Annotated in this window: 199 protein-coding genes, 4 tRNA genes, 1 pseudogene and 2 riboswitches (1 of these 206 cut by a window edge); of the genes and pseudogenes, 61 read left to right on the top strand and 143 right to left on the bottom strand. The window is 38.8% G+C overall.

What is annotated here, in order from left to right; genetic code table 11:
- Both ABD769_RS04685 and pyrF read right to left on the bottom strand, forming a co-directional pair.
- Window positions 1–892: the 5' portion of a DUF2851 family protein gene (locus tag ABD769_RS04685; RefSeq protein WP_344849822.1), read on the bottom strand. 392 nt of this gene lie to the left of the window's left edge; 892 of the gene's 1,284 nt are visible here — the first part of the coding sequence; the start codon lies at window positions 890–892; the stop codon falls past the left edge of the window.
- Window positions 893–1,054: 162 nt separating this feature from the next.
- Window positions 1,055–1,885 carry an orotidine-5'-phosphate decarboxylase gene (gene pyrF / locus ABD769_RS04680; RefSeq protein WP_344849821.1) on the bottom strand — a complete coding sequence of 277 codons (831 nt, stop codon included), beginning with the start codon at window positions 1,883–1,885 and terminating at the stop codon, window positions 1,055–1,057.
- Between the two features lie 425 nt (window positions 1,886–2,310).
- On the opposite strand from pyrF, the gene rho reads away from it, so the two are divergent.
- Together rho and pssA are read left to right on the top strand one after the other, a co-directional pair.
- Window positions 2,311–4,065, top strand: a complete 1,755-nt coding sequence (gene rho, locus ABD769_RS04675) for a transcription termination factor Rho (RefSeq protein WP_344849820.1) — start codon at window positions 2,311–2,313, stop codon at window positions 4,063–4,065.
- 134 nt (window positions 4,066–4,199) lie between these two features.
- Window positions 4,200–4,892, top strand: a complete 693-nt coding sequence (gene pssA / locus ABD769_RS04670) for a CDP-diacylglycerol--serine O-phosphatidyltransferase (RefSeq protein ID WP_344849819.1) — start codon at window positions 4,200–4,202, stop codon at window positions 4,890–4,892.
- 45 nt (window positions 4,893–4,937) lie between these two features.
- Here the strand turns inward: pssA and ABD769_RS04665 are convergent, their stop codons facing one another.
- Entirely contained in the window at window positions 4,938–5,303 is a 366-nt protein-coding gene (locus ABD769_RS04665; protein WP_344849818.1) for an Hpt domain-containing protein, read from the bottom strand.
- Window positions 5,300–5,812: a 2-amino-4-hydroxy-6-hydroxymethyldihydropteridine diphosphokinase gene (gene folK / locus ABD769_RS04660; protein WP_344849817.1), complete on the bottom strand. Its 513-nt coding sequence runs from the start codon at window positions 5,810–5,812 to the stop codon at window positions 5,300–5,302. The genes ABD769_RS04665 and folK overlap by 4 nt, the downstream gene beginning before the upstream one ends.
- Before the next feature lie 40 nt (window positions 5,813–5,852).
- Here folK and sppA point away from each other — a divergent pair, with 40 nt between their 5' ends.
- The gene (gene sppA, locus ABD769_RS04655; protein WP_344849816.1) at window positions 5,853–7,619 is read left to right on the top strand and encodes a signal peptide peptidase SppA; all 1,767 of its coding nucleotides are present in this window, start codon (window positions 5,853–5,855) and stop codon (window positions 7,617–7,619) included.
- A gap of 194 nt (window positions 7,620–7,813) precedes the next feature.
- Here sppA and ABD769_RS04650 read toward each other — a convergent pair whose 3' ends face one another.
- Window positions 7,814–8,443, bottom strand: coding sequence for a hypothetical protein (locus tag ABD769_RS04650; RefSeq protein ID WP_344849815.1), 630 nt, complete (start codon window positions 8,441–8,443; stop codon window positions 7,814–7,816).
- An 89-nt stretch (window positions 8,444–8,532) separates the two neighbouring features.
- Here ABD769_RS04650 and ABD769_RS04645 point away from each other — a divergent pair, with 89 nt between their 5' ends.
- The 6 genes from ABD769_RS04645 (at window position 8,533) to murA (ending at window position 14,962) form a co-directional block, all read left to right on the top strand.
- Window positions 8,533–10,212 carry a helix-hairpin-helix domain-containing protein gene (locus tag ABD769_RS04645; RefSeq protein WP_344849814.1) on the top strand — a complete coding sequence of 560 codons (1,680 nt, stop codon included), beginning with the start codon at window positions 8,533–8,535 and terminating at the stop codon, window positions 10,210–10,212.
- A gap of 85 nt (window positions 10,213–10,297) precedes the next feature.
- On the top strand, window positions 10,298–10,900 hold the full coding sequence (locus ABD769_RS04640) for a DUF4254 domain-containing protein (RefSeq protein WP_344849813.1): 603 nt from the start codon (window positions 10,298–10,300) through the stop codon (window positions 10,898–10,900).
- Window positions 10,901–11,016: 116 nt separating this feature from the next.
- Window positions 11,017–12,048, top strand: a complete 1,032-nt coding sequence (locus ABD769_RS04635) for a glycosyltransferase family 9 protein (protein ID WP_344849812.1) — start codon at window positions 11,017–11,019, stop codon at window positions 12,046–12,048.
- Complete coding sequence (locus ABD769_RS04630) at window positions 12,041–12,538, top strand: SixA phosphatase family protein (RefSeq protein WP_344849811.1); 498 nt, start codon at window positions 12,041–12,043, stop codon at window positions 12,536–12,538. Before ABD769_RS04635 ends, ABD769_RS04630 begins: the two co-directional genes overlap by 8 nt.
- A 307-nt stretch (window positions 12,539–12,845) precedes the next feature.
- Entirely contained in the window at window positions 12,846–13,535 is a 690-nt protein-coding gene (locus tag ABD769_RS04625; protein WP_025142933.1) for a DUF4290 domain-containing protein, read from the top strand.
- Window positions 13,536–13,636: 101 nt separating this feature from the next.
- Window positions 13,637–14,962 carry a UDP-N-acetylglucosamine 1-carboxyvinyltransferase gene (gene murA, locus ABD769_RS04620; protein WP_344849809.1) on the top strand — a complete coding sequence of 442 codons (1,326 nt, stop codon included), beginning with the start codon at window positions 13,637–13,639 and terminating at the stop codon, window positions 14,960–14,962.
- Window positions 14,963–15,449: 487 nt separating this feature from the next.
- On the opposite strand, the gene ABD769_RS04615 is transcribed toward murA, so the two are convergent.
- The 7 genes from ABD769_RS04615 to ABD769_RS04585 form a co-directional block, all read right to left on the bottom strand.
- Window positions 15,450–16,811, bottom strand: coding sequence for a pyridoxal-phosphate dependent enzyme (locus tag ABD769_RS04615; protein WP_344849808.1), 1,362 nt, complete (start codon window positions 16,809–16,811; stop codon window positions 15,450–15,452).
- Between the two features lie 214 nt (window positions 16,812–17,025).
- The gene (gene dprA / locus ABD769_RS04610; RefSeq protein WP_344849807.1) at window positions 17,026–18,120 is read right to left on the bottom strand and encodes a DNA-processing protein DprA; all 1,095 of its coding nucleotides are present in this window, start codon (window positions 18,118–18,120) and stop codon (window positions 17,026–17,028) included.
- A 50-nt stretch (window positions 18,121–18,170) separates the two neighbouring features.
- Window positions 18,171–18,437, bottom strand: a complete 267-nt coding sequence (locus ABD769_RS04605) for a hypothetical protein (RefSeq protein WP_344849806.1) — start codon at window positions 18,435–18,437, stop codon at window positions 18,171–18,173.
- 149 nt (window positions 18,438–18,586) lie between these two features.
- Window positions 18,587–20,077 carry a S41 family peptidase gene (locus tag ABD769_RS04600; protein ID WP_344849805.1) on the bottom strand — a complete coding sequence of 497 codons (1,491 nt, stop codon included), beginning with the start codon at window positions 20,075–20,077 and terminating at the stop codon, window positions 18,587–18,589.
- 3 nt (window positions 20,078–20,080) lie between these two features.
- Window positions 20,081–20,689 carry an HAD family hydrolase gene (locus tag ABD769_RS04595; protein ID WP_344849803.1) on the bottom strand — a complete coding sequence of 203 codons (609 nt, stop codon included), beginning with the start codon at window positions 20,687–20,689 and terminating at the stop codon, window positions 20,081–20,083.
- A 1-nt stretch (window position 20,690) separates the two neighbouring features.
- Window positions 20,691–21,170, bottom strand: coding sequence for an ATP-grasp domain-containing protein (locus tag ABD769_RS04590; RefSeq protein ID WP_344849802.1), 480 nt, complete (start codon window positions 21,168–21,170; stop codon window positions 20,691–20,693).
- 126 nt (window positions 21,171–21,296) lie between these two features.
- Entirely contained in the window at window positions 21,297–21,947 is a 651-nt protein-coding gene (locus ABD769_RS04585) for an ABC transporter ATP-binding protein (RefSeq protein WP_344849801.1), read from the bottom strand.
- A 191-nt stretch (window positions 21,948–22,138) separates the two neighbouring features.
- On the opposite strand from ABD769_RS04585, the gene ABD769_RS04580 reads away from it, so the two are divergent.
- The 7 genes from ABD769_RS04580 to sucC all read left to right on the top strand — a co-directional run bounded on the left by ABD769_RS04580 (window position 22,139) and on the right by sucC (window position 27,951).
- Window positions 22,139–22,774: a hypothetical protein gene (locus ABD769_RS04580; protein WP_344849800.1), complete on the top strand. Its 636-nt coding sequence runs from the start codon at window positions 22,139–22,141 to the stop codon at window positions 22,772–22,774.
- Window positions 22,775–22,776: 2 nt separating this feature from the next.
- Window positions 22,777–23,073: a winged helix-turn-helix domain-containing protein gene (locus ABD769_RS04575; protein WP_344849799.1), complete on the top strand. Its 297-nt coding sequence runs from the start codon at window positions 22,777–22,779 to the stop codon at window positions 23,071–23,073.
- A gap of 54 nt (window positions 23,074–23,127) precedes the next feature.
- The gene (locus tag ABD769_RS04570; RefSeq protein WP_344849798.1) at window positions 23,128–23,433 is read left to right on the top strand and encodes a hypothetical protein; all 306 of its coding nucleotides are present in this window, start codon (window positions 23,128–23,130) and stop codon (window positions 23,431–23,433) included.
- Window positions 23,434–23,446: 13 nt separating this feature from the next.
- Entirely contained in the window at window positions 23,447–25,006 is a 1,560-nt protein-coding gene (locus tag ABD769_RS04565) for a DUF4153 domain-containing protein (RefSeq protein ID WP_344849797.1), read from the top strand.
- Between the two features lie 138 nt (window positions 25,007–25,144).
- The gene (locus ABD769_RS04560; RefSeq protein WP_344849796.1) at window positions 25,145–25,912 is read left to right on the top strand and encodes a ferritin-like domain-containing protein; all 768 of its coding nucleotides are present in this window, start codon (window positions 25,145–25,147) and stop codon (window positions 25,910–25,912) included.
- 104 nt (window positions 25,913–26,016) lie between these two features.
- On the top strand, window positions 26,017–26,325 hold the full coding sequence (locus ABD769_RS04555) for a hypothetical protein (RefSeq protein ID WP_344849793.1): 309 nt from the start codon (window positions 26,017–26,019) through the stop codon (window positions 26,323–26,325).
- A gap of 426 nt (window positions 26,326–26,751) precedes the next feature.
- On the top strand, window positions 26,752–27,951 hold the full coding sequence (sucC, locus tag ABD769_RS04550; RefSeq protein ID WP_113951366.1) for an ADP-forming succinate--CoA ligase subunit beta: 1,200 nt from the start codon (window positions 26,752–26,754) through the stop codon (window positions 27,949–27,951).
- A 425-nt stretch (window positions 27,952–28,376) separates the two neighbouring features.
- Here sucC and ABD769_RS04545 read toward each other — a convergent pair whose 3' ends face one another.
- From ABD769_RS04545 to ABD769_RS04535, 3 genes are read right to left on the bottom strand one after another with little or no spacing between them, the layout of a single operon-like run.
- Window positions 28,377–28,583 carry a helix-turn-helix domain-containing protein gene (locus ABD769_RS04545; protein ID WP_344849792.1) on the bottom strand — a complete coding sequence of 69 codons (207 nt, stop codon included), beginning with the start codon at window positions 28,581–28,583 and terminating at the stop codon, window positions 28,377–28,379.
- Window positions 28,584–28,618: 35 nt separating this feature from the next.
- The gene (locus tag ABD769_RS04540) at window positions 28,619–29,110 is read right to left on the bottom strand and encodes a DUF2975 domain-containing protein (RefSeq protein WP_344849791.1); all 492 of its coding nucleotides are present in this window, start codon (window positions 29,108–29,110) and stop codon (window positions 28,619–28,621) included.
- A 1-nt stretch (window position 29,111) separates the two neighbouring features.
- Window positions 29,112–29,432: a hypothetical protein gene (locus ABD769_RS04535; protein ID WP_344849790.1), complete on the bottom strand. Its 321-nt coding sequence runs from the start codon at window positions 29,430–29,432 to the stop codon at window positions 29,112–29,114.
- A gap of 737 nt (window positions 29,433–30,169) precedes the next feature.
- Here ABD769_RS04535 and ABD769_RS04530 point away from each other — a divergent pair.
- Window positions 30,170–31,030 (top strand): sigma-70 family RNA polymerase sigma factor, encoded by an 861-nt coding sequence (locus ABD769_RS04530; protein ID WP_010601359.1) that lies wholly within the window; start codon window positions 30,170–30,172, stop codon window positions 31,028–31,030.
- Window positions 31,031–31,534: 504 nt separating this feature from the next.
- Here the strand turns inward: ABD769_RS04530 and ABD769_RS04525 are convergent.
- The 18 genes from ABD769_RS04525 to ABD769_RS04440 form a co-directional block, all read right to left on the bottom strand.
- Window positions 31,535–32,398 (bottom strand): AMP nucleosidase, encoded by an 864-nt coding sequence (locus tag ABD769_RS04525; protein WP_344849789.1) that lies wholly within the window; start codon window positions 32,396–32,398, stop codon window positions 31,535–31,537.
- 93 nt (window positions 32,399–32,491) lie between these two features.
- Window positions 32,492–33,730: an ATP-dependent Clp protease ATP-binding subunit ClpX gene (clpX, locus tag ABD769_RS04520; protein ID WP_344849788.1), complete on the bottom strand. Its 1,239-nt coding sequence runs from the start codon at window positions 33,728–33,730 to the stop codon at window positions 32,492–32,494.
- Window positions 33,714–34,421: an ATP-dependent Clp endopeptidase proteolytic subunit ClpP gene (gene clpP, locus ABD769_RS04515; RefSeq protein ID WP_138822840.1), complete on the bottom strand. Its 708-nt coding sequence runs from the start codon at window positions 34,419–34,421 to the stop codon at window positions 33,714–33,716. Before clpP ends, clpX begins: the two co-directional genes overlap by 17 nt.
- A gap of 157 nt (window positions 34,422–34,578) precedes the next feature.
- Window positions 34,579–34,935, bottom strand: coding sequence for a four helix bundle protein (locus tag ABD769_RS04510; RefSeq protein ID WP_344849787.1), 357 nt, complete (start codon window positions 34,933–34,935; stop codon window positions 34,579–34,581).
- 52 nt (window positions 34,936–34,987) lie between these two features.
- Window positions 34,988–36,343 carry a trigger factor gene (tig, locus tag ABD769_RS04505; RefSeq protein ID WP_344849785.1) on the bottom strand — a complete coding sequence of 452 codons (1,356 nt, stop codon included), beginning with the start codon at window positions 36,341–36,343 and terminating at the stop codon, window positions 34,988–34,990.
- Between the two features lie 136 nt (window positions 36,344–36,479).
- Window positions 36,480–36,561: transfer RNA gene (locus ABD769_RS04500), tRNA-Leu, on the bottom strand.
- Window positions 36,562–37,086: 525 nt separating this feature from the next.
- Window positions 37,087–37,168: transfer RNA gene (locus ABD769_RS04495), tRNA-Leu, on the bottom strand.
- Between the two features lie 159 nt (window positions 37,169–37,327).
- Window positions 37,328–37,630, bottom strand: coding sequence for a hypothetical protein (locus tag ABD769_RS04490; protein WP_344849784.1), 303 nt, complete (start codon window positions 37,628–37,630; stop codon window positions 37,328–37,330).
- Window positions 37,631–37,691: 61 nt separating this feature from the next.
- Window positions 37,692–38,489 carry an ABC transporter substrate-binding protein gene (locus ABD769_RS04485; RefSeq protein ID WP_344849782.1) on the bottom strand — a complete coding sequence of 266 codons (798 nt, stop codon included), beginning with the start codon at window positions 38,487–38,489 and terminating at the stop codon, window positions 37,692–37,694.
- Between the two features lie 149 nt (window positions 38,490–38,638).
- On the bottom strand, window positions 38,639–39,802 hold the full coding sequence (locus ABD769_RS04480; RefSeq protein WP_344849780.1) for a pepsin/retropepsin-like aspartic protease family protein: 1,164 nt from the start codon (window positions 39,800–39,802) through the stop codon (window positions 38,639–38,641).
- Between the two features lie 201 nt (window positions 39,803–40,003).
- Complete coding sequence (locus ABD769_RS04475; RefSeq protein WP_344849778.1) at window positions 40,004–40,684, bottom strand: ABC transporter ATP-binding protein; 681 nt, start codon at window positions 40,682–40,684, stop codon at window positions 40,004–40,006.
- 76 nt (window positions 40,685–40,760) lie between these two features.
- Window positions 40,761–43,160 (bottom strand): ABC transporter permease, encoded by a 2,400-nt coding sequence (locus ABD769_RS04470; RefSeq protein ID WP_344849777.1) that lies wholly within the window; start codon window positions 43,158–43,160, stop codon window positions 40,761–40,763.
- Window positions 43,161–43,238: 78 nt separating this feature from the next.
- On the bottom strand, window positions 43,239–45,620 hold the full coding sequence (locus tag ABD769_RS04465) for an ABC transporter permease (protein WP_344849776.1): 2,382 nt from the start codon (window positions 45,618–45,620) through the stop codon (window positions 43,239–43,241).
- A gap of 69 nt (window positions 45,621–45,689) precedes the next feature.
- Window positions 45,690–48,077 carry an ABC transporter permease gene (locus ABD769_RS04460; protein WP_344849775.1) on the bottom strand — a complete coding sequence of 796 codons (2,388 nt, stop codon included), beginning with the start codon at window positions 48,075–48,077 and terminating at the stop codon, window positions 45,690–45,692.
- Window positions 48,078–48,146: 69 nt separating this feature from the next.
- Window positions 48,147–50,507, bottom strand: a complete 2,361-nt coding sequence (locus ABD769_RS04455) for an ABC transporter permease (protein WP_344849774.1) — start codon at window positions 50,505–50,507, stop codon at window positions 48,147–48,149.
- A 56-nt stretch (window positions 50,508–50,563) separates the two neighbouring features.
- Entirely contained in the window at window positions 50,564–52,933 is a 2,370-nt protein-coding gene (locus ABD769_RS04450; RefSeq protein WP_344849773.1) for an ABC transporter permease, read from the bottom strand.
- Between the two features lie 232 nt (window positions 52,934–53,165).
- A complete protein-coding gene (locus ABD769_RS04445) occupies window positions 53,166–53,864 on the bottom strand; it encodes an ABC transporter ATP-binding protein (protein ID WP_025142969.1) in 699 nt (232 codons plus the stop codon).
- Window positions 53,865–53,993: 129 nt separating this feature from the next.
- Window positions 53,994–55,238 (bottom strand): efflux RND transporter periplasmic adaptor subunit, encoded by a 1,245-nt coding sequence (locus ABD769_RS04440; RefSeq protein WP_344849772.1) that lies wholly within the window; start codon window positions 55,236–55,238, stop codon window positions 53,994–53,996.
- A 355-nt stretch (window positions 55,239–55,593) separates the two neighbouring features.
- On the opposite strand from ABD769_RS04440, the gene ABD769_RS24990 reads away from it, so the two are divergent.
- The 4 genes from ABD769_RS24990 to ABD769_RS04425 all read left to right on the top strand — a co-directional run bounded on the left by ABD769_RS24990 (window position 55,594) and on the right by ABD769_RS04425 (window position 61,117).
- The gene (locus ABD769_RS24990) at window positions 55,594–55,917 is read left to right on the top strand and encodes an endonuclease domain-containing protein (RefSeq protein ID WP_425568849.1); all 324 of its coding nucleotides are present in this window, start codon (window positions 55,594–55,596) and stop codon (window positions 55,915–55,917) included.
- 132 nt (window positions 55,918–56,049) lie between these two features.
- On the top strand, window positions 56,050–57,420 hold the full coding sequence (locus ABD769_RS04435; RefSeq protein WP_344849771.1) for a sigma-54-dependent transcriptional regulator: 1,371 nt from the start codon (window positions 56,050–56,052) through the stop codon (window positions 57,418–57,420).
- 67 nt (window positions 57,421–57,487) lie between these two features.
- The gene (locus ABD769_RS04430; protein ID WP_344849770.1) at window positions 57,488–58,843 is read left to right on the top strand and encodes a sensor histidine kinase; all 1,356 of its coding nucleotides are present in this window, start codon (window positions 57,488–57,490) and stop codon (window positions 58,841–58,843) included.
- 84 nt (window positions 58,844–58,927) lie between these two features.
- Window positions 58,928–61,117 carry a bifunctional alpha,alpha-trehalose-phosphate synthase (UDP-forming)/trehalose-phosphatase gene (locus ABD769_RS04425; protein ID WP_344849769.1) on the top strand — a complete coding sequence of 730 codons (2,190 nt, stop codon included), beginning with the start codon at window positions 58,928–58,930 and terminating at the stop codon, window positions 61,115–61,117.
- A gap of 606 nt (window positions 61,118–61,723) precedes the next feature.
- Here ABD769_RS04425 and ABD769_RS04420 read toward each other — a convergent pair.
- The 12 genes from ABD769_RS04420 to ABD769_RS04365 form a co-directional block, all read right to left on the bottom strand.
- Window positions 61,724–63,508, bottom strand: a complete 1,785-nt coding sequence (locus tag ABD769_RS04420) for a glycoside hydrolase family 15 protein (protein WP_344849768.1) — start codon at window positions 63,506–63,508, stop codon at window positions 61,724–61,726.
- A gap of 727 nt (window positions 63,509–64,235) precedes the next feature.
- Window positions 64,236–65,504, bottom strand: a complete 1,269-nt coding sequence (locus ABD769_RS04415; RefSeq protein ID WP_344849767.1) for a glucose-1-phosphate adenylyltransferase — start codon at window positions 65,502–65,504, stop codon at window positions 64,236–64,238.
- Window positions 65,505–65,512: 8 nt separating this feature from the next.
- On the bottom strand, window positions 65,513–66,925 hold the full coding sequence (locus ABD769_RS04410; RefSeq protein WP_344849765.1) for a glycogen synthase: 1,413 nt from the start codon (window positions 66,923–66,925) through the stop codon (window positions 65,513–65,515).
- Between the two features lie 403 nt (window positions 66,926–67,328).
- Entirely contained in the window at window positions 67,329–68,123 is a 795-nt protein-coding gene (gene cobA, locus ABD769_RS04405) for a uroporphyrinogen-III C-methyltransferase (RefSeq protein WP_344849764.1), read from the bottom strand.
- A gap of 439 nt (window positions 68,124–68,562) precedes the next feature.
- Window positions 68,563–69,027, bottom strand: coding sequence for a hypothetical protein (locus tag ABD769_RS04400; RefSeq protein ID WP_344849763.1), 465 nt, complete (start codon window positions 69,025–69,027; stop codon window positions 68,563–68,565).
- A 438-nt stretch (window positions 69,028–69,465) separates the two neighbouring features.
- Complete coding sequence (locus ABD769_RS04395) at window positions 69,466–70,716, bottom strand: sulfate adenylyltransferase subunit 1 (protein ID WP_344849761.1); 1,251 nt, start codon at window positions 70,714–70,716, stop codon at window positions 69,466–69,468.
- A gap of 86 nt (window positions 70,717–70,802) precedes the next feature.
- A complete protein-coding gene (gene cysD, locus ABD769_RS04390) occupies window positions 70,803–71,708 on the bottom strand; it encodes a sulfate adenylyltransferase subunit CysD (RefSeq protein WP_344849759.1) in 906 nt (301 codons plus the stop codon).
- Between the two features lie 197 nt (window positions 71,709–71,905).
- Complete coding sequence (locus tag ABD769_RS04385) at window positions 71,906–72,607, bottom strand: phosphoadenylyl-sulfate reductase (protein WP_344849757.1); 702 nt, start codon at window positions 72,605–72,607, stop codon at window positions 71,906–71,908.
- A gap of 2 nt (window positions 72,608–72,609) precedes the next feature.
- Entirely contained in the window at window positions 72,610–74,121 is a 1,512-nt protein-coding gene (locus ABD769_RS04380; protein WP_344849755.1) for a TSUP family transporter, read from the bottom strand.
- A complete protein-coding gene (cobA, locus tag ABD769_RS04375; protein ID WP_344849753.1) occupies window positions 74,105–74,881 on the bottom strand; it encodes a uroporphyrinogen-III C-methyltransferase in 777 nt (258 codons plus the stop codon). Before cobA (ABD769_RS04375) ends, ABD769_RS04380 begins: the two co-directional genes overlap by 17 nt.
- A 97-nt stretch (window positions 74,882–74,978) precedes the next feature.
- Window positions 74,979–77,069 (bottom strand): nitrite reductase, encoded by a 2,091-nt coding sequence (locus ABD769_RS04370; protein ID WP_344849751.1) that lies wholly within the window; start codon window positions 77,067–77,069, stop codon window positions 74,979–74,981.
- 745 nt (window positions 77,070–77,814) lie between these two features.
- On the bottom strand, window positions 77,815–78,261 hold the full coding sequence (locus ABD769_RS04365; RefSeq protein WP_086545362.1) for an RrF2 family transcriptional regulator: 447 nt from the start codon (window positions 78,259–78,261) through the stop codon (window positions 77,815–77,817).
- Window positions 78,262–78,476: 215 nt separating this feature from the next.
- Here ABD769_RS04365 and ABD769_RS04360 point away from each other — a divergent pair, with 215 nt between their 5' ends.
- Complete coding sequence (locus ABD769_RS04360) at window positions 78,477–79,697, top strand: metallophosphoesterase (RefSeq protein ID WP_344849749.1); 1,221 nt, start codon at window positions 78,477–78,479, stop codon at window positions 79,695–79,697.
- 236 nt (window positions 79,698–79,933) lie between these two features.
- Here ABD769_RS04360 and ABD769_RS04355 read toward each other — a convergent pair whose 3' ends face one another.
- The gene (locus ABD769_RS04355; protein WP_344849748.1) at window positions 79,934–82,369 is read right to left on the bottom strand and encodes a TonB-dependent receptor; all 2,436 of its coding nucleotides are present in this window, start codon (window positions 82,367–82,369) and stop codon (window positions 79,934–79,936) included.
- A gap of 312 nt (window positions 82,370–82,681) precedes the next feature.
- Between ABD769_RS04355 and ABD769_RS04350 the strand changes: the two genes are divergently transcribed.
- The 6 genes from ABD769_RS04350 (at window position 82,682) to ABD769_RS04325 (ending at window position 92,004) form a co-directional block, all read left to right on the top strand.
- The gene (locus ABD769_RS04350) at window positions 82,682–84,223 is read left to right on the top strand and encodes a pyridoxal phosphate-dependent decarboxylase family protein (RefSeq protein WP_344849747.1); all 1,542 of its coding nucleotides are present in this window, start codon (window positions 82,682–82,684) and stop codon (window positions 84,221–84,223) included.
- Entirely contained in the window at window positions 84,168–86,627 is a 2,460-nt protein-coding gene (locus tag ABD769_RS04345) for a GNAT family N-acetyltransferase (RefSeq protein ID WP_344849746.1), read from the top strand. The genes ABD769_RS04350 and ABD769_RS04345 overlap by 56 nt, the downstream gene beginning before the upstream one ends.
- Complete coding sequence (locus tag ABD769_RS04340) at window positions 86,627–87,973, top strand: lysine N(6)-hydroxylase/L-ornithine N(5)-oxygenase family protein (protein ID WP_344849745.1); 1,347 nt, start codon at window positions 86,627–86,629, stop codon at window positions 87,971–87,973. The genes ABD769_RS04345 and ABD769_RS04340 overlap by 1 nt, the downstream gene beginning before the upstream one ends.
- Window positions 87,974–88,150: 177 nt before the next feature.
- Window positions 88,151–89,962, top strand: coding sequence for an IucA/IucC family protein (locus tag ABD769_RS04335; protein WP_344849743.1), 1,812 nt, complete (start codon window positions 88,151–88,153; stop codon window positions 89,960–89,962).
- Window positions 89,963–90,137: 175 nt separating this feature from the next.
- Window positions 90,138–90,764, top strand: coding sequence for a M23 family metallopeptidase (locus ABD769_RS04330; RefSeq protein ID WP_344849742.1), 627 nt, complete (start codon window positions 90,138–90,140; stop codon window positions 90,762–90,764).
- A gap of 382 nt (window positions 90,765–91,146) precedes the next feature.
- Window positions 91,147–92,004: an NmrA family NAD(P)-binding protein gene (locus ABD769_RS04325; protein ID WP_344849740.1), complete on the top strand. Its 858-nt coding sequence runs from the start codon at window positions 91,147–91,149 to the stop codon at window positions 92,002–92,004.
- A gap of 250 nt (window positions 92,005–92,254) precedes the next feature.
- Here ABD769_RS04325 and ABD769_RS04320 read toward each other — a convergent pair whose 3' ends face one another.
- The 15 genes from ABD769_RS04320 to ABD769_RS04250 all read right to left on the bottom strand — a co-directional run bounded on the left by ABD769_RS04320 (window position 92,255) and on the right by ABD769_RS04250 (window position 119,270).
- On the bottom strand, window positions 92,255–92,572 hold the full coding sequence (locus tag ABD769_RS04320) for a hypothetical protein (protein WP_344849738.1): 318 nt from the start codon (window positions 92,570–92,572) through the stop codon (window positions 92,255–92,257).
- A 25-nt stretch (window positions 92,573–92,597) separates the two neighbouring features.
- The gene (locus tag ABD769_RS04315) at window positions 92,598–93,797 is read right to left on the bottom strand and encodes a glycoside hydrolase family 27 protein (protein ID WP_344849736.1); all 1,200 of its coding nucleotides are present in this window, start codon (window positions 93,795–93,797) and stop codon (window positions 92,598–92,600) included.
- 62 nt (window positions 93,798–93,859) lie between these two features.
- Complete coding sequence (lacZ, locus tag ABD769_RS04310) at window positions 93,860–97,024, bottom strand: beta-galactosidase, LacZ type (protein ID WP_344849735.1); 3,165 nt, start codon at window positions 97,022–97,024, stop codon at window positions 93,860–93,862.
- 651 nt (window positions 97,025–97,675) lie between these two features.
- On the bottom strand, window positions 97,676–99,376 hold the full coding sequence (locus ABD769_RS04305; RefSeq protein ID WP_344849734.1) for an alkaline phosphatase family protein: 1,701 nt from the start codon (window positions 99,374–99,376) through the stop codon (window positions 97,676–97,678).
- Between the two features lie 9 nt (window positions 99,377–99,385).
- Window positions 99,386–101,335: a M60 family metallopeptidase gene (locus ABD769_RS04300; protein ID WP_344849732.1), complete on the bottom strand. Its 1,950-nt coding sequence runs from the start codon at window positions 101,333–101,335 to the stop codon at window positions 99,386–99,388.
- 17 nt (window positions 101,336–101,352) lie between these two features.
- Window positions 101,353–103,086 (bottom strand): LamG-like jellyroll fold domain-containing protein, encoded by a 1,734-nt coding sequence (locus tag ABD769_RS04295; protein ID WP_344849731.1) that lies wholly within the window; start codon window positions 103,084–103,086, stop codon window positions 101,353–101,355.
- A 27-nt stretch (window positions 103,087–103,113) separates the two neighbouring features.
- Window positions 103,114–104,796: a DUF5008 domain-containing protein gene (locus ABD769_RS04290; RefSeq protein ID WP_344849730.1), complete on the bottom strand. Its 1,683-nt coding sequence runs from the start codon at window positions 104,794–104,796 to the stop codon at window positions 103,114–103,116.
- Window positions 104,797–104,827: 31 nt separating this feature from the next.
- The gene (locus ABD769_RS04285) at window positions 104,828–105,589 is read right to left on the bottom strand and encodes a hypothetical protein (RefSeq protein ID WP_344849729.1); all 762 of its coding nucleotides are present in this window, start codon (window positions 105,587–105,589) and stop codon (window positions 104,828–104,830) included.
- Window positions 105,580–107,121 carry a RagB/SusD family nutrient uptake outer membrane protein gene (locus tag ABD769_RS04280; RefSeq protein WP_344849727.1) on the bottom strand — a complete coding sequence of 514 codons (1,542 nt, stop codon included), beginning with the start codon at window positions 107,119–107,121 and terminating at the stop codon, window positions 105,580–105,582. Before ABD769_RS04280 ends, ABD769_RS04285 begins: the two co-directional genes overlap by 10 nt.
- Before the next feature lie 12 nt (window positions 107,122–107,133).
- Window positions 107,134–110,292, bottom strand: a complete 3,159-nt coding sequence (locus tag ABD769_RS04275) for a SusC/RagA family TonB-linked outer membrane protein (RefSeq protein ID WP_344849724.1) — start codon at window positions 110,290–110,292, stop codon at window positions 107,134–107,136.
- 35 nt (window positions 110,293–110,327) lie between these two features.
- Entirely contained in the window at window positions 110,328–111,368 is a 1,041-nt protein-coding gene (locus tag ABD769_RS04270; RefSeq protein ID WP_344849722.1) for a DUF5007 domain-containing protein, read from the bottom strand.
- 10 nt (window positions 111,369–111,378) lie between these two features.
- On the bottom strand, window positions 111,379–112,053 hold the full coding sequence (locus tag ABD769_RS04265) for a hypothetical protein (RefSeq protein ID WP_344849720.1): 675 nt from the start codon (window positions 112,051–112,053) through the stop codon (window positions 111,379–111,381).
- A gap of 14 nt (window positions 112,054–112,067) precedes the next feature.
- The gene (locus ABD769_RS04260) at window positions 112,068–113,666 is read right to left on the bottom strand and encodes a RagB/SusD family nutrient uptake outer membrane protein (RefSeq protein WP_344849719.1); all 1,599 of its coding nucleotides are present in this window, start codon (window positions 113,664–113,666) and stop codon (window positions 112,068–112,070) included.
- A gap of 17 nt (window positions 113,667–113,683) precedes the next feature.
- Window positions 113,684–116,677 (bottom strand): SusC/RagA family TonB-linked outer membrane protein, encoded by a 2,994-nt coding sequence (locus ABD769_RS04255; RefSeq protein ID WP_344849717.1) that lies wholly within the window; start codon window positions 116,675–116,677, stop codon window positions 113,684–113,686.
- 886 nt (window positions 116,678–117,563) lie between these two features.
- Complete coding sequence (locus ABD769_RS04250) at window positions 117,564–119,270, bottom strand: FAD/NAD(P)-binding protein (protein ID WP_344849716.1); 1,707 nt, start codon at window positions 119,268–119,270, stop codon at window positions 117,564–117,566.
- A gap of 271 nt (window positions 119,271–119,541) precedes the next feature.
- On the opposite strand from ABD769_RS04250, the gene ABD769_RS04245 reads away from it, so the two are divergent.
- Window positions 119,542–120,093, top strand: coding sequence for a DUF1543 domain-containing protein (locus tag ABD769_RS04245; protein ID WP_344849715.1), 552 nt, complete (start codon window positions 119,542–119,544; stop codon window positions 120,091–120,093).
- Window positions 120,094–120,097: 4 nt separating this feature from the next.
- Here the strand turns inward: ABD769_RS04245 and ABD769_RS04240 are convergent, their stop codons facing one another.
- Window positions 120,098–120,889, bottom strand: coding sequence for a DUF4350 domain-containing protein (locus ABD769_RS04240; protein ID WP_344849714.1), 792 nt, complete (start codon window positions 120,887–120,889; stop codon window positions 120,098–120,100).
- A 648-nt stretch (window positions 120,890–121,537) separates the two neighbouring features.
- Window positions 121,538–122,167 carry a DUF4159 domain-containing protein gene (locus ABD769_RS04235; protein WP_344849713.1) on the bottom strand — a complete coding sequence of 210 codons (630 nt, stop codon included), beginning with the start codon at window positions 122,165–122,167 and terminating at the stop codon, window positions 121,538–121,540.
- 151 nt (window positions 122,168–122,318) lie between these two features.
- Between ABD769_RS04235 and ABD769_RS04230 the strand changes: the two genes are divergently transcribed.
- From ABD769_RS04230 to ABD769_RS04195, 8 genes are all read left to right on the top strand, one after another.
- Complete coding sequence (locus tag ABD769_RS04230; protein WP_344849711.1) at window positions 122,319–123,317, top strand: AAA family ATPase; 999 nt, start codon at window positions 122,319–122,321, stop codon at window positions 123,315–123,317.
- On the top strand, window positions 123,317–124,204 hold the full coding sequence (locus ABD769_RS04225; protein WP_344849710.1) for a DUF58 domain-containing protein: 888 nt from the start codon (window positions 123,317–123,319) through the stop codon (window positions 124,202–124,204). The genes ABD769_RS04230 and ABD769_RS04225 overlap by 1 nt, the downstream gene beginning before the upstream one ends.
- Before the next feature lie 2 nt (window positions 124,205–124,206).
- A complete protein-coding gene (locus tag ABD769_RS04220; RefSeq protein WP_344849708.1) occupies window positions 124,207–125,577 on the top strand; it encodes a BatA domain-containing protein in 1,371 nt (456 codons plus the stop codon).
- Window positions 125,564–127,696 (top strand): DUF4175 family protein, encoded by a 2,133-nt coding sequence (locus ABD769_RS04215; protein WP_344849707.1) that lies wholly within the window; start codon window positions 125,564–125,566, stop codon window positions 127,694–127,696. The genes ABD769_RS04220 and ABD769_RS04215 overlap by 14 nt, the downstream gene beginning before the upstream one ends.
- Window positions 127,697–127,698: 2 nt before the next feature.
- Window positions 127,699–129,483, top strand: coding sequence for a hypothetical protein (locus tag ABD769_RS04210; protein ID WP_344849706.1), 1,785 nt, complete (start codon window positions 127,699–127,701; stop codon window positions 129,481–129,483).
- 1,609 nt (window positions 129,484–131,092) lie between these two features.
- Entirely contained in the window at window positions 131,093–132,727 is a 1,635-nt protein-coding gene (locus ABD769_RS04205) for a TldD/PmbA family protein (RefSeq protein ID WP_344849704.1), read from the top strand.
- 2 nt (window positions 132,728–132,729) lie between these two features.
- Entirely contained in the window at window positions 132,730–134,046 is a 1,317-nt protein-coding gene (locus ABD769_RS04200; protein WP_113951320.1) for a TldD/PmbA family protein, read from the top strand.
- A gap of 170 nt (window positions 134,047–134,216) precedes the next feature.
- Window positions 134,217–135,857: a TldD/PmbA family protein gene (locus tag ABD769_RS04195; RefSeq protein ID WP_344849703.1), complete on the top strand. Its 1,641-nt coding sequence runs from the start codon at window positions 134,217–134,219 to the stop codon at window positions 135,855–135,857.
- Between the two features lie 330 nt (window positions 135,858–136,187).
- On the opposite strand, the gene ABD769_RS04190 is transcribed toward ABD769_RS04195, so the two are convergent.
- The 6 genes from ABD769_RS04190 to ABD769_RS04165 all read right to left on the bottom strand — a co-directional run bounded on the left by ABD769_RS04190 (window position 136,188) and on the right by ABD769_RS04165 (window position 144,698).
- Window positions 136,188–137,051: a DUF4397 domain-containing protein gene (locus tag ABD769_RS04190; RefSeq protein WP_344849702.1), complete on the bottom strand. Its 864-nt coding sequence runs from the start codon at window positions 137,049–137,051 to the stop codon at window positions 136,188–136,190.
- A gap of 8 nt (window positions 137,052–137,059) precedes the next feature.
- Window positions 137,060–139,828 carry a TonB-dependent receptor gene (locus ABD769_RS04185; RefSeq protein WP_344849701.1) on the bottom strand — a complete coding sequence of 923 codons (2,769 nt, stop codon included), beginning with the start codon at window positions 139,826–139,828 and terminating at the stop codon, window positions 137,060–137,062.
- A 101-nt stretch (window positions 139,829–139,929) separates the two neighbouring features.
- The gene (locus ABD769_RS04180; RefSeq protein ID WP_344849700.1) at window positions 139,930–140,889 is read right to left on the bottom strand and encodes a cytochrome-c peroxidase; all 960 of its coding nucleotides are present in this window, start codon (window positions 140,887–140,889) and stop codon (window positions 139,930–139,932) included.
- Window positions 140,890–141,118: 229 nt separating this feature from the next.
- Window positions 141,119–141,760 carry a YceI family protein gene (locus ABD769_RS04175; RefSeq protein ID WP_344849699.1) on the bottom strand — a complete coding sequence of 214 codons (642 nt, stop codon included), beginning with the start codon at window positions 141,758–141,760 and terminating at the stop codon, window positions 141,119–141,121.
- A gap of 29 nt (window positions 141,761–141,789) precedes the next feature.
- Window positions 141,790–143,109 (bottom strand): peroxiredoxin family protein, encoded by a 1,320-nt coding sequence (locus tag ABD769_RS04170; protein ID WP_344849697.1) that lies wholly within the window; start codon window positions 143,107–143,109, stop codon window positions 141,790–141,792.
- A 287-nt stretch (window positions 143,110–143,396) separates the two neighbouring features.
- Window positions 143,397–144,698 (bottom strand): peroxiredoxin family protein, encoded by a 1,302-nt coding sequence (locus ABD769_RS04165; protein WP_344849695.1) that lies wholly within the window; start codon window positions 144,696–144,698, stop codon window positions 143,397–143,399.
- 158 nt (window positions 144,699–144,856) lie between these two features.
- A riboswitch (SAM riboswitch) is annotated at window positions 144,857–144,954 on the bottom strand.
- A 784-nt stretch (window positions 144,955–145,738) separates the two neighbouring features.
- Here ABD769_RS04165 and ABD769_RS04160 point away from each other — a divergent pair.
- The 3 genes from ABD769_RS04160 to ABD769_RS04150 all read left to right on the top strand — a co-directional run bounded on the left by ABD769_RS04160 (window position 145,739) and on the right by ABD769_RS04150 (window position 146,809).
- Window positions 145,739–145,809 (top strand) — tRNA-Cys (locus ABD769_RS04160).
- A 15-nt stretch (window positions 145,810–145,824) separates the two neighbouring features.
- A riboswitch (SAM riboswitch) is annotated at window positions 145,825–145,924 on the top strand.
- Between the two features lie 83 nt (window positions 145,925–146,007).
- Window positions 146,008–146,190: a hypothetical protein gene (locus tag ABD769_RS04155; RefSeq protein WP_344849694.1), complete on the top strand. Its 183-nt coding sequence runs from the start codon at window positions 146,008–146,010 to the stop codon at window positions 146,188–146,190.
- Between the two features lie 37 nt (window positions 146,191–146,227).
- A complete protein-coding gene (locus ABD769_RS04150) occupies window positions 146,228–146,809 on the top strand; it encodes a DUF4833 domain-containing protein (RefSeq protein WP_344849692.1) in 582 nt (193 codons plus the stop codon).
- A 465-nt stretch (window positions 146,810–147,274) separates the two neighbouring features.
- Here ABD769_RS04150 and ABD769_RS04145 read toward each other — a convergent pair whose 3' ends face one another.
- From ABD769_RS04145 to ABD769_RS04120, 6 genes are all read right to left on the bottom strand, one after another.
- Window positions 147,275–147,550, bottom strand: a complete 276-nt coding sequence (locus tag ABD769_RS04145) for a hypothetical protein (protein ID WP_344849690.1) — start codon at window positions 147,548–147,550, stop codon at window positions 147,275–147,277.
- An 89-nt stretch (window positions 147,551–147,639) separates the two neighbouring features.
- Window positions 147,640–148,107: a hypothetical protein gene (locus ABD769_RS04140; RefSeq protein ID WP_344849688.1), complete on the bottom strand. Its 468-nt coding sequence runs from the start codon at window positions 148,105–148,107 to the stop codon at window positions 147,640–147,642.
- Between the two features lie 35 nt (window positions 148,108–148,142).
- On the bottom strand, window positions 148,143–149,468 hold the full coding sequence (locus ABD769_RS04135; RefSeq protein ID WP_344849686.1) for an amidohydrolase: 1,326 nt from the start codon (window positions 149,466–149,468) through the stop codon (window positions 148,143–148,145).
- Window positions 149,469–149,603: 135 nt separating this feature from the next.
- On the bottom strand, window positions 149,604–150,449 hold the full coding sequence (locus ABD769_RS04130; RefSeq protein ID WP_344849684.1) for a helix-turn-helix domain-containing protein: 846 nt from the start codon (window positions 150,447–150,449) through the stop codon (window positions 149,604–149,606).
- Window positions 150,450–150,656: 207 nt separating this feature from the next.
- A complete protein-coding gene (locus tag ABD769_RS04125; protein WP_344849683.1) occupies window positions 150,657–152,012 on the bottom strand; it encodes an alkaline phosphatase family protein in 1,356 nt (451 codons plus the stop codon).
- 180 nt (window positions 152,013–152,192) lie between these two features.
- Window positions 152,193–152,606, bottom strand: coding sequence for a winged helix-turn-helix transcriptional regulator (locus ABD769_RS04120; RefSeq protein ID WP_344849682.1), 414 nt, complete (start codon window positions 152,604–152,606; stop codon window positions 152,193–152,195).
- A gap of 75 nt (window positions 152,607–152,681) precedes the next feature.
- On the opposite strand from ABD769_RS04120, the gene ABD769_RS04115 reads away from it, so the two are divergent.
- Window positions 152,682–153,659 carry an NmrA/HSCARG family protein gene (locus ABD769_RS04115; protein WP_344849681.1) on the top strand — a complete coding sequence of 326 codons (978 nt, stop codon included), beginning with the start codon at window positions 152,682–152,684 and terminating at the stop codon, window positions 153,657–153,659.
- 45 nt (window positions 153,660–153,704) lie between these two features.
- Here ABD769_RS04115 and ABD769_RS04110 read toward each other — a convergent pair whose 3' ends face one another.
- The 29 genes from ABD769_RS04110 to ABD769_RS03970 all read right to left on the bottom strand — a co-directional run bounded on the left by ABD769_RS04110 (window position 153,705) and on the right by ABD769_RS03970 (window position 180,856).
- Window positions 153,705–154,808 (bottom strand): PepSY-associated TM helix domain-containing protein, encoded by a 1,104-nt coding sequence (locus tag ABD769_RS04110; RefSeq protein WP_344849680.1) that lies wholly within the window; start codon window positions 154,806–154,808, stop codon window positions 153,705–153,707.
- A 4-nt stretch (window positions 154,809–154,812) separates the two neighbouring features.
- On the bottom strand, window positions 154,813–156,978 hold the full coding sequence (locus tag ABD769_RS04105; RefSeq protein WP_344849679.1) for a TonB-dependent siderophore receptor: 2,166 nt from the start codon (window positions 156,976–156,978) through the stop codon (window positions 154,813–154,815).
- Between the two features lie 35 nt (window positions 156,979–157,013).
- Window positions 157,014–157,469: a hypothetical protein gene (locus ABD769_RS04100; RefSeq protein WP_344849677.1), complete on the bottom strand. Its 456-nt coding sequence runs from the start codon at window positions 157,467–157,469 to the stop codon at window positions 157,014–157,016.
- 109 nt (window positions 157,470–157,578) lie between these two features.
- The gene (locus ABD769_RS04095; RefSeq protein WP_344849675.1) at window positions 157,579–157,785 is read right to left on the bottom strand and encodes a hypothetical protein; all 207 of its coding nucleotides are present in this window, start codon (window positions 157,783–157,785) and stop codon (window positions 157,579–157,581) included.
- A 253-nt stretch (window positions 157,786–158,038) separates the two neighbouring features.
- A complete protein-coding gene (locus ABD769_RS04090) occupies window positions 158,039–158,782 on the bottom strand; it encodes a DUF3667 domain-containing protein (protein ID WP_344849674.1) in 744 nt (247 codons plus the stop codon).
- A gap of 7 nt (window positions 158,783–158,789) precedes the next feature.
- Window positions 158,790–159,047: a hypothetical protein gene (locus ABD769_RS04085; RefSeq protein WP_344849673.1), complete on the bottom strand. Its 258-nt coding sequence runs from the start codon at window positions 159,045–159,047 to the stop codon at window positions 158,790–158,792.
- A 358-nt stretch (window positions 159,048–159,405) separates the two neighbouring features.
- The gene (locus ABD769_RS04080; protein ID WP_344849672.1) at window positions 159,406–159,714 is read right to left on the bottom strand and encodes a hypothetical protein; all 309 of its coding nucleotides are present in this window, start codon (window positions 159,712–159,714) and stop codon (window positions 159,406–159,408) included.
- Entirely contained in the window at window positions 159,714–161,417 is a 1,704-nt protein-coding gene (locus tag ABD769_RS04075; RefSeq protein WP_344849671.1) for a hypothetical protein, read from the bottom strand. The genes ABD769_RS04080 and ABD769_RS04075 overlap by 1 nt, the downstream gene beginning before the upstream one ends.
- A 172-nt stretch (window positions 161,418–161,589) precedes the next feature.
- Entirely contained in the window at window positions 161,590–164,196 is a 2,607-nt protein-coding gene (locus tag ABD769_RS04070; RefSeq protein WP_344849669.1) for a hypothetical protein, read from the bottom strand.
- 7 nt (window positions 164,197–164,203) lie between these two features.
- Window positions 164,204–165,328, bottom strand: coding sequence for a hypothetical protein (locus ABD769_RS04065; protein WP_344849667.1), 1,125 nt, complete (start codon window positions 165,326–165,328; stop codon window positions 164,204–164,206).
- Window positions 165,329–165,744: 416 nt separating this feature from the next.
- Entirely contained in the window at window positions 165,745–165,900 is a 156-nt protein-coding gene (locus ABD769_RS04060) for a hypothetical protein (RefSeq protein ID WP_344849665.1), read from the bottom strand.
- A gap of 3 nt (window positions 165,901–165,903) precedes the next feature.
- Entirely contained in the window at window positions 165,904–167,661 is a 1,758-nt protein-coding gene (locus tag ABD769_RS04055) for a hypothetical protein (RefSeq protein ID WP_344849663.1), read from the bottom strand.
- A gap of 2 nt (window positions 167,662–167,663) precedes the next feature.
- On the bottom strand, window positions 167,664–168,773 hold the full coding sequence (locus ABD769_RS04050; RefSeq protein WP_344849662.1) for a hypothetical protein: 1,110 nt from the start codon (window positions 168,771–168,773) through the stop codon (window positions 167,664–167,666).
- 69 nt (window positions 168,774–168,842) lie between these two features.
- Entirely contained in the window at window positions 168,843–170,516 is a 1,674-nt protein-coding gene (locus ABD769_RS04045; protein ID WP_344849660.1) for a hypothetical protein, read from the bottom strand.
- A gap of 215 nt (window positions 170,517–170,731) precedes the next feature.
- Window positions 170,732–171,586 (bottom strand): hypothetical protein, encoded by an 855-nt coding sequence (locus ABD769_RS04040; RefSeq protein ID WP_344849658.1) that lies wholly within the window; start codon window positions 171,584–171,586, stop codon window positions 170,732–170,734.
- Window positions 171,583–171,978 carry a hypothetical protein gene (locus ABD769_RS04035; protein ID WP_344849656.1) on the bottom strand — a complete coding sequence of 132 codons (396 nt, stop codon included), beginning with the start codon at window positions 171,976–171,978 and terminating at the stop codon, window positions 171,583–171,585. The genes ABD769_RS04040 and ABD769_RS04035 overlap by 4 nt, the downstream gene beginning before the upstream one ends.
- 46 nt (window positions 171,979–172,024) lie before the next feature.
- A complete protein-coding gene (locus ABD769_RS04030; RefSeq protein WP_344849654.1) occupies window positions 172,025–172,882 on the bottom strand; it encodes a hypothetical protein in 858 nt (285 codons plus the stop codon).
- On the bottom strand, window positions 172,882–173,163 hold the full coding sequence (locus ABD769_RS04025) for a hypothetical protein (RefSeq protein WP_344849652.1): 282 nt from the start codon (window positions 173,161–173,163) through the stop codon (window positions 172,882–172,884). The genes ABD769_RS04030 and ABD769_RS04025 overlap by 1 nt, the downstream gene beginning before the upstream one ends.
- Window positions 173,156–173,458, bottom strand: a complete 303-nt coding sequence (locus ABD769_RS04020; protein ID WP_344849650.1) for a hypothetical protein — start codon at window positions 173,456–173,458, stop codon at window positions 173,156–173,158. The genes ABD769_RS04025 and ABD769_RS04020 overlap by 8 nt, the downstream gene beginning before the upstream one ends.
- The gene (locus ABD769_RS04015) at window positions 173,458–173,676 is read right to left on the bottom strand and encodes a hypothetical protein (RefSeq protein ID WP_344849649.1); all 219 of its coding nucleotides are present in this window, start codon (window positions 173,674–173,676) and stop codon (window positions 173,458–173,460) included. The genes ABD769_RS04020 and ABD769_RS04015 overlap by 1 nt, the downstream gene beginning before the upstream one ends.
- A 1-nt stretch (window position 173,677) precedes the next feature.
- Window positions 173,678–174,169, bottom strand: coding sequence for a hypothetical protein (locus tag ABD769_RS04010; RefSeq protein ID WP_344849647.1), 492 nt, complete (start codon window positions 174,167–174,169; stop codon window positions 173,678–173,680).
- Entirely contained in the window at window positions 174,169–175,110 is a 942-nt protein-coding gene (locus ABD769_RS04005; RefSeq protein ID WP_344849645.1) for a hypothetical protein, read from the bottom strand. The genes ABD769_RS04010 and ABD769_RS04005 overlap by 1 nt, the downstream gene beginning before the upstream one ends.
- Window positions 175,111–175,132: 22 nt before the next feature.
- Window positions 175,133–175,753, bottom strand: coding sequence for a DUF6046 domain-containing protein (locus ABD769_RS04000; RefSeq protein ID WP_344849644.1), 621 nt, complete (start codon window positions 175,751–175,753; stop codon window positions 175,133–175,135).
- On the bottom strand, window positions 175,753–177,561 hold the full coding sequence (locus tag ABD769_RS03995) for a tape measure protein (RefSeq protein WP_344849643.1): 1,809 nt from the start codon (window positions 177,559–177,561) through the stop codon (window positions 175,753–175,755). The genes ABD769_RS04000 and ABD769_RS03995 overlap by 1 nt, the downstream gene beginning before the upstream one ends.
- A 446-nt stretch (window positions 177,562–178,007) precedes the next feature.
- The gene (locus tag ABD769_RS03990) at window positions 178,008–178,304 is read right to left on the bottom strand and encodes a hypothetical protein (protein WP_344849641.1); all 297 of its coding nucleotides are present in this window, start codon (window positions 178,302–178,304) and stop codon (window positions 178,008–178,010) included.
- A 7-nt stretch (window positions 178,305–178,311) separates the two neighbouring features.
- Window positions 178,312–178,725: a hypothetical protein gene (locus tag ABD769_RS03985; protein WP_344849640.1), complete on the bottom strand. Its 414-nt coding sequence runs from the start codon at window positions 178,723–178,725 to the stop codon at window positions 178,312–178,314.
- A 1-nt stretch (window position 178,726) separates the two neighbouring features.
- On the bottom strand, window positions 178,727–179,902 hold the full coding sequence (locus ABD769_RS03980) for a DUF2586 family protein (protein ID WP_344849638.1): 1,176 nt from the start codon (window positions 179,900–179,902) through the stop codon (window positions 178,727–178,729).
- A gap of 11 nt (window positions 179,903–179,913) precedes the next feature.
- Window positions 179,914–180,411: a hypothetical protein gene (locus ABD769_RS03975; protein ID WP_344849636.1), complete on the bottom strand. Its 498-nt coding sequence runs from the start codon at window positions 180,409–180,411 to the stop codon at window positions 179,914–179,916.
- Window positions 180,398–180,856, bottom strand: coding sequence for a CHAP domain-containing protein (locus tag ABD769_RS03970; RefSeq protein ID WP_344849634.1), 459 nt, complete (start codon window positions 180,854–180,856; stop codon window positions 180,398–180,400). The genes ABD769_RS03975 and ABD769_RS03970 overlap by 14 nt, the downstream gene beginning before the upstream one ends.
- A 201-nt stretch (window positions 180,857–181,057) precedes the next feature.
- Here ABD769_RS03970 and ABD769_RS03965 point away from each other — a divergent pair, with 201 nt between their 5' ends.
- On the top strand, window positions 181,058–181,336 hold the full coding sequence (locus tag ABD769_RS03965; protein WP_025143060.1) for a hypothetical protein: 279 nt from the start codon (window positions 181,058–181,060) through the stop codon (window positions 181,334–181,336).
- A gap of 88 nt (window positions 181,337–181,424) precedes the next feature.
- On the top strand, window positions 181,425–181,913 hold the full coding sequence (locus tag ABD769_RS03960; protein ID WP_344849632.1) for a hypothetical protein: 489 nt from the start codon (window positions 181,425–181,427) through the stop codon (window positions 181,911–181,913).
- A gap of 92 nt (window positions 181,914–182,005) precedes the next feature.
- On the opposite strand, the gene ABD769_RS03955 is transcribed toward ABD769_RS03960, so the two are convergent.
- From ABD769_RS03955 to ABD769_RS03920, 8 genes are all read right to left on the bottom strand, one after another.
- On the bottom strand, window positions 182,006–182,185 hold the full coding sequence (locus ABD769_RS03955; protein WP_025143062.1) for a hypothetical protein: 180 nt from the start codon (window positions 182,183–182,185) through the stop codon (window positions 182,006–182,008).
- Window positions 182,186–182,400: 215 nt separating this feature from the next.
- On the bottom strand, window positions 182,401–183,051 hold the full coding sequence (locus ABD769_RS03950) for a DUF3164 family protein (RefSeq protein ID WP_344849626.1): 651 nt from the start codon (window positions 183,049–183,051) through the stop codon (window positions 182,401–182,403).
- A gap of 49 nt (window positions 183,052–183,100) precedes the next feature.
- Entirely contained in the window at window positions 183,101–183,301 is a 201-nt protein-coding gene (locus ABD769_RS03945) for a hypothetical protein (RefSeq protein ID WP_344849625.1), read from the bottom strand.
- Window positions 183,302–183,303: 2 nt separating this feature from the next.
- Window positions 183,304–183,669, bottom strand: a complete 366-nt coding sequence (locus ABD769_RS03940; protein ID WP_344849622.1) for a hypothetical protein — start codon at window positions 183,667–183,669, stop codon at window positions 183,304–183,306.
- Between the two features lie 6 nt (window positions 183,670–183,675).
- The gene (locus ABD769_RS03935) at window positions 183,676–184,299 is read right to left on the bottom strand and encodes a hypothetical protein (RefSeq protein ID WP_344849621.1); all 624 of its coding nucleotides are present in this window, start codon (window positions 184,297–184,299) and stop codon (window positions 183,676–183,678) included.
- 1 nt (window position 184,300) lies between these two features.
- Window positions 184,301–185,167: an AAA family ATPase gene (locus tag ABD769_RS03930; protein ID WP_344849619.1), complete on the bottom strand. Its 867-nt coding sequence runs from the start codon at window positions 185,165–185,167 to the stop codon at window positions 184,301–184,303.
- A 1-nt stretch (window position 185,168) separates the two neighbouring features.
- On the bottom strand, window positions 185,169–187,232 hold the full coding sequence (locus ABD769_RS03925; RefSeq protein WP_344849617.1) for a hypothetical protein: 2,064 nt from the start codon (window positions 187,230–187,232) through the stop codon (window positions 185,169–185,171).
- A 3-nt stretch (window positions 187,233–187,235) separates the two neighbouring features.
- Window positions 187,236–187,427 (bottom strand): hypothetical protein, encoded by a 192-nt coding sequence (locus tag ABD769_RS03920; protein ID WP_025143069.1) that lies wholly within the window; start codon window positions 187,425–187,427, stop codon window positions 187,236–187,238.
- A gap of 65 nt (window positions 187,428–187,492) precedes the next feature.
- Here ABD769_RS03920 and ABD769_RS03915 point away from each other — a divergent pair, with 65 nt between their 5' ends.
- Complete coding sequence (locus tag ABD769_RS03915; RefSeq protein ID WP_344849614.1) at window positions 187,493–188,200, top strand: S24 family peptidase; 708 nt, start codon at window positions 187,493–187,495, stop codon at window positions 188,198–188,200.
- Window positions 188,201–188,720: 520 nt separating this feature from the next.
- Here ABD769_RS03915 and ABD769_RS03910 read toward each other — a convergent pair.
- From ABD769_RS03910 to ABD769_RS03785, 26 genes are all read right to left on the bottom strand, one after another.
- A complete protein-coding gene (locus ABD769_RS03910; protein ID WP_344849613.1) occupies window positions 188,721–189,038 on the bottom strand; it encodes a hypothetical protein in 318 nt (105 codons plus the stop codon).
- 44 nt (window positions 189,039–189,082) lie between these two features.
- The gene (locus ABD769_RS03905; protein WP_344849612.1) at window positions 189,083–190,147 is read right to left on the bottom strand and encodes a fatty acid desaturase family protein; all 1,065 of its coding nucleotides are present in this window, start codon (window positions 190,145–190,147) and stop codon (window positions 189,083–189,085) included.
- 300 nt (window positions 190,148–190,447) lie between these two features.
- Window positions 190,448–190,527: transfer RNA gene (locus ABD769_RS03900), tRNA-Leu, on the bottom strand.
- 79 nt (window positions 190,528–190,606) lie between these two features.
- The gene (locus ABD769_RS03895) at window positions 190,607–190,918 is read right to left on the bottom strand and encodes a DUF3817 domain-containing protein (RefSeq protein ID WP_344849611.1); all 312 of its coding nucleotides are present in this window, start codon (window positions 190,916–190,918) and stop codon (window positions 190,607–190,609) included.
- A gap of 618 nt (window positions 190,919–191,536) precedes the next feature.
- Complete coding sequence (gene hscB / locus ABD769_RS03890; RefSeq protein ID WP_344849610.1) at window positions 191,537–192,073, bottom strand: Fe-S protein assembly co-chaperone HscB; 537 nt, start codon at window positions 192,071–192,073, stop codon at window positions 191,537–191,539.
- 83 nt (window positions 192,074–192,156) lie between these two features.
- The gene (rseP, locus tag ABD769_RS03885; RefSeq protein ID WP_344849609.1) at window positions 192,157–193,545 is read right to left on the bottom strand and encodes an RIP metalloprotease RseP; all 1,389 of its coding nucleotides are present in this window, start codon (window positions 193,543–193,545) and stop codon (window positions 192,157–192,159) included.
- A 28-nt stretch (window positions 193,546–193,573) separates the two neighbouring features.
- Entirely contained in the window at window positions 193,574–194,785 is a 1,212-nt protein-coding gene (locus ABD769_RS03880) for a 1-deoxy-D-xylulose-5-phosphate reductoisomerase (RefSeq protein ID WP_344849607.1), read from the bottom strand.
- Window positions 194,786–194,812: 27 nt separating this feature from the next.
- Window positions 194,813–195,190 (bottom strand): four helix bundle protein, encoded by a 378-nt coding sequence (locus ABD769_RS03875; protein WP_344849605.1) that lies wholly within the window; start codon window positions 195,188–195,190, stop codon window positions 194,813–194,815.
- Between the two features lie 113 nt (window positions 195,191–195,303).
- The gene (locus ABD769_RS03870) at window positions 195,304–196,803 is read right to left on the bottom strand and encodes a GH3 auxin-responsive promoter family protein (protein WP_344849603.1); all 1,500 of its coding nucleotides are present in this window, start codon (window positions 196,801–196,803) and stop codon (window positions 195,304–195,306) included.
- 52 nt (window positions 196,804–196,855) lie between these two features.
- Window positions 196,856–197,644 carry a hypothetical protein gene (locus ABD769_RS03865; protein WP_344849601.1) on the bottom strand — a complete coding sequence of 263 codons (789 nt, stop codon included), beginning with the start codon at window positions 197,642–197,644 and terminating at the stop codon, window positions 196,856–196,858.
- A complete protein-coding gene (locus tag ABD769_RS03860) occupies window positions 197,641–198,609 on the bottom strand; it encodes a glycosyltransferase family 2 protein (protein ID WP_344849599.1) in 969 nt (322 codons plus the stop codon). Before ABD769_RS03860 ends, ABD769_RS03865 begins: the two co-directional genes overlap by 4 nt.
- 68 nt (window positions 198,610–198,677) lie before the next feature.
- A complete protein-coding gene (locus tag ABD769_RS03855) occupies window positions 198,678–199,628 on the bottom strand; it encodes a glycosyltransferase family 2 protein (RefSeq protein ID WP_344849597.1) in 951 nt (316 codons plus the stop codon).
- A 117-nt stretch (window positions 199,629–199,745) separates the two neighbouring features.
- Window positions 199,746–199,913 (bottom strand): hypothetical protein, encoded by a 168-nt coding sequence (locus ABD769_RS03850; RefSeq protein WP_344849595.1) that lies wholly within the window; start codon window positions 199,911–199,913, stop codon window positions 199,746–199,748.
- A gap of 5 nt (window positions 199,914–199,918) precedes the next feature.
- On the bottom strand, window positions 199,919–200,302 hold the full coding sequence (locus tag ABD769_RS03845; protein WP_344849593.1) for an ATPase: 384 nt from the start codon (window positions 200,300–200,302) through the stop codon (window positions 199,919–199,921).
- Between the two features lie 252 nt (window positions 200,303–200,554).
- Window positions 200,555–201,124: a DUF4199 domain-containing protein gene (locus ABD769_RS03840; RefSeq protein WP_344849591.1), complete on the bottom strand. Its 570-nt coding sequence runs from the start codon at window positions 201,122–201,124 to the stop codon at window positions 200,555–200,557.
- A gap of 16 nt (window positions 201,125–201,140) precedes the next feature.
- Window positions 201,141–201,809: a hypothetical protein gene (locus ABD769_RS03835; RefSeq protein ID WP_344849589.1), complete on the bottom strand. Its 669-nt coding sequence runs from the start codon at window positions 201,807–201,809 to the stop codon at window positions 201,141–201,143.
- A gap of 106 nt (window positions 201,810–201,915) precedes the next feature.
- Window positions 201,916–203,172, bottom strand: coding sequence for a dihydroorotase (locus ABD769_RS03830; protein ID WP_344849587.1), 1,257 nt, complete (start codon window positions 203,170–203,172; stop codon window positions 201,916–201,918).
- Window positions 203,169–205,208 carry a BatA domain-containing protein gene (locus tag ABD769_RS03825; RefSeq protein WP_344849585.1) on the bottom strand — a complete coding sequence of 680 codons (2,040 nt, stop codon included), beginning with the start codon at window positions 205,206–205,208 and terminating at the stop codon, window positions 203,169–203,171. The genes ABD769_RS03830 and ABD769_RS03825 overlap by 4 nt, the downstream gene beginning before the upstream one ends.
- A 203-nt stretch (window positions 205,209–205,411) precedes the next feature.
- Window positions 205,412–205,816, bottom strand: a complete 405-nt coding sequence (locus ABD769_RS03820; protein WP_344849583.1) for a hypothetical protein — start codon at window positions 205,814–205,816, stop codon at window positions 205,412–205,414.
- Window positions 205,817–205,963: 147 nt separating this feature from the next.
- On the bottom strand, window positions 205,964–207,421 hold the full coding sequence (locus ABD769_RS03815) for a nicotinate phosphoribosyltransferase (RefSeq protein ID WP_344849581.1): 1,458 nt from the start codon (window positions 207,419–207,421) through the stop codon (window positions 205,964–205,966).
- Between the two features lie 18 nt (window positions 207,422–207,439).
- Window positions 207,440–208,171: a metallophosphoesterase family protein gene (locus tag ABD769_RS03810; protein ID WP_344849579.1), complete on the bottom strand. Its 732-nt coding sequence runs from the start codon at window positions 208,169–208,171 to the stop codon at window positions 207,440–207,442.
- A gap of 1 nt (window position 208,172) precedes the next feature.
- The gene (locus tag ABD769_RS03805; protein WP_344849577.1) at window positions 208,173–208,364 is read right to left on the bottom strand and encodes a hypothetical protein; all 192 of its coding nucleotides are present in this window, start codon (window positions 208,362–208,364) and stop codon (window positions 208,173–208,175) included.
- 15 nt (window positions 208,365–208,379) lie between these two features.
- Entirely contained in the window at window positions 208,380–208,889 is a 510-nt protein-coding gene (locus ABD769_RS03800; protein ID WP_344849575.1) for an O-acetyl-ADP-ribose deacetylase, read from the bottom strand.
- Window positions 208,890–209,035: 146 nt separating this feature from the next.
- Window positions 209,036–209,869 (bottom strand): ribose-phosphate diphosphokinase, encoded by an 834-nt coding sequence (gene prs / locus ABD769_RS03795; protein WP_344849573.1) that lies wholly within the window; start codon window positions 209,867–209,869, stop codon window positions 209,036–209,038.
- A gap of 68 nt (window positions 209,870–209,937) precedes the next feature.
- The gene (locus ABD769_RS03790; RefSeq protein ID WP_344849571.1) at window positions 209,938–210,630 is read right to left on the bottom strand and encodes an NUDIX hydrolase; all 693 of its coding nucleotides are present in this window, start codon (window positions 210,628–210,630) and stop codon (window positions 209,938–209,940) included.
- 72 nt (window positions 210,631–210,702) lie between these two features.
- Window positions 210,703–212,265, bottom strand: coding sequence for a L,D-transpeptidase family protein (locus ABD769_RS03785; protein WP_344849570.1), 1,563 nt, complete (start codon window positions 212,263–212,265; stop codon window positions 210,703–210,705).
- Between the two features lie 275 nt (window positions 212,266–212,540).
- Between ABD769_RS03785 and hisG the strand changes: the two genes are divergently transcribed.
- From hisG to ABD769_RS03735, 10 genes and pseudogenes are all read left to right on the top strand, one after another.
- Window positions 212,541–213,392, top strand: a complete 852-nt coding sequence (gene hisG, locus ABD769_RS03780; RefSeq protein WP_113948362.1) for an ATP phosphoribosyltransferase — start codon at window positions 212,541–212,543, stop codon at window positions 213,390–213,392.
- 49 nt (window positions 213,393–213,441) lie between these two features.
- The gene (hisD, locus tag ABD769_RS03775) at window positions 213,442–214,773 is read left to right on the top strand and encodes a histidinol dehydrogenase (RefSeq protein WP_344849568.1); all 1,332 of its coding nucleotides are present in this window, start codon (window positions 213,442–213,444) and stop codon (window positions 214,771–214,773) included.
- 160 nt (window positions 214,774–214,933) lie between these two features.
- Window positions 214,934–215,974, top strand: a complete 1,041-nt coding sequence (gene hisC, locus ABD769_RS03770) for a histidinol-phosphate transaminase (RefSeq protein WP_344849566.1) — start codon at window positions 214,934–214,936, stop codon at window positions 215,972–215,974.
- A gap of 1 nt (window position 215,975) precedes the next feature.
- Window positions 215,976–217,109 carry a bifunctional histidinol-phosphatase/imidazoleglycerol-phosphate dehydratase HisB gene (gene hisB, locus ABD769_RS03765; RefSeq protein WP_344849564.1) on the top strand — a complete coding sequence of 378 codons (1,134 nt, stop codon included), beginning with the start codon at window positions 215,976–215,978 and terminating at the stop codon, window positions 217,107–217,109.
- A 353-nt stretch (window positions 217,110–217,462) separates the two neighbouring features.
- Window positions 217,463–218,056 carry an imidazole glycerol phosphate synthase subunit HisH gene (hisH, locus tag ABD769_RS03760; protein ID WP_344849562.1) on the top strand — a complete coding sequence of 198 codons (594 nt, stop codon included), beginning with the start codon at window positions 217,463–217,465 and terminating at the stop codon, window positions 218,054–218,056.
- Window position 218,057: 1 nt separating this feature from the next.
- Window positions 218,058–218,807, top strand: a complete 750-nt coding sequence (gene hisA, locus ABD769_RS03755; RefSeq protein ID WP_344849560.1) for a 1-(5-phosphoribosyl)-5-[(5-phosphoribosylamino)methylideneamino]imidazole-4-carboxamide isomerase — start codon at window positions 218,058–218,060, stop codon at window positions 218,805–218,807.
- A gap of 31 nt (window positions 218,808–218,838) precedes the next feature.
- Window positions 218,839–219,249: pseudogene (locus ABD769_RS03750) on the top strand (endonuclease domain-containing protein); the annotation flags it as partial.
- A 9-nt stretch (window positions 219,250–219,258) separates the two neighbouring features.
- Window positions 219,259–220,056 carry an imidazole glycerol phosphate synthase subunit HisF gene (hisF, locus tag ABD769_RS03745; protein ID WP_344850279.1) on the top strand — a complete coding sequence of 266 codons (798 nt, stop codon included), beginning with the start codon at window positions 219,259–219,261 and terminating at the stop codon, window positions 220,054–220,056.
- Between the two features lie 61 nt (window positions 220,057–220,117).
- A complete protein-coding gene (gene hisIE / locus ABD769_RS03740; protein WP_344849558.1) occupies window positions 220,118–220,720 on the top strand; it encodes a bifunctional phosphoribosyl-AMP cyclohydrolase/phosphoribosyl-ATP diphosphatase HisIE in 603 nt (200 codons plus the stop codon).
- A gap of 81 nt (window positions 220,721–220,801) precedes the next feature.
- On the top strand, window positions 220,802–221,701 hold the full coding sequence (locus tag ABD769_RS03735; protein WP_344849556.1) for a WD40 repeat domain-containing protein: 900 nt from the start codon (window positions 220,802–220,804) through the stop codon (window positions 221,699–221,701).
- A 140-nt stretch (window positions 221,702–221,841) separates the two neighbouring features.
- Here ABD769_RS03735 and ABD769_RS03730 read toward each other — a convergent pair whose 3' ends face one another.
- From ABD769_RS03730 to ABD769_RS03720, 3 genes are all read right to left on the bottom strand, one after another.
- Window positions 221,842–222,057: a hypothetical protein gene (locus tag ABD769_RS03730; protein ID WP_344849555.1), complete on the bottom strand. Its 216-nt coding sequence runs from the start codon at window positions 222,055–222,057 to the stop codon at window positions 221,842–221,844.
- 80 nt (window positions 222,058–222,137) lie between these two features.
- The gene (locus ABD769_RS03725) at window positions 222,138–222,893 is read right to left on the bottom strand and encodes a carboxypeptidase-like regulatory domain-containing protein (protein ID WP_344849554.1); all 756 of its coding nucleotides are present in this window, start codon (window positions 222,891–222,893) and stop codon (window positions 222,138–222,140) included.
- Between the two features lie 36 nt (window positions 222,894–222,929).
- A complete protein-coding gene (locus ABD769_RS03720) occupies window positions 222,930–223,715 on the bottom strand; it encodes a C40 family peptidase (protein ID WP_344849552.1) in 786 nt (261 codons plus the stop codon).
- A 109-nt stretch (window positions 223,716–223,824) separates the two neighbouring features.
- Here ABD769_RS03720 and ABD769_RS03715 point away from each other — a divergent pair, with 109 nt between their 5' ends.
- Window positions 223,825–224,277: a universal stress protein gene (locus tag ABD769_RS03715; RefSeq protein WP_344849550.1), complete on the top strand. Its 453-nt coding sequence runs from the start codon at window positions 223,825–223,827 to the stop codon at window positions 224,275–224,277.
- A gap of 229 nt (window positions 224,278–224,506) precedes the next feature.
- Here the strand turns inward: ABD769_RS03715 and ABD769_RS03710 are convergent, their stop codons facing one another.
- Together ABD769_RS03710 and ABD769_RS03705 are read right to left on the bottom strand one after the other, a co-directional pair.
- Complete coding sequence (locus ABD769_RS03710) at window positions 224,507–224,941, bottom strand: GNAT family N-acetyltransferase (protein ID WP_344849549.1); 435 nt, start codon at window positions 224,939–224,941, stop codon at window positions 224,507–224,509.
- Window positions 224,942–225,027: 86 nt separating this feature from the next.
- A complete protein-coding gene (locus ABD769_RS03705; RefSeq protein ID WP_344849547.1) occupies window positions 225,028–225,378 on the bottom strand; it encodes a 4Fe-4S dicluster domain-containing protein in 351 nt (116 codons plus the stop codon).
- Between the two features lie 78 nt (window positions 225,379–225,456).
- Between ABD769_RS03705 and ABD769_RS03700 the strand changes: the two genes are divergently transcribed.
- From ABD769_RS03700 to ABD769_RS03675, 6 genes are all read left to right on the top strand, one after another.
- Window positions 225,457–226,473, top strand: a complete 1,017-nt coding sequence (locus tag ABD769_RS03700) for an acyl-CoA reductase (RefSeq protein WP_344849545.1) — start codon at window positions 225,457–225,459, stop codon at window positions 226,471–226,473.
- A gap of 72 nt (window positions 226,474–226,545) precedes the next feature.
- Complete coding sequence (locus ABD769_RS03695) at window positions 226,546–226,749, top strand: hypothetical protein (RefSeq protein ID WP_039476747.1); 204 nt, start codon at window positions 226,546–226,548, stop codon at window positions 226,747–226,749.
- 3 nt (window positions 226,750–226,752) lie between these two features.
- Window positions 226,753–227,436 (top strand): cell division ATP-binding protein FtsE, encoded by a 684-nt coding sequence (locus ABD769_RS03690; protein ID WP_025143130.1) that lies wholly within the window; start codon window positions 226,753–226,755, stop codon window positions 227,434–227,436.
- Between the two features lie 128 nt (window positions 227,437–227,564).
- Window positions 227,565–228,146, top strand: a complete 582-nt coding sequence (locus tag ABD769_RS03685) for a nucleotide exchange factor GrpE (RefSeq protein ID WP_344849543.1) — start codon at window positions 227,565–227,567, stop codon at window positions 228,144–228,146.
- Between the two features lie 92 nt (window positions 228,147–228,238).
- Entirely contained in the window at window positions 228,239–229,399 is a 1,161-nt protein-coding gene (gene dnaJ / locus ABD769_RS03680; protein WP_025143132.1) for a molecular chaperone DnaJ, read from the top strand.
- A 191-nt stretch (window positions 229,400–229,590) separates the two neighbouring features.
- Complete coding sequence (locus tag ABD769_RS03675; protein ID WP_344849542.1) at window positions 229,591–230,310, top strand: DUF72 domain-containing protein; 720 nt, start codon at window positions 229,591–229,593, stop codon at window positions 230,308–230,310.
- Window positions 230,311–230,686 lie beyond the last annotated feature (376 nt).

Genomic DNA, 230,686 nt, shown 5'->3' with positions numbered 1-230,686 from the left:
TTTCCATTACCTTCGAAAAAAGATGATTGGCTTTTACAATTAATGCTGCAAACTGAGCCAAACGGATGGTTGGAAAATTTTGCGGGCGCATCCGCATAAACTTCCAGACTGAAATTTCTACAGGTTTAATCTTATATTTCTTTCTTAAAAAATCAAATTCGGCCTTTAGCTTTTGAGGATATTCTTCTTCAAACTGATCATTTAAAAAGCCAGATGCGCCAAAAACCAGCGCTTCAATTTGATGGGGATTATTTTTATGCCTGGCGTAAATATTTTGCGGAACTGCTTTTGCAAGCAGTTCAAAAGGCAAAGCATTTATTTTAAAACCAAAATTACGGGCCAGGAAACGATAAAAAGTTTCGTCCCAATTCCCATTCAATTCGTTTAAGGTTTCGGTAACAGCTGCTGTTTTTTGCTCAAAACGTTCAATCAAAGTTCTTGATAAAAAAGAATCTATAATCAATGGCTCAATGGTGCCGATCTGGGCAATGCAGGGAAAATCGGTAAGGGTAAGAAACAGCTTTTCATATTTTTTTATCAGATCGGCAGAAATGCGTTGTTTTAACTCGAGCACGGGCAAAACCGTGTTATCCATTCTTTTAATTTCCGCATCATGTTCGTAAACCACATGCAAAATCACATTTTCGTATGCAGGATCTTTTTGATGGTTATGTTTTAACCAGTCTGATGATTTAAGGTGGATTTCTACATTGCCAGCCCAAATGGTATCGCCTATTTCGATTTTCGCATGAAAAAAATCAGGTCCGGCATTTTTATTGAGTAAACCCGGATTGATAATTTTCAGATTTTCCCCGGCAGCGGTATGCAGGTCGCCATAATTAAACGACCTGAACTGCCATACATAATGAAGAAAATCTTCAGGAAAATTCATGCTTCAAGATAAGGAATTCCTGAAGCTTGTATATTAAAAACTATTGATATGTAAAAAAATATATCACTTTTACTGCAATAATATACTTAAACTTTAGTAAAAAGGAACATCATCTCTGCCAGAACATCCCGAATATTTGGGAGAGAGATTATAATAGAATAACTACACCAACCCGGCATTAAGTAATATCTGCTCCATTTCTTTCTGTAACTTCAGTGCTTCTTCCCTGGCTTTTTCTGCAAAATCTTCACCCTGGCTGGCATAAATAATACCCCTGGATGAGTTGATCAATAATCCGCATTGCGAATTTAAACCGTATTTACAAACTTCATTTAAATCGCCACCCTGTGCACCAACACCAGGAACTAATAGAAAATGATCTGGTGCCAGTTTACGTACATCGCCAAAAGCTGATCCACGGGTTGCGCCTACTACATACATCATCTGTTCGTCGGTTGCCCAGGTTTGAGATGTTTTAATCACTTTTTCGAAAAGTTTATCCTCCCCAACCTGCTGTAATTGAAAATCAGCATGGCCGCTGTTGGAGGTTAAAGCCAGAAGAATAACCCATTTATCTTTAAAAGTTAAAAAGGGCGTAACCGAATCGCTTCCCATATAAGGCGCTACGGTAACCGAATCGAAACTCATTTCTGATGATGCTGCATTAAAAAATGTTTCGGCATACATGGCTGAAGTATTGCCAATATCACCACGTTTGGCGTCAGCAATAGAAAAAATATCCTCCGGGATATATTTCCAGGTTTCGATTAAAGTTTCCCATCCTTTTTTACCATAACATTCATAAAAAGCGGTATTTGGCTTAAAAGCTACACAAAGATCTTTAGTGGCATCTATAATCTGTTTATTGAATTCCAGGATCGGATTTTCATACTTTAACAGGTGTTTTGGGATTTTATCTAACGAAGAATCCAATCCTACACATAAAAATGAACGTTTTTTTTGTATCTGCTCAAAAAGTTGTTGCTTTGTCATATATGGGCTTATTTGCTGCAAATATGAAGATTTTTAAGTTTTTTGAACGAGAAAATAATACCCATTTAAATTATTTTTATAAACATTTTAAACTTTTGCTTGCAGATTACGTTTCAAATACATACAATTGCAACATAATTTCTCAACCGTTTATCTGAATATCCCAGAAAAATTTATCAAGACTTGTTTTTTGTTATCCTTTTTTAAAAGCAAAATTTGCTTGTTATTCAGCTTGTAAACAATTATGAAACAATTTGGGCATTTTCCATAATGAACTCAATTCATGTTTTATAACCTTAAGAATTTATACACAATGAAACTGCCGGGCTTACGCTAACATAAATATTATTAAGCCTGTGTAGATTTATAACAGAAAACATCCGTTATAAACAAATGAAAAATTTCTTGAAACATATATATCTAGAATGTTTAGTAAAACAGAATTAAATGATAAGCTCACAACTGAATTACGTGAGCTGGCAAAAAGCTATGGCATTGAAGGTGCCGACTCCCTAAGAAAAATCGACCTTGTTGAAGTACTTTTACACCAACAGGAAATTATAAATGCCGCTAAGGCTGGTGCAGATCCTTACAGCGAAATAGAACCAGTTGCAGCTGCCCCTGCACCAAAAACCAAAGCTGCTAAAACTACTAAAGTTGCTGCAGCAGCCGCTGCCGCTGCTTCTACAGTGGTTGCCGATAAGCCGGTTGCAGCCGAAAAAGCTGTTGCGGCTGAAAAACTAGTTAAAAAAAGAGCCAGGTTAACGAAAGACGAAACAGCAGCCCCAGTTGAAAGAAGAAGAGATTCGGTAACATTATTCGACGAACCGCAGCACCACCAGCAACCTGAAAGGCAACCAGACAGAATCTCTGAATCTGAGGAAAGTGTAAAACCAATTTCTGCTTTAATTGAAGAAAGTGCAGAAGTGCTTCCTGCAGTTCAGAAACAAAAACAAGAGCCAAAAGAAAAACAGGAAAAACCACAACGTGATGAAAACCGCCAGCAAAAACAACCGGGCGGTGGCAACCACCACAAAAACGAAAACAGTTATTCTAACCTAGATTTCGATAACGTAATTACAAATGAGGGTGTTTTAGAAATTATGCCTGATGGTTACGGTTTCTTACGCTCTGCAGATTACAACTATTTAACTTCTCCTGATGATATTTATGTATCTCAGTCGCAAATAAAACTTTTTGGTTTAAAAACAGGTGATACTGTTAAAGGTAGCATCCGCCCACCAAAAGAAGGCGAAAAATATTTCCCGCTTGTTCGGGTAGAAACCATTAACGGCAGAATTCCGGCTGAGGTTCGCGACCGTGTTCCCTTCGATTATTTAACGCCGCTTTTCCCAACCGAAAAATTAAATTTATTTACGGATAACAGCAATTACTCTACCCGTATTATGGATTTATTTACTCCAATTGGTAAAGGGCAGCGTGGTTTAATTGTAGCACAACCGAAAACAGGTAAAACCAATTTATTAAAAGAGGTTGCCAACGCAATTGCCAAAAACCACCCGGAAGTGTACCTGATCATTTTATTGATTGATGAACGCCCTGAAGAGGTTACCGATATGGCACGTAGTGTAAGGGCTGAGGTAATTGCTTCTACTTTTGATGAACCAGCTGAGCGCCACGTTAAAATTGCCAACATTGTTTTAGAGAAATCTAAACGTTTGGTTGAAAGCGGGCACGATGTAGTGATTCTTTTGGATTCGATTACACGTTTGGCGAGAGCTTACAATACAACTGCACCGGCATCAGGTAAAATATTATCAGGTGGTGTTGATGCAAACGCATTACACAAGCCAAAACGTTTCTTTGGTGCGGCACGTAACATCGAAAATGGTGGTTCATTAACCATTTTGGCTACCGCATTAACAGATACAGGTTCTAAAATGGATGAGGTAATCTTCGAAGAATTTAAAGGAACAGGTAATATGGAGCTTCAGTTAGACCGTAAATTATCTAACAAGCGTATTTTCCCTGCTATTGATATTACGGCTTCAAGTACCCGTCGCGATGATTTATTGCTTGACAGAGATATTTTACAACGTGTATGGATTTTACGTAACCACCTTGCTGATATGAACAGTCAGGAGGCTATGGAATTTGTTCAATCACAAATAAAAGGAACAAAAAGTAACGAAGAGTTCTTAATTTCGATGAACAGCTAGATTAAGGCTGAAAGGTAAAAGGCGTAAGGCTTAAGGTTTCTTGATTTGGTGCTTTAAGCCTTACAATTTTAAAGGTTTTTACACTTACATTTGCAACCAAAACCTTACACCTCAAACCATATACCTTAAACCTTATGAAAAGGCATCTCCCTAATGCGATTACCTGTGCAAACCTTTTTTCTGGTTGTATCGGAATCGTTTTTGCATTTAAAGGCCATTTAGAAACCGCAGCTTATTTTGTAATCTTCTCCGGAATTTTCGATTTTTTTGATGGTATGGTTGCCCGTTTGTTAAATGTAAAATCGGCTATTGGTAAAGATCTTGATTCTTTAGCTGATATGGTGAGCTTTGGTTTTTTACCAGGAGTAATCATGTTTCATCTGTTAAAGGCGAGCGATTATTCATCCGAATACCTGCCTTATTTAGGCTTTATCATTACTATTTTTTCGGCGCTCAGGTTGGCTAAATTTAATAATGATGAAAGGCAAACGGAAGATTTTATTGGCTTAAATACACCAATGAACACCCTCTTTATCTGCTCATTACCCTTTATTTCGGTTGATTATCCTCAGGTAACAGGATCCAGCATCTTATTAATCGCCATTACGGCTATCACAAGTTTCTTGCTGGTGAGCGAAATCAAAATATTTTCTTTAAAATTCAGTGATTTAAGCTGGACAAAAAATAAAATTAAATTTATCTTCCTTATTTTATCTTTTGTATTAATCGCTTTTCTAAAATTTGCAGCAATACCTTTTGTACTTGTGTTATATATTGCTTTATCAGTACTACATTTTAGGGGTGCAACCGCCAATAAAAAAATTTAAATTCATTTTGAAGAAATGAACCCGTAGATTAGAACATAAGCTTTCTTACCGTTTAGAAGTAAGTTTTATTTGTTCTTGTTCAAGCTGTTTACAGATATCAGCACACATTAATTTTAGCTCATCCACATCTGAAGGGATTTTTTCAAGTGCGATTTTATTTCTCGCATGATACTCAATTGCCTCTACCAGCTGTTTCGCATCATTCCGCCCAACATAAGTGAATGTGGGCTTTATTTTATGTGCATAATTGGCTACTTTGCTCCAGTTCTTATTGGCCAGAGCACAGTCCATCTCTGCTAAATAAACTGGCGTATGCTCAATAAAGGTTTTAAAAAAATCAGCTAAAAATACGGGGTCATCTCCAACCATTTCGATCAGATAGGAAAAATCAAGTTGCCGGCTCTTCTTCATGTTATTAATTTCTTAACCTCAAGCGGGTCTTCAATATTTCTGCTGATTGCTAAAATGGTTTCGCCCAATACCGGATGTAAAACATCAGGCGCTATTTCAGCCAAAGGTTCCATTACAAATTTTCTGTATTGCATGTGCGGGTGCGGTACCTGAAGCTTATTTGAAATATTAATAATTTCATCACCAAAAAGAATCAGATCGATATCAATCAACCGTTCGCCCCATTTATCTTTCCTTACCCTGCCCAGCTCCTGCTCAATATTTAATGCATGATCCAAAACTTGCAAAGCACTTAAACCGGTTTTTAAAGCTATGGCCTGGTTTAAAAAAGCGGGCTGATCGGTTTTACCCCAGGCTGCCGTTTCGTACAGTGATGAAACTGATATTACTTTGCCAGTTTTTTCTTCCAATAACGCAATGGCCCTCTTTAAATTCCCTTCCCTATCGCCCAAATTTCCACCCAGTAACAAATAAGCAGTGCTGCACTCTAAAGCCTTATTAAGCATCATGTATTTTTATATCTTTACAGCACAAAATTAAAACATTTAAATGAGAGAATTCTTTAAGTATTTATTTGCCTCTATGTTGGGCTTTTTCTTATCGATGGTAATTATATTTATTATCTGCTTTGTAATTATTGTAGGTGCAATATCATCCATTGATAGTGATAAAACAGTTGTAGTAACTAACAATTCGGTTCTGTTCCTGAATTTAGACCAGGCCATTACCGAGCGTACTCCAAAAAATCCGTTCGGAAGCCTGCCGATTGTTGGCAGCGAAGAAAAAGACGGCATTGGTTTAAATGATTTCATTAAAGCAGTACAAAAGGCGAAAACAGACGATAACATTAAATGTATCTACTTAAATGTAAGCAGTCCTAATGCGGGTTATGCTACTTTGCGTGAAGTTAGAAATGCTTTGATCGATTTTAAAAAATCGCACAAAAAAATTATTGCCTACAGCGAAGTTTACACCCAAGGTGCATATTATCTGGCTTCGGTAGCTGATAAAGTTTATCTAAATCCGGAAGGTGCTTTAGAATTTAAAGGTTTCAGCTCCGAATTAACCTTTTTTAAAGGAACTTTAGAAAAAGTTGGCGTAGAAATGCAGGTTATCCGTGTAGGAAACTATAAAAGCGCTGTAGAACCATTTATTTTAGATAAAATGAGCGATTATAACCGTAAACAGGTTACCGCTTATGTTGGTGGTTTGTATAATACATTCCTGTCAGACATTGCACTGAGCAGAAATATCCAGAAAGACAGTTTATACGCAATTGCTGATAACTATAAGGTACAACAGCCACAGGATGCCGTAAACTTTAAAATGATTGATGCTTTAAAATATAAAGATCAGATTTTAGAAGAGTTGAAAGGATTATCAGGAAGAACCAGAGGTGAAAATATCCGTTCGGTTTCTATTAACGATTACGCTAAAAACAACACCGACACGGGTGAAGGAAAAGATAAAGTGGCCGTAATTTATGCAAATGGAGAGATTAGTGGTGGCGAAGGTTCCGATAACCAGATTGGTTCGGAACGTATTTCCAGAGCCATCAGAAAAGCCCGCTTGGATGATGACATTAAAGCAGTTGTACTACGTGTAAATTCACCGGGTGGCAGCGCATTGGCCTCGGATGTAATCTGGAGAGAAATTGTGTTGACTAAAAAAGAAAAACCGGTTATAGCATCTTTTGGTGATGTGGCCGCATCGGGCGGTTATTACATTGGTTGTGCGGCTGATAGTATTTTCGTTCAACCCAATACCATTACAGGCTCAATTGGCGTATTTGGCATTATTCCGAACTTCCAGAATTTAATGACCAATAAACTGGGCATCACCTTCGATGGTGTTAAAACCGGTAAATATGCCGATATCATGGCTACTAATCGCCCTATGACGGAAGGTGAAAGATTTATCATCCAGAACGAACTAAACCGGATTTATAGCGGTTTTGTGAGTCGTGTGGCCGATGGCAGAAATAAAAGCAAAGCTTATATTGATAGCATTGGAGGTGGACACGTTTGGATCGGTACAGATGCCGTTCAGATTGGTTTAGCCGATAGGATCGGAAGTTTTAACGATGCCATTAAAGCTGCAGCAAAAAAAGCAAAACTGAAAAAATATAAGATAGTAGAATACCCGGATGTAATTGATCCATGGAAATCGTTAATGGATGAAGGTACAGACAAAATAAAAACCTATTACACCAAACAGGAACTTGGCGATAATTACTTCTTATATCAACAGATGAAAAAGGTAATTGCTAGCTCGGGGATCCAGGCCAGAATGCCGTTTGAAGCAGTAATTAAATAATGTAAGATGGAAAATGGATGATGGAATACTTGGATTTATATAAAAGGTTGATGGTTCATTGTTAAATAGTTGTGGTACTAATAGTCCGAGCTATCAACTATGAACCATCAAACCATAAGTTAAAAACTCATCTTCCATTTTCCATCTTACCTCTTACACCCCATCATCCATCTTTACCTCTTACATTATCCATCCTATTGCACCAGTTTCCATTCCGGGTGCAGCGTTAAATAAGTTGCGTTAACCGGAATATTTACCGGATGTACCGTTAAAGAAATACTTTTCCCTTTTAAAAATTCAAAACCAATTCCATCTTTTTTCGCATCGTAAACCGTTACGGTGTCTTTTTCTTCATTTAAATACGCAGAAAGTTTTTCGATACCCGGAAATTTCGATTTTGTTGCCTCCAGCGTACTACCTGTTGCCAAACCATCTTTTGTTTTAAACTTGCTTGAAGTAATCCGTACCTGCTTTACGTCTTTTATCCGCATGCTCGTATCCCGGTAAGAAGAATAAACAGCAATTTCGTTAGGATGCTTAGCGGTAGAATCATTGCTGTACCAGATTCCCCAGGCTTTTCCCATTGCGGCATCACCGGCATCTGGTCTGCCCAGTTTTTTACCAACCTGCTCCATATCCTCTCCCAAGGCAATTTCTCCAATCGATTTACCTGCAATAATCAGAAATCGCTCATCAACAACCTGCGTTGTGGCTGGTGTTAAATTGCTTGCCGAATCTGTTTTATCCTGGCTTTTTTTATTGGCAGATTGACATGCAACCAAACTTATGCTTAATCCCAAGAGGGCAAATTTTATATTTTTCATGAGTGTAAAACAACACTTTAATAAAATTGTGTTTATAAATTGATAAGCCGGAGAAAAATTTGGGGCATTATTTCCTAATTTTACCCCTTATGGAAAATAAGACCATCGCCCGCACCTTACGCCTGTTATCGCAGCTCATGGAACTGCATGAGGAAAATCCTTTCAAGATTAAGTCTGTTGCAAACGCCTATTTTAAAGTTGATAAGCTGCCTTTTGCATTAAAAGATAAGCCTTTAGATGAACTGGATAAAATTGACGGCATTGGTAAAGGTCTGGCTTCCAAAATAGTAGAGCTTCTTCAAACCGGAGAGTTACAGGAACTTAAAGAAATCCTTGATAGAACACCAGAAGGTGTGGTAGAAATGCTGGCTATAAAAGGCATCGGCCCAAAAAAGATTTTCATTATATGGCGTACCCTCGGTATAGAAAGTATTGGTGAATTGTATTACGCCTGTAACGAAAACCGCTTAATCGAGGCAAAAGGTTTCGGTTTAAAAACGCAGGAAGAAATTAAAAATGCTATTGAGTTTAAACTGGCTGCAAATGGCAGATTTTTATACGCACAGGTAGAAGGTTTTGCTAAAACTTTGCTTACGCAGCTATCTGAATGGACTGCAAATATTGATAGCAGTGCGATTTTAGGCTTCGCTGGTCAGTACCGCCGTGCATGTGAAATTATTGATGAATTGGAGATTGTAATCGGCACAGAGAATATCGAAACCTTAAAACAAAACTTACCGGCTTTCGAACCACTTTCGCTTATTGAAGCCGAAAATTCTTTCATCTGTACTACTGAAGCAGGTTTTAGGATAAAAATCTATGTAGTTGAAAAATCGGCTTTCTATTTGCAGTGGTTTAAGCTAACCGGAAATACCGAACATGTAGAAAAAGTGCTGACTTTAGCTGGTGAAGGGCTTTTTACAAGTGAAGAAGAAATATACAGCAAGGCAGGTTTAGCATTCATCGAACCCGAACTTCGCGAAGATTTTGATGAAATTGAACTGGCAAAGGCAAATAAACTTCCAACCCTGATCCAATATGAAGATTTAAAGGGCAGTTTGCATAACCACTCAACCTGGAGTGATGGGGTGCATACTTTAGAACAGATGGCGGTATATTGCAAAGAAAATTTAAACCTTCAGTATTTAGGCATTTGCGATCACTCTAAAACGGCCGTTTACGCCAAAGGATTAAATGAACAACGCGTTTTTGGTCAGCATCAGGAAATTGACGAACTGAACAAAAAACTGGCACCTTTTAAAATTTTCAAAGGTATTGAAAGTGACATTTTAAGTGATGGTTCGCTCGATTATGCTGACGATATCCTTAAAACATTCGATTTTGTGGTGGCGTCTGTACACAGCAACCTCCGCATGGATGAAGCCAAAGCGACTGCACGCTTGTTAAAAGCTATCGAAAATCCATATACTACTATTTTAGGTCACCCAACCGGCCGTTTATTGTTAAGCAGGGCCGGATATCCGATTGATTATAAAAAAATTATAGATGCCTGTGCTGCCAATAAAGTAGTAATCGAAATCAATGCCAATCCTTTACGTTTAGATCTCGACTGGCGCTGGCACCGTTATGCTTTAGAAAAAGGCGTTTTACTTTCTGTAAACCCCGATGCACACCGTACAGAAGGTTTCCACGATATGCATTATGGTATTTTAGTGGCCCGTAAAGGAGGATTGAGCGCCGGTAAATGTTTAAATGCTTTCCCTTTGGAAGAAATAACGGCGTATTTTAATAGCAAAAAGCCAAATTAACCACAGAAAAAAAGGATAAACACAGATAAGTTTAAATCTGTGTTGATCTGTGAAAATCTGTGGTAAAAAAACATAACTTTGCCCCATGATAAGTGAAATTGCCAACCGCATATTTAATCAGGTTATTACCGAATACCATAAGTTTGATGATATTGACCATCCGGTTGAAAACCCTTACGATGCTGAAAGTTTAGAGCATCTTTTTTACATCAAAAACTGGATTGATACTGCCCAATGGCACATGGAAGATGTGGTGCGCAATCCACAGATTGATCCTATTGAAGGTTTGAGCTGGAAAAGGCGCATTGATGCTCAAAACCAGGTACGTACTGATATGGTAGAGTTTATTGATGGTTATTTCTTAAACCTTTATCAGGGAATTTCTGCTTTACCGGAGGCGAAAATCAATACCGAAAGTCCGGCATGGGCGATCGACAGGCTTTCTATTCTTGCACTGAAAATTTACCATATGCGCGAAGAGGCGGAACGCGAAACCGCATCGCCTGAGCATCGCGAGCAATGCCAGACCAAACTGAACGTATTATTATCACAACGCGAGGATCTTTCAACCAGTATTGATGAATTATTGGCCGATATTGAAGCAGGCAAAAAATACATGAAAGTGTACAAACAAATGAAAATGTATAACGATCCGAGTTTAAACCCGGTATTGTATAATAAAGCATAATACTTACTCGCTAAATCGTCATTGCGAGGTACGAAGCAATCCTACAACTTTCGCTATTTCAAAAACCCATAGCCTTAAGATTGCTTCGTACCTCCATGACGAATCACTTGAAAAATATGGCTGCAACCCAAAAGATTATCGTTTTACGTTTTTCGGCCATGGGCGATGTAGCCATGGTGGCTTCCGTTTTACAAGAGTTTTCGGAGCAAAACCCATCGGTTGAGCTCATTATGGTAAGCAGGCCTGCTTTTAAGCCATTTTTTGATCAGATCCCTAATCTTATCTTCCATCCTATCCATCCCAAAACCACACATAAAGGGATAGATGGATTATATAAAATCTATCAGGAACTCATTAGCTATCAGCCAGATGCGATTGCCGATTTACACGATAATTTGCGCAGCAGGGCCATTTCTACTTTCTTTAGGTTAACAGGTGTAAAAATCAGGCGGATTGATAAAGGAAGAGCAGAGAAAAAAGCATTAACGCGTGCTAATAATAAAGTTTTTAAGCCTTTAAAACAGACCGTAGAACGTTATGCAGATGTTTTCCGGGAGCTGGGTTTTAATCTTAAACTAAGTCATCAAATAAATAAATCCCAGCAAGCTATTCCTGCAAAGGCGAAAGATTTATTCACAGATAAAACCACTAAAAAAATAGGGATTTCTCCTTTTGCACAGCATATTTATAAAGTTTACGATTTAACAAAAATGGAAATGGTAATTGCCTCGCTAAGCAATTTGGGCTACGAACTTTTCATTTTTGGAGGTGGGAAAACTGAGCAGGATATTGCCGAGGATTGGGCACAAAAACATGCAAACACCTACAATTTAATCAGCAATTTTAACCTGACTGAAGAACTGGCTATGATATCAAATCTGGATGTAATGCTGAGCATGGATTCTTCAGGCATGCATATGGCTTCGCTGGTTGGGGTATCGGTGGTTTCTATTTGGGGGCCAACGCATCCTTATGCCGGCTTTTTAGGCTACGGACAATCGGAAAGCGATTGTATTCAGATCGATCATCCATCGCGACCAAATTCCATTTACGGAAACAAACCCTGCCTTTGTGGTGTTGAAAGTTGTATAGACTTAATTAAGCCTGAAACCATTGTAAATAAAATTAAAGAGAAACTAAATGGCTAAACAATTACTTTTAGTTCGCCACGGAAAATCGGATTGGGGAAATCTGGATTTAAGAGATTTCGACCGCCCGTTAAATAAACGCGGTAAGGAGAATGCACCGGAAATGGCCGAAAGATTGATTAACCGCGGCTTTAAAATCGATCAGATTGTGAGTAGCCCTGCAAAAAGGGCAAAATCTACTGCAAAATATTTCGCCGAAGCTTACCAAATCGATCAGATTCAATTCGAAGAATCTATTTACGAAGCCAATACAACCGCTCTGCTCAAAGTAGTTAATGGTTTAAATGATGCTGCCGATCAAGTGGTAATGTTTGGCCATAACCCAGGCTTTACCGATTTCGCTAATGAGCTAAGCGGAGCCGATATTTACAATATCCCAACTGCGGGTATGGTTTTAATTTCCTTCCCTTTTGATTCGTGGCAGATGGTAAGTAAGGGCACGGGCGACCTGGTGTTTTTTGATTACCCGAAAAATAGTGATGAGATTTAGAGTTATCGCTAAATATTAAAGATTATTTTTTAATCACCAATTCCCAATTAACCGATTAACCTATCAGCCACGGATTCACAGATTAACAACGGAAACTACTTAAATTTACTTGTTAATTCTTTACAGTTGACTTCAGTCAACTGATTATTAACTTTTAAAAAACATCACAAATCAAATAATTTTATTAACTTTGAACATATAACACGAAAATCTGGCAATAGACATTTCGGTGAATTCATAACCTAAACTCTTCTGGTTATTTCATAATTCGTATCGCCAGAAAATTTATCCATTAATTTATCTGTACATGAATTTTGATTATAATACTACGCGTAGCCATTTAATTTTATCTGAATATGGCCGTAACGTACAAAACATGGTGAAGTATATCTGCGAATTGCCAACCATAGAAGAACGTAATAAATATGCCCAGGCGGTAATTGACCTGATGGGATTTTTGCAACCACATTTACGTGATGTTGCCGATTTTAAACACAAACTCTGGGATCACCTGCACATTATTTCGGGTTACCAGATTGATGTGGATAGCCCTTATCCAAAGCCATTGATCGAGAATGCATATATCAAACCAGAGCCTCTTGCCTACCCTCAACAACGCATTACCTATAAACATTATGGTAAAACGGTTGAAAACCTGATTGAAAAAGCAATGCGTGAGGAAGATGCCGAAATTAAAAAGGCAATGGTGCAGAGCATTGCAAACTTTATGAAAATGGCCTACGTTACCTGGAATAAGGACAATGTAAGTGATGATACCATTATCAAAGATTTAAAATATCTTTCTGGCGGATTATTGTCGCTTGATGAAGGTGTTAACCTAGCCAAAGTTGAATTCAGGGCCCAAAATCCGCGTCAAAATAATAATAACAACAATAACCGCGGCAGAAGCAACAACAATAACAACAACGGAAAAAACCGTCAGAATAACAATAACAACAATAATCGTCAGCGTAATAACAACAAACCTAAATATTAATAACCATACGTCATTCTGAACTTGATTCAGAATCTTTAAGACAGATGCTGATCCCGAAGTTTCGGGACAGCATGATGAAAGGGTTAGCAAAAGAAAAATATATGAACGCATTTGAAATAACAGGCGGAATTAAATTAAAAGGCGAAATCACTCCACAAGGTGCCAAAAATGAGGCTTTACAGATTTTATCTGCTGTATTGCTTACCAAAGAAAAAGTAACCATCAGCAATATCCCTGATATTAAAGATGTAAATAAACTGATCGAATTATTGGGCGATTTAGGTGTTGCCGTTGAGCGTATTAATAAAGACACTTATACCTTTGAAGCTAAAAATATCGATTTAAATTTCTTTGAGTCTGATACTTTTAAAGCTAAAGGCGGTGGTTTACGTGGCTCGATTATGATTGTGGGGCCATTGCTGGCACGTTTTGGTAAAGCAGCCATCCCTAAACCCGGAGGTGATAAAATCGGCAGGAGAAGGCTGGATACCCACTTTATAGGTTTCGAAAAATTAGGTGCAAAATTCGTGTACGACAGCAAAAAAGCTTTCTTTAATGTTGATGCCACCAATTTACAGGGCGCTTATATCCTGTTAGATGAAGCATCGGTAACAGGAACCGCAAATATAATAATGGCCGCTGTTTTGGCTAAAGGCACCACCACCATTTATAATGCAGCCTGCGAACCTTATTTGCAGCAGCTTTGCAAAATGCTTAACCGCATGGGCGCAAAAATTTCGGGCATTGGTTCTAATTTATTAACCATCGAAGGGGGTACCGTTTTAGGTGGAACCGAGCACAGGATGTTGCCTGATATGATTGAAATTGGTTCTTTCATCGGTATGGCAGCAATGACAGAGTCGGAAATTACCATTAAAAATGTTTGTTATGATGAGCTTGGCGTAATTCCGGAAGTTTTCAAAAAACTGGGTATTAAATTGGAGCGCCGTGGCGACGATATTTATGTTCCTTCTCAAAAACATTATGAAATTGATACTTTTATTGATGGATCGATTTTAACCATTGCCGATTCTCCATGGCCAGGTTTTACGCCTGATTTATTGAGTATCGTTTTGGTTGTGGCCACACAAGCAAAAGGAAATGTTTTAATCCACCAGAAAATGTTCGAAAGCCGTTTATTCTTCGTGGATAAACTGATCGATATGGGTGCACAGATTATCCTTTGCGATCCGCACCGTGCAACGGTTAACGGTATCGACAAAAAATACAAATTACGCGGCATCAGCATGACTTCTCCTGATATCAGGGCTGGAGTTTCATTATTGATTGCAGCTTTATCTGCAGAAGGCAAATCAACCATTTATAACATCGAACAGATTGAACGTGGCTATCAGGATATCGATACCCGTTTACGTGCCTTAGGTGCGCAGATTAAGCGTGTAAATGCTGATGCGCCGAGTCATTAATAAGATAGAAGGCAGAAGGTTTAAGGCTTAAGGTAAAACCAAAGCGAAAATAGCATAACGAAAAAACGCCCCGGTAAAAATTTACCAGGGCGTTTTTTTGAGACTCCATTAAAATGTCGTAATCTCGGACTGCCTTGCACTACGCTACCCATTGAAAGAGTTAAAAACGTAGCGTCATCTCGACTGGAACACAGTGAAATGGAGAGATCTATCTAAATAGATTTTCGTTAGTCGGGATGCAATCCCATCTTTTGAACAAAGGATTTTTAATCCTTAAGATGAATTGAAAATTCATTAACCCAGCGGTCGAGATTACAAATCCTGACTAATGCGAGGCGTCATCTCGACCGAAACGCAGTGGAGTGGAGAGATCTACCTCGAGATAGATTTCTCGACTTCGTTGCACTCCGCTCGAAATGACGGTAAATTAGATGTTAAGTATCGAAACTTTCTGTAGTTCATCTCACATCCTCCCTCTTACATCCCCCTAGCCTGATATTGCATTAATAATATCGTACTGTGTGATAATTTCAATCTTACCGGTTTCATCTTCTACCAATACGGCCGAATTTTCTTTATTGATCAGCGAAGAAATTTTGTCAATCGACGTATTCAGATCAACAAACGGAAAGGTAGCCGTCATGATTTCTGAAATTGGCGCAGATTTTAAACCCGGATTTTCCAATAAGGCGCTTAAAATATCACTTTCTGCAATTTTACCTACAATCATTCCCTGTTGCGTAACCGGAATTTGAGATATATTCATTGATTTAATCGTATTTATCGCTTCCAATACCGATTTTTGAGTATCTAAGGTCACAATTTCAGTATTTTCTTTCTTAGCGAGGATTGATTTTGCAGTCAATTTCTCATCCTGTAAAAATCCACGTTCACGTAACCAGTCTTCGTTATACATTTTACCCATATAACGGCTACCATGATCGTGAAAAATCACCACCACTACATCTTCGGGTTTTAATTTATCTTTTAACTGGATCAATCCGCCAATAGCAGCACCAGCGGAGTTACCTACAAAAATCCCTTCTTTACGGGCGATATCACGCGTCATTAAAGCAGCATCTTTATCCGTAACTTTTTCGAACAGATCAATCACATCAAAGTTTACGTTTGCAGGCAGAAAATCTTCGCCAATTCCTTCGGTGATGTAAGGATAAATCTCATCTTTATCAAAAATGCCTGTTTCTTTGTATTTCTTGAAAACCGAACCATAGGTATCAATTCCCCAGATTTTAATATTTGGATTTTTCTCTTTTAAGTATTTTCCAGTTCCTGAAATGGTACCACCAGTACCCACACCAACCACTAAATGCGTAATTTTACCTTCTGTCTGCTCCCAGATTTCAGGACCGGTTTGTTCGTAATGTGCCTGAGAATTTGCTAAGTTATCGTATTGGTTAGGTTTCCATGAATTTGGAACTTCACGCTCTAAACGCGATGAAACTGAATAGTACGAACGCGGATCTTCCGGCTCTACGTTTGTAGGACAAACAATTACTTCAGCGCCGAATGCACGCAAGGCATCAACCTTTTCTTTCGATTGTTTATCAGTTGTGGTGAAAATACATTTGTAACCTTTAATAATGGCCGCCATGGCCAGGCCCATGCCTGTATTTCCTGATGTTCCTTCAATAATGGTTCCGCCTGGTTTTAACTTCCCGCTTTTCTCCGCATCTTCGATCATTTTAACCGCCATACGGTCTTTAATCGAGTTGCCCGGATTAGTAGTCTCTATTTTGGCCAGGATTGTGCCCGGAACACCTTTTATAATCGTATTCAATTTTACCAATGGCGTATTACCAATGGTTTCTAAAATATTATTGTACCACATGATGCAAAATTAAGCAAAGGCATTAAGTATTTTATAAACTATATTTTATTTGAAACAAAATTTGTAAATTAAAAATAAAACAAAATTTAATTTCATAATCTATAATTATAATAGGCATTATAGATTGATTATTGGGCAAAACGCAATTTCAGATTAGGAGTTCGTCATTCCGACTGTAGCGTAACGAAATAGAAGATCTAACTGACAACCTAAATTACACCAGTTTATAAATCTTCCCTGGTAATGAAACAATGATCCCCTGCATTTCTAAAGTAAGTATTACTATGGATAATTTGCTTTGCTGAATATTTAACCGGATACAAAGCTCATCGATAGAAAGCTGACCATTTTGCAAAGCATTAACCACTTTTTCTTCGTTGGGTGTAAGACTTAACTGCAACGTAATTTGCGCATCCTTTTTCTTTTCCTTTATTTCATCATCCCAACCGAGATAATAAATCAGATCGTACGCATTATTGATTAAACCCGCCCTGTTGGTTTTTATCAGAAAATTACAGCCTTCCGAAAAAACGTCGGTTGTTCTGCCCGGAAATGCATAAACATCTTTATTATAAGAATTGGCAATTTCGGCAGTAATTAATGCACCGCCTTTTATCGAAGCTTCTACCACAATAGTGGCATCGGCAATGCCTGCAATGATCCGGTTACGTTGTGGAAAATTTGGCCGGTCTGGATTGGTCAAAATAGGAAACTCAGTTAATAAACCTCCATTCAGTACCATTTGCTGTGAAGTTGCAATATGGATCTTTGGGTATAAACGATCTAAACCATGTCCGAGTACTCCAACCGTAGGAATATTATTAGCCAAACATTCTTTATGGGTAGCTACATCTATTCCGTAAGCAAGTCCGCTTACAATGAGCACATTATAAGGTGCTAAGATTTCGCAGAGTTCTTTACAGAGGTTCTTTCCGTAAGCCGTTGCATTTCTGGTCCCAACAATACTGATGATACGTTTATGATTTAAATCGGCGGTTCCTTTGGCATAAAGCAGGATGGGCGAATCGTAACAGTTTTTTAAACGTTTGGGGTATTTTTCATCAGAGAAAAACAATACGTCTATTCCATGTTTTTCTACAAAATCCAACTCCTGCTGTGCCCTCGTTAAAGCATCGGTTCCACGAATGGCTTCGATAGTCTTCTCGCCTACACCCGGAATCTGCAATAGCTGTTTTTTTGATGCCGAAAATATATTTTCTGCACTTCCGCAGTAGGCCAGAAGGTTTTTGGCTGTTACAGGGCCAATTGATTTAATAAAAGTTAAGGCAATTTTGTGCAGCGTGCTCATATTTTATAAGGTTAAATAAATGCGGGATGATTTATTTCCTTAAAGCAAGCCTAAAAATCGATGTCAATTAAACTTTTCAGTGGAATATGGATATTATTTTTGAGTTGTATATATTTTTCAGTAACAGACCAAACGGTGGTATCAACGCGTTTTGGACCTATGGTGGTATTGAATGTGATAACAGCTTTAGATTTAAATTCGTTACCAAGTCGCTGCGCTTCATCAAGTTTTGATTTTAGTTCAACGGTGTGGTCTTCTTTTGCATTGATGATGTTTAAATAACTGATGTGTTCCTTTTCTACAATTTCTATTGGCATGGTGTCTCTTTAACGATTAATGTTAAACAAGCTTATCAATTTTTTAGAAAAAATGCAACTCTTATTTATTCATTTATTGTAAATTAATACATTAAAAAAGGCCGGTTTTGAACTACAAAACCGGCCTTTTATGTTATAAAATAGGTTAACTACTTAAATTTCAATGCCCTGGTTTCAACCATTCCTTTAAACTCATGGTCGAGCTTTTCGTTTGCAGCATCTATCTGACCTCTTGTAGCTCCTGAAGTGCTGCTTAAGTTATTATCTCTTGCAAGGGCTGTAAAATTATTATTTGCAGAATAATATAGAGCCTGTGCTAGCATTTTTTCAGATGGATCTCCGAAATCCTTAGATAAATCATCTGCTACATCTTTATCAACAGTCATACCTGAAAAATAATTGCCTTGATCTAATTGATTTTTAGTCTGGAATTGTGGGATATAAAGGTCATTTTTATCAATTCTGATAGAGAAAAAGCCAACAGGTTTGCCATAGGTGGTTTTACCAATTAGTTTCACATCTATAACAGGCTTTAAGTTATTGATTAATAATTCGCTTGCTGAAGCTGTACCACCGGTAACCAGAAAATAAACTCTTGTTAAGCCATTTAACGTACCTCTTTTAGCAAAACTTTCCTGATTTCCGGCTGCCAATGTTGGTTTATATGAATAATCGGCATAAGAATATAGTCTTGTTACACCATCGTTGCCTTTGGCATAAAATTTCTGGTTTTGCAAAATGGTTGCTGCTCCATCCTGCATGGTTTTGGTCCAGTAGGTAGTGTACATCACTTTTCCGTTTTGCGAAGGAGGTGCAATTAAATTTGTAAACGTTTCAGACGTAGCTACAGAACCTCCGCCGTTATACCTTAAATCTACAACAAGTTCGGTTACACCATCTGTTGTAAATTTTGCAAAAGCAGCATCCAAAGCAGGAACTGCATTTGTGGTAAAACTGTTAAATACAATATAACCTATCTTTTTCGCACCAACTGTGTAAGTATTGGTATATAAAACAGGATTTATATTGTAGGTGCCCCGGGTAACAGTAACATCGCTTGAAACTTTATTTTTCTCTATCGTTAAAGTAACAGCGGCATTATCTCCGAAAATGGCATTGTTCAGATAGTCTAATTCTGCTGATGAGGCTCTTGACACGACTCTTCCATTTACTCTTTTAATTTTATCTCCCCTTGTTAAACCTGCTGCAGCTGCAGGAGAACCAGCATATACATACTTAACGCGAAGTGTGTCGGTGTTGCCTTCAAAATTGGCAGAGAAGCCATAATCGCCACCTACCCCACCAAGCTGACTGGCAACACTGCCATCATCTATAAAAGAATATTTATCTTTTCCACCTGTGCTGGGCAAAGCTTTAATGGCATTTAAAACAGCATTATTTGACGTATATTGTCTCGGGTTAAAAGAAGAGTAGCTCGGCATCCCCACGTTCCAAAAGTAAGTTTGCTGTGCATACAGGTAAATCGAATCTTTGGTTAATTCATCCCTGGTTCCCGAAGCACCCTGCGATACCCCATTTGCATCAGTATTGTTTGAAGATTTCTTACAGGATACCGTAAACCCAACCACAACAAGCAAAGCGTATAAAAATGCGTTTTGCGAAGTCAATCTTTTTAGCATATTTTATTTGTAAATTTCTAGTGACACAATATACGGCAAATTAATTAATTTAGATTGTTGCTCATCAAAATTATTTGCACCAACAACTAACGCCTGATCAGGCGATAAATTATTGTTGTTTAGTATGTTCTGAAAAATTTCTGCTTTTGACTGTCCAAGTTCTTCGGTAAAGTAAACGGTGAGGTATTGCTCCAATCCGTTCCACTCTGTTTGCTTAATTTTATTGAGTTGTTGTTCCGGATTACCGGCCGTTACAATAAAAATCTGTTTCCGGTTTACAACAAGCTCCTGCATAAACTCAAGTATGTTTTTATAAAGCAGTAACTTTAATGGCAAACGCGCATTTAAGTGCAGGAGATCGAAATTGTATTTATATTTCTCATCAATCCCGAATTGCTTAGCTGTTTTTTCAAAAAGACCTTCTGTTCCGTTATTTTCATATTCAGCCTGCATAAAGCCGATGATAGGCTGCGCATTTTTTTGTTCGGTATATTCTATAAACTGTGCAAACAGGTAATAAACCTGCAACAAATAGTCTTTTTCTGGAAAAAGCACATTGTCTAACTCAAAAATGACAAGCTGTTTATCTTCAACGTATTGATATGCGTCCATATTAAATTGTAAAAAGTTTTAGGTCATCAGCATTGTTATAGCCAAATACACCATTAAATGTAGGAGAAACTTTTTTAAGCGCTGAATTTTCTTCACTGGAGAAAATGCAGTCGCCATGGATAAATACAGCAAAATACTGAAAAACAGCGCCATCTTTATCTATATAATCTGTAATGTTATCCGCTTCAGGAAGCAAAACCTGAATACCATATTCTCCAAAAAGTACAGCTGATTTTGCCAGAGGCTCAATTTCATAATCATGCAGAGGAATGATACAATCTATGGCTTCGGTAATGCAGAAATTGAGTAAAATATGGGCGATACTGTCTTTATTCAGGATACCTAAAGATGAAAAGGCATATTTTTCGGTTATGATACCCGGCACATCGCCATAATCGGCCAGTAGAACAAAATGGCTTGGGAATGCTTTCATCAGCTTTAAGGCTTTAGCATTGTTTCCGCCGGTAATGAGTATTTTCAAGATTTAATTATTGAATGAATAAATTAGTGAATGAATAAATTAGTGAATGAATAAATTAGTGAATAATTGAATGATTGAATGTCTGTTTTTATTTCCAAAAAATCATACATCATTTAATCCTAGCTTTTATACGATTAGTCCATCCTTCATGCTTACTACCCTGTCGCTGGTTTTGGCAAGGTGTTCGTTATGGGTAACAATTACAAAAGTCTGATTGAAATTATCGCGAAGGGTTACGAATAATTGATGCAATCCCGCAGCATTTTCAGAGTCTAAATTTCCTGAAGGTTCATCGGCCAGTATAATAGATGGATTATTGATTAGCGCCCTTGCAATGGCAACACGCTGCTGCTCACCGCCTGATAACTGATTGGGTTTATGCTGTGCCCTGTCTTTCAACCCAAAAAGATCCAAAAGCTCTAACGCCCTGGTTTCGGCTTGCTTTTTATTCGTTTTTGCAATAAATGCCGGAATACAGATATTTTCGATGGCGCTAAATTCAGGCAATAAATGATGAAACTGAAATACAAAACCAATATTCTGGTTCCTGAAAGCACTCAAGAGGTCGCCGCTTAGTTTATTGATTACAGTTCCCTTTAACTCTACCGCGCCATCATCAGGTTTATCCAGTGTGCCTAAAATATGCAGCAAGGTACTTTTTCCGGCACCAGATGGACCAATTATACTGACAATCTCCCCTTTTTGTACTTCAAAATTTACACCTTTTAATATTTGCAGATTTCCGTACGATTTTCTTATTCCAGTGGCTTTTAGCATGGTTCAAATTTAGTAAAAAAGCTTAAAGGGCAAAGACCAAAGACTTAAAGGCAAAATACAAATACTAAAGCATAAAGGGCAAAGCATTAATAAAATCTGCGTAATCCAATATCTGTGTAATCATATTTATTAAAAAAAGATTTGCAGATATCAATTTTCTATTTAACTTTGAAAAACAAAGCACTTTTAAAATGAGCAATCAGGAAGAACAATTAAATGCCTTAAAAGATATCAGACAAATGATGGACAGGTCATCGAGATTTATCTCTTTGAGTGGCTTGTCTGGTGTTTTTGCGGGGGTGATTGCATTAATCGGTGCCTATTTTGCCAATGATGAAATTAATAAGTTTATAAATAAACGTGGTTATGGGTATGGTGTAGATGGAGAAATGGACCTGGAATTTAACCTGATTAAACTGGGTGTTTTCGTGTTGATTATCGCCTTGGCTGGCGGAATTTTGTTTACTTACAGGAAAAGTCAGAAAAATAACCTGCCGATCTGGGATAAAACTTCTAAATCACTTTTATTCAACCTATTTGTTCCTTTGGCAGCAGGAGGTTTATTCATTATTGCTTTATTGATTAACCACCCGAATACCTATAGCATTATTACCCCAAGTTGCCTTATTTTTTATGGTTTAGCGCTGATCAATGCCAGTAAATATACTTATAGTGATATCCGTTATTTAGGCTTTTGCGAAGTAATATTAGGTTTAATCTGTATGTTTTATATAGGTTATGGCTTAATTTTCTGGGCATTTGGCTTTGGTGTTTTGCACATCGTTTATGGTCTTTTAATGTATTTTAAATATGAGAGAGGTCAGTAAGGATGAAAAACCCGATAGCAGATTTAAATAAAATATTCGATAGCCGGATCAGGCTCGGCGTAATGTCGATGCTGGTAGTAAATGACGAAATTGGTTTTAACGACCTGAAACAAATGCTTGAGTTAACAGACGGCAATCTTGCCTCACACCTGAACACCTTAGAGCAGGCCGAATTTATTAAAGTGCACAAAGGTTTTATCGGCAGAAAAACCAGTACCACCTACTCTATCACGGCTTTAGGCAAACAAGCCTTTAAGGCGCACCTGGATGCACTAGAAAAAATGATAAAGGAATTATAAGCTATTTTTTTTAACTATTTACTTTGAAATACAAAGCACTTTTAAAATATAAATATGAAAGAAACCACAGAACCTCAAATGATTTATGTCGGCAAAAAACTTGCTTATTATTCTGCTGTTATCGGAACCATCATCTTAATAACCTATCTGATATCACACGCCAATTATTTAATTGAGCTAGGACTAATTTACGTCCTGTTAGCATTTGTAGTAAATGGTATCTTTTTATTGGTTCTTTTATTAGAACTTATTTATAACCGCGCTTATTGGAAAAGTTATATGGCAACGATCATTGCTATGCTACTGAACATCCCTTTAAGTCTTTTATATATTTCTCTCGCAACTCACCACATTTTTTAGACAAAATTATAAAATGAAAAATAAATCGAACCTTTTACTCCTCTCTGCCCTATCTGGCGGTTTGCTATTTACGCTCCTTTTTTGGGAAGAGCGGCTAGCCCTTAACTTGCTTATTTACAGCATTTACCTGCTGATCGTTACTTTTATCAATCCAGATGTGGTAAAAAGCACTAAACTTAAAATTTATGGCTTAGCACATTTACTGGCCGCAGTGCTGGTGGTAATCAACAATTCCGATTTATCAGTGGCAGCTTACTACATCAGTCTGTTGCTGTTTATTGGTTTTAGTCATAATCAACAGATCAGAACAATTTTCACCGCTTTTCTTGCGGCCATTTTACAAATGGTAACTGTTCCGTTTAATGCGATTCAAAACTTAAGTAAAATCAGCATCGGTAATTTTAAACTGAAGCCTGTTTTCACCTTAATCAAATACATTTTTATCCCGGTAATCATTGTAACCATTTTTGCCTGCTTATATGCCGCAGCCAGCAATGTTTTTGCTCATTATGCAGAGGCGCTACTCACCAGCATTGGTAATTTCTTTGAAAATATGCTCCATTTCTTTTTCAAGGATTTAAGTATCCGACGTATTATGCACTTCTTTTTTGGCCTGATTTTAACCAGTGGTTTATTGCTGGCATTTTTTAATAAAAGCCTGGAGAAAGCAGAATTGAAATGCAGAGAGCAATTGGTACGCACTAGACTAGGTTTAGGACATAAATCATTATGGTACAATATTATAGAAACATTTACAGGCAACCTGTTAACAAGAAAAATGGCATTAAAAACGGAATACATTGTTGGTATTATTTCGTTTGCTGCACTTAACCTGCTATTGTTATTGCTAAATATCATTGATATTACCACACTTTGGTTTGGCTGCGAACCTACCGGCAATTTCTCCGGAGAACTGCATCAGGGCACAAATTCCTTAATTTTCAGTATTGTAATGGCCATGGCCGTAATCCTCTATTATTTTAGGGGCAACTTAAACTTTTACCATAAAAGTAAAACGTTAAGGCTGTTGGCCTATACCTGGATGGTTCAGAATTTCATCCTGATCATATCTGTATTTATCCGTGATGGTTATTACATCGAATTTCATGGCCTTACCCATAAAAGAATCGGTGTTTTGGTATTTGCCACACTTTGTATCATAGGTCTCGCTACAGTTTATTTCAAGGTAGCCAGACAGAAAACGATTTTCTATCTCTTCAAGGTAAATGGAAATATCTGGTTTGCATTATTGTTAACTTTTAGCCTCATCAACTGGGATGTTTTAATTGTGAAATATAATTTAAACCATGTTGATGCTGTTTCCATCGATCCTTATTATCTAACATCCTTATCAGAAAAAACTCTTCCTTTTCTGGATAAAAACAGGGCAAAAATCCATCCTTCTACCAATAACGACTCGGAAGTTGCTAAGGTAGACAGGCCAGAAGAAGCATTAATGAGAAAACTGGATAACAGAATTGACTATTTCAAAACGCGTTACGAAGGATCGAGCTGGTTATCGTGGAATTTACAGGACTGGAATACAGCAGAATATTTTGGACTGAATAAATAAAAGCAAAATGGATAAAAGATATAAAGTAATGGCAATGGCGTCGGCATTAATTGCATTAGCCTGGTTTGTTTTAAACCGTGCGGTTCACAAAATTTTCAACCTATACACCAACTGAAGTATAAGCTAATCTGCAATATCATGAAAATACAAACCTCGGCATATTGGGTGAATCAATTCTCGAATAACAGCAAAATTAACAGGATTGACTGGACACTTAAACCTGAAATTTCGGAGCCGGAAAAACAAAATATCCTAAAATCGCTGCAGGCCTGGCAGCTTGGCGAAACATCAGAAGGAACGCATTTGATTAACGCCTCAAAAAAATATGCGAAATCTATAAATGATGAAGAGTATCTGGAAGCGGTTAAGCTTTTCATCAAAGAGGAGCAAAAACATGGCAACAACTTAGGTAAATACCTCGATTTAATTAGTGAACAGCGAATTAAAAAAGATTGGGGCGACAGCTTATTCCGGAAAATAAGATACTTTAATACCAACATGGAGCTTTGGACGATTGCTGTAATTACGGTTGAAAGTGCTGCACAGGTATTCTATCAGGCATTAAAAGATGCAACAAATTGTGCTTTGTTAAAACAGATCTGTACGGATATTTTAATTGATGAAGCCTCGCACATTACTTTTCAAAAAGAACGCCTGTACATTATTTTTAATCAAAAAAGTGCCTTTTCAAAGTGGGTTTCTTACCATGCCTACTCCTGCTTTTTTATCTGCACCAATCTGATTATCTGGTTTGCACACAAAAAGTTATTCAAGGCCGGCAAATTAAATTTTAGCAGATACATGACTAAAATATGGTTTAAACTCAAAAAAGTAACGGGTAAAGTAGTACTATATGATCGTGAAGAAGTTTTTAAGCCAGCAATGAATATGAATGAAGTTCTTTAATAATTAACCGCTCCACCACTCCAGCTCCGGCTGGATTTCTCCTGATGCAAAAATGTATCGGGAGAATTAAAAATTAATTTTTAATCAGTAAATTACATAAAATCATGAAAATTCAGGAAACATTAAATTCTGGTAAACTAAGAATTATCGCTGTTTTAACACTAACAGCCGCATTATTGGCTATTCCATTAATAGCTATGCAGTTTAGCAACGAGGTAAAATGGACATTAACCGATTTTGCGACTGCGGGCGCACTATTGCTCAGTACAGGTTTGGCCATCGAACTGGTAATCAGAAACCTTAAAACAGGTACGTTAAGAACAGTAATTCTGGTTGTTATTTTATTAGCGCTGTTTTTAATTTGGGCAGAGCTTGCTGTGGGAATCTTCGGAACGCCCTTAGCAGGTAGTTAACAGAAGCTATTAACCATTCTGTTGCCGCAGATTTAAGATGATTAGCGTAGAGGAATATTTTTTTGCACCTGACAGTAACAAACATTGTTTTTAAGCCTGATTGCAGCGGTAAGCCCGGAGCGTAGTGAGGACTTGTAGCGTAAAGCAGGACTACCAGCCGCCACGAAGAACCGGCCCCTCACTTTCAAATAAAAAATATCTGCGAAATCAAGCATGACATCATAAACCAGTGCCCATTACAGGCACTAATTTCCCGATTAACATAAAACGTTCATTTTCTGAAAAAATCGGCATTTGCTATTTGTTTAAAGGGTTTGAAATTGTAGCTTTGGGCAAATTTTGTAGCAAATGAACCCGATATGATTAAAATAATTATTTTGATTATATGAGGCTCCATCTGACAGATAAAGATAAAAATATAAACAGATGAATATTCACGAATACCAGGGTAAACAGATATTAAAAAGTTTCGGTGTTAACGTTCAAGAAGGAATTGTTGCCGATACTCCTGAGCAAGCTGTTGAGGCTGCTAAACAACTGAAAGTAGATTACAATTCTGACTGGGTTGTAATTAAAGCGCAAATCCACGCTGGTGGTCGCGGTAAAGGTGGTGGTGTTAAACTGGCCAAAAACCTTGATGAAGTTAAACAACGTGCAACCGATATTATTGGCATGCAATTGGTTACACCTCAAACCGGTCCGGAAGGTAAAAAAGTGAACAAAATTTTAGTGGCTCAGGATGTTTATTATCCGGGTGCTTCTGAAACTAAAGAATTCTACATCTCAGTATTGTTAGATCGTGCAAAAGGCCGCAACATCATCATGTACAGTACCGAAGGTGGTATGGACATCGAAGAAGTTGCTGAGCATACACCACACCTGATCTTCAAAGAAGAAATTGATCCTAAAGTTGGTTTGCAAGGTTTCCAGGCACGTAAAATTGCTTTCAACCTTGGTGTTAGCGGTAACGCTTTTAAAGAAATGGTGAAATTCGTTTCGGCATTATATAAAGCTTACGAAGCAACCGACTCTTCAATGTTCGAAATCAACCCGGTTTTAAAAACATCTGATGATAAGGTAATTGCAGTTGATGCTAAAGTTAACCTGGATGAAAACGGTTTATTCCGCCACCCTGATTATGCAGCAATGCGTGATGTAACTGAAGAAGATCCAATGGAAGTTGAAGCAAGTGCATCTAACTTAAACTTCGTTAACCTTGATGGTAACGTAGGTTGTATGGTTAACGGTGCCGGTTTAGCAATGGCTACCATGGATATCATCAAACTTGCCGGTGGTGAGCCTGCAAACTTCTTAGACGTTGGCGGAACTGCAAATGCTCAAACCGTTAAAGCAGCTTTCAACATCATCCTAAAAGATCCTAACGTTAAAGCTATCTTAATTAATATTTTTGGTGGTATTGTGCGTTGCGACCGTGTTGCCCAAGGTGTAATTGATGCTTATAAAGAAATCGGTAACATTCCGGTGCCAATCATCTGCCGTTTACAAGGTACAAATGCCGAAGAAGCTAAAAAATTAATCGATGAGTCTGGCTTACAGGTGTACTCTGCAATTGCTTTAAAAGAAGCAGCAGATTTAGTAACCAAAGTTTTGGCAGAACAAGCATAATTTTTAACGACTAAAGTTTAAGCAATATTATATTTGAAGCCTTTCAGTGAAAACTGGAAGGCTTTTTTATTCCTCCTCTTTCAGAGGGGTGTCCGCAGGACGGAGTGTTCCTTAATACTATCTATACCAGCAATTCAATGGTAATACGACTTAAATGTACTAAGGCGCATCAGGTGGCTATCTTTTTTTTGAAAAGCAAGTTTCTGCACATTTCGGTTCCGCAAGCCCTGCTATCACTTCAATCTTTTTAAACAACAGCCGTTATGCTGAGGCACTAAACATCTGTTTCATCGGTTGCAGATGCTTCGTACCTCAGCATGACAATAAAATTTAGGGTTGCTGCAATTAAAAAGTATTTTCGTTCTATCAGGTTTATTTAACCAGGGTTTGTGGTGCTTAGGCCGATCAAACGCAGGTTTATCTTATTACCCTCCCCGAAATTCGAGTATATCGCCCGGCTGGCAATCCAGAACCGCGCAGATGGCCTCGAGTGTTTCTAAACGGATGGCCTTTGCCTTACCGGTTTTTAGTATCGATAAATTAGACATCGTAATCCCTACCCGCTCACTCAATTCGGTTAGCGACATTTTACGTCGGGCAAGCATTACATCTAAGTTAATTATTATAGGCATTTGGATCGGTAAAGTTAGGAATGTTTTCAGTTAACCTAGATGGTTAAATCATTTTCTTGTTTAAGCTCAATTCCCTTTTTAAATACAAAAGCTATTGTTAAAAGCGTTAAGCCAAAAATCAGCAACCAGATCTGGAAGTCTACATTTTGAGCGATTTTAAATATTAAACCTTCATTATTATTTGACGAATGAACATAATCCATTGCATTAAAAATAAACAGCAGAAACGGAATAGCAGTACAATACCAGCCCATCCGCTTTAAACGGTTTGTATTTTCTTCACTAAAAACATTACCTACCTGAACCGAATCGATAAAGCGGTACAGGTATATTAGTACCCTCGCACTGAAGAAAGTAATTGTTAAGATAAGCGTGCCATGTACGAAACCAAATATCCCTCCATTACCTCTGTCAGTATAACCATCTTCAAAACCACGGGACATATCTTTAAGCGAAAATAGCAATACAGCTACGAGCGTAGCTACGTAACCAAGTTTAATCAGCCTGATTTGATTTTGCGTTTTCATATTATATCGTTAAATCGTTTTCTAATTTTAGTTTTCTCGTGTACACAATAAACTGATAGGTTGCATTGGCGAGTATAATCAACCCCATTCCGAACAGACTGGAAAAACCGTTTAAATCATCATGATACTTAAAGGCACCATTTGTTAACGTCTCTACATAATTATCCATGATGTACTTCCCACCGATGGTGACAGCAAAAAACAGGAACATTACAGCAACCAATAGCTGATAAATAAGCCATTCATCTATCGCATAAATATTGATAGTTTTAAACTTTAATACCAGCATAATCGCCGTACCCAGTAATAAATAAAAAACCATACTTGCACCGCCATCACTAAAGCTCCATTTTCTAACACGATTGCCTGTGATAGACTGGGTTTTATGTTAATTACGCCTATTTCTTGTCCAGTAAATGTGAAACCGTTTACTTTACGGGTTACATCAGGCAGCGTACGGGAAACATTAAAACTCAAAGTACCCTTATTATAATCGATCACGGCATAAACAATATGCGATATTGCTGACACCACGGCGTAAAAAATAAGGCTATATGCGCATCCTTTCAAAATTTTCACTGTATTACTCATTTTTTAAATGGTTTAATTGCTTTCTTTTTTTAAGTTGTTTATAGGGATAGAAATAATTTCAACATACAATTCAATTCAAATTGAATGAGCACTGCAAACAACAAAATCTGACAGAAATTCTTAACTCCAAAACCTTCCTGAGATTAGGTGAATTATTTTTTAGCTTAAAAAATAGAAACTTGAGAAACGTCATATTTATTTAATTATTTATAGAACAAACATAGAAAATAAATTATTACAAATCAAAATAAATTTATTGATTTACAATAAATAATAATTGAATATCAACTATAACCTCTAAAAGCTGGCAAATAGCGACAGGATTTTATTTGGAATGATTTTTGTTGTAAGTAAAACTGTAAAAAAATTGTGCAAACGGCAACATTTTCAGCATTTTATCCTTTCAGAATGCCATACAATTTCGTAACTTTGCACACTCAATAATTAAAGAGCACACAATTCGTATAAATGAGACAACTCAAGATAACGCAATCTATTACCAACCGTGAAAGTCAATCCCTGGATAAATATCTGCACGAAATTGGTAAAGTAGATTTAATAACAGCAGAAGAGGAAGTAATTTTAGCAAGAAAGATTCGTGAGGGCGATCAGGCTGCATTAGAGCGATTGACTAAAACCAACTTACGTTTCGTTGTATCTGTTGCAAAACAATATCAAAATCAAGGTTTAACTTTAGGAGACTTAATTAACGAAGGTAACTTGGGTTTAATTAAAGCGGCGAAACGTTTTGACGAGACCAAAGGTTTCAAATTCATTTCTTATGCTGTTTGGTGGATCCGTCAATCAATTTTGCAGGCAATTGCTGAGCAAAGCCGTATTGTGCGTTTACCATTAAACCAGGTAGGTTCGTTAAGCAAAATCAGTAAAGCTTTCTCTAAATTAGAGCAGGAATACGAGCGTGAACCTTCTCCGGAAGAACTGGCTGACATTTTAGAAACTACAGTGGACAAAATTTCAGACACACTGAGCAACTCTGGCCGTCACGTATCCATGGATGCTCCTTTTGTTCAGGGCGAAGAAAATACATTACTGGATGTATTGGAAAACCACGAACCAAACACAGACAGTTCATTAATCAACGAATCGTTATCGGAAGAAATTAAACGTTCTTTATCTACCTTAACAGAGAGAGAAAGAGAAATTATTGTTTTATTCTTCGGATTAGGTTCTAACCACCCACTTTCTTTAGAGGAAATTGGTGAGAAATTTAACTTAACACGCGAGCGTGTTCGTCAGATTAAAGATAAAGCGCTACAACGCTTACGTCATACTTCAAGAAGTAAAATCTTAAAATCTTATTTAGGATAAGAGAATAGATTTACAAAAATATTAAAAGATCGGCTAACGCTGGTCTTTTTTGTTTACTAGTGGTATATAATAACAAGATCGTCATCTCGACCGGAGCATCGCGGAGTGGAGAGATCTGCCTCGATAGATTTCTCGACTGCGTTGCACTCCGCTCGAAATGACGAAACTCTTAATACTCAACTTACAAGCAAAAGCCTTAAAAAAGGGCAGAATGATAAAACTCTACATAGGACTTCTAATGGACGTTTAGAAGCAAGATGATTATTAACAATATCGAATCTTACGGCAACAGCCATTGCGAAACCAATTTTTCATTGAATGAAGCGATCTTAATGTGCTTGTTTATAGCGATAGCTTTAAGATTGCCTCGTGCCTAGCAATGACGACTTAGCTACTTAAAACCCTTTTATTAATAATTTATTTTAGCTTCTAATTTACAAAAACAAATTATTAATAGACCTTGAACATGTTTGAGGGACGGAACTCTAAAATAATATACCCAAATTAAAACAACAAGTGTTTCACAGTTAATCCGTTATTGATCAATTGTTTTAACGAATCGATACCAATACGTAAATGTGTTTCTACATATCTTTCGGTTACAGTGCTGTCGCTTTCCGCAGTTTTAACACCTTCAGGGATCATGGGTTGATCAGAAACCAGAAGCAATGCCCCTGCCGGAATTTTATTTGCAAATGCGGTAGTAAAAATCGTTGCGGTTTCCATATCAACAGCCATTGCACGTAAAGTTTTTAAATATTTTTTAAATTCTTTATCGTGTTCCCAAACCCTGCGGTTGGTGGTGTAACAGGTTCCGGTCCAGTAATCCCTGCCATGGTCACGAATTGTTGTAGAAATTGCTTTCTGCAAAGCAAACGCCGGCAATGCCGGCACTTCTGCAGGAAGGTAATCGTTTGATGTACCTTCCCCCCTGATGGCCGCAATTGGCAGGATTAAATCACCTAGCTGGTTTTTCTTTTTTAAACCACCGCATTTACCCAAAAACAGCACCGCTTTAGGTTTAATGGCTGTTAATAAATCCATCATAGTAGCTGCCAGCGGACTTCCCATACCGAAGTTGATGATGGTGATCCCGTTTGCAGTAACACTTTGCATAGGTTTATCTAAACCCATAATTGGTGCATTATCGTTCCACTCTGAAAACATGGATACATACTTGCTGAAATTGGTCAACAGGATATAATCACCAAATTGATCTAATGGCCGGCCGGTATAACGTGGCAACCAGTTTTTAACAATTTCATCTTTGGATTTCAATCCAGATTTAACAGGAGATTCTACCTCTTTTATTTTTTTTGATTTTTCTACAATTTCCTCGTCTTTTTTTACGTCTTTTTCTTCGTTCATATCATTTAGTTTAGAGCCTGGCGCATGGCGCACAGCGTTAACAATACTATATTACAAAAAATCCCTCCCGAATTACGGGAAGGATTTGATTTTTTAGGCGGCCTGCAACTTTTTAAAGTCGGCCTTTTCAAATTTCTCTATCGCGTAATCGAGATTGATATGCAACTCCCTGACATCCGTCTGCGTTGGCGTATCAAACATCGCATCGAGCATAATCGCTTCACAGATCGATCTTAAACCACGTGCCCCCAATTTATATTCCATTGCTTTGTCTACAATAAAATCTAAAACGTCTTCATCGAAAACAAGCTTTACATCTTCATAAGCAAAAAGCTTAACATATTGCTTGATCAATGAGTTTTTAGGTGCGGTTAAAATGTTTCTTAAAGATTCCTTATCCAATGGGTTTAAATGCGAAAGAACCGGAATACGACCAATTAATTCGGGAATTAATCCAAAAGATTTTAAATCCTGAGGGGTAATATACTTATAAAGATTTTTAAGATCCAATACGGTCTCATCTTTCTTTACCCTGTAACCTACAGCCTGGGTGCGTAAACGGTTGGCGATTTTGCGTTCTATGCCATCAAATGCACCACCACAGATAAATAAAATGTTATTGGTATTTACCGGGATCATTTTCTGATCCGGGTGCTTACGTCCGCCCTGAGGTGGAACGTTAACCACAGTACCTTCTAAAATCTTTAACAATGCCTGTTGCACACCTTCTCCTGATACATCACGGGTAATAGACGGGTTATCGCTTTTACGCGCAACCTTATCCACCTCATCAATGTACACAATACCACGTTCTGCTGCTGTTACGTCATAATCTGCCGCCTGTAATAAACGCGTTAAGATGCTCTCCACATCCTCTCCCACGTAACCTGCTTCTGTTAATACAGTTGCATCGCAGATACAGAAAGGCACATGCAAAATTTTAGCAATGGTTTTCGCCAAAAGTGTTTTACCTGTACCAGTTTCACCCACCAACATGATGTTCGATTTTTCAATCTCGATCTCGTCTTTATCAACCTTTTGGTTTAAACGTTTATAGTGGTTGTAAACGGCAACGGAAAGTACCTTTTTAGCATCATCCTGACCAATTACATACTGATCAAGGTGTTGTTTAATTTCAAGAGGCTTTAATAAGTTTATCGCCTCCTGAATATTTTTTGTCCCTTTGGTTCCTAATTCCTGCGCAAGTAACTGGTTGGCCTGGGTAACGCATTTATCGCAGATAAATGCATCCATACCTTCAATCAACATTAAAGTTTCATGCTTGCCAGAATGGCAGAATGAGCAACGGGATTCTTTATTTTGTTTCGCCATCTTTCTTTGCGTTTCTCGATAATACTTCGTCAACCATACCAAATCCTTTTGCCTCATCGGCAGTCATCCAGTAATCGCGGTCTGAAGCTTTCTCTACCCAGTCGTAAGTCTGGCCAGAGTGCTCTGAAATAATATCGTATAATTCTTTTTTCAATTTCAACATCTCTCTCAAGTTGATCTCCATATCAGATGCCACACCTTGTGCACCTCCTGATGGCTGGTGGATCATTACCCTTGAGTGAGGTAAAGCAGCACGTTTTCCTTTAGCACCTGCAACCAATAAAACAGCACCCATTGAAGCGGCCATACCAGTACAGATCGTTGCTACATCTGGCTGGATATACTGCATGGTATCATAAATACCTAAACCTGCATAAACCGAACCACCTGGCGAGTTAATGTAGATCTGAATGTCACGATCTGCATCTGCTGACTGTAAAAACAACAACTGCGCCTGGATAATATTGGCATTCTGATCATAAATGGCATCACCTAAAAAGATGATACGGTCCATCATCAACCTTGAAAAAACATCCATCTGAGCTACGTTCAACTGGCGTTCTTCGATGATATATGGTGTCATGCTCTTAGGGTTCAAATTAGCTTGAGCAATAAATTTATCTACGTGTAAACCGCCAATCCCCTGATGTTTAACGGCAAATTTTCTGAATTCTTGTGAATCTATGTTCATGAGTTATGAGTTTTTTAGCAGAGGGCATAGAGTTTTGAGCTCCAGTTCCCCATAGTTTCGTGAATAATAAAAAACCAAAATATAAATAATATTTCAATTATATTGGTTTAGACAAAGAGCATACCATATCAGAATCTATGACAATATAGCACACTCACTATTTCAAACTTTTAGAAAAGCTGGAAATCATCCTTGCTAAAATATCTAAATCTTCTAACAAATCTGCCAAATCCTTGTCAGAAACTAGTAATCTTAAATTTAATACTAAAAGAATATTAGCATTTTCGAAAATAGACCGATGTGCAAAGTTTAAGAACCGTCGAAAATCGGGCGTGGAATTGGAGCCAGATCCTTCTGCAATATTATTAGATACGCTAAGAGCAGCTCCTCGAAGCTGCTCTGCGAATCTAAACTTTTTTATTTCTTCTAATTTTTCAGAAATATCAATTAACTTATTACCTACCGTTATGGCTCTCTGCCAAATTAGCAAGTCTTGAAATCTAAATTTTGCCATATAGCAAAATAAGATTTTTTATTATGATATTAAAATCACCTGGCGCTATGCCCTATGCTTTCTTCTCTACCAGCGCAACAAACTTGTCGTAATCAATATCCTTTTGCTCCAAAGTAACAACAGATTTGATTTGCTCGAAAGTTTTTAATGCTTTTACTTCTTCGAAAACACGGTTTGCATTTTCTTTATCCTGTAAAAACTGAACAGCGTATTGAGCTAACTGATCTTCAGGAAGCGGACTTGGGCTGTACATTCTGAACTGTGCATCTAATTTTGCCTTAGCTGCCTGAACTACATCCTCATATTTGATTTCGATGCTGTTATCTTTAATGATTTTATTTTCGATTAAAGTCCATTTCAGGTTTTTAGCAAAATCATCATAACCTTCTGCCAGTTCTTCGTCGGTTAATTTTTCGTTGGTTGCTTTTAACCAGCGGCGTAAAAATTCGTCAGGTAATTCGAAGTTGTGTTTAACTAATAATGCTTCATAAATATCGTTCGATAATTTACGCTCAGCATCCTGTTTAAACATACTTTCTACTTCTTCGGTAATTTTTGCCCTGAAACCAGCTTCGTCAGTAACTACACCTTCGCCAAATAATTTATCAAAAAACTCCTGGTTTAAGTCTGATTCTTCTAAACGGTTAACGTTTTTAACGTGAAGTTTGAAATTTGCCTTTAATTCTGCAGCTTCTTCCTCCGAAATATTTAAAGCTTTTGAAATTACTGCAGCATCTTCAAGCGCTTTTTGAATATCGATGGTCACTTCATCATCTTTCTTTAAACCGATTAACGATTTAAGGATTTTCTTATCTTTAACCTGATCTAAGCGGATTGTAGCAGTACTGGTAATGCCACCTTCTACCGCAGTTCCATCAGTATCTACCTGGGTTAATTCGGTATATAAAACATCATCTTCAGCCGAAACCTCAGGATTTGTCATTTTACCATAGCTGCGACGGATATTTTTGATGCGGCTTTCTAAAGTTTCCTGATCAGCTTTAACTACATACTCGGTAAATTTATCTTTAGATGAAACGTTTACATCAAAAGCAGGTGCTAAACCTAGCTCGTAATCAAATTCGAAATCATCTGTATTATCCCATTTAAATTCGCGCTCATCATCCATTTTAGGAAGTGGCTGACCTAATATTTCTAATTTTTGCTCAGCAATGTAGTTAGATAGGGTATCGTTTAACAAATTATTCACCTCTTCTACCAAAATACTTTTGCCGTACATTTTTTTAATGTGAGCCGCAGGAACCATTCCTTTACGGAAACCAGGTAATTGTGCTTTTTTGGCCTGATCTTTAATTGCTTTATCTACTTTAGCAGTGTAATCAGCAGGTGCGATCTTGATTTTTACAACAGCATTTAAGTTGCCGGTTTTTTCCTGTGTAATATTCATTTTTATGAGATTGAGTATTGAGATGTGAGATGTGAGACCTTTTTCAAGCTCTAATTCCACATCAATTTTTATTAATCAATGTTTTTAAAAACAAAACCGTTTCGATGTTTAAATCGAAACGGCCTTTATCTTGTTGTGCGGAAGAAGGGACTCGAACCCCCACGCCGTGAAGCGCCAGATCCTAAGTCTGGTGCGGCTACCAATTACGCCACTTCCGCAGTTAGGATGTTGTAAGGACTGCAAAGATAGAAACAAGATTGAATAATCAAAAGGCCTCGGCAATATTTTATTGATTATTTTGATCAAAAAACGATAACTATTTAGTTTTTAAGGAGAAAAAATTACCAAAAAAGATTTTCTGGAGCTTTTGCGATGGTTTGTGGAGACACAAACCATGGGGACAGACTTTATTTTTTGGAAAGCAGGTTCAGTAGCGCTTAGGATGATACATTCCCGCTGTACGCTTTATCCCGATTTAAAATCGGGAGGTACCGCTTCCATCGGGTTTAGTTGGCAGGGCCTAATAGTACTATTTATGTGTAAACACCAAACGTTCCTACGGAACGAAAACGCCAATTTTTCAATTTGGCTACCTATCAGTCGTCCTTACAGGACGATTTAGATTTTTTTAGATGGTTTGTGGAGACACAAACCATGGGGACGCAAACCATGGGAACACAAACCATGCAATTCGGGCATAAAAAAACCGTTCTGATTTTAAATCGGAACGGTTTATCGTGTTGTGCGGAAGAAGGGACTCGAACCCCCACGCCGTGAAGCGCCAGATCCTAAGTCTGGTGCGGCTACCAATTACGCCACTTCCGCATTAGGATGTTTTAAGGACTGCAAAGATAGAAACTAAATTGAATAATCAAATTTTTAAGGTGTTTTGTTTAAGCATAAATTTGATTATTTATTGATGGATGAACTTGACCTGCCGCACATCATCCATCTTACATTTTCCATTTTACATATTTCCCATCTCTAAAACTCAACCAGTGTTACATCAACCAGCTCCGGACCACCATCTATTGGGTAGCCTTTAACTTTTCTTCCTTTAATCTTAACTTTTCTATCTAAATAGGTATCAAGATTTATAGAGCCACTTTTTAAAGCATAAGTTTTATTATCGGCTTTTAACAGGTGTGTACCATATTGAAAGGTTGTCATTCCAAGTTTTTGAATAGTTCCGCTTGCGGTAACAGAGCCGGTGTGGTTTGCATCTTTTAAGGGGCTACAGCCAGAAATCACAGCAACAAACAGGGATAATATTAATATTTTTTTCATGATAGTTTAAACGGAGTGATTTAATTTTATGCTACAATTTACAACAATTAAAACGGTATGCTTAATAAAGTTGTTTTTGGAATTCGAAAAAATACTGAACGGCTTTAACCAGCCTGCTGCCATACCAGCTGAACATTTCACCATCAACCAATATAATTTTGACTCCAGGTATTGCTGATTGGATTTCTTCGATGTGTTTTTCTCTGAAAGGATACGGCTCTGATGAAAGTAAAATCAGCTCACAGCTAGAAGTTTTTAGTTGTTCTAATGTTACAATAGGATAACGATCCTCTTTAATTACATTCATCATGCCGTTTGTAAGCAAAATATCATCAATAAAGGTATTTTTTCCGGCGGCCATATAGGGTTTGCGCCAGATGAGGTAAGCTACCTTTTTTTCAATATGGTGCTGTAATGCAAGTGTTTTCAGGTCGTTAAATCCGGCAGAAATCAGGTGGTTCAGGTAACTGGCTTCAGGTTCACGATCTACCAGCGCCCCTATTGCGGCAATGGCTTTCGTGGCATTGTCAAGGGTAAAAATATCGCTCATCCAAACAGGAAAATATTCGGCAAGTTCTTCTATATCACCCTGAGTATTTTCTTCTTTGTTGCCGATAATGAGATCTGGCTTTAAATCTTTAATTAAATCGATATTGAGCTTTTTCGTCCCTCCTACTTTGGTGCGCGTTGCAAACTTTTCTATCGGATGGATGCAAAATTTGGTTAATCCGATAATTTCCTGATTTAAGCCTAAATCGAACAAAAGCTCTGTTTGTGAGGGCACAATAGAAATAATCCGTTTAGGAGGGAAATTGATGGTAATCTCCCTACCCATCTGATCGGTAAACGTTTTTTGCATGAAGCAAAGGTAAGGTTTAGGGATGAAACTACACACGTCGTCCTTCGAGCGGAGTGCAACGTAGCCGAGATATCTGTCTCGAGATAGATCTCTCGCCCGAACATTCGGGACGTTTTCGGTCGAGATGAGGACGCTATTATAAATAAGATCTACGCACCATTCTTTTTCTGTTCTACATAAGCATCGTTATAAAAATGATTCGGTTTAAGGTAAACTGCATTATTCTGGAAATCGAGAAAGGTATTAAACCGCTTTAAAACTTCGTTGCCTAAAATGTGGATATTTGCGCCCCTTAGTGGTTTGTTACCTGTTATTAGTTGTACAGGTAAATTTTTCAGGTTGTATTTGCCCAATTTAAGCGTTTGCAGGTTTGAAGTAATTACAGGCACTTCGTTTCCTGTTGCACCATGCATCATTACTTTTTTAATCACTTCCATTTTATCTGTAGGAAATTTGCCTGTTTTTAGCAAGTCGTTATCCAACATGGCTGTGCGATGGTAGCCGGTATCGAAAAGGAACCAATCGGTGTTTTTTGTTCCACTCTGCTCAATAGTGCTTTCTACCAGAAGAAGTTCCGCAAAATATTTAATGTTTAATTTCGTAAAGCTTTTATCCTTTGCCACATTTTTAGGCATAACGGAATGAACAACCATCAGGTTTTGATCGTAATTGAGTTCGACAATTTTTCCATCGAACAAATCCCAGCCAAACCTTCCATCGGTACCCGCACCGGTGAGCTCGGCCGGATAAAGCTTAGTTTTATAATCACTGCTGCCTAATTTGAGGTTATAAGTAGTATTGTATAACTGAGGTTTAGATTTTACTTTACTTTTTAATACTTCGTTGGTAAACACCAGTTCTGTAGTTCCGCTATCGAAATTTAAATTAAGCGTGTCTATCTGGTTGAAAATAGATTTGACATAGATGGTACTTTCGCTATTGATAAACAGTGGAATACTGTCGTGGATTTCGGGTTTTATTTTGCCAAAATTTTTAATATCAGGACTTGCAATTTGTGTATAACAACTATCCTTTCCATCTAACAGCACAATGAAATCCTTTTTTTCACCTGGTTTGATTTTTAGGGTGATTGAATCGATATCAGTTTTAAATTTAACCGTTTTGGCTTTTATTAGTTTTGAAGTTGTAAAAATATCGGGTTTTGCCTTCAGATTGATATTCCAGCCTTTAGTAAGACCATCTTCTTCGTAAATTTTGGCTGTTTTGGCATTTGCTTTAACAATCGGGAGCTTTTTTTGTGCAAATGTTGTTACTGAAAGGCAAGTGAGGGCGATAATCAGAATCTGTTTCATTAAAATGGTTTTATAAAACGAATTTAACAATTAACTATAGCATTAGGTATTAAAAAATGTTTTTATTCGGGATGCGCTTTATGCTACAACCCGAATATTTATTTAGTTTGTTTTTAAACCACAGATGCACACAGATAAACACAGATTTTATATTGGATGAGTCCTGATCTTCCACCAAACAATGTTTTCTTTACCTGAGATTTAAGTAATAGCAACATCTTCTTTTACCACGCCATCGGCAATGTGTAAAATCCGGTTGCCATATTGTGCATTTTTTTCTGAATGGGTAACCTGGATAATGGTAATGCCATCTTCCTGATTCAATTTTTTAAATAAGGCCATAATTTCTTCTGCCTGTGCCGATTGCAGATTACCTGTTGGCTCATCGGCGAGGATTATTGATGGTTGTGCAGCCAATGCCCTGGCAATCCCCACCAATTGTTGTTGTCCGCCTGAAAGTTGATTTGGGAATAAATCTTTTTTGGCCACAATGTTAAAACGATCTAACAGATCGGCAATTCTGCTCGCCCTTTCGGAGCTACCTACTTTTTTATATAATAAGGGTGCTTCGATATTTTCATAAACCGTCATTTCGTCTATTAAATGATAAGCCTGAAACACAAAGCCGATGTGGTTGCGGTAAAGTTCGATGCGTTTACGTTCGTTTAGCGAGGTTACATTTTCTCCCAGAAACTCATAAGTACCGTAAGTGGGTTCTTCGAGCATGCCGATAATATTGAGCAGTGTAGATTTTCCGGCACCCGATGGCCCCATAATGGAAACAAATTCCCCTTGTTTAATGGTTGTGGTGACCAGGCGGAGCACATAATTTTTAACGCCTTTGTTTGCGTAGTATTTTTCGATGTTGGTTAATTGTATCATATTTTTAGCGTTGGGCGAATAGCGTTTGGCGGTTAGCAGAAAATCAACGCTGAACGCCAAACGCTGTCCGCAGGTGTTATTCGTATTTTAAAGCATCAATGGTATTGGCAACCGCAGCTTTGTAAGAGCGGATGCTTACGGTAATAAGGGTTATCGTCATAGAGATAATCATTGCGAGAATAAAAGGCCATACATTCACCTCTATCCGGTAGGTAAAGGTAGCCAGCCATTTGGAAACAAATAAATAAGCCAAAGGCCATGCAACTAAATTGGCAATAAAAACCATCATCAGGAATGAGCCGTTGAGCATTTTAACCAGTTCTACGGTTGAGGCGCCCAGTACTTTTCTAATGGCTACTTCGCGGGTACGTTGTGTGGCTACAAAAGAAATCAGCCCAAATAAGCCAATAAAGGAAATAAAGATAATTACGCCTGCAAATACTTTAAAAAGAGCACCCATTATTTTTTCCGTCTGGTAATATTCGCTGATTTTATCATCCATAAAATTAGCGCCATACACATATTCCGGCAACACATTGTTCCAGGTTTTTTCGATGGCCTGCATAGCGGGCAAAATACTTTTACTATCCAGTTTTACTGCAATAGTGTTATAGGACTCTTTATCGCTGTTTAAAATAATAGGCGAAATTGGCTCATGCAGGCTTCTGTTGTTAAAATCTTTAACCACTCCAACAATAGTCCCGGTTTTACCATGTACCCTAATGGTTTTACCAAGCGCTTCGTTATAATTAATTACATTTAGTTTTTTCAACAGGGTTTCGTTTACCACAAAATTTTTAACGGTATCGCTTTTAGCTAAACCTTTTCCGGCAATAATTGCTAAACCAAATGTTTTAAAATAGTTTTCGTCGCCGGTTTTGGTATTGGCCTGAAAATTTGCATTTACAGTGCTATTGTATCTGAAATTACTTTCGTTATTAAAATCGGATGATGGTGCAGCACTGCAATAACTGGTAGATAATACTCCAGGGATTTTATTGATCTGATCCTGCAGGGTATGGTAGCGTGTAATCGCCATGCTATCAGAAGGAATGTCGACCAAAGCTACAGCGGTTGGAATAAAACCAAGCGGTTTCTCACGCATATAACTCATTTGCCTAAGTACAACCAAAGTACCGATAATGAGTATAATGGTAATGGCAAATTGCACCACAACCAGAATTTTACGTAAACTTAAACCTCCGGCATTTGCGGTAATTTTATTTTTTATTGCCAGTGCAGGACTATAGCCTGACATCACCATGGCAGGATAAAAACCTGCCAAAAAGCTTACTAACATTACCAAAACAAGCATAAACACCAGTATAATGGGATGCTCAATGATACTAAAAGAAATATGATCTTTAAATAAACTTTGCATGCCAGGCAGCGCAATTTCGGTTAAAACGCAACCCACCAGTAAAGAAAGAACCGTTATTGTTAAAGTTTCGGTTAAAAACTGAACGATTAATTGCCTGCGTAAGCTACCCATTACCTTACGTACACCAACTTCTTTACCCCTGCTTACCGCCTGTGCAGTAGCAAGATTAATGAAATTTATACAAGCGGTTAGCAATAAAAAAACGCCGATAATAGCCAAGCCGTAAAGTTCTTTTTTAGAAATAACCTTATTTGCAAAATTACCAAGCTCTTCATTGTAATGTATGTCCTTTAAGGGTTGAAAACGGTGCCCCTCTTTAGAAATATCATCTTTCTGATAATATTTATCTATAAACTGAGGAATATTTCTGTTTACTTCTTCTATAGAAACACCTTTTTTTAACAAGACATAACATTCGGATGATGAAGAAACCGAACCCCAGCTGGTTAGCTCTGGTCCGGCCAGGTTTTGATAAGTTTTGTAAGAAATTACAATTCTAAGTGGAAACGAACTGTTTTCTGGTGTTTTTTCTATAATTCCGGTTACTTTAAGGTCTAGTTTATTTTTAAAGTTGATGCTTTGCCCCACCGCTTTGTGCCAATCGCCAAAAAGTTTATCGCCCATTTCATCAGATAAAACAACTGTATTCGGCTGACTTAATGATTGACGCGGGTTGCCTTCCAGCCATTTAAAATCAAGGATTTCGAAAAAATCAGGATCTGCATATTGCACATCCTCTGCGGTTTTAATGCTTTCTTTCCCTGATGCATCTTTTACCTTAATAATTCCACCACCGCCCTGAATGGCTCCTACCTTATCAAATTGTTGACTAAAATCGTTCCGCATAGCAGCCGGAAGTGGCCTGGCCGTACCTGGAGATTCAAAAAAACTATCAGGAGTAGTCCAGCTGGTTATTACCCGATAGATTCTGCTTTCGTTTTTAAAATTTTCATCAAAACTGAGCTGATAACGGATAAAAATAAAAATGAGGATACAACTGGCCATTCCGATAGAAAGGCCGAGGATATTGATCAGGGTATAACCTTTGTTTTTCCAAAGGTTCCGCCAGGCGATTTTTAAATTAAGTTTTAACATGTTTAGTATGTTTTAGCGAGAAGCATTTAGCGGTCAGCGGTAAATTCACGCTAACCGCCAAACACCATCCGCAGGTCTTTATTCGTATTTTAGCGCATCAACAGCATTTGCTTTAGCTACCTTGAAAGTTTGCAGGCTTACCGTTAAAATGGCAATAATTACCGAGGTCAACAACGCGAGCAAAAATGGCCAAAGGTTTACCGTTATTTTATAATCGTATTTTTCGAGCCATTTGGCAAGCAGAATGTAAGCCACCGGAATGGCAATAATATTGGAGATAATTACCAGTTTCATAAAATCTTTGTTCAGCAGGATCAGAATATCCGAAAGATTGGCACCCAGCACCTTGCGGATACTGATTTCTTTGCTACGCTGCTCGGCAGTATAGAGGGCCAAACCCAATAAACCAAGACAGGAGATGAAAATGGCAAAGCCTCCAAAAATGTTCGAGAGTACACTGAGTAACCTTTCACTGCGGAGTTTTTCGGCCATACCCTGACTAACCATCTTTATTTCTATAGGATAGGCCGGATTTAAACTTTGACTTACCGATTTTATTTTTTCGATAGAGGCAGACAGCGATTGCTTTGGATTTAGTTTAAGCAAGAGAACCTTACTTGTTTTAATATTATAATAATAAACCGTTGGCTGTATTTTTGAAGCAAGCGATTCGCTCGAATAATCCTGTACCACACCTACAACTTTAAGTGGTGGGTTATCGCCCCAATGTATAATGGTACCAACAGGATTTTTTAAACCCATTATTTTAACGGCACTTTGGTTCAGCAAAAGCGATGTGGAGGTATCAGCCGAAAATTTAGGATCAAAATCCCGTCCTTCTATAATTTTAACACCGGTAGTTTTGGCAAAATCGAAACCAGTGCTCCTGTAATTGATAATAGATACATCATTTTTAGGTTTGCCCGGCCATTGGATATCGCCGGTAATAGAACCGCTGCTGGTAAAAGAACCTGCATATTCAGTAGAAGCCACTATGGCACCTGCTCTTTCCAGTTCGTTTTTAAAAGTATGTAGTTTCTCTGGTTTTGTCCATTCGCCTTCCAGATCTATCTGTGCCAATGCAGTTTCATCAAAACCCAGGGGCTTATTTTTAAGGTGCTGAATCTGGCTGTAAATTACAATTGCCGAAATAATCATACAGATAGAAAGGCTAAACTGCACCACTACCAATGTTTTACGGATGGATAAAGAACCCGTTGAACCTTTAAATCCTTTTAAAACTTTTACCGGGATAAAAGATGACAGGTAAAATGCAGGATAACTTCCCGCCAGGATACCGGTGAATAATACCATTGAAAGCAAAACCGCCCAAAATCCAATTGAACTATAGTTGATTTTAATCGAAATATCGAGCAGATTATTAAAGTAAGGCAAAGAAACTTCGAGCATTGTAAAGGCAATTAACATGGCCAAAAACGACAACAAAAGCGATTCTATCATAAACTGCCCCATGATGGTATTCCGTGTAGAACCCAAAGCTTTTCTCACACCAACTTCTCTTGCCCGTTTTTCCGATTTGGCGGTAGAAAGGTTCATGTAATTGATACAGGCGATAAACAGCACGCATATCGCTAAGAAAACGAACAACCTTAACTGATCGATTTTACCACCGACCACTTTACCGTTATCAAAATCATCATACAAGTGCAATTTGCTTAAAGGAAAAAGAAAAGGCTGGTAGGTCATTTCTTTTAAATCAGGCTCTTTATTTACAATAAAATGTTTCAAGGCTGCATTTGTAGCTTCTAATGAAGCGTTATCTTTAAGCTGGAATAAAGTTAAACAGGTAATCGATCCCCATCCATTTTCCTTCTCCGAAGGATTTTCCTGTTCAAAGAAGGCCCAGGGCTGCAACACATCAAACCGGATACTCTGGTTTTTAGGGAGATCTTCTATTACGGCACTCACTTTTAAATTAATACGGTTATCGTATTTAATGCTTTGCCCGACCGGATTCTCCTCGCCAAACAGTTTCTTAGCCGTAGATTGGTTAATAAGTACATTATTTGGTTCGGTTAAGGCCGTGTTCGGATCTCCATAAATGAATTTATAATCGAGCATTTTCAAAAAATCGGGATCAACATCAATGCTTTTCAGTTTAAAATTTTGCTGGTTTCGGCTGTATAATTTCTGTCCGTTATTCATTGAGATGCGTGCGGCACTCTTAATGCCCGGCAGTTCTGAAGCTCCGGCTTTGGCCAGTTTATTCGGAACCGCCATAGTAGTAGCCAGTTTGCCGTTAAACTTTAAATTCAGGGCTGATAAATACACTTTATCGGCATTTTTATATTGCTTATCGAAGCTCCATTCGTAATACACATATAACAGCAGCATTAAACAACAGGCCATACCAATTGCCAGTCCACCAACATTGATTAATGTAAAACCTTTGTTTTTCCAAAGGTTACGCAGTGCTATTTTTAAATTTAATCTGAACATGATAGGCTAACTGTATAAATTGTTAAATTGGTTAATTGTTAACTTGATAACTGAAAACTGCCAACTGGTTTACTCGTATTTAAGTGCATCAACAGGATTCGCATTTGCAACCCTAAACGATTGTAAACTCACAATAACAACCGTAAGAAAAAGCGTAATCAATCCAGATAAAATAAAAGGCAAAACAGGCATGGCTATTCTAAAGGCGAAACCGTTAAGCCATTCTCTCAATATAAAATAGGCAACCGGCCAGGCAATTAAATTCGCCAGAACAACAAGTTTGGCAAATCCTTTATTTAAAAGCCCCAGGATATCAAAAATTGAGGCACCGAGAACTTTTCTGATATTAATTTCTTTACTTCTGCGCTGCGTGGTAAATGTAGCTATGGCAAAAATCCCCATTAAAGCAAGCGCAACCGTAATGATGGATAAAAATGCAACAACACTTCGGAGTTGCATCTGTTTTTGCAGCAGCTTTTCGAATGATCTATCCAACAAAGTATATTTAATCGGAAAATCGGGCTCGAGTTTTGTCCATTCTTTTTCAATCTGTGCGATAACCTCAGCCGATTTTTGCGCAGAAACATTAACCAGAACATACCGCAGCGGATTCCCTTTAATAAACTGAAAAACAATAGGTTGATACGATTTTTCAGGACTGTAATGATTAAAATCCTTTACCAGACCGATCACTTTCACATCCCTGGTATGGAATTTAATCATTTTCCCAACCGGATTTTGAAGGTTAAAAGTTTTCGCTGCGGTTTCGGTCAGTATCAGTGAATTTAAAGTATCGGTTGCTGTTGCAGCACTAAATGGTCTTCCTTCTGCAATCTTCATCCCCATCGTATTAAAATAATCTACATCAATAGAAATGAAATTGGCACTATAGGTTTTTCCCTGGTTCACGTAGCTATTTCCACCCATGTCTTCACCGGGAATATGGTCGGCCCTGCTTATGCTGTTTATACCACTGATATTTTTCAGTGTATTTTTTACTTTCTGGTAATGCGCCTCACTATCGTTTTGTAAATTAATGGCCATTACCTGCTGTGGCTTATAGCCTAAGTCCCGCTGTTGCATGTAGTTCAACTGATTATTGATGATCCAAATGCCCGAAATAAATAAAACCGCAATAGCAAACTGAAGTACAATTAACCCGTTTCTGATCCAATAACCATTATTGCTGTTCGCAAAATTTCCTTTTAACACCCTGGCAGGGATAATATTACTGATGAGCAATGCCGGATAAAGCCCTACGATTAAGGTTATGGTTAAGAGCAACAATAAAATCTGACCGGCTATCTGGCTATAATCAGGAAAGTTACTGAGCTGGATAGCCGAGCCAATCGTGTTATTGAAAGCAGGCAAGAAGAGCTCTACCATAATAATGGCAACAACCAGGCTTAATAAGCACTGAAAGGCTGTTTCTAAGATAAACTGCACACCAATCTGCATTTTATGGGCACCCAAAACTTTTCGTACTCCGGTTTCTTTAGCCCTTCTTGTAGCAATGGTAATGGATAAATTGGTAAAGTTGACAGCTGCGATAATCAATACCAGTGTAGCCACTATAAACATCAGGTACATGTAACGCCCTATTCCGTTACCTGCAAATTCGTACTCAACACTGGCTTTAGTTAAGTGTATGGTTTTTACAGGTTGCAGATAAAGTTTATTTTGGGTAATGAATTCAGAAAAGCCACTTTTTTCTTCGTTTGGTAATTTGGCCAGTTCGGCGTTTAATATTTCTGTGCGGTTCTTATTTAATAAACCTTCTGTTTGTGCTACATCACTGTTTTCATTTAATTTAACATAGGTATAAAAGTTATTGCTGTAATACTCATCGCTGGCACTTTTTTTAAATCTGCGGATGAGTTTAAAATGAAAATGTGAAGGAAATCGGGCTTCATCTACCACGGCTGTTACCGTGCAGGGCAATGTTTGATCGAGTATAATGGTTTCACCAACCGGATTTACCCCGCTTCCAAAAAGCGTTTCGCTCATTGTTTTGCTTAAAATCAGCGTTTGTGGTTTACTAAATGCCGTTTCGGCGTTGCCATAAACCAATGGGTAATTAAATACCTTTAAAAAATTGCTGTCGGCAAGCAAAACATCGTTTACATATAAACTTTTTGTTTTTGTTTTGAGCAGCAGATCTCCAAACCAGTAATCCTGTATCCGCGTTGCGGCTTCAACCGCAGGAATTTTCTCTTTACTCACTGTTGCCATATTGCCTGGGCTTAAAGCAACATTTTCAGTTGATGACTTATAATTTACGCGATAAATGTGTTCATACCCTGAATTCCATGAATCAAATCCTTTTTCATAATTCGCATATAACATGGTTAAAATAAAAATGGTTAAGGCCACGGCCAAACCAAATATGCTGATCAAAGCATAACTTTTATTTTTCCAAAGGTTACGTAGTGCTATTTTTAAGTTTAATCTGAACATGATAGGTTAACTGTATAAATTGTTAAATAGGTTTATTGTTAAATAAATAACTTAAAACTGCCAACTGGTTTACTCGTATTTAAGCGCGTCTACAGGGTTTGCCTTTGCAACTTTAACTGATTGTACGCTTACCGTAAGTATTGCTATAATAACAGAAAGGCTTATGGCGGCAATAAATGGCAATGCTGAAACCGAAATGCGATATTCGTAACCCGAAAGCCATTTACTGATAATAATATAAGCCAGGGGAAATGCAATCAGGTTGGCAATGGCAACCAGTTTTATAAAATCTTTGTTCAATAAAGTAAGGATGTTGGCTGTACTTGCCCCTAAAACTTTACGGATGCTGATTTCTTTTTTACGCTGCTCGGCCATAAATAAGGCTAATCCTAACAAACCTAAGCAGGAAATGAAGATGGCAAAACCACCAAACCAGTTCGAAAGTGTTCCCAGCAGTTTTTCATCCCTGAATTTCCGTTCGAAGTTATCATCAACAAATTTTATCTCGGTTGGGTATGATGGATTTAACCTTTTTACCGCTTCATTAATCTGGTTAATGGATGTTGTAATGTTGTTTTTATCATTTAACCGCATAATAATGGTAGTGGCGCGACTGGTGTTTTGAGCAATAAGCAATGGAGCAGCTTTTTGATAAGGCGATTCCATTACATAATCTTTCAGTACGCCGATAATCCTCAATGGCCGGTCCCAGGTGACCATTTTACCCACAGGATCTTTCATGCCCATTACCTTAACCAGTGCCTCGTTAACGATCACATTGGCGGTATCGGCAAAATCTTTGGAGAAATCCCTGCCCTGTAAAATTTCCATGCCGGTAGTTTTGGTCAGGTCGAGGTTGGTAAACCTGAAATTGACCAGGATTTTATCTTTTTCATTTTTGCCGGGCCAGCTCACACCGTAAGTGTTGTTCCCTCCGGAAGTTAATGACATGCTATATTCTGTAGAGGCAGTTATTGCGCCAGCTTTCAGCAGTTCATCCTTTAAGATTTCGCGTTTTTCTTTTTTAGAAAATTCACCCTCGGTAGAAATCTGCACCAGGTTTGCCCGGTTGTAACCAATGGGTTTATTTTTAATATAATTTAACTGCTGATAAATTACAGCCGTACAAACAATTAAACAGGCGGCAAAAACAAACTGAAAAATCACCAGAAATTTACGGATAGATAAGGTAGAACCTCCTGAGATTTTAAAGCCTTTTAAAACCTTAACCGGATCGAAAGAAGACAGGTAAAATGCGGGATAACTTCCGGCAATAAAGGCAGTTAACAGGGTTAAACCTAAAAATACCGCCCAGAATTTATAATCGCTGTAATTAATATCGAGGGTAATTCCCAGCAGGTTATTAAAGTACGGCAAACTTATTTCGATCAGCACAAAAGCCAGCAGCATACTTAAACTGGTAAGTAATACTGATTCGAACATAAACTGACCGACTAAATTTTTCCTTGAAGAACCAATGGCTTTACGCACACCCACCTCCCGCGACCTCTTTTCTGATTTTGCGGTAGAAAGGTTCATAAAATTAACGCAGGCAATTAACAGGATACAAAAAGCCAAAAGGAAAAAAATCCTCAGCTGATCAATCTTTCCGCCTACATTTTTGCCATTTTCAAATTTATCGTATAAATGCCATTTGGATAAAGGATGCATAAAAGGTTCGCCATTGGCTTCTTTATCATGCGCCTTAATCATGCCTTTCAGCTGGTTATTGGCACGGTCGAAAAAGGAATTATCCTGAAGCTGCGCAAACAACATGCAATAATTGTTGCCCCAGCCACTTTCTTTAGTCCATGGATTTAATTTTTCATACAATTTCCACGACATGACATAGTCCAGCTGAATGGTCGAATTTTTAGGCGAATCTTCGATTACCCCTTCTACCCGCAAATTTTCTTTTTCATCGAGTTTTACGCTCTTGTTAATCGGATCTTCATTTCCGAACAGGCTTTTCGCCAGTGTTTCTGTCAGAACTACTCCATCAACACTATTCAGCATGGTATTTTTATCGCCTTTTAAAACTTTATAATCGAACATTTTCATAAAATCAGGATCACTGAAAACGGCGTTCTTTTTAAAATTGTTATGGTTATAAGAAATGAGCATCTGTTCTGCATACGATAAACGGCTCACTTTGGCAATGCCTGGTACTTTATCTTTTATTTCATCTCTCAACTGACCAGGAAAGGCCATAAAACTAAAAGTTTCTGTAGCGGTTTTCTGGTTATTGTAAAGCACATAGGTTTTATCATAATCCGTAAACTGCTTATCGTAGCCATATTCGTAAGCCACATATAATAATAAAATCATGCAGCTGGCCAAACCGATGGCCAATCCACCCAGATTAATCAGCGTAAAGCCTTTGTTGCGCCACAGGTTGCGTAATGCTATTTTAAGGTTGAGTTTAAACATTGTAGGGTTAACTGTATAAATTGTTAAACTGGTTAATTGTTAAATTGCCAACTGGATTACTCGTATTTTAGTGCATCAATAGGGTTTGCTTTTGCCACTTTAACAGACTGGACACTAACGGTAAGTATGGCAATAAGTACCGACAAGGCAATGGCTACAATAAACGGCAATGCAGATATAGAGATGCGGTATTCGAAAGATGAGAGCCATTTGTTTACTATAATATAAGCCAACGGGAACGCGATGAGATTGGCTATGGCCACCAGTTTTATAAAATCTTTATTTAGCAACACGAGGATATTGCCGGTGCTGGCACCCAAAACCTTACGGATGCTGATTTCTTTTTTGCGTTGCTCTGCCATAAAAAGCGCCAGGCCTAATAATCCTAAACAAGAAATAAAAATGGCGAAACCGCCAAACCAGTTTGAAAGTGAGCCTAAAAGTTTTTCATTTTTAAATTTCACTTCAAAAGATTCGTTTACAAATTTGCGGTTAACAGGATAATTAGGTTCCATTTGTTTTACCAGCTCGTCAATTTTGGCCAGCGATGTACTAATGTTTTGATTTGGATTTAAACGCGCAATGATAACCCTAGCATCGTACTTTCCATTTGACCTGAAAATCATCGGAGATACTCTCTGGTAAACACTTTCTACCACAAAATCTTTTACTATACCAACTATAGTTAGTTTATTACCCCAGAAAGTAATTACTTTGCCAATTGGATTTTTTAACTGCATCATTCTTACAGCCGCTTCATTTAACAATACGCTGGCTGTATCATTAGGAAATTTCGCAGAAAACTCCCTACCACTAATCATTTTAGTACCTATTGTTTCAACAAAATCATACCCTATTGTTCTATGGTTAAAAGAAATTTTCTCGTTCGGATTTTTACCTTCCCAATCTATGCCCGTTGTATTATCTCCACCTTCAGTAAAATCGGTACTAAAAGAAGTAACCTGAGTTGTTGCACCAGCTGCTATGAGTTGTGTTTTAAGCAATTCCAGCTTAGCGGCATCGTTCATTGTGCCAACTACTGCAATTTGAATTAAATTGGATTGATCATAACCAACAGGCTTGTTTTTAATGTAGTTAAGTTGCTGGTAAATTACTGCTGTACAAATAATTAAACATGCAGCAAAAACGAACTGGCCAACTACCAATACTTTCCTTACCGACGTGGATGAATCTGCTTTAAGTGTGAAACCTTTTAGCACCTTAATCGGTTCGAAAGACGATAGATAAAGTGCCGGATAACTTCCGGCAATTAATCCGGTTAAAATCATTAGCCCAATAAGTGTTAACCAAAACAGGCTGTTATGATAATCTATTGTTAATTTAATATCTAACAAACTGTTAAAATATGGCAAACTCACCTCAATTAAAATAAAAGCGAAAACGGTGGCAATAAATGTGATAAGCAGGGATTCTAAAAAAAACTGATTAATTAACGATTTACGTGTTGATCCGATTGCTTTACGAACGCCAACTTCTTTTGCCCTGCGCTCTGAGCGTGCCGTAGATAAATTCATAAAATTTACACAGGCAATTAGCAAGATGCAAAAGGCCAGCAATAAAAATATTTTAAGCTGATCTATTTTTCCACCTACCGATTTACCGTTTTGAAAATCATCGTATAAATGCCATTTGGTTAAAGGATGTAATAAAGCTACTGATGTGTTATCTTTTTGATTGCGTTTGTAAATGCCGTGCATCAAATTATTTGCAGTAGTGAAAAAGCTATTATCCTTTAACTGAACAAGTGTTAAACACATGTTATTGCCCCAGTTGCCTTCCTTTACCCAGGTTTCTCGTTTTTCGAACAATGCCCAAGGCATAATACATTCAAAAATTAAGCTGCTATTTGCAGGAGCATCTTCTATTACCGCTTCTACTTTTAATACTACCTCGTTTTCGAGCTTTACGGTCTTATTAATGGGATCTTCATTTCCAAATAATTTTGTTGCAAAGGACCGGGTCAGAATAATGGTATTTACATCTTTTAAAACCGTGGCTACATTACCTTCAAGAAATTTATAATCCAATATTTTAATCAAATTCTGATCGGCAAATATGGCGTTGCTATTGATCTTATTATCGCCAACAGTAATGAGTTGTTTTCTTGGATAAGTAGTATGAGAAGCATATTTAACGCCAGGGATTTTTTCCTGCACTTCTTTAGCCATTACATTTGGTGTCCACGCCCAGCTAAAAGTTTTGCCGCTTGCCTCCATATTCTGATAAACTACATAAGTTTTATCGTGATTGGAGAACTGTTTATCGTAGCTCCACTCGTAAGCAACATAGAGCAATAAAACCATACAACTGGCTAAACCAATGGCCAGTCCTCCAATATTAATTAAGGAGAAGCCCTTGTTTTTCCAAAGGTTACGTAAGGCTATTTTAAGGTTTAATTTGAACATATTTTTAAGGTTAAGGGTTGGAAGGTTAAAAGGTTGAAGACTTTAGTGCGTTAGACCTAAAGTTTAAAATCTTACCTCGCCAATGCCGATCCAAAATCCCCCCATCCGGGGAAGATTGTTGGCGGCTATTATTAACTAAACTAAAATCTTTTTTGAGGTTGAAGGTTGGAAGGTGAAGTTTAAAGGCTGATATATCCCGACCTTTTACCTTAAAACCTTCAGCCTTTTACCCTTAAATCAGCTCCTCGTTCCGGCTTTTGTTGATCTTTTCCGAAATCACATGACCATCTTTCAGGTTAATGATCCGGTTGGAGAAACTCGCATCGTGGCTGGAGTGGGTAACCATTACAATGGTGGTTCCGGTTTCGTTCAGTTCGCAGAGCAATTCCATTACTTCGTTACCGTGCGAGCTATCGAGGTTTCCGGTAGGCTCATCGGCCAAAACGAGTTTGGGTTTGGTTACCAGGGCCCTAGCCACGGCCACACGCTGCTGCTGTCCACCTGATAACTGCTGAGGGAAGTGTCCGCTACGGTTTACGATGTTCATCCGTTCAATAATTTCGTTTACCAGTTTCTTGCGTTCGCCAGCGGCAACTTTATTATAGATTAATGGCAGTTCGATGTTTTCGAAAACGGTTAGCTCATCAATCAGGTTAAAATTCTGGAAAACAAAACCCATATTCCGCTTACGGAAATTAGAGCGTTCCCTGTCGTTCAGCGTTAAAAGTTCCGTATCGATAAATTTATAACTTCCGCTTTCAGGCTTATCCAATAAACCCATCACATTTAACAGGGTAGATTTTCCGCAGCCCGATGGCCCCATAATGGAAACAAATTCGCCTGCAGCCACATGAAGGTTAATTCCGTTAAGCGCAGTAGTTTCTACTTCTTCAGTTTTGTAAACTTTTTCCAGATTTTCTATTTTAATCATTGTATCAAGTGTTTTTTTAGTATCAAGTGTTTAGTATCAGGCATTTAGTATCAAGTATTAAGACCTGATTATATTATTGATTAACTTTACTTCCCATTTTTAACAAACTCCAAACTCCAAACTCCAAACTTATTTATTAATTACCACCTGATCGTACTGGTTAAACTGGTCGTATGAAGATGTGATTACTTCGTCGCCTTTTTGTAAACCATCTAGTATTTCGTAGTACAGGTAATTTTTTCTGCCGATTTTTACGTTTTTCTTGGTTGCTTTGCCATTATTTACCACGAATACCCATGAGCCGCCTGTGCTTTGAAAAAATTGTCCCTGTGCCAAAAGCAACGATTTGCTGTTATCAGATAACGTCAATTTGGTTTGTAAAGATAAACCACGGCGTAAACCTTCAGGTGCAGGGCCTTTAAAAACCATTTCTACCTGAAACTGACCTGCAGTAACCTCCGGAATTACTTTACTCACCGTTAAGTTATAGGTTTTGCCATTAAATTCGCAGTTAGCAGTCTGCCCTTCTTTAACCCTGTTGATATAATATTCATCCACACCTGCCTGAAGTTTATAGCCCTGTAATACATCAATTTTGCCGATCATCTCATTTGAATTGTACGATTTACCGATTACCGGATCGTAAGACGATAATTTACCTGAAACAGGTGCCTTGATGGTCATGTTTTCAATGTTTTTGCGGATCATTTCCAAACTTTCGTTCATCTGGCCCATCGACTGATCGATTTGTGCCAACTGCATTTTTCTACTCTGGTTTTCCTGTTTAACCGCCTGACGCACAATTTTCAGTTTGCCCTGGTAATATTCAAAATCCTGACTCGATTTGTTAAATTCCTGTAGCGTAATTACTTTTTTGGCAAATAAAGAGCTATCTAACCTGTATTGGCGGGTAGCTGTTCTTAAACTGTTTTCTACATCCAGCACATCCTGATTAAGTACCCTTTGATTTTGCTCTAAATCCAGTCTGGATTTACGTAACTGGTTAATCTGCTCGGTAGCAGCAGTTTGACTGGAAGTGTAACTCAACATCGCATTTGAATTGGATATTCTCAATAACGGTGTTCCTTTTACAACCGAAGCACCGTTTTCGGTAAAAATTTCGGCAACGGTACCACCCTCTGATGAACTTACAATTACCGAAGTTAATGGAACAACACTGGCATTAAGCAAAACTACATCTTCAAAATCGCCATATGCTACCTTACTGATGGTTAATTTATCAGCATCGGCGCTGTAAACTTTTTTAAGTGATAAAGTGTAGCCATAAATTACAACGGCTACAAAAGCAATTGCGCCACCAATAATTAACAAGGTTTTAGTGCTAAATCTTTTTTTCTCTATTTTCTTATCCATGTGTTCGGTTGTACTGTTCGGTTTGCCTTATGCCAAGCTTGTGCCAAAAGCCAGAAACACATTTAAAGTACTGATAATCAATAAATTAAAATTTTTAATCATTTTCACCTGTTCATTATCGGACAGTTAATGTGCGGGAGCGGACAGTTTTAGTATTTTTGCCCCACCCCTTCATCCCCTCCCCTTGAGGAGAGGGGGCGGGGAGGTGATTACAGGGTGCAGATTTTTGTTTATCGCTTTCTTTTGGGAGGATAAATAGCTTAAAACCATTATATTTAATAGGCTAAGTAAGTCTATTAGATATGGAGGATTATAAGAACAACCTATTTCATGGTGCCAATTCGAAGCTTTTTGAATTTTCGAAGGCATTACGGAGAAACAAACAGACGCTGAAGAAATGATGTGGCAATGTTTGAGGAACAAAAAAATCCTGAATTTTAAATTCAGAAGGCAGCATCCATTACATCAATATATTGCAGATTTTTACTGCCATGAGGCTAAATTAATCATTGAAATTGACGGAGGAATACACAACAATCCCGAAAATCAAGAATATGATCAAAATCGCACTGTTGAACTTATGAAGATTGGTATAACGGTAATCCGGTTTACGAATGAAGATGTAAACAATAATCTCGATGAGGTTATAAAAGTTATTAAAGATCACCTTTTGCGCTGAAATAAATGTCAGGGCAAAAATATAGAACTAAATAAGAATTGTGGGTTCAAACCACTGAAACAAAATTCCATCTCCTACAGGAGAGGGAGAGCAAAAAAGAATAAATAATACTAACTTTAACAGGGAGAGGTTATGCTAGACGCTACAGTTTTAATTATTGATGACGACGACGATATCCTGCTAAGTGCCCGTTTGTTTCTAAAACAGCAGGTAAAGCAGGTAATTACCTGTAAATCGCCAAAAGAAATCAATGTTTTATTGAGTAAAAATGAAGTAGATATCATTCTGCTTGATATGAATTACCAAAAAGGTGCAAGTGATGGTCGCGAGGGTTTGTACTGGCTAGAACATATTTTATCCATCGATAAAGATTATGTGGTCATCTTGATGACGGCCTTTGGAAACGTAGAACTGGCTGTTAAAGCAATAAAAAAAGGAGCTACAGATTTTATTTTGAAACCCTGGGAAAACGAAAAACTTTTCGCCACCATTTCTGCAGCATCCAAACTCCGCGAATCGACCAGAAAGGTTAAAAAACTCGAAAAAATACATTCTTCCTTACAAAAAGACCTCACAAGGGGTTTTGAAAACATTGTTGGTCAGGCCGATGGGATAAAACAGCTACAGGCTACTTTGCTCAAAGTGGCACCAACTGATGCCAATGTGCTGATTTTAGGTGAAAACGGAACGGGTAAACAGGTTTTTGCCTATGAAATCCATGGAAATTCGCAACGCAAAAACCAGGTTTTTATGCACGTTGATCTAGGCTCTTTAAACGAAAATTTATTCGAAAGTGAACTATTTGGTTATGCCAAAGGTGCTTTTACCGACGCCAAAGAAGATAAACCCGGCCGTTTCGAGCTGGCAGATGGCGGAACAATTTTTTTAGATGAGATTGGCAATTTAACCTTACCACTTCAGGCCAAGTTATTGAGCGTTTTACAAAACCGCACGGTTACACGCCTTGGCGAAAGTAAAGAACGGAAAGTGAATGTGCGCCTGATTACCGCAACCAATATGCCTTTGAATGAAATGGTGGCTAAAAATACCTTCCGGCAGGATTTACTTTTCCGTATTAACACGGTTGAACTGTTATTGCCACCTTTACGCAAACGCGGAACGGATATTTTACTGCTGGCCAATCATTTTATGCAAAGTTTCAGTTCTAAATATCACAAAGAAATCCGTAAATTAAGCCATAAAGCAGAAGAAGTGCTGTTAAATTATAAATGGCCAGGCAACGTGCGCGAATTGCAGCATGTGCTGGAGCGGGCCGTAATTATGAGTGACGGAAACGAGATTTCGGAAGAAGATTTACAATTAAGTCATCAGCGCTTTGCTCAGAGCAACGCAATGCCTGACGAGATGGCACTCGAGGACATGGAGAAAATGATGGTGCAAAAAGCCATCGAAAAGCACAAAGGCAATATATCAAAAGCTGCTGCCGAACTTGGTTTAACCCGGGCTGCACTGTATAGAAGAATCGAGAAATTTGGAATATAAGCTTAAAGTCTAAAGACCAAAGGTTAAAGCTTTAGTCTTTCAGCTTTTAGCTTTCAGCTTAAAAAACATGTTTTACCAACGCTTTACCTTTCGTTTAATATTCCGCCTGGTGATTATCAATCTGCTGGGTTATCTCTTATTTTACCTGATTAAAAACACGCAACTCTGGTTTACCATTATTGGTGTTTCATTGATATTATTAGGGACCATTATTTCACTTTATTATTACATTAACCAGATCCGGTCGGATATTAACCGTTTCATATTGGCGGTTAAAACACGGGATCATACCCTAAATTTCAAAAATAAAGTAACCAAAGGCAGTTTTCCAGAGCTTTATGAATCATTTAGTGATATTTTACAGGTACATAAACAGATCAGGCTGGAGCAGGAAGCCATGTTTCAGCTCATCAAAACCATTCTGGAGCAGGTTCCTGTTGGCGTAATCGTAGTAAACAATACAACAGGAGAAAAGGATGAGGAAATCGCCTTCTTTAACCAGGCAGCTTCAAATCTTCTGGCTGTGCCGGCCTACAAATACTGGCATCGGTTAAAACAGCATCTTCCGGCATTTGCAATGGAAATAGAGCATATTTTAACAGGCGGAAAGCGGTTTCTGGAACTAAAAATCCAGGATAAACTGATTCAGTTATCAACGGAGGTCATCCCCTTAAATCTTTACGGGAAAAATTATACGATCATCAGTTTTCAGAATATTAAGGACGAAATTGAGCAGAAAGAAACCGAGGCCTGGAATCGATTAATTGGCGTGATTTCGCACGAAATTTTAAATTCCATTACTCCTATCAGCTCATTATCGGATACGATTAATAAAATGGTAACCGACAAAAAGAACCTCACAGAAGATGAAATGGACGACCTGAAAACAGCCTTACAAACCATTCAAAGACGCTCGTCGGGTTTACTGGATTTTGTAAAAGATTACCGCTTAATTGCTGAACTGCCAACACCAAACCTCGAATCACATACCATTGGCGAAATATTGAAACACATTAAGGTTTTGATGCAGCCATTCGCCAAGGTTAAAAATGTGGTACTTGATGTGGAACAGACTTCTTCAAAAATTACGGTACAGCTTGATCTGAAACTGATAGAACAGGTATTGATCAACCTGATTACCAACAGCATTTATGCCGTCGAAAATAAAGAAATGCCCTATATCAATGTAAATTACCGCCTTGAAAACACGAAACTTTATATCGATGTTACAGATAACGGAAAAGGAATTGATGCGGGAGATTTGGAAAAGATTTTCGTTCCGTTTTATACCACGAGGAAAAACGGATCGGGCATTGGGTTAACCATTAGCCGCAACATTATGAAGATGCACAAGGGAAGTATTGAAGTAATTTCCACTCCGGATAGTGGTACTACTTTTTCGCTTTTATTTAATTACGTTTAATCATTTGAATGTTTTTTTGGGCTAAAAATCCAAACAAAACCAATTTGATATGCTTTTAATGATGTAGATACATCAAATACAAGCATGAAGACAGTTATAATATCGAACAGACTACCCGTTAAAATCATTGAAGAAAACGACGAATACACGTTTATTCCCAGCGAGGGCGGACTTGCCACCGGCCTTGGCGACGTGTATAAATCAGGCAATTCCATCTGGATAGGATGGCCCGGAATCGAGGTTCCTGAAGAACGTCAGGAAGAAGTTACACAAAAACTCGCCGAATTAAATCTCTATCCGGTTTTTCTTACCCAAAACGAAATCAATTTATATTACGAAGGTTTTTCAAACGAGGTGTTATGGCCCGTATTTCATTACGTAGTTACTTACGCCCATTTTGAGCAAACTTATTGGGACTGCTACAAATCAGTAAACGAAAAATTTGCAAAAAGCGCCATGCAGGTGCTCCAAAGAAGAGATAAAATCTGGATCCAGGATTATCAGCTGCTCCTTTTACCGGGCATTCTGAGAGCAAAACTACCAAATGCTACCATTGGTTTCTTTCAGCATATCCCCTTCCCTTCTTACGAAATATTCAGGTTAATCCCATGGCGCGAAGAAATCTTAAACGGATTAACCGGCGCCGATTTAATCGGTTTCCATACTTACGATGATGTACGCCATTTTATCAGCACGGCAACACGATTGCTCCCGGTAAATTCATCGTCAAACGTGCTCAACAGCAATGAAAGGCAAATCGTAGTAGAAGCTTTCCCGATGGGAATTGATTATGATAAATTTTCTGATTTAACCCAAACGGAAGAAGTTAAAAAAGAAATCGATTATTTCAGGACCGGAAAAGAAGATATGAAAGTAATCCTTTCCATCGACCGCTTAGATTACAGCAAAGGCATTTTAGAACGCTTAAAAGCTTTAGAACTACTGTTGCAGCTTCATCCTGAATATATCGGCAAGATTGAGCTTTTTATGATTGTGGTTCCCTCACGCGATACGGTACCGCAATACAGCGACCTGAGGGATCAGATTGACCAGTTTGTGGGCAATTTAAATGCACGTTATCGCTCCATCAACTGGATTCCGGTTAATTATTTTTACCGTTCCTTCCCTATTGAAGTATTATCGTCACTTTATGCTACCGCAGACATCTGTCTGGTTACGCCGATGCGTGATGGAATGAATTTGGTGAGTAAGGAATATGTGGCCAGCAGGAATAACAACGATGGTGTACTGATTCTCAGCGAGATGGCTGGTGCATCCAAAGAGTTAACAGATGCGGTAATTGTGAACCCGAATAACCTGGGCGACATTATGGAAGCCATAGTAACCGCATTAAAAATGCCTTTGGAAGAACAAGAACAGCGTATGACCGCCATGCGTGCAACTGTAGAAAAATTCAATGTAAAGCATTGGGTAAATAATTTTATTTTAAGATTAAACGAAGTGAAAGATTCTCAAAAATCGTTACTAACAAAACATGCCGTAAATACCATTAACGAGGTAATTGCCGCAAAATATGCTAAAACATCCGACAGGGTTCTATTTTTGGACTATGATGGTACACTGGTAGATTTTACCGGAAATATTGATGATGCCTCTCCGGATGCCGAACTTTATGATTTAATCGAAAACCTGACACTTGATAAGGCCAATAAGGTTGTTATTATTAGTGGAAGGAGGCATGAAACTTTAGAAAACTGGTTTGGCCATTTAAAGGTCGACCTGATTGCCGAGCATGGCGCCTGGCAAAAATCATACGGAGATAAATGGAATAGTCTCCCCCTACTTACCGATCAGTGGAAACAGGAAATCAGAACTTTGTTGGAAACCTATACCGACCGCACCCCGGGATCGTTTATTGAAGAAAAAAGTTATTCTTTAGTTTGGCACTACCGCAAAGCAGAAGAAGGTTTGGGCGATTTAAGGGCCAATGAAATTATCAGCCACATGAAAATCCTCGCAGCAGATAAGGGTCTGCAACTGATGCCGGGTAACAAGGTAATTGAGTTTAAAAATATGGAGGTAAATAAAGGAAAAGCTGCTTTAAACTGGCTATACGATAAAGATCCTGATTTTATTCTCGCGCTCGGCGATGACCATACTGATGAAGATATCTTCAGGGCGCTACCGGATGAAGCTTTTACTATTAAGGTAGGCAACAACATTTCTGAAGCTAAATATTACCTGAACGACTTTAAGGAAGTAAGAAAATTACTGTGGAGTTTGGTGAAGGAAGAGTTTGTGGAGCGCGGTTAAATAAATCTTCATTTCGAGCGAAACGCAGTGAAGTCTAACACAAAGGTCTGTGTCCCCACAGACCTTTTTTATAATAACTTGGACAACTTTAATGCATTGTGTATAATTAAAGTTGTCAAAGCTTTATGTTAATTAGAATTTAACACCAAGGTCTGTGTCCCCACAGACCCTTTTTAATACTAATCTATTTTCCTTCGGTGTGACACCTAATGATAGGATTAAATAGCAAAAATAATTTAACCACAGATAAAAAGAATGCACACAGATAAAAATCCGTGTTAATCTGTCTACATCTGTGGTTAAAACCCTAACATAACTAATGAAAAAAGGTATTGATTACAAAAATATCGGTCTATCCAGTTTAATTGCAATACGGTAAGCCGCATTCATCAATCCCATATGGCTATAAGCCTATACCAAGGTCTGTGTCCCCACAGACCTTTTTTAATATTAATCTGTTTTCCTTCGGTGTGACACCTACCGATATGATTAAAAAGCTAAAATAATTTAACCACAGATAAAAAGAATGCACACAGATAAAAATCCGTGTTAATCTATGTACATCTGTGGTTAAAAACCTAACATACTAATGAAAAAAGGTATTGATTACAAAAATATCGGTCTATCCAGTTTAATTGCAATACGGTAAGCCGCATTCATCAATCCCACATGGCTATAAGCCTGCGGAAAGTTTCCCCACTGACTACCGGTTTTTGCATCAACATCTTCACTAAACAATAGCAAATGATTACAATATTTAATGATGTTTTCAAACTCCTTAATTGCCTCATCAGTCCGGCCTACGCAAGCTAATGCTTCTACATACCAGAACGCACAGATTAAAAACGTAGTTTTCGGTTTCCCAAAATCATCGGCATGCAGGTAACGGTAAAATAAACCATCCTCGGTTTTTAATTCCTTTTCTAATGCAATTAAATGGTCTTTTGCACGGTCTGAAGCCGGATCAAGGTAGTTCATCATAATCAGCTGCAAAGTACTGGCATCTAAATGCGAACTTCCTACAGCATTGGTATAAACTTTTCTTTCCGGATCGTAACAGGCTTCGATGTGTGCTGCAGCTTTATCAATTAACACCTGTGCACGTTTTTCAAAATCTGCATTACCAATGGTTTTCGCCATTTTCAAAGCAGCCTGTGCACCAGCCCACTGAAACAAATTACTGTAGCAATGCACATTGGCAATATTCCTGAACTCCCAGATCCCCGCATCCTTTTCATCAATGGTCCGTTCAATTTTAGAGAGTACACTTTCTATCCATTTTACCGAATCGCTACGTTCTGAAAATACAAAACGGTGATCGGTATAAAGTGGCAGCATCGAAATTAAAACCTGGCCGTAAATATCATTCTGAATATGCTCGTAAGCCTGGTTTCCAATTCTGATCGGTTGTTCGCCCTTGTAACCTTCCAAATGATCTAAAGTGCGTTCCGTAATTTCCCGTTCACCCGCTATACCATATAAAGGTTGGTATCGTGTATCCTCTGCGTGCGAAATATCAGAAAGGTAATTAAAATACTTTTCCATCTCTTCAAAATGGCCGATGTGGTTTAACGAAGTTAATACATAATGCGAGTCGCGTAACCAGCAATAACGGTAATCCCAGTTTCGGGTACTTCCGGGCGATTCGGGCAAACTCGTGGTACTGGCTGCGATGATAGCGCCCGTATCTTCATACTGATGGATTTTTAAAACCAGGGCCGAGCGGATTACAAAAGGTTGATAAAAGCCGGCAATGGATGAATGTTTAATCCATAACCTCCAGTAAGCAATGGTTTCACGAAGAAAATTTTCGGCCGTACTCACTACTGGGGCTTCCAGGTTTTGTCCGTAAGTCATGATGAGGTATTTGGCTTCGTTCAATACAAAAGCTTTTTCATCGATGATATAGGTAAGCGAAACATTGGTACTTAAACGGATATTTTCATCACAACCCAAATAATCGATATGGTTACTTCCCCTGCTCGATTTCATTTTCCCTTTTCCATAATCGCAAACCGGCTCACATTTTATTGTGATACGCGGATTTCCTTCCAGAGGTTCAATTTTTCTGATGAACATTAAAGGTTTAAAATAGCGTTCGTAAAGGTGAAAACGCGGTGCAAAATCAGTTATCCGGTATTTTCCGTCTTCAGCGGTTATTTCTGTGCGTAAAACATTGGTATTTTCGATATAATATTGGTTAGAGGTAAATTCGCCCTGTGGCAGGATTGAAAATTCACCTCCTTTTTTCTTATCCAATAAACTCCCAAAAACAAACGGACTATCGAAACGTGGCCAGCAAAGCCATGAGATATCAGTATTTTTATTTACGTGTGCAATGAAAGCGCAATTTCCTATAATTCCTGTTTGATAAAGGTGCTGTTCGGCCATAAGCTATTTTTGTTTATTTTACTAACAAGCTTATGGGGAAAATGTTGGATAGAAAACGAAAAAGACCTGGCAGGGTTTAACTAAGGCTGTCATTCTGAGTGCACCGAAGAATCTGAAAGCCAAGAACCACAGAATTGACCTCACAATATTATTTAGGCATTTTGCTTTTAAAGATTCTTCACTTCGTTCAGAATGACAAAAAAAGACTGAACGAAAAGACCTCGCAGGTTTTAACTAAAGCTGTCATTCTGAGTGCAACGAAGAATCTGCAAGCCAAGAACCACACAATTGACCTCACAATATTATTTAGGCATTTTGCTTTTAAAGATTCTTCACTTCGTTCAGAATGACAAAAAAAGACTGAACGAAAAGACCTCGCAGGTTTTAACTAAAGCTGTCATTCTGAGTACAACGAAGAATCTGCAAGCCAAGACCCACAGAATTGACCTCAAAATAGTATTTAGATATTTTGCTTTTAAAGATTCTTCACTTCGTTCAGAATGACAAAAAAAGACTGAACGAAAAGACCTCGCAGGTTTTATCTAAGGCTGTCATTCTGAGTGCAACGAAGAATCTGCAAGCCTAGAACCACACAATTGACCTCACAGTATTATCTAGACATTTTGCTTTTAAAGATTCTTCACTTCGTTCAGAATGATAATCCGATAGTGAAAAAAACCCAGTCACGAAAAAATCGCGACTGGCTCAGTTAATGATAATGATTATCTTAAATTACTGTTCCACTTGGTACAACAGCGCCCTTTTTAATTACCACAATACCATCTTTAACGGCATAAAGTTCAAAATCTCCATCTTCTAAATGGTCGCCGCCGTTAATTTTTACATCGTTACCAATGCGGCAGTTTTTATCGATGATGGCGTTATTAATAAAACAACGATCACCAATACCGATTAAAGAATTTCCTTTATTATTCTCTTCCTGTATCTCTTCCAGCGTCTGGTACCTGTCGCTGCCCATAATATAGGCATTGGTAATTACCGTATCTTTTCCAATCCTCGAACGGATACCCAAAACAGCATGTTCTACCTTGCTGGCCTGAATAATACAACCCTCGGCAATAATGGTTTTGTCTAAAGTAGTACCCGAAATTTTCGAAGGCGGCAACATCCTCGCCCTGGTAAAGATGGCGTGGTTGCTATCGAACATATTAAACTTAGGAATTTCGTCCGTTAAGCCTAAATTGGCTTCAAAGAAAGATGAGATATTACCGATATCAGTCCAATAACCTTCGTACTGATAGCTTAAAACCCTGCTCTGAGTAATTGCCCTTGGCAAAATTTCTTTACCAAAATCTTTTTCCTCTTCGTTTTCATTTAAGATATTGATCAGGTATTCGCGGTTAAAAACATAAATACCCATCGAGGCCAGGAAATTACGGCCTTCGCCCTGCATCTCTTCGCCTGTATCCGAAACCCAGTCTTCCAAACCCGTTTTTGGTTTTTCGATAAAAGAAGTGATCATGTTTTCATCATCAGCCTTTAATATACCAAAATCAGTAGCATCTTTTGCTGTAACCGGAATGGTTGCAATGGTAATTTCCGCATTCGCTTCGATATGTTTTTCGATCATATCTTTAAAATCCATCTGGTACAACTGATCTCCTGATAAGATTAAAATGTAATCGAACTCATGCGAAACAATGTGATGCATACACTGACGGACTGCATCTGCTGTACCTTGAAACCAACCTGAGTTTTGTACAGTTTGTTCAGCCGCCAAAATATCAACAAAAGCCGTACTAAAATGGCTAAAGTGATACGTGTTTTTAATGTGCTTGTTTAGGGATGCCGAATTAAACTGTGTTAACACAAACATACGGTGGATACCCGAATTAAGACAGTTCGAAATTGGAATGTCTACCAAACGGTATTTACCTGCAATCGGAACTGCCGGTTTTGAACGTGTTTGTGTTAGTGGCGATAATCTAGAGCCCTGGCCACCGCCAAGGATAACGCCTAAAACTTTGTCAGTCATGCTTAAGCTTATTTTAATTTTTGGTATAATTCTATATAATTTAATGCTGCCCTATCCCAAGAATGATCGATTTTCATCATTGTTTTTCTAACAGCTTTAAAAGCTTTTTTATCATTGTAAAATCCAACGGCGCGGTTTATTGAATGCGTTACATCCCATATACTCGTTTGATCGTGGCAGATGCCGAAACCATTGTCGCCTATATCAATTACTGTATCTCTTAATCCTCCAACCCTGCGTACAATTGGCACGGTTCCGTAACGCAAAGCGTAAAGCTGGTTTAGTCCGCATGGCTCAACCCTCGATGGCATGAGCAGGAAATCTGCCCCGGCATACATCTCGTGCGATACCTGTTCATTGTAACCGATGTAAACATTGTATCTGCCACCAAAAAGATCCTTTAACTGGTTTAATCGTCCTTCAACCCAATTCTCTCCCGAGCCTAAAACCAGAATATTAATGTTATCGCCATGTTGCTGCAGCGCGGTGTAAAAAATATCTGGTAGAATGTCAGCTCCCTTTTCATCGACCAGTCTGCCTATAAAAGTAAATAGCGGTTTAGACGGATCTAATTGAAAAACATTGCAGAGGGCTGTTTTGTTTGCCAGTTTTCCAGCTTCTACTGTTTTTAGATTGTAATTTTTACCCAGCATCGGGTCAGTTTCAGGATTCCATACTTCGCTGTCGATCCCATTTAAAATTCCGACTGATTTCCAGCGCTCCTGCCTCAATAAACTTTCCAGTCCGCGGGCATTACCCATCATTTCTTCCAGGTAAGTTGGCGAAACGGTAGTTACCCCCCAGGCACATTTAATGGCCGAAGCCAATGGGTTAATTGCATCTTCCCAACCCAATAAACCACCTTTCCATAAATCGAAAGCTGGCAGGTAGTATAATTTATCCCATCCAAACTGTCCCTGATATTGCGCATTATGGATGGTTAAAACCGTTGGAACGCCACTAATGGGCTTGTATTTTACAGAATTAGAAACCATAAACGGAATTAAACCCGTATGGTGATCGTGACAGTGAATTATATCCGGACGGTGTTCCCATTGCACAATCCAATCGAGTGTAGCAATCTGAAAGGCAATAAAACGTTCGGTATCATCACCATAGCCATAAACATTCGGGCGATCGGTTAATCCCTGAATATGGATCACGTATAAATCGAACCCAAGTTTATTGGTTTTTTCTTTTAAAATGCGGTATTGAAAATGGTGGTTGCCATAGTTTGCCCAGGCATCGTAAGTAACTTCAAATTCACTTTCGCGGATAAATTTTGTATCGTAAGCCGGCACAACCACTTTGGCTATATGGCCCAGTTTATTCTGGTATTTTGGTAAGGCCCCTACCACATCGGCTAATCCGCCAACTTTTGCAACAGGGTAACACTCGGCGCTTATATGTATAATTTCCATCAACTATTTGGTGTAGATAACCCAAGTAAGTTACTAATTGTTTTGAGCTTTGCAAATAATGTAAATTATATTATTAGTTGTTATTTTAAAGGAAAAATAGTCGTCCTTACCGGCGCAAAGCAGAGAAATCTGATTCATACCAATTACTTAGCTTTTTTATTAGAAAGTGAGTGGTAGATTTCTCCGTGGCGGAAGGTAGTCCTGCTTTCCACTGCAAGTCCTCGCTGCGCTGTGGGCTTTACGTTTCAATCAGGCTTAACAACATCGTAAGTTCTAAGAAAGATCCAGAAAGTATGCTCTGCGGTAATTATCTTATATCTGCGGAACATCAAAACGAAAAAACCGCTTAAATCCATAAGCGGTTTTTAACAACAAAACAAATATATTTTTGGTTTAAAAATATCTAGTACTCTTCTGCGATGATTTCGTAAAAATCGCGGATCGGTTGAAACTGAGGGTGAAGTGAAACCACATCACCAAAAACCAATAACGCAGGCGCATCAATTTTTTTATCTTCAACAATTTCGGCAATGGTATCTACAATACCTATTGCAATTTTTTCCTGTGGCGTAGAGCCGTTCTGGATTACCGCAACAGGCAACAGGTTTTTATTTTCTGCCTGAAAAATCGCAGCAATTTCTTTTACTTTTTCAATTCCGTTTAAAACTACAATGGTCGCTTTGGTTTTTGCAGCAATATATAAATCCTCAGAAATTTCGCCCCTGCCATTTGTTCCGGTTACTGCCCAGAAACTTTCGCTTAGGTCTTTGTAAATCATCGGGATTTTTTGCAAACTCGGTGCGCCGGTTGCACTCGAAATACCCGGGATAATTTCGGTTGGAATGCTGTACGATTCTGCTGCATCTATTTCCTCATATCCTTTTGCAAAGAAAAACGGATCGCCGCTTTTTAAACGTACCACATGGCCATAGTTTAAAGCATAATCAATAATCAGCTTGTTTACCGCATCCTGAGAGAAAGATTCATCATCAGAACGTTTGCCCACATAAACTTTCGGAATACCATCTGGCGCATGACATAATAAAGCTTCGTTCACATTTGCATCATATAAAACAACATCAGCTGTTTTTAAAGCTTTAACACCTTTTAAACTAAATAAATCCGGATCGCCAGGACCAGCACCTATTAAAGTAATTTTTGGTTCAATGTTCGCTTTTTCTACTTTATTCAAAATCATAACAGAAAGTTTATGCTCGTTATACGTTTGTTTAATTATACAAATATATAAAGTCTATAGGAATTGTCGTAATTTATTTTAAAATAATTTTTAGCTGTCATTCTGAACGTGATTAAGAGTCTTCAAATAGTCGTCATCTCGACTGGAACGCAGTCCCGAATATTCGGGAGAGAGATCTACCTTGAGGCTAGATTTAGCTTCGCTGAGCACTTACGTGGTTCTCGATTGCGTTGCACTCCGCTGCCATTGACAGATGATAAGGAAAGTCGTCATTGCGAATAGGTACGACGAAGCAATCTTTCCTACTGGCGATTATTGCAATAAAGATTGCTTCGTCGGCTGAAAAAGCCTTCTCCCAATGACGACACCTCTCTTGAATATACTTTGAAAAAAAGATTTTAAAGATCCTTCACTGCGTCCAGGATGACAAACCGGAAATTTATTTACAGTTTACTTCTGCAAAAGTAAATTTGCCGGCTTCGTAATTAATCGGTTTGCCTTTAACAAAATACGACCGGCCCAATGTGGTTTCAATCTGTGCAACGCCCATAATGAGTTTACCATCTTTCTTTAAAAAAGCTAATGGATTGGTAAAAGCTTTAGTGGTATCGCCTCCGGTATTAAAGCGATAATCAACCAATAATGTATCGCCACTAAACTTGCCAGTTATCTTTCCATTATTCTGCGGTTTATCTGCATATTTTACCAATAGCGATCCCGTTACCTTGCCGGATGACATGGTTTTCACAATCATAGCGGCACTATCTTTCTCAAAAAAAGCAGCATAACAGCTTTGATTCATAACAGAATCCTTTTTTGCGGTATCGGCCTTTTTCTCTGATGAGTTACAGGCAAAAACAAATGGAACAGCGGCAAAAACGAGGTATAAAAGATTTCTTTTCATGTTTTCAGGATTAAGTTATAACAGGAAGATGAGCTTTTAGGAACATTTCCATAATAAAGATACAAAAAACCTTAAACGAAAAATGGGGCTAACCATTTGGCACCCCATCGAAATTGCTTTCACTTCAGATCAATCTAAAGCTTTCATTATTATATTTGGTTGTGGTTCTAAATTAGGATTTTCAGGATTTTATGATTTTAGGATCAAGAATTTATTGATCGTTTTCCATACTCAATTCTTCCAACATTAACAACATTAAGGATTTAACACGGCCAAAAAATCCTTCGATTCCGCTCAGGATGACCAACCACTCTAGATTTTCCACGTTAACAATCTTTGTGGCTAACTTTTAAAACAATGGCTAATTGATCATTGAAAATTGGTTATTGTTTATTCCTCCATCATCCATCCTACATCATCCATTTTACATCTTACATCTTACTCCACTGCCGCCCTGAACATTAAAGCGCCTACAGTTAAATTGGTGCGTGGATCAACTAGTATGGCAGAACCGTTTGCACGGTTATCGTCGTATAAATCAAAGGCCAAAGCATCAGCGGTTTTAACAATTACGCGGCCAATGTCATTTAATTTAAATTCGTCGGCAGCATGTTTCTCCAGTGTGTTGATGTCAACCTTATGCAAAATTTCGCTGATTTTACACTTCGTAATCTTGCTGTTATGCTGAATGTTGTACATAATTGAAGTATCGAGTGCACGGGTATCCATCCAGCAAAGGTCGGCCTCGATCAGTTTTGATTCCTGGGGTAAAGCAGAGGCATTTACAATGCTATCACCACGGCTAATATCCACATCATCTTTTAAATGGATAATCACCGACTGACCAGCATGTGCAGCATCAAGTGTTTGATCAAAAAAATCGATTTTTTCTACGGTAGAACTGGCTCCTGATGGAAGAACTGTAACCTTATCATTTATGTTAAAGGTTCCGCTTAAAACCCGGCCGGCATAACCGCGGTAATCGTGCAGTTCATCCGTTTGTGGTCTTACTACCCATTGTACAGGCATACGTGCCAGTTGCGATTTGTCTAAGCTATCGGTATCTACTTTCTCTAAGAAATGCAGCAAGCTTTCGCCTTCGTACCAATCCATATGCTCAGAAGCCTGCACCACATTATCGCCTTTTAAAGCACTCACAGGAATATAAGTGATATCAGCCAGTTTTAATTGCTGCGCCAGGATTTTGTATTTCTCTATAATCGAACTGTAAACGGTTTCGCTGTAATCAACCATATCCATTTTGTTGATACAAACCACCACATGTTTAATGCCCAATAAGGAAACAATATACGAGTGACGGATGGTTTGCTCAACCACACCGTTTCGGGCATCGATTAAAATAATGGCCAGATTAGCCGTAGAAGCTCCTGTAACCATGTTCCTGGTGTACTGGATATGCCCCGGGGTATCGGCTATAATGAATTTACGTTTTTCTGTTTGAAAGTATTTATAGGCTACATCAATGGTGATGCCCTGCTCGCGCTCTGCTCTTAAACCATCGGTAAGAATGGCAAGATCTATGGATCCATCGTCGTTTTTGCGGTTAGAACTCTGTAAAGCTTCTAACTGATCGGCTAAAATAGAATCGGTATCGTATAACAAACGGCCAATCAGGGTACTTTTACCATCATCTACGCTGCCTGCTGTGAAAAATTTTAATATGTTCATTTTTTTTTTAGATTTGAGATAATAGATAATAGATATGAGATAGATGCAAGATTCTAAAATCTCACATCTAAAATCTAACGTCTCCTTTAAAAATACCCTCCCTTTTTCCTGTCTTCCATTGCGGCTTCAGAAACTTTATCATCCATACGGGCACCACGTTCTGAAATTTTAGAGGCACTGATTTCCGAAATAATATCGTCGATCAAAAATGCATCCGATTCAACAGCAGCTGTGCACGACATATCGCCAACTGTACGGAAACGCACCTGTTTACGCTCAACAATATCCTCATCATCCATATTTAAAAACGGAGAAGCAGCCATTAATTGTCCATTTCTGGTAATACAATCGCGTTCGTGTGAAAAATAAATACTTGGCAGATCGATTTTCTCCCTGCGGATATAATTCCAGACATCTAATTCTGTCCAGTTGCTGATCGGGAACACCCGGATATTTTCACCTTTATGGATCTTACCGTTATAAATGTTCCAAAGTTCCGGGCGCTGACGTTTTGGATCCCACTGACCGAATTCGTCACGAACAGAAAAAATACGTTCTTTAGCCCTTGCTTTTTCTTCATCCCTGCGGGCACCGCCAATACAGGCATCAAAACCGTATTCTGCAATGGTATCGAGCAGGGTTACCGTTTGTAAAGCATTTCTACTGGCATTTTTACCGGTTTGCTCTACCACTTTACCCTGATCTATCGATTCCTGCACTGAACCAATGATTAATTTTTCGCCAATTCTTTCTACCATTTGGTCACGGTAAGTAATGGTTTCTTCGAAATTATGGCCGGTGTCTATGTGTACCAAAGGAAAAGGAAATTTCCCCGGGCGGAATGCTTTTTCTGCTAAACGAACTAAAGTAATCGAATCTTTCCCACCCGAAAATAACAGGGCCGGTTTTTCAAACTGACCTGCTACTTCACGCAAAATGTGAATGGCCTCGGCCTCCAGTTCATCTAAATAATCAAAATTATATGTACTCATTATCAAATGTTGAATGATTGAATAATTGAATGACTCAATGAGAGAATGACTGAATGTCATCAATATTCAAAGTTATATTTGTTATTGTGTTGTTGTTAAAAATTGTTGGAAAGTTTAAGGTTGGAAGGTTGCCGTGCGATCGCTCAAATACACAGTTCCCCATCATCCATTTCACATCTTCCATTTTACATTTTCCCTCAGGAAGCGGCATGTAAACCACATTCTTTCTTGCTCTGGTCTTCCCACCACCATCTTCCGGCCCTAAAATCTTCGCCCGGTTGTACTGCTCTTGTACATGGGGCGCATCCTATGCTCGGGAAACCTTTATCGTGCAAGGTATTGTACACAATGTTATTTTCTTTGATGTAGGTCTTCACATCATCTAAAGTCCAGTCGAATATGGGATGGAATTTAACCAGTTGATTGCCTTCATCCCATTCTAGATCGTGCATGTCCTCACGATTGGCACTCTGATCGGCCCTTATTCCTGTTATCCAGATTTCATTCCCTAGTAATGCTCTTTTTAAGGGTTCGATTTTACGGATGTAACAGCACTCCTTCCTGTTTTCTACCGATTCGTAAAAGCTGCTCGGTCCTTTGGTGTTCACCATATCCTGCAACAGCTCATTTTGCGGATAATAGGCATGGATCGGCTTGTTATAAATTTCGAGGGTACGGTTCCAAACGTAATAAGTTTCGGGGAACAGGCGACCAGTTTCTAAGGTAAAAACTTTAATCGGAATGTTATTGGCAAAAATCAAGTGCGTAATGGCCTGGTCTTCCCAGCCAAAACTGGTCGAAAATATAATGCGACCGGCATATTGATCTGCCAAAAACTTTAATTTATCAATTGTACTTAAACCTGCCAGTGCTGCTTTTATCTCCTCAAGGTTATCCATCACTAAATTAATTTTAAAATAAACATAATTACACTGCGCAAGCTTACAATCATTACGATAATTCCAACAGCTACCATAATGGTTTTTGCCGAAATTTTGTTCGATACTTTTGCAGCAATCGGCGATGCAATTGCACTACCGATAATTAACCCTACAACTGCTTCCCAGTGTTTGCCACCAAGCATGGTAAAAAAGGTAAGCGAACTGAGGGTAGCAATAAAAAAACGGCTTATTTTTACAGTTCCCAACGAAAACAAAGGGTGACGACCGCCGGCAATCAAACTCGATAAAACGATCGATCCCCAGCCACCACCAAAAGCTGCATCGATAAAACCACCAAAAAAACCCAATAAACCTATTTTCTTGATTTTCTGGTCAGCTTTTTTTCTTTTAATGTTAAAGGCTTTCATTAAAATAACAGCACCTAAAAATAAGGTGTAAACCGCAACAACCGGTTTAACATAACTGCTATAATGTTCTAATGAAGATAAAATATAGGCACCTAATACCGCACCAATGATGGCCGGAAGAATTAATATCTTAAAAAGCTTCCAGTTTACGTTACCCATGCGGTAATGCATCCAGCCGGCAATCCCGTTGCTCATTACTTCCGAAATATGGATCGCCATACTGGCCGATGCCGGTGGTAAACCCATGGCCAGCGAAAAAGATGCCGTAGTAACGCCATACGACATACCGATTGCGCCATCAATTAAGGCAAATAAAAACCCTGCCCCTAAAAACCAGTAGAATAATGGATCTATATTAATCAGGAATGACTGAAACTCCGGCTCGGTATTCCAAAGGGATAGCCCAATTGCCCCAAGCAGTAAAACTGCAGCCATCCAGATTAACCATTTAATATTACGCTCCGCAAAACTCTTTTTAGGATTGATTAAACTCTGGGTAACTTTATTAAGTTTTTTAACTTTTGCAGAAAAATCACCGTTTAAAGTCTGACGCAAAGCACTCATATTCTGTAGTGTTTCGTCCAGTTCTTCAGGCAAACCCTCATTCAAAATCTGCTTTAAACGTTTGGCAATGGTAGGCGATTTTCCGTTTGTAGAAATCGCAATTTTTAAATCTCCTTTTTGAACGATTGATCCCAGATAGAAATCGCAAAGTTCGGGTTTATCGGCTACATTGATCAGCAAACCACGCTCGTGCGTTACCTTTCTGATCTCTTCATTTAAAATATTATTATTGGTTGCCGCGAAAACAATATCGACATCATCCAGGTCGTTGATATCAAAACTTTTCTGCTTTACCTTTATCAGCGGGTAATTTGCAATAAGTGCATAAACCTCAGGCGATACGATTTCTGCAACAATGGTAATGGTAGCACTGTGGCTATTATTTACAATCGCTGTTAATTTCTCGAGCCCGATATTACCTGCCCCAATTAATAATGTACGCAGCGTATTCAGCTTTACAAAAACTGGAAAAAGCTGGTTGCCTTTTTCTTCCTCCGAAAAAGATTCTACATTATCAGGTTGGTTAGGCAATACTTGCATATTGTTTAATTAAGTTCTTAAATGACGGATGTAATGATACAACTTCTCCAAAAATTAATAAAGCCGGGGCCTTAATATTTTCCTGTTGCACTAAACTTTCGATGGTTTCTACTACGCCTACAACTAATCGTTCATCCTCTGCCGATCCGTTCTGCACTACGGCTGTTGGCAAATTGTGTTTGCCTGCAGCTTTAAAAATCTCTACAATTTTAGGCAGTTTTTTTAATCCCATCAGCACCACTACAGTAGCGTTAGATTGCGCTGCCTGGTAAATATCGGCTGAAACCTCTCCAGAAGTAGTAGTCCCGGTGATTACCCAAAAGCTTTCGCTCATGCCACGGTGCGTAACCGGAATCTGCTGTAAACCCGGTACACCGATCGAACTCGAAATACCCGGAATTACACTTACCGGAATGCTGTATGATGCGGCATAATCAAGCTCTTCGTAACCTCTGCCAAAAACAAAAGGATCGCCACCTTTTAACCGCACCACATGTCCGTAATTTAAAGCGTAATCGATCATTAATTTATTGATGGTATCCTGCGGATAAGAATGCTCACCCGAACGTTTTCCTACATAAACTTTAATGGCTTCTGCCGGGGCATGCTCCAATAAAGCTTCGTTGGTTAAGGCATCATACAATACCACATCAGCAGTTTGCAATGCTTTTACGCCTTTTAAAGTCAGTAAATCCGGATCGCCGGGACCTGCGCCTAAAAGAGTAATTCTTGATTCTATATTTAATTTCTGATCGCTCATCTTGTGTTTTAAATTTTGAATGATTAGATGAAGAGTTGTTTGGCGCATGGCGTTTAGCGTCTGCAGTTCTCAAATCTCATATCTATTGTCTTAAATCTCATTTCGCTAATACCGCTCTTTTCTCCTTAATCTGATTTAAAAATTGACTGGCTTCCTCAAAATATTTCTTTGCAAACTCCTCAGTCGGTTCGTTTTTGTTAATCTGTAAAACCAGGTCCGAGAAATTGGTCGGTAAATTAAATTCTCCTGTTTCTACGTAGTGGTTATCAAATTCGCGGATCACGCCAACCTGTGTACTGCTGTTTACGCCTTTATCCAACAATAAAGATTTTGCTGCGCTTACAAAAGTGCTGTAAGTATGGTAAATGGCATCGGCAAAAGCGGCTTTGTCCAGATTTTGTTTTGCCCAGCCAAATTTTTCGTCGGCTTCTAATAATAAAGTAGCTACTAAATCGATCACTACACCGGCACATTCACCCACACCAATCGCAGTTACAAATTCTTCAACGTGGCCCCAGTCTACAAACTCTTCTGTTTGCAGGTTGGTTAAATCGGCTAGTGGTTTTAACAGCTGATAAAAATAGTCTTTACCTTTTCTGTCATAATATTGGTGGAAGTTTTCATCTTCCTGGTTATTGGCTTTAAAATCATTTAAAATGAAATGTAAAACACTTGTTGCCCTTTTTGAAGGCACTTTGATTACGCGTTCGGCCACTCTACCAACTCCATTCCCCACTGTACCACCACCAAGCATTACCTGTACTGCAGGAACCACTTTTCCTTCAGCTTTTACCGAACTTCCGTGGAAACCAATTTCGGCCAAACCATGCTGACCGCAAGAGTTCATGCAACCACTGATTTTGATCTTAATGTTTTTCTCGTAGATAAATTCAGGGAAATCGGTATAAATTACTTCCTCTAAAACCTCTGCAAGTGTCATGGAGTTCGAAATACCCAAATTACAGGTATCCGTACCCGGGCAAGTGGTAATATCAGCCAAGCTATCAAAGCCGGCTGTGGTAAAACCAATTTTATTTAAAGCAGCGTACAAAGAAGGTAATGCTTCCTTACGCACAAATTTTAATAATAATCCCTGGTTTTGGGTTATCCTGATTTCATCAGCAACATATAACCTGATGGCATCAACAAAAGCCCTTGCCTTATCGGTTTTGATATCGCCAACCTGAACTTTTATATACACGCCATAAAATCCGGCCTGCTTTTGTTCAATTACGTTGGTAGCTAACCAGTGTTTATAATGTGCCTCATTCAATATTTCTACTGCCGGATATTCCTGTTCTAAAGGCAAAGTTGGTTGAGGAACAGTATTAAGATCTATTTTAAAAGTTTTCACCTTATTGGCAATACGCTCTTCGGCAACCAAACGCAACACTTCTTCCAATCCTAATTTCTGAACCAGGTATTTTAAACGTGCTTTGTTACGGTTAGTGCGTTCGCCATAACGATCGAACACACGGAGCACAGATTCGGTAAAAGGAATTAGTTGATCTTCAGGCAAAAATTCATGAACCGCATTTGCCAGAAAAGGCTGTGCACCTAAACCACCGGCAAATAAAACCTTAAACCCACGTTCGCCATTTTCGTTAATTTTCGGAATAAAACCTAAATCGTGGATATAGCTGAAAGCCGTATCCCTATCGCTCGAAGAAAAGGAAATTTTAATCTTGCGGCCCATTTCCTGACAGATTGGATTACGCAAAAAGTAAGCAAAAACTGCCTGTGCATAAGGCGAAACATCAAAAGGTTCTTCTGCATCGATGCCTGAATTCGGAGAAGCGGTTACATTACGTACCGTATTTCCGCAGGCTTCGCGCAGTGTAATATCATCCTGCTCCAGTTTGGCCCAAAGCTCGGGTGTTCTATCTAAACTCACATAATGGATCTGGATATCCTGACGCGTGGTTAAGTGCAGGTTACCGCTTCCGTATTCATCGGCAATATCGGCAATGCGCAATAACTGCTTAAAAGTTACCTTACCAAATGGCAGTTTAATGCGCACCATTTGTACGCCTGGCTGCCTTTGTCCGTAAACACCACGGGCCAAACGGAGGCTCCTAAACTTTTCGTCGTGGATGGTTCCATCTCTAAAAGCTTTAATCTTATTCTCTAAATCGATGATGTCCTGCTCGACGATCGGATTTTCGAGTTCTGTTCTGAAACTTTGCATATGTGTTGTTAGCTTTATTCAAAAAATGCCTCCCTGTTACCGAGAAGCATTCAATATTTTATACATAAAATTATCTGTAGGCTCCTGTTACTGCGTTTTACAACAACAGCACATCATTTGCTTAGCGGTTAATTGTTTAGGTATAAAATTGAAGTTCATACGCCAAATATATAAAGTATATAGGAATAGTCGTAATTTATTATGAAAAAATTTACATTAAAGAAACGTCATTTCTACCGGAGGGTACCTGAATGGAGAAATATATGTGTTAAAAGGCTTAATAATAAAGTTAAAACTGCCAACCGAAAATTGAAAACTGATAATTGATAACTGCAAACTGACAATTGATTCGGGCGTTCCCCAAGGGTCGGGCTTTTCAGGGCTGCGCTTCGCTCCGATACCGATGAAGGATCGGTACTGAACCCTTACAATCCCTAACGCAACTGCCTCTGTTAAATAAACCCGATTGAAGTGAACATTCCGATTCTTTACCGATAAATCGGCACTAAATTAGCATCGGAATAAAACGGAAAGCGGGACTGAAACCCCCTATGAAAAACTGAACTTTCATTTACAAAAAAATCCTAGATTCGATAAACGAATTTGGGATTAATATTTTGAAATCTAGTGCTAACGCTCGTTTCTAACAAGCGTTGTATAATTTATCGTTTACAAACGATAAAATCGTATAGCTATTAATGCACTCGTTTGAAAACGAATGCAAGCGTTTCCTTGAAAATAAATATTATAAATTAATAACCCCGATTTTCAGGTTATCCTCGCGACCAATTACATCTGCAATGCTGGTTTCGGTTAAAACCTTTAGTGTGGCATCCCTTACATCAATAAAAGCACTTCTGATGCCGCAGGTTTTCTCATCCACGCACTCATCACATTTATGGTAAAAGTTTAAACTTGCACATGGCACCATTGCGATAGGGCCATCGGTTACACGCATTACGTGCACCAATAAAATCTCTTCAGGTTTTTTGTTTAAGCTGTAGCCACCGCCTGCTCCTTTTTTACTGTATAAAAAGCCGGCATTGCGCAGATCAAGAAGGATCTGTTCCAGGAATTTTTTTGGGATATGCTCCTCCTCTGCAATTTTCGAAATCTGCATTGGTGGTTTATCTAAATTTTTACCTAGCGCAACAAGCGCTTTAATGGCATATTTTGTTTTTTTGGACAGCATATTCGCACAAAGCTAATAAAAGAAAGTAAATTATAAAATATGCAACAGGAAGTTGATTTTAATTCAACAAACTATCATATTCATAAATATAACGCATTAAAACAGAAATTGCTTTAATCAAAGAAGCGTAAAAATAGCTGTCAACCGTAACAGTAGGTAATTCTATTCGTTTAAATTCTATTTTTACCACATATACTGATTACAGATTTTTAACAATGAGAAGAAAACTCAATCTATTGCCGCTCCTGATAGTTGCAATTATATATTTTGCCTTAAATGCCTATGTATTATCGGGCCTGGGCACCATTAATCAATCAAGTTTGCTTAGCCCAATATTCTGGGTATTTATTATCGGTTTAACTTTTGCCTTGTTTTTCGCCATTCAACAAATGCGGATTCAGGGAATAAATAAGTTCTTTCAGATTGTTAGTCACGCTTTTTTGATTGTTTTTGCCTCAGAAATTGTTTTCGCCTTTTTTCTGCTTCTTGGCGATATTTACCGCTTACTTATAGGCTTAGCCACTAATTTCGAACCGGGAGGCTTTCATATTGCCGGCCGCAGCAGCTATTGGGTCGATTTTGCCTTTATCATGTTCTGTTTAACCATCGCTTTATTTGCCTATGGCATTACCCAGGGTAAATATGCCTATCGCGTAATTAAACATACCCTGTATTTCGATGATCTACCCGCGGCCTTTGACGGTTTTACACTCACACAAATTTCGGATGTACACTCAGGTAGTTTTACCAACCCTAAAGCAGTACAAAAAGGAATCGACATGATTAACGCTCAAAAAAGCGACCTCTTTGTTTTCACCGGAGATTTGGTGAATAATGCTTCTTCAGAAATTGTGCCTTATATCGGTCATTTCTCGCAGATTAAAGCTCCATTCGGACAGTTTTCTGTTTTAGGCAACCACGATTACGGCGATTATATCAAATGGCCAAGTGAAGCAGAAAAAATCCAGAATTTAAACCAACTGAAAGCTTACCACAAAGAACTGGGCTTTAAACTTTTACTGGATGAACATGTAGAGCTGCATAAAAACGGTGAGAAAATTATCCTTGCGGGAATAGAAAACTGGGGAATCGGTTTCGGGGAACGCGGCGACTTGAATAAAGCGCTTCAAAATACAAATGTGAATGATTTTAAAATTCTTTTATCTCACGACCCATCGCATTGGGATGCACAGGTAAAAAACTATCCTTCTAAAATCCAGCTTTCCTTAGCAGGCCATACGCACGGTATGCAATTCGGAATCGAAGCTTTTGGGATTAAATGGAGCCCGGTAAAATACCGTTATAAACACTGGGCAGGCATTAAAACCGAAAATGGCCGCTATTTAAATGTGAACCGCGGTTTTGGTTTCCTCGGTTTTTCAGGCCGGATCGGGATCTGGCCGGAGATTACGGTAATTGAGCTGAAAAGGAAGTAAAAATCGTCATTGCCTACTATTCTTTCCAACAAAAAGGTCGTCATCTCGACTGAAACGCAGTGGAATGGAGAGATCTACCTAGATAGATTTTGCTTCGCAGAGCCTTCGGGTTCTCGACTTCGTTGCACTTCGCTCGAAATGACGACCTATAAAAATAAATGCCGTGGTCTGTGTCCCCACAGATCACTTGAAATAAAATCTGGATTGGTTGGTGAGACACCAACCAAGGAGTCTATCTAGTAATTAAGCGTATATGTTAAATTATATGTACGGCCGCGTCCTGCATAATAAAATGTTTCTGGTTTTGCCAAAGCTTGGTATAACAATACCGAACGTTGGCTCCAAATGGTTTGATACTCTTTATTCAACAGATTTTGTACACCAATTGATAAGCTTCCGGTAAATATTTTAACCGATCCCAATAAATCAACAGTGGTGTATCCTTTTAACTCATATTCTACCGGCTTATTTTGAACAACAGAAATACCTTTCGAATCAAATGAATGGAAAATCTGTGCTTTTAAGCCGAATACTTTTCCATTATAGCCTAAATAACCAGCCAGTTTAGATGGACTAGCCACGGTAACATCCTGTAAAGACCAGGTTCCATCGGTATTCTGTTTCTGTGTTTTAATATACAAACCATTTGCTCCTGCCTCGAAACCATTTTTCAGGTTTAGCGATAATGAACCTTCAACACCGATATTTCTTACTTTTTCGTCAAAAACTTCAATATTGAAAGTGCTGTTGGTTTTCACATTTTTATCAGATAAAGCATAAAAACCAGCTACCTGTGCATTAAATACACCTGTACGGTAACGGTAACCGGCTTCATATTGTTCTGTTTTAATACCCGTTAAAGGAGAACTGGCCACATTGATAGAGTTACCCAAATTAAAGTTGGTACCTACCAAAGTGTAACTTCCCTGTCCATAATATTTTGCAGGATCGGCTAAGTTAAAGCCTTGCGAAAAGTTAACCCAAACCTGTTGTGGCGCGTTGATTTTTACCACTAAACCACCATTTAGCAGGTTTACATCGTAATGGTTTTTACCACCTGCAATTGGTGTAGCTGTTCTGCCTACACCATAAGCCAAAGGCACTGAAGCTGTAGTACCTACAAAATCGCCTACTTTAACAAACATACGTTGCTGACGCACACCTCCTGATAAACTTAAAAAGTCAGTTACTTTAACCTGTGCCTGTAAAAAGCCAGATAAACCGTTCACCCTGAAATTAGGATAACGTGCAATGGTTGCCACGGTGGCATTGGTAAGTCCGCCTGATGTAGCAGCCTTTACCCTATCAAACAAGGCTTGTTGTGCATTAAAGTTTTCGTTGTCGGCATCTATACCGTAGGTAAGGTTTACCCTGTTCCAATCTTTATTCAATACCAGTTTTAAGGCGCTATAATTGGTATTCTGGATGGATGAACCGCTGTAAAGTACACCTGGTATAGCCGCCTGCCCTGGGAATGGGTGGAAGCTAAACTGCTCATTTCTGGCAGCTGCCTGGATATAAAGCGTTTGTCCGCCTAAAATTTCGCTTGCCTGATAGTTGGCATTGATATTTGCCCTGCTTGTTTTTGGATCAACATCTGATGAATAACCATTTCTCATTTCCAAAACTGCCGGATTTGATAACAAACCAGCGTAGTTTGTGCCTAAAAACAAGTCTTTATCTCCGCGGTAACCCGAATTATAATACTGGCCGTTTACCGTTATTTTTTGATGATCGGTTAGTCTAAATTCGGTACTTCCGAAGAAATCGAACGATTGGTTATACTGTAAATCAGTTTGGGTAATATCGGTAAAAATCTGTTTTCCGTCTGCGCCATAAGCCGCGTTGTTTTTCTGGAAAGCCATACCTATACGTCCGTTCCAGTCTTTGCTCCCGCCCGAAATGGCTTGAGCTACACGTACATCATGATCACTTTTTTCTTTTAATCCGCTGCGAACACCAACCTGTGTAGTAAAACTCGGCTGACTGTCCTGCCCTTTTTTAGTGATTATATTGATGATCCCACCTGTTGCACCACCGCCATAAACAGCGCTTGCACCAGATAAAACCTCGATACGCTCAATGTTAAACGGATCAATCGATTCGAACTGACGGCTAACTCCACGGGTACTGTTTAACGATACCCCATCAATCATCACCAATGCATCTCTGCCACGTTGGTTTTGGCCATAATTGGTACGTCCTTCAGGTCCGGCATCTAAACTTGGGATCAATTGCGCCAAAGTTTGTTTTAAAGGAATACCTGCCCTCGCCTGCTCCTGGATTTTTGCACCATCTACCACCCAAACGGTACCCGGTATTTCGCTGATTTTGGTTGGTTTACGCGATGATACCACCACAACCTCCTGCATATTTGAGGTTGGGCTTAAGCTAAGGGTTAAGTTGACCGTTTGGTTATTAGCTAAATTAACTTTTTGTAATACAGTGGTATAACCTACATAACTTACCTGTAAAACGTAAGCACCTTCGGTTAATTTCAGTTCGAAAGTTCCATCTGCATTAGTTGTAGCGGAGTTGCCCTTTCCTTCCACTTTAATATTTGCCCCGGCCAAGGGAGCAGTTTCTCCAAGCACTTTACCAGTTACGGTCTGCGCTTTGCCTGTAAGGATAAACCCACAGATTAAGATTGCAATTAAGTATAGATTCTTCATTAATGATTATTTTTTTGCGCAAAGCAATCATTAATTTAGATTAAATCCAAATAAAATGAATTAATTTTTATCACAATGTACCTAACAAACGTTTGATAAAACCAATACAATAGACTTATTAACAATGTGTTAAAAATATTTACAATATTATTTTTAATCAATCTAAATAAACACATACCTTAGCAACCGAAATATTTTGCTAAAAACGATTACTAAGTTCGAAGCATCCTCCTAACTAATTATTCATACAAAGCTGGCTTTTAAAGCTGGGTGGTTATTGCCTTAAACCTTAAATTTTGAAAAAATAAAAAAATGTTTGCATCAGACCTCGAAAAACATGAGCTTATAGATTTCCTCACGGAAAGTCCGACGAAGGAAATCTTTCACCACGATAACGAAGAAGAATACCTCCATGCGGTAGGTAAGGTTACCCAGGCGGTAAAAAAATTCCTTCACAACAATCAAAAGCCATTTAGCGGGGTAACTCCTGTACAGTTAAGGCACTTGTTTGATGCGGTTGAATTTGAAAAAACGCACGACAATTACGATTCGCTGCTTAAAGAAGTAGAAGAACTTTACACGAACCATGCAGTTGCTTTCCACCATCCCGCCTACATTGCCCATTTAAACTGTCCGATTGTAATTCCGGCCGTAGCTGCTGAAGTGATGATTTCGTCGATCAATTCATCGATCGATACCTGGGACCAAAGCGCTGGCGGAACATTGATTGAACAAAAACTGATCGAATGGACCTGCGATCAGATTGGTTACAGCAAAAAAGCAGATGGTATTTTTACCAGTGGCGGTACTCAAAGTAATTTAATGGGACTTTTACTGGCGCGAGATCATTATGCCATTACCGTTCTAAACCACAACATTAAATTAAATGGTTTACCGCAGGAAGCCTCCAGATTCAGGATTTTTGTTTCGGAGAAGGCGCATTTCAGCATCCAGAAAAACGCTTCGCTGTTAGGTTTGGGTGAAAAATCGGTGATCAAAATTAAAACCGACCGGAGTTTCAGGATGAACACTGTTTTACTGGAAGATGCCATTAAACGTGAAATTGCGTTTGGCAATATTCCCATTGCGGTGGTGGGTACAGCAGGTACAACTGATTTCGGAAATGTAGATCCATTGAAAGAACTGGCTTCTATCAGCAAAAAATACAATACCTGGTTCCATATCGATGCGGCTTATGGCTGTGGTTTATTATTGACCGATAAATACCGCAGTTTGCTCAATGGCATCGAGCTGGCCCATTCGGTTACGGTTGATTACCATAAATCTTTCTTCCAGCCGGTAAGCAGTAGTGGTTTTTTGGTGAACGATAAAAAATATTTCAACCTGATTACCCACCACGCCGATTATTTAAATCCTAAAGACCATGATGAAGATGGTTTGCCAAACCAGGTGAATAAATCGATACAAACCACACGAAGGTTTGATGCATTAAAACTTTGGTTTACGCTCAGGATGATGGGCAGAAATAAACTGGGTGGCTATTTTGATACCATTATTGAAACCGCAGCCCAAATTGCCGACCGCTTAAATTTCGACAGTGATTTTGAACTGATGAATGAATCAGATATCAGTGCGCTGGTTTTCCGCTACCGTCCGAAAAATGTTCGTCTGGATGTTTGCGCCATGAACCAGTACATTAAAAAATCCATGTTCAGCGAAGGAAAAGCCTTAGTGGCAGGCACCAAAATTAACCAGCAATTCTACCTCAAATTTACCCTACTTAACCCGCTTACTACCATGAGCGATATTGAAAACATTATTAAAATTATTAAAAAACATGGAAACGAATATGTTAGACTCAACCAGGCTTCAGCAGATTTCAGAAGAAACTAATTTTAATGCCCTTTTAAACAGTTATTGCAGAGAATTTAGTAACTGGAGCCGTTATGTGGGCATTCCAAAATATGATGCTCCTCTCGCTAATTACCTGTTTACCACAACCGACCGTTTGCATATCAGGTTCGATTTCAGCTCCATTGGTTTTGAAGTATATGCACCGTTAAAATTTTACGCCGATAGCGGTCGCCATGTGTTTAATTTTCCGGTAATAGAACGCAATATTGCTACAGATGCAATCAATCCGATCAGCATTTACCGCTTTATGGAACTGGCTATTCAGTTTAGTGCCGAAGAATTTCCTAACGCCAATACTAAGATTATTAACGAACGTTTAACCAACAGTGTTGAAAATATGGAGGCATTTCTATCGTATTTTAAACAAAATGGCAAGCCAGTAAATTTTCCTAAAATGAGTTTTATTGAGGCCGAGCAATCCTTATTTTTAGGTCACAATGCCCATCCCCTGCCAAAAGGCAGAGCTGGTTTTAACAGCAAGGACGAACTTTTCAAATTTTCACCAGAAACCCAGGGCAAATTCCAACTGGCCTATTTTTTAATTGCCGGCGATAACATTACCGAGAAAAATGCAGAAGGTTTCGATATCACCGATCTTTTCAGGATTGAACTGTTAGATAGTGGAAATGCAGATTTGATTGCTTTATTGGATCAGCATCCCAACCATAAAATAGTACCGATGCATCCCTGGGAGGCAGATTATCTGCTAACATTGCCAACGGTGCAGGCCATGGAAGATGAAAAATTATTGTTCTACCTGGGCTGTTTTGGAGAACTGTACACACCAACTTCTTCGGTAAGAACCGTTTACAATGCAGCGAGCGATTGGATGCTGAAGTTTTCCTTACATGTAAAAATCACCAACTCACAGCGGGTTAACCTGGTAAGGGAACTTCACCGTGGTTATGATGTAAGTAAATTATTAAAAACAGAATACGGCAAAGCAGCTAAAGCCGAATTTCCGGAGATTGAATTTATTACCGATCCTGCATTTATCACCGTAAACTATCAGGGCGAAACCATTGATGGTTTTAACATCAGCATTAGGCATAATCCTTTTAAGGGAGAAGATGCCGGCAAAAATGTAAGCCTATTGGCGGCGCTTTGTCAGGATGGTTTACCCGGACAAAAACCGAGGATTGTTCACATTATTGAAGAGGCTTCAATCAATAAAAACAAAACAGTTGCCCATACGGCTGTAAACTGGTTTAAACAATACCTTCACCTTTGTGTGGCTCCAATTGTTGGCCTTTACAACAATTTTGGGATGGCTTTCGAGTTTCACCAGCAAAATGTGATGCTAGAACTGGATAAGGATTTTTATCCTGCCAAATTTTATTTCAGGGATAACCAGGGTTATTTCTTCAGCGACGCTAAAGCCGAAGCCTTAGAAGCCGTTTATCCGGGAATTGCCGCAGAAAGCGGATCGATTGTTCCGAACGAATATATTATTCCTAAATTAACCTATTATCTGCTCATCAACAACATTTTAGGTGTAGTAAATGCTCTTGCCAGTAATGGTTTGGCTGATGAAAAAACTTTGATCGATCTGGTTTACCTGGAGTTTAAACAATTTGAGAACAGCGATACCACCGGTCTGGTCGATTATATCATTAACCGCCGCAGCTGGGAAGTAAAGGGTAATTTATTAACCAATCTTTGCAACATCGACGAAGCCAGTGCTCCTATCGATAATCCGGCTATTTACCGTGAATTTCCAAACCCGCTGTCTAAATATTTCTTTTCTAAAAACCTGATCAAACCAAAAAGCAATGAGGTTTTATACAGCAGGTTTTTTCCGAAAGAAAATATAACGATCAACATCCGTCCGTTCAACATCGACCGCGATCTGGAAATGGTGCATGATTGGTTTAACCAGGAACATGCCAAACCGATCTGGAAAATGGATGGCCCGATTAAAGGTCTGGAATTATTTTACAGAACGCTGTTGCCTAACGATGCCTCGCACAGTTTTATCGGCGAAATTAATGGTGAACCTACCTTTACGATAGAGCCTTACTGGCCAATGCGCGATGGTGTAGGTGCCTGTTATGAAGCCCTTATGACCGATTATGGCGCACATTTATTGATAGCCCCTACTGATAAAGACAAGAAATTTAGTTTCGAAACCGGACAAGCCTTAATGGATTTCATTTTCGAACAGCCGGAAGTAGGCAAATGTATCGGTGAGGCCGCAGTTGAAAGCCGTGCGATGCACATTTTTGTAACCAGATTGGGTTTCAAATTGGAGAAAGTAATCCAGATGCCTTATAAAATGGCCAACCTGACTTTTTGTTACCGCGATTGGTATTGGGATAAATTTCCTGAAGCCAAGGCTTACGCCATGATGAAAACAGCACAATTTGAAACGGAGGAAATATAATGCAGGAACAGAAAATATATGATATTGTTGGGATTGGAATCGGTCCATTTAATTTAGGTCTGGCCGCTTTATGTGCCCCTATAGAGAGTTTATCGACGCTATTTTTAGATCAGGCGAGCGAATTTAACTGGCACCCGGGCATGATGTTGAGCGATGCGACTTTACAGGTGCCTTTTATGGCCGACCTGGTTACCATGGCCGACCCAACCAGTTCGTACAGCTTTTTAAACTACCTGAAACAAACCGATCGTCTTTATAAATTTTACATCAGGGAAGATTTTTTCGTGCTGCGTAAAGAATATAACGCTTATTGTAAATGGGCCATCAGCCATTTAAAAAACTGCCATTTCGGACAAAAAGTAAATAATATAAACTATGCAGATGGTATTTATCAGATCGACAAAACAGATCAGACCACCGGAGCGACCGAAACCATTTATGCTAAAAAAATTGTGCTCGGAACAGGAACTGCGCCTAAAGTGCCTGCTTTTATTGATCCAACCGTTCATCAATATGCCATACACTCGTCAGAATATTTAAAGTTTAAACAGACTTTACTGGAACAAAAAACGGTAACTGTTATCGGTTCGGGACAAAGTGCCGCAGAAATTTTCTACGATCTGTTGCCTGAAACGGAGAATGGTTTAAAATTGAAATGGTTTACCCGTCCGGATCGTTTTTTCCCAATGGAATATTCGAAGTTGACTTTAGAACTTACTTCGCCAGAATATGTAGATCATTTCTACAATTTAAGCGATGCCAAACGGAAACAACTTTTAAGCAAACAGAATTCATTATTCAAAGGAATCAATTTTGAACTGATCAATCAGATTTTCGATAAACTTTACGAATTAAGCGTTGATGGTGAAAAAATCAATGCCGAACTAATGCCGAACTGCCAGTTAAACAACCTGAATATAAATAATGATGGCAACTACCAGCTCGATTTTTATCACACTGAAAGCGAAAAAGATTTTACGGTTGATACAGATGCTGTGGTATTGGCAACGGGTTATAAATATAATGAGCCGGGATTTTTATCGGCCATTAACGACCGGATTGCACGCAATGCCGATGGACTTTTTCAGGTGCACCGCAATTATGCCATTGATGTAAATGGAAACGAAATCTTTGTTCAAAACGCCGAACTGCACACGCACGGATTTGTAACGCCTGATCTGGGTATGGGTGCTTATCGCAATGCATCTATCATCAATGCCATTTTAGGCTTCGAGATTTATCCGGTAGAAAAACGGATCGCTTTCCAGCAGTTTAGTGTAAATGGAGAGGAAGAGAAAGTGGAATTTACTGAAGCGGATTTACAATTGGCTGGTCGGGATTTGTAATGTTTATATGCCGGATTTAAAATCCGGAGTATAATAGGGTCCCGATTGCAAATCGGGACCAACAAGACCACGTTGGTCGGGATTTATAATCCCGACCATTGAGAACCGGATTTGAAATCCGGGGTACAACAAGTCCGGATTGCAAATCCGGACTAACAACTTAAAAAATTAAATACCATGAGTTACAACAATTTCAATCACATAAAACCTTTAAAAAAAGAAGTTTGGGATAAGGTAAACCTAAACTATATTGCAAAATCGATCGTGGAACTGATGCACGAGAAACTGGCAGAACCAACATTAGTGAATACAAATGAAGATGGTGTTCTCAATTTCCGTTTGGCTACTGATTCTGAGGATATTTACTATACTTTCTCTGGTCAGCAGCGCGCTTTGGATTACCTGCACATCGATAAACAGAGCATCAAAAAGTTTGTAAACGGCGAAAATGTAGCGGTAAACAATGCGCCTGCCTTTTACGCCGAATTACAGCAAACTTTTGGTATTAAACCATTTACCCTCGCCCATTTTATTGAAGAAACATTAAATACTTTATATGCTGATGCTTATATCCACGAAAAAGGCCGGTTAACCGCTGATGAACTGGCCAATGCCGACTATCAAACCATTGAGCATCAGATGGATGGTCATCCATGGGCTACGATCAACAAAGGCCGTATTGGCTTTAACCACAGCGATCAGGGCAAATATGCACCCGAAGCTGCACAGCGTACACAATTGGCCTGGTTGGCGGTACACCGATCAAGGGCACAATTTAAGAGCATCGAAAGCATTTCTCCTTTTTCTTTTTATAACGAAGAATTGAGTTTAAAACAGGTTCACGATTTTAACCAGGTATTGATCCGACAGGAATTAAATCCTGAAGATTATTTTTTTATCCCAGTACACGAATGGCAGTGGAACAATAAAATTGTATTGCAACTGGCGCATGATATTGCCCATCAGCTAATTGTACCTGTTGGCCTTGGTAACGACGAATACATGTGCCAGAACAGCATCCGTACTTTCTTTAATGTGAGCGAGCCTAAAAAACATTACGTAAAAACTGCTATTTCAATCTTAAATACCTCAATTTTCAGGGGATTATCACCTAAAAAACTGGCTATTGCACCAAAAGTTACCCAGTGGGCAAAAAACATGCTGCAGGGTGATGAATACCTGAAACAAACCCGCGTGGTTCTTCTAGGTGAAGTAGCTACGGTAGCCTATACCCATCCGCAATACAGTGAAATTCCGGGTTCGCCGTATCAGTACCAGGAATTTTTAGGTGCCATTTGGCGCGAAAGTGCTGAAAATTACCTGCTGGAGGGCGAAAACATCATGACGATGGCCAGTTTACTTTATGTGGATGATAATGGCAAAAGTATGGTGCAGGCACTGATCGAAAAATCTGGATTAGACGCTTCAAGCTGGTTAAACGCTTATTTATCGGCTTACTTGAAACCGGTGTTGAGGATTTTCTATAAACATGCCTTTTTCTTTAGTCCACATGGTGAAAATACGATTCTGGTCATGAAAAATGGTGTTCCGGAGCGCATTATCATTAAAGATTTTGTGGAAGAAATTGTATTAACAGAAGAATCGAAAGCTAAATTACCGAATGACCTTGTTGATGTTTTAAGAGAAATTAACGATGAACTGGCGCCATTATTTATCCTTTCAGGCATATTTGATGCGGTATTCAGGTATCTGGGCAATATTTTCCATAGTTATGTAGGAATGGACGAGAAACAGTTCTGGCGTCAGGTGGCTGATGTAATTTTAGAGTTTCAGCAGGAAAATCCAGAATTATCGCCAAAATTTGAAAAATTCGACCTATTTGTACCAGAATTTATCAGGGTTTGCATTAACAGGGTAAGGTTGTTAACCCATGGTTACAGCGAAAGCACGGATGTTCCTGTTCCTGAACTGATTGGTACTTTGGTTAATCCGGCCGCAGAGGCGCTGAAAGAGGATGTTTTGGCGTAGCTAAATTCATACTATTATCGTCATTTCGAGCGGAGCAAAGCGAAGTCGAGAAATCTGTCTCGAGTTAGATTTCTCCATTCCACTGCGTTCCAGTCGAGATGACGATTCTTTCTATAAACTATAAAAATAGTTAATTTCTTTAAATAATGTTATCTTGCTTTTAAATCCTTAAAGCATGAAAACATTACTATTTATCTTTTTATCAGCACTTTTATTCGAAACACCAACGATTGAAAAAGACCGCGATCGCTGGAAACCTTATTATACGGATGCGGCTCCTTTAAAAATCGCCGATCAATGGTATCTTCCGTTTGATGTGGCCAACCGTAAAAAGGTAAACAACATCAAAATCATCAGCATTTTTGGCGATCACCGCGATAGTTATGTTAAAGGGCATATCCACACGGCTATTGATATTAACCCTGCACAACCAAAGGCAAAACTGGTGAATGTTTACGCCATGGCCAATGGAATAGTATGTTCTGTTCATTTGAGCGAAAACCAGCGCACGGTTGTGGTTAAGCATAAATTACCGAACGGACAGATGATGTTTACCTCGTACAAACATTTAAAAGAAGTTTATGTAAGCAATGGTCAGGCGGTTGATCAGAATACCAAACTGGCCAGGTTATTTACCCCACAGGAAAGCAAAAAATACGGTGGCGATTATCATCATCTTCATTTGGAAATCAGAAAGAAATTTGATGATTTTGGCTGTGCCAGCTGGTTAACTTTTAACAATACGCAATTGAATGATCGGTTTTATAATCCGCAAAGCTTTATTAAGGAGCATGTAAAATAAAGTTTTGGTTGGTGGGCCACCAAGCAAGAGAATTGACACCAACCATAGAAGAGCGGTCTGTGGAGACACAGACCACGGCGGTAAAGACCACGGCCATTGGACCTTTAGTATTTTTGTCCGTGGGGACACGAACCATGGCGATAGTTTTGGTCGGTGAGACACCAACCAATAGAAGAACGGTCTGTGGAGACACAGACCACGGTGATATAGAAGTCAAATTTGAATAGCCACCCTGCCAATAAACTTGACTTCTCTTTTGAGAGGAAATAAGGAAAGTTTCAGTTGGTGAGACACCAACCGATAGAAAAATACTCATACCTGAAACCAAAACTCTTTGCTACTTGTTGATTAAGAAAACGCTCGTAACTAAAATTTGATTGTTATGTACGTAATCTTAGGCGCGTCTGGTCAGGTCGGATCAGCAATTATGGATCATTTATTGGCTAAAAAACTACCTGTTAAAGCTGTTATTCATCATCCTGAAAAAGCTTCAGAAATAAAAGAAAAGGGAGCCGAAGTGGCGGTAGCTGATGCTATGGATTTAAATTCTTTAACCGATGCTTTTAAAGGCGGAGATATACTATTCGTTTTAACACCTGAAACCGGAAAGAATGAGGATGTGTTGGGTGAAACTAAAACCATTCTCGAAAATTATCATAAAGCGATCCAACAATCTTCGATTAAAAAAGTGGTCGGTTTATCATCCATTGGTGCGCAATATGATAAAGGCACAGGGAATTTGTTAATGTCGCACATGCTGGAGCATGCTTTTGAAGATCTGGATATCCCACAGATATTTGTCAGGCCGGCTTATTACTATAGCAACTGGCTTTTACAAATGCCCGAAGCTAAAAAAAGCAGCATATTACCTACTTTTTACCCAACTGATTTAGCCATCCCGATGATTTCACCCATGGATGTTGCCGAATTTGTTGCTAATGTGTTGGTAAAAGATGATGAATCGAAAATCTACGAGATTGTTGGACCTGAAAAGTTAAGTTCGGATGATGTTGCTGCCGCATTTTCTACAGTTTTGAATAAAGAGGTAAAAGCAAAACAGATTCCGCATGAAAATTGGGATGAAACGCTGGAAAAGATAGGTTTTTCGCCGGATGCAAGGAAAAATTTTATCGAAATGACCGAAACTGTTGTGAACGGGAATACGGATCCTGAGAATAACGGAACAACACTGGTTAAGTTGAAAACAAGTATTTCGGAATATTTAGAAAATGTTGTTTGATTTTGATGGTGCCTGATGTTTCCATCTGACACCACTATTATCATATTACAATTTTAATCTTTGTTCCGCATGGATCCATTGCCATCTTTATGGCCCCATGTTAAACTTATAATCAGTACAATAGAGGTTAATGTGTAGAGCATCGTTTAGTTTATTTGGTTTGTTACCTTAAACGGGTGCTCCGATAAAAACGCTACAATTACTAAAAAAAACTTATAAAGCTGACCAGTATTCCACAGGTTTAAGCAATTTAGAATTTAATCTTTAACGTGCATTTTTTTCGGTTTTCATCGTTGGTCAAGCCATCAGGCAGGGTGATGCGCAACCCTTTTGTATCCTGCTTCCATTTTATTTTAAACCCTTCATCCTCCATAAACAATTCTTTTACTTTTAAAATGGCTGTAGACAGCGACTTAATAATCAGTTCGCCATAATTGAATTCCAAGAGTTCGATATTGAGTTCGTCTGCTTCGCCGGAGTAAAAGATAATTGGATTTACTTCATAAATATGAAGCTGATTACCGCTTTGCTCATCGGTTTTTAAAGCAATTTTTCTGCTTACAGCCATTTTTGATTGATTTAAGCTTAAAGTTTTAAACTTTTTTTAGCCGGAAAACTTTGGTTTCGTGAGCGGTCACTTCACCTGTCCACTTGTTATTTTTGCCAATCATTTTATGCTGCCATAAATCTTTAATTTCATATTGATCGGCTAAGCCCAGCTCCGCAAAATTTACTTTGGCATTTTGTGTGGATGCTGATTTATTTAAAATTGCAACGGCAAAATCGCCATTGGCCAACGGACGAAGAAAAACATCCCATATATCGGTTTTGATTTTTCTTTCGGCCTGTTTGCCCAAAACATCCTGATTTAAGGCAATTATTTCAGCATTGGTAAAAATATTTTTTGCTTCATCATCCATTTTACGGATATCGCAACTGGCATATAGCGGAGAATTAAGTATGCTATATAAACTCATCTGGCTCTGGTATTCGGCTTTTGTGCAGCCATTACCATTAAAAGCAGATGAAGGCCCTTTTGTACCATGCAATCCAGCCACCAACATATCGCCATCGTTCCACTTACCGGGACCTGAAAAACTCGCCAATCCCGCCATTTTATCAACCACGTTGTAAATGCCTACGCCTCCTTTCCCTTCAATATCCATCCATTTATCCCTGATATCAAAAGTGGTGCGCCAGCTTTGTCCGCCAACCTGTGCGCCCCAGTTCCAGGGTTCGCGTGGCCCCCACTCGCAGATGCCCAACACAATATCCCTTCCTGATTTACGCAGTGCCTTTGCTATGGTACCGTAACGTTTTTTAGCCGTTTCTACATCCTCAGGCGCATTGCAATAGTCGTATTTTAAATAATCGATATCCCAGGAGGCAAAGGTTTTGGCATCCTGTTCTTCAAAATTTAAACTTGCCGTATAACCGCCACAGGTTAAGGGTGCAGCATCAGAATATATACCCAGTTTCATGCCTTTACTATGGAGGTAATCGGCCAAAGCTTTAATGCCCGAAGGAAATTTCTTTGGATCAGCAATAATATTGTTTTTGTTGTCGCGGCCGCCCTGCCAGCAATCGTCCAGAAAGATATACTGATAACCTGCTTTTACCATTCCGCTGTTTACCATGGCATCAGCCATTTCTTTAATATCCTTTTCGTTCGGATTTTCTGACATGATGTTCCAGCTCATCCAGCCCATAGGCGGCGTTGCTGCTAATTTTGGCACTTGAGCATATACAGCAGCGCCAATTAAAAACATCAGAAGGGTTAATTTTAATTTCATAAGTAAATTGTTAGCAATGTAAAATGGATGATAGAATCACATCATCCATTTTACGTCATCCATTATTTAATCGGTTTAATATAATAACTATACTGGTAATCTTTAAATGGAATCTGATACTGAATTAAAGGCATGGAGCCCCAGCTGTCGATTCCCTGAACGCCCAGTTGCTGCAAATCCATATGTACATAAACCTGGTTGCGCTTTACCAGTTCGCCGGAGTGGTACTGCTTTTTCTCTGCTTCGGGATCAAGATCTTCTACGGCATAAGGCAGTGCATTAAAACTTAACAACTGATCTGCAAATTCGAAACGTAAACCTTTACCTGCTTTATTGGTGAAAGTTACCCAGCGTACTTCTGTTTTATTTCCACTCTCCTGCGGACGGGCGTAAGGAAAATACTGATCGGAAACGGTTGATTTATAGGTACCGATTAACGAAGCCGTTTTCCGGTCTGCATAATTCTCTCCCGGACCACGGCCATACCATTGAATATTGCTGAAATCGTTTTTCAGCTGCAGATCGTTACCGATGCGCATCAGGCTTTTATAATTACCGGTTACCGCTTTAAACTGATTGTTTACTTTGATGGTTCCATCGGCCAAAACATTAAATTCCTGCGTGGTTTCGGCATCGCCTTTCAATAAACTTGACTTAACGGTTAAGGTAAAACCATCAGCTGTTGAATTTACGGTAGATTTTATATTTGCTACATCGTTATCCTGATACACATTGCGCCACATGCGTAATCTGGTATTTAAACCCGCGCCGATGTCGTTATCGGTTGGTGCACGATAAAAGCCAGGCTGTGGTCCGGAGGCCAATAACTCCTGCCCTTTTGATAAATAACTGATTAATGTTCCTTTGGTTAAATCGAAAGTAATGGTAAAATCGCTTCCTTTAACTACTGCCCTATCGGCTGTTTGCTCAACTTTTAAAGCTTTTTTACCAGCAGCATAAACATTAGCTTTCGGCGTGCCGGCTAATGCAATCTGCTCGTAAGCAATCTCATAACCTTTTTCTAAAAATGGCTCAGGTGTTTTTAAACGGTAACGCACATTGAGGAAATATTCTTTTCCTGCAGCATAATTGGTTTTAAACGGTAAAGTTAATTGCTGTGTTTGGCGAGGACCAATATTCAGGTTGGTTACCACTCCTGTCTGGATTACTTTTCCATCTTCTACCAGTTCCCAGTTTAATTGTACATTACTGATATCTTTAAAGAAATAGCTGTTGTTTACATTGATCTGGTTGGTGCCGTTAAAGGTTGTTTTGATGTACTGATGTACTTTTTTCAATTCAACGGCCATTGGTGTCATCCCGCGGTATGCGGTTACCACACCTTTTACACAGAAATCGTTGTCACTGAAATTCTCGTCAACAGGACCGCTTAAAGGGAAATCGCCGCCATAAGCCATAATGCGTTTGCCATTTTTAACGGTATCAATCGCCTGATCGATCCATTCCCACACAAAACCGCCTTGTAGTTTAGGGTTATTTTCAATGGCATCCCAATATTCTTTAAAATTACCCAGACTGTTGCCCATAATGTGTGCATACTCGCTCATAATAAACGGACGGGTTTCTTTCTCCTGTTTTGAATAGCGCGGCAAATAATTTGGTGAAGGATACTGCGGAACGATCATATCGGTGTTGAAATCGCTCTCCGCTCTTTCGTACTGTACAGGTCGGATATCTTTTGCTTTAAGCCATTGGTAAGCTTCGTAAAAGTTAACACCATTACCGGCTTCGTTCCCTAAAGACCAGGTAATTACGGAAGCATGGTTTTTATCGCGCTCGTACATCCTTGTAATGCGTTCGAGATGTGGGTTTCTCCACTGTTTATCGTTGGCGAAAGTGGTTTCTAAGCTGTAATAACGTCCGTGCGATTCGATATTGGCTTCGTCAATTACATATAAGCCGTATTCATCACAAAGTTCCATCCAGTAAGGATCTGGCGGATAATGAGAATGACGAACGGCATTTACATTGAGCTTTTTCATCATTTCCATATCTTTTTCCATATCGGCGTGGGTTAAGGTATGGCCCTGGGTGGCATTATGTTCGTGCCTGTTTACGCCTTTCAGAAATACGCGTTTGCCGTTTACCAATAAGTCGCTTCCTTTAATTTCAACAGAACGGAAGCCGACACGTTGCGGAATAACCTCGATAATTTTATTGTTTTTATCTTTTAAGGTGATATAGAGGGTATATAAATAAGGGATTTCTGCAGACCAGTTTTTTACATTGCTGACCTGCGTTTTAAAAGAAAGATTGGTTTTATAGTTACCTAACACTTTTTGAAGCGTTGTTTCCTCTTTCCAAACCTTATTGCCTTTTGCATCAACCAGATCGAGTGCTACATAAAAACTATCGGGACGGCTGTGGTTGGTGCGCTGATCTATTTTATAATTTTCTACAGCTAAATCAACATTTAACAAGCCGTTGGTGTAAGTGGCATCTAGATTACCAATTACCTTAAAATCGCGGATATCCAGTTTTGGGGTAGAATAAAGATAAACCTCGCGTTCGATGCCCGAAATGCGCCACATGTCCTGGCATTCTAAATAACTTCCATCGCTCCACCTGTAAACCTGCAGTGCAATGGTATTTTCGCCGGGTTTAACAAATTTGGTGACATCAAATTCGGCGGCAAGCTTGCTGTCTTCACTATAACCCACTTTTTTGCCATTTACCCAGATGTAAAATGCCGATTTAACTGCACCCAAACTGATAAATACCTGTCTGCCATCCCAGTTTGCAGGAATATTGATTTTTTTACGGTAAGAACCTACCGGATTATTGTCTGCAGGAATATCGAATGGCGGGTTCATTTTTGCACCGGTTAACTGCCGGCCGGCAAATTCGTAAGGTTGATTTACGTAAATAGGCAGCCCGTAGCCATTCACTTCCCAATTGGCCGGAACTTTAAAATTATCCCAGGTTTTATCGTCAAAATCTACTTTATAAAAATCGGTTGGGCGTTTACGCGGATCTTTTACCCAGTTAAATTTCCAGGTTCCGTTTAAGGATAAAAAATAGGCTGATTTTTCTTTTGCTCTCTTAGCGGCCAGCTCCTGGTTTTCGAAGGCAAAGGCCGATGCGCGCATGGGTAAACGGTTTACCGAAACTACTTCTGGAGTTTGCAGCTCGGAAGGCAGATCCTGCGCGCTGATTTGCCCGGCGATAAATAATAATGTAAATAAAATGGTTAGCTTTTTTTTCATTTGTGTGTGTTAAAATTGGTCTCGTGGAACCAAATTACTGATGATTAGTTTAGGATGATGAAAATGTTTCTGCGCAAACGTTTGAGTTTTAAAGATGTTACGATGGGGTGAGTAGTGGTTTAACGTTTGACCATTAAGAATATTAATTTAAACTATGACAATCTTACGGGCATGATGCCGAAAGATTGCCAAGGTAAGTTTGATTAATGAATTAAGAACATTAGACTTTGGTTTTAGCTTTCACAATGACGAAATCCCAGCTTACTAATAGATTTAAAAAAAATGATATTTATTAAAAATTATAAGCAATAGACCCTGAAATGAATTTAAAGCGATCGCGATTACATATTAATTTAAACTTTGACAATCTTACGGGCATGATGCAGAAAGATTGTCAAAGTAAGTTAAGGAATTAAGAACATTAGACTTTGGTTTTAGCTTTCACAATGACGAAATCCCAGCTTACTAATCGATTTGCAATAGAACCTGAAATGAATTTAAAGCGATCGTGATAATCCATAGTAGTAAGATTGCTTCGTCGGCTGAAAAAGCTTTACCGCAATGATGATTTCTTACCAACTATTATCAGCATTAAACTAAAAAACCCTTTGCCACCTCCGGCGGCAAGGGTTTCACTAACTAAACTAACTACTATTTTAAAAATTCTAATTCGAACTGATTTAAGAAGGGGTTTCCATCTATACCAAAATCTGCTAAAATTTTGATATTCATCCAGTATAACATATTTGCACTAACGGTAGCAGGTGTTAATGCTATAGATTTACCCGAAGCATCAGCATCAGGTGTTACGGATGGTGGAGCATCGGTTCCCATAGCTTTCCAGGTAAAAGGGCCATATAAAGACATATCGTAGCCGCCCGGCGCTTTATTTCCTAAATAGGCATCGGTTCCTTCGTTATTTTGCCAATATCCAATCAGATTGGCATAATTGGGATGCTTGGTCATATCTTTTAAGCCAACATTTGCTTTTACTGTTGCAGCATCAAGTGCCGTATTAAAATAAGCCAGTTCTGCACCCTGAAAACTTAAACCGGTTCCGCCTGAAAACTGCTTATAGCCTAATGTTAATTTTTCTGATGTTGATAAACTTTTATGCGCACTAATATTTATAGATTGATTTGGGTTACCATCGGTATAAAGCGTTACTGTTCTGGTTGTTGCATTTACATATTTAACCGTCATGGTTAAAGTATGCCATCCGCCATCAAACACTACCCCACCGCCATTAACCTCCTGCCTGTTAATACCAGATCCGTTGGCGGTACCGCCAAAAGAAACATTCCATTTTTTAGAATCGGTTTGAAACCACATCCATCCTGTTTGCGTGGTGCCGCTGATTATGGTACTTTTAGATAGGAAACCAACATAATAATTCTCGGTATTAAATTTCGCCTGCATCTGCACGGTAAAATCTTTTGTTGATCCGGCATCATATAAACCATTATCATTATTAACCTGTGCGCCTATTGCGGTGGCATTAAACAGCGGAGTATTAAAGCCTCTTTTCTTTACTTCTTCTTCTTTTAAATTTTTATTTGAAGCAATTAAAAAACCAGATTGCGGATTTATACTACTGCCACCATGGATGGTAGTAACAATGACTAACCAATCTTCTGAAGCATAATTTTTTCTTGCTTTTAAAGCGGTTATGATATTGCCAACATACTCATCTGCCTTTAATATTGCATTTTTATAATTGCTGTTTGTTGCGATGAAACCACCGTTTAAACCTGCCGTTTCTACCTCTCTAAAATTAACAATAACTGCACCCACGCCTTCCTGCCTGGTTAAGATATTAACTGTACTGTCTTTAACAGCCACATCAGTACCCACCACAGGTGAAAAATCAGCATTTCTTAAATATCTCCGCAGATTATCCCATGGTGTAATTACTGCTGTTTTTGTTGATTTATATTGAGTAATGTAGTCTAAAACATTTCTATATGATTTAATTTCGGCATGTTCATCTGCATTAGGGTCTCTTAATCTTTCAAAATTATCGGTACCAATGGAGTGCTTGATGTAACTTACACCGGTTGTCATGGTTACCCAGGAAGATGCATCGTTACCTATTCCGCTTTTAAGCACTTCAAAAGAATATTTTGATGTTTTCTGTAACGCTGTTATGCTTGGTGGAGCGATGGTTTTAATTTCACTGCCGGTAACGCCATCGATACTAATGACTAAAACTTTGCGCTGTCCGACTGATTGTGGCTTTAATTCTTCATAAACTGCGGGCGGATTAGCATATTTTTTACAGCTGGTGTAACCCAGAATACTAATGGTACAAACACAAAGCAGTATCTTATATATTTTATTGTTGGTTTTCATAATGGTGCATTAAGGTTTGATCAGATTACATTCGGCTAAAGAGCAAAACACGGTGCTGGCGCCTGTTTTTATCAATACTTTTATAAATTTAGTGTTGACACTCCCCCCGGGAAAATTGAAATCGTATTTATTTGCATTCTGCGGTACTGTAGTGGTTCCTACGGATGTGTAACTAACATTATCATTACTTGCAAATATTTCAACATCTTTTATATAACCATTGTTGTTACTCGTTCTCTGATTAAATGTAATTCCTTTAACCGGTATAGCAGTACGGGTTCCGGTACCGATAATTACGGTAAAAGGAAAGGTTTCTGCAGCGGTTGGGGCCGGGCTATATTTAGAATGCCAAAATGTAGCCGTATTGCCATCAATTAAATTGGAACCCAGATCACTGGTGGTACTCTGCAAAGAACTTACTGAAATTACACGCGTCGGATCGTATGCGGCCGTTCCACCGGTTTTGTTTAGTGGATTATAGGTCCAGATGGCCTTATTTAACATTGGGTATTTAGCTGATACTTTTGCAATTACGGCATCACTAATCAAAATCCCCCATGCGTCGAAAAATGGGGCCAAATCAATTTTGGTATAATCAGAAAGCTTTTCGTAAACAAAGTTATGTTTGGTAATATCGTTGGTATTTAAACGATCAGCGTGGCGGGCTTCTTTATACAAATAAGTCATTGCACCATATCCGTATAATTCGAAAATTTGCACAAAAGGCGTCATTTTCATAAAGGGTGCTTCATCTACAGCATTCATCGCTGCATCGGTATCAAAATTTTTGGTTCCAACTGCTGTTGCATAAGCAATTGCTTTAGGAAAACCACTCGAAACCGCTGGATGCAGGATATTGTAATTGGCACCAATTCTATTGGCCACTTTAAAGCTAAACAGGTTATTGGTGGTTTCGCCTAAAGTACTCCAGCTCCAAACACTTCCTTGCTGACAATTGTGCCCAAATTCGTGATATGAACCCCATTGACCTTCGCTGGTGTTTAAACTTTTTACACTGGTAAAACTTCTGAACCATTCGCTATCATTGGTACCTACAAACGGGAATCCATTATGTCCGTATCCGTTAGTGAGCTGAATATCGAGCACGCCACGCCATTGACTTTGCGGACTACGGTCTCTGATATCCGGTGCATTATCTGATAAGCCCATCCAGGCGTTATAATCCAGATCAAAAACATCGTTCCACTTGGTCATGGCCAAAGTAGGATTGGTAAATGGCTCAGCAGAATTGAAGGTAGCCAAAACCTTATCTCTGGGAATAGTAAAAATTACACGTTTTGTTCGCAGCTCGAGCCATGGCACAGATGATGCTTTTACCCTGTTTATCCATTCTGTATCAGTAGATTGACCTAAAATAAAATCAGGCGATGCGCATGCTCCGGTTATGCTAAAAGTTACCGGACTTGCATAAGCAAAAGTTGCGAGGATGTAAATGTGGCCACCGTAAAGATTCCTGATATAATTTACACCCGAAACCAGTTTTTTCCTGTTGTAAATCACCGGATCGCGTAATAACGGAGATTTACCTGCCAGGTTATCGGTATGTGCACCAATCTGTACGGTTAAACCATCAATGCCGGCAGGAACCACAAGTTTGATCAACTCACCCGGAGCAGCGTAATACCCTGTACTATATTGTGGTGAGGGTGCTACGGAAATCCTTAAATTTTGTGCAGTTTGATCGGTAAAGTTTAAGTCTAAAGTAAACTGAGCATCTTTTACTCTCGGCTCTGATTGATCTACCAACCCTGGAAATACCCTTGCCTTGGCGTACATCGACTTATCGATCAGTTTCATGTTGGTATCGATGGTGCCGTCGGCTATGTTTTGAGAATCATCAGGATATCCATCCGGAACTTCATAGCCATACTTTTTACAGGCAGTAAATGCCACTAAAAGAGACAGGCCAAATATTTTAGTTAACTGATTAAATTTCATGTTATTAATATTTAAAGTTAATTAGTTGGTAATGCAACAGTTGGACTATACAACCTGCCTGTTAAACCCCATTGAGGCGAAACAGCAATATTTAACCAGTTGTAAATAAGCATTGGAATATCGACACCGTTAGGTACTGAAAGATAAGCTGCAGGTGAAATATCAGGTGAGATATTTGGCGAAATTTCTTCGAAACCTGCAAATGTTACGTTACTGCTGTAGGTAAAATTATTTCCTTTACCAGATTGATCGAGCATTTGGGTACCACTGGTTTCATTGCCAGGCCAAAAGCCAAGTAAGTTATTGTAAAAAGGTGTAGTTGTTTTAATCTGCGTCCTCATTACTGCAGCTACATCTGTTGCAGACATCGCTACGTTAAACAAGGCCACATCTCTGATTAAGATGTTGGTTTGTGTATCGCCATTGGTTCCAACGTCGCCGCCTAATCTGAGCGGGATGCTGTTATCAATGTTTCTTCCATTTACAGATCCTGAATACCTGGTTAAACCATCCACATATAAAGTAAGTGTTCTTACATTGTTTAATAAACCTATGGTAAAGGCTACGGTGTGCCAGCGTCCGTCGCGGATATCGATACCAAAGCCCGGACGGGGGTTGCCACCCCAATCTAACTGTGCAGAGTTTGCGCCGAACAAAAAGCCCCATCCGGTAGATGAAACCGAGTTAAAAGCGTTTCTTTTTGCAAGGAACATCGGATAGTAATTGGCCTGACCATAATCATCCCTAAATTTGAACATAAAGGTAAAATCGCCTGTGGTGCCAAAATTGCCGATTGAGGTGTTGTTTTGTATTGCTGTAACGTTCGAATTGGTTGTTGCAATAAAACGCGGACCAGTACCCACAAACGGATAGCTATTGGGATCTGGTTGTGAGATCATTACGGATGAAAAACGCGGGTTGTAAAAAGCGATATAGGCATTTCGCGACGGATCGTTAAAAATATTTGAACCTGGTGCGCCACCCGATGGACCACCGCCTTTATTTGATGCAATAACCACCAGCCAGTTTTCTCCTGAATATCCTTTTCTGGCTTTTAGTGCGGTTAATATTTCACCAATGTAACCATCAATACTTTTTATAGCGGCAGCATAAGCAGGCGTTGCAGCTGTATAGCCATTGGCGGCGCCAGCAATTTCTGCACTGTGAAACTGCGCGACCACCATTGATGGGTTATTGCTGCTTAATTCGGTAACTACTCCGGCTTTTACCGCAGCATCATCGGCTACGTTCTGTTTTACGGTTGCATCAGCTGCAAGTTTATCGTTAAACACTGTGGTTGAGGCGATTGAAACAGTCCGGGCATTATTTAACGAACTTTTAACCCGGGTAAAAATAGTAGGTGTATTTTGTAAGTTTAAACCGGCAAAATCTTCGGTTGTTACCTTATGCGTGGTATAATCGTAACCGGTTAACATGCTTGTCCAGGCTGATGCATTGGTAATTACATTGTATTTATTATCGGCCAAACCATCGTATGTGTAGGTAGCTTTTGCATTAATCTGAGCCAGATTGGTGGGCGCCAGTGCTTTTATTGCAGCCCCTGTTACACCATCCAATACAATGTATAATACTTTTTTTCCAGCACCTAAACCTAAGGTATCGTTTCTGAAACTCTGTGGCAATGTATTTTCAAAATCCTTATTACACCCGGCGGCCATAAGGAATAACCCGAATACGAGGCAAAGGCCCGGATATTTTAAGGTTGCAGTTAATGTAAATCCTTTTTTCATCTGTTATTATATTTGAAACTATATTGATCAATTAGCAAAATTGAGGCGTATGATGTTGTGTGGCAAAGTGCCATTAAAACGAAGGATATCGCCCACCAGAATCACCTTTGTACCTGTGGCAACTGTAGTTTCTGCCATGTCGTAAATTGCACCCTGAAAACCGCCCGTATTGTTGTAACCAACAGCTAAAGCTCCGTTGGCTTCTAAAACCATAAAACCCTGGCGCAGGTAATCGCCATATTTATTAAAAGAACCGCTTACAATAATTTTTCCGTTGTTAAGCTGGCCCACAAAGTTTGTGATACCGCCTGTTATGGGCTGGCCGGTAAAGGTTGTTACATTAGAACCATCGGCATTTAGCAGGTTAATACCCGAAGCTGTTTTACCATTAAAACTGGTAAATGTACCTCCCACTACAATTTTGTTGGTGGTGGCATTATATCTTATCGAAATAATGTCGCTGTTGGCACCTGAGCCTACATTAAAGCTGTTATCTACACTGCCATCAAGGTTTAACCTCACAATTCTGTTGGCCAGCGTTCCATTAAAGGTGCTGAATGTTCCTACCAGGATTAATTTCCCATCGCTCTGCATCATGGCATCTAAAATAATGCCGTTGGCACCTATTGCACTTTGGCGGGTAGATTTGTTGTAATGGAAGGTAGAATCCATGGTACCATCCATATTTACCCTGACCATCTGGCGCATCCGTGTATAATCGTACACTTTCTCATCGTAACTGGAATTGGGTAAGTACATCCGTTTGTAATTATTAAAATTACCTACAATGTACACCTGTTCGTTAAATACAAAGGTTTTTCTCACCACACCATCTACACCTGCGTTAAAAGTGGAAACTGTATCACCATTTTTATAGGTTTCCTGTGGTTTTGGGTTAATTACATCCCTGAGTATTAAACTATCCAATGAGCCATCGCCATTTAACCGGGCCACATTACTTAGGGTTTGGCGGTTAATACGTGTAGAGTTAAAGCTGGTAAAACTGCCGCCAATAATATATTTGCCAGCCTGTGATCCGGTTGAAATACGGGTAATTGAATAAATGGATTTATCGGCACCTCCTGCTCCTTTACCAAATTTAACCCCACTTGTAGTGTAGGCACCATCACCCGAAATTTGTGCGATCCCCCCGATAGGCAATTTTTCGGTTCCGTTTAATTCAAAATCATTAAATGCACCTCCAAGAAAATAATTACCGCCAGGTAAAGCCTCAATATCGTATATGGTACTGGAACTAAAACCATTGGTATTGTTTGTTGCGCCATTAACTACTTTCCAGCTGGCATCAACACTTACTTTACCACCCACTTTAACAACCGGACCAAAAAAACTTTGCCCCTGCGAGGTGATCCACATGCTGCCTGTGCTGGCCGTTAAAGGAACTTTGAACGTTAAGGTGCTATCGTTTGTAGATGCTTTAACCACTTCGGCTTCTATTTCATTTACAAATACTTTAAAATCGTTGATGTATTTGCTTAAGCCTTTTACCTTTACCGTTAAAACATCTCCGGCGTTTACCACATCTGGTTCGATCGTTTTAGAAACGAAAGTGAGATCCAGTGGTTTTTTACCGCCGGCATAAGGATCTTCTCCCAATCCTTTTTCCTTTTGGCAGGAAACCAATGCTGCTGTCAGGCATGTTGCCCCGAACAAAAACAGCTTAAATTTATATTTTATGTTAGTTAACATTTTTAGTCAATTTATGGATGAGATAATAAACCTATGGTGTTGGCGGATTAATACCGGCGGATATGGCCTGTTCGATAAAAACATTTGTATTAAAGCCAAAATTATGCGTGATTTTAGTAAGCACATGCAAAACACCATTTGTGGGCTGAATATCTGAAGTGGCAACCGGAATATTAACCAATGATACCTGAGGATTAGATAAGTCTGGAATATAGGCCAGGTACAACTGCCGGTAACCGGCATAGGCAACCCGCGAAAGCTCTTCTCCGTTAGCACTATACACCACTGCATCATTAAATATCACCCCGATATTCATGATCCTGCCGCTGTAAGAGGTATAACCCTGACCCGGGTAAGCGAGGTATGATAAGGTATCGCGCTGCGGATAATCTTTCAGGCGGTTACTTCCTTTAAAAATGTATTGTGAAAGTATGTTCTTCCATACTTCAGGCTTGATTTGTGATAACTGCGAAACAGTATCTTTACCTGTTACCCTTAATCTTACATTTAATCCTTTGATGGATTTAAAGATAGAGCCACTAGGGGGCGCAAAAAATGTAATGTTCTCTTTGCTGATTACATCGGCCAGTCCAGCCAGTTTAATCACCGTGAGGGTTGAATCGAAAAACGGTTTCTTTGCTTCCATATACTGCATAATATTGCCATTATACTTTGCTTCGTGCACGCCCGTTTCTATGTAGTATTTTTTACAGCCGGTTAAAACCGACACCAGACAAATTACTGAAAATAGCAGTGTTTTATAATTCTTCATCATCATATCTATTAATTCCAAAAATTATTACCGATTAAAGCCGGGTTTGCACTACGCTCGGCAGCAGTAATGGTAAGCGGCCAGGTCCAGGCACCTGCATTGAGGTTGGCTACCGATATGGGAGCGTTGGTGAAATCTGAATTGAGTACCCTTTTTGTTCTTACCAGATCGAAAAAGAACTGCCCCTCGCCTATTAGTTCCCTGCATCTTTCCCTGTAAATTTCGTCTTTTAAATCCTGCCCGTTTTGTGTAATAAGTGGCGCATTGGCGGCTATGGTTACCCTGTTGGCAAAATCTCTTGCACCGCTTTCGTCGCCAAGTTCTGCAAGGGCTTCGGCGGTTAATAAATAGCAGTCGGGTAGTCTGAAAATAATGGCACTGTCATCACTTGTGATCGATATTGCACTGCCTGATCCGGTTGAATAAATATTTGCAAATTTTTTAAACTGGAAAGCTCCTCCCTGAGCATCATAGTTTTCAAACCAGGTGGTTATCCTTGCATCTGCAGAACCAGCGGGATAAAGTTTACGGATATAATCGCTTTGGTAAGTAATAGAGCTTTGGGTTTTGGTTACATTGCCCTGGTACGGATAATGTGACAAATAATAAGAAAGGCTGGCAGGTAAAGAAAAGCCTTCGCCATAGTTAAAATCCTGCAAAATACCGAACAGGTTTTCGGTGCTTCTTCCTTTAAAAATTTTCAGTGTATTGGCTGGGGTAACCGGTAATATTTTATAATTGCTATAAGTATCCAGTTCGGCAGCCAGTGTTTTTACGGCCTGGTAGTATTTGGTTTTATCACTGGTATCCCAGGCTGATGCCCACATATTTAGATGCATTAACAATGCCACTGCCGATGCTTTTGTTGGCCTGAAACCGTTAGAGGTGGCATCATTATAAAAAGCCGGTAAATCGGTTTTTGCCGCAGTCATATCTGCAATACACCTGTTCATTACCGTTACTTGTGGTGTTCTGCCCAGCGGCGTACTGTGGTAAGCATCTGTATAATAAATGGCATCGCCGAATAATTTACAGATAAACATGTAGCTCAGGTTACGTAAAAATACGGCCTCGGCCTTATATCTTTTTTTATCGGCATCGGGCAAACTTGATGAAGGCACTTTATCAACCTCAAAGTATAAGATGTTGGCCGCAGCAATTACATCGTACCATTCTTTCCAGCTCATGATGTTTTTCATCATGCCGTTAAACCGCCCGGAACTGGAAACAAGAAATTTCATATTATTGCCTGCAAGTGCAATAAAGGTATTTGCCCCATCGCTACTTAAACTTCCTATTGACACCTTATTGCCCCTCATTTCTAATGCAGGGAAGAATGCGCGGTCGTCATCATTAAAAAAAGTCGGTGTGCCTGCCACTTTCGATTTTAACCGTGAGTAAATTCCGTTTGTAAATCCTTCTACATCTTCACGGGTTTTCCAAAAGTTGTTTCCGCTCTGTGCTTCAATTGGTGTTACGTTTAGAAATTTTTTGCAGCCCACTGTGGTAAATACCAGTGCAGCAAACAGGACTATATATTTTGTATTTTTCATCTGTCTAATTTTTTAAAACTCAATGTTTAAGCCTAGTGTAAACTGCTTTGGAGAAGGATAACCGCCTGAATCATCTCTACCCAAACTCGTCACATTCTCGGGGTTTGGACCAGAGTAACGTGTAATAAAACCAAGGTTTGCCGCAGTGGCATTGATGCTTACCCTGTTCATGCCGAACCTGCTGGTAAATTTCTTATCAAAGATGTAATACACCTTAACCGAGTTTAACTTAAAGTAAGAGCCATCTTCCTGAAAAGCCGTTTGGTTTAACCTGAAAGGATCGATGATGCCTGCACGCACAAAATCTAAAGGGTTGGCATAAGTTGCATTCTGACCAGGTGCACTCCAGTAGTTCAGCTGATCTAACGGAACCAAACTGCCGAAATGTTTAAAATCAGTATAGTTCTGTAACTGTTTACCCAAAGGGTTATTGATAATATCTCGAACCAGTGTAAAAGAAGTATTTACCTCAATACTCCAGTTTTTCCATTGCAGGTAGGAATAAAATCCTCCGGTTATCTGTGGCTGCGAATTACCCGCAATAACCCTGTCGTTACCATCCAGTACGTAATTTCCATCCAGATCGGTAAAAATAGGATCACCTGCCCTAAAATAATTTAAGCGGCCGGTACCCCCTACGCGATAAGGTAAACCGGTATTCGGATCAACAGGTACCTGGGCATTGGTAGAGTACACTCCTTTTGTGTTGTACAGGTAATTAGATAATGAGTTTGTACCCAGGCGATAATAAGTATCTTGTTGTAAAGCTTTATCGTAGTAAATAAAATCCCTCAGATTATCTGGCAATTGGGCAAGGATTTCCCTGTTGATGGCTAAGTTTCCGGATATGGTCCACTTAAACGGGCTGGAAGGACTTAACGGACGGGCAGTTGCCTGAAACTCCCATCCGTAGTTTACGTTACTGATTTCGTTAGAGGCCACTGTTTCGAATGAATTGGCGCTCGAAATATCCTTGTACCTGAAAATATTATCGTTTTGTTTATAATAGGTATCAAAAACGAACGACAAGCGGTTCTGAAATAAACTAAAATCAACACCAGCGTTATAAGTGGTTGCTTTAGTTGGTTGTAAATCTAAATTTGGCAGCCTTTTTAAATCCAATATGATCGAATTGGCATTATTATAACGGTTTCCTCCCACATATTTACCATAAGCATCAAAAACACCTCCTACCGGCTGTATGTTAGAACCATAACTTAAACGGATATCGGCATAATCAACCCATTTAATGTTCTGCATAAACTTTTCCTTATTAAAGTTCCATTTTAAAGCGATGGATGGATTGGCAATGTAACGGGCATTTTCGCCATTGGCCGAGTTGGCATCTAAACGATAGTTAAAATCCAATACATATTTTTGTTTATAGTTATAAGAAAATGCACCTGCAAAGGCCACGCTTCTGGCATCGTTATAATCGATGGTTCCACCCAAAGAGGTCAGGTAATCTGTCATATTGGTTAGCGGCCCTCTTAACTGATCGTTCACCCCCCTTTCGTTTAACATGGCATCGGCTTTAAAAAAGCTCGAGTTAATCTCAGTAAAGGCAAAAAGGTTAAATGTGTGTGTATCTTCTCCGGCAGCATCTTTTAGGCCATATACATAAGAGAACTGGTTACGGTTATATAATTTAGTGGCACGATCGTTATAGGTATAATATTTCGATTGGTTGCCGTTTAATGCGGCAGGCGAAAAATTATCTTTTGTACCGGTATTATTGGTATAGTTTAAGAAAGTAGCGATCCTGAAATTTTTAAAAACCTCATATTCCGCATTAATGGTGGCAAAAGTTTGTAATGATTTATTATCATTATCGGTTTGCAATTGTGCCAATACCCCGCTTTGAGAGGAAAATAGCGATGGTGACGGCAGTAAGCTTGAGGCCTGGCCCGTAGTGGCTAAACCACTATTTAAGAACCCATTGCCACTCCCGACCTGTTGCTTTTGAATTGAATTTTGCAACTGACCAAACAACTTAAATTTAGGCGTTGGATTGTATTGCATATTCATGTTGAGGTTATACCTCGAATAGCCTGTATTTTCCTGGATGCCCGTTTCATCATAAGCACCTAAACCTACCTTATAGTTAAATGCCACATCGCCACCCGAAATGCTTACATTATGGGTTTGATTGAAAGTATTTCTGTAAAAATAGGATTGCCAATCGGTAGAGTTATTAAAATAGGCGTTTAAACTATCTGCTAAAATGGGATTATAATTGATCATGTCTATTGCATGATTATAAGTGGTATCATTTTGCAGAATCTGATTGATCCGCAACAGCCGTTCGCCTTTACCTCCAATAACACTGCGTAACTGAGGAACCATTGAAAAGAAAGATGCACCTGTATAACGGACTACCGGTATTTTAGAATTACCACGTTTGGTGGTTACCAAGATTACTCCATAAGCGCCTCTCGATCCGTACAAGGAGGTAGCAGCCGCATCTTTTAGAGTGGTAATGTCTTCAATATCTTCTGGCGGGATTTGTGAAATAGGCGATACACCCGGCCCGGCCTGTTGAAAACCATAAGAATAATTGGTATTATCATCAACGGGTACCCCATCAATTACAAACAATGGCGAGGTTGGGGTTAAGAAACTCGAGCTTCCTGAACCTGATACGTTGATGTTTGAAATACCACGTAAGGTAATTGACCCCCTGAAACCCGGTGCGCCTGTATTGTTCTGAATGTTAAGACCGGCAACTTTACCCTGTAGAAGAGACATGATATCACTTGCAGGCTGTCCCTGAATATCTTTACCTGAAATGGTTACGGTAGAGCCCGTAGTTAAAGTTCTGGTTTTGGTTTGATAACCCGCCGTAACGGTTACTTCTTTCAAAGTAGCATTATCGCCCTGTAAAGTAAGGTTAATGGTGGTTCTTCCATTTACTTTTACGGTTTGCGTTACATAACTTAAATATTTAAAGGTAATTTCTGCATTCGATGCTACAGTTACCCTGTAACGGCCATCGCCATCAGTTTGGCCCAAAACCCTGCCAGCGCTTAAAATACTTACGCCGGGCATGGTTTCTTTCTTTTTCGATTCGCCGTCATAAACCGTACCGGTAACCGCAATTTGCTGTTGTGCCAGGGCGAGATTGTGCAAACCAAAAATCAATAAAATTACTATGCTGTAAAAATACTTCATTGGAAATATGTTTTGTTTGGATTTAGTTTGTTTCATCAGTCGTTATCAAATTTTGGTCTGTCGTTCTTGAACTGAAAGATAATTTCCCAATCCCCCTCCTCGTAGATCTTGAAATTTAAGGCGAGATAACAGTGAAGTAAAGCCGCACCAAATGCCTGCCTGTCGAACCTGAATACAACCCTTGCAGCGGCACCATCTGTTGTGGTGTACCGGGTAGGATAAGCGGTTAAAGGAATAGGGTAAGCCACATCAAATTTTACTTTAGTAGCATCTTTTACCATGTTGAAACCGTGCACCAGATTGCCCCAGTCGGTTAAAGCGAATTTATTCGGATCGATTACCTGCGCCAGCGTATCTATAAATTTGAAACTGATGCTATGGCCTGAATAGCCTGGCAACCCTTTTGGCAGTTTATTAAATACTACGGCTACATCGTTGGAAGATAAAAACTGGTTGGTTCTAACACCGGTGATGAATAATCCGGCCGGATTAACAGAAGTGGATGTTCCCTGCCCTGTTACCGGATCAAGCGGTGATGGTTCATACGGACGTTCGCGCAGCGGTGCAAGGCGCATGTTCTGAAAATATTTCCTTCCGCCGGTATTCGACATTTCCACATCAAAAACATAACCCGAATCCGGCTGGGCTTTAATCATGTTGGAGTTAGCTTCCGCCCACATTAAAAACTCGCCAGAATGCGGACGTACTTCAAACAAAGGATGGTTTTCGATTACGCGTTTTGCCTCAATTTCTGCCAGCGATTTCTCGGTACCATCATAAGCCGTTTTCCATACCTTAACGGGATAAAGTTTGGTTAATTCGGGAGCAGGCTCGCCACCAAAGGTGCGCATGTTTACAATTTTAAAATCCAGCGGCCTGCTGGAGTTTCCATAGGTAAAATTGTTGGTAAATAAGGTATTTCTGCCTAAAGTAGGCTGATATAGAAACTGTGTGTACTGGCTGTCATTGGCGATAGACAACCTGTTATCCGGTAAATTTTTCTTACACGACACCAATGCGATCATCATACCTGATAGCATTATTGCTACACTAAGAAAGTATTTTTTAGTTTTCATCTTCATAAGGCTATTGGTCTAATCTGTATGTGAATTCATCAAACCCGAAATTGTGCAGTGGGGTTAAAATGTTTATGATTGCATTGTTGGTTTTAATATTAACTGCATTAGTAGTGGTGGTAATCCAGTTAAGTTTAATGGTTGAGCCAAACATATCGCTATACTCGAGTGTGGTTGCTCCACCACCAACAAAACCTGATGCATCTGCCTGTATGGCCTTAACATGCATCGGATAGCCGCCATCTATTGCAGTTACCGAAATACCATCAACCGTGCTGGCGTAGGTACCAGTGGTTAAATTGCCCCTGACAATATATTTCGAAAGCATAAATTCCAGTTCTACCGGATCAGCTGTTTTTAAATAAACTGGAGTCCTGCCACCGGCCTTTCTAACCTGGTTTAAATACTTAACTGATGCTGCAAAATTTTCATTTACAGGTGCAAACAGGGTAACTTTCTGATTCGTTAGTGAATCTTTAAGGGCAGGAAAACGATCCAATACCAAAAGCAGCGAATCGAAAGTGTTGGGCTTAGATTTTAAATAATCCATGGCCGACCCTTTAAAAGTTTGTATTGTATTGGTATAATCGTAATATGGCGAGTCGCTTTTTTTACAGGCACTAAAATAAATGCCCGTTACAGCTACCAGCAACAATAGGCTATGCTTATATAATTTCTTTTTCATGATCTTCTGATTGATTATTGCCAATATGGATTTTGGGTAACCGAAGGGTTGGCGTTGATTACATCCTGAGATACCGGCCAATAAATTCCTCCGGCACGCTCAAACTGCGTGAAGGTAAGTGGCACGCCATTCTTCTTAATAAAGGTGCCGGTAGAATTTTTAATTCTGTTGAAGCGTACAATATCGTACCATCTCCAGCCCTCACCCATTAATTCTCTTCTGCGTTCTTCAAAAATGGCATCTATTAAATCTTTGCCCGATGCAGAATCGTAAGTATCTGTGCCCCTCAGGTTAGCGGCTTTGTTGAGTGCCGAAATGGCTTCATCACGTAAACCCAATACCGCACAGGCTTCTGCCCTGAGCAGGGTAATTTCCTCAATACGGCTAAACAGCATGGTTGAACTGAAAAGGGTTAAATTACCAGAGGTTTGAGCAGTGTAAATCACCTTGATTTTGTTAAAAATAGGTTGTTCAGAAGGGAAATTGTAAAAATAATTGGTCCGGTATAAGCCTGTGGCAGGGTTAACGCCAAACCTTAAATCTCCCGGATCGGTAAATATTTTAAGGATGCTGTCTTTTGGCACAAACATCTCAGGCTGAGTTTTAGGAATAAACGGTGATGCCAGCGTTAACTGCTCAATGTGGCCGTTAGCGGTTGATAAACCATTACCTGCCTCGAAAGGAAAACCAACCAGTACAGTTGCGCGTTTAAAGGCAAATGGACTATAATAGTTTACATTCTCTGTAAGGGCATCCATATCTAAATAAACAATCCCGTTAGAGCCGCTCCCGTTAGATTTGGTATAATTATCCAATACAAATTTTGAGTATGTAGCTGCATCGAGGTAATTGCCCTGCCAGGCTGCAATATGGGCTAAAATAATATAGGCCGATAAGCGGGTAAAAATATTTCCGTTCCAGCTTGCCCAGCCTGCGCCATAATAAAGCCCAGGTAAAATTGGATCGTCGCCACCATATTTAAAAGGCACCACTTGTGCTGCAGCCAATAGCTCGGCTGTAGCAAACTGTAAAACTTTTTCTTTACTTGTTCTGGGCAACTGAACAAAATCGCCATCGTGAGATGAGGTTAACAAAGGCACATCACCCCAGATCCTAACCATGTAGAAATATGCAAATGCCCTTAATATTCTAGCCTGAGCAACATCTACATTATTGTTGATTGTGGTATAACGCGAATCTAAAGGTATAATCTGTTTAGAGCGTTCGATAAATAAGCTTGCGGCATTAATTACCGCATAAAACCTGCGCCAGTTGGTAATCCTGTTAATTACCGGATACTGTGCATTTAGTTGCCCCGTAACAATAGATTTCAGGTCTGCACGGTTGGTAATCTGAAAATCGCCCTGGCGTAAATCGCCCATTAACCAGTGCGTGTTATCAGAAACGGTAGCCGAACGCATTAAACCATATACCGAAAGTAAGTTGGCGCGGGCATCTTCCAGCGTTTTCCAGTTGCTCTCTTCGGTAGCTAATCTTGTTGATTGTACATCATCAATTTTCTTACAGGAAAAGTTGCCCATACCAACCAGGGTTAGTATTAACGCCAGGGTAACCGACCTGCAGATACTAATTTTATAATTAGAATATTTCATATCAATAATGGTATATTTTATAAATCGAGTTTGAAGCCTAAAACAAATGTTCGCGGGATGGTGATGTTGGCACCATCATATATTCCATTGTAATTGATCAGTTCCGGATCAACGCCTGAAAAATTGGTTAGTGTAAATACGTTTAAGGCTGTAGCATATAAATATGCCCTCCTGATTTTTCCACCGGCTTTTTTGAATAAACCGGTTTTACTGAAATCGTAACCCAGGGTAACCGATCTTAATTTCACATAAGAGGCACTTTCTAAAAACAAATCCTGATCGGTACGGTAAGCATCTACAGGGCTCCATGGATTGTAAACCGGATAGTTTTTCTCATTATCGAATGATTGCCATGAAGAAACTTCTTTAACCGAATTAATGTCATTTCCAGCTTCGCGGTTTACAAAGCCATAACGGGTTGCCTCGTATTGGTTAATGGCTTTTTGTCCTGCAGCAAAAATGAAATTGAAGTTTAAATCGAAGTTTTTGTAAGCTATGGTATTGTTCCAGCCACCCAAAAATTTTGGTAACCTGTCGCCGGTTAATACTTTATCTTTACTATCAATCCGGTTATCATTATTATAATCAACCCATTTCGGATCGCCGGCTTTTAAAGGAATCCCGTTAAAGGTTCTGCCCGCAGGCACTTCAGCATCACTGTTGTAAATGCCGTCATTGCTATACAACCAATAACTTCCTGCTGATTTTCCTACTTGTAGTTTATTATCATTCTGATAAATTAATTCATTTAAACCATCTGGCAATGCCGACAGCTTATTCTTGTTATAACTCAGGTTCAAACCCGTATTCCAGTTTAAGCCATCGCGTTGTTGTAAAACAGCACCGTTAACCAAAAACTCGATCCCTTTATTATTGATATCCATACCCGATTTATATTGGGTAGAATAACCTGTTTCAACCGCGACAGGTAAGCCGATTACGCTGTTCTTATCCTCGCGGTTATATACCGTTACCGCAGCATTAACGCGACTGTTTAAAAACGATGCATCTAAAGTTACGCTGGCTCGATCGGCAAAGGGAAGGCTAATGTTATAGCCGATAAATCCACTATTGTACGGACGGTTAATCCCCAGCAAACCACCATAGCCCGGTATAGTAGGTTCTTCTTCCCATCCATTTTCTGAGCGATATTGTGGCCCTGCAGCAAAACGGTCATCCTGGAAAACCCTCAAAGTCCTGCCCCAGCCTGCACTTAAATGCAATGCATCAATCGCTTTATTATCTTTTAAAAACTGTTCTTTTAAATTCCAGTTGGCATTAAATGCGGGTGTGGTTACCCAACGGCTATCTGGCTGACCATTTGAAGCGCCATCTCTTCTTACCAGTGCACTTAATGTGAACAGGTTTTTATAAGCGTACTTTGCAGAGCCGTAAAACGACATTAAATTATTACGTTCCTTATCAATATACCTGAAAACATAAAAATTACCGTTAGCCAGTACGTTTAAGTAATCGGGGTTATCCAGTCCGTCTCTGGTAGGGTTTCCATCTACAAAAGTCAGTTTTACATAATCATTAGGACCATTGTAAGCCCTTGCATAGTTATATTTGTAGGTATCTCCCTGTAGGCTCTGGCCAAGTTCAAAATCTACAACATGATTTTTATTAATATCATATTTGTAGCTGATGTTATTATTGATGGATACCCTTTGGCTATAACCGAAGTAGTTAGAAATATAACTGATACCCGCCAGTAAAGTAGATGGTATAAAATAATCCCTCACGCCCTCGTTGTAATTAAACAAACCAGTAGTAGAGATTACAAATTTATTCACCTTGGCACTTAAAGTCAGGTTTCCGTTTAATACGGTAGAGCGGTTGTTATCTACGTTTCTATCGTTTTGCGTTAAATATGAAGCGTACGATTCGGCATTCGGAGACAGCGGACTGCTTAAATCCGGAATGTAACGTGTTTCGGCAAAGCGATCGCGTAAACTTTTGTTCCTGGTACGGTCTAAGCGCGCCGTATTAACAGTACTTGATACGGTAAGCCATTTAAAAGGTGCCATATTTATCCCGAAAAACAAATTGTAACGGTCAATCCCGGTATCATCAGCATTTCCCGCATTTTTAGTTCCCGAACCAAAAAACCTGAAATTGGCGCGATCTGTACCACCTGTAATCCCCAAATCGGCAGAAAAAGTTGGTGCATTCTGGTAGTACAAATCTGTCCAGTTTGATGGCCCGAAATAGGCCACATTGGTAGAATCGCGTAGGTAAGATGCCGGACTGCCCGCCGGATTATATTTTTGATAAAACTGACTTCTGAAATTATTTTCGTACACTCCGTTAATGGTATTAACCTTTGGAGCAGTAACATAACCAAAATAAGAGTTGAGGCTTATGTCTCTAACACCTGCCCTGGCATTTTTGGTGGTGATGTAAATAGCTCCATTGGCTGCATTCGGACCAAGTTTGGCCAACTCGAAAGGATCTTTAATTACTGTAATCGATTGTATATTGTTAATATCTACCTGCGATAATAAATTGGTTGCAGGGCCAATCCTGTTGTAATCGTACTTTTGTACATCAAATGCAAAAGGGTTATCGGCCACCAAGGGCACTCCATTTAAATAAATAGCCGGCTGTAAAGCGTAGATGTCTTTCTTATTAAAAAGCAGGCCCGATGCACCCTGTATAATAATACTTTGCTCCGTTCCGGGCTCTCCATTTGGTTCCTGTACGTAAACGCCGGCTAAATTGCCTTTAATAATCTGCTGTAGTGACAGGTTTGGAACTGGTGCTGCCGAACGAATGTTAACCGTATCGCGCACTGTTTTAAATTTTTGCAACGCCCTGATCATTTGCCCGATCGTATCTGTTTTTACAGCGTTGGCGGATAAATCTTTTTTCGATTTAGAGGTATCTTGCTGAAAGGCAAAATAGTTGCTGTTGATCCTCTTAATCAATGCCTCATTGGCATGTGAAGATTGAAATCCAAAAACAGATAAAAACAAGGCAAAACAAATGCTTGTGTAAATTTTAACCATTTGATTAGTTTTTGTTTGATTTTTGTTTAAAGAAGAAACTCGGTTGCTTAAAAGATAATTGAAAAATTACCCCTGTTTGGTTTTTTTTGGCATAGCGATGCCCGTAGACAAAAAGTAAAATTTTTGAACATAAGGTTTGAGTTTGGATGATTAAAATTGATTCATAGCCCAAATAGGCTGTGCCATGAATGGATTAGTTATTGTTTGTTTTTGGGCACATAAATGCCTATTGACAAAAAATGATTTTTTTGAACATACAGTTGGATTTGGATGATTAATTTTTATCCATAACACAAATAGGCTGTGCCATGAACGGTTTAGTTATTGTTTGTTTATTATACCTTGGTTAGAGGTTATTTTATTAGTCCATTATTCCTGTGGTTAGCAGGATTTTTTTGCTCGTACACTAAAATAAAATATCGGCTCGTTATGATTTGTTAATGCAAGGTATAGATTAAGAAAGCCGGATTTTTATTTTTTTCAACGCAAACGTTTGCCTAAAAAAATGCCTTAATTACCAAACTATAAGCACTTAAGCCATTTTAAAAATAACCAGCGACGAGCAATTATAAGTTTTTCTGAAAGAGGCATACAATTATTGTACAACATGCTTAAAAAAACATTAAAATGACAATTAGTGTTGTTACAAAAATTAAACCTTTGTCATCGGATTTTGATAAAGTATAGATTTTTAAATACAATCAATCATTCCATATAACAACCAAAAGAGCAAGGGATACAAAACTAAGCGCAAACGTTTGTTTTTTTTAAGATACAACAGAGAAACAAAAACACAAAAGATTAATTATCAGTTATTTAAAATAAAAAAATCACTTAAATAAATTTAAGAGATCTTTTAAAATCATACCAAAATGTAGCTGTTTATTTAGCGCAGAATGCTGTTAATCACGGCCTCTGATGCAGCCTCACAAAAGTCTATTCCTGAGTAATCGGGGTTGTAACCACCAATGTATGGAACGGCCATGATGTAAATTCTTTTGTTTGGAATACCCTTTTTATCCACCACCTGAAAATGATCATTTATGGTAATTCCGGGTACTGTTAAAAAGTAATTATCTCCATCTTCCTGCGTTACTAAATCGTTATTCTTAATTTCTGCTTTTCCTCTTTCAGCCGATTTGAACTTTAACCTTGCGGGGCTCAGCGTTTTGTTATTGATCAGGCTTTTAAATGGGAAATCGTTAAAAGAAAGGTGCGGCTGACCGATACAATCGACAAAAGTATCGAAGTGCTTAACCGTTTTTTCACCGTTTATTTCGTAGTGATAATCTGCACCACCGGTTTTTAAAGGCTCTACTTTGGCATCGTCTCCAACTGCAACAATGCTCAGCACACCGGCGTTGTGCAAGGCCAGCAACTCTCTGCACGAGCTTTGGGGTACAAATGCAATTACAATAGAAATTAATGGCATTAATACTTTCTGCAACCTTTCCATATCTTCTGCCGACAAGTATTTTGCAGGATAATTCATTGCGAAACTTAAAACAGCCAGGGCTTCTTTCCAATAAATGGATTTTCTCTTTTCAATGGATTTTTCAGCTTCATCATATTCTTTCCTGAAAAGATCGAAGGGTTCCATCCTTTCCCGATAGCCCATCATGGCCTCTACAAAAGCTTCAAGATTCATATCTTTGATCTGTTTGTAAAAATCAGGATCTTTTTTAATAAATATTTCTTTAAAATTCTTTTCAAACACAAAATCTAAAGGTAAAAAACCTCCGTTTTCGGCTATGCTTTTATGAATTTCGGCCTTGCTCAATGTTTCATCCTTACCCAGGTGCGAATCTTCTAAATGAAACCTGATGGCAGGCAGCAAACCACTGCGAGAATGCATCACGATTTTAAAACCTTTACTTTCTAATTGATAGGAATAGGTTCCGTCTTCATTGTCTTCGAATTTTCCATTTTGCCTGGCCAGTGTTCTCAGGGCGTCAATCGCCGTTAACGATGAACCCATAATGCCAACCGCATGATTCAGCTTTTGCTCTAGTTTTTTAGGTGGATAAGGGGAATCGAAGTAGCTGGGAATACTACCTTCATATTTTTTTGGCCAGTTATGCCCGGTACAGATCACGATCTGATCGAAATAAACTTTATCCTCGTTCTGTACACATATGGCTACCTGATTTTCTGCCGGTAAATCAATAATATCTTCTACAATGCAGTTTAAATGAACATGGGTTTCGATGCCTTTTTTCGCCGCAGCTTCTTTAAGGAGATTAAACTGGGCTGACAGGTACTCGCCGAAAAATAACCTGGGCAATACTTTATATTCGTTAAATTTCTCTTCGTTAATATCAAACTTTTTCAAAATGGCCTTTGGTGCAATTTTTACCCAATCTTCTATAGAATTAAAAATAATGGGAATTTCATTGTCTGATACATTGGTAATATGCTCTACATTTGCCCCCTCGGCACTGTATGGCATACCAGCCCCCAAATAATCCTTGCGCTCGAATATGCTGATTTCAAAGTCAGTATTCTCCGATTCTGTTAATCTTTTATACATGAAAAGACCACTTGGGCCGCCGCCGATGATGGCAATTTTCTTTTTTGCTGTTTTCGTGTCCATTTATAGTTCATACAATCATAAAAAAACAGAAATTGTTTTGGTTGTGTTTAAAAAGTCGAGGAACGGTCTGAAATGAGAGGATAACTTACCAAGCAGGAAAGCTCTGGTTTGATAGATCTCCCAATTACGTTATACTCCACTCGAGATGGCGATCGCAAACAAAATTTGCAATAAATAAGAACCAACTGTGAGAATTGCTGTTAGAAGAGGTAAGCAATATTGTATCAGTTACCCCCCTAAGCGTAGCCGAAGGGTAAACAATTACCAATTAATGAAACTATATATGATTTTACTGGGCTCGAAAGCCCCGAAGCGGAACGTAGAGCAGCACGATTACTTTTTTGGCATTGCAGACTCACTAAAAGATCTTGTTCCGGAGATTAAAGCTTTTTGGCCTGAGGCGGGTAATAGCCTGCATATTGATGGCTGGCGGGAAGTAAACACGGTTGATGATTACGAAATCAGTATTAAATTAAGAGATGAACATACGCCGCCATCACTACATAAATTATTTTTTATCAATCTTGGGGGCTATATATCCAACAAATTATACGAGCAGCATCATATTGTATTATCGGTGCATGATGAGCGGGCCAAAGCCATTCAGGATGCAAAAAAAACGATCTTTTTTAAAACCAATTCTATAAAAGGCGCGAATTCACACATCGACGAAAAATATGGCATCGATGTAGATGATATTTATAAAATAGAGGATATTTTAAGTGAGGAGGCGAAGCAAAAATACCACATCGAAATAAAACCATCTTCAGGATTACCTGAAGATGAGATTCATTTAGGCTATTTTAAGTTGGATAAACTATAAATCCTTATTTTTTAACAAGGCTTTTTAACCAAAGCACCAGATCGTAAGCGGCTTTATCATTTTCGAAGCCCATTTCTTTTGGCAAACGGCCGTTTACATATTCATCATACAGCCATGGGTCGGCAATGGCAATTACATTTCCTTTACCAAATTTGGCAGAGGCAATAACCGTTGCGCCCGCAGCATTTTTAAGTACAGGTTTTGCACCGTTTTTGGTATCGATAGAACAGACATCTTTCATAAAGATTTTTTTGGCTGTTTTAAATACCGGATTATTTTTAATTACAATGCTGCCATCTTCAAAATGAGCATCGTCAATCACGTGGTTCTGCATTTCGTTTGTAAAATGCATGCCAAATACATTGGCTAGTTTATTAAAATGCGGCAATTCTACATTGGCACTATCGTTGGCAAACATTACCAATACCCCGCCCTGCTTTACCCAGGCAGAAATTGCAGCAATGTGCTCAGCCCCGATGTAATTGGGTTTAGGATTTTCTTTCGGACGGTCGGGATCTACAATTAAGTAAACATCACTTCCTTTTAAATTGGCCTGTGTGGGTGCTGTTTCAAGTGAATCTAACTTAAAACCTTGCTTCTTGAATACATGGCCAAGAATAGAAAAACCACTCATGGCCTGTTCACCCCACAGATAATGAAAACGAACTTCTTTACCCTGTTTATCTTTATGCGTTTCGCGGTTAAAGAAATAATCGAGCGTAACGGTTTGTGCATCGGCCACAAGTGTTGAACCTGTTAAAAGTCCAAGCAAACAAAATCTAAAAAGTAGTTTCATAAAATGGTATGTGATTAGAAAACCAAAAATATAAATTAAAAGGGTAATCAATCCACTAGCAAAAGATTTTAAACAGTATTGATAGATTTTTAATCGGGATTGAAAGCATGGCCACAGATATTATCATCCGAACAGCGCAAGGAAAAACGAAGATGATCTCAGGTAATTCAGGTACAAACGCAGCGATTATATATACTACAGCAAAAATAATTTGAATCATATAAGACATGGAAGTTTCATATAAGCTCAATGCGATTGCATGCCCTTATATACTTGATTATGAAATATGGTAACAGCGAAAATAATTTGAACCATATAAGACATGGAAGTTTCATATAAGTTCAATATGCTTACATCTTCTTATATCTAATAATTAACTATAAATATTGAACCACCTAAGTCACCTTAGTACACCTAAAAAGACTCTATGCAAATGTAACTAAGATGCGCTCAGGTGATTCAGGTGGTAAAATAAATGAACCTATATCTTTTTTGAACCATATAAGACATTTAAGTTTCATATAAGCTCAATGCGCTTAGATGTTCTTATATTTCTTATATGGTTAATATATAGAGAACAGGGGTGGTAGATAATAAACAAACTATCCAATCTATCAAATGGTAACATCTGACAGCACCAGCAAAAACCTAACTGTTAACCCCCATGGCATACAGGATAATATTTACCCCGAACTTGGTGTTATCTTCTGCCAGAAAGCGCTTATTCCTGAAATCGTAATCCCACTCACAGCCATAGTCTTTATTGCTATACAATACTCCTATCCTGTTGTTAACTGTAATTGCTTTCAGATAATCGTGCACCAGGTCGTCTCCCCAGCCGTTTAATTCAAATGATGTGGTTGGTGGTCCTTTTTCAAACTTGAAAAAAGAGTTGTAAATACCATGGTTATTAGGAATTTTTTTCAGCGCCTGTGCACCGAACAGGTTAGTCATCTGCGTTTCGAAAGAGCGGGCAAATAAACCGTCAATATCGTGGTTGCAGTCGTCAACAAAAACGAAGCCCCCATTATGTACATAGGTTTTAAAATTTACGGCTTCCTGGGCACTGAACTGCACCAGTTTATGTCCGCTTAAATAACAGAATGGATATTTAAACAAATCTTTGCTCCCCAGTTCAACAATTTTTTCTTCTTCATCCAGAGGAATGGTTGTATATTCTAAAAGAGAATTTAACAGATTAGACGGCATGCGCTGATCGGTATCCCAATCACCAGAATTGTATTTTAACCTCGCAAATGTAAATTTTGCTCTATGCACAGCATAAAATTAGTTTCATTTTTTATTAAAACCATTTTTTATGCCAATTATCTTGTAAATTTTTTGATATTTTTTCTATTTGGCTAAAAACTATCTTCCAATATGCGCTATATTGAAGCACCATATCGTCAAACTAAAAAAACCAACCATTTTGGAGCGTTCAGAAAGCAACCTAAAAATATTGATCGATAAGATCTCCCTGTTAAAAACCGAAATACAGAAAGTAATTGTGGGTCAGGATGTGATCATTGAAGAAATGCTGATTGCCTTAATGGCCGGCGGACACTGCCTTTTGGAAGGTGTACCCGGTTTGGCAAAGACCTTAATGGTAAGGACTATGTCTCAGGCCTTAGACCTTTCTTTCCGCAGGATTCAGTTTACACCCGATTTAATGCCTACCGATATCGTGGGTACCGAAATATTGGAAGAAGACCATGTAACCGGGAAACGTTTTTTCAAGTTTAACAAAGGTCCGCTGTTTGCCAATATTATCCTTGCGGATGAAGTAAACAGAACTCCGCCAAAAACACAATCGGCCTTACTCGAGGCAATGCAGGAATTTGAGGTAACCTATGGAGGACAAACCTATCCTTTAGATCGTCCGTTTTTTATCCTTGCCACACAAAATCCTATTGAACAGGCCGGAACCTATCCCCTGCCCGAAGCACAGTTAGACCGTTTTCTGTTATATATCAAAATTGGTTATCCTACCGCAGCAGAAGAAACACAGATTTTAAGCAGCACAACAGGCAGCAAAAAAGCCGTAATTAACCCGGTTATTGGTGCTGAGGAAATCAAAGAACTCCAGGCCATTACCCGTGAGGTAAGCATCAGCAACGACCTGATTACCTATGTAAGTGAGATCATCCGCGCCACCAGACCATATACCACTACCGTAAATTTTGTAAAAGAATGGGTACGATGGGGCGCTGGACCACGTGCAGGGCAGGCATTAATCTTAACCGCAAAGGCTAGGGCCCTATTTAAAGGCAGGTACGCGGTAATTCTGGAAGATTTACAAGCCATGGCCTATCCGGTATTGCGCCACAGGGTATTGATGAATTTTAAGGCAGAGGCCGAAAATGTTTCATCAGATAAAGTAACCGACGAACTGATCAAAGCCATTTCGAAACCAAAAGCCAATATTTAATGAGTAAACTGCTCGATCCAAAAATATTGATGGCCATTAAAGACCTTTCATTATCGGCTAAAATGACGATTGATGGGTTTATGAACGGTATTAACAAAAGTACCGTAAAAGGGCCTGGATTAGAGTTTAGTCAATACAGAAGTTATCAGCCTGGTGACGATCTTCGTTCGCTCGACTGGAAAATGTTTGCCCGGTCAGACCGTTATTACATCCGTGAATCGGAGGTGGAAACCAATATTGCCATACGTATATTAATTGATGCCAGCGCCTCGATGCACCACAACGATGGCGATTTCACCAAAATAGATTATGCAAAATACCTCGGTGCATCCTTAGCTTACCTCGCTAATTTACAGGGCGATGCCATTGGATTATATGTATTGAAGAATTCGGGCATTTTCTCGATGACGCCCAAGCAGGATTACCAGCATCTGGCACGCTTGTTTTATCAGCTGGAACAGATCCATCCCGATGGAACATTCACCAAGCCCATTCATCATAAAGAGTTGTTTGCAGGTGCCCAAAAACGTGAACTGCTGATTTTTGTAACCGATCTTTACCAGAAAGATGACGAAATCATCAAATTATTGGATACACTGAATACTTTAAGGCACGAAATTGTGGTTTTCCATGTATTATCAAGAAACGAACTCGATCTTGATTTTAAAGGTTACACCAATTTTGAGGATCTGGAAACCGGAGAAACCATCCAGATTGATCAAAGCAAAGCAAGAAAAGATTACCAGCACAAGCTTAACGCTTACCTGGAAAATACCAGGATACAACTGCTCGACAGAAGGATTTTTTACCGTACCATCACTACCGACGAAGCTTTGGATCAGGCTTTAAGGGATTTTTTAAAACAAAGAAGTAAACTCAGAATTTAACCGTGCAATTTTTATATCCTATAGGTTTATTTGCGCTTGCAGGCATCATTGTGCCGCTTGTGATACACCTGTGGAATGTAAAACAGGGCAAAACCATCAAAATTGGCAGCATCGCTTTGCTGGGCGAAAGTTCGAGTGCAAGCTCCAAAAGTTTTAAAATTAACGACTGGCTTTTGTTTGTATTGCGTTGTTTACTGCTGGTGTTGCTGGCCTTTCTTTTAGCACAACCCTATCTTAAAAAAACAATATCAAAAAGTAGTAAAACAGGTTGGATTTTGATTGATAAAAGTAATTTCCCACAGGTTTTTAAATCACATCGAAAAACGATTGATTCATTGTTAAAAAAAGGCTACGAAATTCATGATTTTAATGCGGGTTTTTCGTTATTAAGCTTAAAAGATACTGTTGTTCATCAAATTAAACAGCAAAATAACCTCGGTTATACCACCTTACTGAGTGCAGCCGATCAAGCTGTTCCTGCAGGGGCGCAGGTTTATCTTTTTGCCGATCACCGTTTAAAGCATTTCGAAAACGAATTGCCTCTTGTAAATTATAAACTGAACTGGATTCCGCTCAACCAAAGCGATACCTTAAGTAGTTGGATCGCCACTTATGCAGGAAAAAAGTATAAAGCGAAATCCAATCCATCAGGTACTGTTTATCAGGCTTTAAACACATCAGAGAACACGCCGGTAAACATAACGATACATGAAGGAACCGGAATTCGCGACAGTAAATACATTATTGCGGCTTTGAAAGCCATCGGCAGTTTTACCCAACGGAAGATAATCATTAACCCTCCGGCAGGCAAAGCTACCATCGGTTTCTGGTTATCAGATGAAACAGTTTCTGCAGCATTTAAATCATCAATTGCTCCGGATGGCACCTTGTTTCAATATGAAAAAGGAAAAATACTCACTAAACCATCCTTTATAAATATCGATGGAAAACAGCTAAAATTGAGTAAAAGAATTGCATCAGGCAATCAGGCAGAAAAAGTATGGACAGATAGTTTTGGGGATGCCATTTTAGCAAAAGAAAGGACTGGTGATTTCAATACTTTCCATTTTTACAGCCGTTTTAATCCACAATGGAACGAACTGGTTTGGGATCCTTTATTTGTAAAAGCACTGATGCCGATCGTTATCCGTGATAAAAATCCGGAAGATTTTGGTTTCGAGAATAACCCAGCCGATCAAAGAACCCTATCGCTTAAACAGAAAACGGTAATTGAGGCCAATAAAAGTGTTTCAGCAACAAAAAGCACCAAAAATAAGCCCCTTTCCACTATATTTTGGATCGCGGCACTTTTGATTTTTGCTACCGAACGTATTTTATCATTCAGAAAAAAACCACAATATGTTAAAAACTGAAGGACAAAACTGGATACGTAGGCTAAAAATCAGATGGATCAGTTTTTACCTGATTGGTACTATAGCCACTGCTTTAGCCATCGCTTTGGTTTTATCGGTTACAGGTTTTTATCTGCTGCATGCCCCCATCTGGATTTTTGCAATTATTTTTCCGCTTGCCCTTGCCATTTTATTATTCAGCAAACCCGTTTGGAAAACCACAGATCTTGATGTTTCCAGATTTGTAAATAACCATTACCCAGAACTGGAAGAAAGTGCCGATCTGCTGCTTCAAAACGACGCAGAATTATCCATGCTGCAACAATTGCAACGTAACAAGATAGAAAACATCATTCTAAGCCTTCCACAGCCGAAAGAACCGGTAAAGAAATTATATTTTGGCTTAACAATATTTCTTGTTGCGCTATTAATCAGTTTCGGGATTAGTAAAATCCCTCAAATCAAAAAAACAGATTTAAGTTCACCAGAAGCCAATACTTCAGTTCCGCTGATTAAAGAAAATATCCCTGCAGAAATTTCAGATTTCAGTGCAACCATTATTCCTCCGGCTTATACCAGAAAAGCAGAACGGAAACAAAAGCAGTTTACCATTAACGCCGAAACGGGGGCAACAGTGAACTGGAAAATTGAAACGAACATTGCAATCAAAAAGCTAAAGCTCATTTTTAACGACAATGAAACCTCATCATTAAAAGCCTTAAATACAGCGCGTACACAATGGAGTTTCAGCAAAACCATTAATAAATCAGGTTTTTACCAACTTGATCTTGATGGTAAGAAATCAGATCTCTACCAGATCGAAGTAATCCCCGATTTGCCGGTTACCATTAAAATTACGCAACCTAAGCAGCACACCACCATTGATATCGGTCAGCCGCAAAAGTTCGACCTAAGTGTATCGCTCACTGATGATTATGGTATAAACGATGCTTTTATATCTGCTACGATGGCCAGTGGAAAAGGTGAAGGCGTAAGTTTTACGGAAAAAAAACTCCCTTTCAACACCGGTTTCGATAATAAGAAGCATGTTTCCTTAAATAAACACATCGATCTCAAAAGCCTGGGCATGAAACCCGGTGATGAGCTTTACTTTTTCATCAAAGCGATGGATAATCACGGTCAATCGAGCCGATCGGACGTGTATTTTGTTTCAATTGTGGATACCACAGAGTTAATGAGTCTGGCAGGCATGACCAATGGCGTAAACCTTGTACCCGAATATTTCAGGAGCGAAAGGCAGATCATTATCGATACCGAAAAATTATTGAAAGAGCAGGCTAGCCTACCGATAATAACTTTTAAAACCAGAAGTAACGACCTCGGCATCGATCAGAAGTTATTAAGGCTTCGTTACGGTCAGTTTTTGGGCGAAGAAAACGAGACCGAAATTGGTGGCGATCATGATGACAATGATGAACATGCCGAACACAAAGCCGAGGGTGAAAAATTTGGTGATGTGAGTGCCATTATGGACAAATATGCGCACAAACACGATATTGCAGAAGATGCCACCTTTTTCGAACCCGAAATGAAAGCGCAGTTAAAAGCTGTTTTAACCGAAATGTGGAACGCCGAACTGCGTTTAAGAACTTACAAACCACAGGAAGCTTTGCCTTACGAATATAAAGCTTTAAGATTGCTTAAAGACCTGCAACAAAAATCGCGTGCTTATGTAGCCAAAACCACAGTTAAGGTTTCGGCTTTAAAACCTGAGAAACGATTAAGCGGTGAACTCGATAAGATTACACAACCTGTACAAAAAATGAGCTTCGAGCAGAAAGAGAAACGAACAGCTTCGCTAAAAACCGCACTTGCCCTTTTGGAAAGCAGAAAAACAGGCAAAAAGTTTACCGAAAACGATCATTTTTTACTCAGCGAAACTGAAAAATATATGATTGGTGCCGCAGCAGATCATCCTTCCACTTATTTAAATGCATTAACCAGTTTAAGAAAATTAAGCACCGCAGATAAATTGATAGTTAAAGATATTGATCTGGTTCAGCAGGCTATCCAAAAAATGATCAGTAATGAACCGACGAAGCCACAAACACCAAATGCTGGTCCGGCTTCGGCCTTGTACCAGGATTATTTTAACAATTTAAACAAAGCGGGCAGATAGATATGGAATTTAAATACATCGCTATTTTGGTTGCGCTATTATTGCTAGGCTTTTTGTTGTTTAAAGAGATCAAAAGGTTAAATAAAGCCAGGTTATTCTGGCGTATTTTAGCCAATATCATTGCTATTGCCTGTTTTGTGTTATTAATCATTCCCATTAAATATGAAACACACCTCCACCAACGTGCCGATGAAATCATTTTACTTACGCAAGGCACCCATCCTGATTCTGTTGCCAGCTTAAAGGGGAAAAAATATGCGCTTTCGTCGATAGATCTAAAAAATATAAAAGCCACCTCCATTCCTGATCTTTCTTATTTTTTAAAAACCAATCCCAATATCCGGAAACTGAATATTTACGGTTATGGTTTAAATGCTGTAGAGCTGGAAAAACTTAAAGGCTATCAGGTCAAATTCCATCCATCTGCCAATCCTAACGGGATTATTGCAGCCTACTGGCAGGAAAAATTAAAAGCCACCGACGTTCTTGCCGTTCAGGGACATTATCAAAATACCAGCAAACAAACCATTAAACTTTTGCTTAAAGGTTTGGGAAAAACAGTCGACTCAACTACCATTGAAGGAAAATCGAATAAAACATTTTCTTTTAAAACAACTCCAAAACAAAGTGGAAAAGCCATTTATCAACTCATTGCTTTGCAAAAAAATGATACTTTAAGCAAAGAGCCTATCCCAATACAGGTAGGTGATCAGCCAGCAATGAAAGTACTGATTTTGGCTTCTTTCCCCGACTTTGAGTATAAGTTTTTAAAAAACTGGCTATATGAAAATCAATATCCTTTGGCTTTCAGAAGTCAGATCAGTAAAAATAAGTTTGCTTCCGATTTTTTAAATATTGATAGTGTAAACCTCAATCAGATCAATGCTTTAACCTTAAAAAAATTCGACATCCTGATTATTGATGAAGATGAACTGGCAGCCATCAATCCAAACGAAAGGGCTTCGATAAATGTTGCAGTTAATAGTGGGATGGGTTTATTTATCAGGGTTTCAGGTCAGAAAGCTTTAACCACGCTTAGCGGCAGGTTCAATCGTTTCGAATCTCCTGTTTTAAAGGACAAACCTTTAAATTTAAGTCTGACCGAAGATCATTTCAAATTTAAACCATTGCCCATTGAGCAAGCTTTGTTTTTGAAATCAGGCGACCATGATCAAAGTATTATTACCGATGCCGGTGGAAAAACTTTGGTAAACAGCAGCATTAGTGGTGCTGGCAAAATAATGGTTTCTACCCTTTCTTCAACATATAACTGGCTACTATCCGGACAAAAAACAGATTATGCTACCTATTGGTCCAAACTTTTAAGCAGTGCTGCAAAAAAGAGAAACGAGATTTTAAGCGTAAACATCCTTCCGCAATTTCCAACGGTGAATCAAAAAACCAGGATCATTACTGATTTAGCAACATCGGGTAAGATGCCAACATTAAAAATAGATGATTTTGCGTTAAGTCCGCGGCAAAATATGGAACTTCCTTTCCAGTGGGATGCATTTTACTGGCCGCAACAAGCAGGCTGGACAAACTTACAGGTAAATCAAAGCATCCAATCTGTTTATATCTACGAAAAAACCGATTGGCAAACGCTTAAAAATCAGCAAACCTTAAAAGATACCCGTCAGTTTATCAAAAATTTAGGCGCTACCGAAAACAGGCCTCAGTTAACAGATAGCATTATCGAAGAAGAAGTATCAACGTGGTGGTTCTTTGCCGGATTTTTACTTGCAGCCGCCTTTTTATGGTACGAAGCAAGGATTTTGACGGTTTAAAATCGATTCGTCATCTCGACTGAAGCAAAGCGGAATGGAGAGATCTAATAACAAACATCTTCTAATAGATTTCTCCATTCCGCTACTGATGAAAAATCAGCAGCTTCAGTCGAAATGACGGATTGCGGGGGATGAAAATCGTATCGAAATCATTTAAACAGTAGCTTTTCGCTTAATTTCCGTGCTTTTCTGTGTCCTCGTGGCAAAATTTACTCAATTTGCTGTTGCTAACACTCGTTTCAAACGAGCGTTCAATAGCTTATCGTTTACAACGATAAAATCGTAGAACTATTTCTGCACTCGTTGGGAAACGAGTGCAAGCATAGTCGATTCGTCATCTCGACTGAAGCAAAGCGGAATGGAGAGATCTAAGAACAAAGATCTTCCAATAGATTTCTCCATTCCGCTACTGATGAAAAATCAGCAGCTTCAGTCGAAATGACGGATTGAGGGGGATGAAAATCGTATCAAAATCATTTAAACACTAGCTTTTCGCTTAATTTCCGTGCTTTTCTGGTGTCTCCCGTGGCAAAATTTATCCAATTTGCTGTTGCTAACGTTCGTTTCTAACGAGCGTTCAATAACATATCGTTTACAACGATAAAATCGTAGAACTATTTCTGCACTCGTTGGGAAACGAGTGCAAGCATAGTCGATTCGTCATCCCGACTGAAGCAAAGCGGAATGGAGAGATCTAAGAACAAAGATCTTCCAATAGATTTCTCCATTCCGCTACTGATGAAAAATCAGCAGCTTCAGTCGAAATGACGGATCGCGGGGGATGAAAATCGTATCGAAATCATTTAAACAGTAGCTTTTCGCTTAATTTCCGTGCTTTTCTGTGTCTCCGTGGCAAAATTTATTCAATTTGCTAGTGCTAAAGCTCGTTTCTAACGAGCGTTCAATAACATATCGTTTACAACGATAAAATCGTAGAACTATTTCTGCACTCGTTGGGAAACGAGTGCAAGCATAGTCGATTCGTCATCTCGACTGAAGCAAAGCGGAATGGAGAGATCTAAGAACAAAGATCTTCCAATAGATTTCTCCATTCCGCTACTGATGAAAAATCAGCAGCTTCAGCCGAAATGACGGATCGCGGGGATGAAAATCGTATCGAAATCATTTAAACAGTAGCTTTTCGCTTAATTTCCATGCTTTTCTGTGTCCTCGTTGCAAAATTTATTCAATTTGCTATTGCTAATGCTCGTTTCTAACGAGCGTTCAATAACATATCGTTTACAACGATAAAATCGTAGAACTATTTTTGCACTCGTTTGGAAACGAGCGCAAGCATAGTCGATTCGTCATCTCGACTGAAGCAAAGCGGAATGGAGAGATCTAAGAACAAAGATCTTCCAATAGATTTCTCCATTCCGCTACTGATGAAAAATCAGCAGCTTCAGTCGAAATGACGGATCGCGGGGGATGAAAATCGTATCGAAATCATTTAAGCCCTAGCTTTTCGCTTAATTTCCGTGCTTTTCTGTGTCTCTGTGGCAAAATTTATTCGATTTCCAGCTTTGAAACTAAAATGTTATACTCATTTCGGAATCATTAGCCTCAAAATTCGCTATATTGAGAACGTAAACTAACTAAACTGAACCAATTGAAAAGAAAAGATTTCCTCTACTTAACCGGAATGGGTATGGGTGCCTTAATCCTTCCCGACCTTTCTGCATTCGGAACGCCCATCGATCCTTTACAGGCACTTGATGGAGTGGATGTAAAAATTAAAAAAGAACTGGCCAATGTTGCCCTCAACGCTGCAAAATCTAAAGGTGCAACCTATGCCGATATTCGCATTGGGCGCTATTTAAATCAATTTGTAGCCACACGCGAAAAACGCGTTCAAGGTGTGGCCAATACCGAATCGTACGGCGTGGGTATCCGTGTTTTGGCCAATGGATGCTGGGGCTTTGCCGCTACCAATAACGTAACCAAAGATGCCATTGCCAAAGCGGCCGAACAAGCCGTTGCAGTTGCAAAAGCCAATGCTAAAATACAGGGAGAACCTGTGCAGCTCGCCCCTCAAAAGGGTTATGGCGAAGTAAGCTGGAAAACTCCGATCGAAATCAATGCTTTCGAAGTCCCTGTAAAAGAAAAAGTAGACCTGCTTTTGAATGTAAACGACGTAGCGATGCAGAACGGGGCCAATTTTGTAAACTCTGTTATTTTTGCCGTTAATGAGCAGAAATACTTTGCTTCTACCGATGGTTCTTATATCGATCAGGATGTGCACCGCATTTACCCTACTTTCAATGTAACCAAAGTTGACCGCGAATCGGGTAAATTTAAAACCCGTAATGCCCTAAGCGCTCCAAGCGGAAAAGGCTACGAGTATATGCACGCACGCCCCGAAGATAAAGTTACCGGTATTGTAACCCGTTACAAAGACCGTTACGATATGCTCGAAGATGTGAAAGAAGCAGCCCGTGTTGCCAATGAAAAAGTAAAGGCAAAATCGGTTGAACCGGGTAAATATGACCTGGTACTCGATCCTTCGCACCTTTGGCTTACCATCCACGAATCTGTTGGTCACCCTACCGAACTCGACCGTGTTTTAGGCTATGAGGCCAATTATGCAGGTACGAGTTTCCTTACTTTAGATAAATGGGAATCGAAAAAATTCAAATTCGGCAGCGATAAAGTAAACATTGTGGCCGATAAAACCCAGGTTGGATCGTTAGGTGCGGTGGGTTATGATGATGAAGGCGTAAAATGCAAAAAATGGGATTTGATTAAAGATGGAGTTCTGGTAAGTTATCAGGCCATCCGCGATCAGGCACACATTATCGGTTTAACCGAATCAAACGGCTGCTGCTATTCGCAGGGCTGGGATGATGTGCAGTTCCAGCGTATGCCAAATGTTTCGTTACAGCCGGGTAAAGAAAAATTAAGTGTTGACGATATGATCAAAAATGTAGAAAAAGGCATTTATATCATCGGTGACGGTAGTTTTTCTATCGATCAGCAACGCTACAATTTCCAGTTCGGCGGACAGATTTTCTACGAAATCAAAGAAGGTAAAATTGTAGGCATGCTTAATGATGTAGCTTATCAGGCCAATACACAAGAGTTCTGGAATTCCTGCAATGCCATCTGCGATGCAGGCGATTACCGTTTAGGCGGTTCGTTCAATGACGGAAAAGGTCAGCCTTCGCAAAGCAGTGCCGTTTCGCATGGCAGTTCTACTGCACGGTTTAATGGAGTTAATGTTATCAATACAGCAAGAAAAATATAATTATGGCCATATTAAGTAAAGAAGAAGCCCAGGCGATATTAAAAAAAGTAGTAGGTTTTTCTAAAGCCGATTTCTGTGAAGTAAGTTTAAGCGGTTCGGACGGCGGAAACATCCGTTATGCACGTAATGCCGTTTCTACTGCAGGCCAGATCAGCACCATGAGTTTAGGGGTAAGCTCAACGTTTGGTAAAAAAACAGGTTCAGCAACCATCAACGAGTTCGACGATGCCTCTTTGCAAAAAGTGGTAAAAAGAGCCGAAGAACTGGCCATGCTGGCACCAGAAAACCCTGAGTTTATGCCACCATTAGGTCCGCAAACATTTGCTGAATCGAATACCTTCAATGCAAAAACTGCTGCCATTACACCTGATACCAGGGCCGAAATGGTGGGTAAAAGTTTAAGCGTTTCAAAAGCCGCCGGTTTAGATGCTGCTGGTTTCCTCGAAAACGCTACCCGTTTTAATGCGATCATGAACTCTAAAGGTTTGTTCGCCTACAATAAAGGAACAAATGTATCTTTTTCGGTTACCGTTAGGAATAAACAGGGAACAGGTTCGGGTTATGTGGAGCAGGATTTTAACGACCTTGATAAAATGGATACGCTTGCGCTAAGCAAAATTGCAGCAAGCAAAGCCAACGGTTCGGCAGGTGCAAAAGCCATCGAACCCGGAAAATATACGGTAATTTTAGAACCGCTCGCCGCCAGCGATATCATTGGCAACATGTTCAGGGGTTTTGATGCCCGGAGTGCCGACGAAGGCCGGAGCTTTATGAGCAAAAAAGGTGGTGGCACGCGTTTAGGGGAACAATTATTCTCCGAAAATGTAAATATCTATTCCGATCCGATGAATACCGAAATCCCGTCTTCAACATTTACAGGCGAAGGTTTACCCGTAAAAAGGACGCAATGGGTAGAAAAAGGTGTGGTAAAAAACCTGTCCTATTCAAGATATTGGGCTGCACAGAAAAATGTTCAACCCCTTCCATTTAGCCGAAGCATGATTATCGAAGGAGGCAATCAGTCACTGGAAGAGCTGATCAAAAGTACCGAAAAAGGCATTTTGGTAACCCGTTTCTGGTACATCCGTTCGGTTGATCCGCAAACCTTATTATTAACAGGGCTTACACGTGATGGTACTTTTTACATTGAAAACGGCGAAATCAAATTCCCGATCAAGAATTTCAGGTTTAATGAGAGTCCGGTAATTATGCTTAACAATGTGGAAGCTTTGGGTAAACCAGTGAGAACCGGAAGCGGATTGATTCCGCCAATGAAAATCAGGGATTTTACCTTCACTTCATTATCAGACGCGATTTAACGAAGCAATCTGCAAAAAAACTCCGTCATTGCGAGGTACGCCCCTAGTTACCGTCATCTCGACTGAAGTGCAACGAAATGGAGAGATCTGCCTAGATAGATCTCTCTCCAGAACATTCGGGACGTTCCAGTCGAGATGACGGCCTTTTTTATTAATAAAAATTAAAAAAATTGAGAAGAAGAGATTTCCTATACATGACAGGTGTTGGCCTTGGCGCCAGCATGATACCCAACATCCCTGCTTTTGGCAAAATTATTTCTGTTGAAGAATCTTTAACTCCTGTTGATGTTGCCCTGAAGAAAAAAATGGCCGATGTTGCCCTTAATGCAGCAAAAAGCAAGGGTGCAACTTATGCCGATGTACGGATTGGCCGCTACCTGAACCAGGTTGTAGCCACCAGGGAAACACGGGTAGAAAACATCTCCAATTCCGAATCTTATGGTTTGGGTGTACGCGTAATTGCTAACGGAAGCTGGGGTTTTGCCGCCACCAACAATATGGATGATGCCAGCATTGCCAAAGCTGCAGAAGCTGCCGTAGCCATTGCAAAAGGCAATGCCAAACTGATGGAAGAACCTGTTCAACTGGCTCCGCAAAAAGGTTTTGGAGAAGTAAGCTGGAAAACCCCTATCGAAATCAATGCTTTTGAAGTACCTATCGCCGATAAAGTAGACCTGCTTTTAAAAGTAAACAGTGAGGCAATGAAAGGTGGTGCAAAATACATCAGTTCTAATCTCTTCATGATCAATGAGCAGAAATATTTTGCTTCAACCGATGGTTCGTATATCGATCAGGATATCCACCGGATCTGGCCAACTTTTACGCTCACCAAAACTGATGCGGCAAGTGGCAAATTCGAAACCAGAAATGCGTTAAGCGCACCAATGGGAATGGGTTTTGAATATTTGAAACCTAAAGACGAAGAAAAAATTAAAGGCGGTCCCGTTACGATGTACAAAAAACGTTACGACATCCTGGAAGATGTGCGCGAAGCCGCTGTACATGTTGACGAAAAGTTAAAAGCAAAACCCATTGCCCCCGGCAAATACGATCTGGTATTGGATCCTTCGCACCTTTTCTTAACCATTCACGAATCGGTTGGCCACCCTACAGAGCTCGACCGTGTTTTGGGTTACGAGGCCAACTATGCCGGAACGAGTTTCCTGACACTGGATAAATGGGAATCGAAAAAATTCAACTTCGGGAGCAAAGAAGTAAACATTATTGCCGATAAAATGGAAACAGGATCTTTAGGTGCTGTGGGTTACGATGATGAAGGTGTAAAATGTGGAAAATGGGATATCATTAAAGACGGAATCCTGGTGAATTACCAAACCATCCGCGATCAGGCGCATATTTTAGGTTTAAAGGAATCGCAAGGCTGTTGTTACGCAGATAGCTGGGACAGTATCCAGTTCCAACGAATGCCTAATGTATCTTTAGCGCCTGGGAATGCCGCTTTAAGCGCTGCAGATATGGTTAAAAATGTAGAAAAAGGCATTTATATGTTCGGCCGGAATTCTTATTCCATCGATCAGCAACGTTATAATTTCCAGTTCAGCGCACAACTGGCTTACGAAATTAAAGAAGGAAAAATTGTAGGCATGTTTAAAGATGCCGCTTACCAGGCCAATACCCAGGAATTCTGGAATTCATGCGTGCAACGCTGTGATAAAAACGATTACCGCCTGGGCGGAACATTTTCGGACGGGAAAGGACAACCTGGGCAGGCAAGCGCCGTTTCGCATGGCAGTGCCACCACCCGTTTTAATGGTGTTAATGTGATTAATACGGGAAGGAAGTTGGGTTAATAAGACTCCCCTGCTATACGTCATCTCGACCGGAACACAGTGGAGCGGAGAGATCTATCTTGCTAGATTTCCCGGCTCTGCTACACTCCGCTCGAAATGACGATCAGCGTTTACCATATAAAAATATAAGACATTTAAGCTTATATTCTCTTAAATGCCTTATATGGTAAAGACGATAAGCAAAAAAAAGATCCTTCGCTGCGCTCAGGATGACAGCATCTTAAACAACAAAGGGCATTCTATCCAGACATGCCCTTTTTTCTAACCAAATATAAACCTGTTTGAGCCAGGAGTTTCTTCTATCGGTTGGTATCTTACCAACAGAAAATGTTAATTATGCGTAATAATTGTTGCGGTAATAGATGGTGTTCCAGTTATTATACCATTGATATAAACCGTATAAATTTTTCCGGCCTCGAAAGTAGCTGCATTTAAAGCTGTATTGGTTAAAGGAATAACCGCCTTAGTGGTATTATCTTTTATCAATAAACTCACATTGGTACCTGCGTCTATTTCCTTAAAGGGTCCGAGTGTTCTCCAGCTCAAACCTTCAATTACTGCAGGTGCCTTTCCTGATGTATAAGGAATAATGGTTTGGTTACCAAAATTACCATAAGCTACACCAGCAAATATTTCTGTTCCGGCGGCATAGGTAAGATCAACTTTTGATGCATCCGGCGAAAAATTAGCAAACCTGATTTTGGCCCTACCTGCTGCAGGAAGGGTTAAATCATCATATACCAGGATCAAACTATCGATATTGCCCGGATTTAACGTACTGCTTAATTTTTTCTTCACGGTAAACAAACTGTGTGCAAAATCTGCAATGGGCCCGTTCGGACCAGCAAAAGATGCAGAATTAGTTTCCTGTATAAAATTTGCACTTCCACCAAAAACATAAGATGCTTTGTAAGAAGGCTCCGTTCCTTCGGTGAGGTTAAACTGAACTTTTCCGTATTGGGTATCTAAATAACCCGTAGCCGTATTGCGTTGCAATGCAGTTGCAGTAACTTTTCGGGTAAAATCCCAGAAATTAACGGCCGTAACCGATTGGCGTGCATTGATAAATTTAACCTTTGCACTTAAAGGTGGCCTGTCGCCGGCATTAATATCGAGGTAATCTGTCTTTTTGCACGAAGCAAACAATGAAACGGCTAATGCAAAAAATAATATTGGAAATTTATAAATTCTCATCTGTGGTTTTATTTAAAGGTGGCCGAAAGTCGGATAAAAGGTTGCAAACCGGTGCTGGTACCAGATTGTGCCGCACTTGGTGAATTTGTACGGGTAATATTGCTTCCCGGTGCAGGGATAGAATAATCGCCTAATACGTTGAACAGGTTATTTACACCAACGGTAGCCTGTAGCAAAGGTGTAATCCTGTATCCTGCCGAAATATCGGTAATCCATATCGGACTATAGGTTTGATAATAATAATCAGGTTTCGGGAAGTTGGCATTTAACTGGCTCACTGCCGATACGGATCCAAAATATACGCTTCGCAATAGAAAGTTAAACTTATTGATGTTGTAGGTTCCCTGCAGGGTAATTTTAGTTTTTGGTATGCTACGGGTTACACGCACCTCTTCGCTTTCGTCGAAAATGATATAACGGTAAGCCTCCAAACCTTTAGGTGTATTTACCTCGGTAAGCGTTGTTTCTTGCAGGTTTGCGCCGGCCAAAAAGGCTACATTACCGCCGTTGGGCAATAAAAAACGATAACTTCCTGTAAATTCGATGCCCCTGGTGCGTGTACTGAATGAATTATAGAAAAACTTGGCCTGTACGGTACCGGTTTGCACAAATAATGCCCTTACATCTGCAGGTAAATTAGCATCTGTTGCAGAAAAACGTCCGGTATTACCCACGCGGTCTTTAATGTCGATCTGATAAGCATCAACCGTTAATTCTACGTTCTGGATCGGCTGTGATGTCAATCCGGCAGAATAACCTTTCGATTTTTCGGGTTGTAACGATGGAATTCCCAAAGCTTTGGTTGCAGGGTTTACGTTGTTTGCCGTAACCTGATCTATCGCAACTCCGTTCTGAAAGGTAGTAGAGGTTTCGGTGTAGTAAAACTGTGCCAGATCGGGTGCTCTGAAACCGGTATTGTAACCACCACGAACGGCCAGCCATTTAGCGAAACCGTAACGCGTTGCGGCTTTGTAAGTGGTTACGCTTCCAAAATCGGAATAATTTTCTACCCTAACCGCACCTGATAAAAGCCATTTATCGGTTACGTTCAATTCAAGATCCGCATAAGCCGCAGAAATAGAACGTTTCACATTCACTTCATTTGATGGCCTGAAACCGGCATGGATTTGCGAACCCGGCGAGAGTCCGTTTAATGGCGTGCTACCTGCAGCCACAAAATAAGGAATACCGCCGGTGGTGTAACCGATAGAATAAATAGTACTTAAATCGGCTTTCGAATAAGAACCTTCTTCGCCAGCAATAATCTGATAGGTTTCTACACGGTACTGTCCACCAAAGGCAACGTTTAATCCTTTAAGCACTTTATCAAATTTCCTTGAAAAATCTAAACTTCCGCTGTTCTGCGAAGCATTGTAACTGCCCGCATTAAAGGTACGAGGTGTTTTTTGACCTAAACTAGCATTCAACGTATTGCTGATGATGTTATCAAAAGCATTTCTCCCGTAAACATTGGATACGTCGAAGTTCCATCCGCTTATCTTGCCTTTTACACCTATTGCCAGAGATTGATCGGTAATAATGTTATCCATGGCAGGCAGAAATCCATCCGGATAAACAAAGGTATTGTTACGCTCTGTCCAGCCTGGCAAACGGTATACAGCGGTAAACTGCGAGTTACGGTGACTGATGCCACCAAATGAATATACTTCAAAACCATCTTTCAACGGGATTCCGGCATTGAATGATAATAAACCATCTTTGGATTTATTGGTTGATCCACGCTGATCAAAGAAATGGCGGTCGATACCGCGGCTGGCAATAATGGCATCGTCAATTTCTTTGGTATAGATCTGGTCAAAGCCCCTGGTATTGGCCCCACCACCATAAGCCGGACCGATGTAAATCCCATCTGAATCATTTCCGGAAGGAAGTGAAACCGCTTGTGTGGCATATTCGCCGGTGATATTCAGGAAACCTTTCGCACCCAGTTTCAGTCCGATATTGGCATTGCTCCTGGTGGTTAAGCCATCTCCCCTACGGCGGATGCTTTCTATTGTACTGGCCGTAATTTCATCAGGAGTATTTTTCAGCACCACGTTAATTACGCCTGCAATGGCATCAGATCCATATTGGGCCGCAGCACCATCACGTAAAATTTCGATACGGTCTATCGAACCTACCGGAATGGCATTCAGATCGTATCCGGTTGCACCATTACCCAAACCACCCCAACTGATGTTCGAGCTTTTATGTCTTCTTTTTCCGTTTACCAGCACCAACACCTGATCAACCCCCAAGCCTTTCAATTGTACGGTAGAAGTTGCCGAAGCGGCATCGCCACCACCGGAAACCGAAGAGTGGAAAGATGGTGATACATACTGGAGTAACTGCGTTACACTGGCCTGTGGTGAGGTTTGCTGCAATGTTTTCAAATCGATTACATCTACCGGAACAGGCGAATTAAGTTTGGTGCGGTTAGCATTCCTCGAGCCTACAATCTGTAATTCGGTTAAAGTATTATCAGCTTGTTCGAGCGAAACGTTCAGTTTGGTAGCTGATCCGATTTCTACCGTAGCGGTTTTATAACCAATGTAAGATACTTCGATGAAACGACCGTTTTTGGTTGAAATTTTAAATGCGCCATCTTTATCGGTAACGGTAAAGCCATCTAATCCTTTGATCCTTACCGATACACCGGGCAATGGTGACTGGTCTTCTGCAGCAACCACCACCCCGGTGATGATCCGCTGCTGGGCAGATAATTTTGAGTAAATAACTGTACTCAGCAGCAATATTAATAGTAGTTTTATCTTCATGTTGTTTATTTTGGAATAGACATGCCACTGGCCGTTCAACCTTTTTTCGGGTTGAAAAATGTTTTAAAATTGATTTTTCGGATTTTGGCTATTGGCCTGTTTTATGGTTTGGTTTTTTGAAATCTGTCGTCGGTTAGCGACAGTAAAAAAGCTTCAATATCGTTTATTTCAGTTTCACTTAGTCCCAATGGTTTATTTAGGGAAAGATCCCTGTTTTTGCCATTTTTAATTACTGCATCTGGGTTATTGTAATACTGGATCACTTCTTTTAGTGTTTTAAACATCCCGTTATGCATGTATGGGGCCGTTAGGCCAACATTTCTTAAACCCGGGATTTTAAAATGTCCTTTATGTTCTGGATTACCGGTTACATCGAATCTACCCTGGTCTTTCAACTCTTCATCGTTAAATAATCCTATGCCTTTAAAACGATCGGCAGTAAAATCTTCACCCGAATGACAGTTGTTACAGTTGGCTTTTCCGATAAATAACATTCTGCCACGTTTGGCATTTTCGGATATGGCTTTATCATCACCATTGATGTAACGATCATAAGGACTATTTGCGGTTTCTAAAGTCCGTTCGAAAGAAGCAATGGCCAGCAGTAAATTCTTTTGTGTGGGCGGTGCATTAAAAATCTTTTGAAAAAGCGCTGCATATTCTTTGTCTTTCTGTAACCTATCGATGGCATCAGCAATGGGCAGGTTCATTTCAACCGGATTGATGATGGGTTGCAAAGCCTGATCTTCGAGAGAGGCTGCCCTGCCATCCCAAAAAAGATTCGGCCGGCCCGAAAGGTTGGTTACCGATGGAGAATTTCGCGTTCCCTTAGTTCCGCCAACGCCCAAACTCACCTTTGCGGTATCGGCAAAAGCAAATTCGGGTTTATGGCACGAAGCGCAGCTGATGCTTTTATCTTTGGAAAGAATCGGATCAAAAAACAATTTTTCGCCCAAACGCTCCCTGCTGTTGATTACTGTGGGATCATCGGCACCAAAACCGGCCATCAGTATCACTAAGGTGATAAGACTTAGGGGGATTATGAATTTGCTTCTTTTCATTGGTTTATTTGGGTAATATCAGATTCTGCTGTCCTACCATTGACAGACTCTATAAAAAGGGTCGTCATCTCGACTGAAACGCAGTGAAATGGAGAGATCTACCTCGAGATAGATTTCTCGGCTACGTTGCACTTCGCTCGAAATGACGGTACTTTTTTGGAAATCATTTAGCCAGAGGCAGGGAGAACAAACATCCTCCCACACTCCACTAACCTTAACAAGAGATTTTTTAATTATTGGCAACAAGCTGTACATTCAGCTCAAAATCATCATAAATGGTTTTGTCGCCAAGGTTTTCAAAAAAACTTTTTGATCTGAATTTGATATCATACTTTGTTCTGTCGATAATAATTTTTGCATTGGCAGTTACTTTGTTGCCATCTTGCTTAACCGTAGCCGGGAAACTGATTTCGTTCGTAATGCCTTTAATGGTGAGTTTTCCTTTTACATCATAAGTTCCTGCACCTGTACTTTTGGCCGAAGTGATATTGAAAGTGGCTTTATCAAACTTATCAACGGCAAAAAAATCAGCACTTTTTAAGTGGCCCAATAGTTTTGCATTGGTTTCTTTATCCGTTAAATCGGTTACCGCAATGGTTTTGGTATCCAATTCAAAACTTCCGCCTTTTAGCACTTTATTATCGAGGGCCAAAGATCCCGAAGTAACATTGATGGTTCCCGAATGTTCGCCGGTTACTTTTTTAGCCAGCCAGGTTAATTTACTCTGTTCGGCATTTACTTTATAGTTTACCAGTTTACTTACCGAAGTTTCGGTATGTGCTTTAACTTTGGGTTTTGGTCCGTTTAAAGCGGTTAAAGATCCAGCTACGATGGTGGTAGCAATAAGTGCAATCGTTTTGTACTGTAACATTATATTTTGGTTTTTAGTTTAGGTGGTATCTATTTTCCATTTGCCTGCGCCTCAAAATAGGCTGCCGACGGTACTGGTTCTGCAATTAATTCGTCCAGCACTTTATTGAATTTTTTCTCGTAATCATCGTAATATTTTCCGGTAACGGTTCCGGTGTATCCGGTGTAGATTTCGCGTACTTCTCCTTTACGGTCGATAATAATGGTGGTAGGGTAAGCGATAAATTTGTTTAAAGCTGGCAGTTTATCTGCAACCAAACGTTTATCAGCTAATCCGCCAAACAGGATATCATATTTGATATTGTATTTATCGCGGAGTTTACCCAGGGTATATTTTCCATATTCCAGGTCGTCTTTCTGTTCGAAACCGATAGCAATAGCCTCTACACCCCTTTTGCTATTTTTATTGAACCAGGGCGAAAGAAATACGGTTTGATCGGTACAGTTAGGGCACCAGGTACCTACCAGTTCTACAATCACCACTTTACCTTTATATTTATCGTCGGTTAAGGAAACCGGTTTGCCGTTGAGGTCTGGAAAAGTAAAAGCAAGTTTTTTAACGCCCTCTTTTAAGTGTGTTAATTTGTAGGGATCGGGCAATTCTGCCTGACTATCTTTTACACCTGTAAACTTTAAGTTATCGTAAATCCCCTGACTGATTTCGCCAGAAAGTGTGCCATCTTCGTTAATGGTACCTTTATATATTTTCGGGCTCGGGCCGCTGAAGCCTGAAAGCACAAACTGGTTTCCCTGTACGGTACCTTCGAGCTCGCGGCTATCGCCTGTTACCTGCATAATTACGCCGGTAAGTTTATTGCCTTCCTGTTTCAGTATGGCTACTTTATTTGGGACAGCTTCTTTAGAAAATCCTTTAAATTCCCATTTACCGGTTAAATTTGCGGTAGGTGCTACATCTTTACCAGGTTCAACAAAGCGGTACGATTTGCCCTGCTCTGCAGTGAAAGGCAAAGCATTGCCCTGTAAACCCGGCACTAAGCTTTTATATTCGCCAGAAATCCTGCCATCGCTTTCTATTTTGGCTACCAAAGCAGCATCGTAGGTATTCATTTTGATGAACAAAGAATCCTGACCTAAATATTTGATGTGGAAATCATCTCTGCGTGTTCCGTTTAATAAAGTGAAGGTAGCATGCTCGGCATCTTTTCCTTTGAGTTCGAAATTAAACGGTACTTCGGTTTCAGCAACCTTGAATACGCCTCGCCATATTCCTTCTTTTATAAATTTTTTGGCCACTTTTGGCTCTTCGTCTACCTTATTTACAGCAAAAGCTGCAGTAGAAATGAGGGATGCCAAAGCCAGCACCTGCATTTTAGCATAGTAATTTTTCATCTTTTATAATTTTAGGTGTAGGTTAAAATATGGGCTGTATCTCAATTTTTTGACGTATTCTTGGACGAGTTACTTTGGCAGAATAAAAAAGTCCGTCAATGCGAGGCACGAAGCAATCTTAAAGCGCACACTTTTAGCGATCGTTGTAAGATTGCTTCCTCGGCTGAAAAAGCCTCCTCGCAATGACGACGTTTTGCGTCCATTCAATAACCAGGAAACTTCTCTGTCAATCATACTATTAACAAATCTTTATATACAGCCCAATATTTAATATAGTTGGTTTGGTTTTATTTACTTTTTAATGTTTCGGTAGAGGCGAACTTTTCGGGTACTGGTTCAGCAATCAGCTCGTCTAACACTTTATTGAATTTGGCTTCGTAATCGTTAAAGTATTTTCCGGTTACGGTTCCGGTATAACCGGTGTAGATTTCCCTTACATTTCCTTTTCTATCGATAATAATCGTAGTTGGGAAAGCAATGAATTTATTTAGCGCAGGCAATTTTTCGGTCACTACTTTTTTATCGGCAATGCCTCCAAAGAGGATATCGTAAGTGATACCATATTTTTCTTTCAGCTTGCCTAAGGTATATTTGGCATATTCCAGGTCATCTTTCTGCTCAAAACCAATAGCAATAGCTTCTACACCGCGTTTTTGGTTCTTTTTAAACCATGGTGAAAGGAATACCGTTTGATCGGTACAATTCGGGCACCAGGTACCAATGGTTTCGATAATCACTACCTTACCTTTGTATTTATCATCACTTAAAGAAACATTTTTCCCGCTCAGATCAGGGAAGGTAAAATCAAGTTTGCTGTAACCTTCTTTAAGGAAAGTAAGTTTATAAGGATCAGGAAGTTCGGCTTTTTCGTTACGCTGACCATCAAATTTCAGGTTTTTGTAAATTCCAAAACCCTGTTCGCCGGTAATGCTGTTATCATCGTTGATTTTTCCCTTCACAATAAAAGGACTCGGCCCGGTAAAACCCGACAATTCAAACTCATCGCCCTGTACGGTACCTTCGAGCTCGCGGGTATCGCCTACAACGGTCATAATTACACCGGTAAGTTTGTTGCCGTTCTGTTTTAACAAAGCAATTGAGGCCGGTACAGCTTCTTTGGTATAGGTTTTAATTTCCCACTTACCAGTAATGTTGTGTTTTGGAGCTACATCTTTACCCGGTTCTACAAAGCGGTAACTTTTGCCATGTTCGGCAACAAATGGCAAAGAATTGCCCCTGAAACCGGGTACCAGACTGCGGTATTCGCCAGATAAGGTACCATCAGTTTCGATCTTCGCTACCAGCGCCGCATCATAAGTGTTCATTTTTACGTAAATCGAATCGTCGCCGAGTCGTTCTACGTGAAAATCATCGCGTCTGGAGCCATTAATGAGTGTTAAAATGGCTGTTTTTGGTGTTTTTCCTTTTAACTGGAAGTTAAAAGGCACTTTTGATTCGCTTACACTAAACTCTCCCCTCCAGATCCCTTCTTTAGGGAACGGTTTTGCCACCCTGGCTGATGCAATGCCTCCCAGTAGCAATACTGAGGTGGTTAGGCATGCAATTTTTGAGGTAATTCTCGTTTTCATAATCATCATTATTAGTTAAACACTATCGTTTTAGAGTTTTTGATAACAAGGCACAATGATTCGCACGGAAAACCATACAGCAAAGCTACAGGCTGTTTAACAGCTGTTATTGCATCATGATCTTTAACGGGAAACGATGTGTTTACTTGTTACCGGTTAATTTATAATCTATTGCTAGATCAGTTTGAGCACTTTTTCCTATGGAAAGTTGCTAGAAGTTCAACGAGTACTGACTCTCCCTTCTTCTGTATAAATCAACTAATTAATGGTGGTGAATTAATTAGAGTAATAACCTAAACTAGTGGTGGTGATTAGTTTTGGCTGTTCCTGATACCCCGGCAACTTATTGACTGAAATACATGACCACCATAATATTCTATCAAAATGCCCCGGGGTACCAGGATTTTTAAATGAGAATATCTGAATGAAAACCTTTATCAGGTGATCCGTATCTTAGCTTATATTAGCGGCAACAGCAGTTATACTGACCTGAAAAATGGATCAGAGAATATGGCTGAGGTTGTCTGCGGAGTTTCATATCGAACGTAGATTTGCTGGTGAACTGTTTTAATTTTTTGTAAAAGTATAAACTTTGAACAATTTACACAAGTATTCCTATAGATTTTATAGACTTTATTTATAATCAATTGATTTACAGTAGAATAATTTATTTTTTTAGCAAAGAGCGCTGGGGAGAGAGCATGGAGGGAGAGCATATCGCTTCGTCATCTCGACTGGAACGCAGTGAAACGGAGAGATCTACCTCGAGATAGATTTTGCTTCGCAGAGCCTTCGGGTTCTCCCCTACGCTCGAAATGACGATAATTTGAAGGAAGTAAACACAAAGAATGTATCGCCTGGATATTCCATCATCCATTTTCCATCATCCATTAAAAAGATCCTTCGTTGCACTCAGGATGACAGCCGAAAAAACAAATTAAAAAAAAGCTACTATTTCTATAGAATTTATAGAATTAATTTTTACCTTTGTTCTGTCTTATACGAAAAGCAGATAATAAGCTAATCGAAAAAGAACACATAGTCATGTGGCCGAGTGGCGAGGTAAAGGTCTGCAAAACCTAGTACGGCGGTTCGATTCCGTCCATGACGTCTGAAATTATATAAATACTTATCAAGAAAGACGGAGGGAATGGCCCTTTGATGTCTTAGCAACCTGTTTTTAACAAGGTGCTAATTCCATCTGCAGGTAGCAGAAAAGATGAGTTTGAAAATAGCCAATGTGGTTATTTTCGACGAATGACTAACGGCTATCCCCTCTTTCTGAAATTGGTAACCTAAATTTTAAGAAATGTCAGTTCATTTTGATTACCCATCAATCAGGGATTTTTTTGAAATCCATGGAAATACATCCTGCGAAAAGTTAAACGACTATGAACATTGCAGGGCCGAATCAGACCGGCTTTATAATGAACAGTTAAAAGAAAGCGAAGAAGAAACTCCAAAGGAAAATCAAGAAAAAACAGACACCTGAGCACAAATAAACGGCTCATTCATATAAAAATCCTGAAATGCATTTAATACCACCGCCATTTTCAATATCGACCAAAAACTTATTTTTAACCGTTTTAAGCCTTTTTCTTTTCACAACCCAATCCAGGGCACAAACAAAAGACCCCTCTCCCATTAATTTTCCTACGCCTAAAAATGTAGATCACATGCTGTTCTATCTTCAGCGCGATCCGAACACAAATACGCTTATTTATGCTTTAAATCTGAAAGAAAACGGCAATGTTGATGCCGATTCGCCCATCCAGGTATACTGGATCCGTTATGGAGAGAAAGGGCAAAAGAAAGATCTTGGTTATATCCAGCGAAAATTTGCCTATGGTATTGATACAAAAGCATTAGGAGGCGATAAATACGAATTTCGCTTTGTATCGCATAAAAAGCTACCCTTTTATCTGCAACGCTCCGCTGATAAAAGTTATCATGCTTGGGTAACGATTAATAACCATACAATAAAAGTTAACCGCTTGTTTATAAGGATACAGGGCGGAAGTTTCTGGCTCCCGAATGTAAAATATGCCGAGATAGAGGGAACTGATGAAGCAACTGGTAAGCCTATTGTGGAAAGGGTAAGTGTAAAGTAGTCTTTCGACTCCATACATGTTTATTAACCCCAAAGAATACTGAGGGAAAATGCAAAGGGCGTAACCTGCTGTCATTCTGAACGCAGTGAAGAATCTTTTATGAATAGTAAAGTTACTGATAAAAGACCCTTCGTTGCACTACCATTGACAAAATCCAATAGAAAAATCGTCATCCCGACTGAAACGCAGTGGAATGGAGAGATCTATCTTAATAGATTTCTCGACTCCTCTGCACCACCATTGATAGAATCCAATAGAAAAATCGTCATCCCGACTGAAACGCAGTGGAATGGAGAGATCTATTTTGAGGTAGATTTCTCGACTCCTCTGCACTACCATTGACAGAATCCAATAGAAAAGTCGTCATCTCGACTGAAACGCAGTGGAATGGAGAGATCTATTTTGAGGTAGATTTCTACGTTGCACTCCGCTTGAAATGACGACCTGCCTGGTTAACAATTTCTATTACTTTGATTCCTTTTTGTTATCAATAGCAGCACTAAAAGTTTTATTAAACTCTCCTTTTATCCAGGTCGTTTTTCCACTTTGTTGTATAGGTGGCGCAATGATGTAATTCCCGGTTTCGCTATCCAGGATAACCACCATATTATTGGCATTTACTTCTGTACGATATTTCCCGATAAAAGGGCTTTGTTCGTTTTTAAAACTGATGGCGGTAAACATTAAGCCAGCGCCTAAAAACCCCAATAAAAGGGATTTGGTGTCCAATGTAATTCTCATATTCTAAAGATTTATTTGTGTGTAAAATCAAGATAAGACTTTTGAACGCCACATTTTCATTCTATCAGAAATATTGCAATCTGCCCAAGTTAAATTTTGAACATGAGATAAGTTAAAGCTATCGCCACAAGCAAAATAATCAACAATTTGATTAAAAATCTTTTGAGGGGATTTTGGCTGTTGATGGTACTGTTGGAAATAAGATTTTGAATATCGGTATCCCTGCTTTGCTGTGCAATATTGCCGCTAACCTTGTATTGCATCAGCTTTTCCACATAATCTTTACTTTCTGCCAGGCCTAAACCTGTGGCATCTTTATAATGTTTAATAGCCGCCAGCTTATTACCCTGACTTAAAATAGCCAACACCTGTTCATCCAGATGAACAGGATTTGATAAAGGTTTCTGAAAACCAGCCTGTAAACCGTCTATATAATCTTTGGCTTCTTTTAAACCGCAGCGGGTATGATCGATAATTAATTTTACTGCCAATATTTTCTGGTTATTGGCGATAAGTAATTGTGCTTCTTGCTGTAATTCGGGACTAACATTAATCATAATTTAAGTTAGCAAATTATGAACCAATTATTCGGTCAGAAAACCAGGTTACCCTCGTGGATTAATGATTTAACAGGCGATACCCTCGAAACAGCTTCGGCTGAGCAGCTCGCATCAACCAGCACCACATTGGCCTGATCGCCAGCTGCAGGCCATTGCCTCTTTCCTTTATCATCCAAAGGAAGAATGTTACCTGTGGCCAGTTTTAATATCCTCGAAAGTTCAAATTCGGTACGGTAACCGTAAATCTGGGCAGCAACGTTCGCTTTTTGCAAAATGCTGCCCGTGCCAAAAGTATTCCAATGGTCAACAATGCAATCGTTACCTGCAAGTACTTCTACACCATATTTGTAAAGCGTGGGAATGGGCATCGGACTGCCCGAAAGTGGAATGGTTGATGCAATACCTACTTTTGCAGCACCTAATTTTTCGGCTATTTCTTCGGTTTTGGTTTTATCGAGGAATCTCAAGGAAAAAGCATGACTTACATAAGTTTTCCCTTTCAAAACCGGGTTCTCGTTTACTTTATTAATCAGGTATTCGATGGTTTTAATTCCGGATTCGCCTGATTCGTGAAGGTGGATATCAATGCCTTTTCCATTATCAAGGGCTAGCTGAATCACAAAATCCATGTGTTTTTCGATATCCCCATCAATAGAAGTCGGATCGAGTCCGCCGATAAAATCGATGTCCATTTTGGCTGCTTCTTTTAATAAATCAGCAGATTTGGTGTAATAAATCCCATGTTGAGGGAAAGCCACCAGCTCAGCGCCGAAAGATTCATTTTTATTTTCTAAGGCAGTTTGTAAATGTTTTAAAGAATCGAGTTGAGAAGTAGGATCGATATTTACGTGCGACCGTGCATAACTGGTTCCGTACGACTGAAGCAAGCCGATTAGTTTTTCTGTACGCGGAATGGAAGTTTTTAATAATTCAGGAATTACCTGTTGCTCAAAAGCAATCATATCCTTTACCGATTTGTTCTTTTTTAAATGAGCCTGCCACGGTAAACCATAATAGGTTTTATCGAGGTGGATATGCATGTCCCTGAAAGCCGGAAGCATCAATAACCCTTTAGCATCAATCGCTTTTACTTTGGGTTGATTAGGCAGTACATTTTTGATCTTCCCTTTTTCGATTTCTACCGTAAAGAGTTCGGTTTTGGTATGGATTACTTCATCGCCATCATAGTCAAATCCGGTTTCGAGCCTTACATTTTTTAAGGTAAGCGTTTTATCTGCAAAATTTTCCATTATCATTTCATTTGCCTTTGTTACCGCTGTTGAAGGAATACAGGTGCTTGCAAGCAAAATAGAAGAGCTTCTGATAAAATCTTTTCGGGAGATCGGTTGTGGATTCATCGTAACAGGGTTTTCTTTCACAAATGTAAAACACTGTCAGTTTTTTTAGTAGTAAGATTTATTTCAAAAATTGTATCATTTATAACTATTGATTCAAATTTTTCAATAATGGAGTATAATTTACAGCTTTATTCATCACTGTTCACGAAAAGCATGTGGTGTAATCTGCGTATGTTTTTTAAAGAATCTGGAAAAATAGGCTACATCATAAAAGCCGAGATCGAAAGCGATTACTTTAATTGGTTTTTCGGTAGTTAATAAGATCCGTTTAGCCTCAAGGATCAATCTCTCGTGAATAAGTGCTGTAGCGGATACATTGAAATATCTTTTACAGAGGATATTCAGGTAATTTGCCGAAATATTCAATTCATCGGCATAAAAAGCTACAAGCTTTTCTGCTTTATAATGGGCATCAATCAGCGATCGGTATTTAAAAAGCAAGGGTTTAGTTTGGTAAACGGTGTGGTTATTAAAAATAGTTTCCGCTTTCCGACTGATCATCAGGGCAATAAGCCTGGTTCTGGACTGTACAATTTCCCATAATATATCAGGCTTTGCAAGTTCATTTTTAATCTGTTTAAACTCATATAAGATATCCTGATAGGCTGCGGCACTTAACTTGATAACCGGATAATTCTGGTACAGAATTAACGAAAACCGTAAAGAATTAGCCAGGGTTTCGAAGATACCTCTGCTAATCATCAACTGATGCGCGTGGGTATTTTTCTGTAATTCCCATTTATGGATCTGCTCAGGAAACAATAAATGCAACTGCCTGCCCTTAACCTGATGATCGATAAAATCGATGCTGTGCGTGCCACTCCCCTCTTCGAATAACATAAAGAGAAAAAAATCGTGTTTATGTGGCTTTTCGATGTTTCTTTCCCCGATGATTTCGTGGTACAATAAATTATTTCCTGCATCCTGGCTGGGCCAAAATTCGCTGATATCGAGCGTTGGAAAATTTGTAATCGCATCCATTGGCGAAAATTAACATTAATAATGGATGTAAAATGGAAAAATGTAAAATGGATGATGGAAGATGTAGGATGGGAAAGAAAAATCGTCATTGCGAGGTACGAAGCAATCTTAAAACGGAGGCTATGTAGCGATTGTTATAAGATTGCTTCCTCGGCTGAAAATGCCGCTTCGCAATGACGAATGATGATACAAACAAAAGAGAAAATCTTATTTCTTAACCGGAGCCAGCAAACCCGGATATAAAACGCCGTCGGTTTTAAGGTTCAGGTTTAACAATTTTGCAATTAAAGGCGCAATATCCTCCTGTCCCATTAACGGAAGCACAGTACCCTGTTTAATTCCTTTACCGAAAACAACAAAACCAGTCTGGATTTCTTTAAAATCAGTAGGCAGATAGCCATGAGTACCACCGCTGGCAGGGGTAAGCATTTCGCCCGATGCCGCAGCGCCAAAACTAAAACCCTGGTTGGCAGCCAGTGCCATAAATGCATTCGGGTCGCCCTGTGCCTTGGTTAACGCTTCTTTATCCAGTACATGGAAAGTTTTTTTAATACCTTCAGGAAGTTCGTTTAAAGCCTGTTTAACTTTTTCTAAAGTGGCTTTATCTTTTGGATCTCTCAGATGCAGGAAAGAAGAACCGCCGCTCTGCTGGAAATAAGCTTTCCAGCTTTCTCTGTTTGTATCGTTGTACAAGCCCAATTTAGCCAGCATTACGTTTAGGTTAACCTGGGTATGGATATCTACAAAACCATGATCGCCTGTAATGATGAAAGTGGTATTTTTACTGATACCGGCAGCTTCTGCCGCATCTATAATGGTTTTAATGGCTACATCAGCACCAACAATCGCTGATCGTACTTTATCACCATCTCTACCCTGCTCATGTTCAAAATGATCAAGCAGTGCAATATGCAACGCTAAAAAAGCGGGTTTATACCTTTTCAGGATATAAGCGGCCATTCTTGATTTGTTCTGATCGCTGGTAAAAAAATCAATCGAAGCACCAAATTCTCCAAATTTACCAATGGCATTATCCTGAACTTCCTGAAAAAGTTCTTTCGGATTCGATTCCTGTAACATGGCTTTGATTTCGTCTTTCTTTTCGCCTTTACCCTGTGGCAGGATTACATATTCGGGCAGGTTATAGTTAATCGGTGCGCCTACAGTAACCGGCCAGCTCACGCCTGCAGTAGTTAAACCCGCATCTTTAGCAGCTGTCCAGATGGTAGGTACCTTAATATCTTTGTAATACCAGAACCATTTGCCCGAAATACCCAAAGGCTCAACCGGTGTGTTATAATAAATACCATGTTTTGCAGGCAATACACCACTTACAATAGTAGTATGCGAAGGATAAGTTACGGTAGGAAAACTCCCGCGCACACCTTCTGCGTAAGATCCTTTGTTCATGCCCTGGCGCACGTTGACCATGCCCCACTGCGGATCTAAATAAAATTCGGGACGTAAACCATCTATACTGATCAATACTACGTGGTTCTCCTGGGCCGATAAATACCCTGCCGAAAGCCCAAGTATGGCGATCAGCGAAACGATCTTCTTCATAAAATTATTTTTACGCGAAGGTATTTCGATAAGATGCCGGTAAAGTTGCGTAATGGTTAAGAAAATATTAAGAGGAAGTAACTTTAAGGATAGAAAATTTTAACAAGATTACCTTTAAACTAATAAGAATGAATTTTATTTCAATTACCACTCATGTTAGTATGTATCAATCACATTCAATCAGGTATTCGCTGCCTGAGTATTTATAAATTCTCCTTTTTGTTCCGCGATGTGGTTGCCCCATAAAAGAATGGCGTTGAGTAAGGGTATGCACGATCTGCCAAATTCTGTTAAGCCATAAATAACTTTAATAGGCGGCTTTTCACCATATACCTTCCTTGAGATTAAGCCATCCTCCTCTAATTGCTTTAATTGCAAACTCAGTGTTCTTTCAGTTACGCCAGGCATTTCTTTTCTGAGCTCGTTATAGCGTTTATCAGCATCTTTTAAATGATACAAAATGACGGTTTTCCATTTTCCACCGATCAGATCCATCGCTAAACTGACAGTGCAGGGATATAACTTTTCGTTAACTTTTATATAGTCATTTTCACATTCTATATTCATAACCGTTAATTCTTTAGGCCTATCCAATTGGATAGTTATTGCAAATTTATGTAACTATAAATAGTTTTGCAACTATACTTTTTATAGCTTAATTTTTTAATCATGAAATCCAATCTAAAAATAGAAAATGCATCAATACAAAAAGATAAACCACTCATTACGATCACCGGTGTTTTGGGTAAGCAGGGAATTAGTGTTGCCCGTACACTATTAAATAGTGGACGTTATCGTGTGCGTGGTATTACCCGCCGTATTGATTCGCCTGAGGCACTGAATTTAATCGAAAAGGGTGCCGAACTGATCAGTATACCGCTTGATCTGGGATATGAGAAAGATTTTGTAGAAGCGTTCCGTGGCTCAGATGTTGTTTTTATGATGACACCCAATATAGCACCTCCACAAACGCACGAGTTTGATTTGGGTAAACAGCTGGCAGACTCGGCAGTTAAAGCAGGCGTAAAACACCTTATTTTCAGCAGTTTGGAAAATGTAGATAAAATTACGGGAGGCAAAAAATTTGCACCCCACTTTACTGATAAGGCGAATATTGAAGAATACATCCGCACACTTCCAGTTACAAGTTCATTTATCTACATGGCCTTTTTCTACACTAATTTAATGGAGTTCTATACGCCCAGGATTGAGGGTGATACACTCGTGTTTCCGATATATTTGCCAAAAAATTTTCGTGCCCCATTTGTTGATCCGCTTACTGCTACAGGACCTGCTGTTTTAGAAATTTTATCAAATCCAGACAAGTATGCTGGCAAATCTTTACCAGTAATTGGTGATATTATTTCCCCCCAGGAAATGGTAGATACTTTTATTAGTGTTACCGGAAAAAAAGCTGTATATAGTTCTGCTTTTACACGGGCAGATTTTCTTGATTATTTTCCTGAATTTAGTTCAAACGAGCTTTTAGTACGCGAAATACTCGGAATGGCAGAATATGCTGTTGATTATGGTTATTTCAGTAAAGACCGCGATTTGTTATGGAGCCGCTTAACAAACCCGAATAGCCTGAACTGGGAACAATTTCTTCGAACCACTGGCTGGCAGGGCGAAAAGATTTCCATGTGATTGTTTCAGGTGTTTGTTAGTATAGATTCTATAGATCCACTTAAGTTAGATATTAAACTTCCTTTTACGCTTAAACCAGAGTAATGCACCCGTAACAGAAAGAAACCCCGGCAATAAACCAAGCAATACATAAAATAATTTGAGTAAAACACCACCAAAAGCACCAATGTGAAGCTGGTACATCCAGGCATCAAACCGTGCAGCGAAAGGCTGTTTTTCGATGATACTCGTTTTTAGTAATCTCCCGTTGTTCTGATCGAAAGAAAACCCACTCGCCTTGCCGCGATAAAGCAGATTTCCACTGCTTGGCATGTGTCCGCGAACCTGTACCGGAATTCCAGGTGTGGTAGGGATATTTACCGCAATGGGCTCAAAGCCCTTAACCAGTTTTTGCGAAGCAGCAACAAGCGAATCGATATTCACTTTTACCAAAGTATTTTTAACCGGTGGATTTATTTTCCATGTTTCGGGGCTAAAATGTTCCCTGTTCATCCAAAAACCCGTAAAAAACAGTAATGCGGTAAATAACATGGCCCATACGCCAATAATTCGGTGCAAAGAGGAAATAGCCGTCCTCGAATTTTTAAAATTAAGGCCTGCCCGAAACCGAAGCGCATCCCAGAAATGTTTCCGATACACAATTATTCCGGTGATTAATGAAAGCAGCATAATTAACCCGATTATCGCCGAAAACAGTTTACCCGGCATCCCCAATTGCAGGCTGTAATGCAGCGAATATAGCCAGCGAAAAAATGAAGGCTGAAGATCGGCATAACTCCCTTCTTTCAATATCTCGCCCGAATAAGGATTTACACAGATATAATAAAGGTAATTTTCAGTGATTTGCTGCTGATTCAGGTAAATCATAAACTCATAGCTATCGTACTTGTTAACAGGAAAATCATGCAGTACAATTTTCTTAAGATTAGGATGAGAACGTACCAGATTTCTATAAATCGCATCCGCCCCGAACCTTTTCCCCTGAGGCGTAATATGATGTAGCTCGGGATTGAAATATTTGTCCAGTTCCCCACGGAACATGAGCATGGCGCCGGTTATCCCATAAAAAAGAAAGAACAGCCCGGCCATCAGACCAAGCCATCCATGAAGATTGAATGCCCATTTGGTAAAGCTGTTCTTTCTTTTCATCTCCTTAAAAATTATATCCAACCGTTAACCTGAATTCTCTTGGCGCAAATGGTACGTAGGCATTTAATCCAACCGGATTTGAAGACACTGGCGTAACCCAGGCACTGCCATAGTTATTGCGATTAAGGATATTGTTTACAATGGCATTCACGGTAATGCGGCTATCGGTCCAGCCAATGCCACCATCCAGCCTGAAAATGGGCGCAATGCCCAGGTTATTCTCCACGGAATAGCGACCAGAACGGCCAGATTGAAGCTGGTAACCACCTGAAACGGTAAATGAACCGGGCAGCCCAAGCGGAAGCCTGTAATTTAGCCAGGTATTTTGAATATGTTTGGTAAGGTATGGGGAAGGAAGCCCGATTAGTGCTGTATTGGCATCTTTTGAAATTTCTGCATCAGTATATGCATAATTGATTACAGCGTTAAGTCCTTTAACAATTTCTCCTTTCAGGTCGAATTCGATCCCCTTAGATTTAGTTTGACCAATTTGCGACTGTAATAGCGTTGCAGGATCGGTGACAATGATATTGTCGCGGGTTAACCTATAGAAAGATAAGGTTGTATTCCACTTGCCGTTGGCCCAGTCTTTTTTCAGGCCAAATTCAAAATTTTCTCCTTTTAGGGGTTTAAAAACTCCTCCGGCAGTACTTAAACCACTTTGCGGGGTGTAAGTATTATCGTAAACGGCATAAGCGGCAAAATCGCTCAAAATTGAATAACTGATCCCGGCCCTTGGTGTAACTACCCAGTCTTTCACTTCGCTCACCGTTGGAATGGTCACAGCACTTTTTGATCCCGTAAGCCGTGCCGCCACAGTAACTCTTAATTTATCATCCAGCATATTCAGTTCATCTTGTGCATATGCGGCATAATATTGAACAGATTGTTTGTTGGTAGCAATATCTTTTAACGCTCCATCCCTTTTGTTCGAATCGAAACTGATTCCATATACCGGGTTGTTGATATCCAGGTAATATAAGGCTGGATTAGCGGTTTTATCGTTATAGCCCGAATAAGCCAAAAGGTTTTTACGGTTGGCATCTACCCCACCCAAAAGTTTATGCGTAATACTTCCGGTTTTCACTTTTCCATTTACGAAAGCCTGAAAAGCATAAACATCAGTGTTGAACCTTTCGTAAGTTACACGCCTGGGCAATAAATTCGGGGCAGCCTTATTGTAACTGGAAACAAAAAAGTAATTCCCATCTAAATGGCTGCCTGCAAAAACTCCTTTTGCGGTTAAATGCCAGTTTTTTCCAATCTGGTTTTCATAAGTCAGAAAAGCATTGTTTTCCGAACCTTTAACTGGTTCTTTATTGGGATCAGAGATGCTAAAATCCCTCGGTAACGAAGCAAATCCATCAGGTGTAAATACGGTAAGCAGGTACTGTAGAAATTTTTGTTTTTGGTAAATGTATTCGGCGGTGATGGATGAATGGTCGTTAATGTAGTATTTCAGTACCGGATCAATCACAAATTTATCGTTGAAGGCAAATTTCTGAAAGGATTTGGCTTTTTGCCCAACCACATTTAACCGATACTGCCATTTTTTGTTTTTATCAAGGTTTCCATCAAAATCACCGCTCAAACGAAAAAGATCAAAACTTCCGGCAGTAAAACTGACGTTGCTGGCAGATATTCCTGAAGGACTTTTCGTTACGATATTGAACGAACCAGCCGGATCGCCAATGGCATTCATAAAACCAGCCGGACCTTTGATAAATTCCATGCGATCTATAATGGCGGCATCCTCAGGCATCGGTCCGTAATAAATCATAGAAAGATCTACCCCATTGCGAAGCGTATTTACACCAGCACCACGCATAAAAATAAAGGGGCCATAAAAATCGGCGGTATTATTGCGGATGGCACCACTTACATTCCGCGTAACACTTTCGTTGATATTAATGGCCTGCTGATCTAAAAGGATGCTTTTGTCAATCTCCTGGATATTCTGCGGCAATTGCAACAACGGAGTGGTCTGTTTTAAAGTAGCTGACGATTTACCAATATTATACCGACGGTAATAGCGCGAGTTAATATCAACGGTTTGCAAATGTTTAACACTATCAGTTTTCGTAGTATCTGTGTTTTTTGTTTTGCTATTCTGTGCCATTACCCCGCAAGGCATAGCCAGAAATGCAAATAGCATAAATCTGTATGTCATAATTTTTGGGAAAATATCCCTGAAAATAAAGTCTGTTAATGCAGCGCTTTTCTTTTTTCAATATGAAGACTATCGAGATAGCGGTCTGAACGAACAATTGCCGCCTTAAACTGCCTGTCGAGATTATTTATCTTTTTCAGCTCAACTTTAAAATAGTCTATTGCCTCTGCCTCACTTTTTCCTGAAATATCAGGGTCAAAATGATTCATCCAGCTTTCCATCTGATTATTGGCTTTCTCTATCCCACCAATCACCTCAATTAGGGCGACCGAATCAATCAGATCATCAGGCTTATTACCGGAAGACTTAACCGACCGGTAGATGGAATCGAGAACCACCTTTTGACCATTGGCCAGATCGGCATCATTCATCACTTTATCGTGCCTGGCAACTACTTCCGACCGGAGCGTTTTATAGTCTTGCTCTTGCTTACAGGAAAACCATAAACAAGCTACGATAATGGCCAGCAGGTAAGAAAAAATAAATTTCATAAAGAATTTACAAACGCTTGTATATTATTATCGTTCTGACCTCAAAATTCTGCAGTTGCAAAAAAAGATCAGAGTTTAACAGAAATAGATGATTAATCTATTCCGGATATTAACAGGCTTGCTTTGGTGGCTGAAATATAGAGAAATGACAACTAATGGGACTTTCTATTTTAGCCAGCGAATAATGACGTTTGGGACGTAAAGGGGTAAAATGGAAAGAAATGGGTGAACTGGGCATGGCCAGTTGAAAAGCTGCACGCTGACTTTCGCGTTCCTGTTTCTTTTCTTTCTCTTCGGCCTGTTTTAGCTTTTTCATCAGGTAGCACTTTCCGTTACAGTGCATCCAGGGCCTGTTTTTATTCACACAAAACTTTTCAGCCAGCTGCTTTTGGTTCACTTCAAATCCAGCATATACAAAATAAGTGGAAAGATTGGATCCAACAAGGGAAATTAACAGCAAAATGACGATAAGCCTTTTATACATTTCGCGCCAAAGATAAGGACTAAAAATGTAAAAGGAGGTATTTCAGCAATTCATTGATTATTTTTCACAGGCAGATGAAAAATAATCAATGTTTCAGATTTATAATAGCAGATATTACCCCAATTAAAAATGACACCAGGTAGTAAGAGGCAGGAACAAGGATGCTTCTTAAAAGTAATCCTTTTTTACTATAGTTAAAGCCAGAAAAAAACTGGTAATAGAACCAGATGCTGTACAGAAATGAAAATAAGGTTACCGCGCCAAAATATAACAATACCAGTACTTTGCTATTGGTGTAAAAAATAGTGATGACAGAGATAAGCAAACCAATAATTAACTCGACAATAATGCGGTTAGAGTTTAAAACCAGATGCTCGGAATAATTAAGTTTTGCTTCTCTGAACCAGATAAAAGTAAAAAATGAATAAATGGGAATGGTAATAATGAGAATGAGCTTTGGATGGTCGGAAATAAATTTTTCGATCTCACTCATCATTGCCTTGCTTCCCTGGGGCATCAGATCAGACATGCTACCGTGCGTATATGGCGCAATGAGACTTGATGCCGTTAAGATAAGCAGTATGAGCGTAACGAAACTAAAATACGGAACCCTTTTGCCCTGGATAAATTCACGGACACTGTGGCCCGGCCGTGTGAAAAGTGCTTTGAGGGTAAATAAAATACCTTTATCAACATGCCAGACTCCGTGAACAAAATCATGGGCGAGGAAATGTTTAATGGAATAACGGTGTGTGGTAGATTTTTGCCCGCAATTGGGGCAGTAATTATGTGTAACTGGAGCAGCACAATTCAGGCAATCTGGCGACATGGAACAACTATCTTCTTGAGGCGCGGTTTTTAATTTCAGTATTAATTTGAGTGAGGCTAATAAAAGCGGGTAACAGAGCTAATAAGCATGATATAGGAATTGCTGCCAGTACTTTTGGTGTTTTAGCCGTAAAAACCAGGTAAAGCAAAACAGCGAAGGCGGCAATCATAACCACACCAAGCCCTATTAAAGCTCCTTTTATACTTTGTTTTTTCTTGTATAATTCTTCTACAGATAATTCGTTAAGTGGAATTGCTTTTTTCATTTCAATTTTGATCAGGTTAATATAGTTTGTGGTATAACAGAGAAATACATAGCCAATTTGCGATGTTTCCTGAGCCTAACAAATATACAATATATCACTATATAGTGACAAAAATTATTTTAAATCTATTTCGTAATTTTCTTATGTGATATCTTTAACCAAAATAAAACAGGGCTTAAAACGTTAAACAAGAAAAACCGGATGCAATTGAGAAGGTATTTCTTAGCAAAAGTTTTTAATCCACTTCAAAATTTTTAATGTTGAAATATGAACCGCATGTAATCGCCAAATCGAATTGTACAAATTTTAAAATCGATTTGTGTATTAAAATTTAATCACACCAAAAAAAAGCACGGCGTTAAACCGTGCTGTTTTTCTTTTTAACATTTCGGAAAAGGCCACATAAGCCTGCCCCGAATAAGAGCCAACCTGTTTTGGTATTGGCTAAATCTAAACCCGAAAGATTTCTAATTATTGCATTTGCATTGGGTTCGATGTAAAGAATCGCGGTGGCCACTACAATTACACAAAATGCCCAAAGCCAGATTGCTAGGTTTTCTTTTATGAAGATCGCCAATATAAAGGTATTGTTGGCAATGTATTCTTTAGCTTTAAAAAGGTTGTAAATGAGGATGCCTAGCATCCCCATGATTAGAAAATTTGCCATTATAATGCGGTTGTAGTTAATGTGCCTGTATCACTAACGGTAATTCTAAACCGACTACCATTAGGAGATTTTAAAATCACACCTTTTGTTAAATCCGTGACTTCAATATCATTACCAATTGTTGTCTTTCCAGCAGAATCTATAACTAATCTTTCTACTCCGTTATTATAAAAATATAAGTCACTTTCTTCATTGCCTGCAATCGAAGTAACACGCCCACCAATGCCATACTGTGTACCGGATGTATTCCACGAACTAAATCCGATTTCGTGCCTTGATCCAATTATGGAACCAAGTTCAAGCGGTGCAACTTTAATACTTGCCGCATCACCTACTGAGAAGGCATTAATAGCATTGGGACTTAATCGAATAGAATCCTTTACAGTTTTTAATCTTTTTCCTTCATACGCAAGCAAAGGAGATGCGAAACTGTTTTTTGCTTCTAATCTGTAAATACTTACGCCTGCACTATCAATGCGCAAACTGTTCCCTTTTGAGGAAAGGTCTAATAAAATTGTTGCATCAGATGCAGAAGAATAATTATTTATCTGAAATTGGTTATTTTGTCCATTATAATAATTCTCACCTGTAAAGTTTATACCCCCACTATTTGTCCCTGCAATAAGGTTTATAGGAGAGTTACCTTTTGTATTTGTGTTAGTGATTTTAATTCCACTATATAAATCAGTCGGGACATTCGTGTTAAGAATAATACTTCCATCAGAGCCAATTTTAGACCCATGAAAAGTATTTTCATCCCTAGCAAATAAATAGGCCACTGCGTTAGTATCAAGTTCGTTGGAAATGATTAAATTTCCTTTTTTGATTTCTTCACCAGTTTTATGTATCGTATTTTCATCAATGGCAAGCGTGCTGTATCCATCTTTAGGAAGCCTGATCTCTATCTCTCCTGGAACTTGGTTCTGATTACTGATAATTTTCACTGATTTTCCACCAGTAAAATCTATTAATTTAAATCCATCCGGTTCTACATTGGCTTGTCGATCACTTAATTTCGACACAAAAACACCTGCATCAATAGTACTAGAATAATTGCCGTTAACCCACTGCTTAATTCCTTTAAGACCTGATTGGTCTCCTGTTGAGCTTATTGCATCGCCATCAATTAATACTTGTTTATAGCTTCCTGCTCCATAATCGTTTGTCCAAAGTAAATGATCAGAATTAATGGCTGAATTATAAATAAGTCGTCCAAATTTGTTTGCGTCCTTATTATTGAAAAATAAATCAGCATATTCTGTTCCCCCCTCCAAATTGAATGCACCAAGATAATGTTTGGAGCCATTAGCCGTAATACCTCCACTAATGGACATACTTGCATCCTGTCCCTGATTATACTGATTTTGGTTTTTTATATAGGCATTACTAACAGCCGCCTCAATCTGAGCCTTTGTGTAATAATTATTCAAATCAGTTGCATCTTCCCACACGCCCGCAAGAGGATTATAAACCCTAAGCTTCCCCAAAGTGGTGTTGTAGATTAATTTAACCGTATTCTGAGGTAAACCTCCCGCATCTAAATTATCGGTTTCGCTTGTAGGGATACCTAAACGTTTCAATCCAATTAAATAGTTATCTACCTGCGAAAAGTCGTTATTAGATCGTGTTTTATTTGTTGGTGTTTGTTGGGCTGCTACTGATAAACAAATGCTTATCAGCGCAATTAATAAATATTTCTTCATGTTTGTTTTATTATATCAATATTTGAAGACTCAATTCAAATTTTGGAACGTATAGATCTAATCTTAGCGCCAAAAGGAACTAAATTCAGGTAATACGAAATTGTTATGGAGTGGTTTTAGTTGTAGGTTAGAATGCAAGCAACTATAATCATTGCTATTTAAAGGACGACCTTTAAAGGGCTGTTTTGACAAAATCGCCAGCATCATTAATGGTTACCCTATAGCGTGTCCCGTTTGGTGAGTGAAGAATGATGCCTTTTGTTGCATCAATAAGTTCTACATCATCTAAAAATTCTGCCCTACCATTATCTGCAATTCTTAGTGGTCTAATTCCAGTAGCGATTAAATCAGCATTATTATTACCTTTGATCCAAAAATCTAAACCACCCGAACTATATCCGATACCTGCTGATTTTCCATAGCCTCGAGACCTAAATCCTAACATTGGCTGTGAACCCGAAACTCCTATCGGAACATTAAATCCCCCAGCCCCCTCTCCACCATCTGCAGAAATGCCATTACTAGCCTTTAAAGAGTTACTCAAATTTAATCCGCCATTAAGGGCTATAATATCATTATTAAAATCGAAATTAAATTTTCCTGACTCAGAGTTTCTTCCGAATGACCAAGTACCGGCGTCACTTGCACCTGAAATTCGCCCCTCCATCACGCCACCACTTAAGGATAAAAACTTATCGTTTATGACAGACATATTACCGGAGGTTTGATCTTTAACTACAAATTGGTATGGTTGTCCTGTTATATTCGGCATCGTACCAACCCAAAGATTTCCGTAAACATTTTGAGAACCGTGGAAATCAGTATTTCCATTATAGCTAAAAGAACCTTGATTAAGATTGAACCAGGTTTCACCATCTTTAATCCACTTCAAATATTCTTGTGTCCACACTATTCTATCCCCTCTTTGGTCTTCTGTTTTGTACATAGCAAAAGATCGGTCATTTACCGTAGCTAAATCACCATTGATAGTACCGCCTGCTAGTGGTAAATATCTTTCCAAATCAGATTGATAAGCTACGTTAGCATTGACCTCAGGAATAGGAAAAGTAATATTATGCCCACCATCAAATTCGGGAACTATAAATTTCAAAAAACCTGTTCCAGTACCAAAACCCCAACCATTACTTCGATAAGTACCTCTTATTCCAGCTGTATTGTCTTGACTTTCGAAATAATTATATGAGCCGCTTGTGTTGTTGTCTGCTATTACTGCGCCATGAAAAGTACTATAACTCTCTGCAATTTCTGCTACAGCAATATTATTACTGGTTCCAATGTTTAAATTTCCGGTTATTTTTATTTTATCAATTCCCTGTGGTGCAATTTTAAGATCACCATCGATTGTACCTAATTCAATAGAATTGACATGTATTGAATTAGTTTTCAAATCTCCATTTAACAAGCCATTTCCGTTCAAATTAAAACTTGCATTTTGGGGGTTATCGGCGGATGTTATATCTTTTATAAAATTATTATCGATGTATTTTTTAGGCATCATGGTTTGTGGGCCTGCATTTGCCCAACAATAATCACCGTTGTATTCTAAACCTACTCCTCCAATAGCATCGTTAACTACTATGCCTCTGTTTGTTTCTGTAGTATTCATAGCAATACCGCGTTGCCCTAGGAAACCGGCAACAAAGAGATTTAAATCAGCCTTTGATTCAGAAGAAGAAGCCTGTAATAACCCGGCAGGGCCACTGTCATAATCACCATGACCTATACTAGTGGCGTCTTCATTCATCCTTAACCATGGTTGTTTAGGGTCTGCTAAATTACCAAGTTGAATACCATAGGGCTCCAATAATCCGCCAAATTCTATTCTGCCTGCGCCCCTATCTATCAAACCGTTAGAAAAAGTAAATAAAGCATTTTTTTGGGCCTGTCTGATTGTACCATCACTTCCCTTAACAACTATCTGGAACGGATCATCAATATTAACACCAGGAAAATTTGTATCAACGTTACCAGTAAATGGGATTGCATCACCTTGTTTTAAAAATTTAGTTCCATTCGAATCATAAATATCAGTTTTATAAAACTGCAACGCACTATTAAAGGGAAACATGCCTACATTAATTATTTCATCATCTGGCTGAAATCTAAAACCCAACCAATTACTACCGTCTGACTTGTAAGCAGCCCGTAAATCTTTATCATCGAATGTATATCCACCAATTCTATTCAAGCTAGACATAGCATTTAAAGAACCTGTTAAATTTGAATTTCCTGTTAAATTTAAAGTACCATCAAAATTTATACCGTAGGGGGTTACACTAATCGGTCTATAGTCTCCAATCCAAGCATCAAACTTAGTACCTTCAGTACTGTGCAATTCGATACCACCTGCATTCCTGATATAAGCACCTGTGTTACTTTCAATATTTTCAGCACTATAAACCATACTAGAACCATTAGAGTGTGATATGGCTAGGTTACCAGTCATTGTACCTCCTGACAATGTCAAATAACCTGATAAATCAGTTGGCGAGGCATCTGCCCAAGTTCCTGCAACAGGATTATAAACCCTTAGTTTACCCAAAGTAGTATTATAAATTAGTTTCATTGTATTCTGCGGTAAGCCCGCAGCATCTAAATTGTCGGTTTCGCTTGTAGGAATACCCAAGCGTTTCAATCCGATTAAATAGTTATCTACCTGCGAAAAATCGTTATTAGACCGGGTTTTATTTGTTGGGGATTGCTGGGCTGTTGCTGAAAAGCCAAGGGCAATAAAAGCAATTATTAAATATTTTTTCATCTGTGTTTTATTTGATCAATATCAGTGCGTCGATTCCGCTCAATGTGAATCGGTATTCGTTTGGCTTACCATCTTCTCCTGTAGTAAATGTGATCGGTACCTGTTCTAAACTACCATTTAACCAAACGCTAAAATCGCCATAGGCTCCAAAAAGTGTTTTACGTTCGTCATCCCAGGGAAGTACATATTCTTCTGTTCCGGAAACTGTAATCGGAAGGGCTTTTTTATTGACGACTTCATCTACATAACTTTCTAAAGCTAATGTTCCCGAGCTTGCTGGAAGTTTGTAGATAACTGATTCAGTTAATGACTCATCAATATCAATCCGGCTAGATACATTACCGGAATTTCTAAATATTAATTTATTTGGAGTAAAAGTAAACCCTTTGCCTGTTGAGCCATCATTAATAAATAAATATGAGGAAGTTAACGTTACTAATTTACCAGAAGAGTTCAAGTTGACCGATTCAGAATTGACAGAAAAACTACCGGAGTTATTGCTACCATTAAGGGAGGATGGACTTAGCCCAAAACTCCCTGTCGCCCCTCCAAATGAAAATCCTGTAGTATTAAAACTTCCTCCTGCAGCCCCTGTTGATAAAGAAATTGAAGCATTCTGTATTTGTGTGTAAGCTGTTGTACCAAAAGTACCACTACCTGTTATTTTAATATCAGCCAACTGTGCATCAACAGGACTTGCTTTAATAAATTTACCTTCCAAAGGGCCAGAGTCTCCACTTAACAGTACATTGATTTCTTCTTTAGTGTAAAATTGCGTTAGATCTGTTTCTGTTGCTAGTTCCCACACCACACCATTATAGATGTAAAGTACCTGCTCAACAGTATTGTAAAAAAGGTTTGCGCGCGTGCTGCTTCCTGTTAAAGTATTAATTGGTCCGGCAGGGATAGAGAGGTTACCTATATTGTGCGCATTAAGATCATTAAGATGTGCTTCGAAAGCTTCCTGATCAGCCTTCTCATCAAAACGGGCATCCAGATTCTCAATAGAACTTGCAGGAATCACCTGGTCTTTATGCCAAAAGCTGTCCCAGGTATCCCAAAACTGTTGTTGCGTTGGTTTAAAACCAGTTTTAAACCAGTTTTTTATCGTATTTAAAGTTTGTTTTGCCATTGTTTAATTTTTGAGGCGATGCCAATAGTTTTGATGTAGTTTATTATTGATTGATCATCACTTACACGTGTTAAAAGTGATGTAGTTTATCCTAAAGCGAGTAACGAAACTTTCGTTCCGTATTTTTCTTTAGATAAGATTAAATGATACCTGAATTGATGTTAGCAATTTTCAATCTGGATTGAATGAAAACCTCGTTTCGTTAATGAGATATACATGGGAAGGATAATCTTTAAAAGTTATAGACATCCCGAGCAACTTAGTTTCCTCATTCACGACCTTTTCAGCTTCTGTAAGTTTAAATTGTATCGCCATGCCATTTATTCCCGTAGCCGCTAAAGGAAAAGAAAGATCACTATGAGTTTGCTTAAAAAGGATTGTTCCTGACTTTATCTCTGATATTTCAATTAAGAGCCCTATACCATCACCAGTAAAAACAAACTCTTTAACACCATCAATGCCCCTAAAAAATTCACCTGTATGATATTCATTATCGGCGTAAATACATTTTTATCGCCTATAACTTTATAGAGCGCGTTTGGTATAATCTGACCGCTTTCAACGCTATACATAAATTAAGGTTTTAAGTTTTTAACCCTGATGATGTATTTTAACTGGATGAAACGGGCATTGATAGGAAATTCAAATGCAGTACCCCTTACATAATCAGGATCGCCATTACCACGCAAAATTTCTCCTGTTCTCACATTACCAACATTATTACTAGAAAATGCAATACCGGGTTCATAGTGCTGATATTCTTCATTGGTGAAGGCTTCGACTAAAACACCGCTATCAGGAGTTGTGAAACTATTGGTATCAATCGCTTTAAACGACTTTTGAAAGTATTCTACACCGTTATAATTTATTGTTCCAGAAATTGGGTAATACCAATATCCAACAACCAGGGGATCACTAACACTTTTTGAAGCACCACCATTGCTAAACCTGGCCATTATGGTATGTCTTTGCGGCGCTTCTAATATTTCTCTGCATACACCTCCTCCATCAGAAGAAAAGTCCAATACATCTTTTGTTGTAAATCTTTCTCCTGGCTGATATATATTACCATTTAGGATAATTGAAGCCACTTCAACGATATAGGGTGTTAAATCTTTAAGACTTGTTCCAACTGAAATCGTTTCTTCACTAAGATCAGCTAAACTATCAATATATTGACCACTTCTATCTGCGTTAAAACCGAAAATTGGTGCTTCTGCTAGTTCTCTACCTTTTAAGTTTGCTGTAACCTTCGTTTCTATACTTGCGTCTATTTCAGGATTAATTAGCATAATGCTATTATCTGTAATACTTAGATTGACTGCAGTTGAAAAATCAAAATCGCTTTCAGCTTCAATTGCCCGAGCTTTAATAGGATACCCAATGGACTTGGCTCCAATATAAGTACCAAAATATGAAGCATTTTTAGCAGGACTATCAAACGCTAAGGAATAGTCACCAATTTCAATATTGTTAAATTTTGGATCGGCAACGATACAATTTTCAAAATATTCATTAATATCAAGGGAAGGGTGAACTATTGCAAAGAGATCCTTTAAATCTTGCAAACTATCGATTTTAGTCCATCCTGCCTCTGTTGTTGGATAAAGCGTGTTAGGAACCTTAGCATAGGCTAAGGCAACGTTGCATTCTTGCAAAATTGAATACTTCATTGCACATGATCCTATATCCATAAGCAGATTGCATCGCTTAAAAATATTGCTGTGAATATTAAAGGGATCGACATTCGTGAAATTGTCAAATAGGTTTAAAAATTTACAATCAACAAAAGTATTGTTCTTAGTTGATGGGCTTCTTTGAGCAGGATACAATGCGTTGTTGCCATTGTATACTGTTATATTAGTGAAAATATTATCTGTGCCATAAAAATTACTTATTCCAGTGTTTTCAACTCGACATCTATAGTAATTACTTGGGCCTCTTGATGCATAATAAATTGCGTTTTTCATTGTCACATCTATTACTACACAATTATTTCCCCCACTATCATTTGAAACACAATAATCTAATCCAGTTCCATCTAATATTACATCACCATCGCCACATATTCTCGGTAAAAATCCCTGTACAGTTTCTCGATAAACTCCGGAACCTACAATAATCATCTCTCCAATAGCAGTTGAACATCCTTTAGAGATTGTTCTCCATGGTTTATTTCTGGAACCATTACCAGTTTCATCATTTCCAAAAAGCGCTACATAACCAATATTATCAGGCTTAACATCATCATCTGAATTTGCTACAAATAGACCAGTGTTATCATAATATTTTATAAATGAGCCACCCTTGTATTTCCAATTATAAGTTGCCATAATTAATTATATTTTCCTTTAAGTATTACGTTGCATTTAGCAAACATTACATCATCATAGTTGAATGTAAAGAACACCCTGTCGCCAGCATTAAATATAAATGGGTAAGCCTGAGCATTATCAGGATATAGACCATTCAAACCGATCTTTAATTTAAGCGCATTACATCCTCCTAGAAGACTTGAATTGATTTGGCCTGAGTATTCCATCAAAATAGCCTGTTCGGTTTCTCCTGTCATCGCGATTTGAAACTTAAACCATTTCTTTTCGGCTGCGATTGTTGCACCAATTTTAGCAGGTGTCATCATTTCGGTATCACTAAGTTTGGCAATTGCCTGAGCGACGGTTGCAACCTTTGCTATTCCAGTACGTGTTTCCGTAGCCTGCTGGGTATTTACCTGGCTACTACCCCAGTTTGCTGCGATTTGACCCGGGGCGTTTATTTTAGCTCGTAACTGATCGCCAACCTCGTACTCTTTATCATCAATTATTCCTTCAACATTGATTTCAAAACTATCGCCACGCCTAACGGTACCATCTGTACCGGTGCCAAATGCTGGATATTGTCCGGTACCTGCATCCCAATCACCTGCATACCTCAAAACATCTGTTGCAACTAAATCAGCGTAATTTTTTGCATTGATTTCCTTCTGATCGGCATACTCTTTATTGGCAACCTGTCCATTCTCTTCAGGGCTAGCAACATTTAACCCGGTATTTCCGTTAAAATCAATAGCGCCTAATATTTTATTATCTAGCGCCCTTACTACTTCTAATGATCCGGACGGCCTGCTAAAAAGTTCATCAACCTGACTTTGCAAATAATTATCTCCATCTACCCTTTTAGTTACTTCTGTTTCTAACTGATTTATACTTGCCTTATTAGCCAGGCGATCATCAATATTATGCGCATTGTTATCGTTTGAATGGCTTTGAAATGCTTCTTTATCTGCTTTTTCATCAAAACGGGCATCCAGATTCTCAATAGAACTTGCAGGAATCACCTGGTCTTTATGCCAAAAGCTGTCCCAGGTATCCCAAAATTGTTGCTGGGTTGGTTTTAAACCGGTTTTAAACCAGTTTTTTATTGCATTTAAAGTTTGTTTTGCCATTGTTTAATTATTTGAGGCGATGTAGATTAACATTACTGTCATTTGTAGAGTCGATTACAGTAATCGGTTTTAATTAAGGCTTTGAGTAGCATAATAGTTGGTAACGATCCAATAATTACTTATGGCGACCAAAATAATATAATTCCACTGTTGCGGAAGTACTTTAGTAAGCTCGCCCTCTATGACATTCATTGGATCTGATTTAACAATTACCAAATAGTTAGATTGGTTATGATTATCAATTCTCTTTATGATGACCTGCTTTCCCTGATGAGGAAGACTACCAGACAGTTGAGGCAAATTTACTTCTACATCACTAGCAGATGCATCTATTAGTTCGATATCTTTGGTCATATCTACAATAAAGCTAGAATTAGATATTCTTACTGATTTTTCAGTGATACTAAGTGTTCCACTGACATTAGGTAAAGATAAACGCGCAGAATTATTTTCTAAAAATCCCAACCTTAAATTGGTTGTAGTACCATTAGACATGCTCGCTACACCTAAACCTTCTTCTGTAAAAGCAGCTTGCATTTGGTTTGCTGGATTGAATGTATAAAATAGTCCCCCATTTACATATGAAACTTTATTTCCATCCCTATATTCCTGATTTCCTTCAAATTGATTTCCGCCCGATAATTTGGCATAGCCCGAACCTGCTTCGGTAACATCACTTAATAAGGCAATAGTACCATCTTTATCCTGGAATTTAACAGCACTATTCCCCGTTAAAGGAGAAAATTTTATTTCTTGAATATATCTATCGCCATGAGTATAGGTAATACTATCTTTCAATATGCGAAGACCTTTACCATCATCACCATCATACGTTTCCCAATAACCAGAAGTAGAATTGATACCACCGTAATAATTATTTTCATTTAGTTTTGCATGCCCATTACTCATAGAGCTGGCTAAGTTATCTGCATACTTTTTTGTTATTAAAATATTTTCATCACTGGCATCCCAGTTATTTGAATAATCGGAGTTATAACGGATACCTTTGCTCTTAATGTTATCTGTTACAACAAAATAGCCATCAGTCCTACCGCCTATACCTAGATATGATGTTGAGATATTTTCACCTTCCACAGCCGTTAAATTAAATTCTGCGAGGTTAGCTCCATTTAGCCCTTTTTGAACACTTACACCAGCTCTATTATTATCAAACCCTACAGCCACCCCTGTGGCTGAGTATGTGCCCATATCCATAATGGAAATAGATGGACTATTAGTTCCCATTGAACCAATGATAGTCATTGGCTCCGTTAGATCACCACCTAATTTTATAACATCATTGGTCTTTGTCAAACCATTAGAGACACTAAATGCTGGCGCAGATACAACAAGTAATGAATCTATCTGTTCTTTAGTATAAAACTGAGTTAAATCAGCTTCTACTGCCGGTCGCCATTCTACCCCATCATGAATATAAAGTACCTGATCGCCGGTATTGTAAAAAAGGTTCGCACGTGTGCTACTCCCCGTTAAAGTATTCGTTGAACCAGCAGGTATCGAAAGATTGCCAATATTATGGGCGTTGAGATCACTAAGATGAGTTTCGAAAGCTTCTTCATCAGCCTTTTCATCAAAACGGACATCCAGATTTTCGATGGAACTTGCAGGAATCACCTGGTCTTTATGCCAAAAGCTATCCCAGGTATCCCAAAATTGTTGTTGGGTAGGTTTTAAACCGGTTTTAAACCAGTTTTTTACTGTATTTAAAGTTTGTTTTGCCATTTTTATTTTTTTGAGAAATGCGATACATCTATTTCGGTGTTTCAGTTTTGAAATGCGCTTTGTTCTTCCTCTGGCAACAATTGCGCGAATACCTTAAAGGCATGATATTATAAGCGACTGTCTGCACGGCTTAATGGTAAGGCTGCAGTAGCCTGATAAATAATATCAAATGCCTGCGCTGGTGTTAATTATTTTTCTCCATTATATGATGTCAACTATAAATCCACCGTTTGGAGTTTCATAATGTAAGCCAGTACATAAAATGGAGGCATGTTGTTATGTGCCATACCGCCCCCTGTATCTGTAGTAAAAGGATTAGTCGCATCTACTGAGTTTCGTCCACTACCACGGTCAGCGGTATAACTTTGCCCGATATTTCCACCAATGAGTTGATGATGGTGTGCTGGTATCTGCTCAATAGTTAAAGTATGGGTTTCAGAACCACCAATACCGGGACCAACAGCTCGGGATCCTCCAGCTCCATAAACAAAGCGATCGATTAAATTTGGTGTACCATTTTGACCATTACACAATGCCCAGCCTATTGGAATTGCGTTAATTGCACCACTCCATATTACAATGGCTCCTGCAGGAAACTGGCTGTTAATTTTATCGTTTAAAGTTTTTACTGCTCTTGAGGTTGCTAAACTGTCTGTTGTATCAAAGTCAATTGCCGAGCTAACCTGTGAAGGCAGATCTTTAAAGGCGGTAAGGTTTTTTAAACGTGAAAGGCTTGCCCAGGCAATGGCATTTGTTCCGGTACCGAAAGAGGCGTAACGGGTAAAAAATACATCTTTAACCTGTCCGTTCTCGAAAGGGCGTGTTTGTTTATCTTCACGAATAACAATATTAGTTTGAAGTAAACCTCCTTTAAAAGGTAATACTTCATTGTTAATTACGATATAACCATCGGCTACCGTAGTTCCGGTGGTTGCGCAACCTGATAAGATGTAATTATCGCCACCCAATGCAGTAATAGCCTGCAATGCTGTGTATGCGGTTTGCATAAAATCCAGTGTATCTGTTTCGAGTGGGAAACCACCGGTTTGCTGTAAATTTATTTGATTCATTCTTTTTCAATATTATAGCGTTTGCCCGCCAGTTTATAAAAATCTATCATTGCTTTTAACTGGTATATATTGTTTACCAGATCGAAATCCTGAGGTACTACAACTCTAAAATCAATGCCGGTATCAGCGTAATCCCCTACCTGCATCAGATAATTTATTCCTAAGTATTTCTGTTTCTGTTCTCCACTGGTGTAAATGTACCTTCGCTGATATTTATTCCCATTGGCAATCTTGATCCTTCTTTGGTCGGGATCGAAAGTATCATTCAAAGCGGCGCGCAAATGGCACACCTGACCATTGTGGGCCAACTTATACAGGTTATCTAGCCTTTTATTGTACCACTGCTGATGGAGCGTTATAATAGGTGCTACCAAAGCCTGTAACCATGCCACAAAGACAGGTTTCCTAAGAAAAGTGGGAATAAGCAGGATGACGAGTTTATTTATATCTATCGTATACCACATATTTTATATTATCAAAATTCACAACTTCAAAATATCCCGATGTTGGGATAACCTTGGCAATAATGGCTACCGGTGCTCCATAAGTAGACGAATCGATGTTCTCTTCGATCCAGCTGCTTTGTGCACTATCTACCTGTGGAATCAGAACGCCTTCCACTTCCTGCAGGCGATCGACCAGATGCGCCAATATCAGTTCGCCGTTAAATGGCAGTTCTTTAAGATATTGAGTTATGGCCTCTTCTACAGGCTTGCCACCGCTTATTATACTGTTGCCCTGAGCATCCAAAATCAACGGGCTGAAATAAACCGTCATGTTCAGATACAGTTTATCTGGTAAAAAATTTATGGTGTTAATGTTTACCCCGGCATCCTTGATTTCACGGATATAAGTTTCAAAGCTTGTTTTTTGCACATCGCTTATCGGGCTCAGTACACCATCGTTTTCAGTCGCGATTTTAACAATTACAGTACCGTTATCTGATTCTGTTACAGCCGAATATTTCACTATCCTGCTCAGTTCCAACTGGTCTTCGCTAACATTACTATTGTCGTAAACATCCGAATCGGTAACCAGGGGATAACCATATTGAAAAGCCAGTGCCTTTTGGCGGTACCATCTTGCAGTATGCGGTTTTAGCAAGGAGATTTTATCATCAGTCTCTGCTTTATGAATATCGAACAGTTTTTCGAGAGCATAAATGGAAAAAGCTATAACAAAGGTTATCAGTCTCCAAACTGCTGTTTTACTGGTACTGGTTAGTTCGGCTAAATCGGAGTTACTTTCTTTAGCACTAATAATTTCATTTTGAATTTGTTCTATACTTCTTGCCATTATCTTACAATAAAAGTGCTTAAAATCCTCATCTCTCCAATTCCGTAATCGGTATCAATAAGGGTTGCTGTTGCGGGTTTATAGTTATTACTGATGTAGTAGTTTAAAATATCGGAGTCTGCCAGCAGCTCGCCGCTAAGTGGGTAACTGTTGCCAACCTGAAGGTCGTCGGTGATCGAAATAGCCGCATCGAAACTGAAGTCGATAGCCGCAGCGATGCTGCCAGTATGATTAAGAACAAAATCCAGAACCGATTGATTATGTAGGGCTTCCTTAGTCATGATTCGTATTATTTAACTTTTTATGCTTTTTCAATTCCTCAGTCAATGCTTCCACTTTCTCTTCGAGTTCTTTAACCATTTCTTTTGTTTTGTTTAGCTCCAGTATTGCCTCTTTAAGCCGAAGCCCCAGATCATCAACCATTTCCCTGTAATACCTTAAAACTTTATCTGCGTTATCGATTTCGTTGGCCTGCAGCTCAGCCTTTTGTTTATTCCGTTGAAAAAACCAGCCGCCAAAAGCGGCAATAACTGCTGTAATTAATTCGCCAACATGTTGTTTAATAAATTCGTCCATTAGCTTAAGGTTGTGTTAAAGGTGCCTGATACTGCTCCGTTTGGCGCAAGCAAACCGCTGTTATAGGTGATGGTTAACTGCTTAATTTCATCAATCATGCATTGGGCAAGTTTATCCGCTATTCGGTCTAAACTAGCTACATAATCTTCCTGTTCGGTTTGTTCTGCCTCAAAAGCGGCTATGATTTTAGATTTTAATCTGTTTTTGTTTAAAGCCATTTTAATTATCTTTTAAAAATTGTTCGAAACGGTTTTCTATAGCAGAAAACTGCGGTGTATTTACCAGGGCGATAGTAGGGCCTGCATTGGTTGTAAACTTCATTGCTTTAATTTCTTTGATTAAATCAATCATCAGGGCTTTTAGCGTTTCGTTATTTTTCTGCAGTAAAAAACCGTCTTTATTGATTTCAAAAACTACCTCCCCGATCTGTAAAACCATTTCTTCCGGCTCGCTTATTGCCGATATAAACTGCATGTTATAATCAGCATCGATAGGCGTTACCAACACAGTGCTGCCCACTTTCGGAAAGAGGTAATATTTTTGCAATTTCTCATCAATAATGGCCGAGAGCCTTACATCAGTATGTAAAACTCCACCTTCATCGCAGGTGCAGGTACCTTCTTTTTTATCCACTGTCTTTACTATCATGATGGTGGTATCGGTATCCTGTTTGCCCAGCAGTTTTATTTTTTTTGCGATCTCTTCAATCATTACTTTTTGTTGGTGGTTAGTTTATTGCCAATGCTCACTGTTCGCCTCGCGCCACCCGTACCGTAAGTAGTTACTACTTTTTTTATGAAGTATTTCCCTTCACGATTGGGGTGTTTTTTATCGAAAATTTCGACAGCCATTGCGGGTGCGGCAACGGGAAGTAAAAAACTGGTGATGTCTCCGCTGTAGCCACCATATTTTGCAATTTTCAGGTATTCGTCTGCCAGCTTATCTATCGACTGTTGATCGGTAACCACCTTGCTGTTGAACTTAAATTCTTCTCCGTCTTTATCTCCGCGCGTAGCCGTTATCTTTTTATTATCCCTGGCGCATCCTTCACAAATGATCTTTACCTTTCTATCGTCGCCACTTTTAAATTCGAGTTTATTTTCAATGATGTTATAGTTAAGATCATAGCTGGCCTTTTGGTTTACATTGTTCAACTCCTGCAGACCACAGTACAGTTCGCCCTTATCATTGAGGTAAATTTTATAGATCTCTTTAAATTCATCCTTAATCTGTTTCAGGGCCTGAGCACCATTTTTATCTTTGATGAGGTATTTATTTAGCGCCATTTCAGGGATATTCCCGGCCAATTTTAAAGCTGTACCACTCACAATGTTTTCGAGCACTTCTTTTAGAGTTGTTTTACTTTTACTAAATGAAGAAGCTTTACGTTTTAACAGCCAGGTGGCATCTTCACAGTATATTTCTATCGGTGTAGTGCATTTAATGCGGTCTACATAGCCGGTAAATTCCACTCTTTCCAGTTTATCCTTATAACCCAGTACAATTTTAACGGGATCGCCTTTTTTGATTGCTTCCTCTACATATACTGCTTTTCCAGATCCCTCTTTAATCAAAAATTTGGTTGGCATTTTAATTACCGCGGTATCGGTAATTTCATCTACCGAACGAGTAATTTCGATGTTGTTTATCACTCTGAATTTATAAATTCCTATTTCAAAGTACCCCTGTAAGACGAACATTATTTAGTGCTTTTGTTACTGATTCGTTAATAAATTTGCCTCTTTCTGATAACTCAGCGAAGAAAGGCATATCGCTTACTGCACTGATGGTATATTTTTGTACCCCTTCCTGCCCAACCATTTCTTCGAGTTTAAAACTTTTAAGCACAATTTTATTGATACCAAAAAGCTCGAAAAAATTGTTTTCCTGTATTTCAAGGGCTTCGTTTACCAGAAAGAGATCTTTTACGGTTTTAACCTCTTCAGTTGGATACTTTGCATTTTCTCCGATACAAACGCCTTTGATCTCGATATCATAATCTTCAGTACAGATATACTCTTTTACGGTACCTATTCTTCCCTCGCCAACGGTTGCTGTTTCTACAATCGTTTTTTGCAACGATATCGAAACAAGCGGTTCGTTGGGCATGGTGATGATTTCGCCACTTTGTCTTTTTAAGCTTAGCTGCATAAAATAAGGCGAACCTAATGTGCTGCCAATGTTATTGATATCGGGCAGGTTGAACATTTTAAGCTTTTTATCAAAGCCTTGGTATGGCGAAGCGATATAACTCAGATGGGCCAGCGCCGTTAATTCTTTAATATTTAATGTCATTACGCAGTTTGCATTAGTGTAATTGATCCTAGTAAACGGTTTAATTCTTCTTCGAGCAGCTGGCGCATTTTGGTAGCCCCTTCGCCTGAATTGATGGTATTGATTACGATCTGATCCTGCATTTTGGCGAGGTTGATGGTGATGTGGGAGGTTTGTGTACCGCCACCGGTAATACTATTGCTGCTATTTCTGACGTTGGTAATATTCTGATCTTTAGAAGGTTCTTTTTTAGCTTTATCGGTTAATAAACTTTTAAAAACATCAGATGTGGGCTGCTTAGGACGCATCTTTTCCAATTTCTCATTAGTTGTTTTTGTAGCAACTACCACCTTAGGTTTAGTGGCTTTTGAGACTTCATCATGATAAGCTTTACCTACTTTTTTTGCAACATTCATTCCATCAGTAGCTAATTTACTTATAGACTTAACACCTGATAAATCAACTATTGCATTTTTACCTACTTCCCATGCTTTCTTAAAATCACCTGTAAATAATAAGTATAAGGCTTTAGCCAAGCCAGTCATGCCGGAAATTAGTTCTTTAATCCTATTGATGATATGTTCTCCTATCATCATACCAAACCCCTTCACGGCTTCCCATACCCCCATGATTACTCCTCTAAAGCCTGCAAACTTGTTCCAGCATACCATAATAATCGCAATCAGCGCACCAATAGCAATAATAATTAGTGAAATTGGGTTCATAGAAAGGACGAAATTAAAAGCTGTGGCAGCCAGAGTCGCTAAACCATATGCTCCATCGAGTATCCCTATCACTACTGCATGAGCTATAGCTAAGCCATTTGCAATTAGAAATTGTCCTCCTAAAGCCATTACTACAGAGCCCAGAAATATAAGTAATGGTGTACAATCTGATACCCATTTTATTACATTGAGTATTGCTGAACCAAAAGGAATAATCCAAGTAAGTAAAACTGAACCTATCTCAAATATTGGACTAACCCAGGTTGCAAGCTTTAACCCAATTTGTCCTGCAACATTTGAAAGTGTGTTCATTAGTGTACTCCATCTACCGCCAGCTGACTGTGCAAGTTCATCAATAACGCTATGATATTCTCCTCCAGAAGTCGTCGCCAACTTAAATGATTCTCTAATCATATCAGCAGAAATGGCCCCATCTTCCATTTTGGATTTTAATTTATCCATTGATATGCCGGTGTTTTCGCTAATTACTTTTAATGGATTAAATCCTTGCTCAATTATCTTCGATAAGTCGCCTTCCATTAACTTTCCTGCACTCATTACATTGGAAAATGTTTCGGATAATGTTCCAAATTTTTCTTCATTACCCATTGCAACATCACCAAGCATTTTGATATCCGGAACTATTTTATCATGTGCTATTCCTAAGCTCAACATCTGTTCTGCACTTTTGGTAAGTACGTCACCAGAATACGGACTTTTACCAGAATAGCTACTTAATTGGTCAAGCATTTTTTTTGCCTGACCAATACTACCTGTTAAGGATTCGAATCTTATTTGTGTTTGCTCAAGTTCTACACCTTTATTGTATATCGTTTTTAAGCCATCCCAAGCTTTCTCTGCAATGAATGCTGCATTTTGTGCGCCAATAACCTCTTCAACTTTTCCCTTAATATTCTCATATTTATTAACCAGCCCCTCAAAAGAAAAACCCACAACTAATGAATTCGTCTTATCTATCTTGTTTTGTAGCTGCGAAAATATCGCGTCTGCCCCAGATTTAAATTTTTGTAAATTTTCTTGCACTTGACTAAGCTTATTACTTACTAAATCTTTAAGTGTAATTGAAAAACTTATATCGCTCATTATAATTGAATCTATTTTATCTTTATTTTTTTATTGGTATTTTTACCTGCTGGCAAAACTTTTCTTATTAGAATTATTACTGGACATAGCAACTTTTGATCAACTCCCATAATGTTAAGTAATACAAACAGTTGTGAATAGTACAAATACCGGAGCTTCTTTTTTAGTTATCTGGCTATAAATTATTGACTTGTGAGCATTGTCCTCTTTATGAATGCAGGATAATGCTTGGTTCATTTAAAATGAACAGAAAAACACATTACTATTGGAATCCCATTATTAGAAACTGGAACTTTTGGCTTCCTTTTCTCTTATATCCTGTAATTGTGCAAATTTTTCTGCCCATTGTTCGTCACCTAATTGATCGGGATCAACACCCAAATAATATTCCATTTGGGTGTTGATATAACCTATCCAGTTGGCTTCAAAACTTCCGTTAGAAGCCTCTATAACTTTTTTAACTCGGCTGCTTTAACCTCCATTAAACTATCGAGCTGGCCACTTGCTCCTAAAAAATAAGCATCATCCGTACGTATTTCCTCATCACCGCCCAACCAGCAATTCTGCATAATCACTTCGGCAAAGCCCAGCGGATTGGATTGAACTTTAGTCATTGCATAACTAAGTTCTTTACGATTCGGCTTACGTAAATAGCCTGTTTTATCATCTTGAAAATTGATTTCGAAGATATCACCATGCTGTTTTTTCCAGTCAGCAATCTGTTGGGTTGTAACTTTACTCATGATTGGGTTATTGTTGGGTTTTAATTTTTGTGAAAACGATCGGCATGTCTACCACCATATTTTTATCGCCCTGTTTCATGGCTTTCTTTACTTCCGTAAATTCTACGTTTTTAAGAATATCAACTACAATAGCACCACCATCTTCTGGTACATAGGTAATCACTACATCAAATTTTAGTGATAATACATCGCGGTTGGGTGCAGATTGAACCAAACTTTCGAGTTCGCTCTGCCAAATGCCCAGCTTCCCTTCGTAAGTGTTTTTACCACTTAAAATAGCGTGCGGATCAGAGCCACGGCCGTAAAGAGCCTCTTTTTCTTTTTTTACAGTGTACTCTACCTCCGTTACACCGTTGATAATTTTTCCGCCTATGGCGATGCTTACATCGCTCCACGAATATTGTTTACTTCCAAAAGTCATATTAGTTATTAATTGTTGTGGTAAAACCAATGTTTACGGTAATCTGCTTAGCATATCCTACCGGCTGTAATTTGATTACAACCTGCATAATGCCCGTACTTAAAATGTTCTGATTTTCGTCGATATAAACCTCTGCGTTTGATAAGTTACCAGCGGCAACCATGGTGTTTAGGGCATTTTCGACCTGACTTTGCCAGCTTTTTACAACTGCCGGATGGATTGCGCCTGAAGCTGCAACTTCAACCTCATCCAATAAGTTATTTACTAATGATGCGTAGGCTAAAATAATCGCCTTATCCAATACCAAACCACGTGCTAAACTGTTAAAATCGTCTGTTTCGCTTGTTAAAGTCAAATCATCGCTGAAATAGTAACCGCTCTTACTTACAAATGATCTCAAAAAAATGTAACCCTTGTTATAAATGGCATCCCAGGCATCTTGCTGGCTTTCTACCTTTTCGCCATTTGTAAAATAAGCGGTAAGATTTTCTACTGCACCATCGGCTACACGACCTAGGTTTCTTTGTACAGGTGTTTTTGCCAAGCGACCTAATGCTAAACCAACTGAAGCTACTTTAGTGGCATCGGTATTGGCCAAAAGGCAAGCTACCCTGTTAAATGCAGTTGTGGTATAATCTTTTAAATCGGCAATGGTTCCACTGTAATTGTTACCAGAAATAATTACACGTACAGGCATATACTTTTCAGCGTAATAGTCGGCCAAAGCCTGCGCTTTAACTACTGCAGTATGCACATCGCCATCTAAGCCTTCTACAGCTACTTCGCTACCAGTCGATTTTTTCAAAGCACCCAACACACGAATTGCGCCACCTGCATCGGCAAGTAATTTTTTAGCGTGTGCTTTGGTTACATCGAGCATCTCGGTATAAGTGGTTGCTGCCGACACCAGCATTAACCATAACTCGGCACCCTGGCCAGCTTCGGTATAAAACTGTTCTAACTGTTTGTAGATAAAATCGTTGGCACCGCCTGCTACAATTCCGATGTTTTCTGCATCGCTTAAACTGAATAACTGATACGAGGTATCAAGTGTTAGGTCCGAAGTTCCTGTTACGGCTACACCGGTTGCAATAAGGCCGATAACTTTATCGCTTGTTGCTGGCTGTTGTAATAAACCGCCGTTTTGAATGTTAAATTTTACTGAAGGTAAATTCATTTTAACGTTATTTAATTTATTTTTAATTTTTGTTTGATTAAGCGATAAACCAGGTACACCACGCTGAGTAAAAGCGCTATCCTTCCCAGATAAATCTGTATTTTCTGCCACCACGTTAAAGGTTTCGACACATTAATGGGGTACCTTATAGTGGATACTGTTTCGTGCTCTTCTATGTATTCCTGCTGCCAGGTTTTAAATAGTTTTTGTGCAACTGCATAGCAGTCTACACTCAGATCGTTGCCTTCTATTTTTACATTTGGAACATGGAGGTAATTACCTGCCTTTTTTGTTTCGCTGTTCGGTTTGAGAACGGGTTTGCCATTAATGCAATCAATCCATGCCTTATAGAAGCTGCTGTCCGGATCTGTTTTTAAAATCGTATCGCGTTGTATCCTGATAACGGTTTTGGTTTTTGATACCTCGTTTGTGGCAACCTGCCTGGTTCGGCAAGCCATCTGCAAACAAAGTACAATCAACCCGAAAAAAACTATTTTAAACCGCTCCATTTAATCTGATATATGCTTTAATGGTTTTTATATTTCTGGTACGTCTGGCCACCTGATATCCTTCTCTCGATCCGTCGGCATTTGTATTTCCTTCAATGGTTTGTATAATCCCATTATCGAGTACCTTTTCAACAAAGCCGGTATGTCCGGTACCGTTCGGGTTAAGCATGATAAATATGTCACCCGCCTGAGGTGTGCTTACGGCTAAGTTTTTGCAGGCGATATACTGATCGTTTACACCGCCGGTACGTTTCAGTAGCATTTTTGTTCCTTTTGCCGTGCAAGCCTGAAGCACGCACCAATACACAAAAGCCATACACCATGCGTAACCCTTACCTAACCCAACCGCTTTTAAATAAACCTCTACTTGTTTACCGCCATTGCTTCCTTTTGGATACTCTTCTACGCCTATTTGTTTTTGAGCTACATTAATCCAGTCTGCCATTTTTCTCTTTGATTTTTATCGGGAGTTGATGTGTTTATCCCCCGTTGTTAGGACAAAACTGCAACGATTTTGGGGGCTAAAAAAATTGGGTATCAGGCATTGTATTTTATTTAACAAGCCTTGTAAAGTGTGCCTACAATGCCTGATTCCTGTTTTCACGAAGACTTAAATTTGATAGAGATTTGCTGATATAATTAAAACATGCAAGACTTAATATTTAACACAGACTTAGAATTGGAACAAGGAGATTTCCTTGTAGGCTTCTCAGACGAGTTGCACCAAAAACACATTCTAATCGCCGAAAAAGGCGAGTACAAGCAATACCCTGAACTTGGGGTAGGCATTTTAAACCTCTTAAACGGAGAGAATGCAACGGCCATGCTGATTGAGGCCAAACAGAATTTTGAATACGATAGGATGAAGGTAAAGGAGCTGAGGTTTACTGACGAGAACAGTTTACATATAGAGGCTACCTATTAATGATGCTTATCGCAAAAACACTTGCACAACACAATGCCATTATAAATACAGGGCATTGTGTTAAACCACTTAAAAAGAGACAAAAATTATGACACCACGGAAGGAATTATTTTTGGCGGTAAGAGATAAACTTACCGCTATAACAGGGATTGAATATGTTGATTTACACCGTAAACAGTTTGGCCCAGGCAACGAAAATTATACTCATTACCATACCGCCTGTTTGATTAAAATTTTACCAATACAATGGACCACTATGGTGGAACACCGACAAGAAGGGATTGCCACAGTTGAAGTAAAACTATATACCAGAGATGGTTTTGCTGACCATATTCTGGGTACTACAGGAAATAGTGATGGATTGGCAGAGATTGATCTGATTGATCATATTGCAGATGGGCTGCAATTTTTAAAGGGCAATTCATTTACCGCCCTGCAACAGCTAGCAGAAGAAAATGTAATTGAGGATGAAGAAGCCGGTGTTGTAGATATTTCGATCTATAAACTTACTTTTTCGACTATGGTTTATAAAGTAACTGCTCCTAAATACTCAACGAAGAAAATTACTTTAGAATAGCCGATTGAATTTTAAAAATTTGGCTTAAGGGCATGAACAGTTTAGCGATGATACATGCCTTAATGCGGTTTAAAAGCTAATTTAAACAACACTTAAAGGGCGTAATTGCCTTCGCCCTTTAAGATTGCCCTAACTGTACGTGGACTAATATAGAAACGTTGTGCCGTTTTCTCTTCAAGGGCATCTAACCGCCACTCCGGGTATTTCCTGCACAAATCGTCGAAATAGGTTTTAACATCCTGGTTCCGTAATTTAAATTGCTGTTTTGCCATGGTATTAATTTATTAAATGTGATTTATTGTTATGTGTGAGCTATAAATGCTGTTTTTTAAGCTATTTCTATTTTAGGTATCATCTATGCGTTCAATACCTTTTGATGTCTTTTTCCCACTCAGGTAGTCCATAAGCATACCAATGATAAAGATGATTCCAAATGCTAAAATGGAAGGTATGATTTCTGTAGTCGCGTTATTTATCATAACCAGGTTTAAAGACTTGAAAAATTAAGGCTCAGGCTCTCCCATTTACCGGTTTGATTTCTTTTTTTGAATTCGTAACCAAAGGCTTTAAACGATTGGCTATAACTTTCTTTAATTAGTTGTAAACCATTTACCCAGCGCACATCGTTAAATTTATCTTCATGCTTAAGCAGATCCATCACTTTGGCATATTCTAAATCTCCTTTAACATTTCTCTCCAGGAAACTCATTAAAATATCATGGAGCTGCGCGTCTCTTTTTTTCACGGTATCACTCAAAAAATCTCTAATTAAACCAACAGCCTTTGTTGCACGTTCATCCCAGAAACGATCAGTATCTCTACGGCGGGTAATATTTTTAGCACCACTGCTGTGTACAATCGCAAAACCTCCTTTGCTATTACCTCTAATGCCACCATATTGGTTCAGTTTCTCGGCCTGCAGATCCATAATGGTATGCAGTTTATTTTTAAACCTTGCTGTGGCCAGTGCCAGTTCATTGGCTTCATCCCAGAGTACTTCGATAGTGCTGTCTTTATCTTTTTCGTAGGCGGCTTTTTCTGCCATGCGCTGCTGTTTTTCAGCTTTCTTTTTATCTGCAAGTAATTTTTCCAGTTGGGCAGTGCTTAATTCGTTAATGTTGATTGATGTGTTTTGCATTTTCTTTTATATTTATCAGGTTAATTATATTTATCCGGGATTTCAGGGCTTATTTTCGCTTGGTAATCTTAATGTCGGCCGCCTGTACAAAAAAGATTTGCTGGGTATCGAAACGTTTTATTTTAAGTCCTGTTTCTTCACCCCCAATCACATCTCCTACAGCATTAAAGTGCGGATGCATATCGTTAGTTACCATTATTTCACTGTTGTTGTAATATTTCAGCAGCTTTTCAATTTGTTGTAATTCCATAGTTATATGAGTTGTTTAAGTAAAATTTTCTTTTGTTTTAAAGTGCGTATAAAGGCTTCGTAAACCACACAGGTTGGTTTTATGTCGTTGTATTTCGGATTTTGCCATACCGAATAAAGGCTTAATGTATTTTTACCGGTTAACCGTTCAGGGTATCGCTTCAGAATCATCTTATCGCGGTTTCGCCACATTTGCTGCCACCAGAACCAAAACTCAGGTGTTGCTTTCCAGATTTTAGCAGCATTTGCATTACCGGCATAATCCATTAAAAATTCGTCTGCCAGATCCAGAAACAGGTTATGAACTTCTTCCTTGCTTATGTTCAAATGCTGCGACATCTCTTTGATGTGCTGGTTAAAGTTTTCCATTTTTGATCAGGTTAATTCGTTCCAGTACCTTGCAGCTTCTGCAGGCCATATATCATAATGTGCCGATCCTTTTCCGCGTACCTGTGAAAAAGCACGGTAGCCTTCTATTCTGATCTTTTTAGCTGCATCATATTTAATTTTTTTTGCCACCCGGCCTTCAGGCTCTTTACCATCGGCATGACTAATGATGATGAATAGTTTTTTAGGGAACCTGGCGCGCAGTTCTTTGTACGATTTGAGGTTGAGATCTGAATACTGCAAACTGTCTATCACCACTATGGCTGCGCTTTTAGGTTTATCGAGTCTGGTAACCAGATCAGGAATACTTTCCTTACCTAAAAACTGAAATTTGTTTTTAACATCTTCCATGCCTACATCGATCAATGCATCCTGCATGTCTTTACAGAAACCTTCTTCTAAACTATCATAGGCTACTTTTCCGAAAGCGGTGAGGTATTTGCATAAGGTAAGTACAAAACGTGTTTTACCGTTAAAGGAGTTGCCCCATACCAACCAGCAACCGGCAGGCTCTGGTTTACCCAGCAAATCCAGCCATCCACCTGTAAAATCCATGGTTTTAAATTTCATGGTTTTTACTTCGGCACCGCTTAATGCTCTTTTTAAATTCATTTTATACTGCTTTTAATTTTTGAACTTCAGTAAATACACGGCGCAGGCTCCCTCCTGTTCTGGCATAGATTTTCTGGATATCAATTGCTCCGTTTACTTTTGCTACCATCGCCACCTGGCGTCTGATAAAATCTTCCCTCGCTTCTTTCCCCTGGGGTACCACCTGCTGATACTTATTGCCGAAACGGCTGAATATTTCGGTATAACCCACTTTTTTAAGGTCTTTATTCCTGGTTATTTTAGCTTCAAGTCCTTCTGCTCCCATCATGTACCAGGCGCAAAACCGCTCGGTTGCATTCCACAAAGCTTTTAGCTCTAAAAAGGCAGGGTAATCCAGGTCGCCGGCTTCATCGAGTACAATAATGGGTTTATCAATGCTGCGCAGATAATAAATCAGGTCGTTATATACATCTGTATATCTGCTGGTATGGTTTACTCCAAATTCCCGAGCTACATAGCGAATTAATTTCTGACGGCTTTTAACCTGGGCACAATCTACATACACCGAGTTTTGATGCTCTTTAACATATTGGCGGGCGGTATAGGTTTTTCCAATATCAGCCATATCGCATAATATTCCCGACAGAGAATTATTTTGACAAGTTTCGAGCTGGGTATATACAAAGTGAAAAACATTGGTTTTTGCGGTTACCCAGGTTGGCGCATCAGTTAATTGTACATCAAGTTTCCGGGCGATATTGATCCATTTTCCATGGCTCAGCACATTTTGAATGTCTCCCTTTTTTATACGGTTAAGCTGTGCGGCATTTATACCTAAAGTCACTGCCTGTGCAGCATCGCTTGCAAATTTTGATCGCTGCCGCTCAATAGCGGCAACAATTTTAGTTTTTATGTTTTCGGGTATCATATTATAATGCGTTTATGGCGTCTAATCTGTTGTAATCTTCGTAATCGTATTCATCTGGCCAATCAAATAGCTTGTTCGGCTGCACCGCACTTTCGGCAATTGTTTCTACTTTTTCTTCTCCGTAGTAATTGGTATTTTCGATGATTTTAAGTCTTGATAAACTCTCTTTTCTTTGTTTGACCATGCTATCGAATTTGGATACATAGCTTGCCTGTTTCGAATACCTTAGCGGATCTTCTTCTGTCCATTCGGCATTTGCGCTGTTGTATGCTTGTATTTTATCGCATTTGCAGATAAATAAGTCGTTTTGGTAGAGGTAAACACTTTCGGTTTCTCCGAGGTTGTTTGCTAAAAAGTAAGCTTTCACTTCATAATTGTTAGGTGCCAGGCGCTGCATGATTCCAGGATCGGGTAAAGCGTACTTGGCATATTGCACTTGTACATACTGACTTCTTCTGATACTCGTAGCCACAACATTGCCAATGTACCGTAGTAACAATGCCTGGTCTATCCGGGCCAATTGAGGGTTTATATACATTGCCAAAACCTGCGCCCGCGTTAAATCCTTGAATTTTTTTTGGTTTGGATGCAGGTCATTATTATATTTCTCAATAATTTCTTTGTCATCCGCTACAAGCATCTGATATGAATATGTTTTCTCTTTATAGTTATCGTTCTGCGCATCGAATATTTTCTCGCTTTTGGTTTTATTGGCTTCCAAACGAGAATAAAAACGACCTATACCATCCTGATAACGTTTTTCGTAACCATACTTTTTAATCCGGTTACCGGTTTCAGCCCACTTTTCCTGTGAGTTGCCAGGGTTACACCAGCGTACGAATGGAAAAACTATTCCAGCCTGCATTAAATCTTCCTTGAAAGTATTTACCAGATGATGTTCTACCTCTACCTGCATGGGCATGCCATACCCGTTCTTATCAAGGAAATGAAACATATTGCGCATACATTCGATAAATAATGCTTTATCTTTAGTTTGACTATAGGCTGCCCCAATTACACATCCACTAGTAATATCATAAGCATAGTAAGCTTTAACCCGATTACCATTTGGCATTTTTCGTGGTAAATCACGGTCATCCATTGATATTTTACTAAAAGAATAATTGGGTGAATGCCTGTGGTGATGCGGCCGGTGTGTATTATTAAACGTGAGACTATCGCTTCTGAACTTATCCACAATAATTCTATTGCCAGGTTCATTAATGTAGTTCCAAACCGTGGCTTCACTTAAGCTAATCGGTTGTCCGTTTTCACAGAATTGATTGCGGTCAAAAACCTCACCTGTCTCGAAATCAAAAATATCGATGTCTCCAGCCAGAAAACGAAGGTAATCATTGCTCACATCGCCCACATAAGGTTTGTTCTGAGCAATGTATAAGCTCAAAATCAAACGTTCAACGTCTACTGTTACCTTTCTGCTGTTATCATTACAAAATCCCCTGTGTATTAATGCAGTATATCCTTCTTTTTTATACTTTCTAAATTTTTCCTGTAAACGGCGGTAATTTGGCGGTAAAGCATGTGCAAATTCTTTTTTATCTAAGTTTATAACGCAGTCGGCCAGTTTTTCCCAAATGTTAGCTTTTACACCACCCATTGTTTTACGTTTTACATTGTTATTGGTAATGATGGTATGACATGCGTTTAAAACAGATGCGTTCATCGTATAATTTAAAATAACTTCCTTAGGTAGCGACCGACCGTCAGCAAGACGATAAGCACTAAAAAAGTTAAGCGCTGCAGCATCAGGAAGAATAAAATCTTTAAATTGATGATGTTTGGTTGTTTTAGCAGGATCACCCCATTTTTCAATCAGCACCTTTTGTTCCTGCACAGGCAATTTTGAGAAATTTATCAATGCTTCATTACCAGGGCCCCTTCCTTCTTTAATCCTGAAACCTTCCTTACGGTGAGAACGCAGTTTATATGCACTGTAGCTTAATAAAGCCACACTCTCGGCATGACGCTTATCTACATCACTTACAATGTAGCTCAAGCGTACACCGTATTGATTGTTAAATAATTCGTACGGAGAGTTAAGCATATATTAGTGGTTTAATGCGGTTTCTACTTTCTTTACCAGTTGTTTATATTCTTTTCTAATGGTATCAGCTGTAAGGCTATTACGATCACCCTTAAGGCATTGCCTGATGAAAATTTTTGTAAATCCGTGCCGCGATGATAATTCGGAGATGACCACGGTATTGTAGGTATTACGATTTTGATTACTTTTGTTCATTGCTCTTATTGCTTTTAATACGAAAGCAAATGTATAGATAAATATCTCAATTTTAAAAATAAATCATGAAAAATATCTCAACTCAAAAGGAGCGTATCATTCAATACCTTGAAACAAAAGGAGTTAGTAAGAACAAATTTTACACTGAAACAGGCATTTCTAATGGCGTTCTGGATAAAAGCAGCGGACTTACGATGGATACGGTTGAGAAATTTTACTCAAAGTATAGAGATATAAATCTAGAGTGGTTAATAACTGGAACCGGCTTAATGATGAAAGAACCTCAAAATCCCAACAACGAACAAGTTGCTATAGTTAATAAAAAATATTTGATGCGTACAGACATCAAACAGGAACTGCAGGAAATCCCCCTATATGACTTTCAGGCGGCCGCAGGCTTAACCTCGGTATTTAATGAAAAAGCAAACATTTTAGATCGCATTAAAATACCCAACCTGCCAAAATGTGATGGCGCGATCAGTATTGTTGGAGATAGCATGTATCCTTTGTTAAAATCGGGAGATATCGTAATATACAAGGTAATTCAAAACTTTGTTGAAAATATATTCTGGGGCGAGATGTATCTTTTATCCTATTCATTTGATGGCGATGAAATGGTGACGGTGAAATACATTCAAAAATCAGACAAAGGAGATGAGTACATTAAACTGGTAAGTCAAAACTCCAACCACCAGGCTAAAGATATCAGAATAGATGGTATTAACAGTTTAGCTTTAGTAAAGGCAAGCATCAGGATAAATAATATGTCTTAAAGCACTCCACACCACTTAAAAAGCATCACGAAACCTAACAACCTATGCAATAATCAATTAACTTAATTAATATTTAATTTATTCAGGTAATTTGGGGTAGCTAATCATTATAAATCATTGTTATTTTAACGCTTTCAAGGCAATATATAACCTTTGAAATAGTTATTTTTTAGCCGAATTGTAACCCTACAAGTAACCCTAAATGCAACCCTATCAAAATACTTATTAAATTTAACCCACAAAAAAAGCCCCTAAAAGGAGCTTAAGAAAAGCAAAATCAGGTTAAAAACCTAATTAAACGTAAATAGGAGCCATATATAACTATGTCTCCATATATAACTTAAGTTTTCATTTAAAGGCTTCCATAATTAATTTGTACAATTGTTTTTTTCAGGAACTCCTATTTCTTTACCTGAAAAGCATTACCTAAAGCAACGATACCCTTCTTTTTTCCATTTTACCCGTTAATTAAAATACACTAATCGTTTTATAGCTTATATAAAAAAGTAGTGATCCGACATTATCTTCTGATTCGATCAGGGGAAAACGCAATAATGTATTCTGCTCCAGGCAATACACTGATAAAAAGACTCGAAACGTTTATCTTCGGCTGCGCCTTAAGATTTAGCATCACATTGGTCGAAAATTCTTCCATCACCTTCGGGTCCACTTTGGCAGAAACTGTAGGAGAATAATTTCTTTCAATATCGAGTTTAGATTGCTCACTTACTTGCTGGAGCGTCCAGCTCTCATTTCGGCGCATGCCGTTTTCATCATTAGAGTTGTTTAAGTGGTATAAAAATACCTTTGCCTGTAAGGCTATGTTTTCATTTTGCATATTATTTTTTAGCTGCCTGTGGCAATAATTGTTCGGACGAGTTGTTAATTTGTTATGCCCAGTTTTTTCAAATGAGACAGGTGCGAAACAAAAGCCGTCAGCATTGTCCTGTGCTCAAGGTAACAGATGTCGAACTCTTTACAAGTCTCTTTTACAAATTCATTAATCTTGGGATAATGTACATGGCTGATTCCCGGAAACAAGTGGTGCTCCACCTGAAAATTAAGTCCGCCGAGAAAAAAATAAGCCAGCTTACTTCTTGTGGCAAAGTTTGCAGTTGAGGAGATCTGATGAACAGCCCATTCATTTTGAATTTTCCCGTTTATATTTTCAGGAAAGGACGTACCCTCAACTACATGGGCCAACTGAATCACAATACTCAGGGTAAATCCACAAATTACTGCCGCAATGATAAATCCTATTAGCGCCTTTGCAAATCCAAGCATTAACACTGGCAGCAACAGATAAATAGCGATGTAACCCAGCTTGGTCACCCAGAAAATCAGGTGCTCTTTGAAATTAATCTTGATTTTTTTTCCATCCCTGCCCATCTTTCCAGAAAAATATTTCTCAAAATCCTGATACAGCACCCATGCGATATAAGATACCCCATACAACAAAATCCAGTAATACTGCTGAAACCTGTGATGGCTTTTTCGCTGCTGTTCTTCATGCATGCGCATAAACTTAATATCAATATCATGATCCATGCCGTCGATATTGGTGTATGTATGGTGATCAATATTGTGCTTTTGTTTCCAAAAATGAATCGTTCCGCCCATAATGTTGAGCGAATAAGCCGAAACCGAATTGATCCATTTATATTTAGAGAAGCTCCCGTGCCCACCCTCATGCATCACGTTAAAACCAATGGCAGCAAGGTTTGCCCCAAATACTGCACACAATAAAACAGCAATAATCCAATGCGGGGAGAGAAATACCAATATAAAATAAACAGTTATTGCAGAAAGGATAAGTCCAAGTCCTTTAAAAAAAAGTGCTAAACCACCATTCCTGCTCTTACCAGTCTGCGAAAAGTAATCGTTTACCTTTGCTTTTAATGATTTAAAAAAGGGAGTAGAACTGGATTCGAACGATGTTTTTGACATAAAACCTGATTAGACACCTGATCTCTAAGCAACCAGGAGGATTCCCGTTGCGCGCAAGAACAAAAAGAATGCACCTTTTTCAGGTGCGTGTATTTTAAAAACGTAAATATAAGCTTTTTATTGCTATAAAACAGGCTTTAAAGGGCAAAACTCAAATGAGACATCTAAAAATCCTTGCATAATTATTTATTATACAAACAATTAAAAATAATTAATTGTAAAAGAGGAATTAAAGAGCGATCGGTTTCCAATATTTTTTCAAATAAAAAGCCTGACTATCAGATAGTCAGGCTTAAATTGTACCCGGAGCCGGAGTCGAACCGGCACGGTTTCCCACAGGTGTTTGAGACCAGCGCGTCTACCAATTCCGCCATCCGGGCATTCGTGTTGGACGGGGTTGCAAATGTAGAAATTGAAAGTTAAAATCCAAAAATTATTTTCAATTAATTCATAACTGTTTTATTGCATGCTACTTGCATTTTCTGGTCGCTCATCTTTCAACTTCCTGTCAACAATAAATGGTGCAAAAGGCAGCAGAGAAGCCACAAAGATTAATAATGTCTTACCAAATTTCCATTTTTGCTCTTGCCAGGCCAATACCAATATTGCGGCGTAAAGCACAAATAACAAACCATGCGCCCATCCCGTATATTTTACATACAGCGGCATATTTGCGAAATATTTTAATGGCATAGCTACAAATAATAAAAGCAGATAGGATATTCCTTCGGCTACGGCTACTTTACGGAAAATAGAAAGGGAACTGTTCATTGATCTGATTGTTTGTTCCGAAAGTAAAACAAAGCTGGTGGTTAACAAAAACTAAAAAATGATTTGACAATTAAGTGTTTTACAGAGGTTGAAGACGGAAGGTATAAGGTTTAAGTGCTAAAACTTGAAGGAAGGATGTCTTCGACATCGATATCATTAACATACTCCAGTAAATAAACTCGTCATCTCAACTGAAGCGAAACGGAGAGATCTATCTTCAGTCGTCGGATTCAATACGTCAGCCATCTGCCCTTTTACATTTTCCATATTTAACCGCAAAGCTAAGCCTGATTCGATACAACATTATCTCCAGACATCGGACCTTTGACTTCGGATTAATCAATCATCCATTTTTAACCGAAGGACGCAGAGTGAAGGCGCAGAGCGCGCAACATTAATCTTAGGTGTCGTAGTTATTTGACAAATTAAATAAAAAAACCATCATCTCAACTGAAACGCCACCTTTACCGATTCTTAATCGGTAGTAGAACAGAGAGATTATCTAGAGGTAGATTTCTCGACTTCGTTACACTCCACTCGAAATGAGGCAATTATGAGAATAGCTATCTTCGGACATCAGACCTCTGACATAGGACTTAATCCATTTTCCATCTTACATCATCCATCTATTCTTTCCCTAATCCTGTCAATGTATTTCTGACGATAAAAATTATCTTTTAATGAAGGTAAAAGTGCCTCAGAATTTTCCGGATCCTTATCGAACTGATTTATTAAGTCTTTCAGTTCATTCTTCAAATCTTTTTCTATAGTTTCAACATCGCGTTTTACCTGCGCCAGCTTTTCTGCATCAGGTTCAAATTCCAGGTCCATCAAAGCTTCGTTGATATCCATCATTTCCATCAAAAACATTTGCGACAATTGATATCCTTCATCTGCTGCCACAATACCCTTTAATTCCAATACGTATTTTAAGCGTTTTTTAGCATTACTTAGTGTTTGGTATGCCTTGTTGTTCAGAGTTGATAAGTCGAGCACCTCCTGCTGCTTCTCTTCGCTTTCGTTGGCATAAAAATCGGGATGAAACTGCTTGCTCAAAGCATAAAACTTTGCTTTAACCGCATTTTGATCAGGGTTAAACTGTATTGGAAGATCGTAAAATTCGAAATAATCAGGCTGTTGGGTTGCTTCGTTCATGATGTGTATTAAATTAAAAAGCCGCAGATGTACAGTTTGAACGATCAAATCTGCGCATCTGCGGCAATTATATCAATTTGGTTTTACTTACCGAAGGATTTTAAAATATCATTACCAAAAGCAAACACCATTAGGCAGATTAAGATTACAAACCCCACGATTTGTGCCTTTTCCAGCACTTTTTCGCTTACAGGCTTACGCTGTACCATTTCGATCAAAAGAAACACTACATGGCCTCCATCCAAACCCGGAATAGGCAATAAATTCATAAATGCAAGAGCCATCGAGATCAATCCTGTTAAAGTCCAGAATTTAACCCAGTCGAAGGTACTGCCATAAACTTTTGCAATACCAATCGGGCTGCTGATGTTACGCGCGCTCAATTTACCGGTAATCATTTTACCTATACCTTTTGCATTATCTACAAAAGTGCTCCAGGCCATGCTTGCCCCAACCGGAAATGACTCAATAAAACCAAAATCCACATGTGCCGTTTCTGGCGTACTTAGGTTAGGAATAATCCCGATTGTGCCTTCCTTACTTACTTTCAGATCGAAAGTAATTTCTTTTCCTTTACGAAGGGCATTGATAGTAACCGGTTTCAATTTATTTTTAGAAACCTCTTCTTTAAACTGATCGAAGAAAGTAATGGGCTTACCGTTAACAGCTAAAATGCTATCGCCAGGTTTAATACCTGCAGCATAGGCCGGATACACTGGTTTTTCGAATTTCCTGCCAAAAAGTTTGTCAAAAAATGAAGGCTTGTCAGCCTTTTCATCCGGCGCACTTACCTTATCAACGCTTTGCATCCGGTAACGCGGAGAGATAAAATTCTCTTTATCGTTTTTTGATATTTTATTCAAAATGGTGTCAGGAACCGAGATATAAAGGGTTTTATTTTCTCTCAGAATCGTTAATTGTGCACCATCAAATAAGACTTTACTCGATATGGCATCTTCAAAACGGATCAGTTTATTGCCATTAATGGCTAAAATCTTATCCCCATTCTGAAGGCCAATTTCTTTACCAATCGTTCCAACCGAAATACCATCATTCAATTTGCTGTTAACCGTATAATTTTGGCCAATGTTAAAGGTTAACATCCAAAAAATAAAAATACCAACAATTACGTTCACGATAATACCGCCCAACATCACAATTAAGCGTTGCCAGGCTGGTTTTGAGCGGAATTCCCAGGGCTGCGCAGGCAATGCCATCTGCTCAGTATCCATGCTCTCATCAATCATTCCGGCAATTTTCACATAACCACCCAATGGCAGCCATCCTATTCCATATTCAACATCACCTTTTTTGAAACTAAAAAGTTTGAAACCCCATGCATCAAAAAACAGATAAAACTTTTCTACTTTAATACCAAATGCCCTGGCTGCCAAGAAATGCCCTAATTCGTGTAATATTACCAATAAAGACAATCCGAGCAGCAGCTGCCCCGCCATAATCAATCCATTCATATTTTCTTATAAAATTTTATGTTAGATGTTAAACTATACTTTTTGTTACTAATTCGCCGGCTAAGATACGGCTATGTTTGTCAGTTTCTAAATAATCACTCAATTGTGGCTTTTCAATAAAAGTGATCTCTTCCATACATTGCTCAATTACCTCACTCATCTGCAGAAAACCAATTTTATCGTTCAAAAATGCTTCTACAACAACTTCATTTGCTGCATTTAAAATACAAGGCATATTCCCTCCTTTTCTTAACGAAGTAAACGCTAAGCCTAAATTTCTGAAGGTTTCCATATCAGCTTTCAGGAAGCTAAAGTTTGGATATTCCAGGAAGTTAAAACGCTTAAAATTGTTTTTTAGCCTGTCGGGATAATTTAAAGCATACTGAATGGGCAATTTCATATCCGGAACGCCCATTTGCGCTTTCATTGAACCATCGGTAAATTGTACCAGGGAATGTACGATAGATTGCGGATGCACGATGACATCAATCTGATCTACATCGAGGTTAAACAGCCATTTTGCTTCGATTACTTCCAGACCTTTGTTCATCAGGGAGGCAGAATCAATGGTGATTTTAGCGCCCATTACCCAGTTTGGATGTTTTAAGGCCTGTTCTTTTTTTACAGTAGAAAGAAAATCCCTTGTTTTGCCTAAAAACGGTCCGCCCGAAGCCGTAAGGTAAATCTTTTCGATTTCGTTTTGCTCCTCGCCTACCAAACACTGGAATATGGCCGAATGCTCCGAATCCACAGGCAAAATCTTTACCTGATGTTCAGCCGCCAACTGAGTAATCAGTTCTCCTGCTACCACCAGGGTTTCTTTATTAGCTAAAGCAATGTTTTTACCAGCTTTTATAGCAGCAATGGTGGGTTTTAAGCCTACTGAGCCCATTAATGCAGTAAGCACCACATCGCTATCGGCATAAGATGCAACTTCTGATAAAGCCGCTTCACCAGCTAAAACTTTTATACCTAGTCCTGACAAAGCATTTTTAACTTCAGCGTATTTATTTTCATCGCAGATGACCACAACAGCTGGTTTAAATTCCAGCGCTTGTTGAATCAATAATTCAGAATTCTTTAATGCGGAGAGTACAACAACTTTAAATGTATCGGGGTGATCCCTTACCACTTCCAGTGCTTGTGTACCTACACTTCCTGTAGAACCTAGTATGGTTATTTTCTTTACAGATTGTTGTATTGTAGTATTGTTCAATTGTTTTTCTTTCTCTCGTATCAAAAATTTAATTGCTGCAGCAGCTTTGGGTTAAATTTTTAATCTTTCGTTTGTAAATTTTATCAGTTGATGAATTTCTTTAGGTAAGATTTCCAAAGTGGCAAAAATCTTTGAATACGTGTCATCATCTATCAACTTCCTAACTTTTGCTTTTTCGTTCCAGTCTAAGCACTCTTTAACTGAACCAAAGCTATAATAATAAAATTTGACCTTATCTTTTTTATGATAGCGGCCAAAACCTTCAGCAATATTAGCCGAAATTGAATCAACAGCATCAACAAACTGTTGCCCAATAGTGTACTTTGCAAAACTATCCCAATTTACGACCAAATCCCAAACCAAATTGCTAAGATGAAAGGATTTTGTATATGCTGTTATCTGATTTAATTGTAAATAATTCTTTTCCATCTTGTTAAACCGTTAATTATCAATAACAATTTAGCAATTTTCATTTGCACCATCCTAAACAATTAAATAATTTCATTAACTCAGCACTTTGTAGCAATTTAGCCATTTAACAATTAAACCATATATTTCTCCAACCCATCTGCCAGTTTCCTGTCATTACTCAACCTTGGCACTTTATTCTGTCCGCCTAATTTTCCCTCACTTTTCATGTAATTCACAAAGGCATCTTTTTGCAAAGTACGTATTATTAATGGCTGAAGGATGTTACCCTCAATCAGGTCAAAGTAATAAATATTTTTCTTTTGCAAAGCCTCATCCACCTTTTTACTAAAGGCAGCCAAATCTTTAGGTGCAGAAGAAAACTCTACAAACCACTCATGATAAGGCAGTTGCCCAGCTTGTGGATTAACCTGTGGCGCCACTGTAAATTCTGTAATTTCTACCTTTTCTTCGTTTGCTACACTTAAAATCGCCTGTTCTACCTCTTCCCCTATTACATGTTCGCCGAAAGCAGAGATAAAATGTTTAATCCGTCCGGTGACCACAATTTTATAAGGGCTTTTAGACACAAATTTTATGGTATCACCAATACTATAGCCCCACAAACCTGCGTTCGTATTTAAAATCAGGGCATAATTGGTATCCAGTTCTACTTCTGCAAGTGATAAACGCGTCGGATTATCGTTATAGTATTCATCAGCCGGAACAAATTCGTAAAAAATCCCTGCATTGGCTAGCAACAAAAGTCCTTTTTCTTTTTGCGAATCCTGATAAGCAATAAATCCTTCAGAAGCAGGATAAGTTTCAATTGCATCAATTTTTTTGCCAATACTTTGTTCAATTTTGGCCCGGTAAGGTTCGAAATTTACGCCACCATAAATAAACAAGCTGAAATTTTTAAAGATTTCGGCAATTTTCTTGCCGTTCGATTTTTCGGAAAGTTTATCGAAATACATCTGTACCCAGGGTGGAATTCCGGAGATCAAAGTCATGTTTTCGTTAATGGTTTCGTCCACAATAGCATCCACTTTTTGCTCCCAATCTTCGATGACATTCGTTTCGTAGGAAGGCAAACGATTCTTTTGCAGGTATGCAGGAACGTGATGTGCCACAATGCCTGATAAGCGCCCTACATTAATTCCATGTTTTACACTCAAAACCGGACTACCCTGTAAAAAGATCATTTTTCCGTTTACAAAATCAGCTTTCCCTGTTTCGTTGATGTAGGTTAAAATGGCATTCCGGGCAGCTTTAATGTGTTCGGGCATCGATTCTTTAGAAAGCGGAATGTATTTTACTCCTGAAGTAGTACCTGATGTTTTGGCAAAATAAAGAGGTTTACCTTTCCAAAGCACATCGGCTTCGCCTGCTACTACACGATCTACATAAGGTTTTAAGCCCTCATAATCCTGTACCGGAACATGTTTTTTAAAATCAGCGTAGTTTTTAATTTCTGTAAAATGATGATCTTTTCCAAAAGCGGTATTCTTAGCTTCATTAACCAGCTTGCTTAATATTTTATTTTGAGCATTAACGGCATTATTTTTCCATTTGTTGATCTGCCAAACTGCAAATGCTGCAAAGGGTTTACTTAATGCTGCTTTTAATCCCATGTTTAATGATTGAATTTGGAATGATTAAATGATTGAATGGAGAAAAATCCTCCTAAACAATATTATGTAAAATATCCGGATGCTCGTCGCCTTTGTACTCGCCTGAAATTTTACGATAAGCTACGGTTAAGGCCACGCTCGATAGCGGAACAATGATGAAGGAACTTAAAATATTTACAATGAAGGCAACTAAGGGCCATTGCAGGTAGTTTAGCAACAGATAAATCAAATATCCACCACCTAAAACAACCAAAAGCAATAAAATTTTGGTGAAGTTTCCTTTTGTAGTCGCCAAACTCAATTTAATAGAATCGAATGGGGTTGCGCCTTTATCAATAATAAAAAACGGGAAGAAGGAAATCCGTAACCAGGTAATAAAAATAGCGATGATACCAACTGATATGGCTACATTTTTAACAATTGATATGTTAATTCCAGTATAAATGAAAGGAAAGGCAACCAAAATCACCACAAGATAAACGCCAAGGATACAAGCCACAAAATAAAGTGTAGCCACCAAAAACCTGATAATCTGCAGCCTGGTTGGCAAGGTATCTACAATTTTAACATCGCTTTCTTCATCATCCATTAAATGGAAAATGTACTTAAACAACGAAAGGTTAATGGTAAAGTACAGCAGCACAAAAATGATTACCATAATTACACTCAATGCCTTGCTTACATCTTTAATAAAAAAAGCCATTAAGCTGGATGCGCTTGCCGTGATAAACATCAGAAAGCATAGCGTAGCAATCGAAAAATAGTGTTTTTTGGTGATGCCCCACGCTTTTTGCATTACATCGTTAACGGCAAACGTACTTTCTTTTAGGTAATTGATCATTGTTGTTTGAATACCACGCGTTTAAATAAATCCTGTATAAATCCTAAACCATAAGCGGTTAATTGGATAAATGAAGATATAATGCTCAAAAATGCAACTTTTAAAGATTTATTTACAGACCATGAATGAAAAAATATCAACATAAAGTAAATCAATAAGAAGAAGTTACAAACATATGCCAGTGGCGGATACATAAAGTTACACAAAATGGTGAAACCAAAGCCCAGTGTGAATAAAGCAGGAAAAAAATGCACCAGTTTTAATTCTTTTGGAAAATGTTTATAAATATTGATCCTGGCCCTGCCGAAAAAGTGTAACTGCTTATAAAACTGACTAAAACTTGTCCGGCGCTTATGATAAACCTTTGCATCGGGGATTAAACCGATTTTGAAACCATTTTCGTGTATGCGGATACTGTACTCGATATCTTCGCCCAGACGGGTTAAAATAAAACCGCCAACTTTTTCCCAGGCTTGGCGGGAAACCCCCATATTAAAACTGCGTGGATGAAACTGGCCCACATGCTGCTTATTTCCACGGATACCGCCGGTTGTGAAAGGCGATGTCATGGCATAACTAATAGCCTTTTGCACTGGCGTAAAGCTATCGTGCGCCGCATCCGGACCGCCATAAGCATCTAAATGATGTTCGTAAAGATAGTTTTTAACGATTTCGAGATAATCGGCGGGAACGAGGATATCTGAATCAAAAATGATAAAATAATCTCCTTTAGCCCTTTCAAATCCAAAATTACGGGCAAAGCCTTGTCCGGCATTCTCCTTGAAATAATATTTTACATCCAGTTTATCTGCATAGCTATTTACAATGGCTTTTGCATCATTTTTGGAACCATCTTCAATTACCAGCACCTCAAACTGCAAATAAGTCTGTTTGGTTAAGGTGCGCAAAAGCTCGTCTATTTCTTGTGGACGATTGTAAAGGGGAATTATAATGGAGAAAAACATGTCTTGAAGCTGAAAACTGAAAGACTAAAGTCCAAAGCGCTTTAAGCTTTGAGCTTTAGTCTTTGGACTTATTTAAGTTCTTTTTCGATTAGATACTGGTTTCTTTCTGGTGCGTTACGCGATAAGAGTTCTGCTATAAAGCCTGCTAGGAACATCTGCGAACCTACAACAATGGCAACCAGAGACAAATAAAACAACGGCTGATCGGTTACATCGCGATAAGCAAGGCCTTTCCAGATTAAAATTTGCTTTTCTATCAGGACGTAAAGCGACATCACAATTCCCAAAAAGAAACTTAACACCCCTAAAGAGCCAAAAAAGTGCATGGGGCGTTTACCGAATTTACCTACAAAGAAGATAGAAAGTAAATCTAAAAAGCCATTGATAAACCTGCTGAAACCAAATTTGGTTGTTCCGTATTTACGTGCACGGTGCTCTACCACCTGCTCGGCTATTTTACCAAAGCCTGCCCACTTGGCGATTACCGGGATATAACGGTGCATTTCGCCATAAACTTCAATCGTTTTGATTACATCGCTGCGGTAGGCTTTCAAGCCACAGTTAAAATCGTTCAGTTCTATGCCACTCATTTTACGGGTAGCCGCATTGAAGAGTTTGGTAGGGATAGTTTTAGTAATCGGATCGTAACGTTTCTTTTTCCAGCCTGAAATAAGGTCGAGTTTTTCTTCCTTAATGCGACGGTATAATTCGGGGATTTCATCCGGACTATCCTGCAAATCGGCATCCATGGTAATTACCACATCGCCTTGTGTAGCTTCGAAACCTACATTTAAAGCTGCAGATTTACCGTAGTTACGTCTAAATTTAATGCCTTTTATAGCAGGATTTTGAAGTCTCAATGCCTCAATTACCTCCCAAGATCTGTCGGTACTGCCATCATCAACCAAAATAATTTCATAGCTGAAATTATTGGCAATCATCACTTTATCAATCCAGGCCGTTAATTCGGGCAAAGATTCATCTTCATTAAATAAGGGTACTACAACTGATATATCCATTTTTGAGTATCAAGAAACGAGTATCAAGACCATGTCCCGAACTTATTTCAAATTAAAACGTGCAAATTTCATCAAATTAAATGATAAAACCTGCACGTTCAAAATTTTTGATCTTAATTATAATTTAATGTCTTTAGCTTCTACTTTCACAATTTTTCCCTGATCGGAGAAAACTAAAACACCATCATTCTTTGCTTTATAGGCAACCAGTTTTTTGAAAGTTAAATCCATCCCCACACTTATTTTTTGATGTAATAATTGAAGTGTAGTTTGCTCGTCATTCATAAAAGTTAACTTAGTTTTTTCCAATTTTCTTTTTCAAATATAGTGATTTCAGATTTATTACCCTCTGCTATAAATTGAAGTGATTCTTTTGAATTGTTTAGCACAAACCAAAAATCGACACTTTTAATAAACTGCTGTAAATTTTCTATTCCTTTTTTATACCTTCTCCGGATTACATCTTCAGGAATATCATGCCCACCTTCTAGTACCCTCGTTTTAACCCTTTCAATGGCAAGCTCTACGTCATTTAACCAAAAGAATAACAGGGTAACCTGATAGCCCAATGATTTGGCTTTTTCAATTGTATTTAAATAGGATTTTGTAGTTAATGTAGTTTCGATGGCAAAATTGACCTTTTGATTAAGCAGCTCATCAATTCTGTTCAGCATAATTTTACCTGCCTGAATGGCAACACTTGCAGGTTTAAATGGAGAAATTCCACGGGCAATTTCATCCGCATTAACAAACTCCCTGCAATTAGTATTTCGGGTAAAACCGTAAAGGATGCTATTGTTTTACCAGCGCCATTACAACCAGAAATAATATATAAATCTTGCATTCAGTATGTTATATAAATTAAAACGTGCAAACTTTATCAAATTAATGATAAAACCTGCACGTTCAAAATTTTATAAAGGAAATTAAGTTTCTTTAGGAAACGAGTCAAACCTTACCGGTTCTTTTTTCTTTAAGATTGCAGATAGAATTAAAGAAAGTACGCCGTATAAGGCTAATGAAACGCCAAAGCTTGTAAAGATATTTTTAAAAGTAGGTTCTAGTTTTTCCTGCATATTACCTGCTTTAGCCATGGCTTCATCAATCTGCTCGCTGGCCATACCGAATTTTTCCATCATTGCACGTTGCGCATCTTCAATTGCTGCAGCAGCCTTAGCAGGAAGATCAGGATCAATAAATTTCATCAGTACAACATTATAAAGTGTTGCAGTTAAGGCCAGAATAAGCGAAATAATTAAAAAAGCTTTAAAAGCTTCTCCAAATGTCCAAAAACCACCTATTTCTTTGCGAATATTGATTCCTACTACAACAAGCAGCGCAATAAATAAAACAAATATGCCTACCTGGGCAAGAAAACTGGTGTACACTAATACCGGATCTATAAAATGCAGGGTTAACGATAATACTACCGAAACCGCCGCAAGCATAAATCCGTTTTTAAGCGATAATTTGGAAATAAGAGCACTCTTGTCCATAATTTTAAATTTTAGTTTAATTATTAATTGTTGTAATTAATATATAAGTAGCAGAATCGAACGATTTGTTACTGCTAAATTGAATTAATTCTTTTGTGGTTTCTGCGCTTCCTTCAACATCAAGGAAAAAGGCCATAAAAGGCACGAATAATTCCTGCATTTCTTCGCTGATATTTAATTTTTCGGCGGTTTTGCAAATTTCTTCTACGCTACTTTCTGCCAGTTGCTGGTTGCTGATTAATTCCTCATAAATTTCAAACTCATCCTGAAATTCATCATCCTCTACCAGCAAAAATTCTTTCAGGAAATCACCCAATTCAGGATCCAGATCCTCATCCTTACACTCTTTTATGTAAAGTAAAAGGTTTAAAAGCTCGGTTCCCCTATCAATGGTTTCTTCTTCAATATTTGCCCATTCGTCGCTTTCCAGGTAATCGTCTTCCAGTTTCTGCACGTCGCTGCTAAAGAAGTTTACCATCAATAAATCGAAAAATACCTCACGCAGTTCTTCAAATTTAGGATAAGTATCGAAAACGGCATCAAAAGCTTCTGCTTTATCTAAAAAATTAACATCCAGTTCAAAAGCAGCCAGTAATTCTGTTTCAAAACCTTCTACATTAATGGCCGAAACATCAGCATACTGATTAATGGCGGCACTTAGTGCTTTTTTTACTCTATTATCCATAATTAAGATTTTTAAGATTACAGGATTTTAAGATCATTACATCGATCCGTCATGCTGAATTTATTTCAGCATCTATATATAGTAATGGCAGTTAAGCTCTTTTCAACTAACTCTCCAAATACTGATTATTATTATAAACCAACGTTACTTTCCCGGTAAGTTCGGCACCCAATAAAGGACTATTTGCTGATTTCGAATGGTTGCTTGCAGCATTATACAGCCATTTTTCTGTAGTACTAAAAACCGTAAAATTAGCTTCAGCACCTTCTTCTATTACCGGAACAGTTAAATGTAATAATTTACGTGGATTTATGGCCAATTTCTCAGCAATTAAGCCAATATCCAGTCCGGCTTTTAATAATAGCGGCAATACGGTTTGTAAAGCAATTATTCCATAATGGGCAATTTCGAACTCTACATTTTTAAATTCGATTTCTTCCGGACGGTGCTGCGAGGTAATGGCATCGATGGTGCCATCTTTTAAACCAGCAATTAAAGCTTTTACATCAGCTTTGCCACGTAATGGTGGTTTAACCTTGTAATTGCTATCGAAATCGTTTAAAAGTTCTTCGGTGAATACGAGGTGATGCGCGGTTACATCGCAAGAGATCTGCACGCCGTCTTTTTTTGCCTTACGAATCAATGCTACAGCTCCTGCAGTCGAAATATTACTGATGTGGATTTTGGTTTCGTTATAAGAAGCGAGGAAAATATCACGTGCGATGTGCATTTCTTCGGCCAAAGCGGGCAAACCTTTCATGCCCAAAAGCACAGAATTTTTGCTCTCATTGATCTGCGATTTACCAGCAATTGATTTATTTTCGGGATAAACCATTAACAGCGCATCAAAACCTTTGGCGTATTGCAAGGCGCGGCTCATGAAACCATCGTCCTGCAAGGCTTTATCTCCATCCGAAAAAGCTACTGCGCCGGCCTGTTGCATATCGAAAAGTTCGGCAAGTTCTCTGGCTTCGCGGTTCTGGCTGATGGCGCCAACCGGAAAAACATCAACCAGGTTATTTTTGGCCCTGTTGATGATATATTCTACCTGAGATTTTGACTGCACCACCGGACTAGTTTGTGGCAAAAGGGCCAGACCCGTAAATCCGCCCGCTTTTGCCGTTTCGGTAAGTGTTTGGATATCTTCCTTGGTTTCGAAACCCGGATCGCCGGCCACACAGTTTAAATCAAAAAAACCAGGCGTTAAAAAGGCACCCTGAGCATCGAAAACGATTTCGTTTTTACCGGCAGTTAATTTACCTATGTTTTTAATTGTACCATTTTCAACCCGAACATCGCATTGTTGGTTGTTAAATTTACTCTGCGGATCGGCAACGGTTACATTTTTAACCAGGAGATTCATATTGTTCTTTTTGTGTTGTTAAAAAATCGGATGAGCAAAATTTCTGCTGCAATAAAAATCAGCGACAAAATTAGACAAAGTTTCCATAATGTTTGTCCGATTTTATTGGCGCCGGCAATTAATTTAACGGCATCTTTATCGGTATCAAATATTTTAAGGTTGCTTTTACCGGCCAATTGTTCCAGTTCTGCTTTGCTTAAATAATGCATATCGGATTCTGTACGGCTGTTGTTGAAACTGTAAACGGCAAGTAAGGAATCAGCAAGGTTTAAATTGTAAAAACCTGCAGTTTTAATCTGATCGGCGGTATAAATCAGGGTTTTACCGTCTACCTGACGGATTTCGGGAATAGCCTCAAAATGATCAGCTGTAATTTTTAAGGTCTGGTTTTTACCCAAGGCAATCTTTTTGCTGACCAGAGCATTATCATTGCCAAGATTGTAATATAATGGGGCTTCGTTTCCGCCACTTAATGCCAAACGGTAGATTAAAGGCACGAAAACCGGGTGACGGGCCAGATTACCATCATTTGCATTTAAACCAGAAGCAGATAAGTACACCTGCCCATTACCGATTCCATATTTAGAGAAAAATGACTTTCTACCTGGAAGGGTCATAATATCCTCTTTATTGGAAGTGTTGTTTTCCGCAAAAGAATAATAACGTGCAACTGCAGGGAGATCGAGATTTTTAGGAATTTCCTCAAAAACAGTCTTAAAAATAGGATTTTGAAGGTCAATCTGGTCTACTTTTGTGGCGGTAGTATTAAGCGATTGGATTGCTGGTAACGATAATCCACTTAAAAATGAGTTGTATGTTTGAATATCAGCATCAAGGTCAGGAAAAAGCACCACGGTTCCGCCTGCATTGAGATAGGTTTTAAGTTGCTGTGCCAAACCTGTTGAAGGATTTTTTAATCCATTTAATACAATCAGGCCATAGTTAGCGAAACTGCTATAATTTACATTGCTTTCGGAATTTTCAGTAAGTTTATAATAGTTATCAGCTGCAAATAAAGCTTTAATATAATTGCCGGCATTTGGTCCGTTGATGCTTAAAACCGGAAAACTTTCGTCTACTTTAAAGCTGAAAGAAAGTGTATCATCAAAAGTAACCGGAAAATCTTTAATGGTAATTATTCCCTTCTGCCATCCGGCTGTGAGTCCGGAGAAGTTTAAAGTGTCTTTTACCGTTTTTCCTGCAGGAATAGTTACTGCACCCAAACCTTTCTGCTGATTGTTGATGCTTAATTTTAAGGGAATATTTTTAGCTTCTTCTTCCGAATAATTCTTTAACTGCACCACTAAACGCTCATTTGCCCCTGGCTGATGATTTGGCGAAAGTACCCAAACGCTATCAACGGCCACATTAGGCAAAGTATTGGCATTAAGTTTCAAAAATGAATATTGAATATCGGTTTTGGTTTCGAGTTTATTAGTGGTGGAGATATTTTTCTGAAAATCAGAAATCAAAAAGCTGTATTTGTTTCCTGCTCCGGTTAAAATATTGGCCTGTCTGTTTAATACCTGCTGAAGATTGCGGTTGGCTGCAGAGATTTTTACATCATCAAGTGCTTTTAAAAAATCTTCTTCGTTTAATAACCGTTGATGTTTCCCTTCAAAATCGTTTGTTAAAAGCTGAAAGCGGTCGTTAATGCCGAAACCTTTAACGAGTTCTTTCGCCCTGCGTTTGGCTTCATCGAGCAGGTTACCATCCTTATTTATGGCTTCCATACTGTAAGAATTATCGATATAAACGCTTACCACATTATTTACGGCAGTAGTTTTTTGGTTATGATCTGGAATATAAGGCTGGGCAAATGCCAGTACCAAAAAAATGATCGCTAAAATCCGAGAGAGTAAAATGAGCAGGTTTTTAAGCTTTTCTTTTGATGAATTTTGTTGTTCTACCTCTTTTAAAAGCTGAACGTTAGAGAAATAAACCTTTTTAAATTTCCTGAAATTGAATAAATGAATGATAACCGGGATGGCAACCGATATTAGTGCGAAAAGAAAGCCCGGATAAAGGAAATTCATTAAAAACCAAAGATAGAAAAATTATGGAATTGGGTATAACATTCCTTATTTATTATTATCAATGTTACTAAGTAACGTCATCTCGACCGGAACGCAGTGGAGTGGAGAGATCTGCCTCGATAGATCTCTCGGCTACGTTACACTCCGCTCGAGATGACGTATTGCATAATAAAAGCGTCAAGCAATGACGACTTTTTTTATTATTAATAATTAAACCCCGGAAATTCGATATTTACGATTTTCCAATTGCCATTGTAAAGCGCGAAATAGAGTTTAAAAGGTCCGCTTACAATTTTGGATTGTTTTTGAAGAACATCCCGGTAACCTGCAACACCTTCAACAAAGCCCATCCCTTTCCCACCATCAAACAATTCGAAGTTGACATCGATGATATCATATCTGCCACCAACATACTCATCAGATTGCCCGAAAATGCCTTTTAATCTACCAATAACTACATCTTTACCAATAATTTTATTTCCTGGCAGGATAAAAAAATCATTCAGCTCATTGGTAATAGTCTTAGACTGCTTAAACCATGCATTTATAAATCTGATAGCACTATTTACAATATCGGCCTGATGGTTAAAAGTAGGTGTTTCCTGCATTTTCTGGGTATCATTTTATTAATTGAGACTGTATCATAAAAATTTAAACGTGTCACGCTGAGTTTGTCGAAATGCTTATTATTGTCCTTCGACAGGCTCAGGATGACAATCCAATATTAATGATACAGTCTCAAAATCCTGGCGAAGTTAACTATTCTTTAGCCTTTCTCTAATTTCGGCGAGAGAATAATCGATCAGTAGCTTTCCATCCCTGAAAACTTCTTTCAATTCTCCCTGTGCTTCTTCTTCCCATGTGCACTGATCTTTCAGTTCGTAATCGCCTTTGGCATTTTTAAAAATCTGCAATAAACCTTTGGCTGATTTTTTTGTACCATCGTCGGTAATAGGATCTTTAAATATCTCGCGACCAACGCCATCTACCTCACCATAAGTGGCTTTCATGGCAAAACCAAAGGTATCGCGGGTATTGTACTGATAAGTGAAAGAGCCAATACCGAAAACCACGTTGGTTGAAGCAAAACCTTTGGCTTTTAAACGTTCGCAGATCTGTGTAGCCCTTTCGGTAGTGATGCTATCGCCGTAAATCGCGCCAATCTGCGGAATGAGTTCTTTAAAACCTTTATCGTTGGTTTTTCCACCAAAAACATCCCAAAGCAGCTCGATCACACCTTTTTTCTCATTTTCGTTTTTGCCGTTCGGGTTTCCGCAGATGATATCAACCGGATCGCCAGAATCAGGCCTGATCACCACTTTACCTTGACGAGCAATAATATCATCTTTTAAAACAGGCAGGTATTCGGTTAACACTTTCCATAAATCCCAGGTATCGGAAACGATGGATACAATTCCTTTTGGATAAACTTCGAGAATCAACCTTTTAAAGGTTTCGAGCTCCCCGGTATTGGTTCCCATGCACATTACCGAATGTTCTGTAGCCGCTACGGAGCCACCAATCAGTTCTTTATCAGAATCGGCTTTATAATATTCTTCCAGAAAATCAATTGCAGGGATAGTATCAGTTCCGGTAAAACTCAGTAAATGGCCAGCGGCCGAAGTTACCGCAGCTTCTATTCCACCCATGCCGCGCATAGAGAAATCGTGTCCCTGCCAATCTACAAACTCGGGTACTGAAGAGGTTTCAGCCGCATATTTATCCAGGATGGTACGATACTGTTTTGCAATGGTAGCCGAATTACATGGCAACCAAACCACTGCCGAGAGCAATGTTTCGAAATAATTGGTCAGCCAGAAAAACTCTGGTTTGGTGTTGTACATGGTGAACATCGGCACACGCAAAGGTACTTCTGCTCCTTCGGGGAGTGATTTAAAAACCATGGGTATATAACCCAGATCATGCAAATCGGCAATGTGCTGGGTGCCTACCAGGTTTTCACCAAGGTAATTGTTTATCCTGCGGGCGTATTTTCTTAAAATCTCCTCTTTCGGCTGTTTGAAGAAATTCTGGTTAAAATCTTCGATAATGTATTTTTTGATAAAGTACTGTAAGCCAAAAAGTACTACATGGTTTACATTTTCGAGCCTGCTTTTTCTGGGTGTCCAGTTAGAATAAACCAGTGTGGTATTCTCAGGGTACTGTCTGCGGTGGTCAACTTTATAACCGTCTGTTAATAATAATGGATTCATGGTTTGATGTATTTGCTATTATTTATTTCTTCCTTTTTCTGCTGGATAGAGGCTTTGTAAGGTATCGCTTTGCCAAAATTGTTTAGTTTCAATATCCAAACAGCTTAATTTTCCGGTAAATGCAGCACCGGTATCGATATTCCAAACGTTACAGCCCTGCATTGGCACGTCCGTATTATAATAGAGCGTTGGCGTATGCCCGATGTAAATTTCATTGTAGAGCAATAATCGTTTGGGATAAATGGCTGAATCTTTTTTGATCCGGTTATCCATCGTGAGTGCCATTTCCCATAGGGTTCTGTCCCACGAATAATTAGATGAATAACGCTCTTTTTCCGGTCCGTGCATGGAAGAAAAACCGGCATGGATAAAAAGGTTATTTTGTCCGTCTACGTAATAATCTTTCATCCGTTTAAAGAATTTTAAATGTTTTTCCCGTACTTCATCAGATAAATCTTTATAACTCCCGATGGTTAATTTACCACCATGTACGAACCAAACATCATCAACGATACCTTTTTCTAACCAATCGATACACCAGGCATCGTGATTGCCTTTGATAAAAATACATTGATGGCTTTTCTCCAGTGCTAGCAGGTAATTGATCACCTGTGCCGACTCACTCCATCCATCAACGTAATCACCAAGAAAAATAAGTTTATCTTCTGCGGTTACTTCAGCACGATCGAATAACTGGATCAGACCTTTTAATCCGCCGTGTATATCGCCTATTACCAATGTTCTTCCCATGTTAAAATTCTATATATTCAGCAGGTTCAACATCTGTAAGCCGTACCTTGTTGGCTGATAAGTAAAATTTATATCCTGCTTTGCATCCCGCTATTAACGCTGAGAATAACTGGCTTTCTTTCCTGCAACCTAATTTATTGGCTGATAGAGAAATATCGCATTTACTGATTCCTTTAGCTATTCTACTATTCATGATGACTTTATGTTATTAATTTAATTTTTCTTGATAGAGTTCATAATTTTCATCGTCGAAACAAACAAAGATTACCTTTTCTATCTTTTCTTTTTCAGCGAAATTATTTACTGTTGTAATGGCAATATCCGCTGCTTTATCTTTTGGGAAATGATAAATCCCAGTGCTGATGTTCGGGAAAGCAATTACCTTAACACCATTTTCTATGGCGAGTGTTAAACTGTTCCGGTAACAATCGGCAAGCAAAGCATTATTTTTTTCACTTTCTCCATTCCAAACCGGCCCAACAGTATGGATCACATATTTAGCAGGTAAATTGCCTGCCGTTGTAATAACTGCATTCCCGGTTTTGCATGTTCCCTGCTTGTTCCTGATGGCTACACAGGCTTTTAAAATTTCTTTGCCACCTTTCCTGTGGATGGCACCATCAACCCCTCCGCCACCTAATAAGGAACTGTTTGCTGCGTTAACAATGGCATCAGCTTTGGTTTCTGTTATATCAGCTTTGATTACTTCTATAATCATTTTTTGAATTTTATTTATAAACTATTTTACTGCAAAACATCATGCTGAATTCAATTCAGCATCTTATCCGTAAATAGATACTGAAATGAATCCGATAGCTATCGGATCAGGTTGACGACCGCTTACACTAAAGTATTTAATGGAATCTAAATAATATCTGCCAATTTTATCTGGGTTACACCAACATGATCCACTTCTTTAATGGAATCGGTTGTAAAAATCTGCTCAAAATATTTACCCAGTTCATCAAAACCTTTGCTAAATATGCCATGACTGATAGCCAGGTATAATTTACCTGCGTTTTTGGCTTTAAGTGCTTCGGCGAGACCAATAAATGTACCACCACCGTCACAAATGTCATCTACGATCAGGCAATCGGCACCGGCAAGATCATCGCTATACACTTTAAAACCTGAGAGTTTTCCGGTTTTTACATCCCTGCTTTTTGAACATTCTACCACTTCGGCACCGCCTAAAAATTCGGATACTTTATAAATTTTCTTTAAGGCACCACCATCAGGAGAAATGAGTTTTACCTCTGTACCGATTTTTGAAATGACCTCTTTTATAAATTGGTGATTTGAAACCGTAACACAGTTATTAAGTAAGGCCGGTGTTACTTCGCTATGCGGATCGAATACGGTAACACTTGCCAAAGCCATTGCATTGATGATATCAGCATAAACTTTTACCGATAAGGGTTCGCCGGGAACCATCACCCTATCCTGCCTGGCTGCCGGGAAATATGGAATAAAAAGATTGATTTCTTTTACACCCATTCTTTTCAAAGCATCAACGGTGATGCAGATGAGGCCTAAATCGTTAAAAGAATTTATCCTTTGCGTAATGGTTACGGGTTCAGCAGAATTAAAACCATCGGTTATTTTTATATGAGGTTCTCCACCTGCAAACAGGAAAGATTTATGTGTAATGGAGTTTTTTTCGCCTAGCGGAGTGAAACCCGGATCTAAATTTAACATATATTTGCGTATTATTTACACAAATATAAAAATCATTTTTAGAATCCAAAGAATAATTTGTGTTTATTTTACGCAAACCTAATGTCGAACTGGAAATTTTCCTTTAAAAGCTGGTTATATTTTGTTTTATCAAAGGTAAAAAGCTTGCCTGGACGACCGCTGGCACCTATTTTTACCAATTTATCCGTTTCTGTAACAATTCCAAAACTTAAAATCTTTTTTCTGAAATTTCTCCTATCGATATCCCTTTCCAAGATAGAACAGTATAAATTTTCGAGGTCGGAGAAGAGAAATTCCTGATCCAGCAGATCGAAACCAATGGGCTGATAGGTCAATTTATTTTTTAAACGCTGGTGCGCCAGATTAACCATTTCATTATGGTCATAACCTAGCTGCGGCACCTGATCAATAGGAAACCATTTGGCATCTTTGGCATCGGTATCGGCCTTTAATACAAAATTTTTAGGATTTACGAGCGCAAAATAGGCTACAGAAATTACCCTGAAACGTTCATCGCGCTTAATATTATCGCCAAAAGTACCCAGCTGCTCCAGGTAATTCACCGTAATGCCGGCTTCTTCTTTAAGTTCGCGCTCAACTGCTGTTAACAAAGGTTCGTCATCTAAAATAAATCCACCGGGTAACACCCACCGATCGGCCAGTTTACCAAAGCGCTGCTGAACAGCCAGTACATAAAGCGTTCCTTTTTCGTAGCCAAAAACAATGGCATCAACAGCAATTTTGATATTTTGATTGATCATTCCTTAATTTGTGTAAAAACAACACAAAGTTAATTCTTTTAACGGGAAAGACCGAATCTGTTAATTAATTTCCTACCTGAACTTCTTCATCGCTGCCCAAAGTTTTTCATCCATGCCGTAAACATCAGGCCGGTATTCAATCTTATCGTTTTGAGACCATGCTGTAATATAGGTGATGATTAACGGAACAGATTTCTTTGGTCCAAACCAGGCCGGCTTCAATTGGAAAGCCTTTGTAGTATCTGCCTTTTGAGCCATACGTTTTTTATACCATTTTACATGTGTGCTATCAATCGGCGGCAAATCTACCTCTGCCCTTAGCTTATCGTAGGTATAAGAATCTTTTACTAAAAGTTCGGCGAACTCCAGAGGTTTTTCTATACGTACACAACCATGACTAATGGCGCGGTTGGTTAAGTTAAAACCGTTCTTATTATTGGTATCGTGAAGGTAAATACTAGAGCTGTTATCGAAGATAAATTTGAACTTTCCTAAAGCATTTCCGCCACCAGATCCCTGCTTAAATTTGAAGGGTAATTTATCCCTAGAATACTTGTTCCAGTTGATGGTATCAGGCTCTCCGATCAGCTTATCTTTGTAGTACACTTTGATGTTGCTGTTCGATAAATAATAAGGATCTTTCCGGGCCATCCAGTAGATCTCACTTTGCGCAATACTTACCGGAATATTCCATATCGGATTGGCCTGAATGGAACTGATTTTACTAAATAATAATGGCGTTTCATGGTTCTTTGGTTTATCATCTAAATTGCCCGATTTTGCATAAGCTTTTAGCTTGTCTTCATAACCATTTTCACGTCTGCCACCCACGCAAACTTTCATCGAAATTACCGTATCAGTTTTGTCCAGCCAGGTTAGCCTGAAGTCGGGAATATTTACCTGCACATAATTGTCACCGGTCTCCGGCATTTTCCACCTGAAACGTTCCATATTTAATAACAAAATCCGTTTGTCACTTTCTGCATCTGCATTTAAATAGGCCGACTGCAAAGCTTTGTACTGTGCCGATTTCGGCTGAACAGATCTCAATGTATCGAGCAGGTTTTTGCTATCTAAAAGACGCTGCATACCGGCACTATCCGGACGCCTTACTTTTATGTAATAACGCGAAAAAACAGAGCGGGGATTGATCACCCCATATTTAAGGTAATTGTTATAATTTAAATAAGCATTTGCTGATAATAACTCTAGTTTGGCAATTACCGGATAGCTTTCTTCTACTTTTTTAAATTTATTAGCAGTTAATTCATCCAATAATGCTTTTATTTCGTCGCCTTTAAAAATCCCGGGATTAAAACCATGCACTTTACTTTGATTTAAATAACCAACAAGCGAATCCAATTCCCCGTTAATGTAAAACCGGGTAACTAATTTAGGTTCAGCATAATTATGCGCATAAAAAGCTTTTATCGTTTTAGGATTAACGAATTTACCCGAAAGACTGTCCATTGTCTTCACAAAAACGCTATCATAAGCTACAGTATCAAAATCTTTATAGATCTTATTCTTAAAATGTTCTGACAGTACTTTTCCGATCTCCGGAGGGCTTTTAAACCATCCACAGGCAGAAATGAACAAAATAAAAGGCAATATTAGAAAGCGAAACTTTTTCAATACGATAAAATTTAAATACAAAATAAGGGTTATTGGCACTAAAAACAGCATAATGGCAAATTAAGTGCCATTATTTTTTGTTTTACCATTTCAAACACTATATTTGCCAGCGCTTATCAGCTAACGTATTGATACTGGCAGAAATAATTTATGAATTTAACTTTGAACCATCACTTACATTTACACCATCGCCGATAGGCGATATGATATGTTTGTTTTGTACTTCAAGACTTTTTTCCGTAAAATAATTTCCTGTTCACTCTATATTCAATACATTGAAAACACTTAAAATTGCTATCCAGAAATCGGGTAGGTTAAACGAAAAATCTGTAGAAATACTTAAAAATTGTGGTTTATCATTCGAAAACTACAAAAGTTCCCTCATCTCAACAGTTACTAATTTTCCCTTAGAAATTCTTTTCCTTCGTGATGATGATATTCCGGAATACGTACAGGATGGCATTGCTGACCTGGGTATTGTTGGAGAAAACGTAATTGTAGAAACGAAGGCTGAGGTAGACTATCTGCAAAAATTGGGCTTCGGAAAATGCACCTTAAAAATCGCTGTTCAGGCTACCAGTGGTATTCAGAATTTGGAAGAATTAAATGGTAAAGCCATTGCCACTTCTTACCCCGTTATCCTCGAAAAATTCTTGCAGGAAAAAGGCATCAAATCTGATATCAGAACCATTTCAGGATCGGTAGAAATTGGTCCGGGTTTAGGCTTAAGCGACGCCATTTTTGATATCGTTTCTACCGGCGGAACATTAAAGAGCAACGGACTAAAACCTTTCGCTGATGTAATGCAATCGGAAGCAGTTTTAATCGGAAATAAATCAATCGCCGACAATCCGGAAGTTGCCGAACTGTTGCAACGCATCCGCTCCGTACTCAGTGCAAAATCGAACAAATATGTGGTACTAAATGTATCAAAAGATAACCTTCAAAAAGTTGTAGATCTTCTTCCAGGTGTTAAAAGCCCAACCGTTGTTCCACTCTTCGAACCCAACTGGGTAGCCGTTCATTCGGTAATTGCAGAGGAAGATTTCTGGGATAAAATAAACAGTTTAAAAGCTGCTGGTGCCGAAGGTATTTTGGTAATGCCTATCGAGAAAATAATCAGATAAAATTATTTAAATACACATTAACTATTAGTTAATTTTAAATTATAAGACATTGAAAATCTATAGTTATACAGATTTATCTAAATCAAAAATTGAAGAGATTTGTTCGAGGCAGATTGAAGACGATAAACTGGTTGAAGAACAGGTTACTGACATTGTAAGCACAGTAAAAAAAGACGGAGATAAAGCCCTTTTCAACTTCGCAAAAGCCTTTGATAAAGTTGATCTGGAGAAACTTTTTTTAGATGCTGATGAACTAAAAGAAATTGCAGCTACCATTCCGGCTGATGCAAAAAAAGCAATCGATACAGCTTATCAGAACATCAAAACTTTTCACCAGTCGCAGTTAAAAACTGAAGATAAAATTGAAACCATGCCAGGCGTTTTGTGCTGGCGCGAATCGAGAGCAATTGAAAAAGTGGGGCTTTACATTCCGGGAGGAACTGCTGTTTTACCGAGCACATTTTTAATGCTGGCTACACCTGCAATCATCGCAGGCTGTAAAGAAATCGTGGTGTGTTCGCCGCCACAAAGCAACGGCAAAACCAACTGCTATCTGGCTTATTGTGCAGTATTATTAGGTATCGAAAAAGTATTCCTGATTGGCGGTGCCCAAGCCGTTGCGGCAATGGCTTTCGGAACGGAAAGTGTGCCACAGGTTTATAAGATTTTTGGTCCTGGCAACCGTTACGTAACCACCGCCAAAACCATGGTACAAAATAAGGTGGCCATTGATATGCCTGCTGGTCCATCAGAAGTTTTGGTAATTGCTGATGAAACCGCAAATCCATCATTTATTGCTGCAGATCTATTAGCACAGGCCGAACATGGCATTGATAGTCAGGCTATTTTAGTCGCCACTTCTGGGGAAATTATTAATCAAACCTTAAAAGAAATTGAAAATCAGCTTGCTATATTGCCTAGAAAGGATATTGCGGCCAAAGCAATCGCCAATTCTTATGCAGTTTTAGCAGAAAATCTGGAACAAGCGATGCAATTTTCTAACGAATATGCACCTGAGCACTTAATATTGGCTACTGAAAACCATCAAAAACTTATTCCGCTAATTATCAATGCAGGATCAGTATTTTTAGGCAATTTTACACCGGAGAGTGTTGGCGATTATGCTTCGGGAACCAATCATACCCTACCAACCAGCGGCTTTGCAAAGGCTTATTCAGGCGTTTCTACCGATGCTTTTTTGAAAAAAATCACTTTTCAACAATTATCAGCCACCGGATTAAACAACATTGGCCCTACTGTCGAAATATTAGCAGCAGCAGAAGGCCTGGAGGCGCATAAGAATGCTGTTAGTATCAGATTAAATTTTGAGTCCGAAGTCGGAGGTCCGATGTTCGAAGATAAAACGACCTTAAAACCATAAATAAAACCGGTGTAATAACCTAGTCAGTGCAATCAACTCAAAGGAAACCGAAAGGAAGATAAAATTATTTAAATAAAATCTGTAGAAAGTACAATGTAGAAAGCTTTAGGCAATTCGCTAATCCCTTTTACCTTTTACCTTTTACCTTTTACCTTAAAAAATGGACATTAACGATTTAGTAAGAGAAAATATAAAAAACCTTCGCCCCTACTCTACCGCGAGGGACGAATTTAAAGGTCAGGCATCTGTTTTTTTAGACGCAAATGAGAACAGTTATGGTTCGCCACTACCGGCAAATTATAATCGTTATCCTGATCCTTTACAATTGGATTTAAAAGATGCAATCAGCAAAATAAAAGGTGTGCCAATTGAGAATACTTTTTTAGGAAATGGTAGCGACGAAGCCATCGATTTGTTGTTCCGTGCTTTCTGTAATCCCGGAAAAGATAACGTAATTGTGCTTCCTCCAACTTATGGAATGTACGAAGTTTCGGCTAATATAAATGATGTAGAAATACGTAAAGTGAACCTGCTTCCGAACTTCCAGCTGGACATGGAAAAGATCGCAGAAACGATCGATAAAAACACCAAATTAATTTTCATTTGTTCGCCAAATAATCCAACCGGAAATTCGATAAACCGCGAAGATATTGAAACCATTTTGGCTAACTTTAACGGCATTGTTGTGGTAGATGAAGCGTATATAAATTACGCCCGACAGAAGACCTTTATTCAGGAGTTAACCGAGTACGGAAACCTGGTGGTTTTACAAACTTTTTCGAAGGCCTGGGGCCTCGCAGCTTTGCGTTTAGGTATGGCTTTTTCTTCGACAAAAGTGATCGATGTTTTAAACAAAATTAAGCCGCCTTATAACATCAATCAGGCCACTCAGGATTTAGCTTTTGAGGCACTAAAAAACATCGCACAAGTTAACGATTGGATCAAAGAATCTGTTGCAGAAAGACAGCGTTTATCTATCGCCTTAAACGAGCTGAATGCAGTTAAAAAAGTGTATCCGTCCGACGCTAATTTTATACTCGTAGAAGTTACTGATGCCGCAAAAATTTATGACATTTTGGTTAATCAGGAGATCATCGTTCGCGACCGTTCGAAGGTAACTTTATGCGAAGGTTGTTTAAGGATTACTGTTGGTACCAAAGAAGAAAACGACAAACTATTAACCGTTCTAGAAAATTTTTAAAATGAAGAAAGTATTATTTATTGACCGCGACGGAACGTTAAACATAGAGCCTGATGACGAACAGGTAGATAGTTTTGCAAAGCTGAAATTCTATCCCCGTTCTTTATATTATTTATCGAAAATTGCAGCCGAGCTGGATTACGAACTGGTAATGGTTACCAACCAGGATGGATTGGGAACACTTTCAAATCCGGAAGAAAATTTCTGGCCGATCCACAACTTCATGCTCGATACTTTTGAAGGCGAAGGCGTTCATTTTAGCGAGATTGTAATCGACAGAACTTTTGCAAAAGACAATGCCCCTACCCGTAAACCAGGCACAGCTCTATTGACAAAATATTTCAGCGGGGACTACGACCTGAAAAACTCTTTTGTAATCGGCGATCGGTTAAATGATGTAGTTTTAGCCAAAAATTTAGGTGCCAAAGCCATTTTTCTGCGTCAGAATGATGCTCTGGGCTCAACAGAAGCATTGGATAAACACGAAACCCTTTTAGATGTGATCATTTTAGAAACCAAAAAATGGGAAGACATCTACAACCTGCTCAAAGCCGGAAGCAGAAAAATCCACCACGAGCGCAAAACCAACGAAACTGATATTACCATTAATTTAGACCTGGATGGTACCGGAAAAGCGAAAATCGAAACCGGTTTAAACTTTTTCGACCACATGCTCGATCAGATTGCCAGACATGGAAGTGTAGATTTGGAAGTAATTGCCAAAGGCGATTTACATATAGACGAACACCACACCATAGAAGATACCGGTATTGCCCTGGGCGAAGCTTTTGCCAAAGGTTTAGGCAATAAATTAGGCATTGAAAGGTATGGTTTTTGCTTACCAATGGACGATTGCCTGGCACAGGTAGCCATTGATTTCGGCGGAAGGAACTGGATTGTTTGGGATGCGGAGTTTAAACGTGAAAAAGTGGGCGATATGCCAACGGAAATGTTTTATCACTTCTTCAAATCATTCAGCGATGCCGCAAAGTGCAATTTAAACGTAAAAGCTGAAGGCGATAACGAACACCATAAAATTGAAGCTATATTTAAAGCATTTGCCAAAGCCATTAAAATGGCCATTAAACGCGATGCAGAGAAAATGGTATTGCCGAGTACAAAGGGAATGCTGTAGGATGTAAAATGGAAGATGGAATATTGGGTTATTAACGGAACCTTTGTTAAATAAACCCGATAGCAGTGGAAAGTTTTTTATTCAGCAGCAACCTTGAATAAGCTGTCATGCTGAGGCACGAAGCATCTGCAACCGATAAAACAGATGCTTCGTACCTCAGCATGACAGAAGTTAAAAAACTTGAAACGAATAGCGGGGCTACAGCCCCCATGAAAAATTGCCTTTCATTTTCAAATTTTATAAAAATTAAATATAATAAAAAGCAATTTTAGCAACCCAAATTTGATAGACATTTTGTCTTGATTCTCAATACTTGATACTTAGAAACTGACACTAAACACTTGATACTAAAAATGGTTGGAATAGTAAACTACGGAGCAGGCAACATTTTCTCCCTTACCGCAGCATTAGATCGCTTAAATGTGACCTACGGCATGGTAAATACAGAAAATGACCTCGAAAAATATAGCCACATCATTATTCCGGGGGTTGGCCATGCAGGCGCTGCGATGGAAAAACTAAAAGGAACAGGACTGGTTGAGGCCATTAAAAAACTCACTAAACCTGTGCTGGGTATCTGTGTAGGCATGCAGCTGATTACCGAACACTCAGAAGAGGGTGATGCAGCACTTTTAAATATCGTTCCTGTGAAAACCAAAAAATTCGATAAGTCGCTGAATATCAAAATACCACACATGGGCTGGAATGCAGTGAGCCTGAAAAACAATCCGCTATTTGAAGGTGTTGAAGATAATACACAATTTTACTTTGTGCATTCGTACTTTATTGAATATAACCCTACTTTTGACATCGCATCTGCTGACTATGGTTTAAAATTTTCGGCAGCGGTACAAAAAAACAATTTTTACGGCGTTCAGTTCCACCCCGAGAAATCGGGAAAAGCCGGCGAATTAATATTAAAAAATTTTTCAAACTTAAGCTTATAAAATGTACATAATACCTGCTATTGATATTCTGGATGGAAAAGTTGTCCGTCTGCGTGAAGGCGATTACAACCAAAAAACAGAGTACGATGTTTCTATTGCCGAAATGATAGAAAAATACCGCTCAAATGGTACGGATTTTATCCATATTATTGATTTAAACGGAGCCAAAGGCGATTTCAGCAACCAAAAATCACTTTTCGAAATCATTAAAAAAACCGAGATGAAAGTGCAGTATGGTGGCGGAATCAGGACAATTGAGCAGGTCAACAATCTGCTTGATGCAGGCATCCATCGTGTTATTGTAGGTACCCAGGCCATTACTAATCCAGATTTTTTACCTCAGTTAAGTGAGAATTTTGCGAAGAAAGATGATTATGCCAACCGCATCGTTATTGCCATTGATGTTTTGGACGAAGTGATCAAATATTCGGGCTGGATGGAAAGTTCGCCGATTAAACTGATGGATTATGTTGATAAATGCCTTTCCTTAGGTTTTTTCCGTTTCTTATGCACCGATATCAGCAAAGATGGAAAATTGGGCGGTGCAGCAATCGATTTATACAAAAAATTACTTGAGCACTCTCCAATGATCAAATTAATTGCTTCAGGCGGTGTAAGTTCAATGGACGATATCTACGAACTTGCTAAATATCCAATCAGAAGTGTAGTGGTTGGAAAAGCAATTTACGAAGACCGGATAACTATTGAAGAGATTAAAGATTGGAATTTGAAGGCTTTGAGTAGCATATAACCCCCCAGCCCCCTAAAGGGGTGGCCAAAATATGCCTTATAACATAACTGATATGACCTCTCAAATAAATGATGAAGATTTCGATTCTTTTAAAGTCAACAAACCAAGTATGTTTTATGGCGCTTCAAATATAATTTTTGAAAACGCTAAGCGATTAAGAAATAACGTAACGGAAGCAGAGAGTTTACTCTGGCAAGTAATTAGCAATAAGCAATTAGGTGTTAAATTTAGAAGACAACATCCCATTTCATATTTTATTGCCGATTTTTACTGTCATGAAGCCAAATTAATCATTGAATTAGATGGCAGCATTCATGACCTGCCTGAAGTTCTTAATTATGATATTGAAAGACAAAAAGCCTTAGAACAATTTGGTATAAGAGTAATTAGGTCTAAAAACGCTGAACTCTATAATAATTTAAACATAGTTTTGGATAAGATAAAAGAAGCCATACAGGCTAAACAATTTGCATCTCCCCCTTTAGGGGGCGGGGGGTTAAGCAAGAGAATAATTCCTTGTTTAGACGTTAAAGACGGCCGTACGGTAAAAGGCGTAAACTTTGTTGATTTACGAGATGCGGGTGATCCTGTGGAACTGGCTGCACAATATGCACAACAGGGGGCAGATGAACTGGTTTTCCTTGATATTACGGCCACTCACGAGCGACGTAAAACGATGATCGAAATGGTTAAATCGGTTGCCCGACAACTAAACATTCCTTTTACCATAGGTGGCGGAATTACGGAGATTACCGATGCTGATGCCCTTTTAAATGCAGGAGCCGATAAAATCAGTATCAATTCTGCAGCTGTTCGTAACCCTAAGCTGATTGAAGACCTTGCTAAAACTTTCGGGGTACAATTTGTGGTTTTAGCGGTCGACACTAAACATGTAAATGGCAAAAACATGGTTCATTTAAATGGAGGCAGGTTAATTACTGAACAGGAAACAGAAAACTGGATTAAACAGGCTGAAAACCTGGGTGCAGGAGAAATTTTGTTAACCTCAATGGATCATGATGGCACGAAAGCGGGTTTTGATTGTGAATTGTTAGGTAAAATAAACCAAATGATCAATATCCCGATCATTGCATCGGGTGGCGCAGGTAGTATGGAACATTTTACCGAGGTTTTCCAAAAAGCCAATGTAGATGCCGCGCTCGCTGCATCGGTATTCCATTACGGCGAAATTTTAATCCCCGATTTAAAACAGGAACTGAAAAGGAACCATATTCCAGTAAGGATATAATATAAGTCCGGAGTCGGCAGTCCATAGTCATGAGTCTGTCTTTCCGAAATAAAAAAATAAAATGACAATCAATACCAGTTCCCTTGATTGGGATAAAACGGCAGGCTTACTGCCCGTAATTATTCAGGATTATAAAACTTTAGAGGTTTTAATGCTGGGTTATATGAATGCCGAGGCTTTGGAAAAAACCCAGGCCGAAGGTAAGGTTACCTTTTTTTCACGCTCTAAAAACCGCCTTTGGACAAAAGGTGAGACCAGCAACAACTTTCTTTATGTGAAGGAATTTTTTGTGGATTGCGATAATGATACCATCCTGATCAAGGCCGATGCTGTTGGACCAACCTGCCATACCGGAAGCCGCAGCTGTTTTAAAACAGATTTTAACCAGAATTTCATTTTCGAACTCGAAAACATCATTACCGATAGATACGAAAACCCTGTTGAAGGATCGTACATCAACAAGATGCGCAGCAAAGGTTTAAATAAAATTGCGCAAAAAGTTGGCGAAGAAGGTGTAGAAACCGTAATTGCGGCACTAGCCGAAACAGAAGAAGAATTTATTGGAGAAGCATCGGATCTTGTTTTTCACTTATTGTTTCTATTAAAAGAAAAAGGATTATCCATTCAGGATATTGCTAAAAATTTAGAAAAAAGACACCAGTAAGGTTTGAGGTAAAAGGTGTAAGGTTTAAGGTGCCAGTTGCCTAACCTTATACCCTAAACCATAAACCATAAACCTCAAGAAATGCTCAAACACCTTCACACCTTCCCCGGACATCAAAACCCTGTTTATGCTTTAGCCAACGCTGATGAAGATGGCGTATTTTTTAGCGCCGGGAACGATAAGGGTGTTGTAGAATGGTCATTACATACTATGGCTTTTGTTAAGGTTAAAATGCCGGTGCAAAGTTCGGTTTATTGCCTTCATTATTATAACAATCAATTATTTATTGGCGAACGGAGTGGTGCTTTTAGTGTTTACGACCTGAAAGAACAAAAGGTAATCGTAAGGATTAATGCCCATATTAAGCCCATTTTTAATATCCAAACCGTAAAAAGCAAAAATGAACTCTTGACTACCGGAGAAGATGGAAGTGTTGCTGTTTGGTCGCTGAATGATTTTACTGAGATTTACCGCTTCCAGGTGGCTTACGATACGGTTAGGGCCATTGCAATTGCACCAAATGAAAACGAAGTGGCTTTTGGCTGTAAGGATCACCTGATCAGGATTTATAACCTTGCCGATTATAGCTTAAAACAATCCCTCGAAGGACATTCGTTACCTGTAACCTCTCTGGCTTACCACCCAACCGGCAAATACCTGATTTCGGGAAGCCGCGATGCCCAGTTAAAAATATGGGACTTACCAAATTACGAATTGAGGGAAACCGTACCAGCACACATGTTTACAGTGTACGACATTGCATTTCATCCCACCCTTCCCTATTTTGCCACAAGCAGCCAGGATAAGAGCATTAAACTTTGGGATGCTGAAAATTTTAAACTGTATAAAATATTAAGTCTGGAGAAAGCGGGCGTTGGCCATACCCATTCCATCAACAAAATTATCTGGAGTAATGATGGAAAGTACCTGATTTCTACAGGAGATGACAGGCAGGTAATGGTTTGGGAAATGGAAAGCTAACCATCAAATAAATTACCAATAATAGCGCTGCATATACCGAGCGTCATCTCGACCGAAACGCAGTGGAGCGGAGAGATCTATCTCGAGGCAGATTTAGCTTCGCTGAGCACTCCGTGGTTCTCGACTTCGTTACACTCCGCTCAAAATGACGAACTTTTGCGAAGAGTTAAAACCCTCTCCATTTTTGCAGGAAATGAGCCGTTTAACCAGGTGAAATAACTTTCTCTCAACGAAACGACCGTTTTAAGGCGGTCTTCCGGAGCCTGATCAAGCCAAAAGTCAATATCCAAAGCATCTTCATCCTCCATCTTTACCTGGTTGAACACCATTGCAATCTTTCTAACTTTCGTCTCCATTTTCACTTTAATTATCTACACAAATATAATCAAAACTGAATGAAAACAGGCTATGAAAGGTCATTTAGAATATCCGAAAGCTAATTTCTCTTTGTGTAAAATGGGTTAATATCCCGTAATTGATTTTTTACTTTATAAAGAATCCTTTTCCATGATGATGCCCTCGTTACAACAACATCTCCTGTTAATGTAGTGCAACTTTCATTTAAAACAATCTGAAGATAGGCATCATCTGGTTTAAATTTAACAGCTTTATTTTCGTAACCCAGAAAACTTATATTCAGTTCTTTAAATTTATCTTCGTTTTGAATGGTATAACTGAGCGAAAATTCACCGGCAGTATTGGTGGTAACACCATAGTTTTCGCCTAAAATGCGTACAGAGACCCCTGGCATTGCGGTTTTATCTTTTTCGGTAATTTTACCTTTTATCACCCGTAAAGAGTCTGATAATTTCTCATCCCAGAATTTTTCATCGAAATTGGTTATCGTTCTCGCAGTTTGAACCATTGATGGCTTTATTGTTTCCCCTTTACTCAACTTAGGAAAACTCAAAAAAGCCAATAAAGATGCTGCGATCAGGCTTGGTTTAAATTTACTCAGCGTATAATTCTCTTTCGCAATGATTAATCGGTCAAGCTGCTCTGGTTTAAACCTCCCGCAGCTTTTACCCTCATTTTTAATAAACCAATCTTGTAACTCTTGATCAGAGAAACGAGTAAAATCTACAACCGGTTTTTGACATGAACCACAAAATTTTCCATTTGTATGGGCTTGCATTCTCCCCCAATCTTCATGGCATGGATTTGAAATTTGAATTTTAAATTTAGATGGCATAAAACATATCTTTTATACAGGATACATTTTTAACCCTTATTCCACAAAACGTTTAATAATTCTCAATTTATGCGAATATTTTCCCAATTCTTTGTTAAAAATCCCCTGATCATCAATCGGATCGATTTTTACCTTTGCTGAAGAATGGATAATTTCATTAGGGCTCAACATAATGCCTATGTGGGTAATCCTGCCTTCATCATTATCAAAAAAAGCCACATCACCTGCCTTGCACTCAGCCAAAAAGCCTACTAGTTCACCTTGTTCGGCCTGTTGCGAAGCATCGCGGTTTAGCTTGATTCCCAGCATTTTAAATACGGTTTGGGTAAAGCCCGAGCAATCTAAACCAAATAAATGCCTGCCGCCCCATAGGTATGGGATATTCTGGAAAAATTTCGCAGTATCGGTTACCTGATCTTTAAAACTGATTATACTGTTATCGTGCGCTTCAAAATTAAGCTTAAATTTTTCTTCACCTGCATAACAGAATCCATCTTTAAGAAAAGGAAGGTTACTTGCCGGACTTAAATGATAAACACTTCCATCGGCAGCAGTTAAAACATTATTGAAACTTAAAGGAGCCAGTAATTTACAATCTTGCATTTCTGAAAACTGATCCTGACTGATTGGTGCCAACTGCCTGAAATCCATCCAGCCTTCGTAACCATCGTAGCCATTCTGGATCAGCCACCAGCGATCTTCTTTTTGAATAATTTCTACATGATCGCCAAATAACAGTTGCGAAACAATTTCTGCTTTATCTGATGCATCTGCTCTTAAAGGCGCTACAGCAACCCTACAAATACCGTATTGATTTTCCATTTAAATTTGCTCGTGAAACTATTGTAAAACTAATAAAATACATTCATTGCCTAACATTTTGCATGCAAATTTGTTATTTTTATGATGTTCATCTTTTAAATATACCGCTATGAATTTTAAAAAAATATTAATCGCCGTTGATAACAGTACCTGCTCAGAAAAAGCAGCGAAAGCCGGTTACGACATGGCTGAAAAATTCGGAGCTGAAGTAGCATTGGTTAACATCATCGAACCTGTTCCAGCCAATGTAAACCCGGATTTAACTTTGGCACCGGTATTTTTGGAAACCTACGACAATAGTGAAGAAAACAGCCATATTTTATTGAAAGAAATGGAAACTAAATATGGTAAGGGGATTTCAACCACTTATTTAAGCATTGTTGACACTGCCGCACATGGTATTATTCAGCAATCAGACGAATGGGGATCTGATTTGATCGTGATTGGTACCTACGGACGAACCGGTTTATATCACTTTTTAATGGGTAGCGTGGCAGAACATGTGGCACGTAAATCGGCCTGCCCGGTTTTAATTATCCCTAATAAATGTGAGGTAGATTAGTTTATTAGTTCATTAGTCATTCGTTCATTGGTTAGCATGATGCAAAAAAAACACCGCTGTGTTAATCCGTGCATCCGTGGCAAAAAATTAATTATTATCGGAGATTCTTTCCTGGCGGTTGTCATCCTGAGCGGAGTCGAAGGATCCATTAAACAAAGCTCTTATTTGGCTACAAATTATTAACATATTAAGAACATTAAGGTAGTATTGGTAATTTAACATTGATTCACTAAATAAGAACTAGCCTTTTCGAAAAGTATATTCTCCTATGTCCATTTGGAAAATCTTTTATTTCTCCTATTGGTTTATACCCATTCTTTAAATAAAATTCTTCTGCCTGAAAATCAAAAGTATCAAGCATAGCTACTGTCGCTCCTTTTTCTTTTGCAATGTCTTCAACATATTTTAAAATATGTGTACCTATTCCCTTTTTTCTATACTCATCCTTTACCCAAAGGATATTGATTTCTAGCCCATTCCAATAACCAATACCTGCTAGAATGCCTCCTATTTCATCATCATTCTCATTTTTAGCTATATATTCCAATGGCGTCCATATATTAGAAAGAGCAGGAACCCTATCCAGGTTATATTGATTAATTCCATCAATAATTTTATTTATACTTTCCTTTCCGCATGGAATTAGTTTTATTTTATTGATCATGATTATATTTTAATCTATAAAAATCCTTGTTAAACAAAAAAGTCTCACTTCACGCGAGACTTTTCATTAAAATATGTGATAGAAGCTTATCCTTCCCGGTGCAACCAGGCTTTCTTAGCCAATAATTCTTCTTCGGTTTCGCGGATATCTTCATCATCCACACAACAATCAACCGGGCAAACTGCCGCACACTGAGGCTCGTCATGAAAGCCCTTACACTCTGTACACTTATCGGATACAATGTAATAAACCTCATCCGAAACTGCCTCCTGAGTTGCATCAGCTTCGATTTGTTGATTACCAAAATCAATGATACCTTCTAAATTGGTACCATCAGAAAAACGCCATGCAGTACCGGCATCGTAAATTGCGTTATTTGGACATTCCGGTTCGCAAGCCCCACAATTTATACACTCATCTGTTATTTTAATTGCCATGTTTTCGTCTAATTCTTTTGCTTAGTTTACCTTTGCACCGCAAATATAAGATATAATCAATTAATAATAATTCTAAATATGTCAGCATTAACTCACGAAAAAGCCATAAACGCATTTGTTCAACTTGGCCAAAAGCTTACAAACCCCACTGACATACTAGGAAATGCAATTTATAGTGCCGAAAATGCCAATGCCTGGTTTACGCAGGAAAATATAAAAAAATCTATTTTATCATTTTCCGAGATGTTAAATGCAGATGATTTGGCCTCCTGGTTCGAGTCAGTAAAAATAACTAACTCTCCTAAAAAGGTGGGGTTAATTTTGGCTGGCAACATCCCCTTGGTAGGTTTGCATGATGTTTTATGCGTTTTGGCAACAGGAAATATTGCCCTGATCAAACTTTCTTCGGCAGATGACAAACTAATTAAAGCGGTACTGGCCGAACTGGTTAAAATAGAACCTGCTTTTGAAGCTAAAATTGAATATGTAGAGCGTTTGAAAGACTTTGATGCCGTTATTGCCACAGGAAGCAACAATTCTTCCCGCTATTTTGATTATTATTTTGGCAAAGTTCCCAACATTATCCGTAAAAACAGAAATAGTGTAGCGGTTTTAGATGGTACGGAAAGTTTTGAAGACATACAGCATTTAGGCGCTGATATTTTCGATTATTTTGGCTTAGGCTGTAGAAATGTATCTAAAATCTATTTCCCAAAAGATTACGATATTGCAAACTTTTACGAAGGAATTGAAAGTTTTCAGCCCATTATTAATCATTTTAAATATAATAACAATTACGATTATAACAAATCCATTTATCTGGTAAATGCTGCCAAGCACTACGACAATGGCTTTTTATTATTAAAAGAAGATGAAAATTTAACTTCGCCATTGGCCGTTCTTTTTTATGAAGAATACGATAACCTTCAGGAGGTAGAAGCCCGGTTAAAGGATAAATCGGAAAACATCCAATGTATTATCACAAAATCGCCCTTAAATTTTAAAACATTTGATTTCGGGCAAAGCCAGCACCCCAAACTGTGGGATTATGCAGATAATGTGAATACCATTGAGTTTTTAAATAACCTAAACTGAATCTCACTTTAATCTTTCAGCATTAGTCTTTCTCCTTTGGTCTTTCAGCTTAAATAGCTACTTTTGGACACAATGTATATCGTTAAAGTTAAAGGCATAGCCAAAATTCCGGATTACGTACAGTTAAGAGATGACAAGTTTACACTTTTAGCTTATTTTAGGGTAGACAGGCCTGATAAATCTCTGGAAAAACTCGGACTTGGCGACAAGCAGGATTACATTATGGAAATGGTTAAAGATTTGCCTTTCGGGCAGATTGCAAAATTGGAAATATAAAATATGGCAGGCAATTCAGTAATTCATTTAAGCAATGTTGATGTTTTTCAACAGAAACATTTAGTCCTCTCAAACGTAAATTTACATATCGAAAAAGACGAATTTGTGTTCCTGATCGGCCAAACAGGTTCAGGCAAGAGTAGTTTGCTTAAAATATTATATGGCGATCTTCATATTGGCAACGGTGAAGGAAACATTGCCGGTTTCGACCTTAAAAACCTGAAAGAGAGCCAGGTACCGTTTTTACGCCGCAAATTAGGTGTTGTATTTCAGGATTTTCAATTGCTTACCGATCGTACCATCGAAAAAAATCTGGAGTTTGTGTTAAAAGCAACAGGCTGGAAAGATGAAAAACTGATTAACGAGCGCATTAAAGATGTTTTGGATAAAGTTGGTTTACGGTCTAAAATCAAAAAAATGCCACACGAAATCTCTGGCGGCGAGCAGCAGCGTATTGTAATTGCAAGGGCTTTGTTAAACGATCCGGAAATTATTCTTGCTGATGAACCTACCGGAAATTTAGATCCCGAAACATCAGAAGAAATTGTAACCCTTTTAAAACAAATCAGCCAGGCCGGAACCGCGGTTTTAATGGCCACTCACGATTACCACATCATCCGTACATTCCCTTCGCGCATTATCAAATGTGAAAGCGGAGTAGTACATGAAGATGCCCAAATTGTATAAAAAATTCTGACATCCGTCAGCTAATCAGCCAAACTGTTCAGATAAATCCAAATAAATCTGACAGCTTGGCTGATTTCCGTTTATGGCAAAATAGTTGAGATTAACACCAAAAAATTCAGCCTGGTATTATGTTTAATAAGAAGAAAAATAACGATAAAGAAGAAAATATAATGAATACTGAAAACACATCAGAAAATACTGCTGAGAATGTAGAGAATACTGATGCTTCTACAAATGAAACTGAGCAGGCTCCGGAATTATCTGCTGAAGAAAAATTACAAGCCGAAGTTCAACAGCTTAACGATAAATATTTACGCTTATATGCTGAATTTGACAATTATAAACGCCGTACTCAAAAAGAGCGTGTAGAATTATTGCAAACAGCAGGTAAAGACGTAATTGTATCGCTTTTGCCTGTTTTAGATGATTTCGACCGTGCATTAAAAGCAATGGAAACTGCTGCCGATGTAGCCCCTGTAAAAGAAGGTATATTATTGGTTAGCCATAAATTAAAAAATACTTTGGCACAAAAAGGCCTTAAAGATGTAGAAAGCATTAACCAGCCTTTTAATACCGATTTCCACGAAGCAATTACCAACATTCCTGCCCCTACTGAGGATCTTAAAGGAAAAGTAATCGACGAAGTTGAAAAAGGCTATACCTTAAATGATAATGTGATCCGCTTTGCGAAAGTAGTAGTTGGAGCGTAAAAAATAATTATTGAATGAGAAAATGTCAGAATGAGTGAATGTAATAATTCTATCATTCCACCAATTAATCATTCAGTCATTCTAAAAAGAAAATGAGTAAAAGAGATTATTACGACGTATTAGGCGTAACCAGGGGTGCAGCTGCTGATGAGATCAAGAAAGCCTATCGCAAGATGGCGATTAAGTATCACCCGGATAAAAACCCTGGAGACAAAGCTGCTGAAGATAAATTTAAGGAAGCTGCCGAAGCTTACGAAGTTTTAAGCAGTGCAGAAAAAAAACAACGCTATGATCAATATGGTCATGCAGGGGTTGGCGGTGCAAGTGGCGGTGGCTACGGCGGCGGCGGCATGAATATGGACGATATTTTCAGCAATTTCGGCGATGTATTTGGTGGCCACAATCCTTTCGAAAGCTTTTTTGGCGGCGGTGGTGGTCAGCAACGTGGAGGTCGCCGTGTAGCTAAAGGCTCTAATCTTCGTATAAAAGTTAAATTAACTTTAGAAGAAATTGCACATGGTGCAGAAAAGAAAATTAAGGTTAATAAACTGATTGTCTGTAAAACATGCGATGGTTCTGGTGCAAAAGATAAATCATCGGTAAGTACTTGCGGTACATGCGGTGGCAGCGGCCAGGTGCGCAGGGTAACCAATACCATTTTGGGCCAGATGCAAACCGCATCTACCTGCCCTACCTGTAATGGCAGCGGACAACAGATTACCTCAAAATGTACAGTTTGTCATGGAGATGGCGTAGTACGTGGCGAAGAAACCATTACCATTAACATTCCTGCAGGTGTAAGCGAAGGCATGCAGTTAAGCATGAGCGGAAAAGGAAATGCGGCACCAAATGGCGGTATCCCGGGAGATTTGATCATCCTGATAGAAGAAATCCCTCACGAAACCTTAAAACGCGAAGGCAATAACATCGTTTATGATTTACACTTAAGCTTTGTTGATGCTGCTTTAGGCATGAGCATCGAGGTACCAACCATTGATGGTAAAGCAAAAATCAAAATCGATCCGGGTACACAGAGCGGAAAATTATTACGCTTAAAAGGCAAAGGTTTGCCTGAAGTTAATTCTTACCACAGAGGTGATGAGATTATCCACATCAACATCTGGACGCCAAAAGCTTTAAGCAGCGAAGAACGCAGTGCTTTAGAGAAGTTGCGCGAATCGCCAAACTTTAAGCCTCAGCCAGGTAAAAATGACAAGAGTTTCTTCGAAAGAATGAAAGAATATTTCGAGTAATAATTCAATATAAATGCAAAAGCCGATTCCATAAACATCGGCTTTTTTTGTTTAATGTACAGGGTTTGGTTTGTTATGTTAATACCGCACAAGTCTATATTATTGCTCATTTACATAAAAATATTAAACACCTTTATCCGCTGAGAAAACACAACTTGTAAACCTTTCCGGCCATCACCTGTTTTCTATACATGAAATGGCGAATTGGTTGCTCAGGATTTTATTACCGGGAATGGAAAGAAGTTTTTTATCCGAAAGGATTGGCACAAAAAAACTGGTTTAAATATTATTGCGGGCATTTTAACACCATAGAAATCAATTCTACCTTTTACAAAATGCCCACGCAAAAATCGTTCGACAAATGGTACGATGAAAGTCCGGATGATTTCTTGTTTACCATTAAAGCACCCCGTTTAATTACCCATTACAAACAGTTAAATGATTGCGGACAACTCATTAACGATTTCTACGAGGCCATCCAATCAGGGCTAAAAGAAAAATTAGGTTGCATTTTGTTCCAGTTTCCGCCCAAATTCAATTATAGTGAAGAAAGGCTGAAGTTACTGATTGATCATTTAAATCCGGAATTAAAAAATGTGGTGGAATTTCGCCACTTAAGCTGGTTTGATGATGAAATTTATAAAAAACTGGCTAAAAACAACATCATCTTTAGTGGACAAAGCTATCCTTCTGCCCTACCCGATGAGGTCATTCAAAATACGGAGACCGTTTATTACCGTTTTCATGGAAAGCCCGTTTTATACAAATCTGAATATGATATTAAAATAATTAAAGATTTTAAAAACCAGGTTGAAGATGCTACGAAAGAGGTTTTTGTTTATTTCAATAATACCTGGGGCACAGCTGCTTTGCACAATGCCAAACAATTGCAGGAATTGGTAAAACAGTAAATCATTTCAGTTTTTCAGCAAAGCAATTGCAGTGCTTATTTTAATGTTAGCCGGGCTATACGCTATAGTCCCGATGAAACCTGTGAAACAAGCAAGCACACAATAAAAAACAACATAAATAGTGCTTAAATCGGGAGCTGCCGCTGCTATCCCGTTTATTCAGAAAAGCTTGTGCTACTATTCAGGGAGCCCGGCAATAGCTTAAATTTTATGCCGGTCGCTATGTTGCCAAAGGCCACAAACCCTGAAAAAATAAACCTCCTATGAATAAAACTCTTTTTCAAGTGGCTTTGGAATCTTTTTCTTTTTTTATGGGCAAAAGAGGTTCCCTGTCCTGAGAATTTGCGGTTTTTGTTTAGTTAAATTAACGCCTCTC

This window comes from Pedobacter jeongneungensis (assembly GCF_039538295.1).
Lineage (GTDB): Bacteria > Bacteroidota > Bacteroidia > Sphingobacteriales > Sphingobacteriaceae > Pedobacter > Pedobacter jeongneungensis.
Note: the sequence above shows the minus strand (reverse complement) of the source record. Positions and strands in the feature narration are given on the sequence as shown.

Excerpts from the sequence above, each read along its gene's own strand:
- pyrF (WP_344849821.1), bottom strand. The coding sequence starts at position 1,885 with ATGACAAAGCAACAACTTTTTGAGCAGATACAAAAAAAACGTTCATTT.
- rho (WP_344849820.1), top strand. The coding sequence starts at position 2,311 with ATGTTTAGTAAAACAGAATTAAATGATAAGCTCACAACTGAATTACGT.
- pssA (WP_344849819.1), top strand. The coding sequence starts at position 4,200 with ATGAAAAGGCATCTCCCTAATGCGATTACCTGTGCAAACCTTTTTTCT.
- ABD769_RS04665 (WP_344849818.1), bottom strand. The coding sequence starts at position 5,303 with ATGAAGAAGAGCCGGCAACTTGATTTTTCCTATCTGATCGAAATGGTT.
- folK (WP_344849817.1), bottom strand. The coding sequence starts at position 5,812 with ATGATGCTTAATAAGGCTTTAGAGTGCAGCACTGCTTATTTGTTACTG.
- sppA (WP_344849816.1), top strand. The coding sequence starts at position 5,853 with ATGAGAGAATTCTTTAAGTATTTATTTGCCTCTATGTTGGGCTTTTTC.
- ABD769_RS04650 (WP_344849815.1), bottom strand. The coding sequence starts at position 8,443 with ATGAAAAATATAAAATTTGCCCTCTTGGGATTAAGCATAAGTTTGGTT.
- ABD769_RS04645 (WP_344849814.1), top strand. The coding sequence starts at position 8,533 with ATGGAAAATAAGACCATCGCCCGCACCTTACGCCTGTTATCGCAGCTC.
- ABD769_RS04640 (WP_344849813.1), top strand. The coding sequence starts at position 10,298 with ATGATAAGTGAAATTGCCAACCGCATATTTAATCAGGTTATTACCGAA.
- ABD769_RS04635 (WP_344849812.1), top strand. The coding sequence starts at position 11,017 with ATGGCTGCAACCCAAAAGATTATCGTTTTACGTTTTTCGGCCATGGGC.
- ABD769_RS04630 (WP_344849811.1), top strand. The coding sequence starts at position 12,041 with ATGGCTAAACAATTACTTTTAGTTCGCCACGGAAAATCGGATTGGGGA.
- ABD769_RS04625 (WP_025142933.1), top strand. The coding sequence starts at position 12,846 with ATGAATTTTGATTATAATACTACGCGTAGCCATTTAATTTTATCTGAA.
- murA (WP_344849809.1), top strand. The coding sequence starts at position 13,637 with ATGAACGCATTTGAAATAACAGGCGGAATTAAATTAAAAGGCGAAATC.
- ABD769_RS04615 (WP_344849808.1), bottom strand. The coding sequence starts at position 16,811 with ATGTGGTACAATAATATTTTAGAAACCATTGGTAATACGCCATTGGTA.
- dprA (WP_344849807.1), bottom strand. The coding sequence starts at position 18,120 with ATGAGCACGCTGCACAAAATTGCCTTAACTTTTATTAAATCAATTGGC.
- ABD769_RS04605 (WP_344849806.1), bottom strand. The coding sequence starts at position 18,437 with ATGCCAATAGAAATTGTAGAAAAGGAACACATCAGTTATTTAAACATC.
- ABD769_RS04600 (WP_344849805.1), bottom strand. The coding sequence starts at position 20,077 with ATGCTAAAAAGATTGACTTCGCAAAACGCATTTTTATACGCTTTGCTT.
- ABD769_RS04595 (WP_344849803.1), bottom strand. The coding sequence starts at position 20,689 with ATGGACGCATATCAATACGTTGAAGATAAACAGCTTGTCATTTTTGAG.
- ABD769_RS04585 (WP_344849801.1), bottom strand. The coding sequence starts at position 21,947 with ATGCTAAAAGCCACTGGAATAAGAAAATCGTACGGAAATCTGCAAATA.
- ABD769_RS04580 (WP_344849800.1), top strand. The coding sequence starts at position 22,139 with ATGAGCAATCAGGAAGAACAATTAAATGCCTTAAAAGATATCAGACAA.
- ABD769_RS04575 (WP_344849799.1), top strand. The coding sequence starts at position 22,777 with ATGAAAAACCCGATAGCAGATTTAAATAAAATATTCGATAGCCGGATC.
- ABD769_RS04570 (WP_344849798.1), top strand. The coding sequence starts at position 23,128 with ATGAAAGAAACCACAGAACCTCAAATGATTTATGTCGGCAAAAAACTT.
- ABD769_RS04565 (WP_344849797.1), top strand. The coding sequence starts at position 23,447 with ATGAAAAATAAATCGAACCTTTTACTCCTCTCTGCCCTATCTGGCGGT.
- ABD769_RS04560 (WP_344849796.1), top strand. The coding sequence starts at position 25,145 with ATGAAAATACAAACCTCGGCATATTGGGTGAATCAATTCTCGAATAAC.
- ABD769_RS04555 (WP_344849793.1), top strand. The coding sequence starts at position 26,017 with ATGAAAATTCAGGAAACATTAAATTCTGGTAAACTAAGAATTATCGCT.
- sucC (WP_113951366.1), top strand. The coding sequence starts at position 26,752 with ATGAATATTCACGAATACCAGGGTAAACAGATATTAAAAAGTTTCGGT.
- ABD769_RS04545 (WP_344849792.1), bottom strand. The coding sequence starts at position 28,583 with ATGCCTATAATAATTAACTTAGATGTAATGCTTGCCCGACGTAAAATG.
- ABD769_RS04540 (WP_344849791.1), bottom strand. The coding sequence starts at position 29,110 with ATGAAAACGCAAAATCAAATCAGGCTGATTAAACTTGGTTACGTAGCT.
- ABD769_RS04535 (WP_344849790.1), bottom strand. The coding sequence starts at position 29,432 with ATGGTTTTTTATTTATTACTGGGTACGGCGATTATGCTGGTATTAAAG.
- ABD769_RS04530 (WP_010601359.1), top strand. The coding sequence starts at position 30,170 with ATGAGACAACTCAAGATAACGCAATCTATTACCAACCGTGAAAGTCAA.
- ABD769_RS04525 (WP_344849789.1), bottom strand. The coding sequence starts at position 32,398 with ATGAACGAAGAAAAAGACGTAAAAAAAGACGAGGAAATTGTAGAAAAA.
- clpX (WP_344849788.1), bottom strand. The coding sequence starts at position 33,730 with ATGGCGAAACAAAATAAAGAATCCCGTTGCTCATTCTGCCATTCTGGC.
- clpP (WP_138822840.1), bottom strand. The coding sequence starts at position 34,421 with ATGAACATAGATTCACAAGAATTCAGAAAATTTGCCGTTAAACATCAG.
- ABD769_RS04510 (WP_344849787.1), bottom strand. The coding sequence starts at position 34,935 with ATGGCAAAATTTAGATTTCAAGACTTGCTAATTTGGCAGAGAGCCATA.
- tig (WP_344849785.1), bottom strand. The coding sequence starts at position 36,343 with ATGAATATTACACAGGAAAAAACCGGCAACTTAAATGCTGTTGTAAAA.
- ABD769_RS04490 (WP_344849784.1), bottom strand. The coding sequence starts at position 37,630 with ATGAAAAAAATATTAATATTATCCCTGTTTGTTGCTGTGATTTCTGGC.
- ABD769_RS04485 (WP_344849782.1), bottom strand. The coding sequence starts at position 38,489 with ATGCAAAAAACGTTTACCGATCAGATGGGTAGGGAGATTACCATCAAT.
- ABD769_RS04480 (WP_344849780.1), bottom strand. The coding sequence starts at position 39,802 with ATGAAACAGATTCTGATTATCGCCCTCACTTGCCTTTCAGTAACAACA.
- ABD769_RS04475 (WP_344849778.1), bottom strand. The coding sequence starts at position 40,684 with ATGATACAATTAACCAACATCGAAAAATACTACGCAAACAAAGGCGTT.
- ABD769_RS04470 (WP_344849777.1), bottom strand. The coding sequence starts at position 43,160 with ATGTTAAAACTTAATTTAAAAATCGCCTGGCGGAACCTTTGGAAAAAC.
- ABD769_RS04465 (WP_344849776.1), bottom strand. The coding sequence starts at position 45,620 with ATGTTCAGATTAAATTTAAAAATAGCACTGCGTAACCTTTGGAAAAAC.
- ABD769_RS04460 (WP_344849775.1), bottom strand. The coding sequence starts at position 48,077 with ATGTTCAGATTAAACTTAAAAATAGCACTACGTAACCTTTGGAAAAAT.
- ABD769_RS04455 (WP_344849774.1), bottom strand. The coding sequence starts at position 50,507 with ATGTTTAAACTCAACCTTAAAATAGCATTACGCAACCTGTGGCGCAAC.
- ABD769_RS04450 (WP_344849773.1), bottom strand. The coding sequence starts at position 52,933 with ATGTTCAAATTAAACCTTAAAATAGCCTTACGTAACCTTTGGAAAAAC.
- ABD769_RS04445 (WP_025142969.1), bottom strand. The coding sequence starts at position 53,864 with ATGATTAAAATAGAAAATCTGGAAAAAGTTTACAAAACTGAAGAAGTA.
- ABD769_RS04440 (WP_344849772.1), bottom strand. The coding sequence starts at position 55,238 with ATGGATAAGAAAATAGAGAAAAAAAGATTTAGCACTAAAACCTTGTTA.
- ABD769_RS04435 (WP_344849771.1), top strand. The coding sequence starts at position 56,050 with ATGCTAGACGCTACAGTTTTAATTATTGATGACGACGACGATATCCTG.
- ABD769_RS04430 (WP_344849770.1), top strand. The coding sequence starts at position 57,488 with ATGTTTTACCAACGCTTTACCTTTCGTTTAATATTCCGCCTGGTGATT.
- ABD769_RS04425 (WP_344849769.1), top strand. The coding sequence starts at position 58,928 with ATGAAGACAGTTATAATATCGAACAGACTACCCGTTAAAATCATTGAA.
- ABD769_RS04420 (WP_344849768.1), bottom strand. The coding sequence starts at position 63,508 with ATGGCCGAACAGCACCTTTATCAAACAGGAATTATAGGAAATTGCGCT.
- ABD769_RS04415 (WP_344849767.1), bottom strand. The coding sequence starts at position 65,504 with ATGACTGACAAAGTTTTAGGCGTTATCCTTGGCGGTGGCCAGGGCTCT.
- ABD769_RS04410 (WP_344849765.1), bottom strand. The coding sequence starts at position 66,925 with ATGGAAATTATACATATAAGCGCCGAGTGTTACCCTGTTGCAAAAGTT.
- cobA (WP_344849764.1), bottom strand. The coding sequence starts at position 68,123 with ATGATTTTGAATAAAGTAGAAAAAGCGAACATTGAACCAAAAATTACT.
- ABD769_RS04400 (WP_344849763.1), bottom strand. The coding sequence starts at position 69,027 with ATGAAAAGAAATCTTTTATACCTCGTTTTTGCCGCTGTTCCATTTGTT.
- ABD769_RS04395 (WP_344849761.1), bottom strand. The coding sequence starts at position 70,716 with ATGAACATATTAAAATTTTTCACAGCAGGCAGCGTAGATGATGGTAAA.
- cysD (WP_344849759.1), bottom strand. The coding sequence starts at position 71,708 with ATGAGTACATATAATTTTGATTATTTAGATGAACTGGAGGCCGAGGCC.
- ABD769_RS04385 (WP_344849757.1), bottom strand. The coding sequence starts at position 72,607 with ATGGATAACCTTGAGGAGATAAAAGCAGCACTGGCAGGTTTAAGTACA.
- ABD769_RS04380 (WP_344849755.1), bottom strand. The coding sequence starts at position 74,121 with ATGCAAGTATTGCCTAACCAACCTGATAATGTAGAATCTTTTTCGGAG.
- cobA (WP_344849753.1), bottom strand. The coding sequence starts at position 74,881 with ATGAGCGATCAGAAATTAAATATAGAATCAAGAATTACTCTTTTAGGC.
- ABD769_RS04370 (WP_344849751.1), bottom strand. The coding sequence starts at position 77,069 with ATGCAAAGTTTCAGAACAGAACTCGAAAATCCGATCGTCGAGCAGGAC.
- ABD769_RS04365 (WP_086545362.1), bottom strand. The coding sequence starts at position 78,261 with ATGCTGTCCAAAAAAACAAAATATGCCATTAAAGCGCTTGTTGCGCTA.
- ABD769_RS04360 (WP_344849749.1), top strand. The coding sequence starts at position 78,477 with ATGAGAAGAAAACTCAATCTATTGCCGCTCCTGATAGTTGCAATTATA.
- ABD769_RS04355 (WP_344849748.1), bottom strand. The coding sequence starts at position 82,369 with ATGAAGAATCTATACTTAATTGCAATCTTAATCTGTGGGTTTATCCTT.
- ABD769_RS04350 (WP_344849747.1), top strand. The coding sequence starts at position 82,682 with ATGTTTGCATCAGACCTCGAAAAACATGAGCTTATAGATTTCCTCACG.
- ABD769_RS04345 (WP_344849746.1), top strand. The coding sequence starts at position 84,168 with ATGGAAACGAATATGTTAGACTCAACCAGGCTTCAGCAGATTTCAGAA.
- ABD769_RS04340 (WP_344849745.1), top strand. The coding sequence starts at position 86,627 with ATGCAGGAACAGAAAATATATGATATTGTTGGGATTGGAATCGGTCCA.
- ABD769_RS04335 (WP_344849743.1), top strand. The coding sequence starts at position 88,151 with ATGAGTTACAACAATTTCAATCACATAAAACCTTTAAAAAAAGAAGTT.
- ABD769_RS04330 (WP_344849742.1), top strand. The coding sequence starts at position 90,138 with ATGAAAACATTACTATTTATCTTTTTATCAGCACTTTTATTCGAAACA.
- ABD769_RS04325 (WP_344849740.1), top strand. The coding sequence starts at position 91,147 with ATGTACGTAATCTTAGGCGCGTCTGGTCAGGTCGGATCAGCAATTATG.
- ABD769_RS04320 (WP_344849738.1), bottom strand. The coding sequence starts at position 92,572 with ATGGCTGTAAGCAGAAAAATTGCTTTAAAAACCGATGAGCAAAGCGGT.
- ABD769_RS04315 (WP_344849736.1), bottom strand. The coding sequence starts at position 93,797 with ATGAAATTAAAATTAACCCTTCTGATGTTTTTAATTGGCGCTGCTGTA.
- lacZ (WP_344849735.1), bottom strand. The coding sequence starts at position 97,024 with ATGAAAAAAAAGCTAACCATTTTATTTACATTATTATTTATCGCCGGG.
- ABD769_RS04305 (WP_344849734.1), bottom strand. The coding sequence starts at position 99,376 with ATGAAAACCAACAATAAAATATATAAGATACTGCTTTGTGTTTGTACC.
- ABD769_RS04300 (WP_344849732.1), bottom strand. The coding sequence starts at position 101,335 with ATGAAATTTAATCAGTTAACTAAAATATTTGGCCTGTCTCTTTTAGTG.
- ABD769_RS04295 (WP_344849731.1), bottom strand. The coding sequence starts at position 103,086 with ATGAAAAAAGGATTTACATTAACTGCAACCTTAAAATATCCGGGCCTT.
- ABD769_RS04290 (WP_344849730.1), bottom strand. The coding sequence starts at position 104,796 with ATGTTAACTAACATAAAATATAAATTTAAGCTGTTTTTGTTCGGGGCA.
- ABD769_RS04280 (WP_344849727.1), bottom strand. The coding sequence starts at position 107,121 with ATGAAAAATACAAAATATATAGTCCTGTTTGCTGCACTGGTATTTACC.
- ABD769_RS04275 (WP_344849724.1), bottom strand. The coding sequence starts at position 110,292 with ATGAAGTATTTTTACAGCATAGTAATTTTATTGATTTTTGGTTTGCAC.
- ABD769_RS04270 (WP_344849722.1), bottom strand. The coding sequence starts at position 111,368 with ATGAAAACTAAAAAATACTTTCTTAGTGTAGCAATAATGCTATCAGGT.
- ABD769_RS04265 (WP_344849720.1), bottom strand. The coding sequence starts at position 112,053 with ATGAAAAAGAAATTATATAAGCATAGCCTATTGTTGCTGGTAGCTGTA.
- ABD769_RS04260 (WP_344849719.1), bottom strand. The coding sequence starts at position 113,666 with ATGAAATATTCTAATTATAAAATTAGTATCTGCAGGTCGGTTACCCTG.
- ABD769_RS04255 (WP_344849717.1), bottom strand. The coding sequence starts at position 116,677 with ATGGTTAAAATTTACACAAGCATTTGTTTTGCCTTGTTTTTATCTGTT.
- ABD769_RS04250 (WP_344849716.1), bottom strand. The coding sequence starts at position 119,270 with ATGGACACGAAAACAGCAAAAAAGAAAATTGCCATCATCGGCGGCGGC.
- ABD769_RS04245 (WP_344849715.1), top strand. The coding sequence starts at position 119,542 with ATGAAACTATATATGATTTTACTGGGCTCGAAAGCCCCGAAGCGGAAC.
- ABD769_RS04240 (WP_344849714.1), bottom strand. The coding sequence starts at position 120,889 with ATGAAACTACTTTTTAGATTTTGTTTGCTTGGACTTTTAACAGGTTCA.
- ABD769_RS04225 (WP_344849710.1), top strand. The coding sequence starts at position 123,317 with ATGAGTAAACTGCTCGATCCAAAAATATTGATGGCCATTAAAGACCTT.
- ABD769_RS04215 (WP_344849707.1), top strand. The coding sequence starts at position 125,564 with ATGTTAAAAACTGAAGGACAAAACTGGATACGTAGGCTAAAAATCAGA.
- ABD769_RS04210 (WP_344849706.1), top strand. The coding sequence starts at position 127,699 with ATGGAATTTAAATACATCGCTATTTTGGTTGCGCTATTATTGCTAGGC.
- ABD769_RS04200 (WP_113951320.1), top strand. The coding sequence starts at position 132,730 with ATGGCCATATTAAGTAAAGAAGAAGCCCAGGCGATATTAAAAAAAGTA.
- ABD769_RS04190 (WP_344849702.1), bottom strand. The coding sequence starts at position 137,051 with ATGAGAATTTATAAATTTCCAATATTATTTTTTGCATTAGCCGTTTCA.
- ABD769_RS04185 (WP_344849701.1), bottom strand. The coding sequence starts at position 139,828 with ATGAAGATAAAACTACTATTAATATTGCTGCTGAGTACAGTTATTTAC.
- ABD769_RS04180 (WP_344849700.1), bottom strand. The coding sequence starts at position 140,889 with ATGAAAAGAAGCAAATTCATAATCCCCCTAAGTCTTATCACCTTAGTG.
- ABD769_RS04175 (WP_344849699.1), bottom strand. The coding sequence starts at position 141,760 with ATGTTACAGTACAAAACGATTGCACTTATTGCTACCACCATCGTAGCT.
- ABD769_RS04170 (WP_344849697.1), bottom strand. The coding sequence starts at position 143,109 with ATGAAAAATTACTATGCTAAAATGCAGGTGCTGGCTTTGGCATCCCTC.
- ABD769_RS04165 (WP_344849695.1), bottom strand. The coding sequence starts at position 144,698 with ATGAAAACGAGAATTACCTCAAAAATTGCATGCCTAACCACCTCAGTA.
- ABD769_RS04155 (WP_344849694.1), top strand. The coding sequence starts at position 146,008 with ATGTCAGTTCATTTTGATTACCCATCAATCAGGGATTTTTTTGAAATC.
- ABD769_RS04150 (WP_344849692.1), top strand. The coding sequence starts at position 146,228 with ATGCATTTAATACCACCGCCATTTTCAATATCGACCAAAAACTTATTT.
- ABD769_RS04145 (WP_344849690.1), bottom strand. The coding sequence starts at position 147,550 with ATGAGAATTACATTGGACACCAAATCCCTTTTATTGGGGTTTTTAGGC.
- ABD769_RS04140 (WP_344849688.1), bottom strand. The coding sequence starts at position 148,107 with ATGATTAATGTTAGTCCCGAATTACAGCAAGAAGCACAATTACTTATC.
- ABD769_RS04135 (WP_344849686.1), bottom strand. The coding sequence starts at position 149,468 with ATGAATCCACAACCGATCTCCCGAAAAGATTTTATCAGAAGCTCTTCT.
- ABD769_RS04130 (WP_344849684.1), bottom strand. The coding sequence starts at position 150,449 with ATGGATGCGATTACAAATTTTCCAACGCTCGATATCAGCGAATTTTGG.
- ABD769_RS04125 (WP_344849683.1), bottom strand. The coding sequence starts at position 152,012 with ATGAAGAAGATCGTTTCGCTGATCGCCATACTTGGGCTTTCGGCAGGG.
- ABD769_RS04115 (WP_344849681.1), top strand. The coding sequence starts at position 152,682 with ATGAAATCCAATCTAAAAATAGAAAATGCATCAATACAAAAAGATAAA.
- ABD769_RS04110 (WP_344849680.1), bottom strand. The coding sequence starts at position 154,808 with ATGAAAAGAAAGAACAGCTTTACCAAATGGGCATTCAATCTTCATGGA.
- ABD769_RS04105 (WP_344849679.1), bottom strand. The coding sequence starts at position 156,978 with ATGACATACAGATTTATGCTATTTGCATTTCTGGCTATGCCTTGCGGG.
- ABD769_RS04100 (WP_344849677.1), bottom strand. The coding sequence starts at position 157,469 with ATGAAATTTATTTTTTCTTACCTGCTGGCCATTATCGTAGCTTGTTTA.
- ABD769_RS04095 (WP_344849675.1), bottom strand. The coding sequence starts at position 157,785 with ATGAAAAAGCTAAAACAGGCCGAAGAGAAAGAAAAGAAACAGGAACGC.
- ABD769_RS04090 (WP_344849674.1), bottom strand. The coding sequence starts at position 158,782 with ATGTCGCCAGATTGCCTGAATTGTGCTGCTCCAGTTACACATAATTAC.
- ABD769_RS04085 (WP_344849673.1), bottom strand. The coding sequence starts at position 159,047 with ATGAAAAAAGCAATTCCACTTAACGAATTATCTGTAGAAGAATTATAC.
- ABD769_RS04080 (WP_344849672.1), bottom strand. The coding sequence starts at position 159,714 with ATGGCAAATTTTCTAATCATGGGGATGCTAGGCATCCTCATTTACAAC.
- ABD769_RS04075 (WP_344849671.1), bottom strand. The coding sequence starts at position 161,417 with ATGAAGAAATATTTATTAATTGCGCTGATAAGCATTTGTTTATCAGTA.
- ABD769_RS04070 (WP_344849669.1), bottom strand. The coding sequence starts at position 164,196 with ATGAAAAAATATTTAATAATTGCTTTTATTGCCCTTGGCTTTTCAGCA.
- ABD769_RS04065 (WP_344849667.1), bottom strand. The coding sequence starts at position 165,328 with ATGGCAAAACAAACTTTAAATACGATAAAAAACTGGTTTAAAACTGGT.
- ABD769_RS04060 (WP_344849665.1), bottom strand. The coding sequence starts at position 165,900 with ATGTATAGCGTTGAAAGCGGTCAGATTATACCAAACGCGCTCTATAAA.
- ABD769_RS04055 (WP_344849663.1), bottom strand. The coding sequence starts at position 167,661 with ATGGCAACTTATAATTGGAAATACAAGGGTGGCTCATTTATAAAATAT.
- ABD769_RS04050 (WP_344849662.1), bottom strand. The coding sequence starts at position 168,773 with ATGGCAAAACAAACTTTAAATGCAATAAAAAACTGGTTTAAAACCGGT.
- ABD769_RS04045 (WP_344849660.1), bottom strand. The coding sequence starts at position 170,516 with ATGGCAAAACAAACTTTAAATACAGTAAAAAACTGGTTTAAAACCGGT.
- ABD769_RS04040 (WP_344849658.1), bottom strand. The coding sequence starts at position 171,586 with ATGAATCAAATAAATTTACAGCAAACCGGTGGTTTCCCACTCGAAACA.
- ABD769_RS04030 (WP_344849654.1), bottom strand. The coding sequence starts at position 172,882 with ATGGCAAGAAGTATAGAACAAATTCAAAATGAAATTATTAGTGCTAAA.
- ABD769_RS04025 (WP_344849652.1), bottom strand. The coding sequence starts at position 173,163 with ATGACTAAGGAAGCCCTACATAATCAATCGGTTCTGGATTTTGTTCTT.
- ABD769_RS04020 (WP_344849650.1), bottom strand. The coding sequence starts at position 173,458 with ATGGACGAATTTATTAAACAACATGTTGGCGAATTAATTACAGCAGTT.
- ABD769_RS04015 (WP_344849649.1), bottom strand. The coding sequence starts at position 173,676 with ATGGCTTTAAACAAAAACAGATTAAAATCTAAAATCATAGCCGCTTTT.
- ABD769_RS04010 (WP_344849647.1), bottom strand. The coding sequence starts at position 174,169 with ATGATTGAAGAGATCGCAAAAAAAATAAAACTGCTGGGCAAACAGGAT.
- ABD769_RS04000 (WP_344849644.1), bottom strand. The coding sequence starts at position 175,753 with ATGACATTAAATATTAAAGAATTAACGGCGCTGGCCCATCTGAGTTAT.
- ABD769_RS03995 (WP_344849643.1), bottom strand. The coding sequence starts at position 177,561 with ATGAGCGATATAAGTTTTTCAATTACACTTAAAGATTTAGTAAGTAAT.
- ABD769_RS03990 (WP_344849641.1), bottom strand. The coding sequence starts at position 178,304 with ATGAGTAAAGTTACAACCCAACAGATTGCTGACTGGAAAAAACAGCAT.
- ABD769_RS03985 (WP_344849640.1), bottom strand. The coding sequence starts at position 178,725 with ATGACTTTTGGAAGTAAACAATATTCGTGGAGCGATGTAAGCATCGCC.
- ABD769_RS03980 (WP_344849638.1), bottom strand. The coding sequence starts at position 179,902 with ATGAATTTACCTTCAGTAAAATTTAACATTCAAAACGGCGGTTTATTA.
- ABD769_RS03975 (WP_344849636.1), bottom strand. The coding sequence starts at position 180,411 with ATGGAGCGGTTTAAAATAGTTTTTTTCGGGTTGATTGTACTTTGTTTG.
- ABD769_RS03970 (WP_344849634.1), bottom strand. The coding sequence starts at position 180,856 with ATGGCAGACTGGATTAATGTAGCTCAAAAACAAATAGGCGTAGAAGAG.
- ABD769_RS03965 (WP_025143060.1), top strand. The coding sequence starts at position 181,058 with ATGCAAGACTTAATATTTAACACAGACTTAGAATTGGAACAAGGAGAT.
- ABD769_RS03960 (WP_344849632.1), top strand. The coding sequence starts at position 181,425 with ATGACACCACGGAAGGAATTATTTTTGGCGGTAAGAGATAAACTTACC.
- ABD769_RS03955 (WP_025143062.1), bottom strand. The coding sequence starts at position 182,185 with ATGGCAAAACAGCAATTTAAATTACGGAACCAGGATGTTAAAACCTAT.
- ABD769_RS03950 (WP_344849626.1), bottom strand. The coding sequence starts at position 183,051 with ATGCAAAACACATCAATCAACATTAACGAATTAAGCACTGCCCAACTG.
- ABD769_RS03945 (WP_344849625.1), bottom strand. The coding sequence starts at position 183,301 with ATGGAATTACAACAAATTGAAAAGCTGCTGAAATATTACAACAACAGT.
- ABD769_RS03940 (WP_344849622.1), bottom strand. The coding sequence starts at position 183,669 with ATGGAAAACTTTAACCAGCACATCAAAGAGATGTCGCAGCATTTGAAC.
- ABD769_RS03935 (WP_344849621.1), bottom strand. The coding sequence starts at position 184,299 with ATGAATTTAAAAAGAGCATTAAGCGGTGCCGAAGTAAAAACCATGAAA.
- ABD769_RS03930 (WP_344849619.1), bottom strand. The coding sequence starts at position 185,167 with ATGATACCCGAAAACATAAAAACTAAAATTGTTGCCGCTATTGAGCGG.
- ABD769_RS03925 (WP_344849617.1), bottom strand. The coding sequence starts at position 187,232 with ATGCTTAACTCTCCGTACGAATTATTTAACAATCAATACGGTGTACGC.
- ABD769_RS03920 (WP_025143069.1), bottom strand. The coding sequence starts at position 187,427 with ATGAACAAAAGTAATCAAAATCGTAATACCTACAATACCGTGGTCATC.
- ABD769_RS03915 (WP_344849614.1), top strand. The coding sequence starts at position 187,493 with ATGAAAAATATCTCAACTCAAAAGGAGCGTATCATTCAATACCTTGAA.
- ABD769_RS03910 (WP_344849613.1), bottom strand. The coding sequence starts at position 189,038 with ATGCAAAATGAAAACATAGCCTTACAGGCAAAGGTATTTTTATACCAC.
- ABD769_RS03905 (WP_344849612.1), bottom strand. The coding sequence starts at position 190,147 with ATGTCAAAAACATCGTTCGAATCCAGTTCTACTCCCTTTTTTAAATCA.
- ABD769_RS03895 (WP_344849611.1), bottom strand. The coding sequence starts at position 190,918 with ATGAACAGTTCCCTTTCTATTTTCCGTAAAGTAGCCGTAGCCGAAGGA.
- hscB (WP_344849610.1), bottom strand. The coding sequence starts at position 192,073 with ATGAACGAAGCAACCCAACAGCCTGATTATTTCGAATTTTACGATCTT.
- rseP (WP_344849609.1), bottom strand. The coding sequence starts at position 193,545 with ATGAATGGATTGATTATGGCGGGGCAGCTGCTGCTCGGATTGTCTTTA.
- ABD769_RS03875 (WP_344849605.1), bottom strand. The coding sequence starts at position 195,190 with ATGGAAAAGAATTATTTACAATTAAATCAGATAACAGCATATACAAAA.
- ABD769_RS03870 (WP_344849603.1), bottom strand. The coding sequence starts at position 196,803 with ATGGGATTAAAAGCAGCATTAAGTAAACCCTTTGCAGCATTTGCAGTT.
- ABD769_RS03865 (WP_344849601.1), bottom strand. The coding sequence starts at position 197,644 with ATGATCAATTACCTAAAAGAAAGTACGTTTGCCGTTAACGATGTAATG.
- ABD769_RS03860 (WP_344849599.1), bottom strand. The coding sequence starts at position 198,609 with ATGTTTTTCTCCATTATAATTCCCCTTTACAATCGTCCACAAGAAATA.
- ABD769_RS03855 (WP_344849597.1), bottom strand. The coding sequence starts at position 199,628 with ATGGATATATCAGTTGTAGTACCCTTATTTAATGAAGATGAATCTTTG.
- ABD769_RS03850 (WP_344849595.1), bottom strand. The coding sequence starts at position 199,913 with ATGAATGACGAGCAAACTACACTTCAATTATTACATCAAAAAATAAGT.
- ABD769_RS03845 (WP_344849593.1), bottom strand. The coding sequence starts at position 200,302 with ATGCTGAACAGAATTGATGAGCTGCTTAATCAAAAGGTCAATTTTGCC.
- ABD769_RS03840 (WP_344849591.1), bottom strand. The coding sequence starts at position 201,124 with ATGGACAAGAGTGCTCTTATTTCCAAATTATCGCTTAAAAACGGATTT.
- ABD769_RS03835 (WP_344849589.1), bottom strand. The coding sequence starts at position 201,809 with ATGGATAATAGAGTAAAAAAAGCACTAAGTGCCGCCATTAATCAGTAT.
- ABD769_RS03830 (WP_344849587.1), bottom strand. The coding sequence starts at position 203,172 with ATGAATCTCCTGGTTAAAAATGTAACCGTTGCCGATCCGCAGAGTAAA.
- ABD769_RS03825 (WP_344849585.1), bottom strand. The coding sequence starts at position 205,208 with ATGAATTTCCTTTATCCGGGCTTTCTTTTCGCACTAATATCGGTTGCC.
- ABD769_RS03820 (WP_344849583.1), bottom strand. The coding sequence starts at position 205,816 with ATGCAGGAAACACCTACTTTTAACCATCAGGCCGATATTGTAAATAGT.
- ABD769_RS03815 (WP_344849581.1), bottom strand. The coding sequence starts at position 207,421 with ATGAATCCATTATTATTAACAGACGGTTATAAAGTTGACCACCGCAGA.
- ABD769_RS03810 (WP_344849579.1), bottom strand. The coding sequence starts at position 208,171 with ATGGGAAGAACATTGGTAATAGGCGATATACACGGCGGATTAAAAGGT.
- ABD769_RS03805 (WP_344849577.1), bottom strand. The coding sequence starts at position 208,364 with ATGAATAGTAGAATAGCTAAAGGAATCAGTAAATGCGATATTTCTCTA.
- ABD769_RS03800 (WP_344849575.1), bottom strand. The coding sequence starts at position 208,889 with ATGATTATAGAAGTAATCAAAGCTGATATAACAGAAACCAAAGCTGAT.
- prs (WP_344849573.1), bottom strand. The coding sequence starts at position 209,869 with ATGTTAAATTTAGATCCGGGTTTCACTCCGCTAGGCGAAAAAAACTCC.
- ABD769_RS03790 (WP_344849571.1), bottom strand. The coding sequence starts at position 210,630 with ATGATCAATCAAAATATCAAAATTGCTGTTGATGCCATTGTTTTTGGC.
- hisC (WP_344849566.1), top strand. The coding sequence starts at position 214,934 with ATGGACATTAACGATTTAGTAAGAGAAAATATAAAAAACCTTCGCCCC.
- hisB (WP_344849564.1), top strand. The coding sequence starts at position 215,976 with ATGAAGAAAGTATTATTTATTGACCGCGACGGAACGTTAAACATAGAG.
- hisH (WP_344849562.1), top strand. The coding sequence starts at position 217,463 with ATGGTTGGAATAGTAAACTACGGAGCAGGCAACATTTTCTCCCTTACC.
- hisA (WP_344849560.1), top strand. The coding sequence starts at position 218,058 with ATGTACATAATACCTGCTATTGATATTCTGGATGGAAAAGTTGTCCGT.
- hisIE (WP_344849558.1), top strand. The coding sequence starts at position 220,118 with ATGACAATCAATACCAGTTCCCTTGATTGGGATAAAACGGCAGGCTTA.
- ABD769_RS03735 (WP_344849556.1), top strand. The coding sequence starts at position 220,802 with ATGCTCAAACACCTTCACACCTTCCCCGGACATCAAAACCCTGTTTAT.
- ABD769_RS03730 (WP_344849555.1), bottom strand. The coding sequence starts at position 222,057 with ATGGAGACGAAAGTTAGAAAGATTGCAATGGTGTTCAACCAGGTAAAG.
- ABD769_RS03725 (WP_344849554.1), bottom strand. The coding sequence starts at position 222,893 with ATGCCATCTAAATTTAAAATTCAAATTTCAAATCCATGCCATGAAGAT.
- ABD769_RS03720 (WP_344849552.1), bottom strand. The coding sequence starts at position 223,715 with ATGGAAAATCAATACGGTATTTGTAGGGTTGCTGTAGCGCCTTTAAGA.
- ABD769_RS03715 (WP_344849550.1), top strand. The coding sequence starts at position 223,825 with ATGAATTTTAAAAAAATATTAATCGCCGTTGATAACAGTACCTGCTCA.
- ABD769_RS03710 (WP_344849549.1), bottom strand. The coding sequence starts at position 224,941 with ATGATCAATAAAATAAAACTAATTCCATGCGGAAAGGAAAGTATAAAT.
- ABD769_RS03705 (WP_344849547.1), bottom strand. The coding sequence starts at position 225,378 with ATGGCAATTAAAATAACAGATGAGTGTATAAATTGTGGGGCTTGCGAA.
- ABD769_RS03700 (WP_344849545.1), top strand. The coding sequence starts at position 225,457 with ATGTCAGCATTAACTCACGAAAAAGCCATAAACGCATTTGTTCAACTT.
- ABD769_RS03695 (WP_039476747.1), top strand. The coding sequence starts at position 226,546 with ATGTATATCGTTAAAGTTAAAGGCATAGCCAAAATTCCGGATTACGTA.
- ABD769_RS03690 (WP_025143130.1), top strand. The coding sequence starts at position 226,753 with ATGGCAGGCAATTCAGTAATTCATTTAAGCAATGTTGATGTTTTTCAA.
- ABD769_RS03685 (WP_344849543.1), top strand. The coding sequence starts at position 227,565 with ATGTTTAATAAGAAGAAAAATAACGATAAAGAAGAAAATATAATGAAT.
- dnaJ (WP_025143132.1), top strand. The coding sequence starts at position 228,239 with ATGAGTAAAAGAGATTATTACGACGTATTAGGCGTAACCAGGGGTGCA.
- ABD769_RS03675 (WP_344849542.1), top strand. The coding sequence starts at position 229,591 with ATGAAATGGCGAATTGGTTGCTCAGGATTTTATTACCGGGAATGGAAA.